The organism is Paenibacillus sp. V4I9, from assembly GCF_030817295.1.
Lineage (GTDB): Bacteria > Bacillota > Bacilli > Paenibacillales > NBRC-103111 > Paenibacillus_E.
Genome location: NZ_JAUSZE010000001.1, coordinates 7,569,215 through 7,799,900, shown reverse-complemented (window position 1 = coordinate 7,799,900; position 230,686 = coordinate 7,569,215). Strand labels below are relative to the sequence as shown.

Sequence of the window (230,686 nt, the reverse complement as noted above, 5' to 3'; positions counted from 1 at the left end):
CATCGCCAGGAATGCCCCAATGAAGGATGTCCAAGCCATAAAAGTAAATGCTGTCGTGTTCCGTCTCCGATTATCCATCATCTCAAAAGCCCCCTGTGGTTGCTGTCGCAACGCTTTAGTATCTTGCTCTTGTGTCTTATTATAGGAGATAGTTCCCCTCCCAGATAGTACTATTTACCAATAGTACCCGAATGCTTCAGCATTTAAAATACAGCTCGCCATCGTTCTTGGGCGGAGTGTGGTAAAATTGGCGCAAAGCACATTACGCTGCTCAAGGCGTAAAAGCTTCCTCTAGCTTATCCGGGTAATGTTGTACGTTGTACAACTTGCCTTCTTAATTCCCACTTTCCACTAAACAAACAATTATCAAATAATCAAATAAACAAGACAAACCAGACAAACCAGACAAGATAACCACACAAACCACCAACACCAAGAACGCATAGACACTTACTGAATAATTAAGCACGTATCCACAATCTCACTCAATCAACAAACAACTCCAACGCATAGTCACTCACTAAATGATTATGCATTGTCTCCACAATCTCACTTAACTCTGCAAACTCCATAGCTAAATAGGGGTAAGATTCCGCCTTCCCCGTACCCCAACACATCAAAAATAACCCATTCGAGCGTTGACTCGCACGGGTCTTCTTCTGGTTTTTACACAGCAAAAATTCATTCACATATGGCTACACCAAAGGCATGATGCTCCCAGAAGACAGCCTGAATTTGCTTGGTTTCCTCTTTGATGCAGGCGACAAGCACAATAACTTCCGTTATTTTGTCTCTGGATGGGAGATTGGCTTTCTTCTTTTTTTTATGAGCAATATCAATCAAAACTCCAATGGTGAAACCCACAGCTGCGCCAATAAGGCCCCAAAGTATGGCCCCTCCCTTTAAAATAAAGCCATAGGAAGAGCCAATTACTGTGAGCGCCGTTGCCAGGGCAGTCCCGGCATCAAATAAACTAACGCCATCGGAGCGATGGATCGTGTCGAACATTTTCGGTTTGTTGGGTCTCCCTTGCAAAGAAACAGCATAAATGTGTTCTTTTGGTATACCCGCCTCTTCAAGAGCAGTAATCGCCAGCTCCAAATAGATCGAATGTTCAAATGATGCTATTACATGCATGGTGTCACCCTCATTTTCGAAGCGAAGATTTAGGAAATGGAAATTGGGGATACTGATAATCCTCTCGCAGCAAGATAGCCTGCTCATGATCAAATAGCTTGTTATATTCGACCGTATTTACATAAGCATCGTAGACAGAAAAACCGTAAAGAGAAGGTAAAAATATAAGCCAATGCATACTCACCACACTAGCCGACTGCGTTAAGTCCCACATGAGTAAATAATGAATTCCTTCGAGCAAATGTGAGAAATAGGCGAGCAAAATCCAGCTCACAAGTATAAAAAAAGCATTGATAATCCGATGCGAATAAAGCTGTCCCATTCCCGGCATCAACAAGGACCAGACCATCGCTAGCCATGGCGAGCGTTTATCTAGGTAGTTAATTTCCATACCCGACATTTTAAAAGAATCAACCGGAGCATTCTCCCTTTTGGCCAAAATAAATTGATGATTCAAATCCACGGAGGTTCGATAGCTGTCGTAGATCGCAAATAAATAAACTGGCACATAGAGTGACATCCACCGAATATTTAGCACTTCATTGGCTTTCTCGAATTGACCAGTGAAGGTGTAGACGATCGCTTCGTTCAAATGCATCTGGGTATTAATGAACATTTCCCATCCAATGAGGATAAAGCCGCGAAAATATTTGGATAGCAGTAAATGACCAAAGCCCGGAAAGGCAGCGGCCCACCATACAATAATGAATGGATTGCGCAAATGCAATTGGGTAATTCCTAATACACTGACAAAAGCAATTTGACGGCGAGGCTTGGTTCTCATGTGCAGCATCCTTAAGAATCAGTTTCCAATAATGCTATTATCTTCTTTCGCATGTAAGATATACATATCGGATTTGACAATTGATTTTTAGTACCCTATAGTACTATTTATGAAAAAGGAAAAGAGATTAACCAACCGTGATCTTGTGATTCAAGTGGCAACGGACTTGTTCCTGACAAAAGGCTATTTAGCAACCAGCATGGACGAAATCGTTGCAGTGAGCAAAGTGTCCAAAACGAACATTTATTATTATTTCAAACGTAAAGAAGACCTGTTGACCGCAATTCTCGAACAACTAATACACACCTATAACGAGATGATTCAGGAGACCGTGTCACGTTCGGGATTAAGTGTGCAGGAGCGCTTCACTGCTCTCTTACAAGTGCTGACAGGACTTGAATGGACTTCCTTAGGCGGATGCCCGTTTCTCACTCTGTACACACAGATGCCGCAGGATGTAAATGTACTACGGGAGAAAGTGAGCGTTTTTTTCCGGGACCAAATGCTTACGGTGGAAGCCCTGCTCATCGAGGGTGTTCATAACAAGGAGTTTTCATCCACCCTACCGACAAAAGCCACGGCTCAATTGATCGTTTCGACGATAGAAGGCGGGCTGTTCCTGCAGCATGCAAGCCAAGACCCAGCTATGTTGAGTCAAACTCTTTCTACTTTAGCCTTGTTGCTAAAGTAATTTTTTTAATCATCATTAGTACTATTTAGTACTAAAAAAATAATGAAGGGCAGGCAATTAGATGACACATATTTTCATCACAGGTGGTACAGGGTTCATAGGTTCACAAATATTAGCGCAGCTTTCCTGTGAGGATCATACCGTTTCGGTGCTCGTTCGTTCCAAAGCTCGATGGGAGCAGATCCGCAAGCAATTAGGTTGGCTCAGCGGTGATGGTCAGAGGGAAACTAGCGTGGGAAATGAGCGGTTTTCCCCGGTTATAGGAGATTTAAGCTTGCCGGGCTTTGGATTAAACGAAACTGACATGGCGTTGGTGCTGACGGCAGATGTGATCATTCACGCGGGTGGACCGATGGATATTCGGATCGGGGAGTCCGAGGCCCGTGCGGTTTTCCTGCAAGCCGCCGAGGAAATGCTAAGTCTGGCTTCGCAAATTCAAACGAACAAAGGTTTGCAGCATTTCATCCATATTGTCGGCTTCAAAAGTCCCTTTACAGATGATAATATCCACAATCCAGCACCAATCATCGCTAGTTTAGAGCAGGAATCCCCTTACGAGCTCATGAAATTCCTAGCTGATTTGCGCATTCGTCAAGGAGCGAAGCAGCTAAGTTTCCCTCTATCTGTCGTCCATCCAAGCGTTCTGATTGGCAGCTCAGAGCACGGGGATACCCCGCAAACCGGAGGACTCGGCATTCTCGTACGGGCCACCGCACGCAGGTTGTTGAGTATCACACCCGGTGGTAACTCCCATTGGCTGCCCCTCTTTCATGTCAATCACGCTGCTGAGTTCATTAGCGCTCTGGCGAAGGAATCGAATCCCGTTAGCCAAACCTACTACTTACTGGATGAAAAGACGCAAAGTCCCTCGATGACAGAGCTCGTGTCAGGCATAGCCAAGGAACTCCGTGTCAGTAAACCATGGGGAGCAATTTCACCTAAGTTGTTGTCGAAGGTTCTGGGGAGTCCACTTGGACGGAAAATTGGAATCCCTAAGGAATCCCTCGATTTTATCGTAAACGTCAATCAGGCTTATCCACTAACTGCCTCACAAGACATCCAGCGAAAGTACGGATTGGAGCACGCGATAAACTCCTCGATTATGCCCTATACCATCTCAGATCTCGACTTTCGTCTCGTTCATTCCCACTCTCAGGCAGATGGATATATACAAGGTAAAAGAGGGCCTTTGGCCACACTGGAACGGGCGGGATCAGATAAAGGGAAGCCTCCGATCTTGTTCGTTCACGGCACTCTAAGCGGAGCCGACTGCTTGCTCCCGCTGGCCGAGCAATTCCCTGAGTCTTCCGTCTGCCTGGTCGATCTCCCAGGCTTCGGCCGTTCGCCCTATCACCACGGTGCGGATGTGATAGAAGGGCATATCGAATCGCTTGTCCAGGCGATTCGGGCTTTCGAGACCCCGGTTACGCTCGTGGGGCACTCGCTGGGCGGACTGCTCGCCGCCCACGCCTACGCTCGCGTACCGGAACAAATCCACAGGCTGCATCTGCTGCAGCCTGCTCTGCACAGCGCTGCGCGGAGGTACCGCAGCGCGCGAATCAACGAAGCCGCGCTGCGCATGCTGCGTGCGCCCAGCTTGCGGAAGCAGCTTCTGGCGCAGAGCTGCTTCACGGACATAAGTGACATACCGCCCGCGTATGTCACTTATGTCCTGGCCGAGCTGCAGTCGCCGCGTGTGCGGAAGACGACTGCGGAGACCTTCTCTGCGCTGACGCGCGCAGAGAGCTTCACCCAGCTGCAGCCGGGTGCGCTGCTGCTGGGTGAGGCGTCGATCCTGTGGGGAACCCAGGATCGGGCGTACCACCTGCCGGAGCGCTTTCGCTCCGCCCGCACGGTGGAGATAGCGGCTTCTCACCACTTCCCTATCTCGCATCCGGCAATGACCGCTCAGCTCCTGAGGCAGCAAGGTCTATAATCTTTATCGCAAGAACTCGATTCTCCCTGCCGCAGCGAGGCAAGGATGTCAATCGAGTTCTTTGCTTTTTCCAGTAGACATACACCCATCTCCTTCCCTTCGAATAAGGTAAAGAAAAAAGTAGGCTCGGATATCACGCCTTTGCTTACGAAGAAAGGGAGGAACCCTATGCAAATCCACGTTGTCCAGAAGGGACAGACGTTATACCGCATTGCGCAAACGTATGGAGTGTCGGTGGATACGATCACAACAGCCAATGAGATGACCCCAAGCCAATCCCTGGTCATCGGACAGGCATTGGTCATTCCGATTGTTGGCTCGTACTACTGGGTACAGCCCGGTGAAGGGCTCTATTTGATTGCCCGAAAGCTCGGAATCGACCTGCAGACTCTCGCCTCCGTCAATAGACTAACCATGTATCAATCTTTACCTGTTGGCTTTCGGCTCTATATTCCGCCAACCCCTCGTACGCAGGCAGAAGTTAATGCTTATTTAGAGCCTCGCGGGACTGACGTATCGCCCGTTCTCATTCAATCCGCCAAGGAAGCCGCCCCTCATCTTACGTACTTAGCTCCATTCAGCTTCCGTATTAATCGGGACGGCACCCTCCAAGCCCCACAGTTGGACGATCTTCGCGGGATTGCCTCACAGCATGGCGTTACCTTGATGATGGTTGTGACCAATCTCGAACATGACCAATTCAGCGCTGAGCTCGGACATATTATCCTCACCGACGACACCGTTCAGAATCGTCTGCTTCAGACCATTAAAAGCACCGCCAAACAATATGGATTCCGCGATATCCATTTCGACATTGAGCATCTGTTCCCCGATGATCGTGACGCCTACACACGCTTCCTTCGGAAAGCGGCGGCACAACTCCATCAAGAGGGCTACTTGATGTCCACGGCGCTCGCGCCGAAAACAAGCGCCGCTCAAGCTGGCGCCTGGTACTCTGCGCATGATTACAGAGCGCATGGCCAGATCGCCGATTTCGTCGTCATCATGACGTACGAATGGGGCTACAGCGGCGGCCCCCCCATGGCCGTTTCCCCCATCGGTCCTGTGCGCAAAGTACTGGAGTACGCCATAAGCGAGATGCCCGCTTCCAAAGTCATGATGGGCCAAAATCTGTACGGCTACGATTGGACGCTGCCCTATGTCCACGGCGGTGCCTTTGCTAAGGCCGTCTCTCCGCAAGCGGCTATTGATCTAGCCCGCAAGTATAACGCGCAGATCCTATACGATTACACAGCTCAAGCCCCACACTTCAACTACTGGGACGATGCCGGCAAGGAGCACACGGTCTGGTTCGAGGACGCACGCTCCATTCAGGCGAAATTCCGCTTGTTGAAAGAGCTTGGCTTACGCGGTATTAGTTACTGGAAGCTTGGTCTTAAATTTCCGCAAAACTGGCTGCTTCTTGAGGAAAATTTCAAAGTCGTGAAACGATCTTAACAACTGATGGAAGCGACGCACTTATGAAGAAAAACCGTCAGGAAAGATCATCCTGACGGTCCTTTTTAGGTTTAACGCGCATCTGCTTATATTCATATCCTTGTTTCGATACAATTTTATCCAAACAATGTGCCTTACTTATGGTATGGTTCCCCGCGGTTTATCCGCATCATGCAATTAACCTGCTCCACCAGCACCAACCGCATCAGATGCTGTTCCTCAGCAGGGCACATGTTCTCCGGTGCCTTATCGTCCGGCACTTCTATCATCTGCACGGCCCAATGCGCCTCACTTACTCCGCGATCCGTCCACGAGATTAGCGCTCCTTCAATTTCCCTACGGTTAATATCTGTATATGCATAACCAACAAACTCCCCTCATTTGCTCCATTGGATAAAATACAATCAAATCAGGCTCATTCAACCTATTTGCCCGCTTTCATTGGAGTTAATCCAACAGAATGCTCTAAAACCAGCTCTTCTGAGCTATTTTCCACATATTCCACTGTAAAAATCCAATGGAACTAACCCCATCCGCCGATGTCATGAGACATCATTGGATATAATCCAATCAAATCCCTCAAGTTCAGGTATTTCGTCCTTTCTCCCAACTCAAATAAATAAGGGGTAAGCTTCGCTTACCCCAAAACATATAAATTCTTATCTGTTAAAGAAAGGAGGATCCCTCGGCGGATCCTCCTTTTTTCCAACCTCAGCCTTCCTCCGTAAACAATAACAACTTGCTGCAACCTTTGCTCGCAGCCTTCCGTCTAAGCTAAAGTAATTTTTACCAATTACATAGATTGAACTTATTTTCATCAGTTATCTTTATGATCATCAATATGGGAAGGGCGTGACGCAGAAACTTGCTATCGAGTATGGATGTGAAACTATTATTCCATGGATGTTTTTGGGTATTTATTGTGACATCTATTCATTTTAACCCCCTAGCTTCCGATAATAGTAGCGTTCCATAATTTTCATTTATAAATCGTAGAGGAACAACAATGGAGGGAACGAGAGAAATGAAGTCTAGACACAGTAAGTGGTTATCCTTGGTATTTATCTTTATTCTAGCTACGCAATCCTTAGTGACAGGAACCGCTTTTGCAGCTGATGAGATTTCTAAACTCGTCCTGAATAAAAACGAGCTTGCCTTGCAAGTCGGAGATACAGCCAATCTGACAGCAACCGCCATCTTCGTAAGCGGCTCTACCGAGAATGCAACCGTCAAAACCGATTGGAATTCAGGTTCGACCGATGTTGCCTCCGTCTATGCGGGTGTGGTGACAGCCAAAAAAGAAGGCAAGGCCGTAATCACTGCCACATATATGGGTAAGACCGTAATCGTTAACGTTGATGTTAGCAAAAAGGTGAAATCGTTAACCAAAGATAAACAGTCCTTAGATCTTCGACTTACTGAGGAGGAGCAAGTCGTTATTACAGCCTTTTACGATGACGGCACATCCGAACCTGTAACGAGCAAGGCTGATTACACCGTTGATTCGAGCTCCATTGTGACGGTAACCAATGGCTTAGTGAAGGGACAAAATCCCGGCAGTGCAACGATTACGATTAAATACATGAATCAATCCCTGACATTGCCAGTCGATGTTGAAGTTGTAAGACGCATTGATGCTGTGAAATCCAGTATCTCCTTACTGCTTAATGGAACGGAAGCAATCGTACTGAATGCTACCTATCCAGATGGTAACAACGCTGACGTATCTGCTAAAGCGGTATGGACCACTGACAAACCGAACGTTGCTGATGTAATTAATGGTTCAGTTAAAGGTTACGGTGTAGGTACAGCTAATTTAACTGCTACATACGGTACTAAGTCGACAACGGTTAAAGTTGATGTAGACAGTACGTTGAAACTCACATTAGATCAACCAAATGTCTTAATGAAGAAAAATGCAATTAAAGATCTGAAATTAGAAGCTACCTACATCGATAGCGCTACACCTGTTAACTTTACAGATCGCGCTGAATGGGCTTCGAGTGATGAAGATATCGTCCAAGTCACCAAAGGTAAGCTAACTGCCATATCCATCGGTGAAGCGACGATTTATGCCAAATACGGTGATAAAGTAGTTACAGCTAACGTTGATGTTGAAGTTCCTCGCCGTTTAGTCGTTAGTACCGACCTACTCTCAATGCAAGTAGGTCAAGTGCTTCCCGCCCTTACTCTGACTGCTACTTATGCCGATGGTACAAGCGACAATACCATCGCAGATAGCGCGACTTGGAGCGTGGATAACGACGCCGTTGCATTTGTCAGTAAAGGTTTAGTTAAAGCTTATAAATCCGGTGAAGCCACGGTAACCGCTAAATACGGCGGTAAAACAACGACAACCAAAGTCGAAGTCGATATCCCTACGACCATCAAAGCAAATAAAAAAGCCGTTAATTTACAAAAAGGCGGGTCCGATAAAGTCACGTTGACCGCTTATTTCAAAGACAACCGAGAATTGGATGTCACATCCCTGGCAGAATGGACGACTAGCTCCAAGGATATCGCCGAAGTACGGGGCGGTGAAATCACAGGGATCTCTACCGGCACAGCAACGATTACAGGGAAATACGGCACACGCACAATTAGCATTCAAGTATCAGTTGGCGTACTGAAAAGTTTGACGGTCAGTCAAGAAAAGCTAGTGATGAAAAAAGGCGATTCTGTTACTTTGACAGCAGAAGCTATTTATACCGATGATACAAAAAATAGCAATGCAGCCGCAGATGTCATCTGGACAAGCAGTAATCTCAAAGTTGCCACTGTTGACGGAGGTAAAGTAAAAGCTATAGCTTCTGGAGAAACGACCCTCTCTGCTCAACTGGATAGCAAGACAGTTACAATCTCGGTCACAGTCGATATGGCCAGCGACCTTTCGGCGAATGTCGCCAATCTTGTTTTTGACTTAAATGAAACAAGATCTATCGTGCTGACGGCTACAGATGCAAGCGGCGCGACTCGCACCGTCACCAATGAGGCTGAGTGGAAATCAAGCAGCAGCACCATCGCGCTAGTATCCAAAGGTGTTGTAACACCGGTTTCCCGAGGTAAAGCAACGATAACGGCAACTTATGGCGGTAAAAGTGTATCCATTCCGGTTGAAATCGGCGTGATACAGACACTAGTCGCTGATAAATCTTTCATCGTCACCAAAAGCGGCGATCAAGTACAAGTGAAATTAACCGCTACTTTAGCGGATGGCACTACCAAAGATGTCACTGAGACAGCAACCTGGAAAGTCATGTCCTACAAGCTAGGAACTGTCACGGATGGGCTTTTCACAGCAACTGGTTCAGGCAAAACAACGATCACCGGATCCTTCGGCGGCAAAATGGTCGCTATTCCCGTGGAAATCGATTCACTGAAATATTTGAAAACAGATGTCGTCAAAATCGAGCTGCAAGAAGGCAAAACGGCTAAGATTGAGGCGTTGGCTACCTACACAGACGGGTCTGAAGAAGATGTAACCAAGCCTGCATTATGGACATCGTCTAACATCATGATTGCTGATGTGAAGGATGGTATCATCCGAGCAACCGGCAAAGGGACTGCTAGAATTACGGTCACATATTCCAACATGAGAACGACTGTACAAGTGACAGTTACGAAGTAATACCATTGAAACCGTTGTTCCCAAATTGGGGGACAGCGGTTTTTTTTCAATTTTACAGAAAGCAGCATAAGTTCTTGCACATAGGGGAATATATCCATACCTACACATACAGAACCCATTCAACAAATCTTGGAGGTATGGATCATGGTTTCTAGATTTATGAAGTTGGGGATTATTTCTTTTTTGTCAATTACAGCCCTTCTTGGGGCTCATCAGTATCGTATGCATCCTCCTGACCAGCAAATGATTTCGCAAGCGGATAGTTGGGAAGCTGCCAAACAAGGCTCACCAACCTTCTTTGAAACGAATCCTTTCGGCATGCCTGGCGCGGATGCTCATTTACGAACAATGGACAACATGAACAGTCATGCTGCGGCATATGGACTTACACCGCCCACGTCTATGAAGGCATTAACGGTCCATGCTCAGGCAGCAAGTGGAGCGAACGACGAAGCACCGCCCTGGTGGAATTACCTCGGTCTGCTTGGTTTATTTGGACTGCTCGGACTCCGCAAACGTTCCCGGACTTAGTGTGAAATTTGAAGGTTGGTTAAAGAGGCCTTGTTCCCGGTTTAGGGGAAGGCTTTTTTTCTGTTTCTTTAGATTGTTTACGGACATTTGTTTGTGCACTAGACATTTGTTTTGTTTTACGTTAAGCTAAAGGTAGTTCTTCGTTTGAAAGGAGCTTTTCATGGATCGTGAACAGCAAATTTTAGCACTCATACGTCAAAATCCATTCATTTCCCAAATTGAAATAGCCAGTATGATAGGTATTTCACGATCTGCTGTTGCCGGGTATATTGCTGCGTTGACCAAGAAAGGTACGATCCGAGGCCGAGCCTATGTCACATCTGATGAGCTTACAATCATGTGTATCGGCGGCGCGAACCTCGACAGCAAAGCGGTCAGCAAGCAGGCCATTCGACTGGCCTCCTCGAACCCGGTCACGGTCACCGAATCCTGCGGTGGTGTTGCGCGCAATATCGCAGAAACACTCGCTGGTTTATCTTGCCGGACAGCTCTCCTGACGGTTGTCGGTGACGATAAGGCTGGTCAGTGGGTGCTTGAAGAGACACGAAAGCGCGGTGTTGACGTCAGCCAAACGATTGTCCTACAGGGCGAGAACACGGGGACCTACACGGCGCTGCTCGATGCCACGGGCGAGATGTTTTTAGCTTTTGCCAACATGGAAATTTACGATAAATGTACACCCCAGCTTTTGATGGACAAATGGTCCCATATTGCCGCTTCACAGCTCGTCATTGCCGATACGAATTTGCCTGCGGATACGCTCCAAGAATTAATTAAGCGTTGTAAAGAAGAAGGCATCACGCTATTCATCGACCCTGTCTCTTCCGAAAAAGCAAAAAAGCTCCCGCAGGAGCTTCATGGTGTTACAGCGATTTTCCCTAACCTTGAAGAGGCCCGTCTGCTTGCTGGTTCCTCGGTAGAAACAGACCAAGAATACGACAAGCTGGCTAGATCTATTCAGGCACGGGGCGTGAAACACGTATTCATTACACTCGGCAGCAAGGGTGTCATGTACGTTGGCGAGGAAGGCGAACAGCTTTTCCCTCCTATTCCTACCAACGTCGTGGAAGTAACCGGCGCAGGCGATGCTCTCGTCGCTGGTATCGCTTATGGTGTGATGCATCAGCATACCTATATGGACGCCTGCTCCTATGGTCTCGCTGCCGCACATATTACGCTTCAAACCGATCAATCCGTAGCTAGTGAGCTAACCGAAGAACGACTGCAACAAACTATACAAACCATAACTAAAGGAGTCTGATCCCTATTATGAATACTTCCTACCTGACATTTACCGACGAAGTGAAAGATGCTCTTGCGAACAATAAACCAATCGTAGCTTTGGAGACAACGATTATTTCCCATGGGATGCCTTATCCGCAGAACATTGAAATGGCTAAAAAAGTTGAGCAAATTATTCGTGACAACGGCGCTGTTCCCGCAACGATTGGCATTATGGATGGCAAAATCAAAATCGGCTTGAACGAGCAGGAGCTTGAGGCTTTCGCGACAACGGCCAATGTAGAAAAAGTCAGCCGTCGTGACTTCCCTTACATCCTATCTTCCGGCAAAATCGGCGCAACGACTGTAGCCGCAACGATGATCGGCGCGGCGCTTGCCGGCATCGAAGTGTTCGCTACCGGCGGTATCGGCGGTGTTCACCGCGAAGGTGAAGTGACGATGGATGTCTCCGCTGACTTGACTGAGCTGGCACAAACGAACGTCGCTGTCGTCTGCGCAGGCGTGAAGTCGATCCTCGATATTGGCCGTACGCTCGAGTATTTGGAAACCCACGGCGTACCCGTGGTTGGTTACAAAACGAGCGAGTTCCCGTCCTTCTACGCCCGCGAAAGCGGCTACGGCGTTGACTTCCGCCTCGATGAGGCAGCTGAAGTTGCGGCCATGCTGCGCACCAAGTGGGAGCTGGGCCTCGCCGGCGGCGCCATCATCGCCAATCCGGTCCCCGCGGAATCCGCGATGGACCATCACGAGATCGAAGGCGTCATCCAGCAAGCGCTGGCTGAGGCCAAAGATCAAAACGTGACCGGCAAGAAGGTCACGCCTTTCCTGCTAGCGCGCATCAAACAGCTGACCGAAGGTCGCAGCTTGGAGACGAACATCGCGCTCGTTTACCACAACGCGCAAACGGCCGCGCAGGTTGCGGTTGCCCTTAAAAAATAAGTTATGATACTCTCATTGTCATAACAGAAAAAAAAAAGACTATTTTTCACCGTTAAACGTGAAAAATAGTCTTTTCTTATATTTGGGGCTATTCGCTTACCCAAATCGTCTTCTGCGCGAACGGCACCCGTGCTGCCTTCGGTATTTCCATGTCCGGGTAGCCGATGTAGATGAATCCGACCAGCTCCTCTTTTCCCACTAGACTGAACGTCTCCCGCATCTTCGGATGATAGGTAGGTGCACCCGTGCGCCATATCGTTCCTAGGCCTAGTGCGTGCGCTGTAAGCAGCATATTCTGCACAGCGGCATGCGCAGCCGCATATTCCTCGATCTCCGGAACTATTGGCTTCACTGAAGGTGTTACAGCCACGGCAATAACAACAGGAGCACGGAACGCTTTCTTCTCCTGAGCGCTTTTCAGCTTGGATAACTCCTCCTCAGAAAGTGTCGGATCTGCTTCTGCAGCGGCAACCTCCGCGTAGCCTCGCCCTAGCAATCTTCTGCCTTCACCGGTCATAACCCAGAATTTCCATGGCTCTGTATGACAATGGTTAGGGGCCCATATGCCTGCTTCAAGGATTTCTTCGATTAGCGGTTTGTCGACAGGATCTTGGTTGACCTTCCCGATACTGCGGCGATGGCGAATCGCTTCTTTTATATCCATGAATCTCACTTCTCTCCCTTTTGCTTATTCTATCTCTATTGTTGCACGACCCAAGCACCCTCTGCAAACCTACATTGGAAGCATCGTCCTAATAGCTATGAGCTTTTCCTGTACCTCAATGAATCATGCTTTCACTGCATTTTGCGGCAGCTCAATATCATGCAAATTCAGCTTTTTATCAGTCGGAAGGAAGGCTGCTAACAATCCGATTAACGGTAAAAAGGCACAGAGCTTAATAACAAAGGTAATGCTTGTTGCATCCGCCAGCGTCCCCAGCACAGCTGATCCGATCCCGCTTAAACCAAAGGCCAATCCGAAGAACAATCCTGATACCGTACCCACTTTGCCTGGCAGCAGTGGAATTTTCATCCTATTTTTTACAATGTGACTTTTAATGTTCCTAAAAGATCTCCGTAAGCTTCCTTAGAAAAAATTAAGGAAATTGTTGTACGTTGTACAACTTGCCTTCTTAATAGACGACATGAAAAAAAGGACTTCATCGAATTTAACATTCGCGGAAGTCCTTTTTTACCTATATTTATAAGACTTATTTGTCTTTTTTAGCGTGTGAACCGTCGCAGTTACCTTCAGTGTTTTGTGTGTTTCCGCATGCGCATTTACCCATGATGTCAGCCTCCTCACTTGTTTGTGCGCTGAGGTAATTATATCCATTACACTTACATTTATAAAGCGAATAATTAAAAGTTGGTAATTGAGTTTACTTATCATTCTCATTGCACTCGTCCGCACTTTTTTAGCACTCTCCTACCGAGACTGCCAAGAATTTGACAATGACGTGCTCCATCATGCAAGGTATAGTTATAGCAACAGAACATGAACGATAGTTTGCTAGATTCAAAATTTTTTTAATTAACCCTTGGGAGGTACTATGAAATCCACTAAACTCACGATGATCGCGACGGCCGCAATGGCTTTCTCCTTATTTACTTCAGCTGCACTTTCTCTTCCAGCTTCCGCTGCAGCCAAAACAAGTGCTGATTTTACAGATTTGGCCGGTAGTGATGCCGCGCTTAAAGCTAAGATTGATGCGATGATTGCAGCTGGTATTTTTGAAGGTGTCTCAGACAACACATTTGGCATTACGCAAAATATGACTCGTGCTCAATTTGCCAAAGTAGCCACTTTGATTTACAACATCACCGTTGATCCTGCCGTTAAGGTGTCCAGTTTCTCTGATGTTAATGCCAATGATGCAGCAAATGGATGGGCTATCCCTTATATTGAAGCAGCCAAAAAAGCAGGCCTCATAGACGGTGTTACAGACACCACTTTCGTGCCCGGCGATTCTGTAACAACAGCTCAGCTGGATACCGTACTGCTTAAAGGTTTAGGCAAAAAGATTTCCATGACAGGCTCACCTTGGTACGCAGATGCTGTGAAACAAGCAACAGAACTTGGTATTCACCCTATTAGTAAATCTGGCGACCAGCCTGCCAATCGCGCTGACCTTGTTCTAAGCTCTTACACAGCTCAGCAAGTTTTCGGGGATCAAACACGCATTTCGATTACGAAAACACAAGCCTCTTCTTCCGACAATAAGAAGGTTCAAGTTACTTTCAATAAAAAAGTGGATGTTAGCAAAGCAACGCTCACTTTGAAAAATGGTTCAACTGTCGTCCCTACAACCACAGAGTGGGCTAGTGATGGTCAATCGGTAACATTAACGGCTACTCTTGCGCTCGCTGCGGGCGATTACACAGTAACGCTTGGCGGACTCGATGCTTCCACTGTCCAAACAACAACTGGCAGCTTTAGCGTTACAGCTCCTAGCGCAGGGAACATTTCGATTAACGGCACCTATACACTAGCTAGTGTGCTCGATAGCGGTCTAACAGATGCGGCAACAGGATCAAACGGTCTAGTTAACAAAATAACTGCTGAAGATCCAACGCTCAGTAAATTAGCTAAAGAAATTGAAATTAAAGTGACATCCGCTAGTGGAGATCCCATTGCTATCCCTGGAGTTGTTCAATCCGTTCATTCCTCTGATTCTAGTATTGCTAAAGTAGGTCTTACTTCTGACCATCATGCTTACGTTCTAGGCAACAAGCCAGGAACTGCAGACATCAGTGTCCTTGTCCAAATTGGAAATGGCGAGGCAAAGCAATTACACGTTACTGTCACGGTTAAAAACGACGCGATCACTGCCAAGGAAATAAAAGCAGGACAAACTTCCATTGATAAGACGGTAATGACGGTAACAGGGGGCGTTTATAGCTTCAATGCTTATTCGACAATGGACCTTACCATCACTGATAACTACGGTATTACGTATAAAACTGCGGACATTAAAGGCTATAATTTCGCACTAGGCACCCTTTTCATCACGAATGATATCAAAGGAAATGCTGCTGTCGGAGCTGTTGGAACCGTTAGTATCGATCCAGACGGTACCGTACGTGTAACTGGGAATGTGACTTCCTTCGAATTAACCGCGGTTACCTCAACAGGTGAAAAAGTAACAAGCTATGTGACGCTTAACTAAGTGTAGAACCAACGAAAGACCGTCAGGGACACCCTGACGGTCTTTCGTTAATTATGGCTTAAACGCCTGCAGTGCCTCTCTAACCTCGGCCGCCGTGTCCATCTCCAAAATCCTTTCAACTAATGCCTCGCAATCGCTATAGTTCAAATCCGTAATGACTTTCTTCACCTTAGAAAGCGATGAAGCCGCCATACTCCATTCATGCAGACCTAAGCCGAGCAATAGCGGTGCAGCAATCGGGTCACCTGCCATACTACCGCACATTCCACTCCATTTGCCTACAGCATTAGAAGCATCGATAACCGTCTTGATCAGTCGAATGACGGCGGGATGGAAATAATCGTATAAATAAGCTACCTTCTCATTCATACGATCGACAGCAACCGTGTACTGCACAAGATCGTTCGTCCCGATGCTGAAGAAGTCTACTTCCTTGGCAAATCTGGAAGCGAGCAATGCTGCTGACGGAATTTCAATCATAATTCCCAATTCTACAGAATCCGCATAAAGGATTCCTTCTTGGCTAAGCTGTTCGCGAGTCTGCTCATAGATTTCTTTGGCCTGACGCCATTCTTCCATACCCGAAATCATCGGAAACATGATTTTCACATCACCGTGAACTCCCGCTCGCAAAATCGCACGAAGCTGGGTAACAAGCAGCTCCTTACGGTCCAGACAAAGTCGAATGGCTCGGTAGCCAAGAAAGGGATTCATCTCCTTCGGCAAATCCAGATAAGGAAGCTCCTTATCGCCACCAATATCGAGCGTACGAATAACAACAGGACGTCCCTTCATTGCTTCTGCTACTTGCCGGTAAGCCTTATATTGGGTTTCCTCGTCAGGCATCTGAGATTGTCCCATAAATAAAAACTCTGTACGGTACAGTCCTACCGCTTCAGCCCCTTGGCTTATCAGGCTTGCCGATTCTTCCACCGTACCGATGTTTGCAGCTAGTTCCACACGGAAGCCGTCCTTCGTGACAGCGTCCCGTTCCACATAGGCCAGCAGCTCGGCCTTCTCTTCTTCATCACGCTGCATGAGATCGTAGTAGGATTCTTTGGTTGGCACCGATGGGTTTAAGATACAATTTCCAGTCGAGCCATCAATAAGAAGCTCATCTCCATGCTGAATCTGATCAATCCCATCCCCCAATCCTAAGATTGCTGCGATCCCTAATGAATTGGCCAAAATAGCGGTGTGGGAAGTCTTACCGCCTATACGAGTGACAAACCCGAGCACCAAATTTTTGTCCAACTGGACCGTATCGGAAGGTGTCAGATCATCCGCTACGAGAATGACAGGCTCTCCAATATCGGACAGCTGTGTTCCTTTGCGTTCACATAGCTGAGCGAACATCCTGTTTCCTACATCGCGAACATCTGCCGCGCGCTCCCGCATATATTCATTCTTCATACTTTCGAACAGAGAAGCAATCTGCGTGACAACTTGATGAATCGCGCTTTCTGCTGTCCACTGCTCGCCTACAATTAAGTTCTCCATGGGTGGATAAAAGGTTGGATCTTGCAAAAAGCTGATCTGCCCTTTCAGAATCACAGCCTTTTCTTCCCCAAGTGTACGCTGCGCCTTCTCAATCAAAACTTGCAGTTCTGCCTGGCAAGCAGCCTTAGCTTCCCGAAGCCGTTCAACCTCAGCGGTGGCATCTTGCGTTTTCTTTTTCTCCACGTCAGTTAGTCGCACTGGAGCGTAAACGAATGCTTTCCCTGTGCGAATGCCAGCGGATACCCCTAGTCCTTGCAGTACTCTCTCCGTCATGCTAGCATCTCCTATCCCTCAAGCTGCTATAAGCAGCTCTTATACTTCTCCAAAGCCACTTTCCACCAATTCAGTCAAAGCATCCAGCGCTGCTTGTTCATCCGGTCCTTCTGTTGTCAGGGTAATGACCGATCCCTTCTCCAACCCAAGCGTCATAAGACCAAGGATACTTTTCCCGTCTATGATCGCGATATTAGGTTCATTCTTATATTCAAGCTTTACAGTTGATTGAAAAGATGCCGCTTTTTCCGTAAACAGTTGGGCTGGGCGAATATGAAAGCCGGAATCGTTCCGGATCGTAAGTTCTTTTGAAATCATGATTTTCTTCTCCTCTTAGATGGTTTGTAGAATCGTTATTAATTGCTGCGCTTCGGTCACTTTCAACAAGCTTTCACGAAACTCCTCATGAATCAGCTTACGGGAGAGAGCGATTAAAATTTGCAGATGCTCATTACCTGCGGCGGCTTCCGGTACGGCGATCATAAAGACGATGCTTACAGGCTGATCATCTAGTGATTTCCAATCAAGAGGTTGTGTTAACTTGGCAAAAGCAACGCCCGGCTTACTGACTCCGTTCGACTTCCCGTGAGGAATAGCCACCCCAAAGCCTATACCCGTCGAGCCGGTTTCTTCCCGCTTCAAAACCGCCTCCAGGTATGCTGCCTTATCCGTAATACAGCCAGCGGCTGCAAGTCCGTCGATCATAGATTGCATGCATTCTTCTTTGCTTGTTGCTTCCAATGGGATCAAAATGCTTTGTTCATTCAGCAGTTCTTGAATATTCATATCCGTATCCTCCCTAAATATAAAGGGGGAAGAGATTCCCCCTGCGTGATTAGTTTTAATTTGTGTAAAGATTTAGTCTTTTACAGGCTTCTTCAATATATTCAGCATAATGGCTGTAACAACCGTTCCTGCGACGATAGCTAAAGCATACAAAGCCAGGTGGCCAACGGCATTCGGGATTGGCAGAACGAAAATCCCTCCATGCGGCGCGCGCAAAGTAGCGCCGAACAGCATGGATAAAGCGCCTGTTAAAGCGGAGCCGACCATGATCGAAGGGATCACTCGGAACGGATCACCTGCGGCAAACGGAATGGCACCTTCCGTGATAAATGAAATTCCCAGAACGGAAGCCGCTTTACCGGCATCCCGTTCCTCCTTCGTAAATTTCTTCGGAGCAAGTAACGTTGCCAGCCACAAACCAAGCGGAGGTGTCATACCAGCAGCCATTACCGCTGCCATCGGACCGTATACACTGCTCGCCAACAAACCTACAGCGAACGTATACGCCGCTTTATTCACTGGGCCACCCATATCGAAAGCCATCATCGCTCCCAGTAGAACACCGAGCAATACGGCATTCGTGGAACCGAGCGATTTGAGCCATATTGTCAAACCATCCATAATTGCTTTTACGGGTTCGCCAATCACGTATATCATTAAAAGTCCTGTAATACCAGTAGCCAATAAAGGAATAATCAGAATCGGTTTCAAGCCTTCAAAATTCTTAGGCATTTTGATATGATCTTTCAAAAGCTTCGCGACATAACCCGCAAGAAATCCGGCAATGATACCGCCAAGGAAACCTGCTCCCATTTTTGAAGCGAGCATCCCACCAACAAGACCCGGCGCCAAGCCCGGCTTTTCCGCAATGGAGAAGGCGATGAATCCCGCCAAGATCGGTACCATCAAAGCAAAAGCTGCTCCGCCACCAATATCCATCAAAGCTGCGGCAAAAGTACCCTGTTCTTTAAATGCCTCAATTCCGAATATGAAAGAAAGTGCAATGAGCAATCCGCCAGCAACAACCAATGGAAGCATGTTTGAAACACCTGTCATCAAATGCTTATACGCGCCTGTTCTTGAAGCGCTGCGCTGAGATTTCGACTGCTCTACTTGCTTCAGATAATCATCGGCAGAGGCCGCTTCTTTGTTCATTGCTTCATCGAGAAGGCCTGCCGGATTTTTGATCGCCTGTGCCACAGGGACTTTAACAACCGGCTTACCAGCGAAACGGGATTCTAACACATCCGTGTCCGCAGCTACAATAATGGCATGAGCCTCGGCAATCTCTTGCTCAGTAAACTCATTTTCTACACCGACAGCTCCTCTGGTTTCTACTTTAATCGAAATACCCTTTTCTCTAGCTGCTTTTGCTAAGGACTCAGCAGCCATATACGTATGTGCAACACCAGTTGGACAAGCAGTAACAGCAAGAATCTTTTTCATAGACGCCCCCGCCTTCAATTCGAATTTGTTGTTTTTGGAATAGACCATATGTTCACACTACCTAGTTTTTCTTCCACTTCAGCAAGCGTACAAACCTGTGTTCCTGGCTTCAAAGCCGTTACAGTTCCTGCAGTTGAGCTCCACCTTGCAGCTTCTTCCAGCGACATGCCATGCAGCATGCAATAAATGAGCGCGGCTACCATCGAGTCCCCAGCCCCTACTGTACTTAGGGGAGTAATTGGAGCAGGTTTGGCGCGAATGGCCTCCGTCTCCGTTACAAGAATCGATCCCTCTCCACCTAAAGAAACGGCCACATAAGCAATTCCTTTAGAGATTAATCTTCTTGCCGCATCGATAATCTCTTCATCCGTCCGGAAGGACTCTCCGAAGAACGACTCGAGCTCATGAATGTTCGGCTTGATCGCGTAGGGAACAGCCTCAATACCATGGACGAAAGGCTCACCATCGGCATCCAACACGGTCCGAACACCAGCCTCATTCGCAATCTGGATAAGTGTCTTATAGAAATCACCCGGTATTCCCTTTGGCAAACTGCCCCCCAGGACAACCAACGATACATGACGAACATCTGTTCTGAAACGATCAAGAAATTGATTTAAGACGTCATCGTCTACCGTGAATCCTGGCTCATTCAACTCCGTTGTTTCCCGGGTATGTTCGACGTACACCTTCAGGTTCGTTCTCGTTTCACCCTTCGCTTGAACAAACCAATTCGGGATGCCCAGACTCGAAAGTGTATCTGTCAGCACATTCCCCTGGCGCCCTGCACACAAGCCCCAAGCTGTTACATCAACGGAAAAATTCTTCAATACTTTGGCGACATTGATGCCCTTTCCTCCAGCATCCATTCTCCAGTCTTTAATCCGGTTCAATCCGCCAAGAACAAAGTTTTCTACCGTTACCGTTTTGTCTAAGGCCGGATTCAATGTAATTGTCAAGACAGGTAGCTTCATGACTTCCTCCCGCCCGTCTGTACGACTGTAACGGTAACCCCAGCCGTATCTAGCTCCTTCAGTGCATTGTCCGATATACCGTCATCCGTCAGAAGCTGGTCAATCTCGGTTAATGCCGCAACCTTAGCAAAAGAAACTCTTCCATACTTGCTATGGTCCATGAGTAAAATCACTTGTTTGGTTGAACGGAAAAAAGCCCGTTTGGTCGAAGCCTCCAACATATTCGGTGTTGTCAATCCAATGACAGGATCCAGACCATTGATAGCCACGAAGGCTTTATCAACATGCACGGATTCCAATGCCTTCTCGGCTAACGGACCTACCATTGCCAGCGTTTCATGACGCAAGGTGCCCCCTGTAAGAATCAAATCGATTCCCGTGTTAGCAGACAATTCTTGAGCTACCGCAACGGAATTGGTTACCACCGTAAGCTTTTTGAATGTTTTCAATTCCTTAGCCAAATAATAAGTTGTAGTTCCCGAATCAAGTAGGATAGAATCGCCTTCCCGAACCATGGACGCGGCTTCTTTGGCTATCAGCTCCTTTTGTAAACGATAGCGATCTTCTTTTTCCACAAAAGTAGGCTCTGAATTGTCACTGACAAAAGCTACAGCTCCTCCATGCGTACGGCGAAGCTTGCCTTCTTCTTCAAGAATCTTCAGATCTCTTCGAACTGTTGATTCAGACACCTGAAAATGCTGCGCCAGCTCTTGAACGGACGCACGCTCTCTTTCTTGAACATAATCGGCGATCTTCTGCTGACGCTCTTCTTCAAACAGCATCACGATCCCCCCTATTCCACTCCATAGATTTTGTGCATATACGGTCATACATTTGATTGTTTGGTCTCATTTATGATTATATGTGATCGATATTTATTTGTAAAGCGCTTTCTAGAGGTAATTACTTTCATATTAGTCATATTTGATCACAACATAATAAGCTGTCGCGCATGAAAAACCCACCCTCGAAGGGTTGGGTTTTTAGAAGCTTCTATGATGAGGTCACTTTCGCTTTTCTCCGAGTTTGGGTTGAAAACGTCCAATTCACGAAAAAAATACCGATAAGGATGAGTGTTCCCCCTACATACACGAACCATTCTATGACTTCACCAAGCAGCAGCCACCCTGATACAACCCCGAAGAACGGGGCGAGGAATAAGAAGGCGCTCGTTTTACCGGGATCCCCTTGTTTCAATAAGAAGAACCATGAAGCGAATTGCACGATGGAGGCCATGATTGCAAGCCATAATAGAATCAACACAGCGGATACGCCTAGGATTAGCTTCGGAGTTTCTATGGTCAGACTCATAACAAGGAGAAGGAGACCGCCGAACAGCATTTGGTATGCGGTTAGGACCCACACATCGAAACTGGCTCCCCATTTCTTAACGAGCAGTGTGGAGATAGCCCACGAAATCGCAGATCCCATCCCAAGCAGCGTACCCGTTTGCAACTGCATGTGAACACCCAGCGTGATAAACACGCCAGCACAGCCGATCATGACTCCAATCCATTGGGAAATTCGGTATTTTGCACCTAGAAACAGCGTTCCCAGCACGATGACAAGCAGTGGATTGGTGAAAGTCAAAATCGATGACTCACCAGCGGTAATCGTGCGTAAGCTTAGAAAAATGCAGCCCATGACGCCAGCTGTTTGGAACAGCCCCACGCTCATGATTTTGCTCCAGTCTAGAAGATCACCTGGACGCGGCCTTTTTCTCACAAACAGAGCCATAACTAGTCCCGCCAGTGTAAAGCGACAACCTACCAACAGAAGAGGTGAGAAATAGGCCAAACCCATTTTACCCACAGCGAAGGAAGATCCCATTAGTGATGTTGTGACAACAACCATTAAGCCAAATAAATAGCGATTCATAGTATCCTCCCATAGGCTGCATACACTTTCAGGATGACTGTTGTCTTCACACTCAAATTTCGCTTATTATCGAAGTATGACTGTAAAAAAACTAACCTTTGTATATGATCGATTATAAACTGAATTGGTTTCGTTCTGTATCGAAGTATGATTGTATGAAGCGGAGGCTGATATGGATGTGTACGAATCCAAATATTGTGGAAGTGGCTTCACTGATAGGCGAACCATCACGCATCACGATTCTGCTGAATCTTCTCGGCGGCAAGTCGCTGCCCGCAAGCGAACTCGCGCGATTCGCGCGCATTACGCCTCAGACAGCAAGCTCCCACCTATCGAAGATGGTGGAAGGCGGTCTGCTCGTCCATGAGTCGTATGGACGGCACAAGTACTACCGGCTGGCGAGCGCCGAGGTGGCCTACGCTCTGGAGGCGCTGCAAGCGATCGCCTCCCCAAAGCCGATTCGCTCGCTGCGCGAATCAGATCAACTAAGGGCGCTGCGCTATGCGCGCACCTGCTATGATCATATAGCCGGCCAGATTGGCGTAGCCCTGACGGACCGGCTTCTTGAGTTAGGCCTGCTGCAGGAGGCAGGCAAGGATTTCATCCTCAGCACTGCGGGTAAGCAGCGGCTGGAACGATTCGGCGTCGAGGTCGAGGAAGACCGCAAACGCAGGCGCCATTATGCGCGGCAATGCCTCGACTGGAGCGAGCGCCGCCATCATATCTCTGGTACGCTTGGCGCTGCGCTCACACGCCGGCTGTTCGAACTTCGCTGGATTGAACGGCTGCCCGATAGTCGGGCTGTGCGCGTCACCCCTGAAGGTTTGCAAGGGCTTGCCGATGAATTCGGCGTTGTGCTGTGACTCCTGACAAATACATAAATTACAGGAACCACACCAGCCCCCATCCACATATATTGGTATAGCGCATTTCTGGCAAAAAACTTTAAGGAGATCATCCATGAATTATCCTCCTTCCTATTACACATCCCCCTATGATCGTCACCCTATTCCTGCTGCTTACTACCCTGCTCACTGGGCTTGGCATCGTGATTTCCCTCCTGTCGATACGAAAATACTTGTGCATTCCATTACCAGCTTTCAGCGTCTGGTGGAAGATGCCTCGCTCGTACTCAAAAAGCTTGCCGAACCATCCATCGCCCAACAAATAATGACGGCCGCCCAGACAGGCAATCAGAAGGAAGTGGATCGGATTGTTCACTCCTTCGGCTGTGAATCTGTCGTTACGACCAGCTACACACCCAGTAGCGTTCAATTCACGATATACCCACACGTGCAAGGAATGCCATGCTGCAACTTATCAATGTCAATGAAATGGGGCAAATAAAAAATAAGCAATCTAAACCAACTTGTGCGTTGGCTTGGATTGCTCTTCATAATTCTTATCGGACGTCCGCTGCATTCAAGAATGGCCATACTTTCCCCAGCCAATTAGCAAGAATGACGAGCACAATCCAATAAAAGATATAATAAACATCTAACATCGAATAGAAAGATACATAATAATAAGTCCGTTTTTTTTGCGCGGAAAAACGCTTCGCTTCCATTGCCACAGCTGTCCGGTGAGCGCGGCGTATGCTCTGGGCAAGCAGCGGAATGGCATACATTCGCAGCGTCGTATACCATCCAGTGATGGGATTACGCTTCTTCTTGCCCCGCACCTTCAGCGCATGGCGAAGAGTTTGGAATTCTTCGAGGATGAGCGGCAGCATGCGCATCGCGGCGAGGAAGCTGTAGGCGTATTTCGGCGCGACCTTCCACTGCTGCATCATGGCATAGAAAAGCGCAACCGGCCGTGTGGTCAAGCTGAACAGCAGCCCGACCGCGGCCACCTGAAGGCCACGAAAGCCCAGATGGATGCCGCGATAGAAGCTTTCTTCGGTGATTCGGATGAAGCCCATCTGGTACCACAGCGTATCTCCGCTGCCGAACATCATCATCCCCGTGGAAGAGGATAAGAAGATAAGCAGAAACGGTGAGGCATACAACAACAGCCGCTTCATTGGATGGCCTGTGAATAAGAAGAGCGGCACCAGTGCGGCCAAGGTCAAATATATCATGGCATTCAGATTATGCGTGAACACAACAACAATAAACAGAAATATGGACAGGATTAGCTTCACACCCGGATTTACCCGGTGCAGCCAGGTTTCACGATACGCGAATGTTATTTGCATAGCATCGCAGCTCCTTCCGGAGCATGTGCGGCGGAGGCTGGCAGATTCTCAGCCGGCCATTCCTCCACATGCCCATCTTCAACCTGCCAAACGCGCGTAGCACAGCGTTTCACAATCTCTAGATCGTGCGTGACCATCACGATCACAGTTCCGCTCGCCCGCAGCCGCTCCAGCTGCTGCAAGATGCGCAGCGTACCGCGCGCATCAAGCCCGAAGGTGGGCTCATCCAGCAGCAGAATGCGTGGGCCGCGTACCATCGCGGATGCCACGCTTAAGCGCCGCTTCTGGCCCATCGACAGCTGGAACGGATGCCTCTTGCGCAGCGCGAGCAGGTCGTATTCCCTAAGCAGCCGCTCTATAGCCGACCGCTGCTCATCCCGCCCCTGCTCTGCCTCTGGCAAGGAGTAGGCCAGTTCTTCCTCCACCGAATTCGTGACGAATTGGAATTCGGAGTTCTGGAACACAAAGCCGACTTGCTCCGCAAGCTGCTCGACTTTACTGCCCTTAACCCCCTCGATCCAGCAGCTGCCGTGGGTCGGGATGAGCCGCATAATGGCTAACAGCAGCGAGCTTTTGCCAGCTCCGTTGGCACCGACAACGGTAATCCAGTCGCCAGGATAGACGCTCAAGTTATCCACAGAGGTCTTGATCTGCCCTCCGCGTAATCCTACAAAATCGCGTAGGGTCATGACCGGCGCCGCAGTCTGAATGACGGAGGCCGCTTTGTCCTCAGTCTTGTCCCCAGACACTAACTCCATCTCATTATCGTCCCAAACACCAGGGTACCAGATCCCGTAGTCGATCATTTGCTGTTTGTAAGCTTCGAACACCTCTTGAGGTTGGCCATCCGCAAGCAGTCCTCCATCTGGCGACATGACGATCAAGCGGTCGATGAGTCCCAGGATGCCGCTTATTTTATGTTCCACGATAACCAGTGTCTTCTCAGCACTAATCCTTCGGATCGTTTCCCATACCTGCTCAGTGCCTTCTTCATCCAGAAGTGCCGTAGGCTCGTCAAGGAACAGTACTTCCGGCTCTAGTGCGAGCACACTGGCAATAGCCAGCCGCTGCTTCATCCCTTGCGACAGATTCCTAATCAAGGTATGGGTATCTCCTAGTTGAAGTCCCACCAACTCCAGATAATACGCGATACGAGCAGGCATCTCCTCACGAGGGACTTGTAAATTTTCCAAGACGAAAGCAATTTCCTCATCCACATACGGCATGCAGAACTGTGTTTCCGGATCTTGAAAGACATAGCCTGAGCTGCTTGGGGTTTGAATGTTATCTGTCTTGAGCGGAATCTCAACAATATTAGGGACAATACCGCTTAACACTTGAAGCAGTGTTGATTTACCGCAGCCGCTCGGCCCTAGAAGCAGTACCTTCTCTCCAGGCTCAATCGAAAAGGAAACCCCCTGAAATAACAGGGGGGCGTCTTCTCCGGGATATTTTAACCTTAGATTCGTAACGCTCATTCCTTCGCTCATCACGTTACCCCAATGCGTCGTAATCTTTCTTCGAAACAGGACGTACAAGACTGAGCACACCGGTACGAGCCAATGCACCCGCTAAGTAGTAAGCGAACACGCCAGCGATCAAAGCGCTGCCCAAGAGACGAAGTCCAATGAATAAGCAGTAATTCCAGAACGTGAGTTGATCAATATAGCCATAATAGTTATCCACGAGCAAGGATAACGCTGCGGATGCGAATGAGGCTAGGATTGTCACGTCAACGCTTGCACGGCGGTAAAGGAAAAGGGCAAAAACGAGTTCAGCACCAAGCCCCTGCAGCAACCCATACACAAGCGTTGATACACCCCAAGAGCCACCAAAAAGTGCCTCAATCGTCGCCGCCGCTACCTCAGCCAATAAAGCAACGCCAGGTTTACGAATAACGAGGAACGCGAAGGTCGCTGCCATAAACCACATGCCATAGCTCAATTGCTCCGCGTGAAGTCCGAATGGTTTCAAAATATCGTACATCGGCCCCCAAACGCGATAAATCACACCAAACACCGCTGCGATCACAATGGTGATCAAAATATCTGTCAATTTCAAACCCTTTGCTGCTGCTTCTTTTTGCGCCATCTGCTTGTTCGACTCCTTTTCATAGATAGATCTGTAAGATGAATAGGCGAACACGAAAAAAAGCCCACCGGGTAGCGGCAGGCATAAAATTAGTGCGGAAAGGCACTTCATTCTCTACGCTGGCATTACCCAGATCAGATTAACGGTCAGTGGCATGGGGCCACTATCTCAGCCTGACTTCATCAAGCACCCGTGTTGCTATTCATTTGGCTTAACTGTAGCGGATTACCAACTTTTTGGCAATCCTTTTTTTTGAACATTCGCTCTATTTTTCAATCAAATGCTGCAAATCATGCGCTGCAGGTTCTCCGCTTGTTCCATGACTTCAGCCGTATTATTGTTGATGACTTCGAACAACTGATCAACGCTCTCAGCTGAATTCTTAAAGCCTTTACCATGCTCACCTGCGCGAGCAGCCTCGATGGAATACGCAGAAATTGACTTCTAGGTAATAGTGTAACTACAATATGTAGTGTTGGTATTTTAAATTTAATCTAAGAGGAGATCAATTATAATGGATCATTCAACCATGCAGCACGGACCTGATTTTACGGCTATTTTGCTCTATATAGGCTTGGCTATTTTTGTTTTGTCGATTATTGGCTATGTGTTGGCCGCGAAAGCGCACAAACAGAACACAAGTCGATTGAAAAAGGTGGAGAAACAGGTTCTGAAAAAAAAGCAAAAGACCTGGCTGCTTCTCTCTCACACTCTCGTTATTATCGCGATATGCTGTGTGGGAACCTCGCTTATTCAGCAAAATTCCAGCAAATACAGTGTAGAAAAACTGAATTTTAATACTCCTATCCAGGTTGTGACAGATAAAGATTACGGACGAGGGCATGCTGAGGGTACACTTTCCTATGAAATGAAAATCCCGACCTCCGGTACACACAGTCCACATGACTTAAAGTTCGGTTTTTATAAGGAAAGACCCTCTTATGAAATGCTTGTTCATAATTTAGAGCACGGCGATATCATCATTCATTACCACCCAGATGCTCCTAAGGAACTGCTAGATCGACTCGACTATTTAACGCATTTCAAGAAAGCCGGCGCCGGTGTACTAGCTGTACCGAATCCAGATGTACCTAACGATCAAGAGGTCGTTGTAACCGCATGGACGAAAACGATGCAGCTTACAAAGTTTGATGAAGCAAGTGTTGGAACATTCATCTACCAGAACATTGATAAAGGACCTGAACAAATCCCTTCCGAAGTACGCCGAGGCGGCGGTACGATGTAAGTAAAGTACTACTTGCGAATCGTTTCACGGTCGGATACTAAATCCGTTGGCACTAAGCCGGTTAGACGCCTGAATACACGGTAAAAATAAGACGGGTCATTGTACCCGATGAACTCGGAGATCTCGGTCACTGACAGCGCAGAATGTCTTAGCATGTAAATGGCCGTTTTGATCCTTGTGGCATGGACGAACTCGCTGATCGTTTGACCTGTCACTTTGCGAAAGAGTGCCGCCGTGTAGTTCGGAGATCGGCTTATGCACGCGGCAAGCTCGTCTTTGGTCACGTGCTCGCGGTAATGGTTCTGAATGTAGCCTTTCATCTGCTCCACTAGCTGCGCCGTAGCGGTAGTTGTTGTATCTTGGTCCCACTCTCTATGAAGATAGACAAACAGCTCTTTGAGCAAAGCTTCACACAGAGTTTGGTAATAGGATTGCTTGTCTTGCCACTGCTGATGGATAAGGCGCAAACGATCGACAATTAACTCGTATTTACCCGTTAAACGACTTGTGTAATGCGGCAGCTGGAGGAGAGGGAACTGTTCAGATGCTGCTCCGGCGATGAATTGAACAACGTACTTTTCATGGATCTGGGTCGGCACACTTCTTCCATAAAAGGGAGTTTTGCTCGGAATAAGCAGCCATTGACCTTTCTCAACGACTTGCTTCTTCTCATTGATCCAATACACACATCGGCCATAGGTAACGAGAACGAGCGTCCAATGGGAGCATCCCTCCAACTCTTCCTTGTACCAATTACTGCTCTTGTCGTACGTAAAGGTTATTACCTGCATAATGGCACCTTCCTGAATACTATAGTACATACATCATACTATAGTTCATAGAACTTCGGCTCATTTAGGCATATAATGAAGCCAAAATTCATTCGTCACTATTGAAAGGAAGTTCTAACACCATGCGTAAAACAAAAATCATTTGTACCATGGGACCTGCTTGTGATTCCGTCCCTACTCTTAAAGAATTAATTCGCTCAGGCATGAGCGTCGCAAGATTGAATATGGCTCATGGCGATTTAGATGAGCACCGGGGACGCATTCAGCGCGTACGTCAAGCAGCTGGGGAGCTTGGTGTCATCATCCCTATTCTGATGGATATTAAAGGTCCGGAAATCCGCATCGGTCAATTGAAGGATGCTTCCTACGATTTGCAAAGCGGCGATCACATTGTGCTTACAACTGAACAAATTATCGGCGATTCCAGCCGTGTTTCCGTGAATTACCCTGGCCTTCCGCAGGATGTTCAGCCGGGGAATCTCATTCTTATCGATGACGGCTCTATCGAGCTGCGTGTAGAAATGATTGACGGTACTGAAGTAACTTGCAGCGTTTTGAATCAAAGTGTTTTGAAGCAGCGTAAAGGCGTTAATTTGCCGGGCGTGCGCACCTCCCTGCCCGGTGTAACTGAGCGCGATGTGATGCATATTAAGTTCGGAGTCGAAGAAAATATTTCCATCATCGCAATGTCATTCGTACGAAATGGAAACGATGTTAGAGAAGTTCGCGCAATTTTGGAACAGCATGGCGCAGCGTTTACACCGATTATTTCGAAGATTGAGAACGAAGAAGGCATGACGAACTTCGCTTCGATCCTTGAAGCTTCCGACGGCATCATGGTCGCGCGGGGCGATCTAGGCGTCGAGATTCCGACGGAGGAAGTTCCGATTGCGCAGAAAGACATGATTCGCGCTTGTAATATAGCTGGCAAGCCTGTTATTACGGCGACGCAAATGTTGGATTCCATGCAGCGCAACCCTCGCCCAACACGCGCAGAAGTGAGTGACGTGGCGAATGCGGTGCTCGACGGCAGCGACGTTGTCATGCTTTCCGGCGAAACAGCTGCAGGCAAGTATCCCATCGAGTCCGTTACGATGATGGCGACGATCGCCGAGCGCGTAGAGCAAACCATGGAGCGCAGCTCCTTGATCGACGCGCAGCTTCAGTCGAACAACGAAGTGACTGAGGTGCTGTGCCAAGCGGTTGTCTCATCCGCTAACAAACTGCATGCTGCAGCGATCTTGACGCCAACGGAGAGCGGCTTCACTGCTCGGATGATTGCGAAGTACCGCCCAGAAGCACCGATTATCGCGGTGACGTCCAATGAATATGCGATCAACTACTTGAGCATGGTCCAGGGCGTTATCCCGATCCTTGGCGAATTCTGCGACTCCACTGACGCGATGATCCGCTCTGCCATCGGGCAAGCTGAGACGCTCGGCTACGTGAAGAAGGGCGACATCACTGTCGTCTCCGCCGGTATCCCTGTAGGGAAATCAGGCACGACTAACCTGTTGAAGGTTGAGCGGGTTTAGTCATTTAGAATAACCGTCTGGTGTTTCCTTCACCAGACTTATACGAAATGTTCTGAAAAGACACCTCAGGGTGTCTTTTTTTGTTGGGTAGCTTGTGAAGAATCTCCCCTGAATTTCGCCCAAAAGGCTGAAAACCCTCGTTATCGGGAAAATTTGATGTAGGAAATGCAGATAATCTACGCGGTAAGTGCAGCTACCGTGAAATTTGATGTAGGTTTTGCAGCAAATTTGTTTGAACAAGCTCCACTTGGTCCCTGACGTGTTGGGCCTCCCCCGGATCGACGTCATGATCGAAGCCAAAATGAAGGATCTAACCTTGTTCCGGCTCGCGGAGCAGCTTGGAAAAATTCGCGGTGTGAAACGAGTGGATGGTGGCGTTTTGACATGGTAGAACAAAAAACCGTTTCTGACCAACAATCAGAAACGGTTTTTATTCGCTGTCGTATCCTTTTTATCCAATGGAACCGTATGAATCTGGCTCTTCACATGCCTTATCGCATTGATTTCACCGCCAATGATAATGATGAGCGCCGAAATATAGAACCACGTCATGAGCACGATAATACCTCCGACACTGCCATAAGTCGCGCTGTAGTTGGTGAAGCTGTTGACATAGAAGGAGAAGCCGAGGGATGTTAATTGCCACCCAACTGCCGCGAATATCGCTCCAGGAAGGATGCTTTTGCAGGTTAAGCACGTATTGGGCGCTATATAGTAAATACCGATGAAAACCACAAACACGATGACAAAGTTTACGATCCAGCGCAGGTTGTTCCATAAATCTACTTGCTTCGATGAAATCGAAATGTTGGCAAGTGTCCAATCCCCGATCCAATGGCCAAACACACTGAGCAGCAGCGCTGAAGCGATGACAATGAGCATGCCAAGCGTCAGCATCACGGCGAGCAAGCGCGAGTGAATGAAGCTTTTTCGCTCCGGCAGCCCATAAGCTTTATTAACGGCAATGACGATCGCGTTCATCGCTGCGCTGGCACTCACCAAGGCCAATATTAATCCGAAGGAAAGTGTGCCTCCTCTTTTCACATCAAGCAGATTGCTAAGCGTTTCCTCGATCCAGCCGGCAACTGCCCCAGGAATATATTCTTTAATAAGCCCTATGACATCGTCCGAAGAGAAGGGCAAATACCCCAATAAACTCAGAATAAAGAGCAGAAAAGGGAACAGGGATAGCAGAAAATAGTAGGCGCATTGGGCTGCAAGCCCTGTGGCATCGTGCTTTTCGAACTGATTCCAAAGCAATTTTAAGTAAGATATCCCCATATGTATATAGGTCCTTTCATCGGTCTATAAATGTGATAGAATAGGTAGTCCAGTATTGCTATGAAACAGGTGATGATTTTGACTTCTCTTTCTATTTACCCTACACCATTAGGTACGAAACAAACCACGGAGCGGCCTATCCCGCATGCGCGTATGGCGCTTTTAACGAATAGTTCTGATTTTGTGTCCGATGCCGATCGTGACGCTTACTTTTTCCGCGACTTGGAAAGCCATCAGATTCTGCTGAATGAAGCACAGGTTCAGGCTGTGCGCCATTTCAAAGGTCCCTTACTTACCCTAGCGGGAGCCGGTTCTGGGAAGACAACTGTTCTAGTGTGCCGAGTGGCTTACTTACTTCGTGTTCACCGGGTCCATCCGTCGAATTTGTTGTTGATTACTTTTTCGAAAAAGGCTGCCGAAGAGATGCGTGAACGCCTCACGTCCATGCCGGGCCTTGATCATAGTATGACCAATACGATGCAGGTGCGTACATTTCATGCTTTTTGCCTAAGATTACTGCGAATGAACGGGTTACAACAAGAGATTCTGAGTGATGGCCGATATCAGCAAATCGTCTTCAAACGCATCATGCTGGGCATGGGGCTGCAGGATACATACCAACCTGAAGTGCTCATTTCCTTGCTTTCTTCTTATAAAATGCAGCTGATCGAGGTCGACGACCTGCCTGAAGGAACGGAAGAAGATAAAGAAGTGAAGCGGATTTTCATGCAGTATGAGCAGTGGAAAATGGAACAGCAGAAGATTGATTTTGATGATATTTTGATCAAAGCCTACCACTTATTGCAGCAAAACGCGGATGTCCTGCGCTCGCTGCAGCGAAAGTTTACTTATATCAGTGTCGATGAGTTCCAGGATACGAATACCGTGCAATACGAAATCATTCAAATGATTGCAAAGAACCACGAGAATTTGATGGTTGTCGGTGACGATGACCAGACGATTTATTCGTTTAATGGTGCGCGAAATGAATTTATTCTACAGTTTCATGAGAAGTATCCTGCTGCCACGACGGTCACTCTTGATATTAATTACCGTTCTACTTCAAGCATCGTCGGTCTGGGGAATGCCATCATCAAACACAATGTGCAGCGGAAGTCGAAGACCCTTCTCGCCACGAAGGAAAGTGATCGGAAGCCGCAATATGTGAAACCCACGAATAGTGATGACGAGGCCGATTGGTTAATTAACGATCTTCGGATCAAAGTATCCGAGGGTGGCAGCCAGTATGGTGATTTCGCTATTTTGTATCGGACAGCAAGCAATAGTCGGGCGATTATCGAGCAGTTGATTCTTCATAATTTGCCTTTTGTGGATTACGGAAGCAATGACTCCTTCTACGATCAGTGGATGGTGAAGCCGATTATTGATCACTTAAGGCTTGCCCATGAGCGACGCAATTTCGAGGCCATAGAAGGTGTCCTCCCTTCATTATATATAGGACGAGACCAAGGCATGCGGATTATTCAAGATCAGGAAGCGATTCAGGCGAAAAAATGGCCGCTCATCCACCTTCTCGGTCTGCCGCAGTTGAAAGATTTCCAGAAAGAAAAGCTCAAAAGCCGCATCCGGCTCATTAAATCGCTTGCTGAAATGAAGCCGTTCGCTGCCGTTCAAGCGATTCGCAAGGATTTCTATGATGCTTTTCTAGAGACGAACAAGCGCAGCAAGCTGACGAGTCACAGAGAGATGCTGAAGGAAACGCTGGACGAGTTGGAATCTTCTGCCAAGCGGTTCGATACTGTGGAGCAATTTCTTTATTTTATCCATGAGGTCGCGGAAAAACGCACAGAAATGAGTAGGCTCCAAAAAGAACAATTCGCGAATAAAATTTCGCTCATGACGATTCATAAATCGAAGGGACTGGAGTTCCCGATCGTGTACTTGCTCTGTGCGATTGAGGGCAATATGCCGCATAGCTCGGCACTCGATGCCAGCCATCTGGACGATGTTAATTTGGCTGGAGTTGCGGTGCGCGACAAGGGAACCGCCGCGCTGGAGGAAGAGCGACGGCTGGCTTACGTCGCCGTCACGCGCGCCAAGGCTGAGCTGCTGATCAGCTCGCCGGCGTTTTATCGCGGGAAGAAGGCGGAGCCTTCCCGCTTCCTGCTGTCCGCGTTCCCTGGCGCGGACCCTGTTGTCAGCCGCAAGCCTGCGGCGGCTGTGGGTGGAGCAGCGGTGTGGCGCCCGGCCGCTGCTGGGAAACCCGCCGCCGCGACTGAGCGAGTCGCGGCGTGGATCTGCGAGCAGGCCGGCTGCAAGGCCTGGTCACGCATCTCTTCGCCGCAGGAAGCGAAGCTTGCGGCGAAGGCGTGCCCCTTGTGCAGCGCAGCTATGGTCAAGGGCAGCCGCATGGTATCGCTCACTCACTAGCTGAGCATTGCCTGCATGCTCCCTTCTAACAAGGGTAAAATTCACCCGTATCTGTTGAAGGGATTACCTGGGCTCCAGCTATCAGCTGGGATTCACATGTGAAACAATAAAACCGGCTTACGCCGTCCTTGGGCGAGAATGTTTGTTATAGACGTATTTGTTGAAACATCCACTTGCTCATCCGTGTAAAGTTGTACGTTGTACAACTTGCTTCCTAACCAGAAAAACCTAGTCACTCACCGAGCCGATGATTATGCATTGAATCGACAATCGCACTCAGCTTAGCAAAAAATCCATAGCTAAACATGCTAAACAGGGGGTAAGCTTCACCTTACCCACTAACTTAATAAAAGCAGCAATCCCTTTTGGGAATGCTGCTCTCTTTAATAACTCTTTTAAACAAGCACTCGCAAAGCCTCTAAAGCCGCATCATAATTCGGATGCTCCTTCATCTCTGTTAAATACTCCACATAACGAACTGTATTGTTCTCATCCAAGATGAATATCGCACGCTGATCGAGCTGAATCTCTTTAATCAAGACACCATACGCTTGACCGAAAGCGCGGCTTTTATAATCCGATAAGGTTACGACTTTATCAATGCCTGCAGCCCCGCAGAAACGACTCAGTGCGAAAGGAAGATCCACCGAAATCGTCAATATAGCGACATTATCTCCTAGCTTATCTGCTTCCACATTGAAACGCCGCGTCTGTGCATCGCATGTACCTGTATCCACGGAAGGGACGACCGAAATCAGCTTCACTTTCCCTGCATAATCCGATAGGCTTACCTCTGTCATCAAATCCTTATTTACCTTAAAATCTGGCGCTTGATCCCCAACCTTGATTTCCGGTCCCAACAATGTAACTGGATTTCCTCCAACTGTTGCTACCCCTGTGCGTTCTTGTACCTGTGTCATATACGTATTCCTCCTGTGATTTTATATGTTTTAAAACGTAGATTTGTTGTTTGTTATGCTTTCTCAATAACCGCTTTAAGCTTCTCTTTGGTTTGTACCCCAACCATCTGATCAACCAGTTGACCATCCTTGAAAACAAGCAATGTAGGAATACTCATGACGTTATATTTGGAAGCGGATTCTGGGTTATCATCCACGTTGATTTTTACAATCTTGGCCGCATCGCCGATTTCAGCAGAAAGTTCATCTAAAATGGGAGCGATTATTTTACAAGGTCCACACCAAGGGGCCCAAAAATCTACAAGTACAATACCCGCTTCAATTTCATTGTTAAAAGTGGCATCGGAAATTTGTTTAACTGACATGGCTAATTCCTCCTAAAGGTTCTTTTATATTAAAATGCATTAAGCATGCTGTTCTGAAATAAATCGTTCACAATCTAACGCCGCCATACAACCGCTTCCTGCTGATGTAATCGCTTGGCGATAAATGCGATCCTGCACATCCCCACAGGCGAATACGCCAGGTACTGTCGTTTGTGACGTTCCGGGAATAACCTGCAAATATCCGAGCTCATCGGTTGGCAGCTGTCCGCCTAGGAAGCTAGTATTCGGAGTATGTCCAATCGCCAGAAAAATACCGTCTGCCTCCAGCAGCTCTTCCTCACCAGTAACGTTATTAAGCACCTTAAGTCCAGTTACTCCAAGAGGGCCAGCAACGACTTCAAGCGGTGTCCGATTGAGACTCCAGGCCACTTTTTGATTGCCGCGGGCGTGATCCTGCATGATTTTCGATGCTTTCAGATCGTCACGACGATGCACTACGCGCACTTCAGAAGCGAAACGAGTTAAGAACTGCGCCTCTTCCATCGCTGTATCCCCACCGCCAATTACGATAATCTTCTTGTTCCTGAAGAAAAATCCATCGCAAGTTGCACAGGTGCTAACACCTTTACCAATATTGTCGGATTCGCCGGGGATGCCCAATTTCTTGGCCGTTGCCCCTGTGGAAATGATCAACGAATCCGCCGTCAATTGACTTCCATCCTCTAAAAACAAGGTGAATGGGCGTTTGGACATATCGACTTCTGAGACCCGACCCGATTGAATCGTAGCGCCGAAACGCAATGCCTGTTTGCGCATGTTGTCCATCAACTCCGGCCCCGTGATGCCATCCGGGAATCCTGGGAAGTTGTCTACTTCAGTAGTGGTAGTTAACTGCCCACCAGGCTGTATACCTTCTATGACTAAAGGCGACATGTTCGCCCTTGCCAGGTAAATCGCTGCGGTTAACCCTGCTGGTCCAGTTCCGATAATAATCGCTTTGTGATGCATAAGAACGCCTCCTCTGATGCTTCATGGTAATGTATGATTTCATTTTATTTGTTAGCAATTTAATTTGAAACAACTTTATGAATGAATCATACCAATTCCATTTATAATTGTCAACAATTAATTTGTATACAATTTAAATTCAGGGATGCCCCCCTTTGTTAATGGCAAATTCAGCCTATCCATTCATCAAACTTTCAGTCAGCTTTCAAGTGGGCTTCAGTTTCAATCGGCATAATAGGCATCAGGTCAAGTCATTCAAATTACTGAAACCGAAGGGAGCATTCATAATGAATAAACATATATCAGCAAATCGTACATGGAAATGGGTATCTTCTCTCCTGCTACTCAGTCTTATCGCTTATCTCATCGTCTATCCACCTCTTAAGAAAACAGACCAGGCGGCATCAGCAGCCATGGCTAAGGTTAATGGCGTCAATATCAGCACTGACCAGCTCTATGAAGCCATGCTAGTCAGTAGCGGTGAGCAGACACTGGACTCTTTAATCACTGAGGAACTTATTAACCAAGAAGGACAGAAGACGGGCGTTCAAATCACAGATGAAGATATTCAGAAAGAAATCTCATTCATGCAAGGTTCCTACTCTTCTAATGATGAGTTTCAGCAAGCACTCACCTCTTATGGCATGACTTTAGACGATTTAAAGAAAAATATGAAGACTCAAGTTCTCTTGAAAAAAATTCTAGAACCTCAAATAACGATTTCCGATGATGAAATCAAACAATATTATGATGAAAATATCGAATCACTGAAGGTCCCTGAGCAAATTCAGGCTTCTCACATCTCGGTCACGACCATAGAAGAAGCAGATGCGATTCTAGCTGAGTTGAAAAAAGGTACTGACTTTGCCACGCTTGCCAAAGACAAATCCCTAGACACAGCAACCAAAGATACAGCCGGAGCTCTAGGTTACTTCTCTAGCGGTAACATGGAGGAAACCTTTGATACCGCGGCCTTCGCCTTAGCAGTAGGTGAAACAAGCAGTGCCGTTCAGACAAGTACTGGATACGACATTATTAAAGTAACCGACCGTAAAGCGGCCTACACGCCTACAATGGAAGAGAAAAAGGAGGATATTAAAACAACATTAACCAACCAAAAGTTGTCTACCCTGTCTTCTACATGGCTGCAAGAAAAGAAATCGCAATCGACTGTTGAGAACTACTTGAGCAAAGATGCTTAATGTACACAAAAGAAGGATGCCCTTACCGGGGCATCCTTCTTAGCTTTTATGGCGTCCGACTTTGCATCTCATCAAGACTCTTGAACTGGTAGCCCTGACTCTTCGCATCGTCAATGATTTTGGCCAGTGCCTCCGTGTTATCCTTGGATACCGAATGGAGCAAAATGACGGCACCTGGATGCAGCTGCGCCATCACATTTTTGTACGCATACTCCCGACCCTTCTGATGCTTGGGCTCCCAATCGCGGTAAGCGACGGACCAAAATACGTTCGTATAGCCTAGCCCTTGGCTAACCGCTAACGATTGGCCACTAAATATCCCCCGCGGCGCGCGCAGATAGCGCATCTCCTTTTGTCCAGTGACGGCGCTGACCTCATCTTTCACTTGATTCAGTTCTTTTTGGATGCGTTCTGCTGAGATTTGACTCATATCCGGATGGCTCCAAGAATGGTTGCCAATTAAGTGACCTTCTTGTGCCATCCGCTTTAACAGTTCAGGCTCCGTCTTGATATAATGCCCCGTCACGAAGAAAATCGCGGGTACTTGCTTCTCCTTCAGCACATCCAAAATCTTACCGGTATAGCCCTGCTCATAACCATTATCGAAGGTTAAGTACAATTCCTTGATAGCTGGATCTCCTGTAAAAATAGCCCCTCGCTGCTTCAAAAGACCTTTGAAGCCTTCTTCATCAATCGACGGAGGCTGTCCGTTTACGCTTTTCTTAAACCCAAAATGATAAGTTCCATCGGCAGATGCCATCGTCGCTTGCCCGAGCAGCATAGCGAGCACGATCGTCAGAATTCGCATGTATTTCACGGTTAAACATTCACTCCTTGCCTTCTGTGGAATGGTACAGCCTACTTAGACTGTTACTAATATGCCACAAGTTAGACGAAGATTATGTGTTCTTTTTCAATCTATCACCTTCCCAAAAGCGTCCACAATGTCAGCTCGAAAAGCATGTCCGACTAGCTTCTGAATTTCAGCGTAAGCTTCGCGCTGCGACGTGGCTTGTCTATATGACCGCGGCGTCGTCATGGCGAGGAACACTTCCACTAAGCCGAGCATCTGCGAAAGCAGCGGTATCTGATCACCTGCAAGACGATACGGATAGCCAGTGCCATCTACTTTTTCATGATGATAAAGGAACGCTTTCTCGACCTCTAGAAAATCGGGGATGCCCTCACACAATTCCTTAGCCATGAAACAGTGCTCCTGCACCACTTCGTACTCGAACTCTGTCAATTCCTCTTCTTTTTCAAACATATAATCCGGCAGCTTGACCCTGCTTACAAAATGCAAGAGTGACAATAAATCAATCTCCCAATCTTGCACACGCAAGCTTCCATATTCATTCACAAGTGCTTTGAGCAGAACACTCATTTCACCTATTTCTTTACGCGATGTTTGTGTTTTCCGTTCTCCTACTGGGATGAAGCATTGCAAAATGTTAATCACTTGTTGTTTTTGCTGCTGAAAAGCTGCGGCCTCAACGCGCCATTTATGTTGATTAAAGGATGTAATAATAATTCCGCCTAAGATCACGCAGCCTAATGCATATACACCTTTTGTCGTCGCCATAATAATAGGAGAGAACCCGTCGTCATTCCCATACGTGGGACCAAAAATTTGAAAGAGTAAGAAATACAGTGAAAAAATGATAGAACCATATACATACACCCTAAATTCCACCAATAAACTGAGCATAACAGGGAAAAAGATAAGAGCAACCCACATTTGATGCAGAGCCACAGGGTTGTACAATGTGATAATAACAATTACCAAGAATAGTAATGATGGGGTTATCAGATTCACATATGGACTGTCTTTTGGCATACTTTTCTGAATCGCGTACATCGCCCAAGCAAAAAGAGAAACGGTAAACGAGGTCATCATATACAGCTTAGACTCGGAGTTACCGCTAACCAACCAATATGACAAGCCACTCAGTGCACAAATAGAAGACATACTACCAATGATAGCCATCAATAGTTGATGAACCGGCAGTTGGCCGAATCGTTGTAAATTCATCATAGTGAACTCCTTCTTGAATCAGGTTGATCGCTTATATTCTCCTTCGACTGGAAGATAGAGGCACCTTTCATGACATCCTCAATGGTGGATAGAATCACTTCAGGACTCGCATCTTTCATCAAGTACCCGTCAATCCCCGCTTTGAAAGCCCGATAAATATCCTCACTCTCATCAACAGCTGTTAAAATGATAATTTTCATGTGCGGATACATATGCTTAAGGGTCTTAGCCCCCACTATAATAGAAGTGCCGGGCATCTTCAGATCTGTCAAAAGGAGATCGGGTACTAACGCTAACGATTGCGCAATAGCTTCATTTCCGTTCGTCGCCTCACCCGTAACCGCGTAACTCCCACAGCTGTTGAGCAAAATATGAAGACCTTCTCTTACGATACAATGGTCATCAGCAATGACTACTTTATACATAGGCGATACTCCTTTCACGTGGGATGTAGGCTGTAACCGTCGTACCCATGACAGCTTCGGATTGAAAAAAAATCGCTCCATTCAAGGCTTTAATCCGATTCTCCATGCCTCTCAGCCCAAATCGCCCCTGCTCGTACACCTCGGATATCTGCATTCCGATGCCATCATCCTTAATAATAATCGACCATTGTATACTCGTGACTTCAATTCTCACATGGATATGTTTAGCTTTGGCATGTTTAATGACGTTGTTGGCTGCTTCCTCTACCAAGTGATAAATCGCTTCTTCGATATCAAGCTGCTCATGCGCTGCCCAACCGATGTTCTCAAAGATCGGCACCACCTCGGTATGTTCAGTAACACGGTGCAGCAGCTTCTCAATGGCACTATGGAGATTGAATTTTCTCTTCTCATCCTTAAGCTCGATGATGAATTGACGAATTTCACGATGACTTTCTTTCACTTTTTTCTCGATCTCTGTCACATAAGGAAGCGTCTCCTCGCGAACATCCGGGGGAAGCGCATTTTTCAATTGAAACAGCTGAATAGAGATAAAGAAAAGTTCCTGAGCGATACCATCATGAATATTTTGAGCAATAGCATCGCGTTCGAGGGCAACAGCAGTTTCTTGAGCATCTAGCAATTCCTCGTTGACGAAATGGAAAGCTTCCAGCTTCATAAGTATTAATTGAATATAAATTTTGTGTGAAATAGACAATTCGTTTTTGCCTGATTTAACAAGCAGCCAACCATACTTTTTCCCACTACGGTCCAGAAGGACTTGGATGTAATAAGGCAAAGCTTCACCTGTAGGTGATGGTAATTGGGTGTAAATCTTCTGGCTGCGCGGCCTATTTTGTTTCATATAATTCGTAAAATACGTATGCTTCCAACTTTGAACCTTTTCGTAACGAGAGGCACTTTCCACGCAAAGGATCACTTCCCGCTCATCTAAAATATGCTGAAGCAGTTCCTCTACATAGGAAATCGTTCCTTGCTTCATTGGCTGTGCGGTCATGTGACGAGAAGAATAGATCATAACTAGCTTACGAAATTGTTTCCATAGATTTTGCAGCACATAGTGCACTAGACTTACTACACAAAAGAAAGCGAATACGATAAAGCCGTAATCAAAATGAGCCAGCACATATCTATATATGAGAACATCTGACCTCATAGCAAACAGAATGGGGATACCGGTTACATAAAACAGGATAATCGGATAGTACTGTCTCCAGCTCACGAATTGTTTGACCATCCAGAGACCTGTAAAACTAAAGATTAAAAACGGACTGGAAAGGCCGCCCGTCTGCCCAAGCAAATAAATCCCAAAGGATAAATCCGCGATAGCGGCCATAATCGCCGCTTTTCTACGCATTTTATTTAACTGTAATAGGCTGTATATCGTCTGAAAAAGAACCGCGGCCAACAGCAGTCCAGGCGTTACACCGCCATCCTTTGAATAAAGGATGAGCCCATACAGCAGCAACGCCCATCTGCAGCCAACAAATAAATATAACCCTGTTCTGTTATGTAAAGACATGCCCAACTTCTCCTAAACTTTATGAATTCTTAATGGTCTTTTAGCATATTTTGTTATACAATGGAGCCAAATGATAAACGTAGGTAAATAGTAATAGGTATTTGGTACTATTTTAGTATAACATAGCTGAGATCTTTTTGGAGGGAACCCGCTTGGTTAATATGATTATCCTTGATGATCATCCGCTTGTTCGCAAAGGAATTCGTACGATTATATCATCCGGCCAATCGATGAATGTTGTTGGGGAAGCCACGAATGCGAAGGAGGCTCTACGGCTCCTTGAGCAGACAAAGCCTGACCTTGTACTCGTTGATTTAAATTTGGGGCACGAAAATGGACTGGACTTGATTCGAGAGGCTCGACGATCAGGACATACTTGTAAATATATCATTTTAACCTCATCGATAACCCGAAGTGAGCTTCAATTAGCACAATCCTTACAGGTTGAAGGCGTCTGTTTGAAAGAAGCATTTCCCGAAGACTTGTTATATGCGGTTGAAAGCGTTACCCGTGGTCGTAAATACTATGACCCTGTCCTAATGGGATCTATGATGGGTGATAAATCCCGCAGCGAAGAGCAGGAGCTCTCTGAACTAACACCTAAAGAGCTAGAAGTCCTTATGTCTCTGGGCAAGGGATTTTCTAATAAGGAAATCGCCAGCGCCCTCTACATTACAGAGTTTACGGTGAAAAAACATGTGAGTCAGGTGTTAGCTAAATTAGTTTTAGCTGATCGTACGCAAGCCGCCTTATATGCCCTATCCAAAGGACTAGTGCAATTCGAAATGCAGCGATAAATACAAGGAAAGATCCGGCGGGATAACCCGCCGGATCTTTTTGCCTTATAGGTCAAGCGGTTCCGTGATACTATGCATAGGAAGTAACGAGAAGACCGCATAACCTTTCACATCTTTGATATGAACAGGCCCTAATGAAGGATCCCGACTATCCTTGCTCTCACCCAAATTCCGATTATCTCCAACAACGAACAGGTGTCCACTCGGAATCGTCTGCAAAGCCATATCTTCCGACTTCCCAGCTGTATATAGCTCAGGCAGCGGAGTTTCGTTCACGAATATGACACCATCACGAATGAGTACGCGATCCCCTTGAACCGCTATAACACGTTTGATAATGCTAAAACCTAGTCGCTCATCCTTAATGACGACGACATCTCCATATTTGGGCGTTGAAAAGAACAACGATATTTTATTCATCAGCAGCACATTGCCGTTCTCTAGCGAAGGATTCATGGAATTACCCGAAACTCTCGTAAGCCCAATCATGTTATTAATCAAAATAAAGGCCAAAGTCAGGAGTAGAATGAATCGAATCCAACCCCATACTTCACTTTTTTTCTTAATTGCGGGCTGTTTAAGCTCCAAGATTTCTTCCGTCATATCTGCTCTCACCTCAATTATTGTTGGTTGTACGTGACATGAACCACGGTTGCTGGTTTTGGTTGCTGCCCGTAGACATCATCCGTTACTGTTGGCGGCTGTGGCGCAGGTACTGGTACTGGTGGTTGCATAGGTCCTGCTGGCGCAGGCAGCGGTGTCGGTGCCCCTGGTGGCAGAACTAAGACAACCGGCAGGCTCGGCGTGAACACGAGTGCAGGCGGAACATAGCTGTTCGCTAATGTATCCATCGCTCCCTGTGCACTATCCACAATGGCTTGGAGCTTATTCAAGATTTGCTGACGATCTTGTGCGGTCTTGATATCCGTGCTGGCGAGCAAAGATTGCGCATACTGTCCAAGAGCCTGGAGACGAATTCGCTTCTGCTCCTCCGTGAATGATTCCAAGCTTCTGGAGGATGCTTCGAGTCGAAGCTGCAATTCTTTCTTCAACAGTTCCTTCTGCGTTTCGGTCTCTAACTTCATCGATTGATCCAAGCCTTGGATGACTTGCTCTGTTTTCTTATTGAACCAAGAAGCCATGGAGCCCGCAATATCAATATCCGCATAGGAAATTCCGGCCGACGCCGTAAGTACAACAGTTAAAGAAACAATTCCAGCTGCGACAATCCGTTTGGATTTCAGGTTGCGTTGCTTTTCATCTCTGGTGACCATTTTAATTCCTCCTTCTCCTCTTAGTGAATAAAAGTAAGCTTGAGGCCCCGTCACCGGGACCTGTTCGCCTATGTTATTATTTCAATCCGTTGATTACGATATTTTCCAATGCTGTTTTACCAGCAGCTTCAAGGGAAACACCTTTTTCATTGATACCTTTTTTGTTTGCTTCTTCCAAAGAATCAGCAAGTGCTTGAAGTTCTGCTAATTTAGCTGTGATTTTTGCAGCTAAGTTGTCTTTAATTTCTTGGGATGCAGCTGTTCTTTCAGCAGCAAGCAACGTGTTCAGTTCTATTTTTGTAGCTTCAATCTTCGTAGTCAAAGCTGTTGCTGCTTGAGTTTGAGTTGTACCTACAGCCGTAGTCAGGTTGTTGATGGATGTTTTTCCTTGATCATTAACATCTTTTTTGATGTCTGCTTTGCCAACTTCGCCAAGTCCAATTACAGCAAGATTATTCCAGAAGTTTGCAGTATCTACAACATTGTCATACTCTCCTGGCATGCTGCCTTTAATGCTTGTGTTTTTACTGTCGATAGCAGTCGTGTATGTGTTCAATTGACCGTTAATGGAACCTTGTACACGAGTCGTTTCAGCTGTACCTGCTGTTTTCACATCGTTAACTGCTGTAGTATTAATATTTTTGTAATCCGTAACCATTTTTTCTTTGTTAGCAGCTACATAGCTTGCAACGTCTCCAGCGATTAATCCTTTTGTGATGGCTGATGCTGAGGAGTACCAGCTTTGAAGTTGGCCACCAGCGTCTGTTGCTGCGAATGCTGTACCCATACCTGCTACTAAACCTGTTGCAATAACACCAATTGCTAATTTACTTTTCAATGCTTTCATCATTCATCAATCTCCCTTTAAATAGTATATTGTTTCATTGCGCTCACCTGAAGTGAACCCATAACTCACCATGACTGACTAGTTGCCCAGCTTCGACGTTAATCTTTGAATCGTTTCCTGAGCCCATTGATCGATTTCACGGTCATTCGCACTTTTCGAAGCACTTACGTACTTGTCGAAATCTGCCGCTGCACCCGTCTTAGCAAGCTCTGCCGCGCTTTCGATTTGACTAACATAGAATTGGCGAGCCGCTTCTATGCTGCCGATTGCGTTATGACTAATGTCATCTGCCATCTTCTTCAAGTTGGCATTTGCCTTGGATGCCGATTCATTCACCGATACGCTCAAGGATTGAGAAGCTTCGTCCAACCCTTGTTGGACCATAGAATTCACTTCTTTCGTCCCCTGCTGGAAACTTGCTTTATACCAATTTTGCAAAGGCGTACTTACATCAGAGTAGGCGTAAGCCGTACCCATAACGAGGAAAGTTGAGAGGCCCAATGAAACGATCATCACTTTGCGTTTCAAACGAATCATCGTGCTGCCCTGCCTCCTTCTTGTTCTGATCTCGCTTACAAACCTATTGTATCCCGCCATACGATTCGTGACTTCGTCCTTTAGAGTAATTTATGCCTACTACTTTCGCAGTGTTTAATGGTATACTTTCGTACCAGATGTTTTTATAAATAAGCTTTTACAACCAAGAAACTACACGATACAATGCTCCTAACACCTAATCCACTATTAATGGGGGCTACAATCTTGAATCTATTAGAAGTAAACTACCTTGCCGTACTTGTGGCGACATTAAGTACCATGGTACTTGGTTTCCTGTGGTATTCGCCAGTCTTATTCGGAAACGCATGGGTTAAGCTGCGAAATATGAAAATGGAAGAGATGAAAGGCGGAGGCCCCATCACTTACATCCTCACGGCACTAACCGCATTAGGGGGCGCCTTTATCTTGGCACTTCTCTTGACGCTTGGCAGTGAGACAACTTGGTTGACAGGGCTTACGATAGGCCTACTTATCGGGCTGAGCATTTCGCTGAAAATCGGGATGAATTATTTATTTGAGAATAGCAAGCTGCAGTTGTATTTCATTACCATCGGCTACCACTTGGTATCCTATTTGATTGCTGGCATTATCATTGGAGCCTGGCAGTCTTAATGTTATTTAGATAGACTCAAAAGAGCGCCTCCCCGGGGAGACGCTCTTTTTTTATTGCCTCTAACTTGTTTCAAAATCGTCTAAATCGTTTATTCAGGTATATCCCCCCATTCCACTTGGCATTTACTCGAATATACTGGAGCACAAGATCTTTGGGGGTGGAGATAGTGCTTCAACTTAATGGAATCGTTGGCGGTAGCTCACCAATCTCGGTTGGCGTTGGGAAAACGATACTGCTGCAGCAAATACTTATTCGTGTAAAAAGTAAACAAAAGTTAATTTTGAGGGATATCAACTTCTTGTTTAACAACGAGGCCTTTGCTATCAAAATAGAGGCAGAACCTTCGCCGGGCGTCTTTATAGCCAGAGGGGGAGCTGGTGATTTAACGCCTCGTAAAGTATTAGTTAATAATACAACTGGCGAGGATTTGCTTATATTTCTACTCGTAAGTGCTGTAAATAAAGCCAAGAACTCACGATCCTTGAGTCGTTCAGATAGTTGGCACATGACCTTTGTACGGCGATAAGCATGATGACCAAATGTTTGATCAGTAGAAAAGAGGATACAATGAACCGGAAGCAAATGCTCCTGATCAGTACAATGGCCCTTACCTTAAGCATGGGTGGAACCACATGGATTGATCCTTTAAGAGTTAGTCCAATTGCAAATAAACAGAATACTGTTCCTATAAAAGAAGATCTGCTGCATGTACTGGGGCTGTCCTCAGAGGAAGACATTTACATTGCCCAGTATAATGGGTTATCTCTTGCAGATATTGCCGAAGCCAACAAGGTTGACGTTCAGAAGGTCATTGAGCTTCAATTAGCAGAGTTAACCGAGCAATTAAATTTACGGCTGTCCAGCGGCAGCATTACGCCTAAGCAATATGAAGCACAACGTGCAGAATTACCTGAAATTATTATCAAAAGTGTATACGCCATGTGATAAACGACTCCGTCATCCTACAGGGACAACCGTGTTTGACAACTAAAAAAGCGCCCGCTTGGGCGCTTTTTTAGTTGTCAAACACGGTTGTGAATACATATCTATGTCACTATCAAATAAAGAGAAGCTCATTAGGAAAGGACTACGACTTGATCATGAATTTTCATCAACTTATTATCGTACGTCGCGGACACATCACGATACTTGGCCATGATCAAGAACCAACCGTTTGTTCACAAGCCTATGCCTGCCATCCGGATCAAGGTGCCTATTCCATCCAAGTTCCCAAAACCAAAACCGCGGAGTACGTTATCATCACTTACCGAATGCTCCCTGACGGAAATACATGGACTTTACAAGGCCAACTCACCACGCTCAGCGAGATCAAAATTCACATAGCCGATGTAGATAACGGGAAATACCCACCGCAGCTCAAGTCCCACACCAAACCTAGAAACTAGAACCAGTACGGAGATAAGCGGAATTAAGATCTTCATGAGGCTTTCCAACCGAACCTTCGGGGAGTATCGCTGAAAAAGGATTCCCGCCATAATCATGACGAGGGCCTGCGGCAAGTACATCAGGGACAAATAGGAATTATCAAATCGGCTTAAAAAAAGCGTATCTGCCGCGGTTCCCCCGATGGTTGAGGCTGAAACGACACAAAATAAATAAGCGAATAAGAGAAAAACTTTCCCATACTCTTGCTTATATTCAGCGAATTTATGCAAAAAGGTCTGATAGGTTTTGCTAAACATCATACGGCTCATGATACACCTCATTTTAGTATCGACGCTTAAAGACGCCTAATGAAATTGTACCAGAAGTCCTAGGATTAAATAACTAATTTTATTAAAAAAAGAGACATAAACCGTCATAATATTACGAAACTTAACCTACTTAAATTGGCTAAAAACGCAAAGAAACCGCTCCAGAAACGGAACGGTTCTATGCGATGACGATTTCCTTTCAGATCATCTCTTTAAGGCGAACAGTGACAGATCTACTCCTTATTGGGATCTCTCATGCTCTTGCGTGCCACCCCTGTACGATAGGCAGCTTCAACAACAGCCTCCCTTACCTTTTCAACCACTTTCTGGTTGAAAACGCTCGGGATAATATAAGTCTCGTTCAATTCTTCATCGGTTACGACGGATGCAATGGCCTGAGCAGCCGCCAGCTTCATTTCCTCATTAATCTCACTCGCCCTGCAATCCAAAGCGCCACGGAAAATACCGGGAAAACAAAGAACGTTATTGATTTGATTCGGCTTATCAGATCTCCCTGTAGCCATCACTCTCACATATGGCTTGGCAAGCTCAGGATCGATCTCCGGCATTGGGTTCGCCATCGCGAAGACAATGGGGTCCCTCGCCATGGATCGGACATCATTTACCGTTAAAATGTTCGGAGCGGAAACGCCAATGAATACATCCGCATGCTGGATAACGTCGGACAAGCTCCCTGCTTCCAGGTTCGGATTCGTCATTTGGGCAAACTCGGTCCAATGCTCATTGTCGTACTGTGTATTTCGGTTAATAGCGCCATAGCGGTCCACCCCGATTAAGTTACGCACTCCGGCAGCAAGCAGCATCTTAGAGCAAGCGATACCTGCCGCCCCAATGCCGTTAACAACAACTTTAATGTCCGACATTTGTTTGCCAGTTATTTTCAACGCATTCAACAAACCGGCCAGCAGCACGACCGCCGTGCCGTGTTGGTCATCATGAAATACGGGAATATCGAGTTCCCGCTTCAGCCGTTCTTCGATCTCAAAGCAGCGAGGCGACGATATGTCCTCTAGATTGATGCCTCCAAACGCCGGAGCTATCGCTTTGATGATGCTGACGATTTCGTCCGGGTCCTTCGTGTCAAGGCAGATTGGGAATGCATCCACGCCCGCGAATTGTTTGAACAGCATCGCCTTGCCTTCCATTACCGGCATCGCGGCCAACGGTCCGATGTCGCCAAGCCCAAGTACAGCCGTACCGTCGGATACCACCGCGATCATATTCCGTTTGATCGTCAGCAAATAGGCTTTGCTTGGCTCTTCCGCAATGGCGGTACAAATTTGAGCGACCCCAGGGGTGTATACCCGTGACAAATCGTCACGGTTTTTGACTGGAATTTTCGAATTTATCTCAATCTTCCCACCTAAGTGGACAAGGAAGGTCCGGTCCGATACGTGAATCACCTTTACACCGCTTAAACTTTGAAGAGACTCGCCGATAAGCTGGCTATGTGTTTGATCGAAAACATTCACAGTAATATCGCGGACAGTACTCGTGCGACCAGAAGAAATGACGTCTATGCCTACAATGTCTCCCCCTGTCTTTTCAATGGTAGCAGCGATATCGCCGAGCGAGGTTAACTCTTTATCGATTTGAAGCCGAAATATCATATACGTTGTTGCACCGCTTGGAACTGACATGTTCCTGTTCACACTCCCTTTAATTTTGCTCTAATCGAGCCTTTCCTTTCAGCTTTATTGCTTGCCTTCCAGCAGCTCAGCTCCCGCGATCCCCGGGTTTGTCATCTCATACGGATCTAGAATAATCTGCAGTTCCTCTTCCGTCAGAACATTGTAGATCAGACAGAGCTCTCTAACAGGCTTTCCTGTTAAAATGGCTTCACGCGCAATTCGTGCCACCACTTCATAGCCGAGATGTGGATTAAGCGCCGTAATCACGCCTACACTTTGTTCCACATATTGTTTGCAGCGCTCCTCATTAGCTTCGATCCCTTCCAAACAATGCACGCGGAATGCTTGGAATACCTGATTCATCATGCTAAGCGATTGCAATAAATTGAACACCAGCACAGGCTCCATCACATTAAGTTCAAGCTGTCCCGCCTCGGACGCCAGACATATCGTGTGGTCGTTGCCTATGACTTGGAATGCTACTTGATTGACGACCTCCGCCATCACTGGATTCACCTTGCCAGGCATAATAGAAGAGCCCGGTTGGCGCGCAGGCAGCTGAATCTCCCCGAGCCCGGCGCGAGGTCCTGAAGCGAGCAATCGCAAGTCGTTGGCAATCTTGGACATATTGATCATGCACACCTTCAATGCAGACGACACTTCGGTGTAAGCATCCGTATTCTGCGTCGCATCCACCAGATGCTCGGCATTGATAAGCGGTAGTCCACTCAGCTCGGCGAGCACTTCCACAACCCGCTTAATGTAGCGTGGATCTGCATTTAGGCCAGTTCCAACGGCTGTTGCGCCCATGTTGACTTCATATAAATGATCACGTGTTTGCTTAATACGCTTAATATCGCGAGCCAGCACCCGGCTATATGCCTCAAACTCCTGTCCCAGTCGAATGGGTACGCCGTCCTGCAAATGGGTCCGGCCCATTTTGATAATACCGTCGAATTGAACGGCTTTGATACAAAACGCCTCGAGCAGCTCTTCCATCGTCACAAGCAGCTTCTCAATCTGAGAGAGTGTGGCAATATGAATCGCGGTCGGAAACGCATCATTAGTTGACTGAGCCATATTCACATGCGTATTGGGACTTACTGCAAAATAATCTCCCTTAGTACCCCCGAGCAGCTCGATAGCCCGATTAGCGATGACCTCGTTGGCATTCATGTTAATGGACGTACCTGCTCCGCCTTGTATCGGATCGACGATGAATTGATCGTGCCATTTACCATCTATAATCTCCTGTGCCGCTTGAACGACAGCATTCCCGATTCGAGGGTTCAACTGCCTGATCTCCATGTTCGCTACTGCTGCCGCTTTTTTCACAGTCGCCATCGAACGAATTAATTCTTCATGAATGCGGTAACCTGTTATCGGAAAGTTTTCGACTGCACGCAGTGTTTGAATCCCGTAATAAGCATCTATAGGCACTTCTTTTGAACCAAGAAAATCTTTTTCCACCCTTAACTGAGCTGTTGTCATTGTCTTATCCCCCAAGTGATTTCAATTACGCAGCTTTTTTAACAGATTCTACATATTGCTTGCCTTTTTTCTTATCGTACTGCCCTTCCCACTTCGCCATGACAACCGCGGCAATGGAATTGCCGATCACATTGACTGCCGTGCGGGCCATATCCAGAATACGGTCAATTCCTGCGATAAAAGCAAGTCCTTCGAGCGGAATCCCAACCGATCCCAGCGTAGCCAGCAGCACGATAAATGATGCACCCGGCACACCAGCAATTCCTTTGGATGTGAGCATAAGAGCAAGCATCAAGGTGATCTGAGCGCTGATCGACATGTCAATGCCATACATTTGAGCAATAAATAGAGCAGCTATGGCTTGATACAGCGTAGAGCCGTCCAGGTTGAACGAGTAGCCCGTAGGAATGACAAAAGAGGTGATAGCCTTCGGTACACCGAATTTCTCCATTTTCTCCATCATCTTAGGCATTGCCGTTTCGGAGCTTGCTGTAGAGAAAGCGAGGATCAGCTCGTCTTTTAGAATGCGAATAATGGTCATTACACTGGTGCCGCAAAGCTTCGAGATCAAGCCGAGCACGACGAACACGAACAGGAACATCCCAAGGTACACAGCAAGCACCAGCTTACCCAGTGGAACCAAGGAGCCTACCCCGAATTTGGAAACCGTCACACCAATCAATCCGAAAACACCAAGCGGTGCGAATTTCATAATTTGGTTGGTCACCCAAAACATCGATTCTGAGAGTCCCTGAAAGAAGGATAAAACCGGCTTCCCTTTCTCACCAACTGCGGCAATACCCAAGCCAAGAAATACCGAGAAGAAAATAATGGCCAGCATATCACCTGCAACAAAAGATTCAAACACGTTTCTCGGAACGATATTGACGAACGTATCAATGAAGCTATGGTTGGTCATCTTCTCCGTCGCTTCGACGTACTTGTTAATATCCGTCTTGGCAAGCGCAGACATATTGACGCCCGCTCCAGGCTTCAACAGATTGGCCACGACTAATCCAAAAATAATGGCGATCGTCGTTACGATTTCAAAATAAAGAATCGTCTTTCCGCCGAGCTTGCCCAGCCTTTTCATATCCCCAACGCCCGCTACTCCGACAACAAGCGAAGAAACGACGATAGGAACAACAATCATTTTAATCAAACGGATGAAAATATCGCCCAATGGCTTTAAGTAGCTCTCAACAGTTGGGTTTCCAAAAAATATAGCTCCTACGATAATCCCCAAAATGAGACCAAACAAAATTTGAAATGCTAATCCGAACTTTTTCATTATAATTCCCCCTCTTGTTAAGCGCTTTCTTTTTCAAGAAAGCTTTTGGTGGCGCTTTAATAGATTTCATCTTAGTGGGGAATCTACAGAAAGCTAGACGAAGCTACAATTTCTCTTTAAATTTTTTCAAAATATATACGTATGTAAAAGCAATCTATAGGTATTGAAGGAATAACGCAAACTATGTCGAATGACTTTTACTTCATGTGAGAAGGAGGGAAACAAAACACTTTGAAGGAAAAATGGTTCCTGCTAATACTCATGATCATTTCGGTACCCATCGCAGGCGAGTTGAATTTCTATCCGTTTCGAGATGAGTTTCGGGTCAGCTTAGGCACCCCCACCTTCTTCCTTTTCCTGTTGTGGCTGCGGACTCCTCCCCCTCTTGTCTCAGGTCTTCTTGTCGGGATATCGGTTGCGCTCTTTCGCACAGGGCTTCAGGCGTTCCTAGACTCGGATTGGAACTGGTCCGCTTCCTTTCATCATCATTATCCAGTATTCTTCTATTACCTGACCTATGGAATCGTCTTCACGGCGGTTCGTATGAATCGGCATCATAATCGGCCGCTTATAGTTGGCTTTCTCGGCGTTTCGATTGAAATCGCCGCGACGTCGGCGGAACTACTATTTCGATATACATCCATCACCGAGATGACTTCACTTACCACCTGGAATCAGATTGCCTTAATTGCTTTTTTTCGCAGTTTTTTCGTACTAGGCATATTCAATATCGTGAAGTTGCGACATTCGAGGGCAGCCGAAGAGCAGCAGCGCAAAGAAAACGAGAAGATGCTCATGCTTATTTCCGAGCTATATGAAGAATCTATTCAGTTGAAGAAAACGCTGCACAATGCGGAATATATAACGCGGGTTAGCTATGAACTGTATCGGTCTTTAAAGGATGTACATCAACCAGGGCTTGATGACCTGTCGCAAAAAGCGCTCCGAATCGCCGGTCAGGTTCATGAAATCAAAAAAGATAATCAGCGGATTTATGCGGGGTTGTCCGGATTAATTTCACATGATAGCGATTACATGCCGATGGATGAATTGGTTGGAATCGTCTTACGTTCTAATGAGAAATATGCCAGATCCCTCAGCAAGAAGATTGCATTCTCGCTGAAGAACGATGGCGAATTCCCATTATGTCACGTGTATGCCACCCTATCCTTACTCAATAACCTAGTGACTAATGCCGTTGAAGCAATTCGGGAATCGGGCTATATCAGGATTAGCGTGATACGAAGCGGAGATGATATCGTTATCAGTGTAATTGATAACGGTCCGGGTATTGCGCCTAAACATCAGGATCGAATCTTCATGCCAGGGTTTACTATGAAATACGATGAATCCGGCAACCCTTCTACAGGTATAGGACTCGCTTACGTGAAACAAGAAGTCGAGCTGCTTCATGGAACCATACGAGTTCAAGCCGGAAGTGACGGGGTTGGTGCTAATTTCATCATCACTTTGCCAGTGAGCCAGATAGGAAAGGAGGAATAGCATGATGCGTTTTTTTATTATCGATGACGATCCGGCCGTACGTTCCATGCTGGAGCTAATTATTGAGGATGAGGATTTGGGAAGCGTAGTAGGTGAAGCCCCAGATGGGGCGCACATTGACAGCGATCTACTTGCCCTCATGCAAGTAGATATCGTTCTTATCGATTTATTGATGCCTGATCGTGACGGCATAGAAACCGTGCGTGAGATTTCCGGTAACTTCGAAGGCAAAATCATCATGATTTCTCAAGTAGAGTCGAAGGAAATGATTGGGTTGGCTTATTCCTGTGGAATTGAATATTACATCACGAAACCGATCAACCGATTGGAATTAATCGCCGTTATTCGTAAGGTTTCCGAGCTGCTTCGGCTGCACCAATCCATAAGAAACATTCAGAAATCACTAAGTGCCCTCGGCATTAACGGTGCCCTTACGGAGAAAGATTCGTCTTCCAGTGCAAAAACAATAGTAACAAGCGGGAATTATGTCTTATCCGACCTTGGATTAATCGGTGAGTCCGGCTGCAAGGACTTATTGGAGATGCTTGATTATCTGTATCGTACCGATATGAAACATCCGCTCGCGCTTAACTTTCCGCCGCTTCATGAAATTTTTCAAAAAGTCGCCGAAAAAAAAATAGCCCCCTCAGCCTCCGGAAGCGATTTGAGAAAAGAAGTCAAGGCAGCCGAGCAGCGGGTACGCCGGACTGTGAACCAAGCGCTAACAAACCTTGCCTCCCTGGGATTGATTGATTATTCGAATCCGAAGTTTGAGGAATACTCAAATAAATTTTTTGACCTAAGCGATATCCGCAAAAGAATGAGGGAACTGGAGAACAAGGAAGATGAATCTCAGAGTATAATCCGACAAAATACAAAAAAGTTTATTCAGGTGCTTTATTTGGAAGCCAAAAAATTGATTAGCCAGCTGTGAGGAAGTTCCGTATAATTTGACCCGGAATATTCAATCAGGGAGTCAGTAATCGATCGCAAAAAAAAATGGCAGAGCAAGAATAAACCTTGCACCACCATTTTTCTGCTTTTCTAACATTCTTGACAATCGAACTATCTCTCGAGCGAAATCATTCTACTTTCGAGGCAGCTCCTTTCACTATAAAGGAGCGGCACTATACTCGGTAGTTATCGCTTCTCCAGCTCCTGATCGACTTTTTGATCGCGTCAGGTGCCAACTGCTCCGCGGCAGCCTTCTTACAAAGTGTAGGAAACTCCTCATTGGAAGCAAAGCGTAGAGCCGCAATTTGCCCTACCGTGAGCTTGGCATCCAACAGCTTCTGGGTCAACACATAGTGCCTTAGATTCTCTTCTGCCCGTATCGCGCGATCCTGCGCTTTTAACGGATAGGACCGTACAAGCAGGAATACAATGACTAAAATGATAGAAATGAGCAGAAAAATAACCGCGGGCAGTATGTCTACCCCGGATTGCACTGACCTAACGAGCTGGATAAGTGATAAAATCACTAAACCCAGCGCCAGCACACTGTAAACAAAGTGAAACAGCGGATGCATTCTACGATGATTCGCATAGTTTTGATGTCCGTTACTCATAATTTCTCTACGATTTCATCGATCTCACTTTTTAATAACAGGTAGCGATGAACACTTCTCATAATTGGCACTTTGGTTAACTTGTTTTTGTCCACATACAGTTTCATCTGATCTTTAGAAAGACCTAATGATTCTCCTGCTTCCATAACGGTTAGTACTTCTTCATTACTTGTAGCGTTGAACGTTGACTTCACTTTTTGATTCCAGTCTTCAAAAGTATTCATTTACACGCACCCTTCTAATTCCGTTATATTGATTATACCACAGAAATTAAAAGAGGCATCATCCAATTAGCGGATACTACTTCACATCCTCATCATTTAAAAGCTCCAGCAGCGCTTGTGGCAGAGCAAATTGCTGATTGTTAATAATAATTCGATTCAACTTATCGTCCATTGTTTCCGATTGCTCTTCTTTAATAACTTCAATTTCGGCATGCAAGCGTTCCATTTGCAGATCCAAGGCTGACGCGGCTGCAGCCGCTTGCTTTAATTCATCCAGAAGCCGCGCTGGTACAGCTTGATTGCCTTGATTGAACTTATAATAGATTTTATGCTCCAAACTGGCCCAAAAGTCCATCGCAATCGTTCTAATCTGAACTTCGATGCACACACTTTCTAGTCGATCCGACATATGTACAGGCACTTCGATGATCAAATGAAGACTTTGGTACCCATTAGGCTTCGGGTTCTTAATATAATCCTTCTCATCCAGTACTTTAAGGTCGCCTTGACTCTTCAGCATCTGGCTTATGACATAAATATCAGAGACAAACGAACACGTAATCCGCATACCTGCAATGTCCTTAATGCTCTCCTTAATCCCTGAGAACGAGAGGTCGCCTCCCTTTCTATTGAGCTTGTGAAAGATGCTTTCCGGTGACTTCAAGCGAGATTTGGTATGTTCAATCGGATTATATTCATGCAGCATTTCGAATTCCTGCACGAGAATTTCAATTCTAGTCTCTATTTCATCCAGTGCAAACTTATACGTCATCATAAATCGTGTCAGTTCGTTTTTGAATCGTTTTAAATCATTGATCGAAAGTTGATTCATCATGATTGTTCCATCCTTTGGTCGTGGTTATTTTACCAGTCCTAGCTAGTGTAATTCACATGTATCACTTGGCGCAAATTTGGTGTTCTATTGACATCTTCCGTGGCGTCTTGGTATAGTACTCCTATCATATTCGAGTGAATACTTACGACGGAAGCACCCGTAAGATAAGGCCGATGGCCTTTCTTGCAGGTGCTTTTTTTGTTGTATTCACATCACACTTTCAAATTTGAAGGAGGTTGTCTATTGAAAAATTTTACAGCTTTGCTCACCGCTTTAGCCCTCGCCTCTGCTATTCCAGCCGAGTTAGCTTCAGCCGCTTCATTCGAAATCACAACCACGATTCAATCCTCTCTCGACAAAACGATTGCCGCCGCGACTCAAACCCAAGCCAGTAAAATCAGTTCGCTATACACCGAATTCCTCAACCTTCAGAAGCAAGAACAGGACTGGGAAGCCAAGATCAATACGCTACATAGCAGAAATAAGGATACATCGGCAGAGCTTAGCAAACAGGCCAAAGATATCGATTCCGCCAAATTGGCGAAATTGGAGGAGGAGATCTCGCGAACAAGAGCTCGGCATCAGCCCTTATTATCTCAGTACGCCGCGTTAAACAAACAAATCGAAGCCGCCCGAGCACTGAAAAGCAAGAGCTTGAGCGCCCTGCTAAGATTCCAAGCTGCTGCTATGAAAATCCCCGTACAACTAGCTCGTATGGATATAAGCGCCAAAGTAAAAGCTTCCCAAGCTGCTAAAGACAAAGCATCCAAAGCGACGAAAAAAATCCGCAGCAGCCTGAATGACATTGACCCCATAAACGTACAGATCAAAGCTAAGCAAGGTGCTATCAAAACGATCCAAAACAGCCTCTCCCCGATACGGACCGCATTTAAACAAGGAGCAAAAAAAGAAGATACGAATGCTGTTCAAAGCTCACTCACCTCCATGATTTCTCTTTCACGCCAAATGAATGCAGAAAAAGAAAGCATCTTCAAGCTTGAAACGAAGATAAGTGATGCACTCACTGCGATTAAGGCTCAAATTCCGTAGGACAGATTCGTTGATATTTTGCACATGGGGCTATTCCAATATAACTTGTATAATTGTATAATTGTTATAACAACTGAATAAGATAGTAAGGAGTTGATTATATATGAGCAAGGTGATGGACATGGAGCGTAAGGTTTCGAAATTCGGCAATAGTCTCGGCATAACGATGACGGATGCTCTTAAGCAAATTGGTCTTGAAGTTGGTGATACCGTAAAAATTGATGTGCGAGAAAACGATGGAGAAATCGTCATCAAGAAAGTAAACAAAGTTGCTCTTCCCACTGGGATTAGTCCCGACTTTCTTGACACACTCTCTCAAGTCATGGAGGAGTATGACGAAACATTGAAAGGTTTAAAAGATAGATAATGAACACAATTCGCTATTTGACCACACAAGAAGCCATAGCAATTAATGTTGCTGTCATTCAAAAATATAGTTTTGGCGAACATATAGGTGTAAAAGATAGCCATATGCTGGAGTCTGCTTTATTGCGCCCGCAATCATCAGCCTTTGGAGATGATGCTTATCCCAGCATCTATCAAAAAGCAGCAGCTTTGTTCGAATCCTTGGGACAAAATCACCCCTTTCAAAATGCGAACAAACGTACAGCCTTTACAGCACTAGTCATCTTTCTCCGTTACAACGGTTATCGTTTCTCGATGAACAACAAAGCTGCGGAAGATTTGACAGTAGATATGGTTAACCACAGATATGCTTTCGATGATGTAGCTGAGATAATCAGGAGTCATTCGGTGCCCATTGAATAATAGCGCTTTCAAAAGTAATAAATCCACTTAATGGCAAAAAAAATGAGATGGCAAGGTTATTCTTGCCTTCTCATTTTTTTGTTTTCTGTCGATTGTAAAGGAAAGTCACCTGACCTTTAGTTAGCGAAGCGACGTTCCCTCGGAAAATTCCGGTTACCTACAAAGGAATACGAATCTTGAACGTACTGCCCTCTCCAAGCGTGCTTTCCACATGAATATTGCCCCGACTTGCATCCACAATATTCTTGGCGATCGCAAGCCCAAGACCATGGCCGCCGATTTGACGCGTTCGTGACTTATCCTGGCGGTAGAAACGGTCGAAGATGCGCGGAAGTACTTCGGCCGCAATGCCGATCCCATTATCCTTCACTTCGATGGTGAAGCTGCGAGCCCCTTTTTCCTTGCCGTCTGCAAGCACTACATGTACGGTTCCCTTGCCCGGCGTATACTTAATCGCATTATCGATTAGCAGGATGAGCAGCTGCGTGAATTTCTCGGCGTCCCAATTCACCGTCAGCTCATGAGGGACATGCAGCTCAATGTCGATGTCCTTGGCTTGAGCAAATGGCTGTAGCTTACTAATCGCTCTTGCGGCTGATTCACTTAGATTAAATGCGGATCGATCCAGCTCGAATTCGCCAGAATCAGAGCGGGCAAGGTGCAGCAACTCGCCGGCAAGCTTCGTTATGGAGTTAACCTCCTCTTTCATGCCATTTAGCACGTTCTTCGAAAAGGGGTCGCTCTCGATGCTTTCTTCAAGCTGAAGCGCCTCGATCGATGTTAGCATGACACTCAGAGGTGTACGCAGCTCATGGGAAGCGTCTGCTACGAACTCACGTTGTTTCGCATACGCTTTGGCAATCGGTATAATCGCTTTGCGTGCCATCAGATGGCTGAACCATAAGGCTAGAGCAAAGAAAAGCAGCGCCATCCCGATCAACAGAATAAGCAGCAGGCGGAACAAATCGTTCTGGAACGTAACTTCCTTCCCTACATATAAGGTGCCGATCCGCGCCCCATTCCATAGCAGCTGACGGTCCGAAACAAGAAACTTGGCATTCTCCCCCAGTTTCGGGCGTCCTAAGTCGTCTGCAGACGGCTTATCGAATGTTTGCAAGGTAACTTTCTCGATTCCTTTCCCCCTGAAATGTCCCTTCGCAATGGCCTCTATCACCTGATTACGCAATTCCGGCTGAATCTCATCACCTAACTGTATGTTCCCATTTTCAGCAATCAAATAGTAGAACGATTGGTCCGTGCTGATCGAGAAAGCATCCTCTATTGAGCGCGGGGGACGTCTATTCGGATCGCTGTCTTGGTCGGCCCACTTTTGCAAGGTGCGAATTTCACTGTCAGCAAGCTCATTCAATCCCGTTCGTTGATCGTTCCAGATGAATAGATAGAGTAGGACATAAACAATGATGACGAACAAACTCAGAAAAGCAATAAGTACACCGCTGTATTGCAGCGTCAACTTATTGCGCGTTCGGTCGAACAAATCACCTTCGGATAGCCGATTTTTTAAAGAGCCCCAGTTATGCTTCAATTTTATAACCTACGCCTCTCACGCTCTGAATGAGCTCCCGTGAGTAGGAGGGCTCGAGCTTCTTTCGGATTAACTTCACGGTAGCGTCGATCGTCTTTAGATTCACTTCGGCATCAAGACCCCATACTTTGTCCAGGATGACCTCGCGGGTCAGTGTACGTCCTTTGTTCTGCAGCAGCAGGTCTAGAATTTGAAATTCACGCGGGGATAATTGGATTTCTTGGTTGTCTCGAATGACGATTTGACTCATCCGCTGCAGCTCCAGATCACGGATCCGGATAACATCCTCCTGAAGGGGAACGAAGTTTCTGCGCATCAGTGCTCGCAAACGTGCCAGCAGTTCGTCCATCTCGAACGGCTTAACCAAATAATCGTCGGCTCCCGCATCGAGACCTTCAACACGATCCTGCAAAGCATCCTTTGCAGTCAGCATTAGAATCGCACCGAGATAGCCCTTTTTACGAAGTTTGGCACACGTTTCGAGGCCATCCCCCTCCGGCATCATCCAATCGAGCACGACAACATCGTAACTGGAAGCCGTCGCATAGTCGAACGCATCACTGCCCGTCTTCACCCAATCAACGGTGCATCCAGACTTCTTTCTCAACATATGCGCGGTCAGTTCACCCAGACGAATATCATCTTCCGCCAATAGAACCTTCATTTTCCTGCCCCATTTCCCGACTTACCATCTTCATAAAAGTATAACCGAAAGCTTTCGTGCTTTCACCATACTTTCACCAAGTCCAAGTAATATAGGTTTCAAGAAACACACAATTTAATAAAAAGAAGGGAAGAATGACGATGAACATAAAAATGAAAATGATCACCACTAGTACGCTAGTGGCCGTAATTGTAGTAAGTGGAGGTATAGCATTGAGCAGTAATAACACGGTGTTAGCAGCACCTTCTGCGACAAATGGAACAGCAGCAAATAATAAACCGGTTAAGGATGCACCCGCAAGAGAAGCGGGCAACAAAGGAGGACTGAACTGTAAACCCGCTCCCGTTACAGCTCCTCCTACAAGCCAAACTCCATCTGAGGGCACAACGAATGGCAGCAATCCTGGTCAAGCAGCTAATTCAGTCGTAATATCGGGTGGTTTTAACACAGATCCGCAAGACCATGGCAGGCCTGTCGTACTTATTGCCGCGGCCCTTGGGGTACCCACTGAGGTTTTTAGAGAAGCATTTCGCGGCGTAACTCCTGCGGGACTGGACAGTGGACCAAGCTCCGAACAAGCTCAGCAAAACAAAGCGGCTCTCCTTAAAGTTCTGGCCCCCTATGGGATTACGAATGAACGTTTAGATGAGGTGTCCAACTATTACCGTTATAACGGAAGAAAAAGTGATACTTGGCAAAAGACGCAAGCTACTGCAACCGCAACAGTTACGAATGGCGTTGTGACTGGTGTAACCATTACAAATCCAGGAGCAGGGTATTCTTCCAGTCCAACGATAACCGTAACGGGACCAAATGGTACCTTCACTGCGACAGCTACGTTAACATACACGAAAGACTTTAAAACAAATGGAAGTATTTCTGCTATCACTATCAAATAGAAACGTGTATAAACTTTCCTCGCTTTAACACCCAATAAATCAAAAAGCACCTTCTCAGGTGCTTTTTGTGCTTATACTAGCAAAGTACTGCTTAACGCTTCCTAAACTAGCTTGCAATGGCTTATGGTGTGAAATACGGGGGTACTTTTAGCCACCCTTTTCTCATTAATAAATCTTTTAACGTTATCGCGTATGTAAACTTCTTCATCTGAAATTTGGCGAACATCGCCGCAACATCCGGCCGTACTGACTCTGTCATGCCCCGGCAAGCATAATTTATTCCCAGTACAATATTGAAGCTGAGAAGACTCGCTATTTCCTCATCAGACAGTTTGGATCCCTCCGGAATATTCCGGAAATCGCCAATCGGTTTATTCGGCGATGCCTCTTGCAGCGGGACGCCTTCTGCTTTTAAAAACTCAGTTAACTCTGCAAATATGGGACCATGAACATCGTTAATGACTTCTTTCAACTTCTCCAGTAGTTCAAGATCTTCTACAATGTTATAAGATACCTGTTCACCGCGCATGGTTTGTTCCGTTGCAGTCAAATAAAACCATAGATTCATGACTTCTCCGACGTTTAAAGGCGGCTTTTCACCATCCAGAAAAGGCTTAATCGCATCATTGAGTACTTCCATGATATTCATGTTCGCAGCTCCTTTTTGCTAGTTAGAGTTCCCATCTGCCTGGTTTTTATTTCATGCTTTTATTTGAAATATTTCTCGACCATTTTGTCAGCGGTGCGAGTGGCGAGAGCTTGCGTTGTAAGCGTTGGATTCGCCCCACCCAATGCGTTAAAATGCACACTATTATCAGCTATATATAACCGCTTGATCTGATAGGATTCACAGTTGTCATCAACGACAAACCCCATCCTCATAGTACTCTCCATATGTATCATCAGGGAAGCCGGCCAATCCGACCGGAGCAGCTTCTTAGCTCCTGCTTTCCGCAAAATGTCCACTGCGATTTTAACCAGTTCGTTGCGGTTCCTACTCCCCCGTTGTCCAGCAACGTAGCTCACCTTCGGGACAGGTCCATGTTCATCCTTATTTGCCGGATCAACCGTAACCCCGTTTCTATAATTAACCTCATCGTCTGCAAATATAACGATGCTTACGTTCTTCGATAGTTTTCCATCCAGTCCTGCAGCTCGGGCCCTACGACTCGGCCGCGCGCATACTCTGGCATACTGGTGGGAGGCGATTGCAAGGAGCTGTATCCAGACTGACTTAATCCATAGCTCATGGAATCGGTTAATCCGGGACTCATCCCCGTAACCAAAATGGAGCCAAGTCCGGGATAGTCCAGCCTGCCCCCTGATGTATGGCCTACAAATGGATTTATTTCCGGGCTTCCCAGAATGGCGACCAGATCTCTTTCATCGAACATCCCCGTGACCCAGTCAAAATAATGATTAACCAACCCCCGTCCTACCCATGGATTGCTGGGTAACCCCGAGTTTAGCCATAGCCGGGGACTTTCAATTGTTCCGGCAGCCATGACCACGACTCCGGCTCTAATCTCCTCGGTCTCCCCTGTCATGATTTCGCTATGCTTTGATCAAAAAACATTACCCAATTCATATGAATGGGTAGTGTCTAATTTGTTTTGTATGAAGGTGTACTCCCTCCGCTTTCGCTCAGGTCTAGATTTTAACAGATTCTCCACCTACAGAGGAAAGCCTGCTATCTCTCTTCTTTAAAGTCCCAATCACAATACCAACCGTGGTAAGAATGAACGCCACAACGTGAATCCAACCAATTTTTTCATCCAAAAAAATAATTCCCCCAACCATACTGGCAAAAGGAAGCCCGTTTAGGAACATGGCTGTTTTATTGGCACCTAGAAATTTAATACCATGATTCCACCCTAGTGTACCCAGTGAAGATGCTATCCAAGCTGACATTAACATAACTGCCCATGCTGTTCCTGGCAAATGAATCTGAGCATACGATGAAGGCCCAAAGAAAGTCACTGTACCCAGATTTAACATGACTCCCCCAATTAGCGTGGAATAGGTAGTGACAACTAAAGTTGGCATGGAAGTTGTCGACAACTTCTTAATGAACAATGCACCAACAACATAAGCCAACATGGATAGAAGCATGATGAAATCTCCCCATCCAGATAAACCTACAGAACTATCTGCCGATTTGGAAGTTACGACCAAAACGACCCCTGAGAATCCAAACAGAATGCCGATGCCCAATCTCATATTGAATTTTTCCCCAATGAAAATGGATGCAAGCAGCGCGGTAGATAACGGATTTAGTCCTAAGATCAGCGATGCATTTGTAGCTGTAGTTGTTACAACCCCGTAAGCTAAAAATAACTGATGAAAGAAGATCGATGTTAGCCCTATAAGAAAAAGAAGCCCCCACTGCTTGGCATTGGGTTTATAGAATCCATACTTTTTAAATACAAACGGAAGTAACACAATTCCTGCGAGCGGCATCCTAATTGCGGCTACAAACATGGGCGAGATAAACTGTGTAAGGTACTTAACCATTACAATATTTAAACCCCATGAGATGACCACCAAAGCTAGAATGAAATAAATGGTTTTCTCTGATTTTACCAAATTGATGCACTCCTACTCTTATAGCAATTATTGAATAATATCATGCTGCTGCTAAGATCTACAAGGAATGAAATTTTAAAGAGCGATTCAAAAATACGGATATAGCAAAAACAGCCCCAACCACTTGGTGGTCGAGCTGCTTTTTAGATTTACATATCTGTGCATAGACAAGCTAAACAAATCATATTTATGAAAGAGAATTCCCTGGAAGGATGCGATTTACTACGTATGGAACACCTTTTACCATTACAAATAGAACTTATTCTGCAGTTTGGGATCGTCTTTTTTTGGACAATCGCTTATATATGGGTCATTTATAAAGGATTCCGGGATCGAACCTGTGGAATGCCAATAGTAGCCCTATGTGCCAATATTACTTGGGAATTTCTGTTTTCCTTCGTCATGCCTTTCCACCCACTCCAGCAAATCGTAACTCTACTATGGTTTTTATTAGATTGCATCATCCTGTTTCAATTTCTCTATTATTCAAAAAAACTATCTCCAAAATGGCCTACAAAACCTATAGTTCTCTCCTTACTAGTCATTGCTCTGCTGCTTCACTACGGAATGGCTATCGAATTTCATGATCCTGAGGGCAAGTATTCCGCATTTGGAATCAATCTAATGATGTCCATACTTTTTATAAAAATGCTACTGAAACAAGATTTACACGGCCAATCCATCTACATCGCTTACTCTAAAATGGTCGGCACCCTGTGTGCATCTATTTGGTGCTATTCCCTAAACCCGCATTCAATCTTGTTAACTATGATGTATATACTTATATTTATTCTAGACGTCGTTTACATCTCGTTGGTTTATCGCAAGTCAGTTAAGATCATTCATAGATCCACTATAACTCACCGTTCCTTCTACTAAGGGGCTATAATCTTCATTGATTTTTCGTTGTTGTCAAATTGATCAGCCGCATTGCGAGCCCTTATGAGAAAATAATAGGTTTTCCCGGATGTTAACCCTTCCACCTTATCCTCGTAGGGGTAGCGTTTGGTCCGATCACCTCGTCCAGCATAGTCTAGTGGAATGCCCAATTTCAGTGGATTGGCCTGTATATCTTGATTCTTCATGTCCTGTGAAATGGGACGAGCCTGAGAATGTGCCACATCCCACTGAACAAAGACATTTTTTCCTCGGATATCTTATCATCCAACCTTCGAAGGATATTAGCAATTTTGAAATCAAGGACATTTTAATGATGGAGGTGAGGGGAGCATTGAAATATCCTATCTAACCTGCTGACGAAGCCAACTCACCGATGATAACCCTAGCGGTACATTTCAATGCCGTGCTCCCTACGCTCACGCTCCGGTCCGCGGGCGAACCCTTAGGGGCCCCTTCTCCCTAATCATTAAAATACAAGAGACACCCTTTCGGGTGTCTCTTGTATTTTAATGGAGGTGAACCGTGGCTTGGTAAATCCACAATTCGTCGCCGCGTGATGTCAAGGGTATTTGGGGAGGTGGCATAAGCCAGGCAGTCCCCAGTTCCCCTCTCTAAAGCCCCTCACCTTGCGAATTATCTTAACCGTTCAACTATCGTTCTTCGTCCCTCACGATTAGTCTGAACTGAGAGCTCATTTGTTTTACTTAAATTAACATGAATTGGTAATACTATCTTTGTATCACTCAAAACATTATACAGAGGGACATATTTTATGGATAATTTTAAAAACTTAGATAACAAATATCGGCGTTACAAAGCCCATGTCAGTATCTTTGGAACGACCCAGTTTCACTTGCGAAACCCATATATCATCGCATGGTGGTCTGCTGCTTTTCCTGGATTTGGACACCTTTTGTTAAGTAAGTATTTGCGCGGATTGGTCCTTTTCATATGGGAAGTGTTTGTTAATTATCAATCTAAAATCAATCTGGCATTGGTTCATTCATTTGGCGGAGATATTGAATTGGCTAAACAAACTTTAGATACCAGATGGATGTTAATGTACATTCCCGTTTATTTATTTGCCATTTGGGACAGTTATCGAACGTGTGTCGACATGAACAAAGTGTATTTGCTAGCTGAAAAAGAAAACGCCCCTTTTAATTCCTTTAGCATTGGAGCGCTTGAGATCAACTACTTGGACAAACGAAGTCCATTCATGTCCGTCTTTTGGTCGATATTTATGCCAGGACTTGGGCAATTACATATTCATCGAATTATAATAGCATTTTTTTCACTGGTATGGACGATTGCCTTCTTGTATTTCTCCCATTTGCTCGAAGCCGTTCATCTCCTTTTCTTAGGAGAAATTCAAAAAGCAACGGATATTTTGGATAAACAGTGGCTTTTATATATGCCTTCCATGTGGGGGTTTGCAATTTTCGATTCCTATATCAATACAGTGGAAAACAACAAATTGTTTGAAAAAGAACAACAAGATTTTCTTAAAAGAAATTATCAGAATGCTAAATTTAGGGTTAATAAAGGGAAAGTGGTGAGTTGATGTTACAACTTTTTTCCACCTTCGAACACTCTAATTATTTAGAGTTAGCTATAAATGAATTGGAAAAAACAGGTATAAAAAAAGAAAGCATTTTCGCTGTCCCTTTAACCAATCGAAAAGTCGAACGAAGAATATTTGACTCCATTCATAATTCAGATGGAGTTTCCCTCATGAGTACAGGGGCAGCACTGGGAACGGCATTTTCCGTCGTTGGAGCAAGCGTTGGTTTTAAATTACAATGGGGTCCGATTTATTGGGGACTTATTGGAGCTGTTGGAGGATTTTTATTGGGTTTTCTTATAGATTTGTTTATATACAAAGTCATTAAAAGGCACAAACGGCTTATACGCGGTAAAAATTCGGAAGTTATCTTAATTGTGGAATGTGGAGAAGAACAAGCAGACCATGTGGAAAGTATACTCTGGCATCACTTGGCTTTAGGAATAGCAAGAATTCAGAGTTAAAAAGGGACAAAAATCAAAAAGGGCTGCTTCAAAGCAACTCTTCCACTGTTATTTCAATCCTCTACCACAACTTATCTTTCAGATGGCAAACAATTTCCAGAAAATTCTGTATCTATATTATTCCACATAATCTATGATCAGAGGGAAAGCGATTGCAATAGGGAGGGAATCATATGTATTATTGTCTTAAGTGTAACAAAACGCACGAAAAACATTCTGAACCTGGCACTATCTTCTCAAGTGGATTCACAACAAAGGAAGACAAGGTAATAAACGTTGGTTATTGTAAAGCTTCCATCTCAACTAAAATTAATTTTGATGTCCTAGAAGAAAAGTTAGCATACCTACAAAGACACGCTTGTTGATCTTAACACATGAGCTATCAGTTGGAATGGATGGTTTAATATCAAAATCAATCATGAAACGGATCTTGTGGATGGTGCTAAAGACCAATAACTATCCAGCTTATTATTAGGAAAAGCCCTCTTTGTAGAGTTCAAAAGAGGGCTTTTCGGTGTTTTTCTTGCGCTAATCTGCCCGTTTCCTTCAATAAACAAATTGGAATACCTTGAAAGTAGGCTCTTTCGCAAATAGTCGTTCATTGTTGCGGGAGCTCACCAAACCGTTCCGCCTCCAACTCAAAGGCCTTTCCTGATTCATGAGCAGCGGATCTCCTGAACTAAACATGACAAGGATTACAAGCTATTAGGAGAGGATACGGAGGGCCGCACTAATAAATCTTCCGCGCTGGGTGCTTCGACAAATGGCTCTAACCCATCGAGTATCCGAAAAAAGCGACGGGTACAGTAGGAAGCGTCTTTTGAACGCAACCGACCGTACCGTCGCTATTTGGGGAACATAATTAAAATTTCACCTTGAGCCCTTGTCGAACCCCTGTCCTGATTAAAAGTTGTGGTTTTACCCGGATAAGGACAGAAAAAGCAGTTATTACAGAGAATGCTCTGTAATAACTGCTTTTCTATTGTGGATTTACCATATGGAGGTGAGGGGAGTCGAACCCCTGTCCGAAAATATCGCCACACAGGCATCTACGGGTGTAGTCACAGTTTTGATGTCACCCGAGCATCGCCCCGTAACCGGCTATGCGTTGGGTCAGCCTGATTGTCTTCCTACGTCCGACCCCAGGCGGAGACCAAACGTCGTATCCCACTATAGTTGAGCCCCTATCCCAGTCACATGGGCGATGCTGAGGAGGAGCACGCTAACAGGTTATTAAGCTGCTAAAGCGTAGTTGTTTTGTGTTTTGCCATTTAATAGGCTTTAGCGTTTTATAGTGGACGCGGCCCCACTACCCGCAACCCGTGCCCAAACTATCCCCGTCGAATCCAAGAACACCCCCGGATTGCCTTCGTTGCCGTCATAGACGGTGAAGGTAAAAGAAAAGCAGGATAATCATTTGAGCCAAATTGCTTTCAAATCTTTGCTGCTAAATTAGTATAACACATGCTGGGGAAATATGAACGACTAGGTTCATGGAAGTTGAGGTGTTGCCTTCCAGTATGGGCTGGCCACCTATCTGGCAATCTTCTGCTTCTCACGCAGAGCACGTTGAATGTCTCGCTGTGCATCCTTTTTCGCTGCAGATTCACGCTTGTCGAACTGCTTTTTCCCTTTGCCTATGCCGACCAATAGCTTGGCGTAACCATTTCGGATATACACCTTCAGTGGAACGAGGGTATAACCTTCTTGCTTCGCCTGTCCTAGCATCTTGGCAATCTGCGCCTTTTTTAAGAGCAGCTTCCGCGTCCGGGTTGGATCTTCAGGATTGCTTCGGTTGCCTTGATCAAAAGGACTAATATGCATGTTGTGTACAAATGCTTCGCCATTACGAATAGTCGAAAAGCTATCGCCTATGTTTGCTTTACCTGCCCGTAAGGATTTGATCTCCGTGCCGGTCAGGACAAGACCGCATTCATACGTTTCTTCAATAAAGTAGTCGTGTGAAGCCTTTTTGTTCTGGGCGAGTAATTTGCCATCTGCCTTTTTCGTTGCCACGTGAGATCCTCCTCCCGCACGTTTAATGCAGGTAAATACTGCTACAATGTGCATCCTATTGTAGCAAGATAAAGGCGGAAAAGCAAGAAGCGGCGTTATCTCCGCCGCTTCTTGCTACCATCGCCGTCGTCACTCCGACGACGACCACCCTTGGCGAGCGCGTTCACGCCGCTCGCCCAATCACTACCGCCTGTGCTGCGCTCAGCAGTAGGCGAACCTCCACCCGCTTGGGCTTCGCCCCCAAGCGCGATCCCACCGCGGCCGCGCTTGCTTTCGCCGCGAGCTGCACCACTCTCTGTCCGCCCTGCGCCGACAGATTCAAGCCTTGCGCTCAAGCTGCCGCCTTCGCTCAGCTTAGGACCGCCCGCTTTGCCGCGGCCAGCACCACCTTTGCCGCGCTTCTCGCTCCACGGCGTGCTCCCTGCCTTACCGCGCCGGGATTTGCCTTGTCCTGCTCCACCTTCTGCGCGTCCAGAGCCTTCACCGCGCCCTTGCTCTGCTCCGCCTTCCGTGCGTGCCGCCGCTTCTATTCTACGAGCTGCGCCACCTGCAGCACGTCCCGCACCACGCCCTTGACCTACTCTTTCAGCTCTTTCCTTGCCTTCTGCCGTACCACCGGCTCCAACCCTTTCAGCTCTTTCCTTGCCTTCAGCCGTACCTCCGGCCCCTGCTCTTTCCTTGCGCTCTCCACCAGCAGCACCAGAGCCTTGAGCCTTCGCATAGCCGCCCTTGCCCTTAGCGGCAAATCCGCCTTTTCCTTTTTCAGGTTTGCCTTTATCGGATCCCCCGCGGAAGCCTTTAAATCCAGCCGCACCTTTAAATGAAGGTTTTCCACCACGGTTTGAACTTCCTCCACCGCGATTAAACCCGCCCTCTTTGCGAGGCTTCATATCGAGCAGTTCAAAATCAATCGTATGCTCATCCATATTGACACGAGCAACACGAATCTTGATCTCATCGCCGATTCGATAGATCTTGGACGTACGTTCACCAATGAGAGCAAACTGTCTCTCATGGAAATTGTAATAATCGTCGGTCAAATCGCTAAGACGAATCAAACCTTCAACCGTATTGTCGAGCTCCACGAACATACCGAAACCGGTAACGCTGGAGATAATACCTTCGAATTCCTCGCCGACTTTATCAAGCATGTATTGAGCTTTCTTCAGCGCTTCCGTCTCACGTTCAGCATCAACGGCAACTCGCTCACGTTCCGATGATTGCTGCGCAATATCACTCATCCGCGACGACAAATATTCATGACGCTTATCGGATAAGGTACCGCCGCTTTCCAGCACTTCGCGAATCACCCGATGAATAATTAAATCGGGGTAACGACGAATCGGAGATGTAAAGTGAGAATAGAATTCCGCTGCCAAGCCGAAATGCCCTAAGCTCTGCGCATCATAGCGAGCCTGTTTCATGGAGCGAAGCATAATTTTACTAAGCACCGTCTCTTCGGGAGTTCCTTTAATCTCTTCCAAAAGCGCCTGTAACGCCCGTGGATGTACCGAATTCCCTTTACCTTTAACCGAGTACCCGAAGTTCGTCACAAACTCCATGAAATTCATCAGCTTCTCAGCATCAGGGTCTTCATGAACACGGTATAAGAAAGGCACTTTCATCCATGAAAAATGCTCAGCAACCGTTTCATTCGCAGCTAGCATGAACTCTTCGATCATCATTTCGGCGACGGAACGTTCTCTTTTCACAATATCCGTAGGTTTGCCTTCGGAATCGACGATAATTTTAGACTCCTCGAAGTCAAAATCTATCGCCCCACGCTTCATCCGTCTGGAACGCAGCCTTGCAGCCAGCTCTTCCATTCGTTTGAAATCTTCCATCAAGTAGTCATATTTCTCGACAATCTCCGGCTCGGCTTCACCTGTCAGAAGCTTCCGCACATTCGTATACGTCATGCGCTCACTAGTTTTAATAACACTCGTGAAAATTTCGTGGTTCACCAGTTTTAAATCCTCATCGAACTCCATCTCACAAGACATGGTTAAACGGTCTACACGAGGATTCAGCGAGCATATTCCGTTAGACAATCTATGAGGCAGCATCGGGATAACACGATCAGTCAAATACACGGAGCAGCCGCGATTATATGCTTCAATATCAAGCGCAGTGCTTTCCCGCACATAATAGCTCACATCGGCAATATGAACGCCCAAACGAAGATTCCCGTTTTCCAAAAGCTCCACATTTACCGCGTCATCCAAGTCTTTCGCATCTTCACCATCAATGGTTACAATGCGCTTAGAACGAAGATCCCGCCGTCCTTGACCAATAATCTCTTCTTCACTGATCGAATCCGGAGCTTTCTCAGCCTCTTCAATAACTTCCTCTTTGAACGCCTCAGGCAGTTGGAATTTACGAACAATGGCAAGGATATCAACGCCTGGATCATCTTTGTGACCAAGGATCTCGATAACTTCCCCTTCAGCCGCAGAACGGCCCTCTGGATAGTTTACAATCTTGACAACGACTTTTTGCCCCGTAACAGCGCCCATGAAAGCATGCTGAGGGATGAAAATATCCCGAGACACACGCTTATCATCAGCAATAACGAACCCAAACGTCTCTTGACTCTGAAAAACGCCAACAATTTGTGTATTCGCACGCGTAATAACTCGCACGACTTCGCCTTCCAGCCGGCCTCCGCCTTGACTCCTCGCGGTTACCTTTACGAAGACAATGTCGCCATTCATCGCGGTATTTAGATCATGTGCATTAATATATACGTCCGGGTGGTCCCGATCATCTGGAATTAAGAAACCGAAGCCTTTGGCATGAGCCTGCAGCTTACCTCTCACCAAATTCATTCGTTCAGGAACGCCGTAGCGGTCATTTCCGCCTCTGACAATGTGACCACTTTCCTCTAATTGATTTAACAATTTAATAAAATCCTTAAACTCATTCGCACTTTCAATCCCGAAATGCTTTTCAAGCTCCTTATAGGACATAGGCTTATAAGCCTCTTCTTGCATCAAACTTATGATTTCTTTATCTGTCATCATTCTCTCTTCACCTTCTTGTTGTTGTTGAGCCTAGCTTTCTAATTCGCCGTACTGGTTTCCTTTACTCCATAGTATGCCACTTTAAGGGAAAGGATAAACGCAGTAATATCGGCATAGATAAGCTCTCTCTCTTGATCCAGCAGCATTCCGTGGGATGACTCTGGGTAATAACGAAGTTCTTTCACTTGGGAACTAATGCGCTTATGTAAAAACGCTGCGCTTTCCTGATGGACCACGCCATCCTTGCTCCCTTGACCGATCCATATCGGTGCTTCGACTTGAGGCAGCAAGCTTTTAACTTGTTTCAACAGCTTACGTAGACTTACGACGCAACGAATCGGCGTTTTGGTATATGCACATGACTCATCTAAAAACGTAGAGATTTGTTTGGGTTTCTTAGCTACATATTTGATAAAATATTGCAGCAGTACGGCCAGTGCCGACTTCCTTGACGTCAGAAAAATAGGTGTAGCCAGCGAAATAACCCCAGCTGCACGACGTTCCACAGCCAGCTTCAAGGCGAGCAGTCCGCCCATTGAATGTCCCATAACAACAACGCTTTTGCATTTAGCTGCAAGTTCGTCATAACTCTCCAGCACATGCCCATACCAATCCGTCCATCCGGTTCGTATCATTTCTTCGGGTGAGGTACCGTGTCCTGGAAGCTTTACAGCTTGGATGGTGTAGCCTTCATCTCTGAGCACATACCCAATCCGTCTAAACTCCGAGGGCGCCCCCGTGAATCCATGGATCATCAGTATGCCTGTCTCTTGATTATCTCCACTTCCTGACCAAAAGAATGGTTCTGTCGACTTGTAAATTCTGCTCTCGATGGTAACCAGCTCCATTCCTAACACCCATTTAAAATGAAAAAACAGCAGGAGTAGATTTCCCCTGCTGTTATCGTTTTATGTGTGTTAGGCCTTCACTACGTATGCTACGACAATGGAAAGAATGAAAAATGCAGCAGCAAGCCCCATAGTAAAACGGGACAAAAATAGTTCCAAACCGCGTGCTTTTTGCTTACCAAATAAGTGTTCTGCACCACCGGAAATGGCACCGGACAAACCTGCGCTTTTACCTTTTTGTAAAAGTACAATCGCAATTAATCCAACCGAAGCTATGATTAACAAAATTTTCATAAAGATTACCATGTTATTAGCACCCCAATTGCCTGTTCTTTGCCTTATACAACTAGCATGAGTATTTTAACACAGTTCGTCCTAGAATACAACAAAGAGGCACCCTAGTGGTTCCCCTCTAGTCTCGGTAGGACGGTGTTGGTGATTGTCGGCTAGAGCTCCTTGCACGCTTATTACGTCCTAGAAATGCTTGCACGGCCTGTTTCGCACACCACAATGCAAATAACGTAAATAGGACGGCCCATACGATAGCCGGAATACCGGTATGCAGTGCCAAATTCGTGGCATCGCCCGCTTGTCGCGCATTTCCCCATGCGTAGATGATCAAGGAGAACGGGCCAAACACAGACTCTTCTAAGCATAAGAAAGCAAGCAGTAAGTAGTAAAAATCACGCAACCACTTTGGTGTAAGCGCCAGAACAATGATCGTCAGCGCAATGAAACCGACTAAGAACATGATTCCGAAACCATTCCGGACGAACAATATTAACGAGAGACCAGACAGCACGATCATAACCTGCAAACCTAAACGCTGCTTACCCTTCGAATAAGCCGAGAACAGGAACCAAGCAAAGAGTGATGCCGTGATATAACCTGCTAAGGCTACCGGGATGATCGCCCATTGCTTCGTAATTGATGAATAAGTAACCCCGCTATGATCCTGATAGAGCTCAATATACATCACTTTTCCCGATAGGGCCAAGGTCACCACAGCATGCCCAAATTCATGAACCATCGTGTCTATATTACGAAAAAAAGAAGAAGGGATCCAGTGCGTGAGCAGCGCGGAACCTATCAGAAATAAAATAGTTTTCACCCAGTTGCTCATACAGCGGACCCCCTTGGTATTTAATTAATTACTACGAAATATATTACTTGAAGTTTCTCAAGTTATAGAATGCTTTTTTACCAGCGTATTGAGCAACAGTGAACAACTCGTCTTCGATACGAAGAAGTTGGTTATATTTCGCTACACGGTCCGTACGGGACGGAGCACCTGTTTTAATTTGACCAGCGTTGGTAGCAACAGCGATGTCAGCGATTGTGCTGTCTTCGCTCTCACCGGAACGGTGGGAGATAACCGCTGTATAACCAGCGCGTTTTGCCATTTCAATCGCATCAAAAGTCTCAGTAAGCGTACCGATTTGGTTAACTTTAACCAAGATGGAGTTACCGATGTTTTCTTCGATCCCTCTGGAAAGACGCTCAGTGTTCGTAACGAACAGATCGTCACCAACGAGTTGAACTTTGTTACCCAATTTCTCAGTAAGCAATTTCCAACCTTCCCAATCGTCTTCGGAACAACCGTCTTCAACTGTGATGATTGGGTATTTATCAACCCATGCAGCAAGGAAGTCAACCCACTCAGCGGATGTGAAGGATTTGCCTTCGCCTTCAAGGTGGTATTTACCATCTTTGAAGAATTCTGTGGAAGCAACGTCCATACCTAAGAATACGTCAACACCTGGTGTATAGCCAGCTTTTTCAATTGCTGTAAGGATAGTTGTGATAGCTTCTTCGTTGGAAGTGAAGTTAGGAGCGAATCCGCCTTCGTCGCCAACAGCTGTGTTAAGGCCTTTTTCTTTCAAAACGGATTTCAAGCTATGGAAAATCTCAGCGCCAATGCGAAGAGCTTCTTTGAATGTAGGCGCGCCTACTGGCAGAACCATGAACTCTTGAACGTCAACGTTGTTATCGGCATGTGCCCCACCGTTGATGATGTTCATCATAGGAACTGGAAGCGTCTTAGCGTTGAATCCGCCAAGGTATACGTAAAGTGGAACATCCAAAGCATCAGCTGCTGCGCGAGCAACTGCCATGGAAACAGCTAGGATCGCGTTAGCGCCTAATTTTGCTTTGTTAGGAGTACCGTCAAGCTCGATCATTTTGTGGTCAATGCCAACTTGATCAAGCGCGTCTAGACCGATGATTTCAGGAGCGATGATTTCGTTCACGTTCTCAACGGCTTTCAGAACGCCTTTACCAAGGTAACGACCTTTGTCACCATCACGAAGCTCAACAGCCTCGTATGCGCCTGTGGAAGCGCCTGAAGGAACGATAGCGCGGCCGAAAGCGCCGGACTCTAGATATACTTCTACCTCTACAGTTGGGTTACCGCGGGAATCCAATACTTCGCGTGCATAAACATCAGAAATAATCGTCATTGTTAGAAAACACTCCTTTAATATTATGTTTGAATTACCGCTTTATGATGGTTGTCCCGGTCATTTGTTCCGGTTGTGTAACCTCTAAGAAGTCTAGCATCGTTGGGGCAATATCTGCCAAAATTCCGCCGTCTCTTAGTGTAACAGATTTGTCCGTAACAATAAAAGGCACAGGATTCGTTGTATGTGCTGTGTTACGTGATCCATCTGCATTCGTAACCACATCAGCATTACCATGATCGGCTGTGATACAGACTACGCCGCCTTTGGCGAGGATCGCTTCTACAACTTGACCTAGACAAGCATCTGTTGCTTCGATTGCTTTAACGGTAGGCTCCAGCAAACCGGAGTGACCTACCATGTCAGGGTTAGCGAAGTTGAGAATGATCACGTCATGACGCTCATCTTCGACTTCCTTTACCACAGCAGCTGCCAACTCATATGCGCTCATTTCTGGTTGCAAATCGTACGTAGCTACTTTCGGCGAAGGAATAAGAAGACGGGTTTCACCTGGCAATTCCGCATCCCGACCACCACTGAAGAAGAAAGTTACGTGTGGGTATTTCTCTGTTTCCGCTGCACGAAGCTGCTTCAGACCATTCTGAGCCAGCACCTCACCGAGGGTATTGTCGAGATTCTTAGGCTTGTATGCAACAAAGCCTTCTACGGATTCACTGAACAGTGTCAGACATACGTAGTACAGGTTCCTAGCTGCTTTAGGACCACGGTCAAAACCGCGGAAATCTTCATTTGTGAAGACTTGCGAAAGCTGAATCGCACGGTCAGGGCGGAAGTTGAAGAAGATAACCGCATCCCCTGATTCTACAAGACCTACCGGCTTGCTATCATCACCAACGATAACCGTTGGCATAACGAACTCGTCGAAGACCGATTTCTCATAAGATTCAATAATAGCCTTCATTGGATCTGTATAGGTAGGGCCCTCGCCATAAACCATGGCACGGTAGGATTTTTCCGTCCGCTCCCAACGTTTATCGCGATCCATCGCATAATAGCGGCCTTGAACGGTCGCAATATGCCCTACGCCGACTTCCATGATTTTGTGCTGCAGGCTGGCCATATAACTCTTTGCAGAATCTGGAGCCACATCGCGGCCATCTAGGAAAGCATGGATGTACACATCATCAAATTGTTCTTTTTTAGCCAAGTCCAGCAAAGCGAACAAATGCTGAATGTGACTATGTACGCCGCCATCGGAGAGCAGCCCGTAGAGGTGCAGCTTTTTTCCGTTTTCTTTTGCATGGCGAAAAGCGCCTAGAATCGTTTCATTATCGTAAAATTCACCATCACGAATCGATTTGGAAATCCGCGTCAGATCCTGATAGACGATACGGCCTGCGCCGATGTTTAGGTGTCCTACTTCAGAATTCCCCATCTGGCCTTCTGGCAAACCTACGGCCTCACCGCAAGCGGTAAGGGTTGTATGTGGATAACTTGACCAGTAACGGTCGTAGTTAGGCTTTTTGGCATGAGCAACCGCATTCCCCTGCTCTTCCGAGCGGAGTCCGAAGCCATCGAGAATGATGAGTGCTACCGGTTTCGGTCTGGACATGTTACTTCGCCCCCTGAACGAGCTGGATGTAGGAAGCTGGCTCTAAGCTCGCTCCGCCAACAAGTGCGCCATCAATGTCAGGCTGTGCCATGTACTCAGCAATGTTATTTGGCTTCACGCTGCCGCCGTATTGAATGCGAACCGCATCAGCTACGGACGCGCCGTATAGACCACTTACCAGCTGACGGATGTAGCCGATAACATCTTGTGCATCTTCAGCAGTGGAAGATTTACCTGTACCAATAGCCCAAATCGGCTCATAAGCGATAACAACTTGCGCTGCTTGCTCTGCGCTAAGACCAGCAAAAGCTGCTTCTGTTTGCACTTTACAAACATCTTTCGTTTGACCCGCTTCGCGTTCTTCCAGCTTTTCACCTACGCAAAGGATCGGAGTTAAGCCGTGTTTGAAAGCCGCAACGACTTTCTTATTTACGATTTCATCTGTCTCAGCGAAGTAAGCTCTACGCTCGGAGTGACCGATAATGACATACTCCACACCAAGATCCTTCAGCATAACGCCGCTGATTTCTCCTGTGTATGCGCCATTGTCTTCAAAATGCAAGTTTTGCGCTCCAACGTGAACGTCTGTACCTTTCACAGCTTCAACCAAAGCAGGCAGATTCGTAAAGGGGGAGCAAATTACGCTCTCAACGCCTTCTACAGTGCTGCCTTTTACTTCATTCACGAAGCTAACTGCTTCGGAAACGGTTTTGAACATTTTCCAGTTACCCGCGATAATCGGCTTTCTACTCATTGGATATGCTCCTTTACAATCAATTATTTATCGTTCAAGGCTACTACGCCTGGCAATGCTTTACCTTCCATGAATTCCAAGGAAGCTCCGCCACCTGTGGACATATGGTTCATTTGATCAGCCAAGTGGAATTTCTCTGTTGCTGCAGCGGAATCGCCACCACCGATAACGGTGTAACCCTCAGTAGTTGCACAAGCTTGCGCTACGGCACGTGTACCATGGGAGAAAGGCTCAATTTCGAATACGCCCATCGGTCCGTTCCAAACAACGAGTTTGGATTTCGCGATAACGTCTGCATATAGTTCACGTGTTTTCGGTCCGATATCAATACCTTCCCATTCAGCGGGAATTCCGTCAGCGCCAACGATTTGCGTGTTCGCATCTGCGCTGAATTTATCAGCAACAACGATATCAACTGGAATCAAGAAGTTAACGCCTTTTTCTTTTGCTTTTTCAATAAAGCTAAGCGCCAGGTCGAGTTTCTCGTTATCCACGAGAGATTTACCGATTTCGTGACCTTGTGCTTTCAGGAATGTATAAGTCAGACCACCGCCAATAAGGACGTTATCTGCAATGTTCAGGAGGTTCTCAATGACAGCGATCTTGTCTTTCACTTTGGATCCGCCAACGATGGCTGTGAAAGGACGCTCTGGATTGTTTAATGCTTTACCTAGAACATCAAGCTCTTTCTCCATCAATAAGCCGGAAACCGCTGGAATGAAGTGTGCGATTCCTTCTGTCGAAGCGTGCGCACGGTGAGCAGCACCGAATGCATCATTGACGAACAGGTCTGCAAGCTCAGCAAAAGCTTTTGCCAATTCAGGATCATTCTTCTCTTCGCCTTCATTGAAACGAACGTTTTCAAGCAAGAGAACGTCACCATTTTCAAGAGCATCCGCTTGCGCTTTCACGATTTCGCCAACCGATACATCCGCTTTAATCACGGATTGTCCAAGCAATTCAGCCAGCTTTGCAGCTACAGGTGTTAAACGCAGTTCTTCAACGACTTGACCTTTTGGACGTCCGAAGTGACTTGCAAGAATGACTTTCGCACCTTTTTCGACTAAAAATTTAATCGTAGGGAGTGTTTCTCTGATTCGTGTATCATCGGTGATTTGACCATTCTCTACAGGTACGTTGAAATCAACGCGAACAAACACTCTTTTACCAGCTACTTCAACATCGCGAACACTTTTCTTACTCATAGGTCAAAGCCTCCTGAACGTGTATGGTATACTTCCGGTCAACCTTTTATGTGGGAAAATCGCACATAAAGAGGAGAATCTCTTCTCCCCTTCATATGGTTTTTGTAATGATCTATGAAATTACAGACCTTTTTTAGCGATGAAAGCTACCAAGTCAACAACACGGTTGGAGTAGCCCCACTCGTTATCGTACCAGGAAACCACTTTCAGCATGTTGTCGCCAACTACCATTGTGGAAAGAGCATCGATTGTGGAGGAAGCTGGGTCACCATTGAAGTCACTGGATACAAGCGCATCTTCTGTGTAGTTCAGAATGCCTTTAAGTGGGCCTTCGGAAGCTTGTTTCAGAGCTGCGTTTACTTCGTCAACAGTTACGTTAACTTTCAATTCAACTACCAAGTCAGTAACGGAAACGTTAGGTGTAGGAACACGCATAGCCATACCGTTCAATTTGCCTTTAAGTTCTGGAAGAACAAGACCGATTGCTTTTGCTGCACCAGTGCTGGAAGGAATGATGTTCTCAGCTGCTGCGCGAGCACGACGAAGATCTTTATGAGGAACGTCAAGCACGGATTGGTCATTTGTGTAAGAGTGAACAGTTGTCATCATACCTTTTACGATACCGAAGCTATCGTTGATAACTTTCGCGAAAGGAGCCAGACAGTTTGTTGTACAAGAAGCGTTGGAGATAATTGTGTGAGCTGCTGGATCATATTTATCTTCGTTAACACCAAGTACGATTGTGATATCTTCGTCGGAAGCTGGAGCGGAAATGATAACTTTCTTAGCTCCGCCTTTCAAGTGAAGGGATGCTTTTTCTTTAGCTGTGAAAATACCAGTAGATTCGATTACGATTTCTGCGCCTACAGATGCCCAAGGCAGGTTCCCAGGGTCACGCTCAGCAAAAACTTTGATGGAACGACCGTTAACGATCAATTCGCCTTCACCAGCTTCAACTGTTGCGTCTAGTTTACCGTGAGTTGTGTCATATTTGAGCAAATGAGCCAATGTTTTAACGTCAGTCAAATCGTTTACTGCAACGATCTGTACTTCTGAGTTGTTCAAAGCTGCACGAAATACGTTACGACCAATACGTCCGAAACCGTTAATACCTACTTTTGTTGTCATAGCTGATTCCTCCTAAGATTAAATAAATAATTATATTTCAAAACGCAGCTGATGAAGGCATACGTTATGATGTCTTTCGTCTTCTTTAAACATGCTTCATAATTTCTAAAGCTGCTGCCTCATCGGTTACAAGAACATCTTCCTGTCCATGACGAAGCACGGAAGCGATCGCTTCCCCTTTACTCTTCCCGCCGGCTACACCAATGACGACTTCAATGCGCTGAAGATCCTCCAGACGAAGTCCTAAGGTTGGCATCTTGTGAACCACATTTCCTTGGCGGTCAAAATAGTACCCTAACGCCTCTGCGAGAGCACCCTCGGCTTCCAGACTGCGTGTCGTCTCGGCGTCGACCTTACGTCTTCGTGCCATAACCATAGCATCCCCGATACCGTGTACAACAATGCGACAACTGCGAACAGCGTTAACAACTTCTTGAATTTGTGGATCTTGGATGAGCGATTGGTACGCTTCTTCCCCGAGATGATCCGGTACATGCAGCAATCGGTATTTACCGCCAGTTTTCTTGGCCATAATAGAAGCAATGGTGTTCGCCTGCATATCCACACTTTCACCAAGTCCACCTCGAGCAGGTACAAACCAACTGCCTTTCATCGATGAGGATATCGCCAGGTTATTGGCAATCTGCGCCATCGTAGATCCGCCGGTTACTGCGATGATATCATCTTTGGACACGTACTTGCGGAGCGCTGCTGCACCTGCACGTCCTAGCTCCTTCTTCGTAAATACCGAAGTGTCGGAGTCTCCTGGGACAACAATCACTTGCGAGATGCTATACGACTTAGCAATGCTTTCCTCTAAGTCCGTCAATCCAAAAGCCATCTTAATGATGGGCTGCATGTCTTCAAGCAATTGACGGCCGGACTCACTAATCTTCATCCCTGTGGCATCCGATTCGAGAAGTCCGAGCTCCTTAAGGAAATCAACTTCCCCGCGCAGCACGCGTTCAGTCATATCGAGCGAAGAAGCTAACGTTCTGCGTCCGACAACACCAGAGACTAAGATATGATGTAGAATCGAGTACCGCTTCTTCATGATGTCCATGAGATCCGGCAAGAGCTGTTTCTGAATGTCAAGAATTTCTCTCATATGACGACTTATAACGCTCCTGATCCGTCTACTGGACGTTTTATGTCCCGGGTATACATTTTGTGTCCCACCCGGGCGAAAAAAAAAGTTTCTTGCACAAATCTTACATCAGAAAGATGAAATCACTGAAAATTGTTCAGCGTGAATGCTTTCTGATAGCTTACTTTCTCATTATAACCAATAATCTTTCCAGATTCAACATTTGTTCAAACTTTTTTCACCAATATGGGCTGAAAGGGCTTACTGTCTTGCTTTTTCTGGTTGGCTGACATATAATAACCCTTGCTTCACTTTTTAACTTTTTATGCGCCCGTGGTCCAATGGATATGACGTAGGCCTCCGAAGCCTGAGATAAAGGTTCGATTCCTTTCGGGCGCGTTCATAAGAATTGCAGTAGAATCAGCATCAGAATGGCCAAAATCAGCTTCCCTGCTGATTTTTTTTGTTGTTAGTTTGACCTTTCTTGACCTTCAGAGGTTTTTTCGTTATCATACTTGTAGATACTGTAAACAGTATGTACACGGGAGATCAATTTCATAATTCAATGATGACATTGATTCCACGCATCAAACTTTTAAACCATCTACCCACCCCAAGGAGGTCATTCTCATGAGTTTTATCCCTATGGTCGTCGAACAGGACGCGCGCGGTGAAAGAGGGTATGACATCTACTCTCGCTTGCTGAAGGACCGCATTATTTTCTTAGGCACGGGTGTCAACGATGTTGTGGCTAATTCCATCATTGCTCAGCTACTTTTCTTGGCCGCACAAGATCCTGATAAAGATATCTCGCTTTACATCAACAGCCCTGGCGGTTCCATTACAGCCGGTATGGCTATCTTTGACACGATGCAGTTCATTAAGCCAGACGTATCTACGATCTGTGTTGGTATGGCTGCTTCTATGGGAGCATTCCTCCTCACAGCAGGTGCCAAAGGCAAACGTTACGCTTTGCCTAACAGTGAAGTCATGATTCACCAACCACTAGGTGGTGCTGAAGGTCAAGCCTCAGACATCGAAATCCGCGCTAAGCGTATTTTGAAAATGAGAGACAACCTGAACAAAATCCTAGCAGAGCGCACGGGCCAAACTTTTGAGCGCATCGAAAAGGATACAGACCGCGACAACTTCATGAGCGCTGCGGAAGCGGCCGAATACGGACTCATCGATAAAGTCATCGAGCGCGTCTAATTTGTAAAATAAAAAACCAGCCTGCAGTGACTGCTCGAACGAGCGGCCGTGCGGCTGGTTTTTTTATTGGATCTCCTCACATTCTACTTCTCTCCGCCGCCGTAAGCTTGGAAACCGACTTCTCAGCCCTCACAACCCAGCCTCATCTTGGGTTGAGCTTACTGTAGGCTAGGTTTCCGAGCTTATTACCCATCTCCTCACCGCTGATTCAAGCTTGCAAACAAAATAAAAGCCTCCAGAGACCCCAGTGTTATGCTGTTAAGCAACACTAGGGTCTCCAAAGGCTCTTATCTATTCAAACTTACCTTACTTCTTCTCATCCAATGGATAGAAAATCAGGTCAATCGGGAATGCCGATCCAGCCGGAGGCGTGAACTCGATGTCCAGCGCGTCTTCCGTACCCGTTGTACGAGCCAGTACTTCCATTCCGTCAAATGCCGTAATGACACCGGAATATGGAACTGGAATGATTTCACCGTTTATTTTGAACGGTCCTTTGAACACACCGCCTTTGGCCATGATCATAACAGCCATCTTGCGCGGCTTATCCGCATGGATTTTATAGACTACGCCATAATTACCACCGTTTTCCACATTCTGCTTACGCATCACGTCATACCCTTTAACGAACGGATCCGTCTTGTTATCCCCAATCGTTAGTACCGACGTTTTCGTGAAGCTTGTGGCGTCTACATCCCATTTAATCTCTGATATCGGGAACGTCCCGCGTACGTGGCCAGTGAAGCCTAATAACGGAAGCTCTTGTGCTATCGTTGGCGTCAGCATGCGATCCGTCACACCGAACGAGATTTGCAGTTCACCATCTGTTTCCACATCGTAAAATAAGTTCACACCCTGCCCCGGATAGAAGTCCGGAAGCTTCGCATATACGTAAGTCTCATGAGGAGGCACCGTCAGTTCGTCCGTGTACACATTGCCTAGAAGGAAGTCTACGGATGCTTCGCTACCGATCAAATTCGCATAAACGGAAGGATACACCTCCCCTTTATTTGTTGTCTTGATCTTAACCGGCTTATCCGAGTTATTCGTTGCGAATATCGCCATGGTCATTTTCTGCTTCGTACCGTTGATATGATCGGCATACAGTCGCGCCTTACCATTGATGTTATCACGGTACAGAATACCACTCTCTGTAAATTCTTCCGGACTGTCGCTCACTAGCAGCGTACGCCCTGGAACTTCGGTTACTTTCTTAGGCAAAGGAGCCATCTCATTGAAATGAGCCCAAATCGTGCCCCAGTCCGACTTGATGAAACCACCAACCGGCTTCATATAAATCGGGTATTCCACTTCAGTCAAATAAGGTTCATTAACCACCGTTACAAAGCTTTTGAACAATTTACTTACATGTCCGTGACCATCTTTCACCGTCAAAGTAACCGGATATTTACCTGGTTTGAAAAAGGCTTCTTGATTGCCTGCCCAATCATAGGACGCAATACCTTCCGCATCGGGATCATAGCTAAGATCGAGATACTTCACAGGCTCTCCAAGACGGTATGTAGGCTTTGCTGTTGCGAACTTAGCTACAGGTCTGGAGTTGCTATCCTGGTCAATATAGATGCCCTCAGGCGTCTTAAAGTGTACGATTTCCACTCGACGGAGTTCATTATTATATTTATACTTCGCGCCCATATAGTCTGCTAACCAAGTTAGCTTCACTAGAAGCTTCCCATTTACGATCGCAGCAACCGTGTTGAATGGTGTATCTACCCCATTGGTGGTCACGGTCTTATGATCCGCATCGAGAACGATGTCGTAACCCGGAGGGGTCATCTGAATAGTCCGTGAAGCATCATTCCACTCCACCTTGAAACCCATCGTATCCCCAAGGAACTTAGCAGGGACGAATGTACTGCCATTGATAATCGTGGACGGAGACTCCAAATGGATTTGCTCCTCATTTACGAACGCTTCTGACTTATCGATATAAAGTAAAATGAAGGACGAGCTTGTCGATACCGCGTGAGCTGCCGGTGATACGATCGTACTAGCAAGAAACACGATCAACGCAAGCAGGAGGGTAACCTCTTTTTTTAGCGAATTCAATTTCATTCTCTTCTCTGGCTCCTTTAACATTTGAATGCAGCCGGCAGAAATGGCAAATAGCCCTTTCCTTCGTTGGCCACGTTCATTAGACGTCGACAAGAGAAAAAGGTTGCTAATTTCCCTAATTGTTAACAAATTTGACACTTATTAAACTTCGCTGTACTGTACGGCCACTTCACTCGCAAAAAAGCCTCCTCGAAAGGAAGCTTTTGAAGGATTATTGGTTTTCCAATTCTTCCTTGCTAACTAATGTGACTAAAGCGTTTACAGCCTGCTCGGCGTCCGAACCTTCTGCACTTATGAAGACTTCGGTCCCTGTACTGATCGCAAGACTCATAATTCCCATGATGCTTTTCGCATTCACTTTCTTTTCATCTTTCTCAACAAAGATCTCAGATGAAAATTTATTCGCCTCTTGAACAAACAATGCCGCAGGTCTGGCATGAAGTCCTGTTCTCAACTTCACAACGACTGGACGTCTGGACATGGAACTAATTCCCCCTAATATGGAGCTTATATGAATTACTATTGATAACAGTGCTATACCCTATGTTTTAACATTATAGCATTTTTCCCTGAAGTACACTAGAAAAAATGAGAAAAACTTATAGATGCGCTGTACAGGGCCATCTTATCTACGAATTCCGCTGTTTTTCAGCCAATTCGTCGATTTTTCGTAGACGATGATTGACGCCAGATTTGCTTACACTGCCCTTAAGCATGTCGCCAACCTCCTTGAGATTCAGATCGGGATGCTGAAGTCTAATCTCGGCAACCTCTCTTAGCTTCTCAGGCAAGCTATCCAGTCCGACCTCCCTTTGCAGGAGACGGATATTTTCGATCTGTCTAACGGCTGCACCAATCGTCTTATTGAGGTTCGCTGTTTCACAATTGACAATACGATTTACCGAGTTACGCATATCCTTCATGATCCGGACATCCTCAAAGCGCAGCAGCGCTTGATGTGCCCCAATGATACTTAGAAACTCAATAATCTTCTCGCCTTCCTTGATATACAAGACGAACCCTTTTTTGCGCTCGATGCAGCGGGCATTCAAATCGAATTTGTTCGCAAGCTGTGACAACGCCTTGCAATGCTCCTCGTAAATCGAGGCAATCTCGAGGTGATAAGAAGAACCCTCGGGATTATTCACCGAGCCTCCAGCCATGAATGCCCCACGAAGATAGGCACGTTTGCAGCAATTGCCTCGAATGATCTCTTTATTAATTCCCGTAGTGAAGATGAACCCTTCGGAAACAATTTTTAGATCACTGAGCAGCTCCTGGACCTGACCGGGTACTCTAACAATATACACGTTATTCTTCTTCAAACGCATTTTTTTACGCACGAGCAGCTCAGTGTGCAATTTGTACGTCTTTTTGATGAGCGTGTATATCCGCCTAGCAATAGCTGCATTCTCGGTGGAAATATCAAGTACGACGCGTTGGCTGGTTAGCTGCACAGATCCATTCATTCGAATCAAAGCTGACAGCTCCGCTTTTTCACAACATGCTTCCGCATCTGTAATTAACGTCAATTCTTTTTTGGTTGTTGCCGCAAAGGACAAGGGACTCACTTCTTCCTTAACATCCAGCTTTCGACGAGCTGATAAATATGGTCACTCAATTTCTCTGCATCATGACGAAGGTAGGTACGAAATAGCACGAGTCGATCAGCAATAATCCGATACCCTCTCTTCGTGACTTCTTCTAGGTCCAAATGAACCGCTTTCGAACCCTTTTCCGCATATTTCGCCTGAACTTGCGGAGGGATTTCCCCATTGTTCACAATCACATAGTCAAACAAATGTTGGCCCAGGTGATCATAAATGGCATCCAGATGATCGCTGACCGAGTAGTCGTCGGTTTCGCCTGGCTGTGTCATCACATTGCAGATGAACAACTTTACAGCATTCGATTTCATAATTTCTTCCGCGATCCCAGGGACAAGTAGATTCGGCAGTAAGCTGGTATATAAACTACCAGGGCCGCATAATATGGCATCCGCTTCGCGTATAGCTTGAACGGCTTCAGCTAGCGGTGTCACGTTAGTCGGCTCGATGAATACACGTTTGATGCGTCCATCTGCTTTTGGAATCTTGGACTCGCCTACGACTAAGGTACCATCTTCCATGATCGCTTTCAACACGATAGCTTGATTCGATGCGGGGAGCACCCGGCCTCGGACAGCAAATACCCGATTCATCTCTTGAACCGCAGTGACAAAGTCACCTGTAATATCCGTAAGAGCTGCTAGTATTAGATTTCCCAGACTGTGTCCAGCTAAACCTGTACCCACTTGAAATCTATATTGCAAAATAAGCGATAACAAGGGCTCGACATCAGCAAGGGCCGTTAGTACACTGCGAATGTCACCTGGAGGAGGCATCTGCAATTCATTCCGGAGAATGCCAGAGCTTCCTCCATCATCCGCTACCGTCACAATGGCTGTAATATCAACCGGTTTCTCCTTCAATCCTCTAAGCATAACCGAAAGACCTGTTCCACCGCCAATAACGACTATTCTGGGCTTGCGTTGTAATTCAACATGTTCCATACTTCTTTCACCCTCTTAATCGTAGGACTGCTTATACACGGTCCCGCTCGGCGTCTCGATGACTCAAACGCACGGTTTCGGTTTCGCTATTCCCCATCACTTTGCCGAGATATTCCGTGATGGCGACGGATCGGTGTTTACCTCCAGTGCAGCCTATTCCTACAACAACCTGGCTCTTGCCTTCTTTCTTATATTGAGGCATTAAGAAATGCAGCATATCGAGCAGCTTATTCAGGAACTCTTGCGTTTCGCTCCACTTCATCACGTAATCATACACATCGGGATCTTGACCCGTCTGTGGACGAAGCTGTTCGACATAGTGTGGATTCGGTAAGAAGCGAACATCGAAGATTAAATCAGCATCAATAGGGACACCATACTTAAATCCGAAGGAGATTACATTTATAGATATGCGGTTTGTTTCCAAATTGGTAAACCGGGAAATAATTCTTTCTTTGAGCTGCACCGGCTTAAGCGTGCTTGTGTCAATAACCTGTGTGGCTAAGCCTTTCAGCTCTTCAAGCAGTTTACGCTCAAGACCAATACCTTCAAGCGGCGCTCCATCGGGAGCTAGCGGGTGACGGCGGCGGCTTTCCTTATAACGCTGTACTAGCGTCGCATCGGTAGCATCTAGGAATAGAATTTCATAACTAAGCGTGTAATTCTCTTGAATATAACGAAGCGACTCCTGAAGTGCAGTGAAAAATTCACGCCCTCGCAAATCAATCACCAGTGCCACTTTGCCGATTTTCCCCATCGACTGCTCGATCAACTCAGCAAATTTAGGAATCAGCACAGGAGGCAAATTATCTACGCAGAAGAATCCTAAATCCTCTAGACTCTGTACAGCAATCGTCTTACCTGCACCTGACATTCCTGTAATTATGACCAGTTTCGCTAAAGGGTGGTTTTCTTCCATGAATGACACCTTCCTTTGGAGTGCTTCTCGCAGGCCAACTCAGATCCGCTAACCATACGAACAGTACGTTTTACGACTATCTTAAATTCAAACCAGCAGCGCCCACGATGCCTGCATCGTTACCGAGTGTTGCAGCAACGATCTCAACACCTTCTGAGGCTGTCTCTGGCGTGTATTTCTTAAAGGTTTCACGAATCGGTTGGAATAAAATTTCTCCTGCTTTAGAAACACCACCACCGATAATGAATCGTTTCGGGTTAATAATAACAGCCAACGCAGCCATCGAACGTCCAATATAATATGCAGCACGGTTCACGATGCGCAGGGATACTTCATCTCCGCTCTTGGCTGCATCGAAGACATGCTTCGCTTCAATCTTCTCATGAAGAGCTAATGACGTTTTCTCGCCGCGTTCAACCGCTTCATTGGCCATACGAACGATGCCTGTCGCCGACGAAACTGTTTCTAGACAACCCATTTGTCCACATCCACACTGAATCGCTTCAATGTCGGGCACAACGGACATATGACCAAGCTCTCCAGCCATACCCGTAGAACCTTGATAAATTTTCCCATTAATAATAATCCCGCCGCCAACACCTGTTCCGAGCGTATAGCAAACTATATTTGGAATTCCTGCTCCGCTGCCTGCCCAAGCTTCGCCTAAAGCAGCTACATTAGCATCGTTGTCAATCTTAACTGTTTTACCAAGAAATTCTTCCAGCATTTTCTTCGCAGGGACATTATGCCATTGCAAATTGGGAGAGAATTTGACAAAGCCTTCCGGAATATCCATGAATCCGGCTAAACCTGCGCCAATACCAGCCACTTGCTCCCATTCAAACGGAGACTCTTCGACAATTTGGCGTACATACTGCGCAATTCGCTCAATTACAAAATCAGAACCATTTTCCGCACCTGTAGGGCCTTCAAACGTATGCAGCAGTTTCCCCTGCTCATCGCAGATACCCACTTTGATATTCGTACCGCCTAAATCTACACCGATATAAATCTGATCTGACATTGCAAGGTCACCTCATGAATATTCATATAATTTTCGGATATTTTCCGGGGTCCCCGCAAAGTAATCGGAATATGCTTCGAAGGCTATGCGTCACTTTGTGGGGTTTACTTATGCTCCTGTTCCAACTATAAGTCAAGCCTGGAAACTGGTCAAGATTCAACAGCTCCCAAAGAAATGAGAAAACGTGGAGAGATTAGCCCTCCACGTTTGCTGTAAAGACTCCAGACCACTTACAGCGACTGGCTCCAATCGTGTACGATGCTTCCTTCTAGGAACTTTTCAGCTTCCAGGGCAGCTGCACATCCACTTCCTGCCGCTGTAATCGCTTGGCGATACTTCGTGTCTTGCACGTCACCACAAGCAAATACACCAGGGATATTCGTTTCCGTCGTGCCCGGCTTCACAATAATATAGCCGTGCTCATCCGTATCAATTTGTCCACCTAAGAACTTCGTATTCGGTGTATGGCCGATAGCTACAAAGATACCGTCCGTTTCGATGATTTCATCTTCACCGGTTTCGTTATTTTTGACCCTCAGGCCTGTTACACCTTTTTCACCAGCTACAACTTCAAGCGGCGTATTATTCAGTGCCCATTTTACTTTTTCGTTGCCGCGAGCACGGTCCTGCATAATCTTCGAAGCGCGAAGTTCATCGCGACGGTGGACTAAGCGAACTTCCGAAGCAAAGCGAGTAAGGAAATTCGCCTCTTCCATGGCTGAGTCACCACCACCAACGACAACAATCTTTTTGCCGCGGAAGAAGAATCCGTCACACGTTGCGCAAGTACTTACGCCGCGTCCGATGTTTTCTCTCTCATTGGTAATTCCCAGCAATCTGGCAGAAGCACCCGTGGAGATAATCAGTGTTTCTGTCTCGATCTCGCCAAGACCTTCAACTTGCAGTTTAAACGGACGATTCGTCAGCTCAACAGAGTTCACCCAACCGGTTTTGAATTCGGCGCCGAAACGTTCTGCTTGCTTACGCATATTCTCCATTAATTCAGGACCCATAATCCCTTCAGGGAAGCCGGGGAAGTTCTCTACTTCGGTAGTAGTGGTTAGCTGTCCCCCTGGCTCTGGCCCCTCAATAACGAGCGGGCTAAGGTTGGCACGCGCTAAATAAATGGCTGCTGTTAGACCGGATGGTCCTGTTCCTACAACGACTGATTTGTACATATGGTTTCCCTCCTAGGTGCTTTCCTTAGGAAAGCTATCTACGTAAGCATCGCCTGCGTTTTGCTTCAGCAAGACAGCCTTCGTATGCTCCGCTTTATTGTGCTTCCATGCGAGCAGTCGAAACCGCCTCTTTATTTATGTATGAAAGCCAAGTCTTTCGACAAGACAAAAGACTGGCTATCAAATACTCGTGAATTTGTTAAAAATAGCTTCCATCTTCTCACGTAAACCGCACGTGTCATCAATCAACTTTACATTGCGGCTTACTGTTGAGACTGTAACGCCATAGCGTGTAGATACTTCCTGGTAGGAAATAGCTCGGCGATGCATCTTAGCGATCAAATATTCTAACGCTGCCGCCCAGCCCTCGGATTTATGAATCTTAGGCACGCCCGGGTAGATCTTCGTCAGAAATTCAACCCATAAGATTTCCAAATCATACTGTTGAACCATATCATAGCGCTTGTGCATATGGGAAAGCGCCGTTTCCATCACACTCTGCCATTTGGCATCCCAAATAGGCAAATGCGGCGAGTAAGGAGAGGCCTCTACCGTAATCTCTTGGTTCTCAAGATAGGCGGGAAGTGACTCTCGGATCCCCATACTGCGAAGCACGAAAATGGCGACTCGTTTCAAATAGTCATCCTCTTGACGATCTAGGATGAAATCCTGCAAAGCATCTCTCACTTCATTATCAGCAATTAAGCCGAACGCTTGGATCACCTGCAGCTTCGTCTCGATATCACCATGGCGCAAAGCCCAGAAGAAGGAAGAACGCACTAGCGGATCTTTCTTCAATTGGTCTGGGATTCCTTGCGTGGATTTCTCCAACACCCTAAACTGCTCTTCGAAAGGCAGATGGTAGTGATAGCTCCACGTTAGCGGCCCTTCGACCTTCTCGCGTGAGCGCAGCTGCTCCAAGTAAAACTTGGAAATTTCGGCGCCGGGATCAAGCTTCTCGGCTTGCTTCCAATATCGGTAAGCCTCGCCGAATCGACCGATATGGCTGGCTGCTACCGCTGCATAATGATAGAGGCAAGGGTCTGCTGTACCGTCTCCTGCTTTAAGCAGGCGCTTAAACAAGTGGTATGCCTTCTCATGCTCAGAAAGGATGCCCATCGTTGTAGCAAGCTTGAAAACATGATCCTGCTGAAAAGGAAACGTCTTGCACAATAGAGATGTTAGCTCTGCTAACTCCTCCTTGTTACCGAAATGCTGATGGAAAATGGCCATATTACATAGCGCATGCAGATTTCCGGCATCGATGTCGAGCACCGCACGAATCGTTTCCATTGCCTTCTCAAACTGACCCATATAGTAATAAGCAAGGGCCAGATTGTTGCGGGCAGCTGTGAAATCAGGTTGATTCTTCACCAATTTCTCTAACTGCCTCACAGCTTCAGCGAACTTACCCTCTTCGAGAAGCGCACGGGCTTTATCATGCTCGAAGAGCCCTTCTCGACTCTTAATGCTAGTGAGAGGGGCGGGACGTTCAAGCTCGTAGCTTAGCATTTCCATCATTTCTTCGGATTCATCCATGAATTGACCTGTTGGGTCCGTCTCCAAGTATCGAACCAACGCTTGTTCAGCCTGCTCGAAATTTTCCATGTTGGCATAGTTGTTTGCCATATAAAAGTGACATTCCGTCATCTCGGGATCGATCATATCAAGGACATGCTGCAGAATTTGGTTCGACTCGTCATAATTGCCCATTTCGGAGAGAACTCCTGCGAGATTGCAGTGATTCACAGGGTTATCCTGCTCATATTCTGCAGCTCGCCGGAAATATTTCAATGCCTTATCATAATGAAACCGATCCAAAGATTGAACCGCTCTCTCGAAAAAGAATGCGGCATCCATGTTAATTGAGATAACTTTAGGCTTTGGCGCTTCGGACACACGCTTAATCTTTTCCATAGCAAGACACCTCCGGCAATTTGATTACACTCAAATTATACCATAGATCGCTTGGAAGCCAAAAACATAATCCGAAGGTAAGATCTGGTCTTGATTTTGCTCTTGAACTTTGCTCTTTGAACTTGCTCTTGCCCCTTGTGCAATAGTGGCTTTAAAAGTCGGCTTTCAAAACCGAGAAGGCTGGACGAAATCCGAGGAACGAGGAACGGAGCGTAGGTGAGCCTACGTGAGTACCGCAGTTCCCGGATTTCGTTCAAGATTCGACGCCGAATCCACTTCCCTGCTTAATCCTCGTTTTCAAAGTCGCCTTTTAAAGCTTCCTTATACGCCGCCGTATTTGAATAGGGAGGATAGGGATCCACCTTCATTAATAATGCGAATCGCATCAGACAACAGCGGAGCTACTGAAAGCACATTGAATTTATCGGAATGTCCTTCTGGAATCGCAATGGAGTCCGTGATGATGACTTCCTTAATGCTAGGGTGATCTAAACGCTGCAGGGCAGGTCCGGAGAACACAGGATGTGTCGCACAAATATATACGTCATGTGCTCCTCTTTCCTTCAGACTCTCAACAACGTTGACAATCGTCGTACCGGTATCGATAAGATCCTCGATAATGATCGGAGTACGTCCTACAACATCACCAATGACGTGGGTAATCACCGACTCATTGTGTTCTGGGCGCTTCTTAATCATCATCGCGAATGGCGCATCGAGAATGTTTGCCATTTTTTCAGCAGTTGTCGCACGTCCCGCATCCGGAGATACGATGATAGGGTTAGGTAAATTCTTTTTCTTGATGCAATCACTGATAAGATCAAGGGCTGTCAGATGATCCACCGGAATATTGAAGAAGCCTTGAATCGCAGGTGCATGAAGGTCAATCGTTACAACACGAGTTGCACCTGCTGCACTGAATAAGTCAGCTACTAATTTAGCAGAAATCGGCTCACGCGGAGCAGCTTTACGTTCTTGACGAGAGTAACCATAGTAAGGGATGACAAGGTTGATCGTTCTTGCAGAAGCTCTTTTCGCCGCATCCATCATGACCAGAAGTTCCATCATGTGCTCATTAATCGGATGGGAAAAAGTTTGTACCAGGAATACGTCACAGTTACGAATCGTTTCTTCGTAAAGACAGTAAATTTCTCCGCTTTTAAAACGGGAAAGCTTAATTTGTCCAAGCGGCTGGCCGAGCTCTTTACAAATACGTTCCGCAAGCTTCGGATTCGAAGATCCGGAAAAGATTTTAACATTGTCGCTATGCATGGTTAATGGTTACCTCCGAAGGTTCATTAAATAGATTATACAGTTCCTACTCATTATACATGAAACATGTCGAAATTAAAAAGTCACAAGATGTCGTTTTCGGGCAGAAAATGTGGCTATTTCGTTAAATCCAACGGATTTCAAGAGTTCCCTAGCTTCGTCCAAATATTGGGACAACCGATCCGGCTGGTGCGCATCCGAACCTATCGTCAATGGAATTCCCACCTTATGACAATATTCCAGCATTCGGCGGCTCGGGAACATCTCTTTACACGGATGGCGCAAGCCCGAAGCATTCAGCTCGATCGCAAGCCCACATTCTTTCACAGTGTCCAATGCCGCCTTCTCCAACTCCCACGGATCACGATCCGGGACGTAACCAAATCGTTTAATCATATCTATATGACCAATATAGTCATACAGTCCGGTTCGGACTGCTTTCTTCACTGCCTCGTAGTATTGCGTATAAATAGTATAAATATCCTTGCCATCCCAACCCGCAAGCTGCCTAAAATCAGAAATATCCCACTCGCCAAGGAAATGGACAGAACCGATAACATAGTCCCATGGGTATGCTTTGATGATTGCGGCAATCTCCGTCTCATAGCCCTCGATATAATCGCCCTCTAGCCCGACACGGATATCAATCTGATCTTTGTACTTCTCTTTAAGATGCAGACACTCCTCGACGTAGCGAGGCAGTTCTTCCATCGGCATGGCCATTTCCGGCCAATAAGTCGCAGGGTCCACATGCAAAAGCGGCATATGATCCGAAAGCCCCAACTGTGTGAGCCCGATCTCGATGCCGCGTTTGACGTATTCCTCCAGTTCCCCAGAGGCGTGACCGCAGCGTACATGATGTGTATGATAATCAATCAACATCGTGAATTCACTCCAGGTCGTTTTTATTTATTTTTTGACGTGCCGATTAGCCAGCTCTTTCATAATATCATCCAAAGGCAATTTATTATTACGTAAAAGGACCATTAAGTGAAAAATAAGATCACTCGCTTCATAGCGAAGCTCTTCGTTATCTTTGTTTTTGGCTGCGATAATCACTTCGGCCGTTTCTTCGCCGACTTTTTTGAGAATCTTATCGACACCTTTTTCAAAAAGATACGTTGTATAAGCGCCCTCAGGACGCTCAGCGTCACGCGAAGCAATCACAGCTTCCAACTCGCCAAGGATCGCGAAACGATCACCAGCAGAGGCAGCAGGTGCGACTTCTTGCGCAGAACCTTCATCTCCCAGAGGAATGTTAGCTGTGAAGCACGTATAAGTACCATTGTGGCAAGCAGGTCCCACTTGTTCCACGAGAACCAGAAGCGTGTCTGCATCGCAGTCGTACCGGAGTGATTTTACCTTTTGTGTATGACCGGAAGTTGCCCCCTTGTTCCACAACTCTTGACGGGAACGGCTCCAGAACCAAGTATCACCCGTTTGTATCGTACGCTGTAATGACTCGCTATTCATGTAAGCAAGCATAAGCACTTCTTTGCTGACTGCGTCCTGCACGATGGCAGGTACAAGACCCTGTGCATCATAAGTAATTTGATCTATTGAAAATGTCATCGGATTTCAACCCCTTTACCTTTAAGGTCGTCTTTGACCCCTTGAATCGTTAACTCTTTATAGTGAAAAATGGTTGCCGCCAGACCTGCATCGGCTTTGCCTTCGGTAAATACATCGTAGAAATGCTCCGCTTTGCCCGCTCCACCGGAAGCAATCACGGGAATCGTGAGAAGTTCGGACACGGCACGCGTTAGCTTCAAATCAAAGCCGTCCTTCGTCCCGTCGGCATCCATGCTGGTAAGCAAAATTTCTCCTGCGCCAAGCTCTTCCATACGTTTCGCCCACTCCAACGTCTTGATACCAGTGGCGTTGCGTCCGCCATGTGTGAACACTTCCCACTCGCCCCACTCGCTATTGTACTTCGCATCAATGGCAACAACAACACACTGGGAACCGAACTTCCGCGCTCCATCCGAAACGAGCTGAGGATTGCGAACTGCTGCGGTGTTGATACCGATCTTATCTGCTCCGGCGCGAAGCAGGCGTTTCATGTCATCCACACTGGAGATGCCGCCGCCTACGGTGAAAGGGATCGTAATCTCCCCTGCCGTTTGACGGACAACCTCTACCATCGTCGCCCGTCCTTCCACTGAAGCCGAAATATCGAGGAACACCAGTTCATCCGCGCCCTCTTTATCGTAAATCGCTGCCAGTTCCACCGGATCACCAGCATCGCGCAAATTAACGAAATTAACGCCCTTGACCACCCTGCCATCCTTGACGTCTAGGCAAGGAATAATTCTTTTCGCTAACATGATGGGCACTTCCTTCCTTACCTGATTATCTAAAAGCAAAAGAGCAAACTATTTGCACATTTTCAGAAAATTATTAAGCAGCTGCATGCCGAAATCCCCACTTTTTTCGGGGTGAAACTGCATGCCATATACGTTGTCTCTGCCTACAATGGCCGTCACCGGCTGATGGTAATCCGTTACCGCCAACAGGTCGCTTTCGCGCTCCGGCTTCGCATGATAGGAGTGGACGAAGTAAACGTGCCCTTCTTCGATACCTTGGAAGATAGGACTCGCATTTTGCTTGTAGACTAATCCATTCCAACCCATATGCGGCACTTTGTAGTCGCCGCGAAAGCGAACGACCGAGCCAGGCAAAAGGGCAAGCCCCTCATGATCCCCATGCTCCTCGCTGCTGGCGAACAACAACTGCATACCAAGGCAAATGCCTAATAGAGGCTTACCCGATTCCGCATAACGGATGACGACATCATTCAGCCCCGACTCGCGCAGCTGCTCCATCGCATCCCCGAATGCGCCTACACCTGGTAGGATAGCACCCTCAGCTGCAAGGATCTGATCGGCATCCCCTGTTACAACAGCTTCGTAACCTAGACGCTCGACAGCCTTGCTTACGCTGTGTAAATTGCCCATTCCATAATCAATAATAGCGATCATTCTTACAGCACCCCCTTCGTCGAAGGAACCCCCTGTACACGAGGATCAATCGATGTCGCTTCATCTAACGCTCGGCCTAAAGCTTTAAATACAGCCTCAATCATGTGATGCGTGTTTTGTCCGTAATGTACGATAACATGCAGCGTGATACGGGCTTCCAGAGCAAACTTCCACAGAAACTCTTGAACAAGCTGCGTATCAAAACTGCCCACAGTTTGTGAAGGATACTGCGCACGATATTCCAAATGCGGTCGGTTGCTAATGTCGATGACAACTTGAGCAAGGGCTTCATCCATAGGGACGAATACGCTAGCATAGCGTTTAATCCCTTTTTTATCGCCTAGTGCTTCACGAAGGGTTTGACCTAAACAAATGCCAATATCTTCAACCGTATGATGATCATCGATCTCGATATCGCCTTTAGCAACGACATTCAGATCGAACTGTCCGTGTTTTGTGAACAAATCAAGCATATGGTTCAAGAAAGGTACATCGGTTTGGATCTCAGAAACCCCTGTTCCATCTACTTGAAACGCGAGGGCAATGTCAGTCTCATTCGTTTTGCGGGCTACACGCGCTGAGCGAGTGATCTCTTTATCTTGTTCAGCCATTATTTCAACTTCCCTTCCTTCTTGAGTCGGATCTCTACCGCTCTTGCATGACCTTCCAACCCTTCGTTACGGGCCAGCGTCATAATCATTTCGCCGTTTGCGATCAGTGCTTCCTTGCTATAGTGAATAACGCTTGATTTTTTTAGGAAATCGTCCACATTCAGTGGCGATGAAAAGCGGGCTGTGCCATTCGTTGGCAGCACATGGTTAGGTCCAGCGAAATAATCGCCGACGGGTTCCGTGCTGTAGGCTCCTAGGAAAATAGCTCCTGCATTCTCAATGCGAGGCAGCAGATTAAAAGGCTCCTGCACTAACAGCTCACAATGCTCCGGCGCCAAGCGATTGACAACGTCCACGCCCTCGTCCAAGTTATCCACAAGGAGTATAGCTCCTTTGGTCGCTGTGGACACAGAGGCGATCGCTTTCTTCGGCAGTACATCCAGCTGCCGCCATAGCTCTAGCCGAACCGCTTCGGCAAGCTCTCTTGATGGTGTGACCAGAATTGACGGTGACATTTCGTCATGCTCGGCCTGTGCCAGCAAATCGGCCGCGACATATTCAGGATCGGCGTGCTCATCAGCAAGCACGACAATGTCCGTTGGTCCGGCGATCATGTCGATATCGACGACGCCGAACACGAAGCGTTTCGCCAGCGCGACGTAGATGTTGCCGGGCCCGACGATCTTATCGACCGGCGGGATCGATTCCGTGCCGTAGGCCAGCGCAGCTACCGCCTGCGCCCCGCCTACGCGGTAGATCTCTTTCACACCCGCTTCGGCTGCTGCCACGAGGATATGCGGGTTGATGCCCTCTTCCCCCGCGGTGGCCGGAGGCGTCACCATCGCGATCTCCGGCACCCCCGCGACGATCGCGGGGATGGCGTTCATGAGCACGGAGGAAGGGTAAGCCGCCTTCCCTCCGGGCACGTACAATCCGACCCGCTTCAGCGGTCGGATGATTTGGCCCAGCAGGCTGCCATTCGCCTGCAGGTCCATCCACGACGTGCGTTTCTGCTTCTCATGAAACGCACGAATGTTGGCGGCGGCTTGTCGCAGCGCCGCCAGGAACTCGGCGTCGACCTGCGCGTACGCCGCTTGGATCTCCTCGTCGCTGACGCGAAGCTCAGCGACGGTGACGCGGTCGAACTGCTGCGCCATGCGTCGCAGCGCGGCATCTCCGTCCTGCCGCACCTCATCGATGATGCGGCGGACGGTCTCATTTTGCTCGGGTGAGCCGTATTCGACCTCGCGGTTCAATTGAAATTCCGAGGCGGGAAGTATCCGCATCTTCATCATCCTCTCTTGATCGTCTTACTTATCTATATCGATTGCACCATAGCTACTTATTTGCCCCATTTTCTGCGCTTACGATTCCAGTTCCTCCATGAGGGGAACGTGGATGCGTTATTTGCCGGAAAACAGCCTATTTTCATGCATTCGAGGAACGAGGATCCCTTATTTCGTTGTTTCCGCCTCTTCAAACCCTTATTTCGCTCAAATAGAGGATCGTCGTTCCTCTAAAGTGCGTTTGCTCTACGCCTTAATCACAGGCAAAACAGCCTGCAGCATATCACATAACCGCTGAATAGAATCATTCTTCATGCGGTAACTCACACGATTCGCAATTAAGCGGCTCGTAATCTGAAAAATCTCCTCTTGCTCCACAAGTCCGTTCTCCCGAAGTGTCTCTCCCGTTTCGACCATATCCACGATCCGGTCAGCAAGGCCAATCAGCGGCGCAAGCTCGATTGAGCCGTTTAGCTTGATAACCTCAACCTGCTGCCCTCGCTCGCGAAAATACTGAGAAGCGACGTTCGGATACTTCGTCGCGACGCGCGGATTGATCTCTTGCTTCCAATCCGGCAGTCCAATAACCGACATCCGGCAGCGTGCGATGCCCAGATCCAGCAGCTCGTACACGTTGCGGTTCTCCTCCATCAGGACATCCTTGCCGACAACCCCGATATCCGCTACGCCATATTCGACATAGGTAGGAACATCCACCGGTTTCGCCAAAATGAATTCCATTCTTGCTTCATGAACAGGAATGATTAACCGGCGTCCTTCTTCCAGGTCCTCTGGAATCGGCAGACCCGCTTTATGAAAAAGCTTTGCTGCTTGTTTATATATACGGCCTTTCGGCATCGCTACTTTTAGAATATCATCCACCGTTCCAACCTCCTTCAAACTTCAAATCAACGGAGCGAGACCCATTCATGCATTTGATTTCATTTTCCTGCAATTAATTCTGCATTCAATTCGACGTTCACTTCTGCATTTTCACTTATATTGCATTTGTCCTGCTCCCGATCTTGCACTAGCTCTCTCAACTCGTTTAAATATTTCCAATCAAACCGCTATATCAATCATCGTAATAACATCACTATAAACCGTTCCGCCAAGCTCGTAGCTGTCTCCCTTATTCAACAATTCATTCGACCAAGCTTCATACTCGCTCACCAACTGCGTGATAATGATAACTTCATCATCACTGCTGCGCATAGCCTTCGCCAGCCGCAGCGCTTCTTCACGATGCTCAGCATCGTAGGCTATCAGCACACGCCCTGGCTGCTCCACGTTCTCTTTTCCTGTAACCTCTAGGATTCGGTTCGTCTTGAGCGCAAACCCCGTTGCCGGAGCCGGACGCCCAAACTGACTCAGCAGATTATCATATCTGCCGCCGCTGCAGACCGGGAAGCCTAAATCAGACGCATATCCCTCAAAGGTCATACCTGTATAGTAGGAGAAATCTCCAATCATTGTTAAATCAATCACTACATGCTCACTAACTCCATAGGCTTTCAATACATCCCATACTTCGCATAAATGACGAATCGCATCCTGCGCGATGGGGTGCTGAGATACCATACGAGCTTGCTCACAAATTTCATCTCCGCCTCTAAGTCTTAATACACCACCCAGCTCACGTTCCACTTCCGGTGTAAGGGCTAACGACTTAATGGCTTCGCGGTACCCCACATAATCGCGACTGAGCAAATGCTCCTTCAGCGCGAGCTGTGCATCACTGCGTCCTTCCAGCGTTTCCTGAAACAAACCGTTCAGGAAGCCTACGTGACCGAGCGCAATCTTGAATGCACCTACGCCAGCCGCTTGCAACGAAGCAATCGCTAACGCTACAACCTCAGCATCCGCTTCGGATGAAGCATCTCCAATAAGCTCGACGCCCGTCTGGAAAAACTCCGAATCCCGCCCAGCTTCTTCTTCAATCGAACGAAAGACATTCGAATGATAAGATAAGCGTAATGGAAACGCATGTTCTTTCAGCAAAGAAGAAGCTACACGCGCTATTGGCGCTGTCAATTCAGACCGCAAAACAAGTGTCTTTCCCTTACGGTCAAGCAACTTAAACAGCTTCTTGTCTTCTGTGGAGCTCGCAACACCAACGGTATCGTAATATTCGAGTGTAGGCGTAATGATCTGGTTATAACCCCAGCGTTCCATACAGGCCAATACACGGAATTCAATATTTCGCAGTTTCGTAACCGCTTCGGGCAAATAATCTTTAACCCCTAACGGTTTTTCAAATACTTTTGGCTTTGACACCGTCTCACCTCAACATGTAGGAATTCAATTTCCTCTTTATTCACTTTAACACAGTAACGTGCTACCATACTACCAAAATAAAGAATGTACGGCTATTTTATCACGTAAGCTTAGGACCGTCAATCGTCTTTCCCCTGATTATCCGCTCTTGATATCCTCATTCATGCGCAAAAAAAAGAGCTGTACAGCTCTACAGCATACAACTCTCATTTCTCATTAAATCTTTCACGAATCGTCTGAAGTGGATTCCCTGCCACAAAGCTGTACGGTGCTACATCCTTGTGCACAACCGAACCCGCTCCAATAATAGCATAGTCTCCAATCGTCACACCGGGTAGAATCGTCGTATTGGCGCCTACCATCACATGCGATCCAATATTTACATCCCCGAGTCTATACTCTTTAGTTAAATATTCATGGGCTAATATTGTCGTGTTATACCCAATAATCGTATTGCTTCCTACATGAATCTTCTCTGGGAAAAAAACATCCACCATTACCATCAAAGCAAAAGCGGTATGCTCACCAACCTTCATCCCCAATACATGTCGGTAAATCCAATTTTTCATACGCAGCGAAGGCGAGTACCGCGTTATTTGAATAAATAAGAAATTCCGCATCGCCTTCCATTTGCTTACGGTATGATAGATTTGCCATAAAGCATTAGGTCCATCTACCGGATACTTATCCGTTTTTCTCAAACAGCATCCACATCCGACGTCAGCCCCACAATAGGAAGCAGGTCAAGCATATCGTCGATCAAATGATCCGGGTTATACTGCTCTAAGTAGGAGCGCCCTTTCCAGGACCAGGATACGCCAACAGATATGACGCCCGCATTTTTGGCAGCCTCAATGTCATAATGGCTATCTCCAACCATTACCGCTTGGTCCGCAGTACTCCCTAACACCTTAAGCGCTGCAATTATGCCTTCAGGATGCGGTTTAGGCTCCTTTACATCCTCAACGGTCACGATGGTACTAACGAAAGTATCCAGTCCATAAAGCTTTAAGCCCATCAAAGTGGTTTGCCTAATCTTGCTAGTTACGATCCCGATTTTAATCCCGTTTGCGTGCAACTTAGCCATCGCCGTATGTACATTCGGAAATTCTTTGACCAGCTCATCATGCTTGGATAAGTTGAAGGTCCGATATTTCTTTATGATCTCTTCAACCTCCTTCCTGCCTGTAAAAAATTCCATTTGCTCAACAAGGGGACGCCCCATATTCGGAATGATTAGCTCCCGACTGACAGGCTCTGCCGTCTCGCCTTCCAGGCTATGCAAAAAAGATTGCACGATAAGCTCATTCGTATCAACAATCGTTCCATCCAGATCAAACAGTACGGTTTGAATCATAGTCTGCTCCTTTATCTATCTCTTGATCTTTCATCACTTTGTTTTTCTCTTCGGCTTTCGTGGAAACAATCGGGTCGACATAACGCACATTCGCGTATCCTTTTTTCCTTCTCACGATAATAACAATAACCATTCCTATCACGATCAGAAGCGCTAATAACTGCGAGAATCTCACATTGCCGCCATAGGTAAGTACGCCCGGTTCAAAAACAACTGTCATTGGTGACCACAGTGTATTCAAGAGCGACGCAAGCCACGTGGGACCAGTGAAATCGAGACTATCTGTACGCACACCTTCGATAAAGAAACGACCAATGGAATACCAGATAAAATAACTGAAAAATAGTTCCCCTGCTCGAAGGAAAGGCCTGCGACGAAGCCAGAGTAGAACTAACAGCCCTAAGAGATTCCAGACAGATTCATACAGAAATGCCGGGTGATAAAAAGTACCCTCAATGTTCATTTGATTCACGATAAAATTAGGCAGGTGTAAAGAGTCTCGTAAGAATGACTCCGTGACAGGGCCTCCGTGGGCTTCCTGATTCATAAAGTTGCCCCAACGTCCTATCGCTTGTCCTACAATTAAACCTGGTGCACAAATGTCCGCGATTCTCAAGAACGAGTACCCTTTGGCTCTTACGTAGAAAAAAGTACCGATAATCGCACCAATTAGTGCTCCATAGATGGCAATACCGCCGTGCCATATCATAAAAATTTCAGCTAAATTATCCTTATAATCGGACCACTGGAAGGCTACATAGTAAAGTCTAGCGCCAACAATCGCTGAAGGCACCCCAATTAACAATAAATCCATGAAAAAGTCAGGAACGATTCGGAACCGCTTCCCTTCTCGGATTGCCAGTAACAAACCAATTAACGCAGCTGTACCTAAAATAATGCCATACCACCTGACGTGTATCGGTCCCAAGGAAAACGCAACACTTTCGAGCATAGTTTCACTCCTTCATTATTATTATATAAAATACTGCTTAATCAATCGAAATCCTCAAAATCTTCGTTCAGCGACTCCGTCAGTTTATTCGTAAACTGAAGTGCCGCGTTGTATCCCATTCGTTTTAAACGATAGTTCATCGCGGCCACTTCCACGATAACCGCTAAGTTTCGTCCTGGTCGAACAGGAATCGTGACGAGCGGCAGATCCGTATCAATGATGCGTGTCAATTCCTCATCGAGACCCAATCGGTCATACTGCTTGTCCTGCTGCCAATTTTCCAATTTAACAACAACTGAAATCTTCTTTACATTACGAATGGCACCAGCTCCGAATAAAGTCATCACATTAATGATACCCACACCGCGGATTTCAAGCAAATGACGAATAAGCTCAGGAGCATTTCCTGTCAGCACCTTATCGCCATTTTGACGAATTTCTACTGCGTCATCAGCAATAAGCCGATGGCCTCTTTTTACAAGCTCAAGTGCTGTTTCACTTTTCCCGATGCCGCTGCTCCCAGTAATGAGCATACCAATTCCGTATACATCGACAAGTACACCATGGATTGTCGTACTTGGAGCTAATTTATTCTCTAGAAACCCTGTTAAACGACTTGCAAAAATCGTCGTAGACATTTGGCTTCGAAGTACGGGGAGATCACGCTTTGTCGCTTCTTCCAGTAATTCAACAGGAACATCCAATCCTCTTGTCACGATGATACAAGGTGTTTCCTCCGGCGAGCATAGCTGCTCTACTCGATTCCGCCTAACACCCGTCGTTAACATTTCCATGAAGGTGACTTCCGTCTTCCCAAGCATCTGGATACGTTCTCTTGGATGGTAATTAAAATATCCGGCCATCTCAAGACCTGGACGGTACAGATCACCGGTTGTTATAGGGCGTTTCAGTCCAGATTCACCTGCAAGAACCTCCATATGGAGTACCTCCACCAATTCGGAAACCTTCACTTTTTTGGCCATCGTCCTATCTCCTCCGAGTTTTGCCTGTGCAAAACGTGCTTCATCTGCTATTATTCTTTCTTTTCAATAGTTTCATCGTAATGGAATAGTTAGTTGAAATCAACTAAAGTGTTCGTGAATCTGTATGAACATACAAAAAGGCCAGCCGATAACGGCTGGCCTTTCTGTTAAAAACTTATAGATTAGGGTTAACCAAGATGGACAATGTTGTATCTTTATCGAAGAAATGAACTTTGTTCATGTCTAGAGCCAATTTAACATTTGTGCCTTCTTTAATTCCAGAGCGACCGTCAACACGCGCGATTACAGTGTTAGCGCCGATACCGTTCAGGTACAAGTACATTTCGTGACCCAAGTTCTCAGTCAACTCAACGTTAACATTGAATACTGTGTTCGGGGATGCTTCTAAGAATACAGGCTCTTCGTGGATATCTTCTGGACGAACACCTAGAATGACTTCTTTACCAACGAAACCTTTATCTTTCAGTACTTGTGCTTTTCCAGCTGGAACTTCAACGTTCACAGTACCTGCTTTGAAGAAAATGCCGCTGCCTTCTTGTGTTAATGTACCTGTCATGAAGTTCATGGATGGGGATCCGATGAAGCCCGCAACGAAGATGTTAACAGGGAAGTTGTAAATTTCTTCAGGTGTAGCCGCTTGTTGAATGATACCTTTATCCATAACAACGATGCGATCGCCCATTGTCATTGCTTCGATTTGGTCATGCGTTACGTAGATCGTTGTAACACCAAGACGTTTTGTTAATTTTGTAATTTCCGCACGCATTTGTACACGAAGTTTCGCATCCAAGTTGGAAAGCGGCTCATCCATTAAGAATACTTGTGGCTCACGAACAATCGCACGACCCAAGGCAACACGTTGACGTTGACCACCGGAAAGAGCTTTTGGTTTGCGATCAAGCAAATGAACAATATCCAAGATTTTCGCTGCTTCACGAACGCGAGCATCGATATCTGCTTTTTTGAATTTACGAAGTTTCAAGCCGAATGCCATGTTTTGATAAACAGTCATATGTGGATAAAGGGCGTAAGATTGGAAAACCATCGCGATATCGCGATCTTTTGGAGCTACATCATTTACAAGGCGGTCGCCGATGTAAAGTTCACCTTCAGTAATTTCCTCTAATCCTGCGATCATACGAAGAGTTGTGGATTTTCCGCAACCGGATGCTCCAACCAATACAACGAACTCTTTATCTTCAACTTCAAGATGGAAATCTTTAACTGTGGATTCTTCTGCACCAGAATATCTTTTAACGATATGATTTAAACGTACGCCTGCCATGGTTTCATTCCCCCTACGATTTATCGATCATATGCTTGCTGATCAACTTTTCAATATACTCATCTTACCCTACGAAGTCCGGACTGACTATGCACAATCCCTACAAAAAAATCACTTTCTTTTCGTTACTTTGTACAATAGTAATGCAAGTCTCACTAAAACCGCATGATTGAACGTTCTCACATCGAGTCCGGTCTCATTTTTAAACTTGTCCAAACGATAGAGCAAGGTATTACGATGTATATATAACTTCTTCGCTGTTTCACTAACGTTACAGTCCAGTGTGAAGAAATGTTCCAACGTGATAACTGTCTCTGCATCCAGCACATGGTCTATGCCGCGAAGTACCTGTTCTAGGAATTCTGCCTTTTCCTCTTCGTCAATCAAGTGCAGCAGCTTCTCCAAACGAAGCTCCCAACGAAGATGAATAAAGCTCCCTACATGAAAGGAACGCCCTAACATGATGGTTTCCCTCAGCTTGAGAATCGTGGCAAACAGCGATTTCGAAGGCTTTACCGGATAATCAATAGCCAGGTGGCATTCGCCAACCCACTCATTAGCGAGCATTTCATACAGCCCTGAGCCGAGAGCGTCGAGTATCTGCTCTACGCTTTCTTCCTCATCGCCTTCTCGCTCTTCGCTACCACTGGTTAGCAGACCTTCGGGTGCTAGGATCAGCCACTCTTTTTCTAGTAAAGGAATCAGAATAATCTCCGATTCAAAGAAAGACTCCAACAGTTTCTTCAGTTCCGCATAGGAAACGCGCTGATTTTGAGAATAGTCTCCATATAATAACAGCGGAATTTTCGTTGAATATAGAGAGGATTGTGAAGCAAGCGCATCCGGCAGCTCAGCATGGGTTGAACCGCGTTCCATCTGCTGCAGCAGCCAATCTCTTAATTGGTGCGCCTTTCTTTCATCTTCAGATAGAAAGACTCCCCACTGCTTCTTTTCTAATGTCATCTTAGACTCTACCGTTAACTCCACAAGTTTGCGTTCTGAAGATGTTAGTTTGGCTTTGGAAACCTGCAGAATGCGAATATCTTTATGTTCTTTGGATAAATAAAAAAGCACATCCTGACCACGCACAACACTTCGATTAAAGCTCTCAAGATTCTCTGCCTGTTCTTCCGCCAAATGCTCCCAATCTGCCTCGGGTATCAAGCTAATCTGCATAGGCGACTGTAAAACCGCTTCCAAACGCTCTTTTACACGCTCCCAATCCATCTGCCTCTCTCCCTTACTCCCATATATCTTCTATATCTATCTCCTTATTGTAACATATGTGCCCCCCCTCATGTGAATGTGAAAGACCCCTCCTGCAGCAACTGCAAAAGGGATCTGTTTAGATTGCCGGAATCCACAGTTGTGAAGAAAACTAGATCTCCGGTTTGCACATTACTTTTGCTAACAAATGTACCTTCCTTAGCTTAATCACGGGAAACACGCGGCAGTGGTAAATATGGCCAAATAAAACCAACTCATAATCTTTGATAATTTGGAAATAATTGTACTAGGGTGATTTCAACCTATAGGAGGATCTGCTTCTGGTTTGGCGTCATTCAAGGAATAATCGGCTTTATATTTCACATCAAAGGTGTTCAGAAACGGGTAGGCGGCTTAGCATTGTGAAATTTTCTTACGGGTTCGCCGGTGATGATGCCTTTACTATTTTCAGTCATTAGCATTTTTGGTATTACTGCTATCTATGGAGGATGACTTACCATGAAAAATCATACCTATTATCCGACCTACAACGTCATGGATGAGCAAAAGGAATGGGATTCCCATACTCGGTCCATAGTGACCTCCCGACTGGTGCGAGAACATTCTTATCATTTTCTAACCCCGGTAGAAACGGAGACATTACGGGCTTGGTGCGCTTTGCTCATGGATGATTATCGAGGAGATATTGTTCAAACGATCCTTACTCATATCGATCAAACATTGACAGAAAATAAAGGGGAAGGACAGCGCAAGGTCAATGTGCCCCCCATTCAAAAACTCCTGCGTCAGGGACTTAAAGCTATTGACGAGGCTGGATGGATAGCCGATAGCCGACCTTTCTTCCAATTAGATGAAACTGCTCAAAAGCACATCATGCTCCAAATCAGCGATGCCAGCTACCCTCCAACGGAAGCTTGGGATGACATTCCACAAAAAGCACTGTTTCATAAACTCCTTCAGTTAAGTGTAGAGGCCTATTACTCACATCCTTTAGTTTGGTCGGAGATCGGTTTTGGTGGCCCTGCCTATCCTCGTGGATATGTAAGAGCAGAACCTGGCCAACTTGATCCTTGGGAGGCAGTGAGGAAGCCATGAAGTGGAGACATGAACATGATGCTGCTGATATCGTAATTGTAGGTGCAGGTGCAGCAGGCGGTGTACTAGCCAAAGAGTTGAGTGAAGCTGGTCTGAGTGTTGTTGTGCTCGATGCGGGCCCTTGGCGGGATCCTCAGAAGGATTTCGCTAGTGACGAGCTGAGCATGCAGAGTTTAGCTTGGGAGGATACTCGTATTGTTGATGGGACGGAACCATTTGGATTGGGGAGCCACAATTCGGGTAGGGGGATAGGCGGCGGGACACAGAACTTTACCGGTGTTTTTTTGCGCTTTCATGAATCAGATTTCAAAACAAAGTCCATTGATGGCGTTGGTGAAGATTGGCCCATTCACTACAAGGATCTGGAGCCTTATTACAACAGAATTGAAAAAGAAATTGCTGTTTCCGGGCCGAAGCATTTCCCATGGGGAAATTTCAATGGTCCTTACCCTTATCCAGAGCGTGACCCCCTAAGTCCTAATGCCTATTTATTTCAAAAGGGCTGCGAAGCACTTGGCATTCAATCCGCGGTTACACCGCTTGCTATTCTATCCGCTCCTTTTGAAGGACGTCCTCCCTGCACCAATCGTGGCTTCTGTATCCAAGGCTGTATGCCGAATTCCAAGTTTAGTACCTTGATCGTTCATATCCCTAAGGCCGTTCACGCTGGAGCCGAAATACTACCGGATTGTATGGTTACGCAAATCGAAGTTGATAAAGAGGGGCATGTCAACAGTGTTCTCTTTGTTCATCAGGAGACAACCTATCGTCAACGAGCCAAAACTGTTATTTTATGCGCACATGTTGTCGAGACCCCTCGCCTGCTGCTTCACTCCGCTACTCCTCAATTTCCTGACGGTTTGGCGAATTCCAGCGGCTGGGTAGGCCGCGCGATTATGACGCATAGCAGTAATGATGTCTACGCCAAATTTGAGCAAGAGGTTCGTTTGTACAAAGGCACACCTGTATTAGCCTCCACACAAGATTTCTATGAGACTGATCCGCGCAGAGGCTTTGCGCGTGGCTATACGATTCACTCTCACGGCTCGAGACCTATAGATATGGCTCAGGGGATCAGCAAATCGTCTCACGAGCCCATCTGGGGGCAGCAGCTTAAGCAAATCATGCTTGATTACAACTACTATGGGCGTTTAACCATGGTTGGAGAAGTTCTTCCGCAATGGGACAACCATATCTCCTTATCCTCTGAAAAAGATGAAAACGGAATGCCTCGTGCCTCCGTGACCTTCCATTACGGGGATAACGATCTTAAATTAATCGATCACGCTGTAGAGAATATGAAACTCATCCTCAAAGCAGCCGGAGGCGAGGTTGCCCACGTAGTATCCGACACTCAGCATCTCATGGGCGGCTGCCGCATGGGTAATGATCCAGCTACCTCCGTCGTCAATTCTTACGGTCAAAGCCACGACATTCCAAACCTGTTCATTTGCGATGCGAGTCTCTTCGTAACATCCAGTGGAGGAAATCCCACCAACACCGTAATGGCGCTTGCTGCAAGAACAGCCGATTATATTATTGACCTTGCCAGTTCTTAATTGGCGAAGTTAGCTTCACGGTGAATTGCATTGCCTGTAGTCACTCATCTACAATAGAAGAGAGCTTTACAAAATGAAAGGAGAAGTGACCTCCATGGCTATCGCAGAATTCACCATTATCCCTATAGGAACAGCCACCACCAGCCTCAGCGGTTATGTCGCAGATCTGCACAAAGAACTAGAAAAACATGCCGATATCGCTTTTGAAATGACGCCTATGGGTACCATCCTAGAGGGTCCTTTAGATCGTCTGCTAGAAGTCATTCGTGCCGTTCACGAAGTCCCTTTTACGAATGGTGCTGAGCGAGTCTCCACATCCATCAAAATCGACGATCGCCGTGATAAACCGGCTTCTATGAAGCAAAAAATGAAGTCAGTTGCAGACAAGTTGATATAGAAAAAAGCATCCTGCTTATGGATGCTTTTTCTTTATGCATGGGTGGGACTCTACCTTTTGGGGATTATATAAAAAAATAAAGACCTCACGGTCTCCTACGTTTACTAATAAAAGTGAGTCATGTAGGATTCGAACCTACGACACCCTGATTAAAAGTCAGGTGCTCTACCAACTGAGCTAATGACTCAAGGTAAAATGGAGGCTGATGGATTCGAACCACCGAACTCGAAGAGAGCAGATTTACAGTCTGCCGTGTTTAGCCACTTCACTAAGCCTCCAGATGAGAGATAACCATGCTGCATTGTTGCAGCACAACCATCTCAATGGCTCGGGACGGAATCGAACCGCCGACACGAGGATTTTCAGTCCTCTGCTCTACCGACTGAGCTACCGAGCCTTATGTAATTGTCTTTAGCTTGTCCTAATTCACTAAAAAAATAAATGGCGGAGCTGACGGGATTCGAACCCGCGGTCTCCTGCGTGACAGGCAGGCATGTTAGGCCACTACACCACAGCTCCATGCTAAAAATTATCGGGGCCCCCGGAAAGTAATAGGAAACTCCATCATTGAACCATCTTCAAGTAACATGGTGCCGTCGAGAGGACTTGAACCCCCAACCTACTGATTACAAGTCAGTTGCTCTACCAGTTGAGCTACAACGGCATAAAGATAAAAATGGTGGAGGCTGACGGGATCGAACCGCCGACCCTCTGCTTGTAAGGCAGATGCTCTCCCAGCTGAGCTAAGCCTCCGACTGGTGTTGGTTTTATGGTAGCGGCAGAGGGGCTCGAACCCCCGACCTTACGGGTATGAACCGTACGCTCTAGCCAGCTGAGCTACGCCGCCACATAAAAGGTATATATATTTGGAAACTGGCGGAGAGAGAGGGATTCGAACCCTCGCACCACTTACGCAGTCTAACCCCTTAGCAGAGGGTCCCCTTATAGCCACTTGGGTATCTCTCCAAGATATATATACATCAGGAAATATTATTCCCTGAAAACTAGATACGAAACATTTGTAAAGTAATCCTTAGGTTTCAAGCAGAGAGACTTTAATCTACGATTAAAGATCCCTAAGCGGAGAGACTTTTGACTTCGTCAAAAGATCCCTATATTAGGTTAAGCCCTCGACCGATTAGTATTCGTCAGCTGCATACATTGCTGCACTTCCACCTCGAACCTATCAACCTCGTCGTCTACAAGGGGTCTTACATACTGGGAAATCTCATCTTGAGGGGGGCTTCGCGCTTAGATGCTTTCAGCGCTTATCCCCTCCGTACATAGCTACCCAGCGATGCCTCTGGCGAGACAACTGGTACACCAGCGGTACGTCCATCCCGGTCCTCTCGTACTAAGGACAGCTCCTCTCAAATTTCCTACGCCCGCGACAGATAGGGACCGAACTGTCTCACGACGTTCTGAACCCAGCTCGCGTACCGCTTTAATGGGCGAACAGCCCAACCCTTGGGACCTACTTCAGCCCCAGGATGCGATGAGCCGACATCGAGGTGCCAAACCTCCCCGTCGATGTGGACTCTTGGGGGAGATAAGCCTGTTATCCCCAGGGTAGCTTTTATCCGTTGAGCGATGGCCCTTCCATTCGGTACCACCGGATCACTAAGTCCGACTTTCGTCCCTGCTCGACTTGTAGGTCTCGCAGTCAAGCTCCCTTATGCCTTTGCACTCTGCGAATGATTTCCAACCATTCTGAGGGAACCTTTAAACGCCTCCGTTACATTTTAGGAGGCGACCGCCCCAGTCAAACTGCCCACCTGACACTGTCCCCATACCGGATCACGGTACCAGGTTAGAACTCCGATACGATCAGGGTGGTATCCCAACGATGCCTCCACCCAAGCTGGCGCTCAGGCTTCAAAGGCTCCCACCTATCCTGTACAGATCGTACCAAAGTCCAATATCAAGCTGCAGTAAAGCTCCATGGGGTCTTTCCGTCTTGTCGCGGGTAACCTGCATCTTCACAGGTATTAAAATTTCACCGGATCTCTCGTTGAGACAGCGCCCAAGTCGTTACGCCATTCGTGCGGGTCAGAATTTACCTGACAAGGAATTTCGCTACCTTAGGACCGTTATAGTTACGGCCGCCGTTTACTGGGGCTTCAATTCATAGCTTCGGGTTGCCCCTAACCACTCCTCTTAACCTTCCAGCACCGGGCAGGCGTCAGCCCGTATACTTCGCCTTGCGGCTTCGCACAGACCTGTGTTTTTGCTAAACAGTCGCTTGGGCCTTTTCACTGCGGCCCCCTCGGGCTATTCACCCTACCGAGGCACCCCTTCTCCCGAAGTTACGGGGTCATTTTGCCGAGTTCCTTAACGAGAGTTCTTCCGCGCGCCTTAGAATTCTCTTCTCACCCACCTGTGTCGGTTTGCGGTACGGGCACCTTCGCCTGGCTAGAAGCTTTTCTTGGCAGTGTGAACTCATGACCTTCGGTACTTAAATTTCCCTCCCCATCACAGCCCAGCCTTATCGATGTGCGGATTTGCCTACACATCAGCCTCACTGCTTGGACGAGCATCCATCAGCTCGCGTCACTATCCTTCTGCGTCACTCCATTGCTCATAACGGCTACGGTGGTACAGGAATTTCCACCTGTTGTCCATCGACTACGCCTTTCGGCCTCGCCTTAGGTCCCGACTTACCCTGAGCGGACGAGCCTTCCTCAGGAACCCTTAGGTTTTCGGCGGATCAGATTCTCACTGATCTTTTCGTTACTTATACCGGCATTCTCACTTGTATGCGCTCCACCTGTCCTTACGGTCAGAATTCTACGTACATACAACGCTCCCCTACCCATGCACTAAAGTGCAAGCCATAGCTTCGGTGGCGTGTTTAGCCCCGTTACATTTTCGGCGCAGAGTCACTCGACCAGTGAGCTATTACGCACTCTTTCAATGGTGGCTGCTTCTAAGCCAACATCCTGGTTGTCTGTGCAACTCCACATCCTTTCCCACTTAACACACACTTGGGGACCTTAGCTGATGGTCTGGGCTGTTTCCCTTTTGACAATGGATCTTAGCACTCACTGTCTGACTCCCGGATTTAAGTTTGTGGCATTCAGAGTTTGACTGGACTTGGTAACCCTTGGCGGGCCCCGCACCCAATCAGTGCTTTACCTCCACAACTCAACATCCGAGGCTAGCCCTAAAGCTATTTCGGGGAGAACCAGCTATCTCCGAGTTCGATTGGAATTTCTCCGCTACCCCCACCTCATCCCCGCATTTTTCAACATGCGTGGGTTCGGGCCTCCAGTGAGTGTTACCTCACCTTCACCCTGGACAGGGGTAGATCACACGGTTTCGGGTCTACGTCCACGTACTAAAGCGCCCTATTCAGACTCGCTTTCGCTGCGGCTCCGCCTTTTCAGCTTAACCTCGCACGGGAACGTAACTCGCCGGTTCATTCTACAAAAGGCACGCCATCACCCATATAGAGGGCTCTGACTTTTTGTAAGCACACGGTTTCAGGTTCTTTTTCACTCCGCTTCCGCGGTGCTTTTCACCTTTCCCTCACGGTACTGCTTCACTATCGGTCACTAGGGAGTATTTAGCCTTGGCAGATGGTCCTGCCGGATTCCGACGGGGTTTCACGTGACCCGCCGTACTCAGGATACCTCTAGGGGTTTCGTTCGATTTTGGCTACGGGGCTTTTACCCTCTATGCCGGACCTTTCCAGATCGCTTCGCCTACCGAACTAACCCCACAACGAGGTCCTACAACCCCAAGGAGCAAGCTCCTTGGTTTGGGCTATTCCGCTTTCGCTCGCCGCTACTGACGGAATCACTTTTGTTTTCTTTTCCTCCAGGTACTTAGATGTTTCAGTTCCCTGGGTATGCCTCCAATGCAGCTATGTATTCACTGCATGGTAACTGCGCATTACCACAGCTGGGTTCCCCCATTCGGACATCCCCGGATCAAAGCCTGCTTACGGCTCCCCGAGGCATTTCGTCGTTCGCCACGTCCTTCTTCGGCTCCTAGTGCCTAGGCATCCTCCGTGTGCTCTTTCTAGCTTAACCTAGAAAAAACTTTAAAGATTTTTGCATGATCCAAAAGAATCACACAACCTAAGTTCTTACTTTACGTTTTGTTTCGTTATCTAGTTTTCAAGGAACAAATTACATCTGTGATTCGCTTTTCTTCACCCTATTTCAGCGGCGAAAGTTATCTTATCACATCTTATTACTTCATTTCAAGTCGAAATTTCTTGGAAATTTCTGTCTTAAAATGTGGTATTGGTGGAGCCAAGCGGGATCGAACCGCTGACCTCCTGCTTGCAAGGCAGGCGCTCTCCCAGCTGAGCTATGGCCCCATAATGGGATAAACTTATATGGTGGGCCCTAGTGGACTCGAACCACCGACCTCACCCTTATCAGGGGTGCGCTCTAACCAGCTGAGCTAAGGGCCCATAAATGATACATTTTCGGGAAACTTTCCAAAATAAAAACCCACCTACGAGCTTTCGAAGAAAGCTTTCTTCGAAAGCTTGACGTGGGCTCGCTTGGCAACGTTCTACTCTCCCAGAACCCTGCGGTTCAAGTACCATCGACGCTGGAGGGCTTAACGGTCGTGTTCGAGATGGGAACGCGTGGGTCCCCTCCGCCATCATCACCAAACGAGTGCAACATGGTGTTAACCATCCTGCAGAAAGAGGCTTGCTCTTTCAAAACTGAACACGAGTGAGTAAGCGGTTTGTGTACTTACGTACACTTGACTGGTCTTATCAAGACCGAGTCTCCATAGAAAGGAGGTGATCCAGCCGCACCTTCCGATACGGCTACCTTGTTACGACTTCACCCCAATCATCTACCCCACCTTCGGCGGCTGGCTCCCTTGCGGGTTACCCCACCGACTTCGGGTGTTGTAAACTCTCGTGGTGTGACGGGCGGTGTGTACAAGACCCGGGAACGTATTCACCGCGGCATGCTGATCCGCGATTACTAGCAATTCCGACTTCATGCAGGCGAGTTGCAGCCTGCAATCCGAACTGAGATCGGCTTATAAGGATTGGCTCCACCTCGCGGCTTCGCTTCCCGTTGTACCGACCATTGTAGTACGTGTGTAGCCCAGGTCATAAGGGGCATGATGATTTGACGTCATCCCCACCTTCCTCCGGTTTGTCACCGGCAGTCATCTTAGAGTGCCCACCCGAAGTGCTGGCAACTAAGATCAAGGGTTGCGCTCGTTGCGGGACTTAACCCAACATCTCACGACACGAGCTGACGACAACCATGCACCACCTGTCTCCTCTGTCCCGAAGGCCTACGATATCTCTACCGTATTCAGAGGGATGTCAAGACCTGGTAAGGTTCTTCGCGTTGCTTCGAATTAAACCACATACTCCACTGCTTGTGCGGGTCCCCGTCAATTCCTTTGAGTTTCACTCTTGCGAGCGTACTCCCCAGGCGGCATACTTACTGTGTTAACTTCGGCACCAAGGGCATCGAAACCCCTGACACCTAGTATGCATCGTTTACGGCGTGGACTACCAGGGTATCTAATCCTGTTTGCTCCCCACGCTTTCGCGCCTCAGCGTCAGTTATAGGCCAGAAAGTCGCCTTCGCCACTGGTGTTCCTCCACATCTCTACGCATTTCACCGCTACACGTGGAATTCCACTTTCCTCTCCTACACTCAAGTCAACCAGTTTTGGATGCGAACCGGGGTTGAGCCCCGGGCTTAAACACCCAACTTAATTGACCGCCTGCGCGCGCTTTACGCCCAATAATTCCGGACAACGCTTGCCCCCTACGTATTACCGCGGCTGCTGGCACGTAGTTAGCCGGGGCTTTCTTCTCCTATACCGTCACACAAAAGGCAGTTACTCCTCTTGCTGTTCGTCTAGGGCAACAGAGCTTTACGATCCGAAAACCTTCATCACTCACGCGGCGTTGCTCCGTCAGACTTGCGTCCATTGCGGAAGATTCCCTACTGCTGCCTCCCGTAGGAGTCTGGGCCGTGTCTCAGTCCCAGTGTGGCCGTTCACCCTCTCAGGTCGGCTACGCATCGTCGCCTTGGTAGGCCGTTACCCTACCAACTAGCTAATGCGCCGCAGGCCCATCTATAAGCCACAGATTGCTCCGTGTTTCATAATTCTCTCATGCGAGAAAACCAGTTATCCGGTCTTAGCTATCGTTTCCGATAGTTATCCCAGTCTTATAGGCAGGTTACCTACGTGTTACTCACCCGTCCGCCGCTAACTTATCCCGAAGGATAAGTCCGCTCGACTTGCATGTATTAGGCACGCCGCCAGCGTTCGTCCTGAGCCAGGATCAAACTCTCCATAATAGTAAAACTATTTGAAAGCTTAATTGCTCATTTGCGTTGCTAGCGAGATTTTGCAATCTCTTTTTTGAACGATTTCTCATTCGTGCTTACTCACTCGTTGTTCAGTTTTCAAAGATCAATTTCTCTTGTTCAACCCGCTCTCTTTCGAAAGCCGGAAGACCAATATACCATACCGAGAATTACTTTGCAACTTATTTTTGTAAGTTGTTTTTGTTAAGCTTTTTGTTGTCTCAGCGGCAACTTTTATAAGATACCACAGACGCCATGGACATTGCAAGTACTATTTTAAAAAGTTTCGAGACACCTCTCGGTGCCTCGAAACTTAAGCAATTATTCTCCTTGACGTTCACGCATAAGCGGAAACAACAGTACATCACGAATGGACGGTGCATTCGTCAATAGCATAACCAGACGGTCAATTCCTATTCCTAGACCACCCGTTGGAGGCATTCCGTACTCAAGCGCACGAATGAAGTCTTCATCCATCTCATGTGCCTCGTCATTGCCTTGCTCTTTCTCACGAAGCTGAGCTTCAAAACGCTCTCTTTGATCAATAGGATCGTTAAGCTCCGTAAATGCATTAGCATGCTCACGCGCTACAATAAAGAGTTCGAAGCGATCCGTGAAGCGCGGATCCTCGGGGTTCTTTTTGGCAAGCGGTGAAATTTCTAATGGGTGTCCGTAAATAAAGGTTGGTTGTATCAAGGTCTCTTCTACAAATGTTTCGAAGAATTGATTCACAATATGACCGAATGTCATATGAGGCTCAACCTGCACATGATGCTCTTTGGCCAAGCGATGAGCTTCCTCGTTCGACATGTGAACGCTAAAGTCCACGCCCTTAACTTCTTTAATGGCATCCACCATGGATACACGTCTCCAGCCAACAGCTAAATTGACTTCATGATCGCCATATGGAACTGTTGTACCACCAAGAACCTCTTGCGCAATATGCGCAATAAGTTCCTCCGTAAGTTTCATGATGTCTTTGTAGTCAGCATAAGCCTCATAAAGCTCAATCATCGTAAACTCCGGATTATGACGCGTAGAGATACCCTCGTTACGATATACACGCCCAATTTCGTACACTTTTTCTAATCCGCCAACAATCAGACGCTTCAAATGAAGCTCAATCGCAATACGCATATGGAGCTGCATGTCTAAAGCATTATGATGTGTGTTAAAAGGACGCGCAGACGCTCCACCAGCTACGGAGTGTAATGTTGGAGTCTCCACTTCTAAATAGCCCAGAGAATCCAAGTACCTACGCATGGACTGAATAATACGGGAACGAAGAATAAATGTTTGCTGTACATCTTGATTCATAATCAAGTCAACATAACGTTGGCGATAGCGAAGCTCTACATCACTAAGACCATGGAATTTATCCGGCAGCGGAAGCAAGGATTTGGTCAAAACTTCAAGCGATTTCACTTTAATAGAAGTTTCGCCGGTTTTTGTTTTGAAAACAACGCCCTGAACCCCAACCATATCGCCTAGATCCAGAAGATCAAAAGCCTGGTATTTGTTCGCGTCTAGTGCATCTTCACGCACATAGATTTGAATTTTGCCTGTAATGTCTTGAAGATGTGCGAAGCTGGCTTTACCCATGCCTCTTTTTTGCATAATACGTCCGGCGATACTGACCTCATGGTGCTCAGCATCCAACTCTTCTTTGGTTTTATCTTGGTAGGCTGTAAGGATTTCTTTGGTTGAATGCGTTCTTACGTATTTGCTGCCAAAAGGATCGACTCCTAGACCGCGAAGCTCGTCCAATTTATTACGGCGAATGACGAGCAATTCGTTCAATTCCAATTCCTGGCTCATGCTTTCATCTCCTACTTATTAGTAAAGGGTGCTAAAACCGGAAAAAAGCTTCCGAAAGGAAGCTTTCCAAAGAAATGCGGCTGCACGCTACTTTTTAATATCAATAATTTGATACTGAATGACGCCAGCAGGAACGACAACGTCAACGTTCGCGCCCCTTTGTTTACCTAAAATAGCTCTACCTACAGGGCTTTCATTGGAAATCTTATTCATCAACGGATCGGATTCCGCCGTACCTACGATGTTATATTCAACCAAATCACCGAATTCCAAGTCCTTCAGCGTTACGATTGAGCCAACACTCACGGTGTTGGTATCGACATCATCGTTATTAATAATACGCGCATTGCGCAGCAATTTTTCTAAAGTAATGATTCTGCCTTCAATAAAAGCTTGTTCGTTTTTCGCGTCTTCGTACTCTGAGTTCTCACTGATATCGCCATATCCGATGGCAACCTTGATTCTCTCAGCTACTTCCCGGCGCTTCACTGATTTCAGATGCTCAAGCTCATCTTCGAGCTTTCTTAAACCTTCTGGTGTAAGAATGACCTCTTTTTCAGCCATTTCCAACTGATCTCCCGTCATGTGAAAGATTTTCATATCGTTGAATCGATGCTTCCTGCTAGGAGTTGGGTCTTAAAAGAGCTGATTCAAGTAGTATGAATTCACGTTTCTTAAATAAGTTAGTTGCTCGTTTGTCTTTCAATATATGCAGGAACACATTAATATTGACTGATTATATTGCAACGGTTTCAAAATGTCAATCTCAACCATAGCTGCATTTTTTATTGTAGTACGGCTGATTCTTCAATCGTGGTTGCATATAGATGCTCGACATAATCATTCAAAGCTCGCACCATTTCATCACGCTTCAACATCTCCATAATCGTATCCTTCACACGTGCCGATCCTGTCATCCCCTTGAGGTACCATGCCATATGTTTGCGCATCTCTTTCACAGCAACATGTTCACCCTTGAGAGCAATAAGTCGGTCCATGTGTAATATCGCGATACGGATCTTCTCTTCGGGTGTCGGCTCAGGCGGTAATTCACCATTGGCAAGGTATTGTACAGTACGGTAAAGCATCCAAGGGTTGCCTAACGCGCCGCGCCCAATCATCACGCCATCTACACCCGTATGGTCTAACATGCGTTTAGCATCCTCCGGTGTCACGACATCCCCGTTCCCGATAACGGGAATCGATAGAGCTTGCTTAACATCACGAATGATGTCCCAATCCGCTTTACCTGTATACAGCTGCTCACGTGTACGCCCGTGGACACTAACAGCGCTTCCGCCGCCTCTTTCGACAGCTTTAGCATTTTCTATGGCATAAATGTGCTCGGAATCCCAACCGATACGCATCTTCACGGTTACTGGTTTGCTTACTGCCGCAACAACAGTCGCGATCATTTCTTCGATTTTCTCAGGTTGGAGCAGCCATCTTGCACCCGCATCACACTTTGTGATTTTCGGTACTGGACAACCCATATTTATATCAATAATGTCTGCATTCGTCTGTTGGTCAACGATTCTAGCCGCTTGTACAAGCGTTTCGGTATCGCCACCAAAGATTTGCAGACTTAGCGGTTTTTCTCGATCATCAACATAAAGCATTTCCATCGAGCGGGAATTCCCGTGAACAATGGCTTTATCACTAACCATTTCTGCACAGACTAATCCTGTACCAAATTCTTTGGCTATGAGTCGGAACGCAGGGTTACATACACCCGCCATTGGGGCAAGTACGACTTTATTGGGAGCTTCGACATTTCCTATTTTCAGCACCGAAGATTCCACTCCTCTCATCTCGCAACCGTTGCGACTAACTCATCCGGTTCAATATTCAGAACTTGCGAGATTTTATTTATTATTTTGGTATCCGGTTTACGAGTACCTCTTTCAATAGCACCTAAGATGGCAATCGACACACCGAGTAAATCAGCTAATTCGTTCTGAGTGTACCCTTTTAACTTACGAAAAGCGCGTATACGCTGAGCTACTGAGCTTTTTTCCATAGGATGACGCCTTCCTTTCCTTCCAGTTTCTCCAAATGCGCGGAGATGAATTCAAATGCAGCATCTTGTCGCTTGTAGAGAACCTCAGTGAGAGGAACTAATACAAAAGCCCGCTCATGCATCCGCGGATGCGGAATGATCAAGTCGGGGGTTGTAAGCTGATGGTCGCCGTAAAGGAGTAAATCCAAATCGATCGTTCTCGGGCCCCAGCGCAGATCGCGCGTTCGACCCAGTCTTTTCTCGATGGCAAGCATAGTGAACAACAACTCTTCTGCAGGTAAAACGGTAATGATTTGAATAACCATATTAAGAAAAGCAGACTGATCTACATAGCCAACCGGTTCGGTTTCGTAGATGCTGGACAATCCAGTCACCGTTATGCCCGATTCCTGATTCAGCGCTGTAATCGCATCCTGCAAATAGTGTTCACGATCATCTATATTGGATCCCAATGCGACATAGGCTATCGTGCCTTGTTCTCGTTCTTCGGCTGTCATTCATTTGCCCGCTTTCGGTTAATCTCTACAGTTACCCCGTCAAAAAATACGGCAAAGGGCGGATGCGGCTTAATGACGCGAACCGTCACTTCATTGATACTAGTATAAGTATGCAGCAGCTCGGATGCAATATTTTCTGCTAAAGCTTCAATTAATTTATAAGTGCGGCCTTCCACAACCTCTTTGACTTTGAAAAATACTTCCCCGTAATTAACCGTATCATCCAGATGATCCGACTTGCCGGGTTTGTCCAGCGGAAGCATAAGCTCTACATCTACATAAAAGCGTTGACCGAGCTTATTCTCTTCCGGAAAAACACCATGATTACCAAAAAACTGCATGCGGGAGAGTGTTATTTTATCCAATGTAAGAGCCTCCAAAGTTTAGGTTAACTGCGAACGAATGATGGCATCAGTCATAACCGCTAAACGTTTCATCGCTTGAATATCGTGTACTCTGATCATCCCACAGCCTTGGGCAATTCCAAGCACCACGGTCGATGCAGTTCCTTCCAAACGTTCCTCAGGAGGCAGATTGAGCGTTAGGCCAATGACGCTTTTACGAGATGTGCCTAAAAGGACCGGATATCCGAGACCGACGATCGCACGCAGATGATTCATGAGGAACAGATTCTGCTCGTAGGTCTTGGCAAATCCGATGCCCGGATCTAAAATAATACGCTCTTCCCGAACGCCAACTTCTCTGGCTTGATTCGCATAGAGCTGTAAGTCGGTAGAAATGTCACGGAGAAAATCAGAATAAGTCGGGTTCACACGATTATGCGTAATGATAAACGGACAATCGTAGCTTGCCGCAACTTCTGCCATTCGAACGTCGGCTTGGCCGCCCCAAACATCGTTGATGATATGCGCCCCGGCTTCTAATGCTTGCTTGGCGACATCCGCTTTGTACGTATCTATAGAAATAGGAATGTTTACTTCCTTACTTAGTGCCTCAATGACCGGAATTACCCGTTGCAGTTCTTCTTCTTGCGAAACCTTGGCAAAACCCGGTCGGGTTGATTCTCCCCCGATATCAATGATGTCAACGCCTTCGGCTACCATTTGGCGCGCTCTGCGCACCGCATCCTCTACCCTCACGTAATTCCCACCGTCCGAAAAGGAGTCCGGGGTTACGTTTAATATGCCCATAATGATCGTCCGATCACCAATGGGCAGCTCATGTCCTCTAAAGGATAACACTTTCATTGCCATTCACTTCCTGTTGTTTTCAAATATTAGTTATAAAGCTCGCTAAGTTGGCGGGTTATTGGACCTACAATACCCTTTCCAACAGCGTGAGATTGTCCACTGGGTGTGAACAAAGTCGTAATGGGTACGATCTCTTGTATGGAATTAACGAGAAACACCTCATCGGCTTCCATGAGATCTTCCCATCGGTATAGGCCACCCTGTGTTGGAATCTGCTGCTGCTGTGCCAGCTGTAACACATAAGCCCTTGTGATGCCAGGTAAAATGCCTGTATCAAGCGATGGCGTGTAGCAGGTTTCGTCCTTTATGAAAAAGATGTTGCTCACAATACCCTCAGCTACGTAACCTTCTTCGGTCAGCATCAGGCCTTCTGCGCCAGCTGCCCAGTCATACTTCTGTAATTCTCTTTTGGCCAAGATATTGTTCATATAGTGAAAGGACTTAAATCGGTATAGACCTTCCGGCGTATTACGAGGCAATTTTAGCAGCTGCAGCGCTTTGCCCTGTGCATAAATCTTCTCGTCCCTTGGTGGAAGCGGCTTGATGTAAATGATCTCTGTAGGGTTTTGATAGACGTCTGATGGCAGCCCAAGGATATCAATTCCGGCCGAAACGGAGTATCGGATATATGCATCCTCAAGGTTATTGGCTTTAAGCAGCTCATCAATCAGACGCTGAATATGTGCAAGGTCCGGCTTATAGCCAATCCCAAGCTCACGGCAGCCCTCTGTTAGACGCCGAAGATGCTCGGGCAGCAGGAACGGTTCTTTCTTATAGGTACGAAATGTCTCAAAAAGGCCAAGGCCGTAAAGAAAGCCGTGATCGTAAACCGAGACCACAGCTTCCTTATCATCCGTCAGAATCCCGTTGACACTAATAATCATAGATTAAACTCCTGTTTTGGCCGTGCGGCGAAGAAAATTCCGCAGAATCTGATGACCATGCTGAGTAATGATCGATTCTGGGTGGAACTGCACACCTTCAATTGGATATTCCTTATGGCGTAATGCCATAATTTCACCCTCATCTGTACGAGCACTGACTTCCAAGCAATCAGGAAGCGTCTCTGTTTTCACAATTAAGGAATGGTAGCGAGTTGCAATAAAAGGGGATGGAAGCCCTTCGAACAAGGTTTTACCATCATGGAAAATCTCCGAGGTTTTACCATGCATTAAGCGCTCTGCGCGAATGACGTCGCCGCCAAAAGCTTGACCAATCGATTGATGGCCTAGACAGACGCCGAAGATGGGGATTTTACCCTTGAAATGGTCGATCAGTGATAAGCTAATTCCGGCTTCATTCGGTGTGCAAGGACCCGGAGATATTAAAATATGATCCGGCGACAAAGCCTCAACGCCAGCTAAATCAATTTCGTCATTGCGTCGAACGACGACTTCTTCACCGATCTCTCCCAAATATTGGACGAGGTTGTACGTAAACGAATCATAATTATCAATCACTAAAATCATTCTAAGCTCCCCTTTCGTCAGCCCTGCTAGGGCTTAAGCTCGGCTCATGCTCCGCTCGCTATATTCTATCGCTTTCCACATCGCTTTGGCTTTATTCAAGGATTCAATATACTCACGCTCAGGAATAGAATCAATGACGATACCAGCCCCTGCTTGAATATGACCCATCCCTTGAACAGCTACCAGCGTTCGTATAATTATATTAAATTCCATATTCCCATTATAGTCAATCCAACCCATGGATCCTGTGTAAGGTCCGCGGCGAACTGGCTCTAATTCTTCAATAATTTCCATGGTGCGAATCTTCGGAGCGCCTGTGATCGTGCCTCCTGGGAAGGTCGCCGCAATGACATCATAGGCGTCCTTCCCCTCTGCGAGCTCGCCGACGACTTCCGAGACGATATGCATCACATGGGAGTAGTATTCGATGACCATAAAGTCTTTCACATGGACGGAGCCGTACTTCGAGATGCGGCCAAGGTCGTTGCGCTCGAGATCGACCAGCATGATGTGCTCGGCGCGCTCTTTGTCGTTGTCGATGAGCTCGCCGGCTAGGCGCAGGTCATCCTGCTCGTCCTTGCCGCGCGGGCGCGTGCCAGCGATAGGACGCGTCCGCAGGACGCCGTCCTCGAGCTGTACGAGCAGCTCTGGCGAGCCGGAGACGAGGGCGAAGCCTGCGAAGCGCAGCAAGCCCATGTAAGGCGAGGGATTGACGATGCGCAGCGCCTCGTAGATCTCCTCCGGCGTCGTGCGCAGCTGCCGGCTCTGTCTAACGGACAAGTTGACTTGGAACACGTCACCTTGGGAGATGTAGGCTTGGATGCGCTGCACCGCCGCGATGTAATCGGCTTTGCCGAAAGCAGGCTGGATGCCTGCGATGCTCTCGACGTCGATGTGCAGCTGCTCGCGCGCGATCGCCGGTTGGTCTGCACCGCTCAGGTGCGAGCCTGACCAGCTGCTGGAGCGGATCGCATGCCAGCGAGCGAGCATCGCCTCAGCCTCAGCGTGCGCCTGTGCGTAAAGCCGCCGAAGATAGATGTCATCGGCTGCACGACTCTTCTCAAGCGGCATATGCACCGCAATGTATAGGCTCTTATCGATATGATCCAAGGTCCATACTTGATCATACATAGCGAAGCTATAATCCGGAATCGGCAAGTCATTTGCCGCTTGCTCCGGGAGTTTCTCAATGGTGCGGATCACGTCATAGCTCCAATAACCTACACAGCCGCCAAGAAATTTAGGGGCTCCTTCGACTTTGGGGCTGTGGTAAGCTGACATCCATTGCTTCACGATATCGAGGGGATTTCCTTGTAGACGTGATACTTCCGTCTTGCCAGTAGGACTTTTTTTATTGATCATCGTCATTTCCGCATCCAAACCGTTTCCATAAACCGTAGAAAACGGCTGTAGACCGAAGCACGTGTAACGCCCCCCTTTGCCGCTTTCTAAGACAAAAGAATCAGGCGCGGCTTCTTTCCACGCTTCTTGCCAAGAAGCGATCCGGTCGTCGGCAAGTCCCAGTTTAATGACATAAGGCAGCATCGTGTACGTGGAGGACCAATTACGCCACTGTTCTACTGTTGTTAGGATCATACTTGCCCTCCTTCCTGTGACATCCGATGATTAGTTGTCCATTAGTATACTCCAACCTTACACAGAAAAAAAGCCCCCAGCTGCAGCAGCTGAAGGCTCGTTTGTAGTAAGTAATCTTATTGCTCTTCGAATTGATACAATGGCGTAGAAAGGTAACGCTCACCATTACTTGGAATCACAGCAACTACACGTTTGCCTGCGCCAAGTTCTTTAGCAACTTTAAGCGCTGCAAAAATCGCTGCACCTGAAGAGATACCACCAAGGATACCTTCTTCTTTGGCTACACGACGTGAAGTTTCGAAAGCATCTTCGTTTTCTACGGCAATAATTTCGTCGTAGATGCTTGTGTTCAGAATATCTGGAACAAAGCCTGCGCCGATACCTTGAATTTTATGAGGACCTGGCTTGCCGCCGGAAAGTACCGGGGATGCAGCAGGTTCAATGGCATAAATCTTAATGTTCGGGAAGTTTTCTTTCAGTACGCCACCTGCGCCTGTAATTGTTCCGCCCGTACCGATACCCGAGATGAAAGCGTCCAATTTGCCATCGTGAGCATTAATCGCTTCAACGATTTCCGGACCTGTTGTTTCACGGTGAACCTTTACGTTTGCTTGGTTTTTGAATTGTTGCGGGATGAAGTAGGAAGGATTCTCTGCTTGAAGCTCCTCAGCACGTTTGATCGCGCCTTTCATTCCTTCTGCTCCTGGCGTCAGAACCAGCTGAGCCCCATAGGCACGAAGCAGGTTACGTCTCTCCAAAGACATCGTTTCTGGCATAACCAGAATCGCCTTATATCCTTTAGCAGCTGCGACTAAAGCTATTCCGATTCCTGTGTTACCGCTAGTTGGTTCAACAATCGTATCGCCCGGCTTCAATATACCTTCTTGCTCAGCTACTTCGATCATGGAGATGGCAATACGGTCTTTTACACTGGCGCCTGGATTTTGGTACTCAAGTTTCACATAAATCTCTGCGCTTCCTTCTGGAACAACGCGGTTTAGACGAACAAGCGGTGTATCGCCAATCAAATCTGTAATGCTTTGTACTAATCTTGCCATACTATTTCCCCTCCAGGTTAAATAATCGATGATTTCCGAGTTAATTAGTCGGTATTAATACATTCATCTTATCAATGCACTTACTGGTTGTCAACCATATTTTCACAAAATGTCAACGCAATTGAGGGTCAAGAATGCTAACTTTCCATTTCCCTCGAAGCTGCTGAACATAATCCTTGAGAGGCGGCGCTTCCCGAAGCGCTAGCTCTCTCCGCACATTTTCTCGAACGAAAGCAAGATCTGGATTTACTTTCTCTCGCCGATTTTTCAGCTTCACAACCGCGAATCCCTGTGGCAGAGGGACTGGCTTACTCACTTCTCCAACCTTTAAGAGTTTCGCCGCCTCAAGAACGGGAGCAGCAACAAAGGGATCGTCTCCTTCAATCCAACCCAAATCACCGCCGGTGTTATTGGTTGCATCATCCAGGGAACGATCTCTGGCAAGGGTCGCAAAACTCTCTCCTTTTGCCAGCTCCGCAATGACTTTATTTGCTTGATCTTTGGTTGACACGATAATTTGAAGGATATTATATTCGGTATCTTGCTTGAATTCATCGGCATGCGTCTTCATATAGTCTTCTACCTGAGCATCCGTTATCTGAATATGTTTGGTTGCGAGCTTCTCGAGTAACAACTTATTGGTTACATCTTCCTTGATTTCTTGCTCTGACAACCCTAACTGATTTTGCATGGATGCATAAAATTGTTGTTCACTCTCGTAACCTTGCTGCATCCGTTTCAACTCACGGTTAATCTCCGCGCTTCCAATCGAAGTCCCTGTCTCGTTTCCTTCCAGACGTATCACTTCACGATCCAACATTTGACCCAGCAGTTCTGCCCCATAATGACGTTCAAGAGCTGTTTGAAGCTCCAGAATGGTCATATCACGATTTCCAACTTTGGCGACTACCCGATCATTCTTCTGCTCACCCTGCTTCTCAGGTTCTGGTGGTTGACTTGGTTCTGATTGGTTTATGGTATGGGTGACCAGCAAGGATGCGAGCACGAGATTACCTACAGCCATCACGATAATGACTCCCCACAATCGCTTCACGTTCTGCATCCTGACTCCCTCTTTACATCTATAATGCTGCTTGCTCTATAGTTCAATCATCCGCTTCAAATCATCTTCGTTAAAGCGATAAGCTTCATTGCAGAAATGACAAACGACTTCAGCAAACCCTTCATCTTCAAGAATTTCTTGCAGCTCTGTCTTCCCTAAGGAAATAAGCGTAGTTTCAACTCTTTCACGACTGCATTTACAGCGGAACATGACATCCATCTGATCAAGCTTCTGGAAAGATGGTAGTACCGTTTGGAGGATTTCTTCTAGATTCAAACCCCCACCGAGCATACTTGTGAAGGATGGAATGCGAGAGAGCATCTTTTCAATGTCCCCAATTTCATCATTTGTTAATCCTGGGAGCAGTTGAATAACGAATCCGCCTGAGGCAAGAATGGAGTGATCTGTATTGACCAATACCCCTAATGCAACAGCTGAAGGCGTTTGTTCAGACTTCGCAAAATAATACGTGAAATCTTCAGCCAATTCTCCTGAAACGAGAGGAACGCTGCCTTTATAAGGCTCTTTCATACCTAAATCTTTCGTTATGTACAGAAATCCATCAGTTCCCACTGCAGCAGCTACATCTAGCTTGCCATTCTCCTTAAGGGGAGGATCAACCAACGGATTATCAACATAACCGCGCACCTCACCCTTCGCATTAGCATCGACCACAATTTGACCGATGGGTCCATCGCCTTTAACTTGAACAATGAGATGCTCTTCACCTTTGAGCATGGCTGCAATAAGAAGACTTGCAGCTGCCGTTCTTCCTAATGCGGCCGTGGCCGTTGGTGTTGTTTGGTGTCTTCGGCTAAGTTCTTCTGTGAGGACAGTCGTTTCCACGGCAAAAGCGCGAACTTTTCCCTCTAGCGCCGTTCCTCGAATTAAATAATCGCCCATGTTAAATCCTTTCCTTAAACAGCTTATGCATTTTTCTCATAAATCATTTGTAGACCTTGCAGGGTCAGCAGTGGATTGACGATCTGAATGGTACGAGATTCACTGGATATCAGCTCCGCAAGGCCACCTGTAGCAATAACTGTTGGATTGACATTAAATTCTTGAATGACACGCTCGACAATCCCATCAACTTGGCCTACATAGCCGAAAATAATCCCTGCCTGCATCGCCGCTACGGTATTACGACCGACGACGCTCTTCGGTTTGACCAGCTCGATGCGCGGCAGCTTCGCCGCCTTTTGATATAAAGCTTCCGTTGAGATACCGATTCCCGGTGCAATCGCGCAGCCAACAAGCTGCTGGGAAGGATCGATGTAGTCGTATGTGGTGGCCGTCCCGAAATCAACAATGATACAAGGTGCCCCGTACAGTTCAAGAGCCGCGACAGCATTTACTATACGATCAGCGCCGACCTCTTTGGGATTGTCTACACGCACGTTCAGTCCTGTCTTAATGCCAGGACCAACGATGAATGGCGTCCTTTTCAAATAGTGTAAGCAAAGGTTTTCCATTACATTCATAAGCGGAGGAACAACGGAAGAGACAATGACACCTTCCACCTGCGCAAATGAGATGCCCGAGTGTTGAAAAAGGCTATGCAGCTGCATCCCATACTCATCGACTGTCGCTGAACGGTTCGTACTAACCCGCCAGTGATGAAGGAGCGTTCGCTCTTGATAGAGGCCGAGTACAATATTCGTATTCCCAACATCGATAACAAGAATCATAGCGCCGTCTCCTTCCGCTCATTCAGATCTAATGAGATATCCAGCGCTGCAACTGAATACGTCAAGCGCCCAACGGAGATCACATCGACGCCCGTTTCAGCCATCGCTTTAATGGTCTGAGGTGTCACAGAACCTGAGCCCTCTACTACAATATGCGGCGCTTTACTTTTAATTATGGAAACTGCTTCTTTCATCTTTGCAGGAATCATATTATCGAGCATGATGATATCCGCACCAGCCGCTAATGCTTCGTGTAATTGGTCAAAATTCTCGACCTCCACCTCAATCTTCATCGTGTGGGGGATCTGCTGTCGAGCCGCTTGTATAGCTTGTGTGATGCCGCCTGAGCCTTTAATATGATTATCTTTAATCATCACAGCATCGTAGAGTCCGAATCGGTGATTATGACCGCCACCCACTCGTACAGCATACTTTTCAAGCAGTCTGTGTCCCGGAGTCGTCTTCCGTGTATCGACAAGTCTAGTCGGCACGCCTTCTAAAGCATCGACAAACTCACGAGTCTTGGTCGCAATTCCTGATAATCGCTGCATCAAATTAAGACTTAATCGTTCACCTAGCAGAATACTGCGCGTATTGCCTTCCACTTCAGCTAGTATGGTCCCTTTATAAACAGACGATCCTTCAACTACTTTTGTTTCAAAACGAAGAGAAGCATCGACTACTGCAAAAACTTCTTGGGCGATTCGGAGTCCACAGACTATTCCGTCTTCTTTGACGTGGATAATCCCTTTGGACGCATGTTCCAAAGGGATCGTTGTCAGAGTCGTGACATCGCCGGTTCCAATATCCTCTTCCAGCCAAAGCCGAATATGTTTACGAATGAGTTCCATATTTAAATCGAGCATGTTAAATCCACTCCTCAATGCTATCTTCCCCGCGCTTAAAAACAATATGCTTCTTCCATGCTTGATCGTCCCGTTCAGGGAAATCTTCCCGGTAATGACCGCCACGACTTTCCTCCCGCGCTAGGGCCGCTGTTGTTGTTAGAAGTGCACAATTAAGTAAATTCGCAAACTCATAATCTTCACGTTTCGTCATCAAAGAACCGAAGATGGAGAGTTGTCTTGCCAATTCATCATACCCTTTTTGCAAGCCTTTGGCTGAACGTTTCAGTCCCGCGTAACGCAGCATAACCTTCTGCAGCTTAAGCTTTTTCTCGACAACAGCTTGATTCGGGATTTCCGTTCTTGGCGCTTCCGATTCAGCACGTATTTGAATATTACCTTGCAAAGGAGGAAGCTCTTGAATCCGTTCAATGATTCTTCTGCCGAACACAATAGCTTCAGATAAGGAGTTACTGGCTAATCGATTAGCGCCATGTACACCTGTAGAAGACACTTCCCCACAAGCAAAAAGTCGGCGGACGATCGTTTCTCCGTGAAGATCAGTCTTGACGCCGCCCATCATATAATGAGCTGCGGGAGCAACCGGAATCCAGTCGGTGCTCATATCTAGACCATAGTTAAGACAATATTCATATATCGTTGGGAATCGATGTTTAATTAACTCTTCGGATTCATGCGTTATGTCGATATAGACGAAGGTCGATTTGCAATTCTCCATCTCGTCGACAATGGCACGGGCCACGACATCCCTAGGCGCTAGCTCAAGCTGGGGATGATAAAGCTCCATGAAGCGCTCCCCCTTGATATTGCGGAGATAAGCCCCCTCGCCGCGCACCGCTTCCGAGATCAGGAAGCGCGGAGCACCAGGGTAGCAAAGCGCTGTAGGGTGGAATTGAATAAATTCCACGTCCTGAATTTGCGCACCTGCGCGATGAGCAATAGCAATCCCATCGCCTGTGGCGATGTCAGGGTTTGTGGTGTAGCGGAACAGCTGCCCGGCCCCACCGGAGCAAAGGATCGTGGCATTGCCGCGGACGAATACCCGCTGGCCGCCAGGCTTCTGTACGAGTGCACCATAGCACTCGCCATCTTGCGTGATCAGGTCGATCACGAAGTGATCGTCCCAGATCTCAATGTTCGGATCTTGCTTCGTGCGTTCCGATAGAGCTCGTACAATTTCAGCACCAGTGGCGTCGCCATGCGCATGCAAAATGCGACGCTGACTGTGTGCTCCCTCTTTAGTCAGAGCAAACTCCCCGTTCTCAAGATCGAACTGGGTACCCATCCGAATGAGATCCTGAACGCCGTTGGGACCTTCATGAACGAGAACGTCAACTGCCTCCGGCGAACATAGACCAGCACCTGCGATCAGTGTATCCTGCATATGATATTCCGGTGAATCCTCGTCGGATATAACAGCAGCAATTCCGCCTTGCGCATAGCGTGTGTTACTGTCGAGGAGCGATTTCTTCGTAATCATCAGCACTTTCTTATTTTCACTAGCGCGTAGAGCTGTGAATAAACCTGCAATGCCCGCGCCAATCACAATAACATCTGTATGTACATGAGGAATGGAATCTAAATCTACATCTACGAGGTATCTAGGAATCATGCGTTTCACCTGTTCTTCACCATTAATAGCTCGCAAAGCAACCGATATCCGATGGATTAATCGAATATTGGCATGCTTCGCGAGAGTACCCAACCTATTAAACAAGAGAGTAGCGCATGCTACTTTACTTGTAACATGCGCTCTAAGGACAATCTTGCTTTATCGGCTACATCTTCTGGCACGTAAATCTCTGGTTGCATCGTTTCAAGACATTTCACAATTTTCTTCAAATTGTTTACTTTCATATTCGGGCATACCAAGTATTTGGTTGCAAAATGGAACTGTTTATCTGGACTGTCCAGACGAAGCTGGTATCCAGTTCCATCTTCTGTTCCAACGATAAACTCTTTGCAATCGGACTCTTTGCAATATTTGATAATCGCTGTCGTACTACCAACGAAATCTCCCAGTTTGACTACTTCTGGACGACATTCCGGATGAACAACGAACTGAGCATTCGGATATTGGGCTCTCATTTCTTCCACATCTTTAACGGTCAGCATATCATGTGTATTGCAATAGCCTTCCCAGATGATCACTTTTTTGCTTGTGAATTTTGATACATAGTCACCCAAATTTTTATCCGGCACCCAGATGATCTCATCTGAATCGACGGAATTGATGACGTTGATGGCATTTGCCGATGTACAGCAAATATCTGTTTCTGATTTCACATCCGCAGATGTGTTAATGTAAGCAACCACTTTGGCATTAGGATGCTGGCGTTTCAGAGCACGTAAACCTTCTACATTCACCATATCCGCCATCGGGCAGCCTGCACGTTCGTCAGGAATAATGACTGTTTTGTTAGGAGCAAGAATCTTAGCACTTTCCCCCATGAAATGTACGCCACAGAATACAATTACATCTGCATCGGTTTGCGCTGCCTTCTGAGCAAGCAGAAAGGAATCCCCCCGGAAATCGGCAACCTCTTGAACTTCGTCACGTTGATAATAATGAGCAAGAATAATAGCATTCCGTTCTTTCTTAAGCTGCAGCAACCGTTCTTTGAGTTCGCGGTTCTGCTCCGCTTTGCGTTCTAATGCTAGAGCTTCCATGGTGCTTCCTCCCCTGTCTGGGATGTATAATGTACTTCTTGTCTATCTAAAAATAGGATTAACAGTAGTATGTTCTAATCGTAATAAAATTAGAGATTTACAACTAATTTACACATTCTCACATCCCCTGTCAATGCGCAAATATACCGAAAAAACCAGAAAATCCGGGTACACCTGACGTGTACACCGGATTTACGAGTTGCTATTGCTTGTTACTCTTCGGAATGATCCGAATTGGAATCTTTATCTTTGTTTAACTCTAATTTGTTGCTTTCGCTAGATTGGCTTTGTCCTTGAATGTTCACTTTGACCTCTTCGTCATCCGCGCTTGCATTCAATTTGCCTTTCTCTAGAAGCTCGATGATTTCGTCTTTATCGAGTGTTTCTTTCTCAAGCAGCGTTTTAGCTACGAGATGAATCTGATCCGCATGCTCTGTAAGCATCGCACGAGCACGTTCGTAACAAGTGCGAATAAAGCTTTGCATCTCTTGATCAATCTCATAAGCAATCGCATCACTATAGTTTTGCTCATGTCCGATATCGCGGCCTAAGAATACTTGGCCTTGCGAGCTACCGAACTGCATCGGTCCAAGCTTATCGCTCATTCCGTATTCCATGATCATGCGACGAACAATCCCGGTTGCTTTCTGGAAGTCACTATAAGCCCCAGTGCCAATTTCTCCGATAAATAGTTCTTCGGAAACACGACCTCCCAGGAGTCCTGTTACTTTATCCAGCAATTCGTTCTTCGTCTGCATCATGCGATCTTCGCCTTCTTTGGGCAGCATCATGACATAACCGCCAGCGCGTCCACGCGGAACGATCGTGACTTTGTGCACCATATCGGCATTCTCTGCATAATAACCAATGATCGCGTGTCCGGCTTCATGATAAGCAACAATGCGCTTCTCAGACTCACTGATAATCCGGCTTTTCTTCTGTGTACCTACAATAATACGGTCAAAAGCTTCCTCGATCTCAGCCATCGAAATGTCTTTACGGTTACGACGAGCAGCAATCAAAGCTGATTCGTTCAATAGATTCTCAAGATCTGCACCTGTGAATCCAGTTGTGTAGCGAGATAAGGCGTCCAGCTTCACGTCTTTGGCAAGTGGTTTGTTGCGAGCATGTACTTTCAGTACAGCTTCGCGGCCTTTGATGTCAGGACGATCTACCGTGATTTGACGGTCAAAACGACCTGGACGCAGTAAGGCTGGGTCAAGGATATCTGGGCGGTTAGTCGCTGCAACGATAATGATACCTTCGTTCGCGCCAAAGCCGTCCATTTCTACCAGCAATTGATTAAGTGTTTGTTCACGCTCGTCATGTCCGCCGCCTAAGCCAGCGCCACGTTGACGACCTACAGCATCGATCTCATCGATAAAAATGATACAAGGTGAGTTCTTCTTCGCATTCTCGAACAAGTCACGAACACGGGAAGCACCGACACCGACGAACATCTCAACGAAGTCAGAACCAGAAATACTGAAGAAGGGTACGCCTGCTTCACCAGCGACAGCTCGTGCAAGAAGGGTTTTACCGGTTCCTGGAGGACCATTGAGCAGAACACCTTTAGGAATTCTAGCACCAACAGCTGCGAATTTCCGTGGATCTTTGAGGAATTCGACAACCTCGATCAATTCTTGCTTCTCTTCGTCAGCTCCTGCCACGTCTTCAAATGTGACACGTTTTTTCTCCTCATTATATAAGCGGGCACGGCTTTTGCCGAAGTTCATCACTTTGCCGCCGCCACCTTGAGCCTGATTTAACAGGAAGAAAAACAAGATGAAGATAATGACGAATGGGATGATGGAAGTTAGGAAACTAATCCAAACGCTATCCCGTTCCATAGTCTCGTACGTTTCGGATGGAACGCCATTCGCTTCAATCAGCTGGACGACCATAGGCTCGAACGGAGCATGGGTTTCGAAGCTCTTCTTATCAGCACCACTTGGTGGGTTAATGTACTTACCTTTAATCAAATATGTGTATCCATCAAACTTTAAGGTCACGGACTCCACATTTTTGTTAACCACCGCTTGGCGGAATTTATCGTAAGTAATTAACTCCTTTTGCTCGTTTTGGGTACTAATGAAATGGACGATACCTACAGTAACCAAAAATATAAGTAAATAAAAGCCGGTATTCCGGATAATTCGATTCATCCCGAGCCTCCTCTCAAACGGCACACGTTTATTATTTTACCACATCCCGGTAAAGCACTACAACATAACAGCGCTGATGAGTCTGCGGGAAATGATATTAGCTACTGTAGATCTCTGGTTTCAATATGCCGATAAATGGAAGGTTGCGATATTTCTCTGCATAATCCAGACCATATCCGACTACGAACTCATCTGGAAGCACATAACCTGCATATTCAGGTTCGAGGTCCACAGTTCTGCGTGCCGGTTTATTAAACAGCGCAACGACCGAAATCGTCTTAGCATTGCGTCGCTCTAGCACATCTATCAGATAACTCAGCGTTAAACCACTATCGATAATGTCCTCCACGATAAGAATATGACGTCCTTCTACGGGAACATCAAGATCTTTGATAATCTTGACTACACCAGAAGATTTCGTGGATTGACCATAGCTGGATACAGCCATGAAATCAAGTTCCAATGGTACTCTGATTTGCTTTACAAGATCAGCCATGAAAATGAAAGCTCCCTTAAGCACACAGATAACCAATGGGTTCTTACCTTCGTAATCGATGGAGAGTTTCTCCCCTAATTCTTTAATCTTGTCTTGAATCTGTTCTTCACTGTAAAGAACTTCTTGAATGTCGCTGTACAAGGATGAACCCCCCAGTTTATATTATGAATCCTTATAAATTTACATTCTAGAAGAACGAAATTTACGCATATTACTTCAGCACTAGCTTCATATGAAGTACACGTACTGTATCTGGTCCAACCAGAGCGTGCTTGGACCTACGAAAGCCAGCAATCCAGAGAATTTGCCCGGAAGCATCGACCAGCAGTGGAATGACATCACGCCGGCTTAGCGGCATTTTGGCATCAATGAACATATCCTTTACTTTTTTGGATCCATTTAAACCATGCGGCTCAAACCGATCTCCTGACTTGCGACTCCTTACAACAAGCGGCAAGTTAAGTTGATCCAGATCCAAAAACACGTCCGTTGCAGATGAGAAATACGCAGCTGTCTCCTTCGAACTAACCAGCACCCATGAGCAGATCAGTTTGGCTTCCACTTCCGGCAGGCTCAGCTCGCTTGTATCTAATCCAACCTCATAAGAATAAGGCTTTGGAGAAGGAGCGAAGGTCTGAAATTGAATAGATTCATATTCTCTCACAATATAAACCTGTTCATCCACCTGAAGGACTTGATTAGAAACTTGATCCTGTAAAATCAACTCACGCATACTTTCAATCCGTATAAAATCCAACCGATCTCTTTCCAAACAAAGACAGTTTAATATTAATTTAATCAAACGCCTTTGTAAAGCAACGTGCAGCTCAGTGAAATCACGTCTTTCTATGCGGCAGCAGGCTTGCTGGAAAGTAGTTATTCGGCGAAAAACCTTTTCGGCTTCTTTGGCCAAATAATCATCCTCAGCTCGCATCAAATCCGTCAATCGATTCAGTGACTCCGGAAGTTGTTCATTATACTGCTTCAGCATCGGCAGCACATCAAGCCGAATCTGATTGCGAAAATACTTCCGCAGCTCATTGCTGCTATCCTTACAATACGCCATTTCATGCTGAGCACAATAATTCACAATATCTGTTTTGTATATACGTAAAAACGGACGAATCAGTTCCACTTTTTTTTCACGCCTGCGTTCCGGCATGCCAACCAGGCCTGAAGGGCCTGTCCCTCTCAGAATCCTCATCATGACGGTTTCGGCTTGATCATCCGCATGATGAGCGAAGGCAATACGCTTAGCGCTATATATCGCTGCGATCTGATGTAGAAATTCGTAGCGCTTCTCACGTGCCGCGGCTTGTCCATTCAGTGACGTTTCCTCTATATAGGCGGGCACATCAATGACGCCGATTTCACATGGAAGCCCTAGGTCATCTGCAAGCTTTCCTACGAAATAGGCTTCCGCATCTGATTCCGCGCCACGGAATTGATGATTCACATGCGCAACAACGAGTTGCCAGCTATAACGCTCAGCAAGGGAAAAAAGGACATGAAGCAGCGCCACGGAATCAGGTCCTCCTGAAACCGCAACGACCACCACATCTCCTGGATCGACGAGCTTTTCTTCATTTATTCGCTGTTCCACCTGGGCAACAAGATCGATTTCCATCGGGTATTCCTTTCTATTCCTACACTTTCCGTCCTGCTACCAGTACATATAGAGCGTTGCCCCAAAAATAAAAATAGAAGCGGCGAAGCATATTTTCAGCCATGGCATTTGGAGTGTTGACTGCGTAATCTTCTTACCTGAGACCAACGTTCTCCAGTACTGATAGGCTTCTTGCGAAGAATTAAACTCACTATTTAAAGCTTTATGAAGAAATGGCGCGATATGGGCGGCAACTGCATTTTCACGCATAATGGCTGTTAGTTGATCTAAATCTCGGTTTTGAGGCAGCATTTTGGATAAACCAGCGAAGCGTTTACGCTGATCGAGCGATTTTAATAGTAAAATGGCAAATGAAAATAGATCATAGCTTTCTTCCGCAACCCGCTCCCCCATATTCCAAAAGCCACGGTCATACACTTCGGTTAACTGTTTAATCGCTCTGCCTTTAGGAGTCACACCCCCAAAATCAATGAGATCCACATCGCCATAATTGGAAACGATCATATTCTCGATCTTCAGATCACCGAAAACATAGCCGCTCTTATGAACTTCCGTTAACTTTCGAAGCATGTTAGAACCAATCACATAGATCCAATCCTGACCACGTTTATGTATAAAATGAGAAATCGTCATTCCCTCAATATATCGCATGACATAGAAAGAAACTTCTTTTCCATTTATTGTCATATCATCAGCATCTATTAAAAAGTTCTTGAACGAGGTTTCTGTCAGCGAAATAGCAAGCAAGGAATTAATCTCCGATTGATGATCAACCGTTTCATGACCTGCCTTAAGCGCAAATCTAGCTGTTCCTTTTCGTACGAGAGCCACTACACCGTTGGAACCAGCACCTAATAAACGTTCGACCACATACATCCGGCCGTTCCATTTCCCTTGGATTTCTGACCCTGGACGGAAGGCGTCTTCATACCACGTAGTCACTCAGCATCCCATCCTCGGTCTTTGATAAGATAGGCTTCTCCGTTATGAACTGCAAAGTTTGCAGTAACGCCGGACCTGTCGGAGTTGTACCCTTCATGTTTATTTTATAGAACATCTTGTCTAAATTTGCAAGTTGATTCGTCCAACTGAGATCCATTTCTAATTCCTGATCCCTTGTTTTGGTTGACGGAAAGTGGAAAACTGCTAGCTCACTCTTGCCGCTACGGGCTCTAAGACTAAGCAAAAGATCATGAATCGCTTCACGCACCGCTGCATGCTTAGGCTTCATACTAGCACTAGCATCTATTAAAAGTGCAACGCGGAGTGAGGTAGTTTCACTCATGGTATCGATCACTTGAACCACTTCAGCACGCTTCTCTGGTGGTAATTGTTCCAATTGATTAAATCCTAGAATACTTTGCAACTCCTTGCCTACTGCATGCTGAATCGTTGTAGTGACCGTTTTGCGCGTCATCATCTGAACCGTCTGGGAAAGTTGGCCTGAATTCACGATTCGGCTCATCCCACCGCCTGCCGCAGCAATTTCTTGAATCTCCTCAGAGCCTAGCACCCCTAGCTCCCCATGGTCTATCACACCGATGACATTCACGGTAACACCTTCGGTATGTGCTTGTGCTGCTGCTATTACCGGACTTACCCCAACATTGGAACATCCATCTGTAATTAAAAGAATCTGCTTCATCATGATATCTGCCTCCCTGGCCCAAGAAAAGATTAGCTCTCTAGTAGTTCTTCTCCTAGTTTTTCCATTTATGAGAGAGTCTAATCACGGGCTAACTGTGCAAAAAAAAGACAGCCCTGCCCAATGGTAGTGGCGGACTGTCTTAAGATTGAAGATTTACCGAGTGAATCTCCTTCTTAGGATAAGACCCTAGTAGGATTAAGGTGATACCTGCGATTTCCACGTACAGATGGCTGGATTCCCCTGTCTTCGGGAGGGTCTCTGGTTTAGTGATAGGCGGAATTCCCCCTAAAGGCACATCATTATCAGTATCAATCGGAATGTCCGGCTCCGGCGGTTTGGAACCTTATAGTTATATCGGCTTTTCGGAACACGTATTTAAGCGGCTTCCTGACATTTTTTTCATGTTAGCAACCCCACCTTCATCATAATGGAAATTGGAGGAAATGATAGAAAAAAGCTATAACAGCAAATGAGCTGTCACAGCTTCAATCAAACTTTAATATTCTCCATCAACTAACCGTCTTGGGACGCTCCATTCGCGTAATTCCTGGCCAGCGGAATGTGGCCCACTCGGGCTGCCTCTTCTCAACTCTTGCCACAACGACGGTCATATCATCTTGAATTTCGCCATGATGGTGGCGGAAAATCCTTTCTAATAAACAGTCCGCAAAATCCTGCGGCATCGTCGTATCAATTTCCTGAATCATCCGCTTCATCCACATCTCTTTGTTTACCGCATGTCCCGGTGCATCGTAGATCCCATCTGTCATCATGACAAGGATATCACCCGATTGGAGCGGAATCGAGACCAGATCAACATCAATCTCGCTCAGGATACCGACCGGCAGATTATTAGCCGATATCGAAATCACTTCCGTTCCGCGCTTAATGAAGCTAGGGGTTGAGCCAATCTTCATGAACGTTGTGTTTGCGCTGTACATATCGATCAAGGCCATATCTACAGTCGCGTACATCTCATCCGAAGAGCGCAGCATCAATACCGAGTTCAGCGACTTGATCGCCAGCTTCTCGTCCATCCCTGACTGCAGCAGCTGCTGCAGGATGCTCAGAGCCGTTTGGCTCTCCGCACGCGCTCGCTCGCCGTTACCCATGCCGTCGCTAAGCGCCACGGCATACTTGCCATTGCCCAGCTCCACCGTGGAGAAGCTGTCGCCCGAGAAGAGGTCGCCCCCTTTGGCTGCGCCGGCGACCCCGGTCTCAACCTCGTATTCCTTGGCGGAGCCGAATACGACCGTGCTGTAGCCCTCGCCGCGCGCATGCATCTCTTCACGCATGACGGCGACGTTCTCGCCGATAATTTCGCTCAAGAGCGGCGCAATGATTTTCCGACATTCATCGAAGCCCTTCGTGTATTGATGAATGATCTCAATCTCGATATTTCCTTCATCCAAGGAAATGATATCGATGGTATGGATGGATAGGCCCAGCTCCTCCAGGGCATTACGAATTTGCTCTTCTTGAAGGAACAGCTCCTGTCCTTCCCGTTTAATCTCCTTGGCCAAGTCCTCCATGACTTGGGACACGCCCGAAAGCTGATCAGCCACGAGATGCCGACTATCCATAATCTGCTTTTTCCAATGCAAATCATTCTTGTACAAGCCATACTGCTGCTTCATCACATCCAGCACTTGATCCGTGCGAATACATACCTTCCTCCACTCCGGTGGAATATTCTTCTTCGTCATACTCTCCTTCATCTCAATTTGGGTCATCATATCGGTCATATACGTATAGGTTTGATAAAATTTCTGATCCCAGCACTGGCTCTTCTTCCAGCAGGAATCACAAGCCTTCTGCGCAACCGCATTCATGAAATGTCCAACTTCCTCCTCCTTGCGGCTCACCGCATCATCGGTCGTCAACTGCTTAAAGCTGCGCGCCAGCTGGCGGAACACTTCAGAAAACTGTTCCACACGTCCTGCCGTAACATCCCTAACCCGTTTCGCATAGTCCTGTTGGGATTTCAGATTTTCCTGCGTGCCGGGCACATATTTAGCAAGAGTCAGAATCAGACTCCGCGGCGTCAACAGGAAGAGTGCAACGGCCGCAAGCGACTCCCATGTGGAATTGATCACATCAACCCCTGTTCCCATATAGAAGGCAAGTATCGATGACCCGAGCAGCATTCCGAAAGCAACAGCCAATCGATTACCATCTTTGAGAAGCCCTGCTAACATACCCGAGAAAGCCAGTAAACTCATTTGATAAACCGCATTGCTGTTCGCAAGACTTAGGATTAATCCCGTAATGACACCTACCGAAGCTCCGAAAGGCGCTCCTCCCACCAGCGCAAATAATAGAATTAAATACCGGGACAGCACGTGTTCTACGGTGATTGGACCAACGACCCAGCTCACCGTTCCTGTCATCACAGAAGCCAACAAGATAATCAGACAAATAATTTCCTCATGTTTCAAATGATAGTTCTTACGGGTAAGCGTAAATACAGGAATCGCTTGAATAAAAATTAGCGTCAGTACTAGACTTAGCAGTGCCTCTACGGAGACCATCATGAGTGTATACCAGCTTAAGTTGGAGACTACAAGCTCCGCAAAGAGCTGAACCAGCAAGGTCGAGCTGAATACAAGCAGCGGTGCTAAAGAAATATCGGAGCGTTCAAATTTCTCCAAAGCTTTTTGGATGAGTAAGAAAACGATGATCTCCGTAACCAGATAACCCGTATTCGAACTCAGCGAGAATAAGCTTCCCGCAAATGCAGCGACACCTACCCAGTGTAAAATATCTCTCCTTGTAATATAAATGACAGCAATGAACGCAAGCGCAAACGGAGATAGCTGTTCCAAAATCATCGCACGACCGAGTAAGAAAGCCATCACGATGAGCAGTAAAGACCACTTCTTAGCTACAAAGGCTTGTACGAATCGATTTTCTACGGCAGCGCTATGTGCGCCTGTTTTCGCTTTCTGCCACAATCCCGACCAACCGCCACCAATCACTGTGCCTAAGCTTCTTCTCTGCATGTTTTCGAACACCATCCATTCATTCCTTATTTGTTTCTCTAGTATAGAGACAATCTAGCAGAAAGTTTGTCAGAATGAGTTGATAGATTCAAAGAAATTTCCGACAAGCCGCGTTCGCCTTGTCACCATGCCTCAGCCCTTGCCTAGTCTCGTTTTACCATATCGAAAACGTTTCCAAAAGTCTGATTGCCTCGAACTTTCGCCCTGCGTATGAGGGAGATACCCGTAATTCCATGTCGATTGTTCTTTACGTTATTTTAACTATTTGATGATTGGACAAAAAAAAACCACACCCGCCTAAGCGAATGTAGTTCGTTATTGCATCTATTAGTCTCTTCTTCCGCCTCGGCCACCGCGTTTGGACTCAGTGTTCTTTTTCAAAGACGAAATCCGCTCTTCACTATCTTTAAGGAACCGAGATACTTTATCTTCGAACGAAAACGGTCTAGCTCCGCCTTGCTGCTTGTTAAAGCCGCCGCGACCACCACCACCACCGCCTCGATTGAAGCCACCGCCGCCACCTGGACGACCGCCACCACCACCGGGACCACCGCTTGGAGGACCACTACGTTCTCCGCCGCTACTTGGACGACCACCTTGGTAGCCTCCTGGACGATCTCCACTTGGACGTCCTTGATAGCTGCTGCCACCTGTACGTTCAGGACGAGCTGGTCTTTCCTCAACTGGCTTGTCAACCGTCTGCTTGATCGACAGTCCGATCTTGCCATCCTTGTCCACGTTAATCACTTTGACCAATACTTTGTCTTCCAGCTTTAAATGGTCATTAACGTCTTTCACATAATTGTCCGCGATCTCCGAAATGTGAACAAGACCGGTAACTCCTTCAGCAAGCTCGACGAATGCTCCAAAGTGAGTAATCCCCGTCACTCTACCCTCTAACTTGGTGCCAACTTCAATTGCCATAAAGTAAAATGTTCCTCCCTTAAAATGTTGAAAACACTGGCTACGCCGATTATAACCGATGCAGAAACCACGGTCAACACGGCAACAGCCTCTTCTTCTTGTTGATTTTTATTGCGACTTTGAGACACTCAGTGGCGTCTCTCCGGTTTTACTATAATGAAAATCTCGACGAATAATTTGATCCAAATATTCGTCATTATGAAGTCGAGCGATTTCTTTCGTAGTTTGCTCTTTGAGTTTTTTCGACTCAACAAGCTGTTGCTCCATATTCGCTACGACACTACTCTTCTCTTGCAGCTTAGCGAACTGCCCCCAAATGTTCACAGCAGCCCAGCTCATAAAACATAGGACAAAAATCATTAGAAAACGCAGTCTTCGTTTCGAGCCTACACTGTTGCTGCGCTTGGATGGAACGGTTGCTTTAGCATGCATGAATAGGAATGCCTCCTACTTTGAGAATAACCTGCGAAAGATTAATATGATATTACCCTTAAGTTTCTTCAACCAAACAGGGATAACAAAATATTTATGCACAGGCCGAGTCATCCAAAGGAGTAATCTCCACACAGGATAAAGCAATTGTAGCACAATTCTATAAAGGAATATAGCTACAGCTAGTAAAAAGCCTAAAATAATCACAGTTAGACGATATAAGCCAATAATCGGTTTAATCAGGATAATTTCGACAGTTTTAGCAATGAAACGGTAGATAGCAATTGTAATTCGGATGAGAAGCAATGTAAGCCGGATGACCCAAGTGCTGAGGAAGGCGAAATAAAAACAAATGCCAATCCCCATCCCCAGAAAAATAAATACACGAACTTGTCCTTCATTACTGTAAATGAGCAGACGGAACACGAGGATTGTCGCCACAATCCAAAAAACCATATCAATGAACGGAATCGTCCATCGCGGCAGTCTCAGCTTGCCAGAGAGCACACGAAACACATCGAAGATCGCACCTATGGCGATTCCGCTCAGGAACATCATGAAGATCGTATGGAACTGAACGTTCAGGGTCACTTGAATAACTTACCAAGGAACCCCTTGGATTTCTCCTGGGTATTTCCGTCCACATAAGCTAATTCGTGAATGATTCCTTCTATGGCGACCAAACCTTGTTCCAAACTTAAGTTCTTGATGTGCAAATTCTGTCCTTTAATCATCAAGTAGCCCATTTCCGTTTCAAGGAGGAACTCTTCACTGTCAAAGCTTTCTACGTTCAAAACTCCGGAGATCTCCAAGAGCTTGCGATTCAGCATTTTAATTTCTTGCCGCTTATTCGTGTTTTTCACGGGTTCAATCATGGCCTGTACCCCTCCTTCATCTATCATTACGATATGGGAGGATGTCCTATTTTAGAACCATGTACAGCTGTCATTCAAATATAAAAATAGCCCAAGACCCCTATTCAGGAATCTCAGGCTATTTCACAACTTGCAGGGTTATTCGGATTGAAAAGCTTCTTCCTTCAACAGCGTGTACATCTGAGCAGCGTCTTCCTTGCGGGTTGACTCCGACAGAACTTCCACTCGAATCGTCACCTTTTTCTGACCGAATTGAATAGAGAGCTCATCTCCGACTTTCACGTGTGTACTCGCTTTGGCGTCTCTACCGTTAATCCAGACACGCCCTTGATCGGACACATCCTTCGCCACGGTGCGACGTTTAATGAGACGAGATACTTTGAGAAACTTATCGATACGCATTATTTTACAGCGTCTTTAAGCTTGTTGCCCGCTTTGAAAGCAGGAACGTTGGATTCCGCGATCACGATTGGGTTGCCTGTTTGCGGGTTACGGCCTGTACGACCAGAACGTTTGCGAGTTTCGAAAGTTCCGAAACCGATTAATTGAACTTTATCTCCGGATGAAAGAGCGTCGGTTACTTCACCAAGGAATCCGTTAAGTACAACTTCAACGTCTTTCTTAGTAAGTCCGCTTTTTTCTGCAATGTTGTTGATCAAATCTGTTTTGTTCATGTGGTTTCTTTACCTCCCAAAAATGTTTGAAGATCTAGTCTTCTACTATGTACCCATTTTGCAAAGCTGAGAGAATTTGAACAAAGTTCAAAGATCCCTATATTATATTTCCATATTCAACCTTACACCAAATTTAGTATTCTGCTTTTTTCGGCAAAATCCTTCTATCCCCGATCAAGTTTTGCAACTTTTTTTGCTTCCTGCCATAAATTTTCCATCTCTGATAATTCAGTTTGTTCAAAAGAAAGCCCTCTTAAACGTATTTGATCTTCGATATACGAAAATCTTTGGACGAATTTGCGGTTCGTCTGCGCGATCGCCTCTTCCGGATCAACCTTCAGGAATCTAGCGACATTGACGATGGAGAAAAGGACGTCGCCCAACTCCTCGAGCCGATCTTGAGCCCCTACCTCGGATGGATTAGCGATGGCTTCACGAAGCTCAGTTAACTCTTCTTCCACCTTATTCAGGACATCTTCCAGCTCTGACCAGTCAAAACCAACTGTCGCTGCCTTCTTCTGCAGCTTTAGCGCCTTCATAAGGCCTGGCAGCTCGCGTGGCACACCATCCAGTACGGATTGCTTCGTGACATCAATACCCTTCTTACGCTTCTCTTCCGCCTTCATGGCATTCCAGTTCACAAGAGCTTCGTCTGCATCCTCAGCCTTGTTCTCACCGAATACATGGGGGTGACGGCGGATGAGTTTCTCATTCAACGCGGCAATGACATCATAAACGGTGAACGCGCCAATTTCCTCTTCCATCTGTGCATGCAGCATCACTTGTAAAAGCAGATCGCCGAGCTCTTCACACATGTGCTCCGGATCGTCTTCGTCAATTGTTTCAAGAACCTCGTACGCTTCTTCGATGAGATTTTTGCGAAGGCTGGCGTGCGTCTGCTCTCGATCCCAGGGGCATCCTTCCGGGCTGCGCAGGATTTGAACAATTTCATGCAATCGGCCAAAAGTACGATAATAATCTTCATCCTTTTCACTCTTCGGTACCCAGACAAGGGAAAGATTGCCGTATCCCTTCACATGATCGAGCTCATGCAGGGGTACTTCGATAATCTGTTCCTCTCCTGCCACACCCAAGGAATGACCAACGATAACACGGTAATCATCCGAATAAGTATCCATGAGGCTAATCTTAAGATCTGATGCCGTAAGGCTATCATACACTTGTCCAATAACAGTGTGAAGCTGCGGATTAAGAGTATAACGGCTCAGGCTGGTCGCGTCAAGCAATTGAAATCCATCAATCGGGTCAAAACCAAAACGTAGAAACGCTTGATCCAGAAAGCTCTCCCCGCCGATGATTTGGAGCGAGATGCCCTCGGATGGACAGCGTTGTTTCAGAAGCTGTACCGTGTATTCCGCCACCATCGGATGGCCTGGCACTGCATAAATAACCTCCGAAGATTGCGTCTTGGCCGATTGAATGAGCGCCTCTGCGATCGATTCGTACACTTGTTCGAATGTTTGGTGCGCTAGGTAATTCTCGTCGAATGTTTGGTAAGGAATCTGGTTCTTATCCAGCATCTGAACCATCGGATGATCTTTCGTTCGCAGGTATAGCACGGCTTGCTCCTTGGCAGCCAGCTGCAGCTTTTTCCAGACACCTAGTGTGAGCTGGTCTTCGTCTCCCGTTCCGAGTCCGAGAACGGTTATTTGCGGGTTGGTCGTTGACATGTAGGAAACACCTCCTGATTGTTGGTTAACTGCTATGTGTAAGGATGGGTTTTAAGGATTATGCAAAAGTTCATTTGCTGCAGATAGTGCAGGTAATCTGAGCAAACAACCCATATCCAGCAAGTTTTTCTGCAATATGTGCAGCTAATTTAGAGAAAATCAGCCGATTCGGCTGTTTGTAATGAAAATTAACTGTAGGAAATGCAGCTAATGGATGGAAATACAGGAGTTGGCGTTAATTTTGCTGTAGTTTTTGCAGCTAATTAATCATAAAGGAACCATTAGCCATTAACCACAAGGGCACCATTAGCCTCGGTCGCGGGGGCCGGAGGATGCCTTCTCCGGCCATAGCTTCGCCAGGACCGGCGCCAGCTTCCGGTCCAGCTCCGGCATAAGCCGCAGCTCCTCGCGGCTTATGCTGCCGCTGCGCAGCAGCGCGAGCGCGTAGACGGCTGCGCCGCCGACTACGCTTATTACAGCGATTGCGCAAGCGCTCAATCGCTCAGGCACTGGCCATGCCGCTACAGCGGGCATGGCAAGCAGCTGCAGCGCTGCGAGGCAGCCGCCCATCAGCCCCACGCCCAGCGCGGGACTGACGGCGTACGGCCGCAGCGCGAAGCGCGCCCCGGTGCAGCGGCGCAGCTGCACCAGATTCAGCCCCGCCGCAGCGGCATAGGCGATCACCGCGCTCAGCGCGGCGCCGTCGATGCCCCAGCGGGGCATGAGCACCACGTTGCCGAGTGCTTTCAGCACGATGGCAACGAGCAGGGCCTTCACCGGCGTGCGGATCGCGCCGGCGCCCTGGAGAACGCTGGCCGAGACAGCGTTCAGCGTACTAAATAAGGCTGTGAAGGCAAGCACGGCCATCGTCCAGCTGGCCTCATCACTTTTGTATAGCATCACGTTAATCGGCACTGCTGCAAAAGCAAGTCCGAACGAGGCTCCGAGCCCGATGAGCCAAGAGAGCCTTATCGCCATCTCAGCCCTAAAGCGGATGAGTTCGTCCTGCCTTCTTGCCTTGGCCTCTGCAAGAGCAGGTACTAGCACTGCTGACATAGAGGAAGCGATCATGACAACGAGCTGAACGAGAGGAAGCCCTCGGTTATAAAGCCCGAACTGCCGCATGGCCTCCCCCTCACTCCCATGCGCAGCCTCAAGAAGACGCGGCATTGTAAACGTATCGACAAGCGTGAGCAAAGGAACCACGATAGCACCCAAACAAACAGGAATCGCATAAGCGGTAATCCGTTTCGCCCACTCCCAGGAGGAGAATTTCTTCGGCGGCAGAATACCTTCCTTGACCCTTCCATCATTCACTCCCTGCTCCCGATCCCATTCCCGCTCCTGTCTCATCGCCTTCCGCCAATAAACATACATCACGATCAGCCCAGCCGCAGCACCTGTCACGGAGCCAAACGTAGCCCCTGCAGCTATCCACTCCTCGTCATAAGCTAAGGCCACCATATAGAGCAGCAGCGCGACCATGGTGATCACTCTTATAAGCTGCTCAATCACTTGTGAAACAGCCGTCGGCACCATATTCTGATACCCTTGGAAATAACCGCGCAGGACAGCAAGCATCGGGGATAGCAGCAGCGCGAAGGATACGCTTCGGATCGCCCTTTCTGTCTGGCTAATTCCAATCCAGCTGGCAATTTCACTTGCTCCGAAGTACAACAAAACAAATAATACAAAACCGGAACTTATTAATATCGCTGTGGAGACACGGACAATTCGTTTAGCCCCTTGATGATCACCATCCATAGCTCGTTCGGCTACGAACTTGGATACTGCTACCGGAAATCCGGCTGTAGCCGCAAACAAAATCAGAATATAGAGCGGATAAACCGCATTATAAATACCAAAAGCTGAATCACCGGCTACATTTTGCAGCGGAATCTTCTGCAGTGTTCCCAATAGTTTAGAGAGAATAGCGGCAGCCCCAAGGAGAGCAGCACCTCTTAATAGCTTGGCACCCTGTTTACCGACATTCCTCTGGAGCCCCTCTTTATAACCTTGATGCCCATTGTCGGTGTCCCCCATCTTACTTCTCCTCTACCCTGACTTCACGCATATAGACATATTATAACGAAATCAGTCATGGCAGACAAAAAAAGCTTCACTTACAGATGCGGGGGCATCTCGGTAAGGAAGCCTTTATGTCTTATTTTTCTTTCATTGCTCCATCTGCTTTGCCAAAAATCCAGCCGCTGTCTCTACCATCTTAACTTCCATATTCCCCATTTTCACATTCTCATCTTTGGAGAGCAAAATGACACATCCAATAGGGTCGCCACCGGCTACAATCGGAGCGGCAACGAAAGAAGTAAATGTTTCACTTGTATCCTTGATGAGCTCAAATTGACCACTGCCGCTTTCCAGAATCGCTTTGCGATTTTCCATACAGGATTCAACGATCGATCCAACCGACTTTTCGAAATAGTCCTTTTTGGACCCCCCAGCCATCGCAATAATGTTATCTCGATCTGAGATCAGGGCCACATGATTCGTGCTTTCAAATAACGATTCCGCATACTCCTTGGCAAAATCACCAAGTTCACCAATAGGTGAATACTTCTTAAGAATCACTTCACCATCTCGATCCACGAAAATTTCCAAAGGGTCACCTTCGCGAATGCGTAGTGTGCGTCGTATTTCCTTGGGAATAACAACTCTCCCTAAATCATCTATCCGACGGACAATTCCAGTTGCTTTCATACCTCTAGATGCCTCACTTTCCGCTCAGTAATTAGATACGACAGGAGCATGAAATCTTGTATGCTAGATCGGGATTTGGTGGGAACTCGAATTCTATCCATAGTATTCTTCACTTCCCATTCTTCTATGCAGACGCTTTTACTACGGAATTTACTTTATTTAGCTTTGCATCCTGCTGCGTTTATCATGTCCAAAAATAACAAATAAAAACAGGATGCCCGTTATCGGACATCCTGGTAAGTTCTTACTTTGCAGCTGGGCTTGCTGCTGGACTTGCAGCAGGAGCTGGGCTCGCTTCCGGTTTCGGAAGATTGTTGGTTTGAATCAAGTTCGGGTATTCTTTCTCTGCAAATTCAGACAGGGATTTCTCCGCAAGCTGAGATTTGATTTGTGTTTTGAGTGTATCATCCAGTGGCTTCGTGCTTCTGGACTCCACTTTCATCACGTGGTAACCGAAAGAGGATTCAACAGGATCACTGATTGTGTTCAAAGGAAGCGTACTTGCTGCTTGTTTGAATTCAGGCACCCATTGATTGATGTCTGCATCTTTATACGTACCGCCAGCGTCTTTGGAACCTGGATCGTCGGAGAATTCTTTCGCAAGTGCTGCGAAATCGCCGCCTTTATCCAGTTTCCCTTTCACTTCTTTGGCTCTTGCCAAAGCTTCTTCTTTAGTACGCAAATCTTTTTGTGTGGCTGCATCCTTCAAGGAGATCAGAATGTGGCTAACTGTTGCAATATCAAAGGCATGAGTAGCTGCTTGTTCTTTGTAGGCATCCTGAACAGCTTGATCGCTAATTTTACTTTCCATGCTGCCCATCGTGTAGAAGCTCATTTTCATTAATGACTCGATATCCTTAAGCTCGATGCCATTGTCTTTTAACTGCTTGTCCATTCCGCCTTCTTGCTTACCGAAGTAATCAGTGATGGCTTTCATTTGCTCTGTCACTTGTTTATCAGCATCAGCTTTCACTTTATCGTCAGCTTTGGCTGATAGAACACGGAAAGTAACCATTTGTTTCAACATATCTTGTTGAAAAGCTGGGTCTGTCATGAATTGCGCCAGCTGCGGTGAAAACATTTTGTTCACATTGATGAAAGAGTCAAACTCGCCGCGTGTAATTTTACCGCCTTCTTTATACGTTGCAATCACGTCACTCGGGTTACCTGTAGCCGCTGCAGTAGAGGCAGGTGAAGGTGAAGCTGTTGCTGCACCTTCCTTTTTACTTCCACATGCACTTAGCACTGAAAATGCAAGGAGCAATGCTACCATGCTTAAAATCCATTTTTTCGAAAAACGTCGTTGTTTACTAGTATCATTTGGCAACATCCTGTAATTCCCCTTTCGTTTTCAGAACATCCTTATATTGTACCAGAAACTTCTCCACCAATTCGATGGAAGCTTCTGGTTTCATGCCTTTACATCGAATAACGATATGAAGCTGAGGGTCCGCGTTCAACTTGATTCGACCATCAAAGCCTTTGGACAATGCGATAAGCTTCTGTCCTTCCAGCCTGCCATTCTGGTCAATATGCACCTTGATTAGGTAATCATCCCCTTTTTGGCTGATCGTTTCTATCCGGTACTCCGAACCGTATGCTTTCAAACGAGCCACTGACAGTAAGTTGAACACGGCCTGCGGCAGATCGCCGAAGCGATCAACAAGCTCATCATGCAGATCCGCGGCTTCTTCCAACGTTCGAATGGCGGCCACTTTTTTGTAGATTTCGATTTTTTGCATGCTGTCGTAGATGTAGTCGGATGGTAAGTACGCATCCAATTGTATATCGATGGAAGTATTCCACTCCGGTTCCGGAATGACCGCTTCCCCATCTATTTCTAGTTTCAGCTTTGCAATTTCTTCCGCTAGCATTTGGGAGTATAAATCAAATCCGACAGATGCAATGAAACCATGCTGCTCTGCGCCAAGCAAATTACCAGCACCACGAATAGATAAATCCCTCATCGCAATTTTAAAGCCTGATCCAAGTTCTGTAAACTCTTTAATCGCTTGAAGGCGTTTCTCGGCCACTTCCGTGAGCACTTTATCACGCTGATACGTGAAATAGGCATACGCTACGCGATTAGATCGTCCTACACGTCCACGCAGCTGATACAGCTGGGACAGCCCCATTTTATCCGCATCGTGAACAATCAGTGTGTTTACATTCGGAATATCGACACCGGTCTCGATAATACTGGTGCTTACCAGCACATCGTATTCCCCATCGAGGAAATCAAGGATCGTCTTCTCCAGCTCTTGCTCACCCATTTGTCCATGTGCCACAGTAACGCGGGCATCCGGAATCATCATGGAGATCTGATCAGCGATCTGAGTGATACCTTGTACACGGTTATATAAATAGTACACTTGACCTTCACGCGCTAATTCCCGCTCAATCGCTTCTCGAACAAGCGTTGGTCCGTACTCGACCACATAGGTCTGGACAGGAAAACGATTTTCCGGCGGAGTCTCGATGACCGATAAATCACGAACACCTAACATGGACATGTGTAAAGTTCTCGGAATCGGTGTTGCCGTCAGGGTTAGCACGTCCACATTCGTCTTGAGCCGCTTCAGCTTTTCTTTGTGGGACACGCCAAAACGCTGCTCCTCATCGACTATCAGCAAACCAAGATCTTTGAACTGCACGTCCTGCGACAATAGCCGGTGAGTACCAATAACGACGTCAACCGTCCCTTTCTTGACACCTTTCATAACTTCGGTCTGCTCTTTCTTGGAGCGGAAACGACTTAATACTTTTACGTTAAAAGGATAGCCTGAGAACCGTTCACGGAATGTTTCGTAATGCTGCTGAGCCAAAATCGTCGTCGGCACCAACACAGCAACCTGTTTGCCGTCGATCGCTGCCTTGAAGGCTGCGCGTACCGCAACTTCCGTCTTCCCATAGCCCACGTCGCCGCAAAGCAAACGGTCCATCGGACGCGCTTTCTCCATGTCTCCCTTAATTTCTTCGATCGCGCGAAGCTGATCCCGCGTTTCATCGTAAGGGAACATTGCTTCGAATTCGTTTTGATAGGAGCTGTCTTTACTAAATCCGTAGCCAGTTGCAGCTTGACGCTCTGCATAGAGCTTGATCAGCTCATCGGCAATATCCTTAACGGATGCTCGCGCCTTGCTCTTCACTCTAGCCCAGTCAGCGCCTCCGAGCTTATAAACCTTCGGTTCCTTCTCTTCGGAACCTACATATTTCTGGATCAAATCAATTTGATCAATCGGTACAGACAGCTTATCGCCGCCAGCATACATGATGTGGAGGTAATCCTTATGAATACCGCCCACTTCCAAGGTGCCGATCCCAACATACTTCCCGATCCCATGATTCACGTGAACAACATAGTCGCCAACCTTAAGCTCTTGATAGCTTTTGATACGCTCAGCGTTCTCCAGCTTCTTCTCGACCTTACGTGCTTTACGCTGTTTCTGTGTGAAGATCTCGCCTTCTGTGATGACAACCAAATGGATCGAAGGCATTTCAAACCCCGTCTGCAGATTCCCATCTACAATTTCGGGGACGTCAATTTGGTAGTCCTGCAGCACCCGCCGAACACGTTCAGCACGGTCCTCCCCGTTCGCAAGCAAAATGACATTGCTTCCATTTTTCTTCCAGCGTTCCATCTCCGCTTTGAGGAGATTCATTTGTCCATGGAAGTTTTGCATGACGCGGCAAACGAAGTTTACGATATTTTGTGGTTGAATCCCTGCCACTTGGCGCAGGAATAGCGATACATATAATGTCGGGAAAGGCCTGCGATGCAGCAGAGTTTCATACGATTTGGACAGCACAAAAGCCGGCAAGCTCTTCCCCTCTGTCAGCGCATGCATCATCCACTCTGCCTCGTCGCGTTCCAGCTGCTTTGCTGTCTCCAGCAATCGAGCCGGTTCGTCGATGATTAGCACGGTATCCTTAGGCATGTAGTCCATGAGGGTCTGTCTTTCCGTATATAAAAGCGAAATATATTTATAAATACCAGGAAACGTCTGCCCTTCACGAAGCAGTTCAATATCATGTCCGATGCCTTCAAGCAGCTTGTCTTTGGCTGATCGGTCCGTCATTTTCTCCAGCTGCGCTTGAAGCAGCTCATAAGCATGCTGCGCGGCTGATTGTAACCGCTTTCTATCCGCTTGAATCTCGCGGCAAGGGGGAATCGTTATCGCGTTTAATTTATCAATTGAACGCTGATCACTTACATCAAAAGTACGAATAGAATCAACTTCGACATCGAACAGCTCAATCCGAATGGCATTCTCCGATGTTAGCGGAAATAAATCCAGAATTCCGCCGCGTACGCTCATTTCACCTTTGGTCTCAACCCGCTCCACGCGTTCGTAACCCAGGCTGGATAAAGCGCCTAAGAGCTCATCCAATTGCACAGTATCCCCTACGTTGACCGTAACGCGGGATTCCTCAAATACTTGCTTGAGCGGAAGCAGTCGACGCACTCCAGCAAAAGGCGCAATCACAACTCCACGGAAACCGCCAGCTAACTTGGTGAGAACGTCAATACGCTGCGCTAGCATCTCAGGGCTGGAAGCCGCTTCTTCTGTCGTTAGAAGTTCTTGAGATGGGTAGAGCAGCACTTCATCTGGTGATAGACATTCTAGTAAATCCTCCGCTATTTTCTGAGCGGCGAACATATTGTGAGTAACAATGAACAGCGGGCGCGCTAACTCTCGCGCAAGAGTGGCAATCATCACCTGCCTGGAGGAACCGGTAAGTCCGGCAACGAGCTGCTCTTTCATTTCGGACCTGAGGCCTGTCACGATCGTTTGAAAGTCGCTATCCGTAGAAAAAGCTTGAATTAAAGCTTGCAAACAAGTACACTCCCCTCACAAAAAGAAGCCTCGGCACACTTGCCTCGGCTATTAACTCTTTATCTTCATCAATTTTACTGCAACGGACTTGCCAGCAGGGACAGTTCTGGGTTTGCATCTAGCGCCTCACGACAGTAGTCGCAAACGACCCTTACCGTAACATCTCCATTCGTGTTATACGATATTATATCTCTACGCTCATCGGGGGTCAAGAAATGGAAGCCTAACTGCTGCTCCGTGATCGAATTCTGATTAATTTCCCCGACAAAGGTATGACAATGTCTGCAAATATACTTAATCATATATGTATGCCTCCTTCGACTATTCGATTACATCCTAGTATGACCATTCTTCGGAGAAATTAGCCGAATGTGCTATTGTCATTTTCGAATAGAGAACTTGCATACAATGAGTCTGAAGCGGATGGCTTCACTTATTTATTGAACTTCGCCATCGTCTTTTCGAATGACTCACTCAGACTGAACAGCATGGCTTCGCAGGTAAGGTCCAGTACTTCATCTATCGACTTCATCTCGTCTTTGGAAAAGTTAGATAAGACATAATCGGCAATATTATAGCCGGGCGCAGGCCTGTTCACACCCACACGAATTCGGTTGAAGCTTTGCGTTCCAGCGTGCTGAATAATGGATTTAATCCCATTGTGACCACCAGAGCTGCCTTGATACCGGAGTCGAATTTGACCGAATGGAGTATCCATATCATCATAAACAATCGTAACGTCTTCCAGTTTTGCTTTATAAAAGTCCAAGAACGCTCGCATGGATTCGCCCGAAAGATTCATATAAGTCATCGGTTTAAGTAAATAAACCTTCGTACCATTCACTACCCCTTCACCTAGAAGCCCCTTACCTTTATTTTGAAAAGAAGTAATACCCCATTTGGCAGCAAAACGGTCAATGGCCATGAAACCAACATTGTGTCGATTCATCTCATATTGTTTTCCCGGATTACCCAGTCCAATAAAACATTTCATCTTCTTCTAAATCCTCCTAAAATTAAACTAAAAAATCCTTTGCGGAACCATCATCTAGAGGTTATTGTTTACCTATATGAAAAACTAACCATCAAATTTAAAGCTGTGGGTGATTCAGTCATATGTATTTAAATGGTCAACAGCTTACAACCGATCTTCATTTTCAAGATCATGCTGAATCCTGTATTCCCGTCCAAGTATACTATCAAAATGTACATAAGGATATAGGCTTCATTGAAATCTATACCTTGTATTTTATCAAAGTAAATAATACATTCTACAACCGCAATACTCACGTTTTTCTTTCGCGACCCGGATATTAAGCGCTTACATCACAACGATTAAGGATACCCTCCACATATCGTTGAGGGTTCCTTGTTGTTCGTTTGGACTATACCGGCTGTCCTTCAGTCGCAGCCTCGTTCGATGTTTCCGCTTGTCCAACCTTCTCTTCATTATTTGCTGGCTCTTCGACAGCAGTCTCTTTCTGAGGCGCAAGAACCGTGAGAATTAAATCATTAGACTCAGACTTCACTTCAATCCCCGCTGGGATAGTGAGTTGGTTTACTAATAAGTTATCTCCGAGCCCGATATTCGAAATGTCCACCTTGATCGAACTTGGTATCTGATTAGGCAGACATCGAATCTCCAGCTCATGCATTTGAATTTGAACAATACCGCCTTCTTTGGCCCCTTCTGCTTCACCGATAAATTCCAAGCTGACAATCGTTTTAACAGGCTCATCCATATTAATTTGATGAAAATCGATATGGAGCAGCCGCTCCCGTTTTAGTTTGTCCCGTTGGATCTCGTTGATCATCACGGGTTGCTTGCCACTGCCGTCTGGCATTTCCAAATCAATAATAGCATGAGGATTTTGGCGTAACAGCGCTATTAATTCTTTCTGATCAACTGTAATGACCGCAGAGCCCACCTTTTCGCCATATACAACTGCAGGCACTCTACCTTGGATACGCAGTTGTTTAATATCTGATTTCGTTGTTTCTTTGCGGGATTCCGCTTTTAATGAAAATGCCATAAGAAAAAGAACCTCCTAAGAGTTTTGCTCAGCACGCTCGATTAATAAGCAATGCCAAGTGGGTAACAGCTAGTTCATAGCCTACCCAACCTCAAGAAGTTCCATCCAATTTCATCCTCACAAAGTGAGATTTACCGTTCCTAGATCGTGCATTTACTCTTTAGTCTCTTTGTTCTGTTTATTTTCCTTCTTCGCTTTTGCTCGCGCTCTAATTTTATCAGCATAGCCAGGCTTGTTGGATTGTCTCTCACGGGCAATCGCTAAATCGCCATCATCTACGGAATACGTAATTGTAGAGCCTGCAACAACATAAGCGCCCTTGCCAATTTTCACAGGAGCAATCAAATTCACATTACTTCCCACAAAGGCATCATCGCCAATTTCCGTTAAACTCTTATTGAATCCATCATAGTTCACGGTAATGGCGCCGCAGCCGATGTTTACATTCGTACCAACAACCGCATCCCCTACATAGCTTAAGTGAGAAACTTTCGACCCCTCACCCAGCGTGGCGTTCTTAATCTCAACAAAGTCGCCAATTTTCACTTGCTTCCCAATATTAGCGCCAGGTCTTAAATAAGCAAACGGCCCCACACTAGCCTCATTATCCACATAGGCATCCTGAAGGACGGATTGTTTAATCGTAACCTCATCCCTAACAGTCGAGTCAATAATTTCCGTTTGCGGTCCAATTATACATTGTTCCCCAATAACAGTGCGCCCCCGCAAAATAGTACCCGGCAGCAGTACGGTATCCATGCCGATAGTTACATCTTTTTCAATATACGTATTAGATGGATCTACAATCGTAACCCCGTTCAGCATGTGCTCACGGTTAATACGCGCTTTGAACAATCGCTCGGCCTCAGCAAGTGCCACACGATCGTTCACACCGATCGACTCTGCGCTGTCCTCCATGCAGTAGCCTTGAACAACTTCTCCTCCGCCTGTCAAAATCCCAATGACATCAGTCAAATAGTATTCATTTTGCGTATTATTGTTCGTAACCGACGCTAAGGCTTTGAATAGTTTCTGATTATCGAAAATATAAGTGCCTGTGTTGATCTCCTGAACAGCTGCTTCCTCGCTGCTGCAGTCCTTCTGCTCAACAATCCTTGCTACTCGGCCGTTTTCCCCGCGAATAATACGACCATAACCATGCGGCTCATCGAGTTTGGCTGTCAGAATTGTCGCAGACGCTCCAGAAAGCTCATGCAGCTCAATGGTGCTCATCAAGGTGGCTTCCGAAATCAACGGTGTATCGCCGCAAATGACAACAGTCATCCCTTCCTCTTCGCCTAGAGCATCCTTCGCTTGAAGAACAGCATGACCTGTTCCTAACTGCTGTTCCTGTAAAGCGTACTCCACTCGATCTCCCAGATGTCCCTTCACGGCTTCCGCCCCGAAACCAACGATGACGAGTGTCTTTGTTACTTCTATATGCTGCAGCGTGTCCACAACGTGTTCCACCATTGGCTTACCTACAACCGGATGAAGCACCTTGTACAGCTTCGATTTCATGCGTTTTCCTTGTCCTGCGGCCAGTACGATCCCCATGAGTTTCAACTAACATCCAACCCCTTTAATATAAATAGTTACAGACTACTATATGTATAATCGATGAGTTCTCCACCAAATATAGCATCAATACCACCCAAAAGAAAAGAGAGCCCAAGGGCTCTCTCAATAATCTGAATTATGCGCCTTCTTCTATTACCTCTTCTTCTACAGCCGCGCGATCGTATTCAGCTAGTACGGCCGCTTGAATTTTCTCGCGTGTTGTGGAAGAAATCGGATGAGCGATATCACGGAATTCACCATCCGGTGTTCGTTTGCTTGGCATAGCCACGAACATCCCATTATTACCGTCGATGACACGTATGTCGTGAACGACGAACTCGTTATCAATGGTAATGGAAGCAATCGCCTTCATCCTCCCCTCGGAGTTGACCCGGCGGAGTCTTACATCTGTAATTTGCACTTGTGTTCACCACCTTTTTCCATCTCTGAGACTTGGGTGTAATATTCCACATCGTCGTGCAAATTCCTTCTTCTTTTTTTGAAATTTTCGATAATTTTATACAATCTTAATGTTACTGTTAAATTTCGACAGAAATCACAGCAATTAACTCAATTTCGACAAAAACATCACGGGGTAATCTGGCCACTTCGACAGTGGATCTAGCCGGTTTATGGTCTCCGAAGTACGATCCATAAATTTCATTCAGCTCTGCAAACTGATTCATATCCTTCAAAAAAACCGTTGCTTTCACAACTTGATCAAATGATGAACCTGCTGCTTCAAGCACACCCTTCAAATTCGCGAACACTTGATGGGCTTGTTCCTTAATTCCACCCTGTACAATCTGACCATCTAAGCCAAGTGGAATTTGTCCAGAAGTAAAGAGAAGGTTACCTAGCTTTACCGCTTGCGAGTAAGGTCCGATAGCAGCAGGTGCTGCTGTTGTTGAAATAAGCTCCATCGTTTTACGAATCTCCTTTTTTATTATCAAAATAGTTGCCTGGCTCTACAGTGATTTGTTTCGTCTTGGAATCTACGCCGTATAACCGTGCAAGCGATACGTAGTGATCGACTAAATGCTCTTCAACCTCACAAGACTCCATAAATACACCAACCCCTTGAACCGAGGCTTTGAATTCCGCTAACAAATCCATCATACCGTGAATCGTACCGCCAACATGCATGAAATCATCAATGATAAGCACCTTCGATTCTTCTTTCAAAGCACGTCTCGCGAGTGACATCGTCTGGATCCGTTTGTTGGAACCTGAAACATAGTTGATGCTAACCGCTGATCCTTCCGTTACTCGACTATCCCTGCGGACAATCACAACGGGCAGATTCATATAAGTTGCCGTCGCATAAGCGAGTGGAATGCCTTTCGTTTCTACCGTCATAATCACATCAATATCACGGCCAGCGAAAGCGGATGCAAACGTCTTGCCAATTTCATTCAAATATTGGGGCTGCCCCATAATATCTGACATATACAAATAACCGCCTGGAAGAATCCGTTCTGGCTGCTGCAGTTGTAAACAAAGGTTCTGTATAAATTTCAATGATACTTCCTTAGGCACCTTTGGTGAAAATTTCACACCTCCAGCAGCACCCGCAAGCGTATTCAGCTCACCAAGTCCCTCTTCTTCAAATACTTCCTTGATGATCGCTAAATCTTCACTAATGGAGGATTTAGCAGAGTTGTAACGCTCGGCAAAAGTCGTTAAAGGGATTAACGAATGGGGGCGAAATAACAAATATTGCGTCATTTCCACCAGCCTAGCGCTCCTTTTCAACTTTTTCATCGCACTACCCCCAAAAATCCGAATATTATAATGAAAATATACCATTTTTATACGTATTTATTCAAGCTTCTCATGAAAATTATATTAACATCAACTTAACATCAATCTAACACAGTTTATGAAAGTGGTGAGCCTTAGTCAAACCCCTATTCAATGAAAAAGAGCCCTTCGCGGGCCCTGCAACCGTCCTACTTCATCTACGTCAACATCCGCACTGCGTAAACATCCTTACAAAATCCACGCAGCCCGTTATAAATCCGGGGCACCTTCGCTTCCTTGGATACGAGACCGAATACCGTCGGCCCGCTTCCTGACATCAACACACCATCTGCACCAAGCCTCTGCATGCATTCTTTGAGATGTCTCACCTCGGGATAAAGGTCCAACGTCACTTCCTCAAGCACATTGCCGAGGCTTCCGCAAAGCTGATCGAATCGCTTCTCCCGAATCGCGTTTAGCACACCTTCAGTCGAAGGATGATGCTTAATCTCGCGCGCATTCAACTTCCCATAAATCTCCGATGTGGACACATTAATGGGCGGCTTCGCTAGTACGACCCAACACTGAGGCGGCGAAACGATCGGTTCCAGCTTCTCTCCACGTCCTCTAGCGACAGCCGTCCCTCCCGTTACACAGAAAGGTACATCCGAGCCAAGCTCCGCTCCAAGCACCTGCAGGTCTTCCATAGGGATGTTTAAGTTCCAAAGCCGATTTAAACCTCTAAGCGTCGCTGCCGCATCGCTGCTGCCCCCCGCTAGACCCGCTGCAACGGGGATCTGCTTGTCCAAATGGATGTATACGCCCTGTTTGACGTCGTATCGATCCTTAATAAGGCGTGCCGCCTGAAAGGCTAAGTTCTTTTCATCCAGCGGAATATACCCCGCCTGACTGGATATGATGATGGTGTCACGCGAGAGCTCCTGCATTTCGATCCGATCTGCTAGATCTACCATCGTCATGACCATCTCAACTTCATGGTAACCGTCTGATCTTTTATGTAAAACATCAAGGGATAAATTGATTTTAGCCGGTGCTTTTTCAAAAATCTTCATCAGATCACCTTCTTTTGCTCGTTTGCCGTTAAAATATTATAACAAAAGCGCAAAAAAAAAGCTAAAGCATTCGCTTTAGCTGTTGTAGGGACGCTGTTCCGCTTGCGTTGTCTGCTGCGATCCAGCAATTATTTGATTTAAAACCGCCGCATTAGGCTGTATTGGATTAGAAGATCTATAGGTATTTACATTGGTCGTATTCGGCATGTAGGCAGCAGGTGTATAGGAAGATTGCGTTTGCTGCGATCGGCTGTATACGTTCTGATTAAAGCTCGATTGAGGCTGCGAATAGGTTTGTTGGGAAGATACAGATTGATAGGTGGACTGATTATAATTCGACGGAGTGTAGCTAGATGGATTGGAAGTAGGTTGACTGTAGTTAGTTTGATTGAGGTTAGGCTGACTGTACGTTGATTGCGTCGTTGAATGCATCTGATTGATTGTAGAAGCCCCAGGGCTATACTGTTTCACCAGCTGTTCCTGGGCAATTTGGATCGCCCGCTTCACCATGTTCCCTGCATCCTTCGTTCGAATGCCCTCCCAGCCCTCACGCTGCACCACATCATAAAACCCTAGATCTTTGGCTAATTCATATTTAAAGCTTTCAGACATGATCCCTCTTCTGCGACTCATATTTGGAACCTCCTTAGAGTTTTGCTATAGTATGCCCAACCCGATAAGGTCCATTCAAATGCAAAAACAGACCCTCTGGGTCTGCTCATATAGGAATGCATTAAGCTAATGTTGGATGTAGGTGATACGAACCTGACCATCGTCATTACACACGGTAACTTCAACGGATTCGGTAAGGATATCGGCGTAGCTGTACGACACTCGTTTAAAGGCGTGGGATTCTTGATCTAATTTCACAATAAACACAGAAGGGTAGGTTTCTTCTAAAACACCAGAACGCTCGACAGTCTTACGACGGCCACCATTCGCTCTTAACATGATCTTCTGCCCAACGTGGGGCTCCAAACTGCGTTTGATCTCCAACAGCGCATTTTTTGCCATTGTCAACTACCACCTCTTTCCTAGTTAATTATAACCCATTCAGACAGGCATGTCAAACGCGGTCAAATATTATATCAGCACCACATTCCTGTTGTCAACGGCATTTTTGCTGAATTTTCGAAATCCCTCTCTTATAGGTTGTCTCCAAAGTTCGCAAATTATTCACACTTTTCCACTAAAAAAAGAACACTTACCTAGTCAGCCTCCTTCAAGGAGTCAAATGACAGGTAAGTGTTGCTACTGCATACCATATGTTTTGTCGGATCATGTTGTTTTTACATGTACCATAAGAATATTTAAACATGATCTTCCGATTGTTGAATCCCCGGAACCCCCATGCGATAGCTCCCTCTCGTCTCTACCCCACCCAACCCATCCAAACCTGTCACTGTCAAGTCAACGATATCAAGCATCGATATGGTATCCTTCACGGAAGTATACGACAGTTTAGCCGCGATACAAAGCGGATCTAAGGCGTGAATGAGGATACGAGCAGGAGAACTCGCAAAATTAGCACCAGCCCTAAGCAAGGCCTCAAAATGAGATTGACAAGCACCAGCCACGATAATCATGGAGTCCCGGTTTCGCTCATACTGCCTAGCGATCTGAACAGCATTTACGAAGTTTTGTGAATTCTTATAGCTGGCAAGGTTGCTTGGACCTCCACCTTTACGTTGTTTAAGTATTCCGTCATGACCGGTAACGACAACAATGTCCGGCTTAATTTGTGGAAGCAGCCTGTGAAGAGCATCCGCCATTTGTGCTTCAGGAATATAAAATCCCTCGGCAGGCACACGCAATTCCCCATAAATCTGCATACTTTTACGTAAGTAAGTAGGATCGCCATCTAAGTGCAGCACTTTGCCAGGCACTTCGAAGTAGGTTTTATTGGTATTTTGTTTATGGTTTATAGAGAGTTGGTTCTTCTCCTGCAGCTGCACCTGGGATACCGCCAGACGCCGGAGCGACTCCCGAAATTCGGGTGAGCTCGATCGCGGATGATCCATGACATCTGTCGGATTTGAAATGGTCAAATCAACTAACGGCGCATCTGCGAGCAGCCTATAATCTACACCACGCAGAATAGCCTTCAGCTGCTCTATGCGCTCAATCTTAAACATGACGTCGCCGCCATAGGATTTACGGGTAACAAAGTCTCCTTGCCTCATCGCACAAATCCCCTCCTAGGGGTATCCTATGGCGAAACTAGGCATTTGGTGCGGGTTATTTGCAGCCGTACGCGCGAAGAGCCGAAGACAAGCGCGCGAACTCTTCCATACTGAGCGTTTCGCCGCGACGCGAAGGCTCTATGTTAATGCCGAGCAGCAGCGCTTCCAGCTCAGGCTTGTTTTCTTTCGTGAAGAACCGCGCAGCTAGGTTATTGTAAAGGGTTTTGCGCCGCTGGACGAAGGACGCTTGGACGACGGCGAAGAAGAAGTCCACGTCCGCCACCTCAACCGGCGGAGTTTTGCGCACACGCAGCCGGATCACGGCGGAGTCGACGTTCGGCTGCGGCACGAAGACGGTGCGCGGCACGATCGTGACAAGCTCCGGCTCGCAGTGGAACTGCACGGCAATGCTGAGGCTGCCGTAATCTTTGGTGCCCGGGCGAGCCGCCATGCGGTCGGCCACTTCTTTTTGAATCATCACGACGATATTCTCCAAGGGAAGCTTCTCTTCGAGAAGCTTCATGATGATCGGCGTCGTGATGTAGTAAGGCAGGTTGGCGACGACACTGACGCCGTTCATGCCCTCGAAGTGCTGCCGGAACAATTCCGGCAGGTCGGTCTTCAAGATGTCCCCATGGACAACGGTAGCATGGGGATAGGGCTCTAGCGTCTCGTCCAGGATGGGCAGCAGACGCTGATCGATCTCGACGGCCAAGACGCGGCCAGCGAGCTTGGCCAGCTGCTGCGTGAGCGCCCCAATGCCGGGGCCGATCTCAAGCACAGCCTTGTTCGGTCCGAGCTCAGCGGCCATGACAATCTTGCTTAGGATATTTTGGTCAATCAGAAAGTTTTGACCCAAGCTCTTTTTGAGCACCAGACCATTTCTTTTAATAATTTGTTTCGTTTTACTTGGTGTAGCCACGTCATCTGCTGTTACAATCACTTCATTGTTGGGTACATTCATGATATAGACCTCATTATCTATAGGTTCTGGATTTCACATTCTTCATTTTCATTCAAATGCTCATTAAAACTCTGCACCAAATCTCATTCAATTATTTTCTAAGTGGCATCTTTCTGAAGACCGGTATGCATAGTCACGTAAGCTCGTGAGAGCTTCCTGTATGAGTACATACTTTCAGTTGGATAATGTTGCAGGAAATGCAACAATTGCTGCTCAAATCCCGTCTCTACTACTAGAATGTTGCATATTGTACAACTCTTGGGACTAAATACAGACTTTTCTCCACAAATGGGTCAAAAATGTTGTACGAATTACAACTTCAACTTGCAAAATAGCCATTTGGAATAGGATTTGTTGTAGAAACTACAACAACGGCAACATCCATTTTAATTATCAGCTTCCAAATACTCCAAAGCAGCCTCAAATTCCTCACGCGAGATCTGAAACATCGCACAACGCTTATAAAACTGCTTGCCATTGCAATAACCAATTCCTAACGCTTTACCCACGATCAGCCGGCGAGACGCCGCCTCAGCATGAACAATCAACCCTGCGGCCATGAGATCCTCCATGGTCAGCTGTGAGACAGCACCATCATATTCTGTCCGAAGACTCTGAAGAGCTTGACGGATCGTCTCAGGCGTCGCATTCTCAACGCCGATATCACCCTTGTACTCGGCCTGCTCCTGCGTAATGAAAGCATGCTTGCAGCCAGGCACCCTGGCTGCTACAATCTTCCGAATCCGTTCACCTGCGTGATCCGGATCCGTGAATATAATAACGCCTCTGCGCTGCTGTGCAAGTGCAATACGCTTTAGTACGGCTTGTCCGATCGCAGAGCCGCCTGTTTCAATCGTATCCGCCTCTACCGCTCGGCGAATAGCAGCTGTATCGTCTTTGCCTTCGACGACAATCACTTCTTTTATCATAAGCGGTTCCCTTCCCGGTACCAAGGATAAACGACTCCGTCGTCCTTCAGAGACGAGCGCGTTTGTCAAGGTTGATGCGGAGCTAAAGTATAGAACTTATACATTCTTATTCAACGCAGAAAAAGAAGAGGGGTCCCCTCTTCTTTCGCCCAGGTTGTTACCTGGCAACGTATATATGACATTCTTCCCGCTGAAACAGACGTTTACACGTTAATTTTCAGACGGCTTTTTTGGTCCTACCACATACACGGTGTACCCTTGTTTCGTTCCGAATTTATTGGCATAACCATGATCTTCAAAGTAGACATCAATCATTTGACCTTTCACACCGCTGCCAATATCTTCGGCACGGCGGAAGCCAATGCCCTCAATGTAAACCCACCATCCGAGCGGAATTACTTTGGGATCAACCGCTATTGTCCTGCCTTCTGACACGGTAGTCCCTGTATAGGTTTTACCAAAGCCAGGAGATCCTTCGGATTTACCTGTAGATGCCACGTCCGCCGAATAAGCAGTCAACTTCACATTCTTCAGGATTTGTTTATACCCAAACGTTACACCATTCTTCGAAACCTCATCCACACTAGGCGATGAAGACGAGAGAACAACAACAGGATTTTTCGTGCCCACAGACACGACTTTATTAATACTTTCCGTTTGTACTTCTTCACCCACAACTGCTTCCGCGACTAAAACACCATCTTCGAAAGTCTTTTCTTTCTTCTTCAAGAGTACGCCCTCTTTACCTTCTTGGACGACTTGCTCTTTGCCTTTGAGCAGCGATGCGTCGCTCTTCTTTTCCGTATCGAACGCAATCGGCTCAGTTACTTCCTCCGTCTCTTTTTTCACACGGACGATTTTGATTTCATCGCCCGAGCTCAGAGCGGCTGTCGGTTCGGGAGTTAATCGATCGTTCTCCCCAAGTGCAATATGTAAACGTTGCAATGCACTTTCTACCGTTCTTGCAGTTGTGTAAACAGTGGTGGTCTTTCCATCAGCAGTCAATTGAATCGGTGAGGCATGTTCGATGACAATTTTGTCTCCACCCTTGATTGTTGTCGTTGGCGCAGCAGAAATTTCATCGTGTTCACCAATCTTTATGGCTTGTTCATCCAGTAGGCGTTGCAGGACCCATTGCTTCGTATGCACAACGGTTTCTTGTCCATTCACAACCACGGATACGCTCTTGGTAGCCGTACCGTACAACAACACCAAAAACATGAAAGTCATTGCGATTGAAATTATGGCTAAGCTTAAAATCAAACGCAAGTTTTCATGCTTCCATCGCAATGCGAAGGACATGCTGGATGATCGTTTTACATGGGTCTCGCTAATAGAGATACTGCCCACTTCTTCGGTCCTCCTTCAAAGCCTCGCCGCCAGGTTACAGCATGATTAGATTTGACGCGACTAAGGTTTTTTAGTTTAACTTAACGTGTTCGCCATCAGCAGTACGGTGCTAAACCGCTGCCTTCTGGTCGTCCCACACCAGTTTGCCTATTCAACATTCATATGAATTCCGGGCAATTTTTAGTCGTCCGAAATGTGTATAGCCCTTTATGAAGACAAAAAGCCAGCAAGAAGAGGACTCTTCTCGCTGGCTTAGTTTGTATAGTAAAATACACAAATAGCACGCACGACAATCGTTACCTCTCTTACGCTTACGAGGTTAGCTGACGGATTCGGACGTGAGAGTCGCCCTACTAAGAGCATACGAAGTATACTCAAAGATTCACCCCTGTTACTCACTCTGTTCACTCAAGAAGCATGCTTCTTCAGTTTACAGTGGTTCCCCCGTTCCCATAAATGGAACTCAGCGAATGGAAAAATGGCAAATTGGTTATTAAGTTATTATGAAAAGTATATTACGCTGTTAATCTTAACCTGTAAAGGGATTAACACCTACTAAAAAGGGCTAAATCGACTAAAATTTGCTTAAATGAACAACTAAACAGCTATTTTTCTACTTATATCTCACTATCACGTACGTATACACACTCTTTTCAACTTTCCACCCCTAAACTAGGCTTAAATTACAAATTTGTTTATAATGATCGTATAGGAAAGCGATTCATAAATACCAATAATTTGCTAATCAGGGAGGCAATGAGATGGGCTCCATTCTACAAGTTGACTCTTTATACGGGGGGTATTTACCAAATAAACCCGTTCTTCATGACCTAACCTTTTCTATCCGTCAAGGTGAAATGATGGGTCTGATCGGACTTAATGGTGCGGGTAAAAGTACGACGATCAAAAACATTCTCGGACTACTTCAACCGCAAAAAGGATCGATTCGAATCAACGGACTAACTTTAGCTGAGAATTCTTTGTCCTATCGCGCAACCTACGCTTATGTACCCGAAAGTCCTGAGCTCTACGAGGAGCTCACGATCCGCGAACACCTTGAATTAACCGCAATGGCCTACGGCTTGTCGAAAGACGACTATTCGGCTCGATCTAGCTCCCTTTTGGAGCAGTTTCAAATGAAGGACAAGCTGAACAGCTTTGCCAGCCATTTATCCAAAGGAATGAAACAGAAAGTCATGATTATGAACGCATTTCTAATCGAACCCTCGTTATATATTATCGATGAACCCTTTCTCGGCCTCGACCCTTTAGCGATCCGTTCCTTACTAGAACTAATGGTCAAAATGAAACATAAAGGAGCATCATTCCTCATCTCATCGCATATTTTGTCTACAATTGAAAAATATTGCGATAACTACGTTGTCCTTCATCGAGGTCGTATGGTTGCTCAGGGTGATTTAGTCGAATTACGCGGGCAAACTGAACTCCCGGGAGCGTCACTAGACGACATTTTCTATAAGCTCGTACAAGGGGATTCGTTATGAGTAAAATGGACATCAACACCCGTACCTTATGGCAGCAAAGATTCGAACATTATATGAAGGAATCCATGGGCTATTGGCAATACGCAGCGCGTAGTAATTTTATCGGTCTCGTGTTGTTTCTTGTCATCATTTCTTCCTATTATTATGCAAAAATACTACAGCGTCTTCCGACAGATTATCCCTATCTGTGGATCGTGCTTTTGCTGCTCGTTCCGCTTCTATCTTCAAGCCCCATTCGTACATTGGTAAGGAAAGCAGATCGTATGTTTTTGTTACGGATCGAACATCAAATGGGCGCATATTTCCGAAGTGGATTCATGTACAGTTTGACACTGCAAGCTTTTTGGACATTTATCGCCTGGGTTATTTTATGGCCGCTTTATCATCACTGTCTTGGCGCTTCAGAGCAGCATTTCTTACTGATGCTCGCACTACTTCTTCTATTAAAGATAGCTAATTTATTAGCTAGTTGGCAGGAAAGTCGTTTTACTCATGAGCGTACCAGATTAGCTTCGATTAGCTTTCGCTGGATTGCAACAATCGCTCTCATTTCACTGCAATTTCTAACCAGCATTTTATGGGCAAGCAGCGCTGCTCTTCTGCTCATTTTCGTATGGTTAGCAGCCGCTCATTTCGCATCTAAATACGTCATCGGATGGGACTACTTGATCGCCAAGGAAAATCAGCAGCAAGCTCGACTTCATGCTTTTTTCAGCTGGTTCGTCGATGTGCCTCAGATGGGAACGCGAATAGCCCGCCGAAGTTGGATCAGCGGGCTTACACGGTTCATACCTTTTAGACAAGATGCTGCCTATTTGTACCTATATATGAAGACATTGTTGCGTACAGAGCTGTTCGCGATCGTACTGCGTCTCACCGTATTAGGGGTACTAGCTATATCCGTTTCAAGCAGCGGTACTGCAAGGAGCTTAATCTTCATGATTTCTCTTCTGATTTCTCTTGTTCAGTTATCGTCTCTCGAGCGCGCCCATCGCTATACATTCTGGTTGGAGATGTACCCGCTCAATCAAAATTCGAAAGCCGGTTCATTGGCCTTTATCATTTGGTCAGTCTTGCTGCTAGAGCTATGTATCCTGACGATTCCTCTTATGATTCGGTCTTCACAAATCTATCTACTCGTTCCACTCATCAGTCTCATCTTCATCTCTTTCAGCTGCGGTATAGTGCTTCGCCGCAAGTTCGAGAAAAACGCTTTACTTGAGACCTAGCAATCGAATGGCATTGTTTGTTGTTATTTCCGCAATTTCTTCCAAAGTCATACCTCGAATTTCCGCGGCTGTCTCAGCTACCAAGCGAACATAGCCGGTTTCGTTACGCTTGCCGCGGAAAGGATGCGGGGTCAGATAGGGAGCATCGGTCTCAATTAATAAACGATCTAACGGAACTTGCGCCAGCACTTCCTTCGGTTGCTTAGCATTCTTAAACGTAATTGGACCTCCAAAAGAAATATGAAAATTCATATCCAGACACTGCTTCGCCGTCTCCCAGCTTCCTGAGAAGCAGTGCATCATTCCCCCCACTTCCGCGGCCTTCTCTTCTTTTAAAATGTGTAAAATATCTTGATGGGCATCTCGATTATGTATGACAATGGGCATCCCCAATTTACGCGCTAAACGAATTTGCTCCCGAAATACCCGCTGCTGTACATCCTTCGGCGACTTATCCCAGTAGTAATCTAGTCCAATTTCTCCGATGGCGACAACTTTTTCGTGCTTGCACAACTCTTCAATCCATTCTAAGTCCCCTGGCATCATATCAATAGCATCAACAGGATGCCACCCTACCGTAGAATAGATGAAATCATACCTCTCAGCGAGGGCAATTGAACTGGGTATGGTCTCCCGGTTGAAGCCTACATTCACCATTCTTGTCACTCCAGCGTCCAGCGCTCGCTCTATCACTTCATCTTGATCTTCATTAAATTGTTCCGCGTTTAAATGTGTATGTGAATCCGTTAGCATCTTTGTTCTCCCTTAAGTTGAAATATTCTGCTTTCTGCTGCACTTAATTTTCCAGCTAATCTTGCTCACCAAGCAGCGCCCATAATTCAGGATAATTGGTTGCGTTCAAACGTTCCAACAGTTCCTCCGGATAATAAACATGATGTTTGCCCATTTGGAATCCGCTGATGGATTGAACAATTTCAGATCGATGAGTAATTTCCGTTAAAGTCTCCTTATGATCCAGCAGAAAAATCGGCAAATTATCGTCCGTTTCCCCCGGTCTATACACGTCATAAGATTGATTAGACGGAAAATCAATTTCCATGTAATAGGTAGGGTCGAATCCAACCTCAGCCATCACTTTTTCCATCAGCTTAATTTGACGTTGATTAGACTCATCAAAGGTGCTGTATTTGTACAACTTACGATCCAAGAACCGTTTACACATATCGCCTAAAATAGGATCTTTCTCATTACTCCAGAAAGTTAACATCGTCTGCATAACAGACTCATCCAATAACAAATAATCTTCGAGCGAAATTTTATTCTGAATCAGATGTAAAATAGGCTCAACCATAAATCCAAACGTATAGTTTTCTTCGTATAAATGTTTGGCACGCGCAAAAACTTTGTGCAGCAGAATTTCCGCACTACGTGTCACAGGATGGAAATACACCTGCCAATACATTTGATAACGGGACATTAAATAATCTTCTACGGCATGCATGCCGCTTTCCTTGACAACAATATGCCCTTTATAGGGCCGAATAACACGAAGAATCCGCTCTAGATCGAACGTGCCGTAATTTACACCAGTGAAATAGGCGTCGCGCAGCAAATAGTCCATGCGATCTGCATCCAACTGACTGGATACAAGGCTAACCACAATTTCTTCACTATACGATTTACAAATAACGCCCGCCACTTTTTTCGGAAAATCAGGTGACACTCGGCTGAGGACTTTGTTCACATCCGTATCTCCAAGGACAATTCTGCACGACCAGTCTTCATGTTTCGTTCCGAAAGCTTTTTCAATGGAATGCGAGAAGGGCCCGTGACCCAGATCATGGAGCAATGCCGCACAAAGGCAGAGCAGACGTTCCTCTTGCGGCCAATCCTCATAGTGATTGCGTTCGAATTGCGAAATTATTTTCCGAGTGATTTCGTACACACCGAGTGAATGTGAGAATCTACTATGCTCAGCACCATGAAAGGTTAGATAAGATGTGCCTAATTGCCTTATGCGGCGCAGTCTTTGAAACTCTCGCGTATTAATCAAATCCCAAATCGTATTATCTTGCACGTAAATATATTTATGAACCGGATCTTTAAAAACCTTCTCTTCCTTCATCCATTCACAACCTCTCTTTAGCAAATTTAAATAATTTCGACAATTCCCTTTCGTAACTTCGACATTTTTGTCGTATTTTGTCGAAACACTTATTCCAATTTCTCTATCATGCTAGGCTAATCTTTATCTTCGTAATTTTTGACTTTTTAAGGGAGACGCACGTAATATATTATTTACATTCCCTTATTCTACTTGGTTTTTCTCATATTTTAAACAAAAACTATTTTAAAATTTTTTTTGAATAATAAGCTTAAATAGACGAAAATATGGTTGACTATTTTGGGAATCGTTGGTATCATTAGGCAAGAAGATATGTCGAAACATGACGATATTGATAAATTTTTGATAAAATCGAAAGGGGTTTATATATATGATGAAATCTACGGGAATTGTAAGAAAAGTTGACGAATTGGGTCGCGTTGTTATTCCAATCGAGTTGCGCCGCACGTTGGGTATTGGTGAGAAAGACGCTTTGGAGATTTATGTAGACGGCGAGCGCATCATGTTGAAAAAATATGAGCCTGCTTGTATCTTCTGTGGTAATGCTGAAAACGTTTCTTACTTCAAAGGAAAAATTGTTTGTCATATTTGTTTAGCAGAAATGCCAACACCTGTGACAAAATAAGAAAAGTAGTATATAATAGAAGTAGCACTTATCCTATTGGTAATTCTAACCTTTTTCATATCTCCTTTAATCTCTAATTTGTTGGCTTCGGCCATGGATTAGAGATCTTTTTTTGTCCAGAGAACTTTTGTCGGCGGGAACCGCGGGAGTGCTTGCACTGCCCGCGCGCCTTAGCGATCGAGTAGTGCATTATATACATCACGCTTGGAAAGCCCTCGGTCGCTCGCGACCAACTTCAGTGCATCCTTGCGATCGTTCCCGCCTTGCTCGTAGTGCTCAACATGCTCACCCAGCGTCATCGCCTCCCACCAGCCATCGGCTGCTTCACGGGCTTCCTTCTCCGATGCGCCTTCGGCGATCACGCAGTACTCGCCCTGAGGCGGGTACTGCTCTAAGTGCGCGAGGCACTCTGCGATGGTGCCCCGCAGGAACTCCTCGTACCGCTTCGTCAGCTCGCGGGCAAGACACACCCGCCGCTCCGCCCCCCACACTTCCGCCATGCGGGTAAGTGTTTTCTCTACGCGGTGCGGGGACTCATAAAACAGCAGCGTGTCTTGTGTATGCTGCAGCCCTTCAAGCACCTTCGTCTGATCCTTTTTCTCCCTAGGTAGAAACCCGACGAAGGCGAAACGCTCTGTCGGCAAGCCTGATGCAATCAGCGCCGACAGGGCCGCATTCGCGCCGGGGATGGGCACCACCGGCACGCTCTGCAGGGCGGCCATCCTCACCAGGTCATAACCTGGATCGGAGATGGCCGGCAATCCTGCATCGCTGACCAACGCGATGCTCTGACCTTCAAGCAGCAAGCGGACGAGTTCGGGTCCGCTTGCTTGCTTGTTGTGTTCGTGATAGCTGACGAGTCGCGTAGCGACCTCGAAGTGCGTCAGCAGTTTGCGTGTTTGCCGCGTATCTTCAGCGGCAATCATGCTCACTTCCTTCAGGGTGCGAATCGCACGGAAGGTCATATCTTCTAGGTTGCCTATCGGTGTGGCAACCAGGTACAGCGTACCTACGCCGCTTCCATCCTCGCGAAAGCTCTTTTGCACATTCAAGCTCAATGTTATTTCCCTCTTCACTTTTTTATGATTATTCTAATACAAACTCTAAGGTTATGCTTACAAAGCTAGTTTTCTTACGAAAACTCTAAGGAGCTTCTGCCCCCGTAGTAAATTTCTTTCAGTTCTTTACAGTACTCTTGATTGTCATCATAAACAATAAGCGGCGGTAAGGTACGGATCTCTGGCTTTCCATCCTTCATTCCCTCGATCAACACCATCATCGCTTCTTCTCCAGCACGTGCGTGTACATAGCGAATGCGCTTCGGTTCAAGACGATACTGCCTCATTAAGCAGCAGATATCGATTAAACGGGTAGCCCGATGGACCATCGCCACTTTACCGCCAGCCTTCACAAGCCTTGCGCTCGCTGCAATAACATCTTCCAAGTTGCAATATATTTCATGACGAGCCGCAGCGAAATGTTCATTGGCGTTCTGCTCACCATTAGGTACAGGTAAATATGGAGGATTCACCGTTACGGCATCAAATTGGCCATGACCTAATGTTTCATGAATGGTTTTCAGATCCCCTTGGAGCATATGCAGCCGCTCTTCCAACCCGTTAATCTCTGCATTGCGAACCGCCATATCCGCGAGTCGTTCTTGAATTTCAACGCCCCAAATCTCAGCGCGTGTTCGCGTTGTTAATAGCAGGGGGACGACCCCATTGCCCGTACACAAATCAATCATGCGCCCCTTGGGAGCCACACTGCAGAACCGGCCAAGCAGGACAGCATCAAGTGAAAAGCTGAAAACTTCATCACTCTGAATAATTTTCAAATCATACGTCAATAAATCATCAATTCGTTCGGTAGGTCGTAACTGTACTTGCTTCATACGTATTCTCCGTCATTTCCTTTCTAGTCTGCTCATTATGGAAAAAAACCGTAAGGCATACACCCCTACGGTCAAAATCACTTATTTATTTAAAAAGGATAAGCAAAACAAACAATCTCCCTCGGTCCGAAGGTGTCCATAATACACATTGCAAATATGAAAACCTTCATTATACAAGCGAGTCAAATTATCATAACCTGCTCCAGGTAACGGAAGTGGTTCCTCCGCCTCTCCTACTGGCTGATCGACAATTGTTTCCTCTTGTCTGATCAGTTTGCGGAGCTGCTGATTTTCTATGCTTAATCTCTTATTTTCTTCGATGAGGTTAATAATTTGTTTCTTTAAGGCACCCAACTCGGCATAAGTGGCACCCATTCGTTCTTCGATCCCATCTATTTGTCCAAAAATGTCTTGTTTATCCACGCTTTCACCTCTAGTGCCATGCATGCTTACTGGCCAGCGCCTCCTTGGATACTTTGCCTCTACTCTTGTTCAACTACATCATCGAAAGGTAAATCAAGTGCTTTACCAAGGTCAAACAATTGAACCTTTGCTGTACGTTCTTTGATATTCAATCCAAGTACTTTACCATTCCCAAAAGATGTGATTACATGTCTACCGACAGTTGGTAGTGAATCCTTCGCACTCTCGTAGTTATCATGTTCATATTTCAAACAACACATTAACCGTCCGCATAATCCCGAAATTTTCGTTGGGTTAAGCGATAAGTTCTGGTCCTTCGCCATCTTAATGGATACGGGTTCGAAATCACCTAAGAATGAGGAACAGCATAGAATTCGCCCACACGGACCTATACCTCCAAGCATCTTCGCTTCATCCCGTACGCCAATTTGACGCAGTTCAATTCTGGTCCGGAAAATACTCGCCAAATCCTTCACGAGCTCACGAAAATCAACGCGTCCTTCAGCCGTAAAATAAAAAATAATTTTATTGCGATCAAAGGTATACTCTACGTCTACAAGCTTCATCTTAAGACTATGGTCTTTAATTTTCTCGTGACACGTTTGGAACGCATCTTTGGCTGCTTTCTTATTTTCTTCAACCAAATCAGCATCCGAGTCATCCGCAAGGCGAATCACCTTTTTGAGAGGAAGAACGACGTCATTTTCTTTGACATTCTTCTTTCCAACAACAACTTTGCCGTACTCAACTCCGCGAGCGGTTTCAACAATAACGGCACTTTCTTTCTCAATTGGCAAATCAATCGGATCAAAATAATATATTTTACCCGCTTTCTTAAAGCGGACACCAACTACCGAATACATCTTACACCCCCTGCATCTCCACGAGCATTTTCTCTATAACCAGCTGAGAATTGGCGTTGAAACGCAGTCGTTTTTGTAAATCTACGGCTTGCTCCATCATACGCACCCATACTGAGACATCCCGGCTGAACGCGAGGGAGCTCATCCAGTCCAGCTGATCATTATAAACAAGCTTATCTCTGCGCTCCAGGCGCAACTGCACCATATCTTTAAACCAGAGAATCAACAAATCGAAAAGACTCGACATATGATCCGCTAGCTCCGTTTTCACAATCCGTTGCTGCACCGTAATCATGGAAGTAGGGAAACGTGTGAGCGTCTCCTTAGCTAATTGTAACACTACGGTTCTCATTTCTGCAAACCAATTCGCAGCAATTAAATCCCTAGCCGCTTGCAATCCTGCCGTTAAATGTGCGGCGGGCTGTACCAGTGATGCGGGATGACCCTCTTGCAATAGCGTCAAGACCATTTGCTCGCGCGGCATTGGCGTGAAATTAATCCACTGCGCCCTCGATTGAATCGTCGGCAGCAGGGCATTGCCATTCTCTGTAATGAGAATCGCGACCACACGTGAGGTCGGCTCTTCTAGAAACTTCAACAAGCTATTAGCAGCCTGTACCGTCATTTTATCTGCATGATACAGGATATATATTTTGGTTCCAGAGGCCGTAGCGCGGTAAGCAAACTCCTTTTGCAACTCACGAATCTGCTCGATCTTAATCGAAGCTCCATCTGGCATAACCATGTGTAGATCCGGATGATTACGATGCTCGACCTTACGGCATTCCAAACATTCACCACATGCCTCATCGATCCCGTGCTGACAGTAGATAGCTTTAGCCAAAGCTATGGCCATCTCCGAGCGTCCAGTTCCTACAGGTCCACTAAATATATAGGCGTGAGACAGCTTGTCTTGCCGCAGCCCGTTCTGCAGAAGCTGCTTTGCCGCTGCTTGCCCCGGTATGGCTTGAAAGGACATTAGAAATACGCTCCATCCCGAGGATAAACGGCTACACCGTCCTTCCAGGACGAGTGCGTTTACCCAGAAATATTAACATCATATAGCGTGACATATATTTTCTTATATTTTAAAATAACAAGTTAATCAGCATCCCTCGGATTTCTCCGATTTTGTGCAAAATTTCAATTCGACCCTGCTCGTTTTCCAACAATTCATCTGCTAATGAAAGCAGTTCTAGATCAATTTCTTCCAAAAGCTTATATCGCTTCGAACGGCCGCGACGATCCCAACCCTTCGTATCTCTTAAATTAACACCACGGCGAGCGGTCTCCTCTAGAAACTGCTTAATCAGCAGCTTGTATTGCAGAAGCTCTCTCACCGTCATTGCCCGCGACAGACGATCACCCTGCAGCGTAATTTGCTGCACCATTTTGGATAATTGCTCCTGCGTAAATTTCTCATCCTGCTGCTGCATAATGTCTGAGAAATTCCGGGGGGCCATCTGTGGCGGCGGGACGTTCTCATTCACTTTGACGTTCTTACCGATGGGCTGCCACCCCGGATTAATTTTCAAGACGCATCCATCCTTGTGTATATCTGATTAGTAATGCTCGAAGCGCTCTACTGGCAATACGAAAACCGCGGCTCCACCCACTTGAACTTCCACAGGAAATGGAATATAGGAATCCGTCGTTCCTCCCATTGGAGAAACCGGTGTAACAAGCTGTTCCCGAATTTTGCAATTGGTGCGAATGACCTGCATGACCTCTTGCACCCTCTCATCTTCCGTACCAATCATAAATGTCGTGTTTCCCGCACGTAAAAATCCACCGGTACTTGCCAGCTTCGTGGCGCGAAACCCTTCTTTTATTAAAGCATTAGAGAGACGGTTACTGTCCTTATCTTGCACAACGGCTACGACTAGTTTCATGGGTGATTCCTCCCTTTTATTATAAACTAAGAATCGATTTTCTGCTTTAACCGGAAATATGTTCCTCAAGCAAACAATTACAATCCGTCCATATATCTTTTGCAATCTCCTCTTCGTTACGGTTTGCATTAACAACTCGTACGCGTTCAGGATGATCAGCTGCAATCTGATGAAAACCTTCCCGTACCCGGCTGTGATAATCTACATTTTTCTGTTCAATGCGATCCAACTGCTGGGCATTCACGCCCGTACCCGATGCTCTATGGTGAAGTCTCGCCATGCTTACTTCCACTGGCACATCTAAGATGTATGTTCGAGTTGCTTGTAATCCTGAGCTGGCATAACGCGAGATGGCTTTTACCATATCTACATCTACACCAAGTCCGTAAGCTTGATAAGCAACACTTGCATCAATGAAGCGATCACATAGTACAATTCGGCCAGCTGCGAGTGCCGGAAGAATTAACTGTTGCACATGCTGTGCTCTAGATGCTGCGTAAAGCAAAACTTCCGCTTGATCCACCATCTCCTTATTCACAGGGTCAAGAATAATACTGCGGATTTGATCACTGATTGCCGTTCCGCCCGGTTCTCTCGTAACGAGGACGTTATGCCCTTGTTTCTTAAGCTCCTCAGCCAATTTCTTAAGCTGTGTTGTTTTCCCAGCGCCGTCCGGCCCTTCAAACGTTATAAATATTCCGTTCACGCTTCCTCCTGCATGCTGCTTTACCAGATCATATAATGGTTTATGTGTATATCTTTAGCTTTTGTGTCTGCCCAAATTCGGTTCCTTGAAACTTGATTCCGTTTGCGGCCAATTGCAATAAGGCTTCGGCTATGGAAGCCGAGATGATTTCGCCAGGGTATAAATAGGGAATTCCCGGTGGATAAGGGATTACCATATCCGCAGAACGCTTCCCGACCGCCCCTTGAACGCTCACCTCACTAAACGCCACGTCTGCCCGTGATGCTTTGGAGATAACTCTCATATCAAAAGCAACTGGAGAAGAGATTGGTGTATAGTAGGGTAATTTAAGTATATTCGAGATAGGCGCTTGAAGTTCCTTCTTTTGTACAGGAACGTCCACACAAATGTTAGTTAATGCTTCGACAATTCTTAACATATCCGCTCTGGTGGAAGCAGGGGTGAATACAAGTAGTACTTGACGTCCGTCCGTCATTTCGACAAAACAGCCTTGAGCTTCTAGCCTTTCTTTGAGTTCGGTGCCAGATAACGTATTCGTCACATCATAGATGGCTATTTTAAACGGATCTGCCGTTTGACCCTCTTGACTTTGATTCCCCAAAAGCTCTCTTGGGTGATATCTGAATGCGGTAAGCTCATCAAGCAGCGACCTGAACTCTTTTACAACAGCAAGTCCTTGTTCTAGCCAGTTCCTGCCTTCTGTATGCATCCTCTTCCTCGCCAAATCTAGTGACGCCATTATAGGATAAGAGGGACTTGAGCTCTGCAGCATAGCTAGAAGTTGTTGGATAGCCCTTCGGTCTATCCGCGATCCTTGGACATGCAGCATAGCCCCCATGGTCATTGCGGTTAGCATCTTGTGCGTGGATTGTACCACAGCATCAGCCCCTTGTGATAAGGCGGAAGCCGGCATCTCATGATGAAATCCATAGTGCGCCCCGTGTGCTTCATCCACCAGCAGCAGCTTCCCATGTGCATGCATCAATTCCGCGAAAGGCTTGAGATTGACACCATTACCATAGTAATTTGGATTAGTTATAAACAGCCCCTTAGCCTCTGGATAAAGCAATAGCGCTTGCTTAACATCATCGATATATAGACTTGTGGCAACACCTGTTTCCGGATGGATTGCAGGAGCTATGAACACTGCCTTAGCACCAGCTAACATAAGCCCGTGAATGACCGACTTGTGTACATTTCTTTGCACAAGAATGATATCATCCTTCTCACATACGGCAGAAATCATGGCTAAATTACCAACTGTACTCCCACCTATCAGAAAATACGTTTCCTCAGCTCCAAAGCAATCCGCCGCTAGCTCCTCGGCTTCACTAATGACACCCTCTGCGTGGTGTAAATCATCTAGACCCGTAATTTCTGTATAATCGATCGACATCACCGTCTTTAGGAAGCTTGTCCCTTCATCTAACAAGCCTTGTCCGGATTTATGACCAGGTACATGGAAACTTGCAGGGTTCTTATCGTGGTGGGCGACCATTGCTTCAAAAAGCGGCGCACGTGACTTTTTTGAATGTTGGCTGCTCATGTTGACACGACTCCTTGAGCTCCGTGAGCTTTCTATTTTATACCCTTATAGTAGTGGATTGACGCTAAAAAAACAAAAAAAGCTTCCATAAGAAGCTTCTCCCACTAGTTCATATATTGTTTCGAATTGCCCATATAAAATACTTTCTTCATCTGTTTCACAAAAAACGGATATTTCTGATCATTTACATTCGTTTTGACCATTTCACTGCTGCACTCATCACAGATAAAGGCCATAATAATATGAATTCCGCCCATCCGTTGCTGTTCGCAGATCATACATACCCCTATTCGGTTCTCCTCCATATGATCACCCCACGATCTTTTACTATTAGTATATCCGAATCGCAATTCTCCTAAACTAGCTAAACGCTCATATTTTGGAAGGCATGTGCCGATATAGTCTTATATCAGGTTAACCGCCTTGCGGAGGTCATCAGCATGTCAACTAAACAGGAACCAAGTCTCTCCAAACAATCTACCATTTATAGCTATACTTTAATGAAGCGAATATATCATTCCTTGTATAAAATAATTGTTTATTTTATGCTTCTGATACTAGCGGTCTTTTACAAATTTGACCCTTCGAACTGGCTGCCGCTCTTAGTCAGCTATCCGCTTCTTCTTATCTTCCATTCTTTGCTCATCCGGATCTATTTTCAGTTTACGATTGGAATGGCTATGAGGGGCTGGTCTTACCGTTGGGGTGTCTTTTGGTGTGGATTCTTGCCAGAAGGAAATGCCTCCATACGATTGGTATCCAGAATTCAGCTTACTTTATTTTGGATTGGTCTTGCTATGATTACACTTCTTTATCCATGGATACCTGACAAATGGTTAATCCATCTCACGATTTTTCATTTCTGGATGCTTATGCCGCGGCTGTGGATGCTTTTCCGGTTTCGCCCGTACCGTAAAGCTGGATTGATTAAGATCACAGATAAGGACACATCTTGCTACATGCAGTAGCTATTATTGAATTGCAATAAGAGCCTCTAAGGGCTCTTATTTGTTATAAATAATGAATTGTGGGCGGAATAGCAGTCTTTAGGAGCTTTTATTCTGTTGTTAATCGCTGATTTACACTATTTTTTAGGAAATAGGAGCCTCTAATGTATGCTATTTCCTTGATTTCACTAAAAACAAAGGAAATAGAAGCCTTTAGGGACCCCTATTCGGAAGATTGGTTCTGTAAGACCTCTACCTTTGGTCTTTGATTATTTGGGCATATGAGCTGTTAGTTTTGCGCGCCACTTCGTCTATTTGTACAAATAGAAAAAACCTTACAAGGAGAAATCCTCGTAAGGTTTTTTAGTGTGCTTGGCAACGTTCTACTCTCCCAGAACCCTGCGGTTCAAGTACCATCGACGCTGGAGGGCTTAACGGTCGTGTTCGAGATGGGAACGCGTGGGTCCCCTCCGCCATCATCACCAAACAGTCAAAGCGTGGTTTGCGCCTTGAAAACTAGATACGAAACTTACGTAAAGTGAACATTTCAGGGTTTTGGTTAAGCCCTCGACCGATTAGTATTCGTCAGCTGCATGCATTACTGCACTTCCACCTCGAACCTATCAACCTCGTCGTCTACAAGGGGTCTTACATACTGGGAAATCTCATCTTGAGGGGGGCTTCGCGCTTAGATGCTTTCAGCGCTTATCCCCTCCGTACATAGCTACCCAGCGATGCCTCTGGCGAGACAACTGGTACACCAGCGGTACGTCCATCCCGGTCCTCTCGTACTAAGGACAGCTCCTCTCAAATTTCCTACGCCCGCGACAGATAGGGACCGAACTGTCTCACGACGTTCTGAACCCAGCTCGCGTACCGCTTTAATGGGCGAACAGCCCAACCCTTGGGACCTACTTCAGCCCCAGGATGCGATGAGCCGACATCGAGGTGCCAAACCTCCCCGTCGATGTGGACTCTTGGGGGAGATAAGCCTGTTATCCCCAGGGTAGCTTTTATCCGTTGAGCGATGGCCCTTCCATTCGGTACCACCGGATCACTAAGTCCGACTTTCGTCCCTGCTCGACTTGTAGGTCTCGCAGTCAAGCTCCCTTATGCCTTTGCACTCTGCGAATGATTTCCAACCATTCTGAGGGAACCTTTAAACGCCTCCGTTACATTTTAGGAGGCGACCGCCCCAGTCAAACTGCCCACCTGACACTGTCCCCATACCGGATCACGGTACCAGGTTAGAACTCCGATACGATCAGGGTGGTATCCCAACGATGCCTCCACCCAAGCTGGCGCTCAGGCTTCAAAGGCTCCCACCTATCCTGTACAGATCGTACCAAAGTCCAATATCAAGCTGCAGTAAAGCTCCATGGGGTCTTTCCGTCTTGTCGCGGGTAACCTGCATCTTCACAGGTATTAAAATTTCACCGGATCTCTCGTTGAGACAGCGCCCAAGTCGTTACGCCATTCGTGCGGGTCAGAATTTACCTGACAAGGAATTTCGCTACCTTAGGACCGTTATAGTTACGGCCGCCGTTTACTGGGGCTTCAATTCATAGCTTCGGGTTGCCCCTAACCACTCCTCTTAACCTTCCAGCACCGGGCAGGCGTCAGCCCGTATACTTCGCCTTGCGGCTTCGCACAGACCTGTGTTTTTGCTAAACAGTCGCTTGGGCCTTTTCACTGCGGCCCCCTCGGGCTATTCACCCTACCGAGGCACCCCTTCTCCCGAAGTTACGGGGTCATTTTGCCGAGTTCCTTAACGAGAGTTCTTCCGCGCGCCTTAGAATTCTCTTCTCACCCACCTGTGTCGGTTTGCGGTACGGGCACCTTCGCCTGGCTAGAAGCTTTTCTTGGCAGTGTGAACTCATGACCTTCGGTACTTAAATTTCCCTCCCCATCACAGCCCAGCCTTACGATGTGCGGATTTGCCTACACATCAGCCTCACTGCTTGGACGAGCATCCATCAGCTCGCGTCACTATCCTTCTGCGTCACTCCATTGCTCATAACGGCTACGGTGGTACAGGAATTTCCACCTGTTGTCCATCGACTACGCCTTTCGGCCTCGCCTTAGGTCCCGACTTACCCTGAGCGGACGAGCCTTCCTCAGGAACCCTTAGGTTTTCGGCGGATCAGATTCTCACTGATCTTTTCGTTACTTATACCGGCATTCTCACTTGTATGCGCTCCACCTGTCCTTACGGTCAGAATTCAACGTACATACAACGCTCCCCTACCCATGCACTAAAGTGCAAGCCATAGCTTCGGTGGCGTGTTTAGCCCCGTTACATTTTCGGCGCAGAGTCACTCGACCAGTGAGCTATTACGCACTCTTTCAATGGTGGCTGCTTCTAAGCCAACATCCTGGTTGTCTGTGCAACTCCACATCCTTTCCCACTTAACACACACTTGGGGACCTTAGCTGATGGTCTGGGCTGTTTCCCTTTTGACAATGGATCTTAGCACTCACTGTCTGACTCCCGGATTTAAGTTTGTGGCATTCAGAGTTTGACTGGACTTGGTAACCCTTGGCGGGCCCCGCACCCAATCAGTGCTTTACCTCCACAACTCAACATCCGAGGCTAGCCCTAAAGCTATTTCGGGGAGAACCAGCTATCTCCGAGTTCGATTGGAATTTCTCCGCTACCCCCACCTCATCCCCGCATTTTTCAACATGCGTGGGTTCGGGCCTCCAGTGAGTGTTACCTCACCTTCACCCTGGACAGGGGTAGATCACACGGTTTCGGGTCTACGTCCACGTACTAAAGCGCCCTATTCAGACTCGCTTTCGCTGCGGCTCCGCCTTTTCAGCTTAACCTCGCACGGGAACGTAACTCGCCGGTTCATTCTACAAAAGGCACGCCATCACCCATATAGAGGGCTCTGACTTTTTGTAAGCACACGGTTTCAGGTTCTTTTTCACTCCGCTTCCGCGGTGCTTTTCACCTTTCCCTCACGGTACTGCTTCACTATCGGTCACTAGGGAGTATTTAGCCTTGGCAGATGGTCCTGCCGGATTCCGACGGGGTTTCACGTGACCCGCCGTACTCAGGATACCTCTAGGGGTTTCGTTCGATTTTGGCTACAGGGCTTTTACCTTCTATGCCGGACCTTTCCAGATCGCTTCGCCTACCGAACTAACCCCACAACGAGGTCCTACAACCCCAAGGAGCAAGCTCCTTGGTTTGGGCTATTCCGCTTTCGCTCGCCGCTACTGACGGAATCACTTTTGTTTTCTTTTCCTCCAGGTACTTAGATGTTTCAGTTCCCTGGGTATGCCTCTACTATTGCTATGTATTCACAATAGAGTAACTGCGCATTACCACAGCTGGGTTCCCCCATTCGGACATCCCCGGATCAAAGCCTGCTTACGGCTCCCCGAGGCATTTCGTCGTTCGCCACGTCCTTCTTCGGCTCCTAGTGCCTAGGCATCCTCCGTGTGCTCTTTCTAGCTTAACCTAGAAAAAACTTTAAAGATTTTTGTATGATCCAAAAGAATCACACAACCTAAGTTCTTACTTTACGTTTTGTTTCGTTATCTAGTTTTCAAGGAACAAATGTGTTGTTTCCCCTTCGCCTCTCAGCGGCAGGTAATATACCTTATCATGCCATCTCAACATCGGCAACAATCAAAAATTACCAGTCGCTGAGGTGAATCATAAGTTATACAGATGGTTTGCTTTTCATCGGCCTAGTGTCAACAACACCGCCTTATCGGCGGCGGAAGTATGCATTAGGTTAATGGTGGAGCCAAGCGGGATCGAACCGCTGACCTCCTGCTTGCAAGGCAGGCGCTCTCCCAGCTGAGCTATGGCCCCATATTGATGAGATACACTTCGAATGAAGTGTACAAGCTCCATCAAAACTGAACAAATGAAATGAGTAATCAGCGATTTGTGTGAACAATGTGAGACTTTGATCTACGATCAAAGATCCCTATATATCACTTGACTGGATCTATCAGATCCGAGTCTCCATAGAAAGGAGGTGATCCAGCCGCACCTTCCGATACGGCTACCTTGTTACGACTTCACCCCAATCATCTACCCCACCTTCGGCGGCTGGCTCCCTTGCGGGTTACCCCACCGACTTCGGGTGTTGTAAACTCTCGTGGTGTGACGGGCGGTGTGTACAAGACCCGGGAACGTATTCACCGCGGCATGCTGATCCGCGATTACTAGCAATTCCGACTTCATGCAGGCGAGTTGCAGCCTGCAATCCGAACTGAGATCGGCTTATAAGGATTGGCTCCACCTCGCGGCTTCGCTTCCCGTTGTACCGACCATTGTAGTACGTGTGTAGCCCAGGTCATAAGGGGCATGATGATTTGACGTCATCCCCACCTTCCTCCGGTTTGTCACCGGCAGTCATCTTAGAGTGCCCACCCAAAGTGCTGGCAACTAAGATCAAGGGTTGCGCTCGTTGCGGGACTTAACCCAACATCTCACGACACGAGCTGACGACAACCATGCACCACCTGTCTCCTCTGTCCCGAAGGCCTACGATATCTCTACCGTATTCAGAGGGATGTCAAGACCTGGTAAGGTTCTTCGCGTTGCTTCGAATTAAACCACATACTCCACTGCTTGTGCGGGTCCCCGTCAATTCCTTTGAGTTTCACTCTTGCGAGCGTACTCCCCAGGCGGCATACTTACTGTGTTAACTTCGGCACCGAGGAATCGAATCCCCGACACCTAGTATGCATCGTTTACGGCGTGGACTACCAGGGTATCTAATCCTGTTTGCTCCCCACGCTTTCGCGCCTCAGCGTCAGTTATAGGCCAGAAAGTCGCCTTCGCCACTGGTGTTCCTCCACATCTCTACGCATTTCACCGCTACACGTGGAATTCCACTTTCCTCTCCTACACTCAAGTCAACCAGTTTTGGATGCGAACCGGGGTTGAGCCCCGGGCTTAAACACCCAACTTAATTGACCGCCTGCGCGCGCTTTACGCCCAATAATTCCGGACAACGCTTGCCCCCTACGTATTACCGCGGCTGCTGGCACGTAGTTAGCCGGGGCTTTCTTCTCCTATACCGTCACACAAAAGGCAGTTACTCCTCTTGCTGTTCGTCTAGGGCAACAGAGCTTTACGATCCGAAAACCTTCATCACTCACGCGGCGTTGCTCCGTCAGACTTGCGTCCATTGCGGAAGATTCCCTACTGCTGCCTCCCGTAGGAGTCTGGGCCGTGTCTCAGTCCCAGTGTGGCCGTTCACCCTCTCAGGTCGGCTACGCATCGTCGCCTTGGTAGGCCGTTACCCTACCAACTAGCTAATGCGCCGCAGGCCCATCTATAAGCCACAGATTGCTCCGTGTTTCATAATTCTCTCATGCGAGAGAACCAATTATCCGGTCTTAGCTATCGTTTCCGATAGTTATCCCAGTCTTATAGGCAGGTTACCTACGTGTTACTCACCCGTCCGCCGCTAACTTATCCCGAAGGATAAGTCCGCTCGACTTGCATGTATTAGGCACGCCGCCAGCGTTCGTCCTGAGCCAGGATCAAACTCTCCATAATAGAAAAGCTGAAATGCTCATTGACTTGCTAGCGAGATTTTGCAATCTCAATTGTAGTCACTTACGTGACTGAATTTGCTGATTTGCTTCATTCATTTGTTCAGTTTTCAAGGAGCTTTATTGCGTTACCGTTTAAAGCGTTAATGTATCGCTCTTGCGGTGACAAGAAGTAATATTATCAGGTTTCAAAACGAAATGCAAGCAATTTTATACATCCATTATCTTACATCTTCACAAACCCCGTAGAGATGCTGTTACGGCGCCATATATCCTTTTTCCCAAGCAGATGAACACCGCCAATCCAATCATCAATGCCATTTAGGTACAGATGGTCAAGCTCACATGTATGAACTAGTTTACCCATGTCCGTCCTATGTAATCGCCATTTTTCAAATTGAGGCGGCAGCGCTTCGCTGTAACTAGGCAGCTTGTCCCCTCCAGTAAGATGGACCAATGGAGCCTCACATTTGCGGATACTATCAACAATAGTCCAGTACTGCAAATCACCGAGGCCGTATTGACTGGCCGTTTGGCTTACTTTTTTAAATAACGATAGAACGAGCACCTCACCGTCCCCTATGAACTCAAGAATGAGCTGTTGGATGGTGTTCAAGCCATTTTGCATAGATGGATAGCGTTCAAAATTGGCCTCTAGGGCTTTTTGAAGAAAAGGCAGTGCTGATAGATCCTCTTCCAATAAAGTCGCCATAAGAAGGGGCTCAGAAGCTGAGTAGGCCATCCAAACCTTGCAGGCCAAAAGAAGTTGGTCTTCACTTACAGGCAACCACTTGTCGTGCAGCTGAGTAATTTGATTGACGTTTAATTGTCCTAATCCATGAAAGAACTCAACGCCAGGAAATTGATTGATACTTAACAAAGATAGTTTAAAGGATGGATTAGGGAGAGCGAATAATCTCGTTAGCAAATAACAAAGCATCAATTGGTCATATAAATCATGCTCAAACCACAGGACAATTTCGTCTACATCCTCTGCGGGCTTGTCCAGCGCTTTCTCCTGCTGTAAGGTAGTGGACTTGAACATTTCCTTAGGGATGCCGTGCCGATTATTCATATAAGCTGCCCTCATAGATAAAAGGACACTATCAGACATCTGTATGCCGATAGGTCCTTCACATAGTGACTCGCGCCACACCAATATGTCTCCATCGATACCCGAAGCACGCAGCTTATCTCCAAATGCGTTCCCATTCACGATATGAAGTTTTTTCGGCATGGCACTGTCCCCTTATTAGTCATTTTATCCTTCACCTAAAAGCTGTAAAAGCTCCTGTTCATCCTCAATGATCCGAATGCCAAGCTCTTGCGCTTTCGTCAGCTTGCTTCCAGCGCTTTCCCCTGCGATCACGATGTCCGTTTTCTTAGAAACACTGCCGGTAATCTTAGCTCCTAGCGCTTCCAACTTCTTGGCACATTCGTCACGACCCATGGTGGATAGCGTTCCTGTGAGGACAACGGTTTTGCCAAAGAACGGATTATCAGGGCTAGCCAATACAACCACAGGCTCTTCAGCTATTGGATTGACGCCAGCAGCGAGCATACGCTCAATACTGGACACCATCACAGGGTCACGGAAGAATGAATAAATACTCTCAGCTACTATACCGCCTACATCTGGAAGCCCAATTAGCTCCTCAGGCGTAGCCGCCATAATCTTCGTTAGGCTGCGATAGTAGTCTGCCAGCACCTTGGTCGTGGTTTTACCCGAGTTGGGAATGCCTAGTGCATAAAGGAACGAAGCTAGATCGCGTGATTTGCTTTTTTCTAGGGCATCAAGCAGGTTTCGGGCCTTCTTCTCGCCAAAGCGATCGAGCTTGACGAGGTCCTCGAATTGTAGGGTGTACAGATCCGCAGGATCACGGACATCCAGTTCTTGATGCAGCTGTGAAGCGGTCATTTCGCTGAAAAATTCAATGTCCATCGCATCGCGCGAAGCAAAATGGGCCATACGCCCAACCAGCTGCGGACTGCAGCCGAGACGGTTCAAGCAGAACAGATGCGCACCGCGCATCTCAAGCTCACTTCCGCAGGAAGGACAATGCGTCGGAGCTACAATTTCCTCGCCGTCATTCTCCTCGGTTACTTTACCGAGAATCTCAGGAATGACGTCATTGGAGCGACGGATATAGACGAGGCTGCCTAAGGCATGCTTGAGGTTTTTACGCTCGATGTCACCGACATTGTTGAGCGTGCAGTTCTGTACGGTTACGCCAGCGAGATCCACGGCTTCAACGCGGGCTAACGGTGTAATTTTGCCTGTGCGGCCAACTTCCCAAGATACACTTTGCAGGATTGTTGTCGCTTCTTCGGCTTCGAACTTATAGGCAATCGCCCAGCGAGGGAATTTCTCGGTGTAGCCGAGCACTTCTCTTGTTCGCATGTCTGTAATCTTGACGACACTTCCATCAATCAGAAAATCAAAGCCAAGGCGCTCTTCGGCAATCTGCTCCAGCTCTGCACTCACTTCTTCAATTGTGCTGAAATACCGCGTGCGGTTGCTCACTTTAAAGTGGTTGTCACGAAGAAACTGAACCATATCGAAATGATTATCGAATTGAATGCCGTCTGAGTAACCCACATTATAGAAGAAAGCGTTCAACTTACGCTCTGCCGTCACTTTGGGATTGAGATTACGCAGTGCTCCGGCTGCTGCGTTGCGGGCATTTTTGAGCGGATCCGTCGCAGTTTGGTTGTACGCCTCGAGCACGGAGAGAAACATCATGCCCTCGCCTTGCACTTCAATGGTCCCCTGATTGTAAGGAATCTCCAGTGGGATCGACTTGATCGTCTTGATTTGGGCTAAAATCCCCTCACCAACCGTACCGTTTCCTCGCGTGGAGGCTTGAACAAGCTCTCCTTGCTTATAGGTAAGGTTCAGCGTGAGCCCGTCGAACTTTAATTCCACCACATACGTCGGGTCAGGTAACGGGTTCTCTGGATTTTTGCTGTTGTAATCTGCAATTAGCTTAAGCACACGTGTGTGCCAAGTCTGCAGATCTTCGGCATTCTGCGCTTTGTCCAAGCTCCAGAGTCGGGCCAGATGCTTGTGTGGATCAAAACCTTTGAGAATGTCGCCGCCCACGCGTTGGGTTGGAGAAGAAGGCAGGGTAATCCCTGTCTCTTTCTCTAGCGCGGTCAATTTATTGTATAAAGCATCCCACTCGGCATCGGAAATCGCCGGTTGATCAAGCGTGTAGTAGTTATGATTGTGCTTGTTGATTTCTTGGATGAGGGTTTTCATTGCCGCGATGGCATCTGTCATTACGGGCTCTTCCTCTCTAATGGGTAATAGGGTGGGTCCGGCAAATAAAGGCGAAAAGCGGCTCCTATTCTTTCGTAATAGGAGCGAACTTCGCGAGCAGGCGCTTCAAGCCAACAGGCGCCGGGAAAGCAATTTGCAGCTCGGTATCATCACCCGAGCCTTTCACTGACACAACGGTGCCGATGCCCCACTTGCCATGCGACACTTTGTCGCTGGCTTTGTAGTCCGGCACCGCGCCGCCTGCGGCAGGCTGCGGAGCCCGGAACGCAGCCGGCTTCGCCCCGGCTGCAGGGCTTGGCGCAGCCGCGCCCGTACTAGGCCGTCCGAACGAGGACGGCGTGCCCCAAGCGGACGAGCCGGCGGAGCCGCGGCCCGCTTGTGAGGCAGTGGCGCTGCTGCCACTGCTGCCCCACGAGCTGGTGCTAGTGCGGCCAGCTCGCGAGAAGCCTCCACCGATGGAACCGCCCATCGAGACATTCTCCAGGAGCTCCTTCGGAATCTCCTGAAGGAATCTCGATGGCGCGTTCGCCGCGGTGCGGCCAAAGAGCGTGCGCATGCGGGCGCACGTGAGGAAAAGCTCTTGCTCGGCGCGCGTGATGCCGACATAGGCCAAACGGCGCTCCTCTTCTAGCTCTTCGTTATCGGCGAAGGCACGGCTATGCGGGAAGACGCCTTCTTCCATTCCGATGATGAATACTACCGGGAACTCTAGGCCTTTGGCGCTGTGCATCGTCATGAGCACAACGGCGTCCTGCTCTTCCTCGCTTTTTTCTTTATCCAGCGTATCGATATCGGCGATAAGCGCCAAATCGGTCAGGAACGAAATGAGTGACTTGTCCTCGTTACGTTTCTCAAAGTCCATCGTCACAGACAGGAACTCCTCGATATTTTCGAGACGAGCCTTGGATTCAATCGTATTCTCGCGCTGCATCTCTAGACGGTACTGCGACATCTCCAATATTTTCTCGGTGAGTTCAGTTACAGATAAGTATTCAACCATGCGGTTCAGGTTATCAATCATTTCGCGGAAATCTGCTAAAGCGTGCTTAGCCTTCGTCGTGATCTCTAATGAATCGACTTCCTCCAGCATGGCATATAGTGAAATACCTCTTCGCCCTGCCATATCGGCCACTCTGTCCATCGAGGTGTCACCAATGCCCCGCTTCGGCACGTTCACGATTCGACTCAAGCTGATATCATCGTCCGGATTGGAGATGAGGCGCAGATACGCCAAGATATCCTTAATCTCTTTCCGGTCGTAGAACTTTACGCCGCCAACGATGGTGTATTGGATATCGGATTTAATGAGAATTTCCTCAATTACCCGAGATTGTGCGTTCGTCCGGTACAAAATAGCGTGATGACCGAACTTTTTACCATTCGACTTATTCTTATTAATTTCACTAGTAACGAAGTAGCCTTCTTCGTGCTCGGAATCGGCTTGATACAGCTTAATCCTTACGCCGCCCTCTTTATCCGTCCATAAGTTTTTGGGCTTACGGCCCGTATTGTTGGCGATGACCTTATTGGCAGCCTGCAAAATATTAGATGTGGAGCGATAATTTTGCTCCAAAAGAATAGCTGTTGCATTCGGATAATCTTTTTCAAAATTAAGGATATTAGAAATGTCAGCCCCACGCCAACGGTAAATAGACTGATCACTATCTCCCACAACGCAAATGCGCTGATGTTTGGCCGCAATCATTTGACACAGCATATACTGCGCTCGGTTCGTATCCTGATACTCATCGACATGGATATATTGAAATTTATTTTGATAAAACTCCAGAACCTCTGGAACTTCATTAAACAAATGAATGGTTGCCATAATTAAATCATCAAAATCCAGGGAATTGTTGCTTCTAAGCTTCTTCTGATAAAGCGTATAGATTTTCGAGGTCAACCCGTCGAAGTAGTCACCGATTTTATCCTCAAATTGTTTAGGAGAGATGAGTTCATTTTTGGCTGTAGAAATGGCCGCTTGAAAGGTCTTAGGTTCGAACTTCTTGGTATCAATATTCAGTTCTTTGCAGCACGTTTTGATGACCGACAACTGATCACCGGAATCTAGAATGGTAAAATTCGAGGTGAAACCGATGCGTGAAATATCTCTGCGCAGCATGCGTACACACATGGAGTGAAACGTGGAAACCCAAATATCATTCCCACTGCCGCCAACCAACTTGCCGACACGATCCTGCATCTCACGTGCCGCTTTATTCGTAAATGTAAGGGCCAAAATGCTCCATGGCGCCGCTTTGCGCGTGCCGATTAAGTAAGCAATACGATGCGTCAGCACCCGTGTCTTCCCGCTTCCCGCTCCAGCCATAATCAGAAGTGGGCCGTCGACAGCTTCGACTGCTTTGCGCTGCTCGGGATTCAACCTTTTAATCGCATCTAAAATATTGACTGTCTCGTTCATAAGTTACCTTCCTGTTCTATCAAAGTTCACGGTCTGAAGCGCCTGCTCCAGATCACTATAAATAATGTTACCGACGACGATGGTATCTGCGACCTCCGCTGCTTGCTGCGCTTTATCTAGGCTGTCAATGCCGCCACCATACAATAAACGGGCATTCTCCAGCACTTGTCGCGTCCGCCGCACCAACTCCATATCTCCAAACACACCGCTATATTCCAAATAAACAATAGACATGTGAAATAGCTTGTCCGCCATGCGTGCATATGCAGCAACATCCTTGGCATCCAAGTTCGTACGAGCCGATGTTAATTGCGCAGCCATAGCTTCGCCATTTAGAATAATGTAGCCTTCAGCTATAATTTCGTCCCAATTTAGCATAGAACCATATTCCTTCAACGCCTCGTGATGCTGCCCAACGATCCATTTCGGATCATCCGCATTCAGCACAATCGGGATTAGGAATAAATCAAACCCTGGAACGATGGCCTCTTGATTGGATATCTCCAGCACACAGGGCACCTCATACTGACGAATCCGAGATAGAAGATCTACCGTGTTATCAAAAGTTACTCCCGTTGAACCACCCACCATGATCGCATCTGTCCCAGACTGGCATAGCCGATCGAGCGCTTCATCTGAGATTTCCCGATCTGGGTCAAGCTTAAATACATGCTTCCACTTGCGTATATCGACGATCAATTGTTTCCCTCCGATTAGGCGGCAATACTGCCATACTATCAACAGTCTATGCTACGTATCCAGGTGTGTCAAATGACAAAAGACGGGCTAAGCGCCCGTCTTTTCAAGGAATATGAACGTAATGTTATCTGATCTGCGTTGAAGCTTGATTTCCGACTAAATACGCACAAATGTTCCTAATTATTTGACTTCAATATTAAGAATTTTCTCTACATTGATATCCTTATGATCATTTTGCTGAAGCTCGAGTCTGATCTCATGTTTACCTGCCGCTAAATTGGTCAGTGTTAATGGACCCGTTTTGCCAATCATCGCTTTCTGCTTACCATCCACGTACAAATGCAAATGTCCTTCTCCCTGTACGGCTTTCTGATCCATATGATCCGCTATCTGAAAGTTACTTGTCTGATACGTGATCGTAACGTTTCTGCCCTCTACTTTATAATCGGCATCGATGGCTGGCTTGGCGCCCGAGGCCACCGTCTTCACACTGCTTTCCGTCTTCCCTTGAGCCACTGTAGTCGCTGCCTTGGGATCCTTCAAGCCTGCTGCACCGCTACTAGCAACTTCCTCTTTAGAACCGCATGCTGTAGTTAATGCTCCTAGTACAATTAAAGCAGCTGCGCCGTAAATCCACGTTTTTCTCATCAGCATTTGCACCCTTCTCCCATAAGTTTGGACATCCTATGTTCCTTATATATGAGTGACAAGCTGGTTCCATTCCATGATTATGAGAAAAGTGGGACAAAATAAATAAAACATATTTTGGAGCGATGGGATGTTAGATAAAAAAAGACGCCCCTTAGCTATAAGCTAGGACGTCTTGGTCTTGAGGGAGAAATGCGATTTAGAAGCTGTATTTACTTCCCTCATGTTGTTGTTTACTGAGATAAGAGCTTTCACCTGCCGTCGAGGTCTGAGTACCTGTTTGACTGCGGGAAGCGCTGGTAGAACTTGCTGTTTTGCTAGCAATGCCAGCATTTTCAGATGCGCTGTATCCGGATGATGCGGAATAACCTTGAGATTGACCGTAGCCAGATTGTCCGTAATTCTGGTCTTGAAAATTTTGTCCTTGCTGGTTGCTAATATAGGCTTGCTGTTGACTTGTCTGGTTTGGTGAAGACTGTGTATGGGTTGAATAGCCTTGCCCTTGATTATTGTATACCGCATTAGGATATTGGGAGGCACTAATCATCGGTTGAATTGGTGTTTGTGTTTGGTATAAAGCTGCAATTTGGTTTTGTTGTTGACTCTGCTGCTGATGTTGTTGCTGCTGGGCTATAGTCATCTGGTCTTGCTGCTGAAAGCTCGCCGCGTTGGATTGACTCAAATTTTGTTGTACAAAGGACTGCAGCTGAGCTGCGGTCTGGCTTTGTTTCTGCAGCTCTTGCTGAATTTGCTGCTGAGGAGCAGCTTGAATCTCATATTGGCCAAGCTTCTGGATTTCCTGAAATACGGCAGCTTGATCCTGCAGTGTCTGTTGCAGTAACGACTGGAAGGTCTGCCTGATCTGTGGATTAGCAGCCTCCAAAGCTGCAGTCGTATATTCACGAGCACAGCGTTTCAACTCATTTAAAACAAAGTTTGCAAGGTCCTCGTCTTTTAATTGTACTTGTTGCTGGTGAGATTGCTGCTGCTGTTGTTGATACGGGTTTTGCTGATACATGCTTCTTACACCTCCTATTTATGTGCGAATTAATGGGTAATGCCTGATTGCTGCTGTAGGGTGTTGATGAGGACGCTAATGTTTTGCAGTCGCTCCTGAGAAAGATGAGACAAGGTTTGTTTCAAGGACTGACTTTGGCTGTTCACCGCTCCTTGTACACAAAGCTTTGCTAACAACTCCTCATTTTTCAGCGTATCCGCTAGGTATAAAAGCTCTTTGCCGGAAATGTTTTGGTTCCCTTGATTGCTGTACATGTGAATGTTACCTCCTTTCCATTCCTTTCTCGTAGGTTTCCCAAAATATTCCGTTTTATGTACCGTTGGTAAAAAAAGTTAATCAAAATCTTGAAAAACTAGGTCTTATGCAGCTTCAGCTGTATCAAGGTTGTACATCCTACAACTTTGGTGAAGCTAATTGGTGCTATCTACCCGATTGTTGTAAAAAATACAACATGTCCGGCCTAAAATGAGCGCTTTGAACAGAATTGGGTAAAGTTCTTGTACAAATCTCGACTCCCCACTGGGAAGAAAACAAGAAGAAAAACTGCCCCCACAGCACGTTTGAACTGTAGAGAGCAGTTTTCCTGTTAAGAGGCGGGCTGAGCCGGTTTGCCGGCATAGGCATCCACCAATTTCTGTATTTCTGCGGATGTAAGCAGGTACGCCCACTGACCGCCTTGCTTCGCCAACCAGACTTGATCTTGGCTTAGCTTGCCTTCATAGATCTCGGTGACCTCTTTGCCATCTACAGACAATCCAAGCTCTACTTTGAGCTCACCGCCCGCAGCTGGCTTCTGAGCCGCTGGCTGTGGAAGCTCAGCACTGTGCAGGAAGATCAGCTCATCCAGCAGCGGATTCGCCTCCGCGCCTTTCAGCTCTTTATCACCAAGCTTCCAGTTCGCCTCAGCAGCCACCTTGTCTTTGTCTGTTTTGGTAAGCGTCCAGCTCTGACCTTTCCACGTCAGGTTTACGCTCTGCACCTTGTCGCTCTCGAATTGGAATGGACTAGCATCAGTAAAGTCTACCGGTTCTTTGCTGAGGGCAGAGAGCGACTGATCACTCACCTGATACACAGCAGGAGATCCCTCCACCTGAACATAGGAGAAGCCTTCAATAGGAAGAGCCGTACCCACCAGCAGTCCTTTCTTCGAGCCGTCTTTTAACGTAACTTCATAAGTTCCAAGCGGCTTATCTAACCCATAGTTGGATAGATTACTTACCTGATCTTCAACTAGTTTCGTTGATGTCACCAGTCCGAGGGCATCCAACCATGAACCCACTTGATTCGTATTGATCGGCGCTGCTGCAGGGCTTTTCATCTCCCATCCGCTGCCGCTCCGGGCTAATTCGATCTGCTGCGCCTCTGTTTTTACATGAATGGACTGCACGTCTTCTTGCTTAAGTGTGATGAGCGATTTCGGGTCATCTTTTTTCTCTTGAAAGAAGTCTTTGCTCGAAGCGTACCAAAAACCGCCGATACAAATAACGACTAACAGAATCGTAGGAATAAACCGTTTCATCCTCGTCTCCTCCTCCACCAGATCAAGCCGCCAATGACTAGGAACAAGAGCGGTAAGAACACGATCGTTACGAGGAAAATAGTATTCGCTTGGCTAGGCGTAATCATCGCTTGTTGGAACGCATCCCCTTGACGCGGACGGATCGTGATCTGATCCTTCTGTTCCTGCAGCCAGCCGATACTGTTCAGAGCAAAATCCTTGTTGCCTTGATTCTGAATATCTTCATCTAGTACAAACGTAGATCCGCCTAGAATGACAGCTTTAGGCTTGTTATCCTTGTTAGCAATCGCATAACCCAGATTCAGCGGTCCTTTGACATCTGTCGCATCCTGCTTAGTTTTGGATTGTGCAAGAAGGTTGATATCTGTTTCCCCGTAAGCTTTATCTGTTGTTTTCAAAAGCAGAGACTGGGTGTAGTCTGGTGCACTTTCATCCGCATTCAAACTTACAGCCAGCGACAACATCGTAATCAAATTATTGCTGGACAGCTTGTTGGTAATGTCATGGGGGCCATACTCCGGAATAATCGTCAACGGATCATAGAGCGACGTTTGTTTCGCTTCAATCGCAATCGCATGTTGATCCTGAATGCCGTATGTTTTCATGATCGCATCGATATTTTTCCACTTGGTCGCCATATCTTTATTGAAGCCTAACGCCATATAAATCTTGCCTTTATCCTTCAAATAAGCCTGGATCAGCGCAGCTTCTTTATCATTCAGGTCATTTTGCGGGCCAAGCAGCATGAGCATCTGCGCATCGTCCGGTATTTTACCCTCAACGAACAGATTAAGGTCCTTCACGACATAATTAGCGGCTTCCAGACTGCTTTTCAAAATGGTCATGGCATTCAGTGGATATTCCTGATGACCGGAAAGCAGATAAACCGTGTGCTTCTCTGTGGACGTGAGGCTCTTAATTGCCTGGGTGAACTTCTCTTCTCCTGAGAACGTGTAGGAGCCATCCTGTTGGCCTACAAACAATTCATAGAAATTGATATTCTGCTTTTTAGAACCCATTTCAAAAATAATCGTTCCGCCTTGATCGACACCATACTGCTTGGCCATCGAAGGTTGTTTCAGCATATCGTATTCATCATACGTAATCTTAGCGCTTTGCTTCTTATATTCGGTCACCATATCGGTGACTTGTCGCGTCACAAAACCGTTGTTGTCCCCACTATTCGTAAAGGCAACGATGTGAATATCTTGATTTAAGTTTTTGAGTGTGGCAACTGTTTGCTCGGAGAGCGTAAAGCTCTTATTTTTCGTCAAATCGACCTGAAAGCCTTTCAGCGAATGAAGGAAGATCGTCAGTATAATGAAAATGCCGATAACGGCGATCGATAAAACAGTCGCATTAGTTCCCCGTATCCACTTATTCATCCCGCTCACCTCCAACGCTTTCTTTCAAGGACTTGTATGCAAAGAACCAGGAACACAGCTGTTAATGTGATATAAAAGAGGATGTCTCCACCGTGCAGGACGCCCTTTTGCAAGTTCGTCAGATGGCTCGTCAATGAGAATTGAGCGACATAATCCTTCAGCTTGCCTGTCATGCTGCCGCTTACCCAATCAAGCAGCCACAGCAAAAGCAGTATAACAAAGCCTGAAATACCGGCAACCATCTGATTGTTGGATAAACTGGAAGCGAACAAGCCAATGGCCATCATCGCGCAGCCTAATAGGAACATACTTAGATAGGACAGCCACATAACTGGCTTATCCAACGTTCCGAAGGCAGACATAATGAGCGGGTAGATCAAGCTGATCCCCACTAGCCCCACTTGTACAATAAAAGCAGATAAATATTTACCCAGCACGATTTCACCAATACCTGCTGGTGAAGTCAGAAGCAGCTCATCGGTACCTTGACGGAACTCATCTGCGATGAGACGCATCGTTAAAAGCGGGATGATAAATAGGTACACGAATGTGGTATTTCCAACAACGGAACGCGCATCCACAATCGGTGGCTGGCCGTTAACGAAGTTGATGTAGAAGAAGAAGCTCGATAGCAGCACATAGAAAGCGAATGCCACGTAAGCAACAGGTGAAAAGAAATACATTTGCAGCTCTTTCGAGCAAATGGCCCAGACTCTACGCATCGGTGTCTACCTCCTCCTTCGGAGTGCTATCGGCTTCGGCAGGTTCATCCGTCGTCAACTTGAGGAAGATATCCTCTAAGCTGAGGCTTTCCCGCTTCATCTCTAGGATCGGGTAGCCTGCGCCTGCCAAGCGGAAGAACAACGCCTCGCGGATATCGGAGCGATCCGCGGAGGTGACGAGCAGCTTCACAGTATCGGCTGCTGCTGGTGGTTCAGTCGTCGCTTCTTTCGATGCATCCTCGCTGATGAACACATCCTGCGCAGCAGGCGCAGCGATAGTTGCAGCGTCGCTCGGCGCGCCGACTTCTTTCACTTCTGCGACCGCCTCTAGGCTTCGCAGCTCCGTCAAGATCCGCTCGCGAGGTCCCTTGACCTCGAGCGACACCTCGAACGTCTCGCCCATCGTGCGGCCGAGATGCTCAGGGCGCTCGTCGAGAACCACGCGGCCTTGGTTAATAATGAGAACGCGGTTGCAAATCGCGTTAATTTCCGGGAGAATGTGCGTGCTCAGCAGCACCGTATGGTTCTCCCCCAGCTCATGAATTAGCTGGCGAATCTCGATGATCTGCTTCGGATCGAGGCCAGACGTGGGCTCGTCCAGGATAAGCAGATCCGGTTGGTGCAGAATCGCTTGCGCGAGGCCCAAGCGCTGCTTGTAGCCCTTAGACAAGGAGCGGATGATTTGCTTCTCGCGGCCTTGCAGACCTAGCTTGTCGATCGCTTCGCCGACACGCAGCTTCTGCTCCCGTGCAGGCACATCGCGAAGATTCGCGATAAATCGTAAGTAAGCTTGCACCGTCATCTCTGGATAGAGAGGCGGCGTTTCGGGTAAGTAGCCGATTTTGCGGCGTGCTTTCTTCGGGTTATCAGCCATGGAGTGACCATCCACCCATATTTGACCATGCGTAGGGTTCAAATAACCCGTAATCATGCGCATCGTCGTTGTTTTGCCAGCACCGTTCGGCCCTAAGAAGCCAACGATCTCACCGCGCTGCATCGAGAAATCGATGTTATGTACGCCGCGATCATTTTCGTACAGCTTGCTGACTTGTTTGACCTCAAGCATCCAAGATCCCCCATTTCTACTCGTTCATATAACCATCATCACTATACCCGTGGAACAATAAACCAACCTTAAGCAAATCTGAAAAATAGATTAAAAATTTGTGTCTGAATTGTGAACGAATAAATGGGAGGAGGGGATGATGGAAGGCTAAATCGTCGAATGCTAGAAAGCCAGCTGAAATGTGTATAAATAATAGAACTCCCTAACTGTTAGGGAGTTCTATTATTTATGACATCATGATGAGGATTAAATGATAGCCTAGAAACCTAACATTTTAGAGATCTTTTCAAGTAGTCGTTGCTGTGATGTCAATTGTTGAGATATGTCATCATAGCGTTTGTTTAGTGATTCCGTAGTAGCAAGCATTTCACTTCGGATTTCTTGTTCCAACATTTCACTTACCTTTTGCGTGTGAAGATGAATTAAATTACGCAGGTCCTTTACATCCTCCGAAACGCCTTCATATCGTTGGTTCAGTAACTCCGTTGTGGCAGTAAGTATTTCACCTTTGGGATCTTGATCCGAAGCTTCAGTTACCTTTTGATGAACAGTTTCGATTACTTTTCGCAGCTCCGTTACCTCTTTAGATATGGTGTCATATCGTTGGTTCAGTAACTCTGTTGTGGCAGTAAGTATTTCACCTTTGGGATCCCGATCCGAAGCTTCGGTTACCTTTTGCTGAACGGTTTCGATCACTCTTCGCAGTTCCGTTACTTCTTTAGATACGGTGTCACATCGTTGGTTTAGTAACTCCGTTGTGGCAGTAAGTATTTCACCTTTGAGATCTCGATCCGAAGCTTCAGTTACCTTTTGCTGAACGGTTTCGATCACTCTTCGCAGTTCCGTTACTTCTTCAGATACGGTGTCATAGCGTTTGTCTAGCGATTCTGCAGTAGTAAGCATTTGAATTCGGATTTCTTGCTCCACCACTTCGCTTACCTTTTGCGTGTGAAGATCGATCAGATTGCGAAGGTCCTTTACATCCTCTGAAACACCTTCATAGCGTTGGTTCAGTAACTCTGTTGTAGCAGTAAGAACTTCACCTTTGAGATCTCGATCTGAAGCTTCAGTTACCTTTTGCTGAACGGTTTCGATCGCATGCTGCAACCCTGTTACTTCGGTAGAAACACCCTCAATTTGTCTTTTCAGCAATTCAATTGTGGAAACAACCTCACTTCTGATTTCTTGTTCCAACATCTCACTTATCTTTTGCGCGTGGAGATGAATCTCATTACGCAGGTTATTTACATCAGCTGAAACGACTTTATAGCGTTGGTTCAGTAACTCCGTTGCAGCAGTAAGTATTTCACCTTTGAGATCTTGATCCGAAGCTTCCGTTACCTTTTGTTGAACGATGTGGATCGCATTCTGAAGCCCCGTTACTTCGGTTGAAACACCCTCAATTTGTCTGTTCAGTAATTCAAGTGTGACAGCAACTTCACTTCGAATGTCCTGTTCGAACACATCAGATACATGTTGGGTGAGAATCTGGATCACGTTTCGTAATTCCGTTACTTCTTCAGAAACGCCCGAAACTTCAATAACCTTTTGTGAAAGCGAATGGATGGTGCTACAAAGTTCCGCGACTTCATTAGTTAATTGAACGAACTGAGCGTTTGAATGATCCACAATAGGTGGTAAAAGCATACTACCTGCTATAGTCGATATACCAACCTTTTGATTCAGGTCGATATGGTCCTTTAAATTCCTTGGGGATTTATTCGCTTCTATCTTTCGCGTGAGGAGCTGTACCCTGTTACTTAATTCCATTGTTTCTTTGCTTAATTGCAAGTTGGAGTTGTTTACAGAAGGAGGTAAATTGGAGCTAGGAACAATAGTAGGTGTAGGAGGTAACGACTTTTCATCATTGAGTGCGATAATTGCCTTCCGACGCATTTCCTGTAAATGTTCTTTTATAAATCTAAGCGGCTTATTGGCATCGCTCATCTTGGAAATGATCTCAAAAATTTCGATGGCTTCTTCTGTGTACCTTAGGGATCCCCCTACAGCTTTAGTCGGAAGAAATTCGCGAAAATAATTTGACCATTCCACCACAGCCGCTCGCGTTTTTCCGATCTTACCAGCGATCTCAGTGAACTTATATGTCCTTTTCATTGTTATCTATCGCCATCCTTTCTTCTTATGTCCATTAGGCTTAGGCATTAGCTGTAACATATTATTCAGGACATTAAACAAATGACAATAAATGAGGGAAATATTTAGCACTGCGCTTTTTTTCTCCAGAAAACAACAAACCCAGTACCTATGCGGCACTGGGTCTGTTTTCCACACTATAGATCCTCTACTTCACCAATTGACCGCGAGTTACACCAAGTTGGTTCGTCGCTTTCAACGAACGCCATACTTGCGTACCGCTAATCTCACCGTCAATCGCACGGCGGTACAAGTCAAGAATTTCGCGCACCTTGTCTGGCGTCTCTTCAAGGAACTCAACACGGAAGGAACGGATGCCCAGATCCATGAAATGGCTCAAGTACTCAGCACCAGACTGATCCACGGCGTTGTACACCGTATTACGGCAGCCTTCATCGACACGAACCGGATGGGACATACCGACACGGTCTTGCAAAGAAACGCTGTGATCCTCACAAGGACGACCGCAGTTTGTAAAGTCTGTGCCCTCGCTCAGGAACGTACAGTACACGCAGTGCTCTGTATGGAACATCGGCATGTGCTGATGAATAACAACCTCAAGCTTCGAGGTCTCAGTGCGGCGAAGCAAATCGACCATTTGCTGAATGTTTAAATCGTACGAAGGTGTAATCTTCGAAAGACCCGCTTCTAGGAACAAGGCAGCCGTTTTGTGGTTGGCCACATTGAGCGAGAAATCCCCGATTAACTGCGGTTTCGGCGCGTCCGGATTTTCCAACCGATGCTTTAAGAAGAAGTAAGCTGCGCCCGTATTGCGGATCAATACTGCATCTGGATTTAGCTTTAATATATGGTTAAAATAGCCCGTCTCCCCTGGCATGTGAATACGCGGTGTCACCAAGGCAATTTTGCGACCGGCTGCACGAACAGCTTCCACGGCCGCAGGGAACTGCTTAATAAATTCGAAATCCGCATATATAAACTCGATTTCCGTTGTTTCAAGAACAGCCTTCACCTGATCCAAGTTACGGCAAAGCGCAGTAAGCTCTACAGCCTTGCGTTCCGCTAGGGAAAGCGCAGGAGCATTCGCGGCAGCGTTGGTGATAGCTGCCTCAGCAGCTGACTGGATCACGTCGTCATACACGCCGATTTCACGCTTCAAGTAAGCCGGTGGCTTCTGCCGCTCGTCTTCCATCAGCTCGACAGCCATGCGGCGCATACTGTTAAGTTCACGCATCGGCACGATAAGCTCGCCGGTCAGCTGCAGATCCAGCTGACTGAGCTCATAAATCGTTCCGCCAAGGCGTCCGAACTGCTCCGTAAAGAGCTGTTCGTCCATCGGTCTTTTCTCCGCGCGAACCAGCGGAAGCTCGGATTGTACGAAGACGGTATGTCCCCCTTGAATATCCGTCCACCAGCTTTTGAGCGGCTCGCCTTCTACGCCGCTTACCTTCACGCTTACCGGGAAAGTCCGGTAAGGCTTGTCTGTCTCGAACGTCTGGCGCAGGCGCTTGTCCAGCTGTGGATCATTCGTCTTCCAGATGCGGTCCCCGACATGCAGACGGCCTAGCTCCACATCATTGCGTCCCATAATGATCTCGATGAGTCCGCCCTCGGCTTCACCTTCGAGCTTCTCTCCCTTGCGGCGCAAATCGTAGATGCGCCCGCCTTCTTCCTTCTTCGTCGGATCCCCGGCGTCGAAAACAAGCCCGTCACCGCGTTTGAGCGGCGCCTCTAGCTCACAGATCACCCCATCGCGCAAGATCTGCTTGATGCGGCCCACGAAAACCCCACGGCTCTTCGGAAACGTGCCGTCGACAAGCTGTTTATTGTTGGTTCCATTCAAAAAACCAACCGTAAATCCACGCGAGAAGCTTTGCTGAAGCTCACGAACCTCTTCTTTGGTCGGACGAGCATCCTCCCCATCGAAATAACGGTCAATCGCACGGCGATACTTGCTCACGACATTGGCCACATATTCAGGGGTTTTCAGACGCCCTTCAATTTTGAAAGAGCGTACGCCAGCTTCAATAAGCTCCGGAACGATCTCTATCGCTGCCAAATCCTTTGGCGACAGCAAATACGTGACATCGCCCATCGGCTTTTGCACGCCGTCGACCATCAGATCATACGGCAAGCGGCATGCTTGTGCGCATTCTCCACGGTTAGCGGAACGTCCGCCCCACATTTCAGAAGTCAGACACTGACCGGAATAAGATACGCAAAGCGCACCATGCACGAATACTTCCATCGGAAGCTTCGCTTGATCGCCGATTTGTTTAATCTGCTTCAAGTTATTTTCGCGCCCTAACACAACGCGTTCAATATCGAACGGCTTCGTAAACTCAACCGCCTCAGGCGATGTAATCGTCATCTGTGTGGATCCGTGAATCGGGAAATCCGGGGAGATCTGACGTATCATTTTAACCAGACCAAGATCCTGTACAATGACCGCATCCACACCGGCGTCCACACATGCATCTATCAATTGCTTCGCATCATTCAATTCTTCCTCAAACACGAGGATGTTGAAGGTAAGAAAGCCCTTTACCCCATATAGATGAAGAAACGACATAATATCCGGCAGTTCAGCCATCGTAAAGTTATGCGCACGTGCTCTAGCATTAAATTTCTCCACACCAAAAAACACGGCATCCGCCCCATTGGCAACAGCCGCTCTCATACAATCCCAATCCCCCGCAGGGGCCAACAATTCTATATCTTCTCTGCGTATCGTACGCATGGCAGCAAATCCTTTCAATAATAGATCCTCGGGTAACCTCAAAGTCTTCTCTTTAGTGTAACAGAAAGGATAGGTAGGAATCTAGGGCGGGGGGTAATTACAAGCTTAGCCAATATCCGACAGTCGCAACCATGTTGCCAAACGTTTCCTCCCCAAACAGAAACCCTTTAGAAGTTAACAAAGCTTCCTATGAATGCTATAATGGCAAGGATAGTGACCTTTTTAGTAATTGAGGGATACCTTTGGTTTTGTCGAAAATTCGTGTTCTTAAGTTATTGATCGGACTAGGCGTCATCAGTAGCCTATTACTCATTGTCCTTCTTTTATTTTTGCCAAAAGTAGATGAAACCAAGCTTCTCTATGCGACGAGCGGGGATCTTTATGATGCGGCAGCCTATGGAAATTTCCAGCAAACCTTGCAAGCAGGCGTTCACATTGACAAACAAAACCTGCCTTCCTTATCCACGAACCAGCTTCGTAAGTACGATGCAATCTATCTGGATCCTGCCCTTTCGCAAGATGCCGGGTGGGTGGAACAAGTTCCGAAACTCGTAGCATTCGTGAAGCAGGGCGGACATTTATTAGTGGAAAATGGGTTCTCAACCAGCTTTGCACCGGAATTTCTAGGTGCTACAGAGGTTGTGGATTTAAAAAAAGTGCCGCTTATGAGCTTGGGTGGACCCCAATTGGCAGCATCAACACAGAGTCTGAGCTACCCGCAGGTGCCTGTTAATCTGCAAGGTATACAGCAAACTTTTCAATTGTTTAGCCAGAGCTACCTCAAACATAATTCACTGGAAGACTTGCCCGCCTTTAACTTGGGATATGGCTTCGTTCCTTCTACTGGTCAAACGATAGTTGCCATGAACATGGCTGGAAAGCCTGTTTCGCTTGTTATGCAGAACCGCGTTGGAAAAGGCACCGTGCTGATCAGCAGTAACTTTCTGCCTAACCGGTATTTCCTAACAGGCTACGACATGATGAGCGGCATGGATCCGATGCTAGGCTTCTCTCAGCTGGCTGCAAAGTACCAAGCAGAAATGAAACGAGTTCCGGGAACGACTTATTTCAATAGAAAAACGCTGCCGATTGAGCCTTACTTTAACTTTGCTTTTGCTGCAGCGAACATGCAGTATCGCAGTGAGCTGCTCGCTTATGTATCGAAAGAAACACTTGGTTATAGTGTGAAAAAAATCCTTGGCCCTTACGGAAGGCCTGCGATGGCCTTTCAGAATCATTTTGAGGCGATGCCGGCAATTGGGCAAAAGGACGGCATTGCTTGGGCGGAGAAGCTGAAGGAATATAACGAGATTCCCTCGTTTACACTCGTGCGGAACGCCTTCTACTGGGGGCAATGGCGCGAGAGCGTGACGGTGCAGCTTAACACGGGGACGAGCGCGCAGCCGATGTTCGTCGGAGAGCTGCCTGGCTCGGGTTACGCGAGCGGGCTGCACGTGATGGCTGCCGGCAAGCCCCTGCGGCAGGCTTTGTTTCCACAATATCGCGATCTGTCGAGCGCGATTGAGCTGCCTTACCGCGCGTACCCGACGGCCGCGGATATGAACGGCGACGGCCGCACGGACCTCGTCGTCGGCAGCAGTGACGGATTCGTGTATGTGTACACAAATCAAGGCGTGGACGCGGCGGCCTACGCGAGTGAGCCGCTGCCAGAGGGCTTAGCGCTGCCCGACACGTTTGGCGCGCCGGTGAAGCTGGAGCTGGAGTCCGGCTTGCCGCTGCAGCTTGGCCCTTACAGTGCCGTTCACGCCGCAGATGTGAACGGGGATGGCCGCACGGACCTCGTCGTCGCAGGCGAGTCCGGGGCGGTACAGCTTCTGCCGCAGCTCGCTAGCGGCAGGTTCACGAAGCCCGCGGCGCTGCTCGCGGGCGGGAAGCCGCTGCAGCTGCCCGGAGGGCCTGCAGCGCCGTTCGTCGCCGACGTCGATGGCGACGGCAAGCTCGACCTTGTCCTAGGCGGAGCCGATGGACAAGTGTGGCTCTACAAGGGCCGCAGCGCAGCGGCCCTCACACTCGAGCAGGGCAGCGCACTATTCCCGCTGCCGCAGCATGCCACGCACGCCGCACCATCCGTGCGTGACATGGGCGGCGACGGCCGACTCGATATCGTGGTCGGCAGCAGCGACGGGGACCTGCAAGTGTATCTTCAAGGCGCTGATGGCGCTTGGGCGGATGCGGGTCCCCTACAGGGCACATCCCTGAACCAAGTCGGCGATCACGCCTTGGTAGCTGGCCACTACTCCGTCCCGCTTTGGATAGATCTTAATCACGACGGTAAAGACGACCTGGTCGTCGGCGGTATCGAATTCGGGTCCCCCGTTTCGATCGACGACCCGCAGTTTCCTTATCAAGCGGAGCTCCAGGAGTTCATCCAATACGCGCGTGACAATCATTTACAAATCGATCCCCACGTGTTCGTGCATAGTTTCAAAAGTGCTGAACAGGAGCGCACCGAGCTTTCCCTTCACAAGAAAGCATTCGATAAGCTCGGCATCCCTTGGCTGCACCTTGGAACGAACCAACACACGTGGCGCATCAATAACATAGACCACCATCAAACACTGGAAAATGAACAGCAGCAAGGATTATGGTACAATTTCGGATTCTTATCGCCCGATTCGCCTGTTATTCCGCGTCCGGAAGAGATTTGGTCGCTTCCCTTCCTATTACAGGATAAACAAGGGAATACCGATCAAACGATGTTGATTCATACACCGACGCCGGTGCTGCGAACAGGAGACTATGCGACGACAGATGTTTTCGAATCGATGGTTAAATTGGATATGCCGATTGATTATTTCGAGCACATCGAGTACCATTTTCCCGTACCATCCAAAGTTGCTGATTTAACCGAATTCGCTGACTACTTTGACAAGCTTCGTACAAAGCATAATTATAACTTTATGACCGAAACACAGATGGCCAAGTCATTCTTAACTGCTTTGAAAAGCGAGGTTCGTATCAGTCATTCATGGGCCTCTTATTTATGGGACAAGCTGAAAGATCGTTTATCAGGCGGCAGTCCTCATTTTCATGCCACTTTGACACCGAATACCGACAAGGTGCCAAACCTGGCTGGTGAGTACGCTACGACACTGGGTGTCGTCATCGAAAAAGGCGAAAAACTTGCCCTATACTCCCTACAAGGTGATTCGGATATTTATACGACAATTGACAATCGATTCTATCTAGGTTTGGCTAAGCCATCCTCCATCGGTATTGGAGCGACCAAGGAAAAGTTCCACGTCGTGCGTTCTAATGTCCCTTTTGAGCTGACACAGCAAGGAAACACTCATCAATTAGTCCTGAAATCAGCAGGTCTGCAGCAAGTGAAGGTATTCAGTCCTACGGAGCTACTCTTTGACGGATCCGATGCCAAGATCGAGTATGACGCCCAAACACATATGTACACCATCACCCGATACGGTGATTTGACGACACTTTCTTTTACCGCAAAGTGAACTAACGTTCCTTTATCTTATTACCACTTTTATGTTAACCAGGAGGCTTTCCAACATGTCTAATGAAGAATTATTAGCGCAGCTTGAACAGCATATTCGCGAGCGTTATGAAATTGCTGAGGATGACGATGATTTTGACGTTGATGTTCATCTGTTTGATTATGGGTTCATTGACTCCATTGGCGCCACAGCGCTTATCGCCCATATCGAAAAAACATACAGCATCCAAGTGACGAATCAAGATTTAATGCTGTACTCCATGAACACGGTGAGCGAAATTGCCGATTTTATTTCCAAGAAGACTGCGAGGTAACCCACTCATGATGACATGTAAAATTTCTTTAGAAGGCCTGGCTGAAAGTCAGCATGGACAAGTCAAATACGCGTCCGCCTTTGCCGATGAGCATATTCAGGATATTGCCCTTGTGGATGGTCACATCATCATTACGCATAACTCTCCGAATGGAAACGAAGGTATTACCGAGCGGGTTCAGCGTCTCATTGAACGTTTCTCCCATGGCGATTTCGGCTTCAAGGAAAATATTCTATTCGAGCATAAAGTCGATACCCCTTACGAAGGCGATATTATCGCTGAGCTTGTAGAACGTAAAGCAATTAAAGTGTTGGAGCCCGGCCTTTTTATTTTCCGCGAGCCTTTCTCCAGCTTAATGCGTTTCTTCGATTATTCCTTTGTAACGAAGATAGCTAAGCGCTTCGAAGGCATGCAGGAAGAGTCTTATCCAGCTGTCATTCATAGTCACACTTTGAACAAAACGAACCATTTCACTTCATTCCCTGAGCATATCCACTTCGTGACTCATTTGCGTGAAGACTTGGATGTCATCGAGTCCTTCTCTCAATCGATCCGCGAAGCTGGCGGTTGGAACCGGGATCAGCCATTGGAGCTTGATAACAACATGGTGAAGCCGAACTTTATGATGAATCCTTCTACATGTTATCACTGCTATGAAGGCCTAGAGAATGAAACGCTTGAGGGTGACGGCATCGTCGTTACAGCCATTGCGAAATGTCACCGCTTCGAGTCCAAAAACCACACCGATTTCGGTCGTCTGCTCGACTTCTCGATGCGCGAAATTATTTTCGTTGGTAAACCAGACTTCGTCAAAGAAAATCGCCTAAAATCGATCGAATATCTGAAAGAGCTTGCCGTTGAATGGAACGTGGACAGCATGATGGAGATCGCCAACGACCCGTTCTTCACGAACGATTTCCAAGTGAAAGCATCTTTCCAACGCAATCAAGAGATGAAATATGAGCTGCGCTTGAGCATTCCTCATGTGAAGAAATCAATCGCCTGCTCCTCTGTAAACTTTCATAGCAACACGTTTGGGAATGCTTTTAATATTAAAATGGGCAAGCGCAACGCCGTTACAGGCTGTGTAGGCTTTGGAATCGAACGCTGGGCGTTCGCATTCTTGGCGCAGTACGGACTCGACGAGCAGCAGTGGCCTGCCACATTCCGTGAGCAGTACCATGCTTGGCAGGAGAAGGCGCTGTAAGAGCTTTGTCTCTTCTCTCTAACTATTTTGTCTTGCGGGCCTACAGCAGCTCCCGTTGTTGGGTGTCGATGAGTGATTCCTCGATGGTCTAAGTTTTATATTTTGTGCAACAATATCTCCTTAAAGTGGTCTTTACCAGCAACAAAGTTGCATTTCGTACAACAATTCTAGTCCAAAACGACTAATATGATGAAAATCTCTCTGAATTGTTGTATTTTCTACAACATATAGCCAATATGCTGAAGGAATTGAAAGTATTGTTGCACAAAATGCAACTTCACCCCCAGTTGGGGGCGTTGAGCTCGCTGGATTCGTCGGATACGCGGAGTCTTATACTCGTTGAACTCGTTCGGTACATTGGGCTCGTTCTGGGTGCGTTGGGCTCCCCTCAGAACCCAGCCATATCCGCCATTCACCTGCACGTTTACATCAAAGTAACATCAAAATGGCCCACACGCCGACATTAGCTGTACGAATACAGTTCATTGTCAGCTGTGGGCCAACTAACTTATGCTTCATGCGTTCTCTATGGCAAACCAGACGTTGAAGCGTCCATCCTATACAAAGATAATGAGTGATACCGTTGAAAGTAGCTGCATTTCTCAAAAAAAATAGCTTCGTACTCGGCCTGCTGCTGGCATTCGTCGTCTCCGACCTGCTCATTTCCTGGTGGAACCCGATGGATAGCTCGCGCCGTTTTTACAAAAACGACTTTACCAAAACGCTCTACCACCACGGCTGGTCCCAATCGGGTCCGGTTTTCTTCGGTAATTCGTCCGTTACGGGTGCGTATATCGAAGAGAAATCCGAAGCTCATTTAGTCGAGATGGGACTATCCTATGGAAAGCTAACCGACCTGAAAGCCATCCTATCGAATAACCTTTACCAGGTAAAGGATGAGCTTGTGATTGGCATCGATGTTCACACCATGCTGGACTCACTTGAAACCGATCCAACCTACCAATGGTTCAAACCCTGGTATCAGCCTTATGTTTACACGTACCGCGACTATTTTCGAGACTCCGGTGAAGAGTTTGCTCGTAATTTGCGCAAAGGCAGCCTTGCCTACGAGCCCCGCTGGATTGATAAAGAGCTTTACCCCGGTCGCAAAGACGATGCTTTCCTAAAGACGAAATGGACCGATTATGATAAACGCTTTGGTTCCATGACACTAAAGGATTTTCAGGCTAATTTGGATGCTCTGCAGTGGGTTATCCAGTATGCGAATAAACATCAACTTCCTCTGCGAGTGATTTGGATGCCGTGGAACAAAGGCTATGCGGATCCGCCTTACGTCGCCTCCTTGATGCAAGAGGCAAACCGCCAGCTGCAAGCTGCGAATGTGCCTACGCTGGATTTGCTGCACAAATACGATCCACGCTATTTCCATGACCTTGTCCACTTGAACCGCGAAGAGGGCGCGCCGCTATTTACGAAGGAGGTAGACACATGGTTAAAATCCTTAGGAAAACCATCGAAGTCCTGATCTATCTCGTGATGCTGTATTTGGTTTTCATCTATTTTACTGGCAAGGGCTTGTTTATCTACGAGAAATTCTAATATTTCTAAATTTTCTAGAAGTCTAAGATGAGACTGATCAAGCTTTCGAAGCGAGGAGTTCTATAGCTATGTTTTATATGCACATGAACGCAATTATCGCTATGATTGGCATGGTTGCCGTTCTGATGCTCACCCGCAAGTGGGCTAATAACAAACGCATTCTGATGATTATTTTCAGCCTCTGCTTCCTGCTGCTGTTCAGCCAGAAGCTGCTCATTTTCTATGCTGTTTTTACGGTCATTAATTATGCTGGCTTTGTCTATCTATGCCGAACGACGTTATGGCGTAAAGCGACCTTTATTTTCGCGATTGCCGCTAATGTTGTCGGTGTGTTTATCGGTGTCCGGCTTTTCGTCATGGACATTTTTCACAATCCGTTGTTCGATGCTATCATCTATTTAGGCCTCATTTATAACGTGCTTAAAGTAATCGATGCTTACTATTTCGCTTATTTCTTCGGTAAAGAAGGTCAAGTTCCAGCCATAGATTACGCGAATTACCTGCTTTTCATTCCAACTTTTACATCGGGGCCAATTTTAAAATTCCGTGATTTCATGGCCGACAGCAAAAAGCCTTACAACGTAGACGCTGCGCTCTTCGAAGACAGTGTGAAACGGATCATTTTAGGATTGTTTAAGAAAATTGTTGTGGTCACCTGGATGACCAGCGTTTTCGATCAAGTGTTGAAGCAGGATCTGCACACCCATCAGTCGTTATTTCTATTGGTCTGGTTCTATGCACTTATTTACTTCGATTTCTCCGGTTATTCCGATATGGCGATCGGCTTTGGGCGATTGATGGGCTATACGATGCCTGAGAACTTCAAGCGTCCACTCTTCTCGCCTTCCATGACGCAGTTTTGGCGAAATTGGCACGCGACGCTAGGCGATTTTTTCCGTGATCATATCTTCATGTTCTTCTCCCGTACTGCTCCATCCCGCTGGGTAGCCTCCAGCTTGTCCGTTCTGATTATGGTCTTGATTGGTCTGTGGCATGGCTTTACATGGCTTTATTTCTTCTACGGGCTCTACCATGGGATCATTCTGGCCATCGAAAATATATTCAAAATCACTACCGTTAATAAAAAGAAAGTATCCAAAACTTATTTCTACTTCCGTTGTTTCGTGACACAAGCGTTGGTTACGTTCTCGGTTATTATTTACAGCTCCAATTATGAGACGGTACTTCGGATCTATAAAGGCTTGCTTCATTTTACTGGATGATAGTGGTATAATTTGTGTGATTGTTTACCATTTATGGAGGTGTACCTAATGAAGTTAGGCGTTTTTATGGTTCTGTTCGGTGGAAAACCTTTCGAGGAAGCGTTGGATTACATTGCTGCGAAAGGCTTAGATGCTGTTGAAATCGGTACAGGGGGCTATCCCGGTACAGCGCATTGCAACCCAAGCGAACTTCTCGCAGACGCAGGGAAACTAAAAGCATTTAAACATGCGGTTGAATCCCGCGGTTTGACAATCAGCGCACTTAGCGCCCACGGTAACCCGCTGCACCCGCAAAAACACATTGCTAAAGAGTTTCACGATGCTATCATACAAACGATTGATCTTGCTGAGCGCCTAGAGGTACCTGTAATTAATACGTTCTCTGGCTGTCCTGGTGACCATGAGGATGCGAAGTATCCGAACTGGCCGGTAGCGCCTTGGCCGAATGATTTCCAAGAAATTCTGGACTGGCAGTGGGGGAATAAAATTATTCCTTACTGGACAGAAACAGGTAAGTACGCTTCCGACCGTAATATTAAAATTGGTCTGGAATTACACGGTGGTTTCTCCGTACATACGCCAGCAACCCTCCTTCGTCTGCGCGAAGCAGCAGGTGAAGCAATAGGAGCGAATCTTGACCCAAGTCACATGTGGTGGCAAGGTATCGATCCTGTTCAAGCCGTTCAAATTCTTGGCCGTGCCGGAGCGATTCACCATTTCCACGCCAAAGATACATCTCTTGATGTTAACAATGTGAACCGCTATGGTGTAACAGACATGCAATCCTATGCTAACATGCTTGACCGCGCTTGGCAGTTCCGTTCCGTTGGTTATGGTCACGATATGAAAGTTTGGGCTGACATCATTAGCGCTTTGCGCCTTGTTGGTTATGACTATGTTGTGAGCATTGAGCACGAAGACGGTTTGATGTCCGTTGAAGAAGGATTCTCCAAAGCGGTGCAAAATCTCCAACAAGTGCTCATCAAGGAACCTCTTGGTGAAATGTGGTGGGTATAAGCATTTGCTTTAAATAAAACAAAAAAGCCCGCAGGCGCCGTTGATCTTACGATCTTGGTCCTGTGGGCTTTTATCTTGTTTTGCTCGGAATTACCAGCCTCTGATCATAACGACATCCATGAAGCCGAATACGAGCAAGGAAACCCCCGCAAATCCTAGGGCAAACAAATTTCTTCTAGGGTTGATCAGCTCTCTGATGAAAGCAATGGCGATGACCACCGTGAAGATCAAAACATAAATATCAAAGCTTGTATACGTACTTGTTGTTGCTGCTGCTTCCGCTAATAACATGGTGAAACCTCCTTATAGTAACTCGGTGCAAGGCACACGTCCTGCTATTTTAATTCTATGTTAGCTTGATTGGGCACTAGATGCAAGTGATTACACTGATGTGTAACAAGTTTGTCACCTTTTGCAGGGCTTGACCACATCACAACGCCGTGAATGGATGGGTTCATCGGAGCTCATACATCAAACTATTGATTTCTTCTTGATGTTTCGCGATTTCTCAAACCTGCCTCGTAAGTATAAAATGTCCATCTCTTCGAATATTTATAACTCTGTGCATGCTGTGATTCAATGCTTAACTTATACACAAGCTACAAAAAAAATAAACCCGAAATCCCTATCAAGGGACGTTGCGGGTTCTATGTTTCATAGAGTTGCACTTCTTAAACGACTAGTCCGTACCCGGGGTCGAATTCTTTATACTCCTCGATGTATGCGTTTTGTAGTTTTTCTGCTAATTCTTTCTCCTGCCAAGCTAAGAATCGAAAAGGATCAATACCTAAAGCAGAAACAATCTGTTGTAACTCTAACGTCGGTTTCATAACAAGCCTCCATAAAGTAGATAGATTAGAACTGCTTATAAGTAAGAGGGATATTTTCGTATGCAACTTATAACCTAATTATAGGTCTATTCTCCTTCATTGCGATAGAGGGTTAAATTGTCGAAGCTTGTATCATTCAATTAAGTCTTAACAAAATTCAAGGTATGTTAGTCGGAATTATGACAAAAGAACAAAATAAGCTTGGCGATACGATTTCTTGTATCGCGAGCCAAGCTTATTCCGGTAACTTATTAGCCGACTGATTCTTCTAGCACTTCAAGTCGATTTGCGTAGTTCTCAGAGCGCTCCTGATCCCGTTCGAGGATCGGTTTCAAGTATTGGCCGGTGTAGGACCCGGCCACCTTCACGACATCCTCCGGCGTACCGGCAGCCACGATCAGTCCTCCGCGGGTACCACCCTCGGGGCCTAGATCGATGACGTGGTCCGCCGTCTTGATTACATCGAGGTTATGCTCGATGACAAGTACGGTTTCACCGTTCTCGACGAGACGGTGAAGCACCTTCAGCAGACGATCGATATCGTGGATGTGGAGCCCCGTAGTGGGCTCATCCAGGATGTAGATCGTCTTGCCTGTGCTGCGGCGGTACAGCTCAGCCGCGAGCTTCACACGCTGGGCTTCGCCGCCGGACAGCGTAGTCGCTGGCTGGCCGAGGGTCATGTAGCCCAGCCCCACATCCAGAAGTGTCGTCAGCTTACGATGAATACGCGGCAAGTTCTTGAAGAACTCGCAGCCGTCCTCAATCGTCATCTCTAACACTTCAGAAATGCTCTTGCCTTTGTACTTCACTTCCATGGTCTCGCGGTTGTATCGTTTGCCTTTACAGACTTCACAAGGCACGTACACGTCCGGTAAGAAGTGCATCTCGATCTTGATGATGCCGTCTCCACGACAAGCCTCACAACGGCCGCCCTTCACGTTAAAGCTGAAGCGGCCTTTCTTGTAACCGCGAACCTTAGCTTCGTTCGTATTCGCATACACATCACGGATATCATCAAAAACACCGGTATACGTCGCTGGATTCGAGCGTGGCGTACGACCAATCGGTGATTGGTCAATATCGATGACTTTATCAATGTGTTCAAGGCCCACAATTTCCTTGTGCTCACCAGGGCGCACCTTAGCTCCGTTTAAGTCACGCGACAAGGTTTTGAACAAAATCTCATTAATCAACGTACTTTTGCCTGAACCGGATACCCCTGTTACACAGGTGAATACACCGAGTGGCACTTTAGCTGATACGTTGCGTAAATTATTTTCTTTGGCACCTTTGATCTCGATCCATTTCCCATTCGGCTTGCGTCGCGCTGCTGGAATAGGAATGAAACGTTTGCCGCTAAGGTATTGTCCTGTAAGAGAATTATCGTCTTTCATTAACTCTTTAGGCGTACCTTGCGCAATGACTTGTCCGCCATGAATACCGGCACCAGGACCGATATCGATAATGTAATCCGCGGCCATCATCGTGTCTTCATCATGTTCCACGACGATTAATGTATTACCGAGATCACGCATATGTTCGAGCGTCTGAATCAGACGCGTATTATCTCTCTGATGCAGTCCAATGCTGGGCTCATCCAAAATATATAGGACACCCATCAAACTTGAACCGATCTGAGTAGCCAAGCGTATCCGCTGTGCTTCTCCACCCGATAACGTACCTGCAGCACGATGCATCGTTAAGTAATCAAGACCTACGTTGACTAGGAACCCTAGGCGAGATCTGATTTCCTTGAGAATCAAATTGGAAATCGTTAGCTCCCGTTCATTCAAGTCCAACCCTTTGAACCATTCCTCAGCGTCACCAATCGAGAGGGAAGTTGCATGAGCAATGTTTTTGCCATTGATCGTCACAGCTAACGTTTCGGGCTTCAAACGCTGTCCTTTACACTTCGGACAAGGCTTCGTGCTCATATACGTCTGAATGTGCTCCCTGATCCCCTCAGAGAACGTATCTTTGAATCTGCGTTCTAAGTTGCGAATGATTCCCTCGAAAGGAACTAACGCTTCCTTGCTCGCTCCCATATCATTCTCGTATCGGAAGCGAATCTTCTCCCCGCCTGTTCCATAAAGGATAACCTTCATCTGATCACTGTTTATCTCAGAAACAGGTATATTGCGCGGAATGGAATAATGTTCACAAACCGCCGCAAGAAACTGCGGATAATAGTTGGAAGTGCTGCCGGCCCAAGCTTCGAACGCTCCCTCTTCAATCGTTAACTTCGCATCAGGAACAAGTAGATCAGGATCAACGATCATCTGACTGCCTAGTCCATCACAATCGGGACAAGCACCGAAGGGACTGTTAAACGAAAACATTCTTGGCGCTAATTCTTCAACGCTGAAGCCGCACTCTGGACAGGCTAAGTTTTGGCTAAAGAGCAGCTCTTCTTTGTCAATGATATCGACGATTACCCTACCATTTGCCAACTTGAGCGCTGTCTCCAGGGAATCCGCAAGACGAGTTTGAACATCCTCTTTGATCACGATGCGGTCAACAACGACCTCGATCGTGTGCTTTTTATTTTTGTCGAGTTCAATCTTCTCAGCGAGATCGACCGTTTCACCATTGACACGCACCCTGACGAATCCCTGCTTTTGAATATCAGCAAGCAGCTTTGTATGTTCGCCTTTGCGTCCTGAAATAAGGGGAGCTAGAATCTGGAGCTTCGTTCGTTCCGGATACTCCATAATGCGATCCACCATTTGTTCCACGGTTTGCGATGTAATCTCAATACCATGGGTCGGACAATGCGGACGTCCAATTCGAGCATATAGCAAGCGTAAATAGTCGTAAATCTCCGTTACGGTCCCAACCGTGGAACGCGGATTACGGCTTGTTGTCTTCTGATCAATGGAAATAGCCGGCGATAGACCTTCAATCGAATCTACATCCGGCTTATCCATTTGCCCTAGAAATTGTCTGGCATAGGCAGATAGAGATTCAACGTATCTGCGCTGCCCCTCCGCATAAATCGTATCAAAGGCAAGCGACGATTTCCCTGATCCACTTAAGCCTGTGAGAACAACAAACTTATCACGTGGAATCGTGACATCGATATTTTTCAGATTATGAGCTCTAGCTCCTTTAATGACAATTTGATCTCTAGACACAGTACCCTTCCTCTCCTATGTGAAGCTGAAGCCCCTTCTAGGCGTCAGCTTTCATTTCCATAATAGCATCACGCAGCTGCGCGGCTCGTTCGAACTGTAGGTTCTTCGCAGCCTCTTTCATCTCGCCTTCCAAACGCTCGATCAGCGATGCGCGATCCTTCTTCGACATCTTCGCACCCTTCACATCGGCCAGATAATCCGCTTTCTGTTCAGCCACCTTCGTAGCTTCAATGACATCGCGGATTTTCTTGGCAATCGTTTGCGGTGTGATCCCGAGCTTCTCATTATGCGCTTCTTGAATACTTCGACGGCGACTCGTCTCATAAATCGCTTTCTGCATGGAATCTGTTATTTTATCTCCATACATAATCACACGACCGTCTGAATTTCTCGCTGCACGACCGATGGTTTGAATCAGCGATCGTTCTGAGCGTAGGAAGCCTTCTTTGTCCGCATCTAGAATAGCGACCAGCGAAACCTCAGGTAAATCAAGCCCTTCCCTAAGGAGGTTAATCCCTACGAGAACATGGAAAACACCTAACCGCAAATCTCGTAGAATCTGCATACGTTCAAATGTCTTGATATCCGAGTGCAAATAGCGCACTTTAATGCCAATTTCCTTAAAATAATCAGTTAAATCTTCTGACATTTTCTTCGTTAACGTCGTTACGAGCACACGCTCATCTTTACGAATTCGATCATGAATTTCGGCAATTAAATCATCGATTTGTCCTTTAGTAGGTCTTACTTCAATGATTGGATCCAACAGCCCCGTAGGACGTATAATTTGTTGTATCATTTCCGGGCAATGTTCCAACTCGTAGGGTCCAGGTGTAGCTGATATATATAAAACTTGACTGATTTTTTCCTCAAACTCTTCAAAGCGTAGTGGACGGTTATCGAGCGCCGACGGCAAACGGAAACCATGGTCAACTAGTACTTCTTTTCTTGCTTTGTCTCCATTATACATCGCGCGAATCTGCGGCAAAGTCGCATGGGATTCATCGACCATGAAAAGCATATCCTCTGGGAAATAATCCATAAGCGTATACGGCGTAGCTCCCCGCTCACGGAAAGTCAGCGGTCCTGAGTAATTCTCAATCCCATTGCAGAAACCCATCTCTTGCATCATTTCCATATCATAACGCGTCCGTTGTTCCAGCCTCTGTGCTTCGAGCAGTTTTCCTTGCTCCTTCAGCACGGCAAGACGATCCTCAAGCTCACGTTCAATATTCACGAGCGCACGCTTCATCGTATCTTCGTGCGTCACAAAGTGCGACGCTGGAAAGATAGCGATATGATCGCGCTCGCCGATAATCTCGCCGGTGAGCACATTGATTTCCGTAATCCGTTCGATTTCGTCACCAAACAACTCAACTCTCACCGCTTGTTCGCCATGCGACGCTGGAAAAATCTCAACGACATCTCCGCGCACGCGAAAAGTCCCGCGCACAAAATTCAAATCATTCCGCTGATATTGAATATCCACGAGCTTGTGTAAAATCTCATTGCGCGATTTCTCCATACCTACACGTAAAGAAAGCAGCATATTGCCATATTCAACAGGCGAACCCAAGCCGTAAATACACGACACGCTCGCTACGACAATAACGTCACGGCGTTCAAATAACGAGCTTGTCGCTGAGTGACGAAGCTTATCAATCTCTTCATTGATGCTGGAATCTTTCTCGATGTAAGTGTCAGAGGAGGCAATGTAGGCTTCTGGTTGGTAGTAATCATAGTAACTAACGAAGTAGGAGACGGCATTATGAGGGAAAAATTCTTTAAATTCACTGCACAACTGTGCGGCTAACGTTTTGTTATGCGCAATAATTAGGGTAGGACGGTTCAACTTGGCAATGACTTGCGCCGCTGTGAACGTTTTTCCCGTTCCCGTCGCACCTAAGAGCGTCTGATGCTTATTACCTGCTTGTATACTTTGAACAATTTCCTCAATCGCTTTAGGCTGATCGCCTTGCGGGGAAAAATCGGATACAAGCTCAAACTTCTTAGAGCTAATGACCAGTTCACTCATCAATAATCACCTACACTTATTCGAACTTTTTAAACCCACATTTTATCGAAATAAATCGAACTTTTATCCTATTAACTTTCCTTATGCTATTTCCGATATAGAAGTTTATGGAACTTATTCGCACAAATATGAAGGATTCTCTAAATTCATCCATCATAAGAATGTTTGTTCTGGTTTTTCCATTATACTATTTTTGAATCATGGATGCAAACGGCAATATCTGTTACGGTCTGTATAAATTTTGTGGAGAGCGACTCCAACGAATTTATCTGGTTGCTTTATGGTTCCTATTCTTTTTATGCTAATTAGGAGTGGTACAGTCATGGATTTGACAACAGTTTTAGGATTAGTATTGGGTCTTGTAGGTTTAGTCGGCGGGTACATGTGGGATGGCGGTCATATTAGTTCATTGATCATCCCGAGTGCCATGCTGATCGTTTTCGGCGGAACCTTTGGTGCAGTAGCCATCAGCTTCCCGCTCTCTATTTTAGCCAAAATCCCTAAAGCTCTCGGCATTGCCTTCAAAGAAGTAAAAAGAGATCCGGGAGCAACGATTGATGAACTTGTGGAAATGGCTTCTATCGCTCGTCGAGAAGGAGTATTAGCCCTTGAGCAACGCGCACAGGAGCATACAAATCCGTTCCTTAAAGATGGTTTGCTTATGGTGGTTGATGGAACTGATCCCGAGCTGACCAGACAAATTCTAGAGCTGGAGATGGATGCTATTGAGCACCAAGTTAACAATATGTCAAAGGTGTTCGAAGCCGGGGGCGGGTATGCACCAACCATGGGAATTATCGGTACAGTTATGGGGCTCATTCACGTTCTCGGTAATCTCGACGACCCCTCCAGTCTCGGACCTGCCATTGCCGTTGCTTTCACAGCTACCTTATACGGTGTTATGAGCGCCAACTTGGTCTATCTTCCGATTGCTAATAAAATTAAGGTTCGCGGCAAAGAAATGGTTTCCGAAATGGAACTGATGTTAGAAGGCATTCTTGCCCTTCAAGCCGGTGAGAATCCACAGTTAATTAAGAAAAAACTGAATTCCTTCCTCCACGATAAACCAACGAAGAAAGTCGTAGAGGAGGATGACGATAATGGCGCGGAGAGGTAAGAAGCACGAGGAACATGTCAATCATGAGAGATGGCTCATTACTTACGCTGATTTAATCACCCTGCTGCTCGTTTTCTTCATTATTATGTATGCAATGAGTAAAGTCGATGTTCAAAAGTATTCCGTTCTGGCTCAAGCCTTAAACATGCAATTCCAGAAAGCCGACTCGGTTTTGGATAAAGGCTTTGGCGTCAGCGGTCAAATGACCCCAAAGCAAGGCGATGCCCAGAAACCGCAGAACCAGAATCAGAGCCAAGATGATCAGAAGGAAGAGAAAGATAAAACAAAGCCTGAAGAGAATGAAAAAGAGAAGCGCGAAAAGGAACTTCAAGATCTTTTAAAACAAGTCCAAGCTTATATTAAGGATCAAAATCTGGAGGCACAAGTATCCGCTAGCGATACAGAACGCGGTGTAGCTATCACTCTTAATGACTTATTCCTATTCGACCTAGGAAAAGCAGATCTGAAAGCGGCCTCCTTTCCAATTCTTCAGAAGCTTGCTTCTCTCATCCCAACTCTGAACAACAAGGTGAGCATCGAAGGTCATACCGACAACTTGCCGCTAGCTACAGGCTCTCCATTCAAAGATAACTGGGGATTATCATTCGCCCGTTCCCTTTCGGTGCTTCGCTATTTTAGTGATACGGCCAAACTGGATAACAATAAATTTATTGCTACAGCTTATGCTGATACGATGCCAAAAGTGGCCAACACAAGCGATGAGAACCGCAGCAAAAATCGCCGCGTCGAAATCATTGTACTGCGTGATGGGCTCTCTCCAACAACAACGGTTAAATAAGCAAAGACCCTTCCTCTTTCAAACGAGAGGATAGGGTCTTTTTTTAATCACATAGATTTCGTTGAATCATTGGATAACAAGCCGGTCAGTTTACTTCGCAAATAGGAAAACAGATGCAGGGGTCTTGGCTCTAGGAAGTACAATGCATCCTGATCAGGAGCTAAAATAATTCCTAATTGATGATGATCGCCAGAGTAAATCGCTCGCTGCAAGAAACGCACCTCATCCTGCTCATTCAGCACCTCCAGCCTGCAGAAGGCGGAATTCAGCCCCATGGCAACGTGCAGATCGGTTTTGGTCTTGATTTTGTGACCGTTGACCTTATGAATGAGTTCGCCCGTTTGAATACCTAGCTCGTGGGCAGGACTGTTTGGTACTACCGACAACACCATAAGACCACGCTGTGAGTGAACGTAGAACGGCACCAGCTTATCTTCCACCCATTGGTTATACCGAATCAGTCCTTCATGTAAAGCAATGCTTAATACGGCTCCTACAAGCAGAATCGGCGGCCAGAAATGAGCGGCAATCGCTGTAACTAATAGGATGATGCCATATAAGTAGAGCAAGCTTGCACTGAAACGGGCTTGTTTGCGGGGAAGCTTCGATATCGTAAGCTCCGTAAAGCCAATCATTGCCGGAAAGGCAAGAAATGTCCATCCTGATGCGAGGTTCGAACCAAACAGCGTTTCCCATGGAAGACCTTCTATACTTCCCCCTGTCATAGGAACGAGCAAGAATAAGGGAACAGGCCAGAAGCCTTGCAGCTGTTGCCCGCCGATAATTTGCCCACGCCTCCCTTCGAGGAACAGCGGTGTTGCCATGCGTGCCCCTTGAAAGCCGACGAGCGTCCCTTCTAGAAGATGAAGTACAGCGACAATGACCAGCAAGGAAGGGATATCTGCGCCAACTACGATGTCCAGAACCGGAACCGCCTCCTGGAGGCTGGCTGCATTCGGTATCCACGAAAGAATTACTTGCGCGATTCCCAAAATACCTACCGCATAAGCCAAACACAAGAATCTAACGCGCATCATCACTAGAATAATCGATAGGACCCATAACAGAATGACCGTGCTCGCTTGAATATTAACACCTACGAAGAGCATAAGTACGGAGGCACTGATACCGCCTAGCCAACCCCAGAGTACGGTTCGCCACGTCTCATTCAATAAAGAATGCAAGCGCGTGTGAAACAGCTTACGCTCCATCTGAATCTGCTTCCGATAATGCAGCACGATAAATAGAATACCTATATAGTAAAAAGGATTCGCAAACAACTGCCCTACAGCCTGCAGCAGTCTGTCCAAAAGTTGAATCAATACATCCATACGAATCTGGGCTCCTTGATGAAAAAGAAATAGGAAGGCAGCCGTAGCAACCTTCCTACACTAATTCGACTATTAGAGCTTAACTCCTGCCCATCTTGACGAATTTCCAATATCTGACCCTTATTATTTCCCGATTTGCTTTTGGATTTGCCCAATTGCTGCCTTCAACTGCAAATCGTTCTTCGGCTCACGAATTTGCGCCAAAATTGATTTTTCGATTTTAGTCGCTGTTTCCGTGTCTACCTCGCCTGTCATCGGTAAACCATTAGTCCGTTGGAATGCTTTAACAGCTGTAACTGTCTTATCATTGAAATAACCGTCCGAACGTTCCGGGTTAAAACCAAGACCTGTCAGCATGAGTTGTAGATTCTTCACATCATCGCTTGTCATGTCCTGTTTAAGCACACTTTTCTTAGACAGTGGAGCTGCTTTGAAATACCCTGGCTGCTCAACTGGAATGTCAGGTTGGATCCCCGTTTTGTGAATCCAGTTTCCGTTCGGCGTTAACCATTTGTACACCGTCATTTTAATATTGCTGCCGTCACCCATTTCCTTCTCAAAAGTAACCTGAACGGTTCCTTTCCCATAGGAAGTTTCGCCAATAATCTTGCTGCCAACCGCTTCTTGGAAGGCTCCTGCCAATATCTCCGAAGCACTTGCACTGCCCTTATTCACTAGCACCGTTACCGGATAATTCTTGCCAGAACCCGTTGAAGGTGTCGGTTCCCGCTTCCCATCCCGATTCTCGACCTGGACGATCGGTTTGCCGCTCTTGACGAAAGGATTCACGATGTCTACGACTACGTTCAACAGACCGCCCGGGTCATTACGCACGTCGATAACAAGCCCTTTCATCCCTTTGGCTTCAAGGCTTTTCAGCTCTTCAGCGAAACGGACGGCTGTATTCGAGGAGAATTGGCGAATCTCAATCTTCCCGATTTGGTCCTGCAGCATTTCGCCATAAACCGTTTCAACGTCAATATTATCCCTGACCACGATGACTTGCACCGGATCACCGGCACCTTGACGAAGTAAATCCAGCTTCGCCTGCGTGCCTTTAGGCCCGCGGATTTTCATGACTGCTTGGTTAAGCGTAAGCCCGTCCAACTTCTCTCCGTTGACCGAGACAATCACGTCTTTGGATTGAATACCGGCTTTCTCAGCAGGAGAGCCCTTGATTGGAGACACGATAACGAATTTACCTTCCTCAATCGAAACCTCTGCCCCTATGCCTTGAAAAGAGGACGTAATACTCTCATCGAACTGCTTCGCTTCCTTTTGATCCATATAAACGGTAAATGGGTCTTCCAGAGATTCCAGCATGCCATTGATTGCGCCATTAACCAGCTTATCATGATCCGGCTGCTTCAAATACTTGCTCTCGATCAATTGAAACGTTGTAGAGATTTTGCTCAAATCCTTACTCGATAGTCCGGATGAAGTGGCAGTGGATGCGGCGGTACTGCCCGCTGGCTGCTCTTTCCGCCCCCAAGAAAAGGATGAATCCACAATCGTCAATGTAACGATACTGCTTGCAAACATGGCTAACAAAACAAATACTATGACCGTGCGTCCTTTGAATTGCAAAGCGCGTTTCACCACCTTTTTCCTAAAACCCATTTGGGTTCGCCTGTTTGTAGTATATGACAAGCTATTCCCGTTTTATAACCAAGTTCCCTTATCGTAAGAACGGTTTAGGATCGGTTGGAACTTCATTCTTCCTAACTTCAAAATGCAAATGGTTCCCTGTCGATTGACCTGTCGAGCCAACACCGGCAATCTTCTGTCCGCGTTTCACCACATCGCCAACTTTGACGTAGAGCCCATCATTCATAATATGTCCATACAACGTCCATAATCCATTCCCATGATCCACGATGATGCAATTCCCGTATCCGTTCATCCATGAGGCATAGATAACTGAGCCGTTCTCAGCCGCAAGAATGTCCGTTCCTTTAGGTGCTCCCAAATCAATCCCTTTATGGCTCTCTGATCTGCCTGTAACTGGATTGATTCTATTCGTGAAATCGGATGTAAGTGGCGCTTGAACGGCCAATGGGTAACCCAGTTTCCCACCGGAATAAGTGAAAGGCGATTTCGCTTTACTAGCTGCCCTCTTCTTCGCCTGTAGGTCCGCTTCTTGCTTCGCTAATTGTGTAATCTGTTTATCGCTTTCTTCTGAAATATCCTCAAGCACCTTCTCTTGCTTCGTAAGAGAAGCAATCTTAACTTCCTTGGCCTTCTCCTTCGCTTGCAGATCGTCCCTGAGGGCGTCGGCGTCAGCGTACAGCGCTTTAACCTTCTCAAGCTGTTGTTCTGTATCTACCTTTTTCTGGGCAACCGTTTCTTTATCTTTCTTATTTGACACTAGTATCTCTTTATCTTGATTAACAATAGATTTCAAAGCTTCAATACGGTTCAAGAAATCAGAAAAACTGGTCGCGCTAAGCAGCACATCCATGTACGAAACAAAACCGTTCATATACATCAAACGCACTCGGGATTTCAGCATTTGATCACGAGTCTCCACACGCGCTTCCGCTTCATCCAATTGTTTAGCGTTATCTGCTAATGCATCCGATACTTGGTCGATTTCTTCATTCAGTTTCGTGAGCTTCTTACTAGCTTCATTCACCTGATTGACAAGTGTGTTCATATCCTTGGTCGCCTGGTCCTTCTCAGTATGGACCTTCGTTATTTGATTCTGCGCGTCATTCGCCTTCTGCTGCGCGACCGCCTTCATTTTCTTGAGCTGAGTCAACTGCTGATCGATCTTTTCCGTTGTTGAAGCGGCATACCCCGCATAAGGAACCGCCAATGAAGCCGCAATCCCAAGTGTCAACACCAAAGGTAGAATCTTCTTCTTCAAGCACGTAGCCTCCCCATCATCAAAACCTGGCACTTCTTGAATCTTTTATACTTTGAATCTCTTAAATTCTTAATCTATGAATCTTTGAAAATGAAATAATAAAAATAAAAGCTTTTAAATCGGCTTTCAGAACCGAGAAGGTTGAACGAAAATGGGAGTAGGAGGAACGGAGTGTAGCAAGCTACATGAGTACCGGACTACCCCATTTTCGTTCAAGATTCGATGCCGAGTAAGCTTCCAGTAATACATCGTTATCAAAGTCGGCTTTAAAAGCCTCCTTAAACCCTGAGGAATTTGCGTACGGAGATTAGGGACCCCCAGATGCCTATTACCATCCCAATACCTAACAACAAAGCCGTCATCGTAGGAGCAATCTCCCCGAAAGGTGTTAATTCAACCATAAGCAGATTCAAGTTCAGTGAACTCGTGTTAAGCAGCTTCCAGTACCCACCAAGAATAATAGCTGTCGGGATAACAGAGCCGATGAATCCGAGTAGAGCACCTTCTATAAAGAACGGCCAACGAATAAAGGAATTCGTCGCACCCACCAGTTTCATAATTGATATTTCTTTGCGTCTGGCCAAAATCGTAATTTTGATCGTATTCGCGATCAGGAACACGGCGGTAAATGAAAGTAAAATAACGATACCAATACCGACCCAACGAACAATTTGTGTCACCTTAAATAGGGCTTCAACTGTACCTTTGCCATAATTCACCTTGTAGATAGGCTTTGGATCTTTGCCGATGTTGAGCGCGCTGATTTGATCAGCAACGACTGCCACATTGTGTGGGTCATCGACTTCGATGGTGAACGCATCGTTTAACGGGTTATTTTCCCCTTCAAATCCATCTAACAAAGCTTTACCGCTCTCACCAAGCTTTTGCCTTAAATAAACAAGGCCCTCTTCTTTCGAAACAAACTTGATGGTTTTTACCTCATGAATAGCTTGAATTTGAGATTCGAGCGCATTAATTTGACCCTGTGAAGTGTTAACCTCCAGATACACATTAATCTCAACCTGTTTCTCAATCTGACCTGCAATATCATTCACATTAAGTGTAATAAGGACGAAAATGCCTAAAATAAATAACGAAATAGCAATCGAACTAATCGACGCGAACGTCATCCAACCATTCCGAACGACATTCTTCGTACCTTCTCGCAAATGACGCGAAACCGTACTAATCTTCATAGCCGTATTCCCCCCGTACCTGGTCACGAGCAATGAGTCCATGCTCAATCGCAATAACTCGTTTACGCATCGTATTTACGATTTCCTTGTTATGCGTAGCCATGACTATGGTGGTTCCCCGGAAGTTAATTTCCTCCATCAATTTCATGATTCCCCAGGAGGTCTCAGGGTCGAGATTTCCTGTCGGTTCATCGGCGATAATGACAGCTGGGTTGTTAATTATTGCCCGGGCAATCGCTACCCGCTGCTGCTCGCCTCCAGAAAGCTGAGAGGGCAGCGAATTCGCTTTATCCTTCAACTTAACAAGCTCGAGCACTTCCATTGTGCGTTTCTTAATCTGCTTCTTAGGTGCCTCGATAACTTCCATAGCGAAAGCCACATTTTCAAAAATATTAAGCTTGGGAAGCAGTCGATAATCCTGGAAAATAACACCAATATTACGACGCACGTAAGGAATCTTACGCTGTTTCAGCTTTTCCAAATTAAAACCGTTCACGAAGATTTGCCCCTTGGTCGGCCTTTCTTCTCTATACATCAACTTCATAAATGTAGATTTACCTGCGCCGGAAGGTCCAACAACATAGACGAACTCGTTGCTGTCCACTTTTACATTAATTCCTCGCAATGCATGAGTGCCGTTGGAGTACGTTTTCCATACGTCCTGCATTTCGATCACAATATCACATCCTAATATATGGATCTTTGCGTAGCAAAGTCTCTCTGCTGTGGGATCTTTGCGTAGCAAAGTCTCTCTGCTGTGGGATCTTTGAGCTTGCTCAAAGTCTTTCTGCTGCGGGATCTTTGAACTGAGCACAAAGTCTCTCTGCTGTTATAGATAGCTTTTATCCATTCGACACAAAAGCTGAAATTCCTTCTAAAATAGCTTTGAAATTCCTGTAGATTACCGTCATTATATCATTATTTGTACACATTTAAGCCGAATAAGGATTTAGTAATAAATTGGTTGAAAGGAAGATACATATAGATAGTACAGGCCCGTAACTCATTCGTATGTAAAGGAGCCGCTGTACATGTCACGCCAAATTAGAAAAGTTATCTTCTATACGTCTATCGTCGTAGGCATGCTAAGTGCGTTTAGCATAGCTCTATATGTCTATGGTTCTCAGCCTACATTCCCTGCAGATTTCACGGTTGCTGGCTGGCGGGTTGGAGGAATGCCTTATGATAAATTTCAACAAGAATACGAACAGCGCCTTCAGCTGCTCTCATCCTATCCCGTTCAATTGCAATCTTCCCGTTCGAATATTCCCAATAAACAACTTGCGCTTGGACAACTAGGTGTTCAGTATCAAAAGGAAACCCTAGCTCGTTCACTTGAGCAGCTATTTGGAGTCTCTCCGATAGAGCGTATAAAAGCTCGCTGGACCCTACGTCACGCGGATATACCGCTCGAGGTCACTGTCAATCAAGCTCAGCTAAACACCGTTATAAAAGAAGCTTGGAAGGACCTTTATAGCCTTCAGCCGGTCGCCGCAAAACGAATCGTTACCAATGAAGATTTACTAGCTTTCGAGCCCGAACGCAAAGTGCTGAGAATTGATACGGCCCATTTGCTTGAACACTTGAAAGAAATTGCCCCATCCATTGGCTATATTCACAATGCCGCTCCTATCACACTGTCCTTGCCTTTATACGAGCAGGGCCCCGCGGTAACGATGGAAACATTGAAGCGTCAGGGCATCGATCGCAAAATCTCGGAATTTACGACCTCATTCCCCCCATCAGGTGAAGGGAGAATTCACAATATTCGCTCCACAGCCGCTTCTATTCAGGATTATTTAATGGCGCCGGGAGAGACGTTTGACTATAGCAAGATTATTGAACAAACCGAAGCCAAATTCGGCTATAAGGAAGCACCAGTCATCCTAAACGGCAAGCTCGTGCCAGGCATTGGGGGCGGCATTTGCCAAGTTTCTACAACGCTTTACAATGCCGTCTTGCGGAGTGGTCTAGACATTGTTGAACGGCGCAATCATTCACTTCCTGTTAGCTATGTTACACTCGGCCAAGATGCAACTTTCGCCAGCGGCTATATTAATTTCAAATTCCGAAATAACACAGATGCCTATCTGTTGATACGAACCATAACAACAGAACAAGCCGTCACTGTGAAGCTTTTCGGTCATATGTCGCCTTCCATTACCTATGACATCAATTCCAACATTGTAGAAACAATTCAACCACCGGTTAAATACTTGCAAAATCCCAGCCTGAAACCTGGCGTTACACGCCCTATCAGCACTGGCAAGGTTGGCTACAAGGTAGAGACGTATCGGATCAAAAGAGAAAATGGTACGATCGTCAGTAAAGAATTAATCTCCAAGGATCAGTATTCTCCAGTGCCTACTATCATCGCCGCCAACCGCGGTGACATCAAGTCGGACGAAATGAATCCCTCCACGCCAGAGCAGCCCATCCTTGAAGATGGCGTGAAAGGACCGGTTAACCGGTAATATAGAGGCTTCTGCCTCTTTTGCGAATAGGAAAGGTCATGTGACTGTAGTTACTAGGTCATTATGACTTTTTTCTATTATGATAGGAATATGAAATAGCACACAAGGAGGCTAGGCGATGAGCAAAATCGATTATTTCAAAGAATTAAACTATCGACTGCGTGGACTTCCCGAGAAGGAGCGCCAAAATATATTGTCTGTTTATGAAGAATTGTTTCAGAAAGCAATTGAAAACGGCAAGCAAGAGGATGATGTAGCCCAGTCTCTCGGCTATCCGCGAGTTCCAAACTGGGACGCTCAGAAGGAGACACCTAGTAAGGAGCAGGAGCCTTCGAAAGGCACGTTTGGCGATCGGGTAGAGAAATCTTTTTCCAAAACCGAACCGACAGCGACGACTACACAAACTTCAGAAACTGGAGCCTATACACCCTATCCACCTTACACGCATCCAAAGGGCGCCAATCCTTATATGAATCCCAATCCATACTATCCTGCTAAACAGGAGTCGAGTATTAAGGCTATTATCGTAAGTATTATGCTTGGATTTTTTAACCTTATATTCGTCGTTGGTCCTTGGTTCGGTATTCTCGCAACATTAATTGCGCTATTTGTTTCGGGCTTCGCGCTCATCATCTCGCCAATTGTCGGCATTCTCGGCAGCTATATGGGAACGGTCGGCAGCGATATGCGTTTCATTGGATTCGCTATGCTTGCTTGTTTCGGCTTGGGCATAATATTGACGACGCTAAGCTCATGGTTGTTCAAAGTATTTTTCAAACTCAGCTGGATGTACATCCAATTTAATGCCAAATTGATTAAGGGGGCTTAAGCTATGAAACGTGGAGTCAAATTTTTCTTACTGCTCGGCTTTGCCTGCCTTGGGGTCGGTCTTATTGGAGCAGCTGTTTCTTTCAAAGCGTTGGATTTGAATGCAGGTATCACGAATATTGATATCGAAAAGAAGATTCCAGCAGCCAATATTGATACATTAATCATTCAAAATGACATCTCCGGGGTAACCTTTATCCCTAGTAATTCCGACGAAATTAAAGTGCATCTCGTAGGAACACTTGGAGAGCTTACTGCTAAAAACTGCACCATTGAGGCGGCAACTGAAGGAAGTAATGTATGGCGAGTTGACGTATGTACGCAGAAGAAACCACAAATTAATTTCAGTTTCGATTTGACTGAATTGAAAGCCTTGATCAATAACCAAAGTTTCCGATTACGTACAGAAGTAACACTTCCAGAAAAAATGTACAAAGCTATCACGGTTTCTTCGGATACAGGGGGCATCAACTTCAAGGAAGTAAAAGCCGACAAGCTTACAGTCAGCACCGACACAGGCGGTATTTCCATTGAGCGTTATGAAGGGAAGCAGCTAAACCTTCAAACAGATACGGGTCGTATCAACGTAGAGGACGGGCAAGGCGATGTAAAGATGAAAACAGACACAGGCGGCATCACGGCTAAACTGCATGATATCGGAGATTCCGTATCGCTTGAATCCGACACAGGCACGATTCGTCTTCAGCTCGATCCTGCCCCAAAAAGCGCAAGTTTCGATCTGAGAACCGACACGGGCAGTGTCAATCTGGAAGTACCTGGTTTAAATGTACAACGGACCGATCATCATTCCGCTAAGGGCACCATCGGTGATGGCAGCAAAAGAGTGACGGTACGAGCAGATACAGGGTTTATCTCGGTTACCGGCAGATGAGAAAAAGCCTTCAAGACCATCAGATTCGATGGTTTTGAAGGCTTTTTGCTATTCGTTTACTTACTTTTTTCTAAAAATACTTGCAACCACTCGTTCGACTGCGCCAGTACTTGCTCGGCGCGAGCAATCGCCTCTGTCACTTGATTGCTGGCCGTTCCGCCGTAGACATTACGCGCGTTAACCACTTGCTCAGGCTGTAGGACCTGATAAATATCGGACTCGAAAAGCGTAGAGAACGTTTTGAACTCTTCGATGCTCATATCGAGTAGGTATTTGTTGTTTTGGATGCAGTACAGAACTGTTTTACCAATCACTTCATGCGCCTGACGGAAAGGCAATCCTTTGTTCACAAGGTAATCGGCGATATCCGTTGCGTTCGAGAAATCTTGGTTCACAGCTTGTCTCATGCGGTCCGTGTTTACTTTCATCGTAGCGACCATAGGAGCGAATAATTGAAGCGCACCCTGCAGGGTACGAACCGTATCAAACATGCCTTCTTTATCTTCCTGCATGTCCTTGTTATAAGCCAGCGGCAGCGACTTGAGCACGGTCATCAGACCGAACAAGTTGCCGTAGACGCGGCCTGTTTTGCCGCGGACAAGCTCAGCCACGTCCGGGTTCTTCTTCTGCGGCATGATCGAGCTGCCGGTGCAGAAAGCATCATCGAGTTCGATGAACGCGAACTCAGTCGAAGACCAGAGCACCATTTCCTCGCTGAAGCGAGAAAGGTGCATCATGATCATGGACGCGTTAGAGAGGAACTCCAGGATGAAATCGCGGTCGCTGACCGCATCCAGGGAGTTCTCGTACACGCGTCCGAACCCGAGCTGCTCCGCCACGAAATGGCGGTCGATCGGGAACGTCGTGCCGGCGAGCGCGCCAGCGCCGAGCGGCAGCATGTCTACGCGCTTGTAGCTGTCCTGCAAGCGCTCAAGGTCACGCTGGAACATGCTGACGTAGGCCATCATGTGATGCGCGAACAGAATCGGCTGCGCACGCTGCAGATGCGTATATCCCGGGATAATCGTATCCAGATTATCCTTCGCTTTCTCAAGCAAAGCCTCTTGCAGCTTGATTAGCAGGCGCTACGAACTCAACCACCCGCTTGCGCAGGTAAAGGTGCATGTCCGTTGCTACTTGATCGTTACGGCTGCGGCCAGTATGAAGCTTGCCGCCGACAGGGCCGATCAAGTCGATCAAGGTTTTCTCGATATTCATATGAATATCTTCATTCTGAATCGTGTACTCCAGCTCGCCACGGCGAATCATACCTTGAACAGCCAACAATCCATCCTTGATTTTCTCGACATCATCCGCAGGAAGAATGCCGCACTTGCCAAGCATCGTCACATGCGCTAGGCTGCCTTCGATATCTTCCTCCGCAAGCTCTTTATCAAATGTAATCGATGCGGTATATTCTTCGACCAATTGGTCGGTTTTCTTCGTAAATCGTCCACCCCAAAGCTTAGACACCGTGCATGGCTCCTCTCGTATTAACACCTAATATAGGGATCTTTGAGCGGCGCTCAAAGTCTCTCTGCTGGACAGACTTATGGACAGCCTTATTGACAACCCAAAGGCTTTCCACGAAGGGAAAGCCAGCGGACCGTGCTGCTATATAATTACTTCTTTGCGTTTTGTTCTACGCCAGAAGATACTTTCAGACGAAGTGCGTTCAAGCGGATGAATCCTGTTGCATCGCCTTGGTCGTATGCTTTCGTCGGATCTGCTTCCATTGTAGCAATCTCCGGATTGTATAAGGATACTGGACTTTTCACACCAGCGCCCATGACGTTGCCTTTGTACAATTTCAAGCGCACTGTACCTGTTACGTTCTTTTGGCTTTCTCCCACAAGCGCTTGAATCGCCAAACGCTCAGGTGCGAACCAGAAGCCGTTGTAGACTAATGTCGCATATTTCGTAATGAGGGAATCACGAAGGTGCATGACATCGCGGTCCATCGTGAGGGATTCCATTTTGCGGTGAGCTGTGAAAAGAATCGTACCGCCCGGAGTCTCATACACGCCGCGGCTCTTCATGCCGACGAAACGGTTCTCGACCATATCGACACGGCCAATACCGTGCTTGCCGCCAATTTCATTCAAGGTTTCCATGACTTGCAGAGGGGACAACTTCTTGCCATTGATGGCTACGCAGTCACCTTTGTCGAACTCAAGCTCGATGTACTCTGCTTGATCCGGTGCATCTTCTGGAGCTACGCTCAGGACGTACATGCCTTTGTTCTCGTCAGATGCAGCATCGAACCAAGGATCTTCCAGCATGCCGCTCTCGAAAGAGATGTGCAGCAAGTTACGATCCGTCGAATACGGCTTCGCCGCCGATGCAGTAACCGGAATGCCGTGTTTCTCGGCATATGCGATCATCTCTGCGCGACCAGGGAACTCCTCGCGGAACTGCTCAAGACGCCAAGGCGCGATCACGGACAGCTCAGGCGCCAACGCCGCTGCTGTCAGCTCAAAGCGCACTTGGTCATTCCCTTTGCCGGTTGCTCCGTGAGCAATCGCCGTTGCGCCTTCAGCGCGAGCGATTTCGACCATGCGCTTCGCGATCAACGGACGAGCGATCGAAGTGCCGAGCAGGTATTGCCCTTCATACAGAGCACCCGCTTGGAACATCGGGTTGATGAAATCCTTCGCGAACTCTTCGCGCAGGTCGTCGATGTAGATCTTGGATGCGCCGGTTTGGAGCGCTTTTTCCTCCAGACCGTCCAGCTCATCCTTTTGCCCGATATCCGCTGTGAAAGCAATAATTTCCGCGTCGTAAGTCTCCTTAAGCCATTTGAGGATAACCGATGTATCCAATCCGCCGGAATAGGCGAGAACGATTTTTTCCTTAGCCATGTCTACTAATCTCTCCGTTTCTATGTCTGCTACGAATTATTATATCATTGTCGCGGCCATAATAGCCTTTTGCGCATGAAGACGATTCTCTGCTTGGTCAAAAATAATGGAATTCGGGCCGTCAATAACGCCCTCGCTCACTTCTTCCCCGCGGTGTGCAGGCAAGCAGTGCATGAACAAGTAATCTGATTTGGCATGCTTCACAAGCGCCTCGTTGATTTGGAAGTTCTTAAAAGCAATCTCCCGCTCCTGCTGCTCCGCCTCAAAGCCCATGCTGGCCCAAACATCTGTATAGACGACGTCCGCATTTTCAATCGCTTCGCGTGGATCGCGAGTAAGGAGAACACTGCCTCCGGTCTGCGCTGCGTTCTCTTTAGAAATCTGAATGACTTCTTTGTCGGGATCGTAGCCTTCCGGCGATGCAATCGCGAAATTCATCCCTAATTTACTTGCACCCATCATGAGGGAATGCACCATATTGTTGCCATCTCCGATGTAGGCGACTTTGAGACCTTTCAAACGGCCTTTTTTCTCCAAAACCGTCTGATAATCAGCCATAACCTGACAAGGGTGGGCATAATCCGTCAATCCATTAATGACCGGTACCGTTGATCCACGTGCAAGGTCAATCACTTTGCGGTGTTCGTACGTGCGAATCATGATGCCATCCAGGTAACGGGACAGTGTTTGCGCAGTATCCCAAACGGTTTCACCGCGTCCAAGCTGCAAATCATTTTTGCTGAGGAAAAGAGCCTGACCCCCTAGTTGGTACATTCCTACTTCAAAGGAAACACGCGTACGCGTCGAGGATTTCTCAAAAATCATTCCAAGCGTCTTACCAGCCAACACAGCATGCGGCTCTCTAGCTTTTTGTTTACGTTTAAGCTCAATCGCATAGTGAATCAAATATTCAATTTCTTCTGATGTATAATCAACTAAAGCAAGAAAATCCTTGCCCTTCAACTGGGCAGCCAGTTCTTCCTTTACAGCCATATTCATGTTATCCAACCTCTCTAAA

At 46.7% G+C, this 230,686-nt stretch carries 204 protein-coding genes, 12 tRNA genes, 6 rRNA genes, 1 other RNA gene, 4 pseudogenes and 1 riboswitch (1 of these 228 only partly in view); of the genes and pseudogenes, 48 read left to right on the top strand and 179 right to left on the bottom strand.

The annotated features are described in order from the left end of the window. The 3 genes and pseudogenes from QFZ81_RS35985 to QFZ81_RS35975 form a co-directional block, all read right to left on the bottom strand. Positions 1-78 (bottom strand): annotated as a pseudogene (locus tag QFZ81_RS35985) (YiaA/YiaB family inner membrane protein) (its annotated part extends 123 nt beyond the left edge of the window); the annotation flags it as partial. 603 nt (positions 79-681) lie between these two features. After that, positions 682-1,137, bottom strand: a complete 456-nt coding sequence (locus tag QFZ81_RS35980) for a hypothetical protein (protein WP_307606580.1) — start codon at positions 1,135-1,137, stop codon at positions 682-684. Between the two features lie 10 nt (positions 1,138-1,147). Beyond that, a complete protein-coding gene (locus QFZ81_RS35975) occupies positions 1,148-1,921 on the bottom strand; it encodes a hypothetical protein (RefSeq protein WP_307435952.1) in 774 nt (257 codons plus the stop codon). 109 nt (positions 1,922-2,030) lie between these two features. Here QFZ81_RS35975 and QFZ81_RS35970 point away from each other — a divergent pair, with 109 nt between their 5' ends. The 7 genes from QFZ81_RS35970 (at position 2,031) to QFZ81_RS35940 (ending at position 12,346) form a co-directional block, all read left to right on the top strand. Further along, positions 2,031-2,612, top strand: a complete 582-nt coding sequence (locus QFZ81_RS35970) for a TetR/AcrR family transcriptional regulator (protein ID WP_307606578.1) — start codon at positions 2,031-2,033, stop codon at positions 2,610-2,612. A gap of 61 nt (positions 2,613-2,673) precedes the next feature. After that, on the top strand, positions 2,674-4,548 hold the full coding sequence (locus tag QFZ81_RS35965; protein ID WP_307606576.1) for an alpha/beta fold hydrolase: 1,875 nt from the start codon (positions 2,674-2,676) through the stop codon (positions 4,546-4,548). A gap of 168 nt (positions 4,549-4,716) precedes the next feature. After that, positions 4,717-6,006, top strand: coding sequence for a glycoside hydrolase family 18 protein (locus QFZ81_RS35960; protein ID WP_307606574.1), 1,290 nt, complete (start codon positions 4,717-4,719; stop codon positions 6,004-6,006). Between the two features lie 1,024 nt (positions 6,007-7,030). Then, positions 7,031-9,634, top strand: coding sequence for an Ig-like domain-containing protein (locus QFZ81_RS35955; protein WP_307606572.1), 2,604 nt, complete (start codon positions 7,031-7,033; stop codon positions 9,632-9,634). 144 nt (positions 9,635-9,778) lie between these two features. Continuing rightward, entirely contained in the window at positions 9,779-10,165 is a 387-nt protein-coding gene (locus QFZ81_RS35950) for a hypothetical protein (RefSeq protein WP_307606570.1), read from the top strand. A gap of 160 nt (positions 10,166-10,325) precedes the next feature. Beyond that, entirely contained in the window at positions 10,326-11,426 is a 1,101-nt protein-coding gene (locus QFZ81_RS35945) for a carbohydrate kinase (protein ID WP_307606567.1), read from the top strand. A gap of 8 nt (positions 11,427-11,434) precedes the next feature. After that, the gene (locus QFZ81_RS35940) at positions 11,435-12,346 is read left to right on the top strand and encodes a pseudouridine-5'-phosphate glycosidase (protein WP_307606565.1); all 912 of its coding nucleotides are present in this window, start codon (positions 11,435-11,437) and stop codon (positions 12,344-12,346) included. 88 nt (positions 12,347-12,434) lie between these two features. On the opposite strand, the gene QFZ81_RS35935 is transcribed toward QFZ81_RS35940, so the two are convergent. Together QFZ81_RS35935 and QFZ81_RS35930 are read right to left on the bottom strand one after the other, a co-directional pair. Next, positions 12,435-13,010: a nitroreductase family protein gene (locus tag QFZ81_RS35935; protein ID WP_307435972.1), complete on the bottom strand. Its 576-nt coding sequence runs from the start codon at positions 13,008-13,010 to the stop codon at positions 12,435-12,437. A gap of 123 nt (positions 13,011-13,133) precedes the next feature. Further along, positions 13,134-13,367 (bottom strand): annotated as a pseudogene (locus tag QFZ81_RS35930) (hypothetical protein); the annotation flags it as partial. A 532-nt stretch (positions 13,368-13,899) separates the two neighbouring features. Between QFZ81_RS35930 and QFZ81_RS35925 the strand changes: the two are divergent. After that, the gene (locus QFZ81_RS35925) at positions 13,900-15,516 is read left to right on the top strand and encodes an S-layer homology domain-containing protein (RefSeq protein WP_307606562.1); all 1,617 of its coding nucleotides are present in this window, start codon (positions 13,900-13,902) and stop codon (positions 15,514-15,516) included. Between the two features lie 51 nt (positions 15,517-15,567). On the opposite strand, the gene ptsP is transcribed toward QFZ81_RS35925, so the two are convergent. The 7 genes from ptsP to QFZ81_RS35890 form a co-directional block, all read right to left on the bottom strand. Beyond that, on the bottom strand, positions 15,568-17,289 hold the full coding sequence (gene ptsP / locus QFZ81_RS35920) for a phosphoenolpyruvate--protein phosphotransferase (protein WP_307606560.1): 1,722 nt from the start codon (positions 17,287-17,289) through the stop codon (positions 15,568-15,570). A gap of 39 nt (positions 17,290-17,328) precedes the next feature. Beyond that, positions 17,329-17,607 carry an HPr family phosphocarrier protein gene (locus QFZ81_RS35915; RefSeq protein ID WP_307606558.1) on the bottom strand — a complete coding sequence of 93 codons (279 nt, stop codon included), beginning with the start codon at positions 17,605-17,607 and terminating at the stop codon, positions 17,329-17,331. 15 nt (positions 17,608-17,622) lie between these two features. Further along, entirely contained in the window at positions 17,623-18,075 is a 453-nt protein-coding gene (locus tag QFZ81_RS35910) for a PTS sugar transporter subunit IIA (RefSeq protein ID WP_307435983.1), read from the bottom strand. Positions 18,076-18,147: 72 nt separating this feature from the next. Then, positions 18,148-19,521: a PTS fructose transporter subunit IIC gene (locus tag QFZ81_RS35905; protein ID WP_307435986.1), complete on the bottom strand. Its 1,374-nt coding sequence runs from the start codon at positions 19,519-19,521 to the stop codon at positions 18,148-18,150. Positions 19,522-19,535: 14 nt separating this feature from the next. Further along, positions 19,536-20,495 carry a 1-phosphofructokinase gene (gene pfkB, locus QFZ81_RS35900; protein WP_307435989.1) on the bottom strand — a complete coding sequence of 320 codons (960 nt, stop codon included), beginning with the start codon at positions 20,493-20,495 and terminating at the stop codon, positions 19,536-19,538. Next, positions 20,492-21,277, bottom strand: a complete 786-nt coding sequence (locus QFZ81_RS35895; RefSeq protein ID WP_307435991.1) for a DeoR/GlpR family DNA-binding transcription regulator — start codon at positions 21,275-21,277, stop codon at positions 20,492-20,494. Before QFZ81_RS35895 ends, pfkB begins: the two co-directional genes overlap by 4 nt. A gap of 211 nt (positions 21,278-21,488) precedes the next feature. Continuing rightward, positions 21,489-22,373 carry a DMT family transporter gene (locus tag QFZ81_RS35890; RefSeq protein WP_307435993.1) on the bottom strand — a complete coding sequence of 295 codons (885 nt, stop codon included), beginning with the start codon at positions 22,371-22,373 and terminating at the stop codon, positions 21,489-21,491. 176 nt (positions 22,374-22,549) lie between these two features. Here QFZ81_RS35890 and QFZ81_RS35885 point away from each other — a divergent pair, with 176 nt between their 5' ends. After that, complete coding sequence (locus tag QFZ81_RS35885) at positions 22,550-23,236, top strand: ArsR/SmtB family transcription factor (protein WP_307435996.1); 687 nt, start codon at positions 22,550-22,552, stop codon at positions 23,234-23,236. Between the two features lie 97 nt (positions 23,237-23,333). After that, positions 23,334-23,720 (top strand): YuzC family spore coat inner layer protein, encoded by a 387-nt coding sequence (locus QFZ81_RS35880; RefSeq protein ID WP_307435999.1) that lies wholly within the window; start codon positions 23,334-23,336, stop codon positions 23,718-23,720. 55 nt (positions 23,721-23,775) lie between these two features. On the opposite strand, the gene QFZ81_RS35875 is transcribed toward QFZ81_RS35880, so the two are convergent. The 3 genes from QFZ81_RS35875 to QFZ81_RS35865 are packed head-to-tail and all read right to left on the bottom strand — an operon-like array spanning position 23,776 to position 26,661. Beyond that, entirely contained in the window at positions 23,776-24,570 is a 795-nt protein-coding gene (locus QFZ81_RS35875; protein WP_307436003.1) for an energy-coupling factor transporter transmembrane component T family protein, read from the bottom strand. After that, positions 24,561-26,060: an ABC transporter ATP-binding protein gene (locus QFZ81_RS35870; protein WP_307606556.1), complete on the bottom strand. Its 1,500-nt coding sequence runs from the start codon at positions 26,058-26,060 to the stop codon at positions 24,561-24,563. The genes QFZ81_RS35875 and QFZ81_RS35870 overlap by 10 nt, the downstream gene beginning before the upstream one ends. 4 nt (positions 26,061-26,064) lie before the next feature. After that, the gene (locus QFZ81_RS35865; RefSeq protein ID WP_307606555.1) at positions 26,065-26,661 is read right to left on the bottom strand and encodes an ECF transporter S component; all 597 of its coding nucleotides are present in this window, start codon (positions 26,659-26,661) and stop codon (positions 26,065-26,067) included. A 514-nt stretch (positions 26,662-27,175) separates the two neighbouring features. Here QFZ81_RS35865 and QFZ81_RS35860 point away from each other — a divergent pair. After that, positions 27,176-27,907, top strand: coding sequence for a DUF3105 domain-containing protein (locus QFZ81_RS35860; protein ID WP_307436011.1), 732 nt, complete (start codon positions 27,176-27,178; stop codon positions 27,905-27,907). 8 nt (positions 27,908-27,915) lie between these two features. On the opposite strand, the gene QFZ81_RS35855 is transcribed toward QFZ81_RS35860, so the two are convergent. After that, on the bottom strand, positions 27,916-28,698 hold the full coding sequence (locus tag QFZ81_RS35855) for a helix-turn-helix transcriptional regulator (protein WP_307436014.1): 783 nt from the start codon (positions 28,696-28,698) through the stop codon (positions 27,916-27,918). Positions 28,699-28,820: 122 nt separating this feature from the next. On the opposite strand from QFZ81_RS35855, the gene pyk reads away from it, so the two are divergent. Further along, positions 28,821-30,233 (top strand): pyruvate kinase, encoded by a 1,413-nt coding sequence (gene pyk / locus QFZ81_RS35850; RefSeq protein WP_307606553.1) that lies wholly within the window; start codon positions 28,821-28,823, stop codon positions 30,231-30,233. A 232-nt stretch (positions 30,234-30,465) separates the two neighbouring features. Next, entirely contained in the window at positions 30,466-30,624 is a 159-nt protein-coding gene (locus tag QFZ81_RS35845) for a hypothetical protein (RefSeq protein WP_373463755.1), read from the top strand. A 26-nt stretch (positions 30,625-30,650) separates the two neighbouring features. Here QFZ81_RS35845 and QFZ81_RS35840 read toward each other — a convergent pair whose 3' ends face one another. Continuing rightward, the gene (locus QFZ81_RS35840) at positions 30,651-31,514 is read right to left on the bottom strand and encodes a YihY/virulence factor BrkB family protein (protein ID WP_307436019.1); all 864 of its coding nucleotides are present in this window, start codon (positions 31,512-31,514) and stop codon (positions 30,651-30,653) included. 60 nt (positions 31,515-31,574) lie between these two features. Here QFZ81_RS35840 and QFZ81_RS35835 point away from each other — a divergent pair, with 60 nt between their 5' ends. After that, positions 31,575-33,905, top strand: a complete 2,331-nt coding sequence (locus tag QFZ81_RS35835; RefSeq protein ID WP_307606551.1) for a UvrD-helicase domain-containing protein — start codon at positions 31,575-31,577, stop codon at positions 33,903-33,905. Between the two features lie 395 nt (positions 33,906-34,300). Here QFZ81_RS35835 and tpx read toward each other — a convergent pair whose 3' ends face one another. Genes tpx through trxB (QFZ81_RS35820) form a run of 3 tightly spaced genes read right to left on the bottom strand, consistent with a single transcriptional unit; the run spans position 34,301 to position 36,159 of the window. Then, positions 34,301-34,825, bottom strand: coding sequence for a thiol peroxidase (gene tpx / locus QFZ81_RS35830; protein WP_307436024.1), 525 nt, complete (start codon positions 34,823-34,825; stop codon positions 34,301-34,303). 53 nt (positions 34,826-34,878) lie between these two features. Next, on the bottom strand, positions 34,879-35,190 hold the full coding sequence (gene trxA / locus QFZ81_RS35825) for a thioredoxin (RefSeq protein WP_307436026.1): 312 nt from the start codon (positions 35,188-35,190) through the stop codon (positions 34,879-34,881). A gap of 39 nt (positions 35,191-35,229) precedes the next feature. After that, complete coding sequence (gene trxB / locus QFZ81_RS35820) at positions 35,230-36,159, bottom strand: thioredoxin-disulfide reductase (RefSeq protein WP_307436029.1); 930 nt, start codon at positions 36,157-36,159, stop codon at positions 35,230-35,232. Positions 36,160-36,446: 287 nt separating this feature from the next. Here trxB (QFZ81_RS35820) and QFZ81_RS35815 point away from each other — a divergent pair, with 287 nt between their 5' ends. Beyond that, entirely contained in the window at positions 36,447-37,361 is a 915-nt protein-coding gene (locus tag QFZ81_RS35815) for a peptidyl-prolyl cis-trans isomerase (protein WP_307606550.1), read from the top strand. Positions 37,362-37,407: 46 nt separating this feature from the next. Here the strand turns inward: QFZ81_RS35815 and pdaA are convergent, their stop codons facing one another. The 4 genes from pdaA to QFZ81_RS35795 all read right to left on the bottom strand — a co-directional run bounded on the left by pdaA (position 37,408) and on the right by QFZ81_RS35795 (position 41,364). Next, the gene (gene pdaA / locus QFZ81_RS35810) at positions 37,408-38,142 is read right to left on the bottom strand and encodes a delta-lactam-biosynthetic de-N-acetylase (protein WP_373463801.1); all 735 of its coding nucleotides are present in this window, start codon (positions 38,140-38,142) and stop codon (positions 37,408-37,410) included. 132 nt (positions 38,143-38,274) lie between these two features. Next, entirely contained in the window at positions 38,275-39,396 is a 1,122-nt protein-coding gene (locus QFZ81_RS35805) for an HD-GYP domain-containing protein (protein WP_307436034.1), read from the bottom strand. Beyond that, positions 39,393-39,821, bottom strand: a complete 429-nt coding sequence (locus QFZ81_RS35800; RefSeq protein WP_307606547.1) for a response regulator — start codon at positions 39,819-39,821, stop codon at positions 39,393-39,395. The genes QFZ81_RS35805 and QFZ81_RS35800 overlap by 4 nt, the downstream gene beginning before the upstream one ends. Continuing rightward, positions 39,814-41,364 (bottom strand): ATP-binding protein, encoded by a 1,551-nt coding sequence (locus QFZ81_RS35795; RefSeq protein ID WP_307436040.1) that lies wholly within the window; start codon positions 41,362-41,364, stop codon positions 39,814-39,816. Before QFZ81_RS35795 ends, QFZ81_RS35800 begins: the two co-directional genes overlap by 8 nt. A gap of 161 nt (positions 41,365-41,525) precedes the next feature. Here QFZ81_RS35795 and QFZ81_RS35790 point away from each other — a divergent pair, with 161 nt between their 5' ends. Then, positions 41,526-42,161 (top strand): response regulator, encoded by a 636-nt coding sequence (locus tag QFZ81_RS35790; RefSeq protein ID WP_307607124.1) that lies wholly within the window; start codon positions 41,526-41,528, stop codon positions 42,159-42,161. A gap of 45 nt (positions 42,162-42,206) precedes the next feature. Here the strand turns inward: QFZ81_RS35790 and lepB are convergent, their stop codons facing one another. The 4 genes from lepB to QFZ81_RS35770 form a co-directional block, all read right to left on the bottom strand. Next, on the bottom strand, positions 42,207-42,764 hold the full coding sequence (lepB, locus tag QFZ81_RS35785) for a signal peptidase I (RefSeq protein WP_307606545.1): 558 nt from the start codon (positions 42,762-42,764) through the stop codon (positions 42,207-42,209). Positions 42,765-42,781: 17 nt separating this feature from the next. Then, on the bottom strand, positions 42,782-43,435 hold the full coding sequence (locus QFZ81_RS35780) for a hypothetical protein (protein ID WP_307606543.1): 654 nt from the start codon (positions 43,433-43,435) through the stop codon (positions 42,782-42,784). Positions 43,436-43,511: 76 nt separating this feature from the next. Next, positions 43,512-44,285 carry a hypothetical protein gene (locus QFZ81_RS35775; RefSeq protein WP_307606541.1) on the bottom strand — a complete coding sequence of 258 codons (774 nt, stop codon included), beginning with the start codon at positions 44,283-44,285 and terminating at the stop codon, positions 43,512-43,514. A gap of 75 nt (positions 44,286-44,360) precedes the next feature. Further along, positions 44,361-44,819: a hypothetical protein gene (locus QFZ81_RS35770; protein WP_307606539.1), complete on the bottom strand. Its 459-nt coding sequence runs from the start codon at positions 44,817-44,819 to the stop codon at positions 44,361-44,363. A 225-nt stretch (positions 44,820-45,044) separates the two neighbouring features. Here QFZ81_RS35770 and QFZ81_RS35765 point away from each other — a divergent pair, with 225 nt between their 5' ends. From QFZ81_RS35765 to QFZ81_RS35755, 3 genes are all read left to right on the top strand, one after another. Next, a complete protein-coding gene (locus tag QFZ81_RS35765; RefSeq protein ID WP_307606537.1) occupies positions 45,045-45,452 on the top strand; it encodes a DUF1761 domain-containing protein in 408 nt (135 codons plus the stop codon). 167 nt (positions 45,453-45,619) lie between these two features. Continuing rightward, positions 45,620-45,979, top strand: coding sequence for a hypothetical protein (locus tag QFZ81_RS35760; protein WP_307436056.1), 360 nt, complete (start codon positions 45,620-45,622; stop codon positions 45,977-45,979). Between the two features lie 41 nt (positions 45,980-46,020). Continuing rightward, the gene (locus tag QFZ81_RS35755; protein ID WP_307436060.1) at positions 46,021-46,398 is read left to right on the top strand and encodes a hypothetical protein; all 378 of its coding nucleotides are present in this window, start codon (positions 46,021-46,023) and stop codon (positions 46,396-46,398) included. 353 nt (positions 46,399-46,751) lie between these two features. Here QFZ81_RS35755 and QFZ81_RS35750 read toward each other — a convergent pair whose 3' ends face one another. From QFZ81_RS35750 to QFZ81_RS35735, 4 genes are all read right to left on the bottom strand, one after another. After that, entirely contained in the window at positions 46,752-47,168 is a 417-nt protein-coding gene (locus tag QFZ81_RS35750) for a hypothetical protein (protein WP_307606535.1), read from the bottom strand. A gap of 233 nt (positions 47,169-47,401) precedes the next feature. Next, complete coding sequence (locus tag QFZ81_RS35745) at positions 47,402-48,829, bottom strand: NAD-dependent malic enzyme (protein WP_307606533.1); 1,428 nt, start codon at positions 48,827-48,829, stop codon at positions 47,402-47,404. 54 nt (positions 48,830-48,883) lie between these two features. Continuing rightward, a complete protein-coding gene (aspA, locus tag QFZ81_RS35740) occupies positions 48,884-50,311 on the bottom strand; it encodes an aspartate ammonia-lyase (RefSeq protein WP_307606531.1) in 1,428 nt (475 codons plus the stop codon). A 25-nt stretch (positions 50,312-50,336) separates the two neighbouring features. Next, positions 50,337-51,602, bottom strand: coding sequence for a cation:dicarboxylate symporter family transporter (locus tag QFZ81_RS35735; protein ID WP_307436072.1), 1,266 nt, complete (start codon positions 51,600-51,602; stop codon positions 50,337-50,339). Positions 51,603-51,833: 231 nt separating this feature from the next. Here QFZ81_RS35735 and QFZ81_RS35730 point away from each other — a divergent pair, with 231 nt between their 5' ends. Continuing rightward, positions 51,834-53,105, top strand: a complete 1,272-nt coding sequence (locus QFZ81_RS35730) for a sensor histidine kinase (protein WP_307606530.1) — start codon at positions 51,834-51,836, stop codon at positions 53,103-53,105. Positions 53,106-53,109: 4 nt separating this feature from the next. After that, positions 53,110-54,039 (top strand): DNA-binding domain-containing protein, encoded by a 930-nt coding sequence (locus QFZ81_RS35725; protein WP_307449217.1) that lies wholly within the window; start codon positions 53,110-53,112, stop codon positions 54,037-54,039. Positions 54,040-54,232: 193 nt separating this feature from the next. On the opposite strand, the gene QFZ81_RS35720 is transcribed toward QFZ81_RS35725, so the two are convergent. From QFZ81_RS35720 to QFZ81_RS35710, 3 genes are all read right to left on the bottom strand, one after another. After that, the gene (locus QFZ81_RS35720) at positions 54,233-54,673 is read right to left on the bottom strand and encodes a DUF6526 family protein (protein WP_307606528.1); all 441 of its coding nucleotides are present in this window, start codon (positions 54,671-54,673) and stop codon (positions 54,233-54,235) included. Continuing rightward, entirely contained in the window at positions 54,670-54,897 is a 228-nt protein-coding gene (locus tag QFZ81_RS35715; protein WP_060646304.1) for a hypothetical protein, read from the bottom strand. Before QFZ81_RS35715 ends, QFZ81_RS35720 begins: the two co-directional genes overlap by 4 nt. Positions 54,898-54,973: 76 nt before the next feature. Further along, positions 54,974-55,729 (bottom strand): GTP pyrophosphokinase, encoded by a 756-nt coding sequence (locus QFZ81_RS35710; RefSeq protein ID WP_307449220.1) that lies wholly within the window; start codon positions 55,727-55,729, stop codon positions 54,974-54,976. A gap of 246 nt (positions 55,730-55,975) precedes the next feature. Here QFZ81_RS35710 and QFZ81_RS35705 point away from each other — a divergent pair, with 246 nt between their 5' ends. The 3 genes from QFZ81_RS35705 (at position 55,976) to QFZ81_RS35695 (ending at position 57,550) form a co-directional block, all read left to right on the top strand. Beyond that, positions 55,976-56,782: a hypothetical protein gene (locus QFZ81_RS35705; protein ID WP_307606526.1), complete on the top strand. Its 807-nt coding sequence runs from the start codon at positions 55,976-55,978 to the stop codon at positions 56,780-56,782. 103 nt (positions 56,783-56,885) lie between these two features. Next, positions 56,886-57,149: an AbrB/MazE/SpoVT family DNA-binding domain-containing protein gene (locus tag QFZ81_RS35700; RefSeq protein ID WP_307436084.1), complete on the top strand. Its 264-nt coding sequence runs from the start codon at positions 56,886-56,888 to the stop codon at positions 57,147-57,149. Further along, entirely contained in the window at positions 57,149-57,550 is a 402-nt protein-coding gene (locus QFZ81_RS35695; protein ID WP_307436087.1) for a type II toxin-antitoxin system death-on-curing family toxin, read from the top strand. The genes QFZ81_RS35700 and QFZ81_RS35695 overlap by 1 nt, the downstream gene beginning before the upstream one ends. 157 nt (positions 57,551-57,707) lie before the next feature. Here the strand turns inward: QFZ81_RS35695 and QFZ81_RS35690 are convergent, their stop codons facing one another. Further along, positions 57,708-59,096 carry a sensor histidine kinase gene (locus tag QFZ81_RS35690; protein ID WP_307606523.1) on the bottom strand — a complete coding sequence of 463 codons (1,389 nt, stop codon included), beginning with the start codon at positions 59,094-59,096 and terminating at the stop codon, positions 57,708-57,710. After that, on the bottom strand, positions 59,086-59,760 hold the full coding sequence (locus QFZ81_RS35685; RefSeq protein ID WP_307436095.1) for a response regulator transcription factor: 675 nt from the start codon (positions 59,758-59,760) through the stop codon (positions 59,086-59,088). The genes QFZ81_RS35690 and QFZ81_RS35685 overlap by 11 nt, the downstream gene beginning before the upstream one ends. 140 nt (positions 59,761-59,900) lie before the next feature. Here QFZ81_RS35685 and QFZ81_RS35680 point away from each other — a divergent pair, with 140 nt between their 5' ends. Then, a complete protein-coding gene (locus QFZ81_RS35680; RefSeq protein ID WP_307606521.1) occupies positions 59,901-60,659 on the top strand; it encodes a hypothetical protein in 759 nt (252 codons plus the stop codon). Between the two features lie 121 nt (positions 60,660-60,780). Here the strand turns inward: QFZ81_RS35680 and QFZ81_RS35675 are convergent, their stop codons facing one another. The 4 genes from QFZ81_RS35675 to QFZ81_RS35660 form a co-directional block, all read right to left on the bottom strand. Next, complete coding sequence (locus QFZ81_RS35675; protein WP_307606519.1) at positions 60,781-61,308, bottom strand: DUF3231 family protein; 528 nt, start codon at positions 61,306-61,308, stop codon at positions 60,781-60,783. A gap of 59 nt (positions 61,309-61,367) precedes the next feature. Further along, entirely contained in the window at positions 61,368-61,685 is a 318-nt protein-coding gene (locus tag QFZ81_RS35670) for a GMC oxidoreductase (protein WP_307606517.1), read from the bottom strand. A 92-nt stretch (positions 61,686-61,777) separates the two neighbouring features. Beyond that, positions 61,778-62,164: a hypothetical protein gene (locus QFZ81_RS35665; protein ID WP_307606515.1), complete on the bottom strand. Its 387-nt coding sequence runs from the start codon at positions 62,162-62,164 to the stop codon at positions 61,778-61,780. 145 nt (positions 62,165-62,309) lie between these two features. Further along, positions 62,310-63,245, bottom strand: a complete 936-nt coding sequence (locus QFZ81_RS35660) for a DMT family transporter (RefSeq protein ID WP_307606513.1) — start codon at positions 63,243-63,245, stop codon at positions 62,310-62,312. A gap of 189 nt (positions 63,246-63,434) precedes the next feature. Between QFZ81_RS35660 and QFZ81_RS37620 the strand changes: the two genes are divergently transcribed. The 3 genes from QFZ81_RS37620 (at position 63,435) to QFZ81_RS35650 (ending at position 66,173) form a co-directional block, all read left to right on the top strand. Then, positions 63,435-64,124 (top strand): transmembrane-type terpene cyclase, encoded by a 690-nt coding sequence (locus QFZ81_RS37620; protein WP_483874682.1) that lies wholly within the window; start codon positions 63,435-63,437, stop codon positions 64,122-64,124. 793 nt (positions 64,125-64,917) lie between these two features. Next, on the top strand, positions 64,918-65,709 hold the full coding sequence (locus QFZ81_RS35655) for a hypothetical protein (protein ID WP_307606510.1): 792 nt from the start codon (positions 64,918-64,920) through the stop codon (positions 65,707-65,709). Then, positions 65,709-66,173 carry a hypothetical protein gene (locus QFZ81_RS35650; RefSeq protein ID WP_307606508.1) on the top strand — a complete coding sequence of 155 codons (465 nt, stop codon included), beginning with the start codon at positions 65,709-65,711 and terminating at the stop codon, positions 66,171-66,173. Before QFZ81_RS35655 ends, QFZ81_RS35650 begins: the two co-directional genes overlap by 1 nt. Positions 66,174-67,168: 995 nt before the next feature. Here the strand turns inward: QFZ81_RS35650 and ssrA are convergent. The 12 genes from ssrA to QFZ81_RS35590 all read right to left on the bottom strand — a co-directional run bounded on the left by ssrA (position 67,169) and on the right by QFZ81_RS35590 (position 80,287). Continuing rightward, positions 67,169-67,533: a transfer-messenger RNA gene (ssrA, locus tag QFZ81_RS35645) on the bottom strand. A 173-nt stretch (positions 67,534-67,706) separates the two neighbouring features. Continuing rightward, entirely contained in the window at positions 67,707-68,189 is a 483-nt protein-coding gene (gene smpB, locus QFZ81_RS35640) for an SsrA-binding protein SmpB (RefSeq protein ID WP_047679001.1), read from the bottom strand. A gap of 95 nt (positions 68,190-68,284) precedes the next feature. Beyond that, a complete protein-coding gene (gene rnr / locus QFZ81_RS35635) occupies positions 68,285-71,212 on the bottom strand; it encodes a ribonuclease R (RefSeq protein ID WP_307606504.1) in 2,928 nt (975 codons plus the stop codon). Positions 71,213-71,250: 38 nt separating this feature from the next. Then, positions 71,251-72,060: an alpha/beta hydrolase gene (locus QFZ81_RS35630; protein WP_307606502.1), complete on the bottom strand. Its 810-nt coding sequence runs from the start codon at positions 72,058-72,060 to the stop codon at positions 71,251-71,253. A gap of 69 nt (positions 72,061-72,129) precedes the next feature. Next, entirely contained in the window at positions 72,130-72,366 is a 237-nt protein-coding gene (gene secG, locus QFZ81_RS35625) for a preprotein translocase subunit SecG (protein WP_029196004.1), read from the bottom strand. Positions 72,367-72,472: 106 nt separating this feature from the next. Then, on the bottom strand, positions 72,473-73,183 hold the full coding sequence (locus QFZ81_RS35620; RefSeq protein ID WP_307436144.1) for a M50 family metallopeptidase: 711 nt from the start codon (positions 73,181-73,183) through the stop codon (positions 72,473-72,475). Positions 73,184-73,226: 43 nt separating this feature from the next. Then, positions 73,227-74,519 carry a phosphopyruvate hydratase gene (gene eno, locus QFZ81_RS35615; RefSeq protein ID WP_307436147.1) on the bottom strand — a complete coding sequence of 431 codons (1,293 nt, stop codon included), beginning with the start codon at positions 74,517-74,519 and terminating at the stop codon, positions 73,227-73,229. A 34-nt stretch (positions 74,520-74,553) separates the two neighbouring features. After that, on the bottom strand, positions 74,554-76,092 hold the full coding sequence (gene gpmI / locus QFZ81_RS35610) for a 2,3-bisphosphoglycerate-independent phosphoglycerate mutase (protein WP_307436150.1): 1,539 nt from the start codon (positions 76,090-76,092) through the stop codon (positions 74,554-74,556). A 1-nt stretch (position 76,093) separates the two neighbouring features. Continuing rightward, positions 76,094-76,846, bottom strand: coding sequence for a triose-phosphate isomerase (gene tpiA, locus QFZ81_RS35605; RefSeq protein WP_307436153.1), 753 nt, complete (start codon positions 76,844-76,846; stop codon positions 76,094-76,096). A gap of 23 nt (positions 76,847-76,869) precedes the next feature. Then, a complete protein-coding gene (locus tag QFZ81_RS35600; protein ID WP_307606500.1) occupies positions 76,870-78,051 on the bottom strand; it encodes a phosphoglycerate kinase in 1,182 nt (393 codons plus the stop codon). A gap of 120 nt (positions 78,052-78,171) precedes the next feature. Then, positions 78,172-79,179: a type I glyceraldehyde-3-phosphate dehydrogenase gene (gene gap, locus QFZ81_RS35595; protein WP_171641362.1), complete on the bottom strand. Its 1,008-nt coding sequence runs from the start codon at positions 79,177-79,179 to the stop codon at positions 78,172-78,174. Between the two features lie 85 nt (positions 79,180-79,264). Continuing rightward, positions 79,265-80,287 (bottom strand): sugar-binding transcriptional regulator, encoded by a 1,023-nt coding sequence (locus QFZ81_RS35590; RefSeq protein WP_307436160.1) that lies wholly within the window; start codon positions 80,285-80,287, stop codon positions 79,265-79,267. 306 nt (positions 80,288-80,593) lie between these two features. Here QFZ81_RS35590 and QFZ81_RS35585 point away from each other — a divergent pair. Both QFZ81_RS35585 and clpP read left to right on the top strand, forming a co-directional pair. Next, positions 80,594-80,665 (top strand) — tRNA-Arg (locus tag QFZ81_RS35585). 231 nt (positions 80,666-80,896) lie between these two features. Beyond that, a complete protein-coding gene (gene clpP, locus QFZ81_RS35580) occupies positions 80,897-81,478 on the top strand; it encodes an ATP-dependent Clp endopeptidase proteolytic subunit ClpP (RefSeq protein ID WP_029195996.1) in 582 nt (193 codons plus the stop codon). 306 nt (positions 81,479-81,784) lie between these two features. Here the strand turns inward: clpP and QFZ81_RS35575 are convergent, their stop codons facing one another. From QFZ81_RS35575 to QFZ81_RS35465, 23 genes are all read right to left on the bottom strand, one after another. Further along, positions 81,785-83,554 (bottom strand): stalk domain-containing protein, encoded by a 1,770-nt coding sequence (locus QFZ81_RS35575; RefSeq protein WP_307606498.1) that lies wholly within the window; start codon positions 83,552-83,554, stop codon positions 81,785-81,787. 211 nt (positions 83,555-83,765) lie between these two features. Next, a complete protein-coding gene (locus QFZ81_RS35570) occupies positions 83,766-84,035 on the bottom strand; it encodes an HPr family phosphocarrier protein (RefSeq protein ID WP_028555561.1) in 270 nt (89 codons plus the stop codon). 148 nt (positions 84,036-84,183) lie between these two features. Continuing rightward, on the bottom strand, positions 84,184-85,116 hold the full coding sequence (gene whiA / locus QFZ81_RS35565) for a DNA-binding protein WhiA (RefSeq protein WP_029195994.1): 933 nt from the start codon (positions 85,114-85,116) through the stop codon (positions 84,184-84,186). Between the two features lie 5 nt (positions 85,117-85,121). Further along, positions 85,122-86,105 carry a gluconeogenesis factor YvcK family protein gene (locus QFZ81_RS35560; protein WP_307606496.1) on the bottom strand — a complete coding sequence of 328 codons (984 nt, stop codon included), beginning with the start codon at positions 86,103-86,105 and terminating at the stop codon, positions 85,122-85,124. 31 nt (positions 86,106-86,136) lie between these two features. After that, positions 86,137-87,024: an RNase adapter RapZ gene (gene rapZ / locus QFZ81_RS35555; RefSeq protein ID WP_056833528.1), complete on the bottom strand. Its 888-nt coding sequence runs from the start codon at positions 87,022-87,024 to the stop codon at positions 86,137-86,139. A gap of 76 nt (positions 87,025-87,100) precedes the next feature. After that, a complete protein-coding gene (locus tag QFZ81_RS35550) occupies positions 87,101-88,048 on the bottom strand; it encodes an ROK family glucokinase (RefSeq protein WP_307436182.1) in 948 nt (315 codons plus the stop codon). A 230-nt stretch (positions 88,049-88,278) separates the two neighbouring features. Beyond that, complete coding sequence (gene trxB / locus QFZ81_RS35545) at positions 88,279-89,226, bottom strand: thioredoxin-disulfide reductase (RefSeq protein ID WP_307606494.1); 948 nt, start codon at positions 89,224-89,226, stop codon at positions 88,279-88,281. A gap of 180 nt (positions 89,227-89,406) precedes the next feature. Beyond that, positions 89,407-91,143, bottom strand: coding sequence for a tetratricopeptide repeat protein (locus QFZ81_RS35540; protein WP_307436186.1), 1,737 nt, complete (start codon positions 91,141-91,143; stop codon positions 89,407-89,409). A 321-nt stretch (positions 91,144-91,464) separates the two neighbouring features. Next, positions 91,465-92,415, bottom strand: coding sequence for a ribose-phosphate diphosphokinase (locus tag QFZ81_RS35535; protein WP_057302624.1), 951 nt, complete (start codon positions 92,413-92,415; stop codon positions 91,465-91,467). A gap of 75 nt (positions 92,416-92,490) precedes the next feature. After that, positions 92,491-93,297 carry a histidinol-phosphatase HisJ gene (gene hisJ, locus QFZ81_RS35530; RefSeq protein ID WP_307606492.1) on the bottom strand — a complete coding sequence of 269 codons (807 nt, stop codon included), beginning with the start codon at positions 93,295-93,297 and terminating at the stop codon, positions 92,491-92,493. 27 nt (positions 93,298-93,324) lie between these two features. After that, a complete protein-coding gene (gene hisIE / locus QFZ81_RS35525) occupies positions 93,325-93,987 on the bottom strand; it encodes a bifunctional phosphoribosyl-AMP cyclohydrolase/phosphoribosyl-ATP diphosphatase HisIE (protein ID WP_307436191.1) in 663 nt (220 codons plus the stop codon). Further along, positions 93,984-94,742, bottom strand: a complete 759-nt coding sequence (gene hisF, locus QFZ81_RS35520) for an imidazole glycerol phosphate synthase subunit HisF (RefSeq protein WP_307606490.1) — start codon at positions 94,740-94,742, stop codon at positions 93,984-93,986. Before hisF ends, hisIE begins: the two co-directional genes overlap by 4 nt. Positions 94,743-94,790: 48 nt before the next feature. Further along, complete coding sequence (gene hisH, locus QFZ81_RS35515) at positions 94,791-95,396, bottom strand: imidazole glycerol phosphate synthase subunit HisH (protein WP_307436196.1); 606 nt, start codon at positions 95,394-95,396, stop codon at positions 94,791-94,793. Between the two features lie 2 nt (positions 95,397-95,398). Then, positions 95,399-96,007 carry an imidazoleglycerol-phosphate dehydratase HisB gene (hisB, locus tag QFZ81_RS35510; protein WP_307606488.1) on the bottom strand — a complete coding sequence of 203 codons (609 nt, stop codon included), beginning with the start codon at positions 96,005-96,007 and terminating at the stop codon, positions 95,399-95,401. After that, positions 96,007-97,293: a histidinol dehydrogenase gene (gene hisD, locus QFZ81_RS35505; protein ID WP_307449226.1), complete on the bottom strand. Its 1,287-nt coding sequence runs from the start codon at positions 97,291-97,293 to the stop codon at positions 96,007-96,009. The genes hisB and hisD overlap by 1 nt, the downstream gene beginning before the upstream one ends. A gap of 246 nt (positions 97,294-97,539) precedes the next feature. Beyond that, entirely contained in the window at positions 97,540-98,175 is a 636-nt protein-coding gene (gene hisG, locus QFZ81_RS35500) for an ATP phosphoribosyltransferase (RefSeq protein ID WP_057302649.1), read from the bottom strand. A gap of 180 nt (positions 98,176-98,355) precedes the next feature. Further along, a complete protein-coding gene (locus QFZ81_RS35495; RefSeq protein ID WP_307436202.1) occupies positions 98,356-99,570 on the bottom strand; it encodes an ATP phosphoribosyltransferase regulatory subunit in 1,215 nt (404 codons plus the stop codon). A 206-nt stretch (positions 99,571-99,776) separates the two neighbouring features. Then, on the bottom strand, positions 99,777-100,271 hold the full coding sequence (locus QFZ81_RS35490) for an acyltransferase (RefSeq protein WP_307436204.1): 495 nt from the start codon (positions 100,269-100,271) through the stop codon (positions 99,777-99,779). Continuing rightward, entirely contained in the window at positions 100,268-100,927 is a 660-nt protein-coding gene (ppaX, locus tag QFZ81_RS35485; RefSeq protein WP_057302633.1) for a pyrophosphatase PpaX, read from the bottom strand. The genes QFZ81_RS35490 and ppaX overlap by 4 nt, the downstream gene beginning before the upstream one ends. Further along, positions 100,905-101,879 carry a prolipoprotein diacylglyceryl transferase gene (lgt, locus tag QFZ81_RS35480; protein WP_307606485.1) on the bottom strand — a complete coding sequence of 325 codons (975 nt, stop codon included), beginning with the start codon at positions 101,877-101,879 and terminating at the stop codon, positions 100,905-100,907. The genes ppaX and lgt overlap by 23 nt, the downstream gene beginning before the upstream one ends. Positions 101,880-101,920: 41 nt before the next feature. Next, a complete protein-coding gene (gene hprK / locus QFZ81_RS35475; protein ID WP_047678955.1) occupies positions 101,921-102,862 on the bottom strand; it encodes an HPr(Ser) kinase/phosphatase in 942 nt (313 codons plus the stop codon). A gap of 175 nt (positions 102,863-103,037) precedes the next feature. Then, entirely contained in the window at positions 103,038-104,168 is a 1,131-nt protein-coding gene (locus QFZ81_RS35470) for an ABC transporter ATP-binding protein (protein ID WP_171641331.1), read from the bottom strand. 111 nt (positions 104,169-104,279) lie between these two features. Continuing rightward, positions 104,280-105,395, bottom strand: a complete 1,116-nt coding sequence (locus QFZ81_RS35465; protein WP_307606483.1) for a PucR family transcriptional regulator — start codon at positions 105,393-105,395, stop codon at positions 104,280-104,282. Between the two features lie 498 nt (positions 105,396-105,893). Between QFZ81_RS35465 and QFZ81_RS35460 the strand changes: the two genes are divergently transcribed. The 3 genes from QFZ81_RS35460 to QFZ81_RS35450 all read left to right on the top strand — a co-directional run bounded on the left by QFZ81_RS35460 (position 105,894) and on the right by QFZ81_RS35450 (position 108,446). Beyond that, positions 105,894-106,490, top strand: a complete 597-nt coding sequence (locus QFZ81_RS35460) for a gluconate 2-dehydrogenase subunit 3 family protein (protein ID WP_307436222.1) — start codon at positions 105,894-105,896, stop codon at positions 106,488-106,490. Beyond that, complete coding sequence (locus QFZ81_RS35455; RefSeq protein ID WP_307436224.1) at positions 106,487-108,049, top strand: GMC family oxidoreductase; 1,563 nt, start codon at positions 106,487-106,489, stop codon at positions 108,047-108,049. Before QFZ81_RS35460 ends, QFZ81_RS35455 begins: the two co-directional genes overlap by 4 nt. Positions 108,050-108,143: 94 nt before the next feature. Further along, a complete protein-coding gene (locus QFZ81_RS35450; protein WP_307436229.1) occupies positions 108,144-108,446 on the top strand; it encodes an MTH1187 family thiamine-binding protein in 303 nt (100 codons plus the stop codon). A 114-nt stretch (positions 108,447-108,560) separates the two neighbouring features. Here QFZ81_RS35450 and QFZ81_RS35445 read toward each other — a convergent pair. The 62 genes and pseudogenes from QFZ81_RS35445 to QFZ81_RS35145 form a co-directional block, all read right to left on the bottom strand. Continuing rightward, a tRNA-Lys gene (locus QFZ81_RS35445) sits at positions 108,561-108,633 on the bottom strand. A 9-nt stretch (positions 108,634-108,642) separates the two neighbouring features. Further along, positions 108,643-108,724 (bottom strand) — tRNA-Tyr (locus QFZ81_RS35440). Between the two features lie 46 nt (positions 108,725-108,770). Further along, positions 108,771-108,843 (bottom strand) — tRNA-Phe (locus tag QFZ81_RS35435). 45 nt (positions 108,844-108,888) lie between these two features. After that, positions 108,889-108,965 (bottom strand) — tRNA-Asp (locus QFZ81_RS35430). Between the two features lie 69 nt (positions 108,966-109,034). Then, positions 109,035-109,110: transfer RNA gene (locus QFZ81_RS35425), tRNA-Thr, on the bottom strand. Positions 109,111-109,123: 13 nt separating this feature from the next. Next, a tRNA-Val gene (locus QFZ81_RS35420) sits at positions 109,124-109,199 on the bottom strand. A gap of 17 nt (positions 109,200-109,216) precedes the next feature. Then, positions 109,217-109,293, bottom strand: a tRNA-Met gene (locus QFZ81_RS35415). A gap of 27 nt (positions 109,294-109,320) precedes the next feature. Further along, positions 109,321-109,412 (bottom strand) — tRNA-Ser (locus QFZ81_RS35410). A 152-nt stretch (positions 109,413-109,564) separates the two neighbouring features. Continuing rightward, positions 109,565-112,480, bottom strand: a 23S ribosomal RNA gene (locus tag QFZ81_RS35405). Between the two features lie 217 nt (positions 112,481-112,697). Beyond that, positions 112,698-112,773, bottom strand: a tRNA-Ala gene (locus QFZ81_RS35400). Between the two features lie 19 nt (positions 112,774-112,792). After that, positions 112,793-112,869: transfer RNA gene (locus QFZ81_RS35395), tRNA-Ile, on the bottom strand. 91 nt (positions 112,870-112,960) lie between these two features. Then, positions 112,961-113,077, bottom strand: a 5S ribosomal RNA gene (gene rrf / locus QFZ81_RS35390). Between the two features lie 127 nt (positions 113,078-113,204). Beyond that, positions 113,205-114,748 (bottom strand): 16S ribosomal RNA (locus QFZ81_RS35385). The 16S, 23S and 5S rRNA genes sit together here with 10 tRNA genes alongside, the layout of an rRNA operon. A gap of 330 nt (positions 114,749-115,078) precedes the next feature. Beyond that, positions 115,079-116,575, bottom strand: coding sequence for a lysine--tRNA ligase (lysS, locus tag QFZ81_RS35380; protein ID WP_307436231.1), 1,497 nt, complete (start codon positions 116,573-116,575; stop codon positions 115,079-115,081). Between the two features lie 87 nt (positions 116,576-116,662). After that, positions 116,663-117,139, bottom strand: a complete 477-nt coding sequence (gene greA / locus QFZ81_RS35375) for a transcription elongation factor GreA (protein ID WP_056833844.1) — start codon at positions 117,137-117,139, stop codon at positions 116,663-116,665. 221 nt (positions 117,140-117,360) lie between these two features. Then, positions 117,361-118,365 (bottom strand): tRNA dihydrouridine synthase DusB, encoded by a 1,005-nt coding sequence (gene dusB / locus QFZ81_RS35370; RefSeq protein WP_307436235.1) that lies wholly within the window; start codon positions 118,363-118,365, stop codon positions 117,361-117,363. A gap of 17 nt (positions 118,366-118,382) precedes the next feature. After that, positions 118,383-118,595 carry a helix-turn-helix domain-containing protein gene (locus tag QFZ81_RS35365; protein WP_047682939.1) on the bottom strand — a complete coding sequence of 71 codons (213 nt, stop codon included), beginning with the start codon at positions 118,593-118,595 and terminating at the stop codon, positions 118,383-118,385. Beyond that, positions 118,577-119,092, bottom strand: a complete 516-nt coding sequence (gene folK, locus QFZ81_RS35360; protein WP_307436240.1) for a 2-amino-4-hydroxy-6-hydroxymethyldihydropteridine diphosphokinase — start codon at positions 119,090-119,092, stop codon at positions 118,577-118,579. The genes QFZ81_RS35365 and folK overlap by 19 nt, the downstream gene beginning before the upstream one ends. Then, a complete protein-coding gene (gene folB, locus QFZ81_RS35355) occupies positions 119,089-119,457 on the bottom strand; it encodes a dihydroneopterin aldolase (protein ID WP_171649103.1) in 369 nt (122 codons plus the stop codon). The genes folK and folB overlap by 4 nt, the downstream gene beginning before the upstream one ends. Positions 119,458-119,475: 18 nt before the next feature. Continuing rightward, positions 119,476-120,300 carry a dihydropteroate synthase gene (gene folP, locus QFZ81_RS35350; protein ID WP_307436243.1) on the bottom strand — a complete coding sequence of 275 codons (825 nt, stop codon included), beginning with the start codon at positions 120,298-120,300 and terminating at the stop codon, positions 119,476-119,478. A gap of 29 nt (positions 120,301-120,329) precedes the next feature. Further along, positions 120,330-121,187 carry an aminodeoxychorismate lyase gene (gene pabC / locus QFZ81_RS35345; protein ID WP_307436246.1) on the bottom strand — a complete coding sequence of 286 codons (858 nt, stop codon included), beginning with the start codon at positions 121,185-121,187 and terminating at the stop codon, positions 120,330-120,332. Between the two features lie 3 nt (positions 121,188-121,190). After that, the gene (pabA, locus tag QFZ81_RS35340) at positions 121,191-121,772 is read right to left on the bottom strand and encodes an aminodeoxychorismate/anthranilate synthase component II (protein ID WP_307436249.1); all 582 of its coding nucleotides are present in this window, start codon (positions 121,770-121,772) and stop codon (positions 121,191-121,193) included. A gap of 33 nt (positions 121,773-121,805) precedes the next feature. Further along, positions 121,806-123,368: an anthranilate synthase component I family protein gene (locus QFZ81_RS35335; RefSeq protein WP_307606481.1), complete on the bottom strand. Its 1,563-nt coding sequence runs from the start codon at positions 123,366-123,368 to the stop codon at positions 121,806-121,808. Positions 123,369-123,484: 116 nt separating this feature from the next. Continuing rightward, complete coding sequence (gene cysK / locus QFZ81_RS35330; protein ID WP_307436256.1) at positions 123,485-124,426, bottom strand: cysteine synthase A; 942 nt, start codon at positions 124,424-124,426, stop codon at positions 123,485-123,487. Positions 124,427-124,538: 112 nt separating this feature from the next. Then, positions 124,539-125,489, bottom strand: a complete 951-nt coding sequence (locus tag QFZ81_RS35325; RefSeq protein ID WP_307436259.1) for a peptidyl-prolyl cis-trans isomerase — start codon at positions 125,487-125,489, stop codon at positions 124,539-124,541. 36 nt (positions 125,490-125,525) lie between these two features. Then, positions 125,526-126,392, bottom strand: a complete 867-nt coding sequence (gene hslO / locus QFZ81_RS35320; protein WP_307606479.1) for an Hsp33 family molecular chaperone HslO — start codon at positions 126,390-126,392, stop codon at positions 125,526-125,528. Positions 126,393-126,415: 23 nt separating this feature from the next. Next, positions 126,416-127,180, bottom strand: a complete 765-nt coding sequence (locus QFZ81_RS35315) for a type III pantothenate kinase (RefSeq protein WP_029197793.1) — start codon at positions 127,178-127,180, stop codon at positions 126,416-126,418. Next, positions 127,177-128,046: a carboxylating nicotinate-nucleotide diphosphorylase gene (nadC, locus tag QFZ81_RS35310; RefSeq protein ID WP_047682967.1), complete on the bottom strand. Its 870-nt coding sequence runs from the start codon at positions 128,044-128,046 to the stop codon at positions 127,177-127,179. Before nadC ends, QFZ81_RS35315 begins: the two co-directional genes overlap by 4 nt. Position 128,047: 1 nt before the next feature. Continuing rightward, positions 128,048-129,658 carry an L-aspartate oxidase gene (nadB, locus tag QFZ81_RS35305; protein WP_307449228.1) on the bottom strand — a complete coding sequence of 537 codons (1,611 nt, stop codon included), beginning with the start codon at positions 129,656-129,658 and terminating at the stop codon, positions 128,048-128,050. A 119-nt stretch (positions 129,659-129,777) separates the two neighbouring features. Next, positions 129,778-130,716, bottom strand: coding sequence for a quinolinate synthase NadA (gene nadA, locus QFZ81_RS35300; protein ID WP_047682971.1), 939 nt, complete (start codon positions 130,714-130,716; stop codon positions 129,778-129,780). Between the two features lie 212 nt (positions 130,717-130,928). After that, positions 130,929-132,881 carry an ATP-dependent zinc metalloprotease FtsH gene (gene ftsH / locus QFZ81_RS35295; protein WP_307436275.1) on the bottom strand — a complete coding sequence of 651 codons (1,953 nt, stop codon included), beginning with the start codon at positions 132,879-132,881 and terminating at the stop codon, positions 130,929-130,931. A 97-nt stretch (positions 132,882-132,978) separates the two neighbouring features. Next, positions 132,979-133,518, bottom strand: coding sequence for a hypoxanthine phosphoribosyltransferase (hpt, locus tag QFZ81_RS35290; RefSeq protein ID WP_307436277.1), 540 nt, complete (start codon positions 133,516-133,518; stop codon positions 132,979-132,981). Between the two features lie 70 nt (positions 133,519-133,588). Then, positions 133,589-135,004: a tRNA lysidine(34) synthetase TilS gene (gene tilS, locus QFZ81_RS35285; protein WP_307606477.1), complete on the bottom strand. Its 1,416-nt coding sequence runs from the start codon at positions 135,002-135,004 to the stop codon at positions 133,589-133,591. A 36-nt stretch (positions 135,005-135,040) separates the two neighbouring features. After that, positions 135,041-135,946, bottom strand: coding sequence for a protein kinase domain-containing protein (locus QFZ81_RS35280; RefSeq protein WP_307436283.1), 906 nt, complete (start codon positions 135,944-135,946; stop codon positions 135,041-135,043). Continuing rightward, positions 135,930-136,649, bottom strand: coding sequence for a vWA domain-containing protein (locus QFZ81_RS35275; protein WP_307449230.1), 720 nt, complete (start codon positions 136,647-136,649; stop codon positions 135,930-135,932). The genes QFZ81_RS35280 and QFZ81_RS35275 overlap by 17 nt, the downstream gene beginning before the upstream one ends. Before the next feature lie 142 nt (positions 136,650-136,791). Next, complete coding sequence (locus tag QFZ81_RS37560) at positions 136,792-136,947, bottom strand: LPXTG cell wall anchor domain-containing protein (RefSeq protein WP_373462560.1); 156 nt, start codon at positions 136,945-136,947, stop codon at positions 136,792-136,794. A 214-nt stretch (positions 136,948-137,161) separates the two neighbouring features. Beyond that, entirely contained in the window at positions 137,162-139,654 is a 2,493-nt protein-coding gene (spoIIE, locus tag QFZ81_RS35270; protein ID WP_307606475.1) for a stage II sporulation protein E, read from the bottom strand. Positions 139,655-139,981: 327 nt separating this feature from the next. Then, on the bottom strand, positions 139,982-140,578 hold the full coding sequence (locus QFZ81_RS35265; RefSeq protein ID WP_307551306.1) for a S1 domain-containing RNA-binding protein: 597 nt from the start codon (positions 140,576-140,578) through the stop codon (positions 139,982-139,984). Positions 140,579-140,686: 108 nt separating this feature from the next. Continuing rightward, positions 140,687-141,010 carry an FtsB family cell division protein gene (locus QFZ81_RS35260; protein ID WP_171649120.1) on the bottom strand — a complete coding sequence of 108 codons (324 nt, stop codon included), beginning with the start codon at positions 141,008-141,010 and terminating at the stop codon, positions 140,687-140,689. A 15-nt stretch (positions 141,011-141,025) separates the two neighbouring features. Beyond that, the gene (yabQ, locus tag QFZ81_RS35255; protein ID WP_307436290.1) at positions 141,026-141,601 is read right to left on the bottom strand and encodes a spore cortex biosynthesis protein YabQ; all 576 of its coding nucleotides are present in this window, start codon (positions 141,599-141,601) and stop codon (positions 141,026-141,028) included. Then, positions 141,598-141,885, bottom strand: a complete 288-nt coding sequence (gene yabP, locus QFZ81_RS35250) for a sporulation protein YabP (protein WP_029197777.1) — start codon at positions 141,883-141,885, stop codon at positions 141,598-141,600. The genes yabQ and yabP overlap by 4 nt, the downstream gene beginning before the upstream one ends. A 138-nt stretch (positions 141,886-142,023) precedes the next feature. After that, positions 142,024-142,287: an RNA-binding S4 domain-containing protein gene (locus QFZ81_RS35245; protein WP_029197990.1), complete on the bottom strand. Its 264-nt coding sequence runs from the start codon at positions 142,285-142,287 to the stop codon at positions 142,024-142,026. After that, the gene (locus tag QFZ81_RS35240; protein WP_029197991.1) at positions 142,287-142,559 is read right to left on the bottom strand and encodes an HU family DNA-binding protein; all 273 of its coding nucleotides are present in this window, start codon (positions 142,557-142,559) and stop codon (positions 142,287-142,289) included. Before QFZ81_RS35240 ends, QFZ81_RS35245 begins: the two co-directional genes overlap by 1 nt. Positions 142,560-142,723: 164 nt before the next feature. Then, entirely contained in the window at positions 142,724-144,250 is a 1,527-nt protein-coding gene (gene yabN, locus QFZ81_RS35235) for a bifunctional methyltransferase/pyrophosphohydrolase YabN (RefSeq protein ID WP_307436299.1), read from the bottom strand. Between the two features lie 306 nt (positions 144,251-144,556). After that, positions 144,557-146,293: a putative polysaccharide biosynthesis protein gene (locus QFZ81_RS35230; protein ID WP_307606473.1), complete on the bottom strand. Its 1,737-nt coding sequence runs from the start codon at positions 146,291-146,293 to the stop codon at positions 144,557-144,559. A 132-nt stretch (positions 146,294-146,425) separates the two neighbouring features. Further along, positions 146,426-146,968 carry a stage V sporulation protein T gene (gene spoVT / locus QFZ81_RS35225; protein ID WP_307436305.1) on the bottom strand — a complete coding sequence of 181 codons (543 nt, stop codon included), beginning with the start codon at positions 146,966-146,968 and terminating at the stop codon, positions 146,426-146,428. A 244-nt stretch (positions 146,969-147,212) separates the two neighbouring features. Then, positions 147,213-148,298, bottom strand: a complete 1,086-nt coding sequence (locus QFZ81_RS35220) for a peptidylprolyl isomerase (protein WP_307606471.1) — start codon at positions 148,296-148,298, stop codon at positions 147,213-147,215. Further along, positions 148,285-151,806, bottom strand: a complete 3,522-nt coding sequence (gene mfd / locus QFZ81_RS35215; RefSeq protein ID WP_307436311.1) for a transcription-repair coupling factor — start codon at positions 151,804-151,806, stop codon at positions 148,285-148,287. The genes QFZ81_RS35220 and mfd overlap by 14 nt, the downstream gene beginning before the upstream one ends. A 74-nt stretch (positions 151,807-151,880) precedes the next feature. After that, positions 151,881-152,108: an anti-sigma-F factor Fin gene (gene fin / locus QFZ81_RS35210; protein ID WP_029197996.1), complete on the bottom strand. Its 228-nt coding sequence runs from the start codon at positions 152,106-152,108 to the stop codon at positions 151,881-151,883. A 131-nt stretch (positions 152,109-152,239) separates the two neighbouring features. After that, positions 152,240-152,800: an aminoacyl-tRNA hydrolase gene (gene pth, locus QFZ81_RS35205; protein ID WP_307606469.1), complete on the bottom strand. Its 561-nt coding sequence runs from the start codon at positions 152,798-152,800 to the stop codon at positions 152,240-152,242. 391 nt (positions 152,801-153,191) lie between these two features. After that, entirely contained in the window at positions 153,192-153,839 is a 648-nt protein-coding gene (locus QFZ81_RS35200) for a 50S ribosomal protein L25 (RefSeq protein ID WP_307436320.1), read from the bottom strand. Between the two features lie 153 nt (positions 153,840-153,992). After that, complete coding sequence (gene glmU / locus QFZ81_RS35195; protein WP_307606467.1) at positions 153,993-155,405, bottom strand: bifunctional UDP-N-acetylglucosamine diphosphorylase/glucosamine-1-phosphate N-acetyltransferase GlmU; 1,413 nt, start codon at positions 155,403-155,405, stop codon at positions 153,993-153,995. A 130-nt stretch (positions 155,406-155,535) separates the two neighbouring features. Next, positions 155,536-155,820: a septation regulator SpoVG gene (gene spoVG / locus QFZ81_RS35190; RefSeq protein ID WP_028557369.1), complete on the bottom strand. Its 285-nt coding sequence runs from the start codon at positions 155,818-155,820 to the stop codon at positions 155,536-155,538. Between the two features lie 118 nt (positions 155,821-155,938). After that, the gene (locus QFZ81_RS35185; RefSeq protein WP_047683005.1) at positions 155,939-156,322 is read right to left on the bottom strand and encodes a RidA family protein; all 384 of its coding nucleotides are present in this window, start codon (positions 156,320-156,322) and stop codon (positions 155,939-155,941) included. Between the two features lie 4 nt (positions 156,323-156,326). After that, complete coding sequence (gene purR / locus QFZ81_RS35180) at positions 156,327-157,163, bottom strand: pur operon repressor (RefSeq protein WP_307606465.1); 837 nt, start codon at positions 157,161-157,163, stop codon at positions 156,327-156,329. Positions 157,164-157,360: 197 nt separating this feature from the next. Next, positions 157,361-158,215, bottom strand: a complete 855-nt coding sequence (ispE, locus tag QFZ81_RS35175) for a 4-(cytidine 5'-diphospho)-2-C-methyl-D-erythritol kinase (protein WP_307436340.1) — start codon at positions 158,213-158,215, stop codon at positions 157,361-157,363. A gap of 462 nt (positions 158,216-158,677) precedes the next feature. Beyond that, positions 158,678-158,848, bottom strand: a pseudogene (locus QFZ81_RS35170) (small, acid-soluble spore protein, alpha/beta type); the annotation flags it as partial. Positions 158,849-158,953: 105 nt separating this feature from the next. Continuing rightward, entirely contained in the window at positions 158,954-159,229 is a 276-nt protein-coding gene (gene veg / locus QFZ81_RS35165) for a biofilm formation stimulator Veg (protein ID WP_028557365.1), read from the bottom strand. Positions 159,230-159,525: 296 nt separating this feature from the next. Continuing rightward, the gene (gene yabG / locus QFZ81_RS35160; RefSeq protein WP_307436343.1) at positions 159,526-160,398 is read right to left on the bottom strand and encodes a sporulation peptidase YabG; all 873 of its coding nucleotides are present in this window, start codon (positions 160,396-160,398) and stop codon (positions 159,526-159,528) included. A 55-nt stretch (positions 160,399-160,453) separates the two neighbouring features. Further along, positions 160,454-161,362, bottom strand: a complete 909-nt coding sequence (gene rsmA, locus QFZ81_RS35155; RefSeq protein WP_307436346.1) for a 16S rRNA (adenine(1518)-N(6)/adenine(1519)-N(6))-dimethyltransferase RsmA — start codon at positions 161,360-161,362, stop codon at positions 160,454-160,456. A 386-nt stretch (positions 161,363-161,748) separates the two neighbouring features. Continuing rightward, a complete protein-coding gene (rnmV, locus tag QFZ81_RS35150; RefSeq protein ID WP_307436349.1) occupies positions 161,749-162,291 on the bottom strand; it encodes a ribonuclease M5 in 543 nt (180 codons plus the stop codon). Positions 162,292-162,501: 210 nt separating this feature from the next. Next, positions 162,502-163,641, bottom strand: a complete 1,140-nt coding sequence (locus QFZ81_RS35145; protein ID WP_307436354.1) for a resuscitation-promoting factor — start codon at positions 163,639-163,641, stop codon at positions 162,502-162,504. Positions 163,642-163,934: 293 nt separating this feature from the next. Beyond that, positions 163,935-164,120: riboswitch (cyclic di-AMP (ydaO/yuaA leader) on the bottom strand. 282 nt (positions 164,121-164,402) lie between these two features. Between QFZ81_RS35145 and QFZ81_RS35140 the strand changes: the two genes are divergently transcribed. Beyond that, positions 164,403-165,146 carry an ABC transporter ATP-binding protein gene (locus tag QFZ81_RS35140; protein WP_307606462.1) on the top strand — a complete coding sequence of 248 codons (744 nt, stop codon included), beginning with the start codon at positions 164,403-164,405 and terminating at the stop codon, positions 165,144-165,146. After that, complete coding sequence (locus QFZ81_RS35135; protein WP_307606460.1) at positions 165,143-166,375, top strand: ABC transporter permease; 1,233 nt, start codon at positions 165,143-165,145, stop codon at positions 166,373-166,375. Before QFZ81_RS35140 ends, QFZ81_RS35135 begins: the two co-directional genes overlap by 4 nt. On the opposite strand, the gene QFZ81_RS35130 is transcribed toward QFZ81_RS35135, so the two are convergent. Next, positions 166,361-167,128: a TatD family hydrolase gene (locus QFZ81_RS35130; RefSeq protein WP_307606458.1), complete on the bottom strand. Its 768-nt coding sequence runs from the start codon at positions 167,126-167,128 to the stop codon at positions 166,361-166,363. The genes QFZ81_RS35135 and QFZ81_RS35130 overlap by 15 nt on opposite strands. A gap of 55 nt (positions 167,129-167,183) precedes the next feature. Further along, positions 167,184-168,461 carry an HD domain-containing protein gene (locus QFZ81_RS35125; RefSeq protein ID WP_307606456.1) on the bottom strand — a complete coding sequence of 426 codons (1,278 nt, stop codon included), beginning with the start codon at positions 168,459-168,461 and terminating at the stop codon, positions 167,184-167,186. Positions 168,462-168,831: 370 nt separating this feature from the next. On the opposite strand from QFZ81_RS35125, the gene QFZ81_RS35120 reads away from it, so the two are divergent. Next, on the top strand, positions 168,832-169,086 hold the full coding sequence (locus tag QFZ81_RS35120) for an AbrB/MazE/SpoVT family DNA-binding domain-containing protein (protein ID WP_028557356.1): 255 nt from the start codon (positions 168,832-168,834) through the stop codon (positions 169,084-169,086). A gap of 170 nt (positions 169,087-169,256) precedes the next feature. Here QFZ81_RS35120 and rsmI read toward each other — a convergent pair whose 3' ends face one another. The 10 genes from rsmI to QFZ81_RS35070 all read right to left on the bottom strand — a co-directional run bounded on the left by rsmI (position 169,257) and on the right by QFZ81_RS35070 (position 176,715). Continuing rightward, complete coding sequence (gene rsmI / locus QFZ81_RS35115) at positions 169,257-170,144, bottom strand: 16S rRNA (cytidine(1402)-2'-O)-methyltransferase (protein WP_307606454.1); 888 nt, start codon at positions 170,142-170,144, stop codon at positions 169,257-169,259. A 74-nt stretch (positions 170,145-170,218) separates the two neighbouring features. Further along, on the bottom strand, positions 170,219-170,980 hold the full coding sequence (locus tag QFZ81_RS35110) for a tRNA1(Val) (adenine(37)-N6)-methyltransferase (RefSeq protein WP_307606452.1): 762 nt from the start codon (positions 170,978-170,980) through the stop codon (positions 170,219-170,221). Between the two features lie 81 nt (positions 170,981-171,061). Further along, entirely contained in the window at positions 171,062-171,403 is a 342-nt protein-coding gene (yabA, locus tag QFZ81_RS35105; RefSeq protein ID WP_307606450.1) for a DNA replication initiation control protein YabA, read from the bottom strand. A gap of 59 nt (positions 171,404-171,462) precedes the next feature. Next, entirely contained in the window at positions 171,463-172,266 is an 804-nt protein-coding gene (locus QFZ81_RS35100) for a PSP1 domain-containing protein (protein ID WP_307436378.1), read from the bottom strand. Position 172,267: 1 nt separating this feature from the next. Further along, positions 172,268-173,245, bottom strand: a complete 978-nt coding sequence (holB, locus tag QFZ81_RS35095) for a DNA polymerase III subunit delta' (RefSeq protein ID WP_307606448.1) — start codon at positions 173,243-173,245, stop codon at positions 172,268-172,270. A gap of 109 nt (positions 173,246-173,354) precedes the next feature. Beyond that, on the bottom strand, positions 173,355-173,801 hold the full coding sequence (locus QFZ81_RS35090; protein WP_029198491.1) for a YaaR family protein: 447 nt from the start codon (positions 173,799-173,801) through the stop codon (positions 173,355-173,357). Between the two features lie 27 nt (positions 173,802-173,828). Beyond that, positions 173,829-174,158 carry a cyclic-di-AMP receptor gene (locus tag QFZ81_RS35085; RefSeq protein ID WP_029198490.1) on the bottom strand — a complete coding sequence of 110 codons (330 nt, stop codon included), beginning with the start codon at positions 174,156-174,158 and terminating at the stop codon, positions 173,829-173,831. Between the two features lie 46 nt (positions 174,159-174,204). Further along, positions 174,205-174,864 carry a dTMP kinase gene (gene tmk / locus QFZ81_RS35080; protein ID WP_307606446.1) on the bottom strand — a complete coding sequence of 220 codons (660 nt, stop codon included), beginning with the start codon at positions 174,862-174,864 and terminating at the stop codon, positions 174,205-174,207. A gap of 40 nt (positions 174,865-174,904) precedes the next feature. Continuing rightward, on the bottom strand, positions 174,905-176,410 hold the full coding sequence (locus QFZ81_RS35075; RefSeq protein ID WP_307436387.1) for an aminotransferase class I/II-fold pyridoxal phosphate-dependent enzyme: 1,506 nt from the start codon (positions 176,408-176,410) through the stop codon (positions 174,905-174,907). Positions 176,411-176,514: 104 nt separating this feature from the next. Further along, a complete protein-coding gene (locus QFZ81_RS35070; protein ID WP_307436389.1) occupies positions 176,515-176,715 on the bottom strand; it encodes a sigma factor G inhibitor Gin in 201 nt (66 codons plus the stop codon). A 135-nt stretch (positions 176,716-176,850) separates the two neighbouring features. On the opposite strand from QFZ81_RS35070, the gene QFZ81_RS35065 reads away from it, so the two are divergent. Continuing rightward, positions 176,851-177,378, top strand: coding sequence for a hypothetical protein (locus tag QFZ81_RS35065; RefSeq protein WP_307606444.1), 528 nt, complete (start codon positions 176,851-176,853; stop codon positions 177,376-177,378). Between the two features lie 349 nt (positions 177,379-177,727). On the opposite strand, the gene rrf (QFZ81_RS35060) is transcribed toward QFZ81_RS35065, so the two are convergent. The 17 genes from rrf (QFZ81_RS35060) to QFZ81_RS34980 all read right to left on the bottom strand — a co-directional run bounded on the left by rrf (QFZ81_RS35060) (position 177,728) and on the right by QFZ81_RS34980 (position 200,503). Next, a 5S ribosomal RNA gene (rrf, locus tag QFZ81_RS35060) occupies positions 177,728-177,844 on the bottom strand. 68 nt (positions 177,845-177,912) lie between these two features. Next, a 23S ribosomal RNA gene (locus QFZ81_RS35055) occupies positions 177,913-180,827 on the bottom strand. A 283-nt stretch (positions 180,828-181,110) separates the two neighbouring features. Next, positions 181,111-181,186, bottom strand: a tRNA-Ala gene (locus tag QFZ81_RS35050). A 162-nt stretch (positions 181,187-181,348) separates the two neighbouring features. Next, positions 181,349-182,890 (bottom strand): 16S ribosomal RNA (locus tag QFZ81_RS35045). 222 nt (positions 182,891-183,112) lie between these two features. Beyond that, on the bottom strand, positions 183,113-184,123 hold the full coding sequence (locus QFZ81_RS35040; protein WP_307606441.1) for a DUF1835 domain-containing protein: 1,011 nt from the start codon (positions 184,121-184,123) through the stop codon (positions 183,113-183,115). A 24-nt stretch (positions 184,124-184,147) separates the two neighbouring features. Then, positions 184,148-186,169: an NAD-dependent DNA ligase LigA gene (ligA, locus tag QFZ81_RS35035; protein WP_307606439.1), complete on the bottom strand. Its 2,022-nt coding sequence runs from the start codon at positions 186,167-186,169 to the stop codon at positions 184,148-184,150. Between the two features lie 64 nt (positions 186,170-186,233). Then, the gene (gene pcrA / locus QFZ81_RS35030) at positions 186,234-188,591 is read right to left on the bottom strand and encodes a DNA helicase PcrA (RefSeq protein WP_307436399.1); all 2,358 of its coding nucleotides are present in this window, start codon (positions 188,589-188,591) and stop codon (positions 186,234-186,236) included. A gap of 3 nt (positions 188,592-188,594) precedes the next feature. Beyond that, a complete protein-coding gene (gene pcrB / locus QFZ81_RS35025; protein WP_307436402.1) occupies positions 188,595-189,290 on the bottom strand; it encodes a heptaprenylglyceryl phosphate synthase in 696 nt (231 codons plus the stop codon). Between the two features lie 180 nt (positions 189,291-189,470). After that, positions 189,471-189,944 (bottom strand): DUF6130 family protein, encoded by a 474-nt coding sequence (locus tag QFZ81_RS35020; RefSeq protein WP_307606437.1) that lies wholly within the window; start codon positions 189,942-189,944, stop codon positions 189,471-189,473. Positions 189,945-190,137: 193 nt separating this feature from the next. Continuing rightward, positions 190,138-190,956, bottom strand: a complete 819-nt coding sequence (locus tag QFZ81_RS35015) for a spore coat protein (protein WP_307436407.1) — start codon at positions 190,954-190,956, stop codon at positions 190,138-190,140. Positions 190,957-190,985: 29 nt separating this feature from the next. Continuing rightward, complete coding sequence (locus QFZ81_RS35010; RefSeq protein ID WP_307436410.1) at positions 190,986-191,210, bottom strand: hypothetical protein; 225 nt, start codon at positions 191,208-191,210, stop codon at positions 190,986-190,988. A gap of 332 nt (positions 191,211-191,542) precedes the next feature. Next, positions 191,543-192,475 (bottom strand): DUF4340 domain-containing protein, encoded by a 933-nt coding sequence (locus QFZ81_RS35005; protein ID WP_307606435.1) that lies wholly within the window; start codon positions 192,473-192,475, stop codon positions 191,543-191,545. Next, positions 192,472-193,860 carry a GldG family protein gene (locus QFZ81_RS35000; RefSeq protein ID WP_307606433.1) on the bottom strand — a complete coding sequence of 463 codons (1,389 nt, stop codon included), beginning with the start codon at positions 193,858-193,860 and terminating at the stop codon, positions 192,472-192,474. The genes QFZ81_RS35005 and QFZ81_RS35000 overlap by 4 nt, the downstream gene beginning before the upstream one ends. Positions 193,861-193,865: 5 nt before the next feature. Beyond that, complete coding sequence (locus QFZ81_RS34995; RefSeq protein ID WP_056832306.1) at positions 193,866-194,582, bottom strand: ABC transporter permease subunit; 717 nt, start codon at positions 194,580-194,582, stop codon at positions 193,866-193,868. Further along, positions 194,575-195,648 carry an ABC transporter ATP-binding protein gene (locus tag QFZ81_RS34990; RefSeq protein ID WP_307606431.1) on the bottom strand — a complete coding sequence of 358 codons (1,074 nt, stop codon included), beginning with the start codon at positions 195,646-195,648 and terminating at the stop codon, positions 194,575-194,577. Before QFZ81_RS34990 ends, QFZ81_RS34995 begins: the two co-directional genes overlap by 8 nt. Positions 195,649-195,906: 258 nt before the next feature. Then, a complete protein-coding gene (locus QFZ81_RS34985) occupies positions 195,907-197,763 on the bottom strand; it encodes a coiled-coil domain-containing protein (protein WP_307606429.1) in 1,857 nt (618 codons plus the stop codon). A gap of 187 nt (positions 197,764-197,950) precedes the next feature. Further along, complete coding sequence (locus QFZ81_RS34980; RefSeq protein WP_307606428.1) at positions 197,951-200,503, bottom strand: U32 family peptidase; 2,553 nt, start codon at positions 200,501-200,503, stop codon at positions 197,951-197,953. A gap of 248 nt (positions 200,504-200,751) precedes the next feature. On the opposite strand from QFZ81_RS34980, the gene QFZ81_RS34975 reads away from it, so the two are divergent. The 6 genes from QFZ81_RS34975 (at position 200,752) to QFZ81_RS34950 (ending at position 209,302) form a co-directional block, all read left to right on the top strand. Further along, complete coding sequence (locus QFZ81_RS34975; RefSeq protein WP_307606426.1) at positions 200,752-203,982, top strand: FG-GAP repeat domain-containing protein; 3,231 nt, start codon at positions 200,752-200,754, stop codon at positions 203,980-203,982. A gap of 55 nt (positions 203,983-204,037) precedes the next feature. Further along, positions 204,038-204,295 carry an acyl carrier protein gene (locus tag QFZ81_RS34970; RefSeq protein WP_029194863.1) on the top strand — a complete coding sequence of 86 codons (258 nt, stop codon included), beginning with the start codon at positions 204,038-204,040 and terminating at the stop codon, positions 204,293-204,295. A gap of 7 nt (positions 204,296-204,302) precedes the next feature. After that, positions 204,303-205,502 carry a class-II aminoacyl-tRNA synthetase family protein gene (locus QFZ81_RS34965; RefSeq protein ID WP_307606424.1) on the top strand — a complete coding sequence of 400 codons (1,200 nt, stop codon included), beginning with the start codon at positions 204,303-204,305 and terminating at the stop codon, positions 205,500-205,502. Positions 205,503-206,085: 583 nt separating this feature from the next. Next, positions 206,086-206,988 (top strand): hypothetical protein, encoded by a 903-nt coding sequence (locus QFZ81_RS34960; RefSeq protein WP_307606422.1) that lies wholly within the window; start codon positions 206,086-206,088, stop codon positions 206,986-206,988. Positions 206,989-207,130: 142 nt separating this feature from the next. Then, positions 207,131-208,285, top strand: coding sequence for an MBOAT family O-acyltransferase (locus tag QFZ81_RS34955; RefSeq protein ID WP_307436439.1), 1,155 nt, complete (start codon positions 207,131-207,133; stop codon positions 208,283-208,285). 48 nt (positions 208,286-208,333) lie between these two features. Further along, complete coding sequence (locus tag QFZ81_RS34950) at positions 208,334-209,302, top strand: sugar phosphate isomerase/epimerase family protein (RefSeq protein WP_307606420.1); 969 nt, start codon at positions 208,334-208,336, stop codon at positions 209,300-209,302. Between the two features lie 90 nt (positions 209,303-209,392). Here the strand turns inward: QFZ81_RS34950 and QFZ81_RS34945 are convergent, their stop codons facing one another. The 4 genes from QFZ81_RS34945 to uvrB all read right to left on the bottom strand — a co-directional run bounded on the left by QFZ81_RS34945 (position 209,393) and on the right by uvrB (position 215,301). Next, entirely contained in the window at positions 209,393-209,593 is a 201-nt protein-coding gene (locus tag QFZ81_RS34945; RefSeq protein WP_307436445.1) for a DUF2759 family protein, read from the bottom strand. Between the two features lie 380 nt (positions 209,594-209,973). Then, complete coding sequence (locus QFZ81_RS34940) at positions 209,974-210,132, bottom strand: hypothetical protein (protein WP_307436449.1); 159 nt, start codon at positions 210,130-210,132, stop codon at positions 209,974-209,976. A 251-nt stretch (positions 210,133-210,383) separates the two neighbouring features. Continuing rightward, positions 210,384-213,266 (bottom strand): excinuclease ABC subunit UvrA, encoded by a 2,883-nt coding sequence (gene uvrA, locus QFZ81_RS34935; RefSeq protein WP_307436452.1) that lies wholly within the window; start codon positions 213,264-213,266, stop codon positions 210,384-210,386. A 37-nt stretch (positions 213,267-213,303) separates the two neighbouring features. Beyond that, positions 213,304-215,301 (bottom strand): excinuclease ABC subunit UvrB, encoded by a 1,998-nt coding sequence (gene uvrB, locus QFZ81_RS34930; protein WP_307606418.1) that lies wholly within the window; start codon positions 215,299-215,301, stop codon positions 213,304-213,306. 322 nt (positions 215,302-215,623) lie between these two features. On the opposite strand from uvrB, the gene QFZ81_RS34925 reads away from it, so the two are divergent. Beyond that, positions 215,624-216,418 carry a flagellar motor protein gene (locus QFZ81_RS34925; protein WP_307436458.1) on the top strand — a complete coding sequence of 265 codons (795 nt, stop codon included), beginning with the start codon at positions 215,624-215,626 and terminating at the stop codon, positions 216,416-216,418. Then, positions 216,402-217,217, top strand: coding sequence for a flagellar motor protein MotB (locus tag QFZ81_RS34920; protein ID WP_307606416.1), 816 nt, complete (start codon positions 216,402-216,404; stop codon positions 217,215-217,217). The genes QFZ81_RS34925 and QFZ81_RS34920 overlap by 17 nt, the downstream gene beginning before the upstream one ends. 47 nt (positions 217,218-217,264) lie before the next feature. Here the strand turns inward: QFZ81_RS34920 and QFZ81_RS34915 are convergent, their stop codons facing one another. From QFZ81_RS34915 to ftsE, 5 genes are all read right to left on the bottom strand, one after another. Next, the gene (locus tag QFZ81_RS34915; protein ID WP_307606414.1) at positions 217,265-218,548 is read right to left on the bottom strand and encodes a PDZ domain-containing protein; all 1,284 of its coding nucleotides are present in this window, start codon (positions 218,546-218,548) and stop codon (positions 217,265-217,267) included. Between the two features lie 123 nt (positions 218,549-218,671). After that, positions 218,672-220,135, bottom strand: a complete 1,464-nt coding sequence (locus QFZ81_RS34910) for a S41 family peptidase (RefSeq protein WP_307449233.1) — start codon at positions 220,133-220,135, stop codon at positions 218,672-218,674. A 91-nt stretch (positions 220,136-220,226) separates the two neighbouring features. Further along, entirely contained in the window at positions 220,227-221,417 is a 1,191-nt protein-coding gene (locus QFZ81_RS34905; protein WP_307436467.1) for a murein hydrolase activator EnvC family protein, read from the bottom strand. Between the two features lie 278 nt (positions 221,418-221,695). Beyond that, on the bottom strand, positions 221,696-222,613 hold the full coding sequence (gene ftsX, locus QFZ81_RS34900; RefSeq protein ID WP_307436470.1) for a permease-like cell division protein FtsX: 918 nt from the start codon (positions 222,611-222,613) through the stop codon (positions 221,696-221,698). Then, positions 222,603-223,289, bottom strand: a complete 687-nt coding sequence (ftsE, locus tag QFZ81_RS34895; RefSeq protein WP_047682153.1) for a cell division ATP-binding protein FtsE — start codon at positions 223,287-223,289, stop codon at positions 222,603-222,605. The genes ftsX and ftsE overlap by 11 nt, the downstream gene beginning before the upstream one ends. 355 nt (positions 223,290-223,644) lie before the next feature. Here ftsE and QFZ81_RS34890 point away from each other — a divergent pair, with 355 nt between their 5' ends. The 3 genes from QFZ81_RS34890 (at position 223,645) to QFZ81_RS34880 (ending at position 226,807) form a co-directional block, all read left to right on the top strand. Continuing rightward, complete coding sequence (locus tag QFZ81_RS34890; RefSeq protein ID WP_307606412.1) at positions 223,645-225,087, top strand: VanW family protein; 1,443 nt, start codon at positions 223,645-223,647, stop codon at positions 225,085-225,087. Between the two features lie 118 nt (positions 225,088-225,205). Beyond that, positions 225,206-225,916 (top strand): HAAS signaling domain-containing protein, encoded by a 711-nt coding sequence (locus tag QFZ81_RS34885; RefSeq protein WP_307436482.1) that lies wholly within the window; start codon positions 225,206-225,208, stop codon positions 225,914-225,916. 3 nt (positions 225,917-225,919) lie between these two features. After that, positions 225,920-226,807 (top strand): DUF4097 family beta strand repeat-containing protein, encoded by an 888-nt coding sequence (locus QFZ81_RS34880; RefSeq protein WP_307436486.1) that lies wholly within the window; start codon positions 225,920-225,922, stop codon positions 226,805-226,807. 56 nt (positions 226,808-226,863) lie between these two features. Here the strand turns inward: QFZ81_RS34880 and argH are convergent. From argH to argF, 3 genes and pseudogenes are all read right to left on the bottom strand, one after another. After that, positions 226,864-228,280 (bottom strand): annotated as a pseudogene (gene argH, locus QFZ81_RS34875) (argininosuccinate lyase). Between the two features lie 149 nt (positions 228,281-228,429). Continuing rightward, positions 228,430-229,668 carry an argininosuccinate synthase gene (locus tag QFZ81_RS34870; protein ID WP_307436491.1) on the bottom strand — a complete coding sequence of 413 codons (1,239 nt, stop codon included), beginning with the start codon at positions 229,666-229,668 and terminating at the stop codon, positions 228,430-228,432. 39 nt (positions 229,669-229,707) lie between these two features. Beyond that, entirely contained in the window at positions 229,708-230,667 is a 960-nt protein-coding gene (gene argF / locus QFZ81_RS34865; protein ID WP_307436493.1) for an ornithine carbamoyltransferase, read from the bottom strand. Between the last annotated feature and the right edge of the window lie 19 nt (positions 230,668-230,686).

Coding starts and splice junctions, on each gene's coding strand:
- QFZ81_RS35980 (WP_307606580.1), bottom strand. CDS start 1,137: ATGCATGTAATAGCATCATTTGAACATTCGATCTATTTGGAGCTGGCG.
- QFZ81_RS35975 (WP_307435952.1), bottom strand. CDS start 1,921: ATGAGAACCAAGCCTCGCCGTCAAATTGCTTTTGTCAGTGTATTAGGA.
- QFZ81_RS35970 (WP_307606578.1), top strand. CDS start 2,031: ATGAAAAAGGAAAAGAGATTAACCAACCGTGATCTTGTGATTCAAGTG.
- QFZ81_RS35965 (WP_307606576.1), top strand. CDS start 2,674: ATGACACATATTTTCATCACAGGTGGTACAGGGTTCATAGGTTCACAA.
- QFZ81_RS35960 (WP_307606574.1), top strand. CDS start 4,717: ATGCAAATCCACGTTGTCCAGAAGGGACAGACGTTATACCGCATTGCG.
- QFZ81_RS35955 (WP_307606572.1), top strand. CDS start 7,031: ATGAAGTCTAGACACAGTAAGTGGTTATCCTTGGTATTTATCTTTATT.
- QFZ81_RS35950 (WP_307606570.1), top strand. CDS start 9,779: ATGGTTTCTAGATTTATGAAGTTGGGGATTATTTCTTTTTTGTCAATT.
- QFZ81_RS35945 (WP_307606567.1), top strand. CDS start 10,326: ATGGATCGTGAACAGCAAATTTTAGCACTCATACGTCAAAATCCATTC.
- QFZ81_RS35940 (WP_307606565.1), top strand. CDS start 11,435: ATGAATACTTCCTACCTGACATTTACCGACGAAGTGAAAGATGCTCTT.
- QFZ81_RS35935 (WP_307435972.1), bottom strand. CDS start 13,010: ATGGATATAAAAGAAGCGATTCGCCATCGCCGCAGTATCGGGAAGGTC.
- QFZ81_RS35925 (WP_307606562.1), top strand. CDS start 13,900: ATGAAATCCACTAAACTCACGATGATCGCGACGGCCGCAATGGCTTTC.
- ptsP (WP_307606560.1), bottom strand. CDS start 17,289: ATGACGGAGAGAGTACTGCAAGGACTAGGGGTATCCGCTGGCATTCGC.
- QFZ81_RS35915 (WP_307606558.1), bottom strand. CDS start 17,607: ATGATTTCAAAAGAACTTACGATCCGGAACGATTCCGGCTTTCATATT.
- QFZ81_RS35910 (WP_307435983.1), bottom strand. CDS start 18,075: ATGAATATTCAAGAACTGCTGAATGAACAAAGCATTTTGATCCCATTG.
- QFZ81_RS35905 (WP_307435986.1), bottom strand. CDS start 19,521: ATGAAAAAGATTCTTGCTGTTACTGCTTGTCCAACTGGTGTTGCACAT.
- pfkB (WP_307435989.1), bottom strand. CDS start 20,495: ATGAAGCTACCTGTCTTGACAATTACATTGAATCCGGCCTTAGACAAA.
- QFZ81_RS35895 (WP_307435991.1), bottom strand. CDS start 21,277: ATGCTGTTTGAAGAAGAGCGTCAGCAGAAGATCGCCGATTATGTTCAA.
- QFZ81_RS35890 (WP_307435993.1), bottom strand. CDS start 22,373: ATGAATCGCTATTTATTTGGCTTAATGGTTGTTGTCACAACATCACTA.
- QFZ81_RS35885 (WP_307435996.1), top strand. CDS start 22,550: ATGTGTACGAATCCAAATATTGTGGAAGTGGCTTCACTGATAGGCGAA.
- QFZ81_RS35880 (WP_307435999.1), top strand. CDS start 23,334: ATGAATTATCCTCCTTCCTATTACACATCCCCCTATGATCGTCACCCT.
- QFZ81_RS35875 (WP_307436003.1), bottom strand. CDS start 24,570: ATGCAAATAACATTCGCGTATCGTGAAACCTGGCTGCACCGGGTAAAT.
- QFZ81_RS35870 (WP_307606556.1), bottom strand. CDS start 26,060: ATGAGCGAAGGAATGAGCGTTACGAATCTAAGGTTAAAATATCCCGGA.
- QFZ81_RS35865 (WP_307606555.1), bottom strand. CDS start 26,661: ATGGCGCAAAAAGAAGCAGCAGCAAAGGGTTTGAAATTGACAGATATT.
- QFZ81_RS35860 (WP_307436011.1), top strand. CDS start 27,176: ATGGATCATTCAACCATGCAGCACGGACCTGATTTTACGGCTATTTTG.
- QFZ81_RS35855 (WP_307436014.1), bottom strand. CDS start 28,698: ATGCAGGTAATAACCTTTACGTACGACAAGAGCAGTAATTGGTACAAG.
- pyk (WP_307606553.1), top strand. CDS start 28,821: ATGCGTAAAACAAAAATCATTTGTACCATGGGACCTGCTTGTGATTCC.
- QFZ81_RS35840 (WP_307436019.1), bottom strand. CDS start 31,514: ATGGGGATATCTTACTTAAAATTGCTTTGGAATCAGTTCGAAAAGCAC.
- QFZ81_RS35835 (WP_307606551.1), top strand. CDS start 31,575: ATGAAACAGGTGATGATTTTGACTTCTCTTTCTATTTACCCTACACCA.
- tpx (WP_307436024.1), bottom strand. CDS start 34,825: ATGACACAGGTACAAGAACGCACAGGGGTAGCAACAGTTGGAGGAAAT.
- trxA (WP_307436026.1), bottom strand. CDS start 35,190: ATGTCAGTTAAACAAATTTCCGATGCCACTTTTAACAATGAAATTGAA.
- trxB (WP_307436029.1), bottom strand. CDS start 36,159: ATGCATCACAAAGCGATTATTATCGGAACTGGACCAGCAGGGTTAACC.
- QFZ81_RS35815 (WP_307606550.1), top strand. CDS start 36,447: ATGAATAAACATATATCAGCAAATCGTACATGGAAATGGGTATCTTCT.
- pdaA (WP_373463801.1), bottom strand. CDS start 38,142: ATGCTGCTCGGGCAAGCGACGATGGCATCTGCCGATGGAACTTATCAT.
- QFZ81_RS35805 (WP_307436034.1), bottom strand. CDS start 39,396: ATGATGAATTTACAACGATTCGGCCAACTGCCGGTTCATCAACTATTG.
- QFZ81_RS35800 (WP_307606547.1), bottom strand. CDS start 39,821: ATGTATAAAGTAGTCATTGCTGATGACCATTGTATCGTAAGAGAAGGT.
- QFZ81_RS35795 (WP_307436040.1), bottom strand. CDS start 41,364: ATGTCTTTACATAACAGAACAGGGTTATATTTATTTGTTGGCTGCAGA.
- QFZ81_RS35790 (WP_307607124.1), top strand. CDS start 41,526: ATGATTATCCTTGATGATCATCCGCTTGTTCGCAAAGGAATTCGTACG.
- lepB (WP_307606545.1), bottom strand. CDS start 42,764: ATGACGGAAGAAATCTTGGAGCTTAAACAGCCCGCAATTAAGAAAAAA.
- QFZ81_RS35780 (WP_307606543.1), bottom strand. CDS start 43,435: ATGGTCACCAGAGATGAAAAGCAACGCAACCTGAAATCCAAACGGATT.
- QFZ81_RS35775 (WP_307606541.1), bottom strand. CDS start 44,285: ATGATGAAAGCATTGAAAAGTAAATTAGCAATTGGTGTTATTGCAACA.
- QFZ81_RS35770 (WP_307606539.1), bottom strand. CDS start 44,819: ATGATTCGTTTGAAACGCAAAGTGATGATCGTTTCATTGGGCCTCTCA.
- QFZ81_RS35755 (WP_307436060.1), top strand. CDS start 46,021: ATGAACCGGAAGCAAATGCTCCTGATCAGTACAATGGCCCTTACCTTA.
- QFZ81_RS35750 (WP_307606535.1), bottom strand. CDS start 47,168: ATGAGCCGTATGATGTTTAGCAAAACCTATCAGACCTTTTTGCATAAA.
- QFZ81_RS35745 (WP_307606533.1), bottom strand. CDS start 48,829: ATGTCAGTTCCAAGCGGTGCAACAACGTATATGATATTTCGGCTTCAA.
- aspA (WP_307606531.1), bottom strand. CDS start 50,311: ATGACAACAGCTCAGTTAAGGGTGGAAAAAGATTTTCTTGGTTCAAAA.
- QFZ81_RS35735 (WP_307436072.1), bottom strand. CDS start 51,602: ATGAAAAAGTTCGGATTAGCATTTCAAATTTTGTTTGGTCTCATTTTG.
- QFZ81_RS35725 (WP_307449217.1), top strand. CDS start 53,110: ATGCGTTTTTTTATTATCGATGACGATCCGGCCGTACGTTCCATGCTG.
- QFZ81_RS35720 (WP_307606528.1), bottom strand. CDS start 54,673: ATGAGTAACGGACATCAAAACTATGCGAATCATCGTAGAATGCATCCG.
- QFZ81_RS35715 (WP_060646304.1), bottom strand. CDS start 54,897: ATGAATACTTTTGAAGACTGGAATCAAAAAGTGAAGTCAACGTTCAAC.
- QFZ81_RS35710 (WP_307449220.1), bottom strand. CDS start 55,729: ATGAATCAACTTTCGATCAATGATTTAAAACGATTCAAAAACGAACTG.
- QFZ81_RS35700 (WP_307436084.1), top strand. CDS start 56,886: ATGAGCAAGGTGATGGACATGGAGCGTAAGGTTTCGAAATTCGGCAAT.
- QFZ81_RS35695 (WP_307436087.1), top strand. CDS start 57,149: ATGAACACAATTCGCTATTTGACCACACAAGAAGCCATAGCAATTAAT.
- QFZ81_RS35685 (WP_307436095.1), bottom strand. CDS start 59,760: ATGAAGGTTCTATTGGCGGAAGATGATATTCGTCTGGGTGAACTGACC.
- QFZ81_RS35680 (WP_307606521.1), top strand. CDS start 59,901: ATGAACATAAAAATGAAAATGATCACCACTAGTACGCTAGTGGCCGTA.
- QFZ81_RS35675 (WP_307606519.1), bottom strand. CDS start 61,308: ATGAATATCATGGAAGTACTCAATGATGCGATTAAGCCTTTTCTGGAT.
- QFZ81_RS35665 (WP_307606515.1), bottom strand. CDS start 62,164: ATGGCTGCCGGAACAATTGAAAGTCCCCGGCTATGGCTAAACTCGGGG.
- QFZ81_RS37620 (WP_483874682.1), top strand. CDS start 63,435: ATGAAAGAGAATTCCCTGGAAGGATGCGATTTACTACGTATGGAACAC.
- QFZ81_RS35655 (WP_307606510.1), top strand. CDS start 64,918: ATGGATAATTTTAAAAACTTAGATAACAAATATCGGCGTTACAAAGCC.
- QFZ81_RS35650 (WP_307606508.1), top strand. CDS start 65,709: ATGTTACAACTTTTTTCCACCTTCGAACACTCTAATTATTTAGAGTTA.
- rnr (WP_307606504.1), bottom strand. CDS start 71,212: ATGATGACAGATAAAGAAATCATAAGTTTGATGCAAGAAGAGGCTTAT.
- QFZ81_RS35630 (WP_307606502.1), bottom strand. CDS start 72,060: ATGGAGCTGGTTACCATCGAGAGCAGAATTTACAAGTCGACAGAACCA.
- secG (WP_029196004.1), bottom strand. CDS start 72,366: ATGGTAATCTTTATGAAAATTTTGTTAATCATAGCTTCGGTTGGATTA.
- QFZ81_RS35620 (WP_307436144.1), bottom strand. CDS start 73,183: ATGAGCAACTGGGTGAAAACTATTTTATTTCTGATAGGTTCCGCGCTG.
- eno (WP_307436147.1), bottom strand. CDS start 74,519: ATGACGATTATTTCTGATGTTTATGCACGCGAAGTATTGGATTCCCGC.
- gpmI (WP_307436150.1), bottom strand. CDS start 76,092: ATGTCCAGACCGAAACCGGTAGCACTCATCATTCTCGATGGCTTCGGA.
- tpiA (WP_307436153.1), bottom strand. CDS start 76,846: ATGAGTAGAAAGCCGATTATCGCGGGTAACTGGAAAATGTTCAAAACC.
- QFZ81_RS35600 (WP_307606500.1), bottom strand. CDS start 78,051: ATGAGTAAGAAAAGTGTTCGCGATGTTGAAGTAGCTGGTAAAAGAGTG.
- gap (WP_171641362.1), bottom strand. CDS start 79,179: ATGACAACAAAAGTAGGTATTAACGGTTTCGGACGTATTGGTCGTAAC.
- QFZ81_RS35590 (WP_307436160.1), bottom strand. CDS start 80,287: ATGAGAGAAATTCTTGACATTCAGAAACAGCTCTTGCCGGATCTCATG.
- clpP (WP_029195996.1), top strand. CDS start 80,897: ATGAGTTTTATCCCTATGGTCGTCGAACAGGACGCGCGCGGTGAAAGA.
- QFZ81_RS35575 (WP_307606498.1), bottom strand. CDS start 83,554: ATGAAATTGAATTCGCTAAAAAAAGAGGTTACCCTCCTGCTTGCGTTG.
- QFZ81_RS35570 (WP_028555561.1), bottom strand. CDS start 84,035: ATGTCCAGACGTCCAGTCGTTGTGAAGTTGAGAACAGGACTTCATGCC.
- QFZ81_RS35560 (WP_307606496.1), bottom strand. CDS start 86,105: ATGGAACATGTTGAATTACAACGCAAGCCCAGAATAGTCGTTATTGGC.
- rapZ (WP_056833528.1), bottom strand. CDS start 87,024: ATGGAAGAAAACCACCCTTTAGCGAAACTGGTCATAATTACAGGAATG.
- QFZ81_RS35550 (WP_307436182.1), bottom strand. CDS start 88,048: ATGTCAGATCAGATTTATATCGGTGTAGATTTAGGCGGTACGAATATC.
- trxB (WP_307606494.1), bottom strand. CDS start 89,226: ATGTACAAATCAGTCGTTGTAGGAACAGGACCATCCGGTCTAACAGCA.
- QFZ81_RS35540 (WP_307436186.1), bottom strand. CDS start 91,143: ATGGAAAAGATTAAGCGTGTGTCCGAAGCGCCAAAGCCTAAAGTTATC.
- QFZ81_RS35535 (WP_057302624.1), bottom strand. CDS start 92,415: ATGCATAGCGACAATGTTAAAATCTTTTCCGGATCTTCGAATCCGAAG.
- hisJ (WP_307606492.1), bottom strand. CDS start 93,297: ATGTTGATTGATTATCATACACATCATGTACGCTGCGGTCACGCCTCT.
- hisIE (WP_307436191.1), bottom strand. CDS start 93,987: ATGACATTTTCAATAGATCAAATTACTTATGATGCACAGGGTCTTGTA.
- hisF (WP_307606490.1), bottom strand. CDS start 94,742: ATGTTAGCGAAAAGAATTATTCCTTGCCTAGACGTCAAGGATGGCAGG.
- hisH (WP_307436196.1), bottom strand. CDS start 95,396: ATGATCGCTATTATTGATTATGGAATGGGCAATTTACACAGCGTAAGC.
- hisB (WP_307606488.1), bottom strand. CDS start 96,007: ATGGCTGAACAAGATAAAGAGATCACTCGCTCAGCGCGTGTAGCCCGC.
- hisD (WP_307449226.1), bottom strand. CDS start 97,293: ATGCGGATACTTCCCGCCTCGGAATTTCAATTGAACCGCGAGGTCGAA.
- ppaX (WP_057302633.1), bottom strand. CDS start 100,927: ATGATTCAAACCGTACTGTTTGATCTGGATGGAACGATTGTTGATACG.
- lgt (WP_307606485.1), bottom strand. CDS start 101,879: ATGCTCGAAAGTGTTGCGTTTTCCTTGGGACCGATACACGTCAGGTGG.
- hprK (WP_047678955.1), bottom strand. CDS start 102,862: ATGGCCAAAAAAGTGAAGGTTTCCGAATTGGTGGAGGTACTCCATATG.
- QFZ81_RS35470 (WP_171641331.1), bottom strand. CDS start 104,168: ATGGCAGGCGTACGTTTAAATCATATCGTTAAAAGATATTCTGGTGCA.
- QFZ81_RS35465 (WP_307606483.1), bottom strand. CDS start 105,395: ATGGATTGGGAGCGTGTAAAAGAGCGTTTGGAAGCGGTTTTACAGTCG.
- QFZ81_RS35460 (WP_307436222.1), top strand. CDS start 105,894: ATGAAAAATCATACCTATTATCCGACCTACAACGTCATGGATGAGCAA.
- QFZ81_RS35455 (WP_307436224.1), top strand. CDS start 106,487: ATGAAGTGGAGACATGAACATGATGCTGCTGATATCGTAATTGTAGGT.
- QFZ81_RS35450 (WP_307436229.1), top strand. CDS start 108,144: ATGGCTATCGCAGAATTCACCATTATCCCTATAGGAACAGCCACCACC.
- lysS (WP_307436231.1), bottom strand. CDS start 116,575: ATGAGCCAGGAATTGGAATTGAACGAATTGCTCGTCATTCGCCGTAAT.
- greA (WP_056833844.1), bottom strand. CDS start 117,139: ATGGCTGAAAAAGAGGTCATTCTTACACCAGAAGGTTTAAGAAAGCTC.
- QFZ81_RS35365 (WP_047682939.1), bottom strand. CDS start 118,595: ATGGAAAAAAGCTCAGTAGCTCAGCGTATACGCGCTTTTCGTAAGTTA.
- folK (WP_307436240.1), bottom strand. CDS start 119,092: ATGACAGCCGAAGAACGAGAACAAGGCACGATAGCCTATGTCGCATTG.
- folP (WP_307436243.1), bottom strand. CDS start 120,300: ATGAAAGTGTTATCCTTTAGAGGACATGAGCTGCCCATTGGTGATCGG.
- pabC (WP_307436246.1), bottom strand. CDS start 121,187: ATGATTATTAGTGTCAACGGGATTCTGACGGATGATAAGGAAGCTGTG.
- pabA (WP_307436249.1), bottom strand. CDS start 121,772: ATGATTTTAGTGATTGATAATTATGATTCGTTTACGTACAACCTCGTC.
- QFZ81_RS35335 (WP_307606481.1), bottom strand. CDS start 123,368: ATGATCCTAACAACAGTAGAACAGTGGCGTAATTGGTCCTCCACGTAC.
- cysK (WP_307436256.1), bottom strand. CDS start 124,426: ATGGCAAGATTAGTACAAAGCATTACAGATTTGATTGGCGATACACCG.
- QFZ81_RS35325 (WP_307436259.1), bottom strand. CDS start 125,489: ATGCAGAACGTGAAGCGATTGTGGGGAGTCATTATCGTGATGGCTGTA.
- hslO (WP_307606479.1), bottom strand. CDS start 126,392: ATGGGCGATTATTTAATTCGAGGAACGGCGCTAGAGGGAAAAGTTCGC.
- QFZ81_RS35315 (WP_029197793.1), bottom strand. CDS start 127,180: ATGATTCTTGTTATCGATGTTGGGAATACGAATATTGTACTCGGCCTC.
- nadC (WP_047682967.1), bottom strand. CDS start 128,046: ATGCTCGATTTAAATATGGAACTCATTCGTAAACATATTCGGCTTTGG.
- nadB (WP_307449228.1), bottom strand. CDS start 129,658: ATGATTCCTAGATACCTCGTAGATGTAGATTTAGATTCCATTCCTCAT.
- nadA (WP_047682971.1), bottom strand. CDS start 130,716: ATGGAAGCTCTAGCATTAGAACGCAAAGCGGAGCAGAACCGCGAACTC.
- ftsH (WP_307436275.1), bottom strand. CDS start 132,881: ATGAATCGAATTATCCGGAATACCGGCTTTTATTTACTTATATTTTTG.
- tilS (WP_307606477.1), bottom strand. CDS start 135,004: ATGGAAATCGATCTTGTTGCCCAGGTGGAACAGCGAATAAATGAAGAA.
- QFZ81_RS35275 (WP_307449230.1), bottom strand. CDS start 136,649: ATGAAGCAGATTCTTTTAATTACAGATGGATGTTCCAATGTTGGGGTA.
- spoIIE (WP_307606475.1), bottom strand. CDS start 139,654: ATGCAGAGAAGAAGCTTAGGCACAGTGATTGGTGGCGGTTGGTCGGGA.
- QFZ81_RS35265 (WP_307551306.1), bottom strand. CDS start 140,578: ATGGCAATTGAAGTTGGCACCAAGTTAGAGGGTAGAGTGACGGGGATT.
- QFZ81_RS35260 (WP_171649120.1), bottom strand. CDS start 141,010: ATGCATGCTAAAGCAACCGTTCCATCCAAGCGCAGCAACAGTGTAGGC.
- yabP (WP_029197777.1), bottom strand. CDS start 141,885: ATGATTGAACCCGTGAAAAACACGAATAAGCGGCAAGAAATTAAAATG.
- QFZ81_RS35245 (WP_029197990.1), bottom strand. CDS start 142,287: ATGCGTATCGATAAGTTTCTCAAAGTATCTCGTCTCATTAAACGTCGC.
- QFZ81_RS35240 (WP_029197991.1), bottom strand. CDS start 142,559: ATGAACAAAACAGATTTGATCAACAACATTGCAGAAAAAAGCGGACTT.
- yabN (WP_307436299.1), bottom strand. CDS start 144,250: ATGTCAACGACCAACCCGCAAATAACCGTTCTCGGACTCGGAACGGGA.
- QFZ81_RS35230 (WP_307606473.1), bottom strand. CDS start 146,293: ATGGGGGACACCGACAATGGGCATCAAGGTTATAAAGAGGGGCTCCAG.
- spoVT (WP_307436305.1), bottom strand. CDS start 146,968: ATGAAAGCAACTGGAATTGTCCGTCGGATAGATGATTTAGGGAGAGTT.
- QFZ81_RS35220 (WP_307606471.1), bottom strand. CDS start 148,298: ATGTTGCCAAATGATACTAGTAAACAACGACGTTTTTCGAAAAAATGG.
- fin (WP_029197996.1), bottom strand. CDS start 152,108: ATGATTAAGTATATTTGCAGACATTGTCATACCTTTGTCGGGGAAATT.
- pth (WP_307606469.1), bottom strand. CDS start 152,800: ATGAAATGTTTTATTGGACTGGGTAATCCGGGAAAACAATATGAGATG.
- QFZ81_RS35200 (WP_307436320.1), bottom strand. CDS start 153,839: ATGGCATTTTCATTAAAAGCGGAATCCCGCAAAGAAACAACGAAATCA.
- QFZ81_RS35185 (WP_047683005.1), bottom strand. CDS start 156,322: ATGGAGCTTATTTCAACAACAGCAGCACCTGCTGCTATCGGACCTTAC.
- purR (WP_307606465.1), bottom strand. CDS start 157,163: ATGAAAAAGTTGAAAAGGAGCGCTAGGCTGGTGGAAATGACGCAATAT.
- ispE (WP_307436340.1), bottom strand. CDS start 158,215: ATGAAGATTTTTGAAAAAGCACCGGCTAAAATCAATTTATCCCTTGAT.
- veg (WP_028557365.1), bottom strand. CDS start 159,229: ATGGCAAAAAATGCGCTGTTGGAGATCAAACGCAGTTTGGAGCCCCAC.
- yabG (WP_307436343.1), bottom strand. CDS start 160,398: ATGAGGCAAGGAGACTTTGTTACCCGTAAATCCTATGGCGGCGACGTC.
- rsmA (WP_307436346.1), bottom strand. CDS start 161,362: ATGAATGTACCCAACAATGAAGTGATTGTAACAGCAGATGACGTGGCT.
- rnmV (WP_307436349.1), bottom strand. CDS start 162,291: ATGATAAAAGAAGTGATTGTCGTCGAAGGCAAAGACGATACAGCTGCT.
- QFZ81_RS35140 (WP_307606462.1), top strand. CDS start 164,403: ATGGGCTCCATTCTACAAGTTGACTCTTTATACGGGGGGTATTTACCA.
- QFZ81_RS35135 (WP_307606460.1), top strand. CDS start 165,143: ATGAGTAAAATGGACATCAACACCCGTACCTTATGGCAGCAAAGATTC.
- QFZ81_RS35130 (WP_307606458.1), bottom strand. CDS start 167,128: ATGCTAACGGATTCACATACACATTTAAACGCGGAACAATTTAATGAA.
- QFZ81_RS35125 (WP_307606456.1), bottom strand. CDS start 168,461: ATGAAGGAAGAGAAGGTTTTTAAAGATCCGGTTCATAAATATATTTAC.
- QFZ81_RS35120 (WP_028557356.1), top strand. CDS start 168,832: ATGATGAAATCTACGGGAATTGTAAGAAAAGTTGACGAATTGGGTCGC.
- QFZ81_RS35110 (WP_307606452.1), bottom strand. CDS start 170,980: ATGAAGCAAGTACAGTTACGACCTACCGAACGAATTGATGATTTATTG.
- QFZ81_RS35100 (WP_307436378.1), bottom strand. CDS start 172,266: ATGTATTCGGTAGTTGGTGTCCGCTTTAAGAAAGCGGGTAAAATATAT.
- holB (WP_307606448.1), bottom strand. CDS start 173,245: ATGTCCTTTCAAGCCATACCGGGGCAAGCAGCGGCAAAGCAGCTTCTG.
- QFZ81_RS35085 (WP_029198490.1), bottom strand. CDS start 174,158: ATGAAACTAGTCGTAGCCGTTGTGCAAGATAAGGACAGTAACCGTCTC.
- QFZ81_RS35075 (WP_307436387.1), bottom strand. CDS start 176,410: ATGAGCAGCCAACATTCAAAAAAGTCACGTGCGCCGCTTTTTGAAGCA.
- QFZ81_RS35070 (WP_307436389.1), bottom strand. CDS start 176,715: ATGGAGGAGAACCGAATAGGGGTATGTATGATCTGCGAACAGCAACGG.
- QFZ81_RS35065 (WP_307606444.1), top strand. CDS start 176,851: ATGTCAACTAAACAGGAACCAAGTCTCTCCAAACAATCTACCATTTAT.
- QFZ81_RS35040 (WP_307606441.1), bottom strand. CDS start 184,123: ATGCCGAAAAAACTTCATATCGTGAATGGGAACGCATTTGGAGATAAG.
- ligA (WP_307606439.1), bottom strand. CDS start 186,169: ATGACAGATGCCATCGCGGCAATGAAAACCCTCATCCAAGAAATCAAC.
- pcrA (WP_307436399.1), bottom strand. CDS start 188,591: ATGAACGAGACAGTCAATATTTTAGATGCGATTAAAAGGTTGAATCCC.
- QFZ81_RS35020 (WP_307606437.1), bottom strand. CDS start 189,944: ATGCTGATGAGAAAAACGTGGATTTACGGCGCAGCTGCTTTAATTGTA.
- QFZ81_RS35015 (WP_307436407.1), bottom strand. CDS start 190,956: ATGTATCAGCAAAACCCGTATCAACAACAGCAGCAGCAATCTCACCAG.
- QFZ81_RS35010 (WP_307436410.1), bottom strand. CDS start 191,210: ATGTACAGCAATCAAGGGAACCAAAACATTTCCGGCAAAGAGCTTTTA.
- QFZ81_RS35005 (WP_307606435.1), bottom strand. CDS start 192,475: ATGAAACGGTTTATTCCTACGATTCTGTTAGTCGTTATTTGTATCGGC.
- QFZ81_RS35000 (WP_307606433.1), bottom strand. CDS start 193,860: ATGAATAAGTGGATACGGGGAACTAATGCGACTGTTTTATCGATCGCC.
- QFZ81_RS34995 (WP_056832306.1), bottom strand. CDS start 194,582: ATGCGTAGAGTCTGGGCCATTTGCTCGAAAGAGCTGCAAATGTATTTC.
- QFZ81_RS34990 (WP_307606431.1), bottom strand. CDS start 195,648: ATGCTTGAGGTCAAACAAGTCAGCAAGCTGTACGAAAATGATCGCGGC.
- QFZ81_RS34985 (WP_307606429.1), bottom strand. CDS start 197,763: ATGAAAAGGACATATAAGTTCACTGAGATCGCTGGTAAGATCGGAAAA.
- QFZ81_RS34980 (WP_307606428.1), bottom strand. CDS start 200,503: ATGCGTACGATACGCAGAGAAGATATAGAATTGTTGGCCCCTGCGGGG.
- QFZ81_RS34970 (WP_029194863.1), top strand. CDS start 204,038: ATGTCTAATGAAGAATTATTAGCGCAGCTTGAACAGCATATTCGCGAG.
- QFZ81_RS34965 (WP_307606424.1), top strand. CDS start 204,303: ATGATGACATGTAAAATTTCTTTAGAAGGCCTGGCTGAAAGTCAGCAT.
- QFZ81_RS34955 (WP_307436439.1), top strand. CDS start 207,131: ATGTTTTATATGCACATGAACGCAATTATCGCTATGATTGGCATGGTT.
- QFZ81_RS34950 (WP_307606420.1), top strand. CDS start 208,334: ATGAAGTTAGGCGTTTTTATGGTTCTGTTCGGTGGAAAACCTTTCGAG.
- QFZ81_RS34945 (WP_307436445.1), bottom strand. CDS start 209,593: ATGTTATTAGCGGAAGCAGCAGCAACAACAAGTACGTATACAAGCTTT.
- QFZ81_RS34940 (WP_307436449.1), bottom strand. CDS start 210,132: ATGAAACCGACGTTAGAGTTACAACAGATTGTTTCTGCTTTAGGTATT.
- uvrB (WP_307606418.1), bottom strand. CDS start 215,301: ATGAGTGAACTGGTCATTAGCTCTAAGAAGTTTGAGCTTGTATCCGAT.
- QFZ81_RS34925 (WP_307436458.1), top strand. CDS start 215,624: ATGGATTTGACAACAGTTTTAGGATTAGTATTGGGTCTTGTAGGTTTA.
- QFZ81_RS34920 (WP_307606416.1), top strand. CDS start 216,402: ATGGCGCGGAGAGGTAAGAAGCACGAGGAACATGTCAATCATGAGAGA.
- QFZ81_RS34915 (WP_307606414.1), bottom strand. CDS start 218,548: ATGGATGTATTGATTCAACTTTTGGACAGACTGCTGCAGGCTGTAGGG.
- ftsX (WP_307436470.1), bottom strand. CDS start 222,613: ATGAAGATTAGTACGGTTTCGCGTCATTTGCGAGAAGGTACGAAGAAT.
- QFZ81_RS34890 (WP_307606412.1), top strand. CDS start 223,645: ATGTCACGCCAAATTAGAAAAGTTATCTTCTATACGTCTATCGTCGTA.
- QFZ81_RS34885 (WP_307436482.1), top strand. CDS start 225,206: ATGAGCAAAATCGATTATTTCAAAGAATTAAACTATCGACTGCGTGGA.
- QFZ81_RS34880 (WP_307436486.1), top strand. CDS start 225,920: ATGAAACGTGGAGTCAAATTTTTCTTACTGCTCGGCTTTGCCTGCCTT.
- QFZ81_RS34870 (WP_307436491.1), bottom strand. CDS start 229,668: ATGGCTAAGGAAAAAATCGTTCTCGCCTATTCCGGCGGATTGGATACA.
- argF (WP_307436493.1), bottom strand. CDS start 230,667: ATGAATATGGCTGTAAAGGAAGAACTGGCTGCCCAGTTGAAGGGCAAG.